Annotated in this window: 222 protein-coding genes, 1 tRNA gene, 3 pseudogenes and 1 riboswitch (1 of these 227 cut by a window edge); of the genes and pseudogenes, 75 read left to right on the top strand and 151 right to left on the bottom strand. The window is 54.9% G+C overall.

All coding sequences use genetic code 11. The annotated features are described in order from the left end of the window. Nucleotides 1-2: 2 nt before the first annotated feature. The gene (locus PD282_RS02790) at nucleotides 3-941 is read right to left on the bottom strand and encodes a carbohydrate ABC transporter permease (RefSeq protein WP_274648872.1); all 939 of its coding nucleotides are present in this window, start codon (nucleotides 939-941) and stop codon (nucleotides 3-5) included. 213 nt (nucleotides 942-1,154) lie between these two features. Then, on the bottom strand, nucleotides 1,155-2,426 hold the full coding sequence (locus PD282_RS02785; RefSeq protein WP_274648871.1) for an ABC transporter substrate-binding protein: 1,272 nt from the start codon (nucleotides 2,424-2,426) through the stop codon (nucleotides 1,155-1,157). A gap of 586 nt (nucleotides 2,427-3,012) precedes the next feature. Between PD282_RS02785 and PD282_RS02780 the strand changes: the two genes are divergently transcribed. The 4 genes from PD282_RS02780 to PD282_RS02765 all read left to right on the top strand — a co-directional run bounded on the left by PD282_RS02780 (nucleotide 3,013) and on the right by PD282_RS02765 (nucleotide 7,225). After that, nucleotides 3,013-4,164, top strand: a complete 1,152-nt coding sequence (locus tag PD282_RS02780; RefSeq protein ID WP_274648870.1) for a Gfo/Idh/MocA family protein — start codon at nucleotides 3,013-3,015, stop codon at nucleotides 4,162-4,164. A gap of 13 nt (nucleotides 4,165-4,177) precedes the next feature. Then, nucleotides 4,178-5,338, top strand: a complete 1,161-nt coding sequence (locus PD282_RS02775; RefSeq protein ID WP_274648869.1) for a dihydrodipicolinate synthase family protein — start codon at nucleotides 4,178-4,180, stop codon at nucleotides 5,336-5,338. 90 nt (nucleotides 5,339-5,428) lie between these two features. Continuing rightward, a complete protein-coding gene (locus tag PD282_RS02770; RefSeq protein WP_274648868.1) occupies nucleotides 5,429-6,250 on the top strand; it encodes a sugar phosphate isomerase/epimerase family protein in 822 nt (273 codons plus the stop codon). Between the two features lie 123 nt (nucleotides 6,251-6,373). Further along, complete coding sequence (locus PD282_RS02765; protein ID WP_274648867.1) at nucleotides 6,374-7,225, top strand: AraC family transcriptional regulator; 852 nt, start codon at nucleotides 6,374-6,376, stop codon at nucleotides 7,223-7,225. A 59-nt stretch (nucleotides 7,226-7,284) separates the two neighbouring features. Here PD282_RS02765 and PD282_RS02760 read toward each other — a convergent pair whose 3' ends face one another. The 10 genes from PD282_RS02760 to PD282_RS02715 form a co-directional block, all read right to left on the bottom strand. After that, nucleotides 7,285-8,151 carry a glycosyltransferase gene (locus PD282_RS02760; RefSeq protein ID WP_274648866.1) on the bottom strand — a complete coding sequence of 289 codons (867 nt, stop codon included), beginning with the start codon at nucleotides 8,149-8,151 and terminating at the stop codon, nucleotides 7,285-7,287. Next, nucleotides 8,151-8,441, bottom strand: a complete 291-nt coding sequence (locus PD282_RS02755; protein WP_274648865.1) for a glycosyltransferase — start codon at nucleotides 8,439-8,441, stop codon at nucleotides 8,151-8,153. Before PD282_RS02755 ends, PD282_RS02760 begins: the two co-directional genes overlap by 1 nt. Nucleotides 8,442-8,501: 60 nt before the next feature. Further along, nucleotides 8,502-9,017: an SDR family oxidoreductase gene (locus tag PD282_RS02750; protein WP_274648864.1), complete on the bottom strand. Its 516-nt coding sequence runs from the start codon at nucleotides 9,015-9,017 to the stop codon at nucleotides 8,502-8,504. 288 nt (nucleotides 9,018-9,305) lie between these two features. Then, nucleotides 9,306-9,896 (bottom strand): TetR/AcrR family transcriptional regulator, encoded by a 591-nt coding sequence (locus tag PD282_RS02745; protein ID WP_274648863.1) that lies wholly within the window; start codon nucleotides 9,894-9,896, stop codon nucleotides 9,306-9,308. A gap of 95 nt (nucleotides 9,897-9,991) precedes the next feature. Then, complete coding sequence (locus tag PD282_RS02740) at nucleotides 9,992-10,432, bottom strand: GyrI-like domain-containing protein (protein WP_274648862.1); 441 nt, start codon at nucleotides 10,430-10,432, stop codon at nucleotides 9,992-9,994. A 370-nt stretch (nucleotides 10,433-10,802) separates the two neighbouring features. After that, nucleotides 10,803-11,777 carry an aldo/keto reductase gene (locus tag PD282_RS02735; protein ID WP_274648861.1) on the bottom strand — a complete coding sequence of 325 codons (975 nt, stop codon included), beginning with the start codon at nucleotides 11,775-11,777 and terminating at the stop codon, nucleotides 10,803-10,805. A gap of 97 nt (nucleotides 11,778-11,874) precedes the next feature. Continuing rightward, nucleotides 11,875-13,023: a nucleotide disphospho-sugar-binding domain-containing protein gene (locus PD282_RS02730; RefSeq protein ID WP_274648860.1), complete on the bottom strand. Its 1,149-nt coding sequence runs from the start codon at nucleotides 13,021-13,023 to the stop codon at nucleotides 11,875-11,877. Between the two features lie 216 nt (nucleotides 13,024-13,239). Further along, nucleotides 13,240-13,644 carry a type II toxin-antitoxin system RelE family toxin gene (locus PD282_RS02725; RefSeq protein ID WP_274648859.1) on the bottom strand — a complete coding sequence of 135 codons (405 nt, stop codon included), beginning with the start codon at nucleotides 13,642-13,644 and terminating at the stop codon, nucleotides 13,240-13,242. Nucleotides 13,645-13,646: 2 nt separating this feature from the next. After that, nucleotides 13,647-13,937, bottom strand: a complete 291-nt coding sequence (locus PD282_RS02720; protein WP_274648858.1) for a type II toxin-antitoxin system Phd/YefM family antitoxin — start codon at nucleotides 13,935-13,937, stop codon at nucleotides 13,647-13,649. Between the two features lie 307 nt (nucleotides 13,938-14,244). After that, on the bottom strand, nucleotides 14,245-15,006 hold the full coding sequence (locus PD282_RS02715) for an SDR family oxidoreductase (RefSeq protein WP_274648857.1): 762 nt from the start codon (nucleotides 15,004-15,006) through the stop codon (nucleotides 14,245-14,247). 102 nt (nucleotides 15,007-15,108) lie between these two features. On the opposite strand from PD282_RS02715, the gene PD282_RS02710 reads away from it, so the two are divergent. Then, nucleotides 15,109-15,513 carry a hypothetical protein gene (locus PD282_RS02710; protein ID WP_274648856.1) on the top strand — a complete coding sequence of 135 codons (405 nt, stop codon included), beginning with the start codon at nucleotides 15,109-15,111 and terminating at the stop codon, nucleotides 15,511-15,513. Here PD282_RS02710 and PD282_RS02705 read toward each other — a convergent pair. The 3 genes from PD282_RS02705 to PD282_RS02695 are packed head-to-tail and all read right to left on the bottom strand — an operon-like array spanning nucleotide 15,506 to nucleotide 18,240. After that, nucleotides 15,506-15,973: a GNAT family N-acetyltransferase gene (locus PD282_RS02705; RefSeq protein WP_274648855.1), complete on the bottom strand. Its 468-nt coding sequence runs from the start codon at nucleotides 15,971-15,973 to the stop codon at nucleotides 15,506-15,508. The genes PD282_RS02710 and PD282_RS02705 overlap by 8 nt on opposite strands. Nucleotides 15,974-16,030: 57 nt before the next feature. Continuing rightward, nucleotides 16,031-17,644 carry an FAD-dependent monooxygenase gene (locus PD282_RS02700; protein ID WP_274648854.1) on the bottom strand — a complete coding sequence of 538 codons (1,614 nt, stop codon included), beginning with the start codon at nucleotides 17,642-17,644 and terminating at the stop codon, nucleotides 16,031-16,033. 41 nt (nucleotides 17,645-17,685) lie between these two features. Next, the gene (locus PD282_RS02695) at nucleotides 17,686-18,240 is read right to left on the bottom strand and encodes a YfiT family bacillithiol transferase (protein WP_420832341.1); all 555 of its coding nucleotides are present in this window, start codon (nucleotides 18,238-18,240) and stop codon (nucleotides 17,686-17,688) included. 407 nt (nucleotides 18,241-18,647) lie between these two features. Between PD282_RS02695 and PD282_RS02690 the strand changes: the two genes are divergently transcribed. The 5 genes from PD282_RS02690 to PD282_RS02670 all read left to right on the top strand — a co-directional run bounded on the left by PD282_RS02690 (nucleotide 18,648) and on the right by PD282_RS02670 (nucleotide 25,213). After that, the gene (locus tag PD282_RS02690; RefSeq protein WP_274648852.1) at nucleotides 18,648-20,240 is read left to right on the top strand and encodes an amidase; all 1,593 of its coding nucleotides are present in this window, start codon (nucleotides 18,648-18,650) and stop codon (nucleotides 20,238-20,240) included. A gap of 452 nt (nucleotides 20,241-20,692) precedes the next feature. Further along, nucleotides 20,693-21,955, top strand: a complete 1,263-nt coding sequence (gene ilvA / locus PD282_RS02685; RefSeq protein ID WP_274648851.1) for a threonine ammonia-lyase IlvA — start codon at nucleotides 20,693-20,695, stop codon at nucleotides 21,953-21,955. A 195-nt stretch (nucleotides 21,956-22,150) separates the two neighbouring features. Beyond that, nucleotides 22,151-23,326, top strand: coding sequence for an MGDG synthase family glycosyltransferase (locus tag PD282_RS02680; protein ID WP_274648850.1), 1,176 nt, complete (start codon nucleotides 22,151-22,153; stop codon nucleotides 23,324-23,326). Nucleotides 23,327-23,390: 64 nt separating this feature from the next. Further along, nucleotides 23,391-24,581: an MFS transporter gene (locus tag PD282_RS02675; RefSeq protein WP_274648849.1), complete on the top strand. Its 1,191-nt coding sequence runs from the start codon at nucleotides 23,391-23,393 to the stop codon at nucleotides 24,579-24,581. Between the two features lie 23 nt (nucleotides 24,582-24,604). Then, entirely contained in the window at nucleotides 24,605-25,213 is a 609-nt protein-coding gene (locus PD282_RS02670; protein WP_274648848.1) for a TVP38/TMEM64 family protein, read from the top strand. Here PD282_RS02670 and cdaS read toward each other — a convergent pair. Beyond that, nucleotides 25,201-25,866, bottom strand: coding sequence for a sporulation-specific diadenylate cyclase CdaS (cdaS, locus tag PD282_RS02665; RefSeq protein WP_274648847.1), 666 nt, complete (start codon nucleotides 25,864-25,866; stop codon nucleotides 25,201-25,203). The genes PD282_RS02670 and cdaS overlap by 13 nt on opposite strands. A 209-nt stretch (nucleotides 25,867-26,075) precedes the next feature. Here cdaS and PD282_RS02660 point away from each other — a divergent pair, with 209 nt between their 5' ends. The 4 genes from PD282_RS02660 (at nucleotide 26,076) to PD282_RS02645 (ending at nucleotide 28,281) form a co-directional block, all read left to right on the top strand. After that, a complete protein-coding gene (locus tag PD282_RS02660; RefSeq protein ID WP_274648846.1) occupies nucleotides 26,076-27,059 on the top strand; it encodes a 2-hydroxyacid dehydrogenase in 984 nt (327 codons plus the stop codon). Then, complete coding sequence (locus PD282_RS02655) at nucleotides 27,056-27,718, top strand: hypothetical protein (protein WP_274648845.1); 663 nt, start codon at nucleotides 27,056-27,058, stop codon at nucleotides 27,716-27,718. Before PD282_RS02660 ends, PD282_RS02655 begins: the two co-directional genes overlap by 4 nt. Before the next feature lie 62 nt (nucleotides 27,719-27,780). After that, entirely contained in the window at nucleotides 27,781-27,924 is a 144-nt protein-coding gene (locus PD282_RS02650; protein WP_274648844.1) for a hypothetical protein, read from the top strand. Nucleotides 27,925-27,993: 69 nt separating this feature from the next. Continuing rightward, entirely contained in the window at nucleotides 27,994-28,281 is a 288-nt protein-coding gene (locus PD282_RS02645; RefSeq protein WP_274648843.1) for a transposase, read from the top strand. Nucleotides 28,282-28,492: 211 nt separating this feature from the next. Here PD282_RS02645 and PD282_RS02640 read toward each other — a convergent pair whose 3' ends face one another. The 3 genes from PD282_RS02640 to PD282_RS02630 form a co-directional block, all read right to left on the bottom strand. Next, a complete protein-coding gene (locus tag PD282_RS02640; protein ID WP_274648842.1) occupies nucleotides 28,493-29,530 on the bottom strand; it encodes an aromatic acid exporter family protein in 1,038 nt (345 codons plus the stop codon). After that, a complete protein-coding gene (locus tag PD282_RS02635) occupies nucleotides 29,527-30,681 on the bottom strand; it encodes a DNA alkylation repair protein (protein WP_274648841.1) in 1,155 nt (384 codons plus the stop codon). Before PD282_RS02635 ends, PD282_RS02640 begins: the two co-directional genes overlap by 4 nt. Before the next feature lie 173 nt (nucleotides 30,682-30,854). Further along, nucleotides 30,855-32,672, bottom strand: coding sequence for an ATP-binding protein (locus PD282_RS02630; RefSeq protein WP_274648840.1), 1,818 nt, complete (start codon nucleotides 32,670-32,672; stop codon nucleotides 30,855-30,857). 165 nt (nucleotides 32,673-32,837) lie between these two features. Here PD282_RS02630 and mscL point away from each other — a divergent pair, with 165 nt between their 5' ends. After that, complete coding sequence (mscL, locus tag PD282_RS02625) at nucleotides 32,838-33,347, top strand: large conductance mechanosensitive channel protein MscL (RefSeq protein WP_274648839.1); 510 nt, start codon at nucleotides 32,838-32,840, stop codon at nucleotides 33,345-33,347. A gap of 3 nt (nucleotides 33,348-33,350) precedes the next feature. Beyond that, entirely contained in the window at nucleotides 33,351-34,010 is a 660-nt protein-coding gene (locus PD282_RS02620; RefSeq protein WP_274648838.1) for an NUDIX hydrolase, read from the top strand. A 196-nt stretch (nucleotides 34,011-34,206) separates the two neighbouring features. Here the strand turns inward: PD282_RS02620 and PD282_RS02615 are convergent, their stop codons facing one another. The 3 genes from PD282_RS02615 to PD282_RS02605 all read right to left on the bottom strand — a co-directional run bounded on the left by PD282_RS02615 (nucleotide 34,207) and on the right by PD282_RS02605 (nucleotide 36,912). Next, complete coding sequence (locus PD282_RS02615; RefSeq protein ID WP_274648837.1) at nucleotides 34,207-34,797, bottom strand: hypothetical protein; 591 nt, start codon at nucleotides 34,795-34,797, stop codon at nucleotides 34,207-34,209. A gap of 264 nt (nucleotides 34,798-35,061) precedes the next feature. Continuing rightward, entirely contained in the window at nucleotides 35,062-35,433 is a 372-nt protein-coding gene (locus tag PD282_RS02610; protein WP_274648836.1) for a hypothetical protein, read from the bottom strand. Nucleotides 35,434-35,568: 135 nt separating this feature from the next. Beyond that, nucleotides 35,569-36,912: an acyltransferase family protein gene (locus PD282_RS02605; RefSeq protein WP_274648835.1), complete on the bottom strand. Its 1,344-nt coding sequence runs from the start codon at nucleotides 36,910-36,912 to the stop codon at nucleotides 35,569-35,571. A gap of 618 nt (nucleotides 36,913-37,530) precedes the next feature. On the opposite strand from PD282_RS02605, the gene PD282_RS02600 reads away from it, so the two are divergent. Continuing rightward, nucleotides 37,531-38,007 (top strand): GNAT family N-acetyltransferase, encoded by a 477-nt coding sequence (locus PD282_RS02600; RefSeq protein ID WP_274648834.1) that lies wholly within the window; start codon nucleotides 37,531-37,533, stop codon nucleotides 38,005-38,007. A 157-nt stretch (nucleotides 38,008-38,164) separates the two neighbouring features. Here PD282_RS02600 and PD282_RS02595 read toward each other — a convergent pair whose 3' ends face one another. Continuing rightward, nucleotides 38,165-39,367: an IS110 family RNA-guided transposase gene (locus PD282_RS02595; RefSeq protein ID WP_274648831.1), complete on the bottom strand. Its 1,203-nt coding sequence runs from the start codon at nucleotides 39,365-39,367 to the stop codon at nucleotides 38,165-38,167. Between the two features lie 353 nt (nucleotides 39,368-39,720). Between PD282_RS02595 and PD282_RS02590 the strand changes: the two genes are divergently transcribed. Next, entirely contained in the window at nucleotides 39,721-40,326 is a 606-nt protein-coding gene (locus PD282_RS02590) for a DUF6199 family natural product biosynthesis protein (RefSeq protein WP_274648833.1), read from the top strand. Nucleotides 40,327-40,492: 166 nt separating this feature from the next. Beyond that, complete coding sequence (locus PD282_RS02585; RefSeq protein WP_274648832.1) at nucleotides 40,493-41,089, top strand: chloramphenicol phosphotransferase CPT family protein; 597 nt, start codon at nucleotides 40,493-40,495, stop codon at nucleotides 41,087-41,089. 218 nt (nucleotides 41,090-41,307) lie between these two features. On the opposite strand, the gene PD282_RS02580 is transcribed toward PD282_RS02585, so the two are convergent. Continuing rightward, nucleotides 41,308-42,510, bottom strand: coding sequence for an IS110 family RNA-guided transposase (locus tag PD282_RS02580; RefSeq protein WP_274648831.1), 1,203 nt, complete (start codon nucleotides 42,508-42,510; stop codon nucleotides 41,308-41,310). Between the two features lie 412 nt (nucleotides 42,511-42,922). Here PD282_RS02580 and PD282_RS02575 point away from each other — a divergent pair, with 412 nt between their 5' ends. Together PD282_RS02575 and PD282_RS02570 are read left to right on the top strand one after the other, a co-directional pair. Continuing rightward, a complete protein-coding gene (locus tag PD282_RS02575) occupies nucleotides 42,923-43,822 on the top strand; it encodes a hypothetical protein (RefSeq protein WP_274648830.1) in 900 nt (299 codons plus the stop codon). Between the two features lie 262 nt (nucleotides 43,823-44,084). Beyond that, nucleotides 44,085-44,609 carry a YfiT family bacillithiol transferase gene (locus tag PD282_RS02570; protein WP_274654981.1) on the top strand — a complete coding sequence of 175 codons (525 nt, stop codon included), beginning with the start codon at nucleotides 44,085-44,087 and terminating at the stop codon, nucleotides 44,607-44,609. Nucleotides 44,610-44,816: 207 nt separating this feature from the next. Here PD282_RS02570 and PD282_RS02565 read toward each other — a convergent pair. Beyond that, nucleotides 44,817-44,891 (bottom strand) — tRNA-Thr (locus PD282_RS02565). A gap of 88 nt (nucleotides 44,892-44,979) precedes the next feature. Continuing rightward, nucleotides 44,980-46,488: an ATP-binding protein gene (locus PD282_RS02560; RefSeq protein ID WP_274648829.1), complete on the bottom strand. Its 1,509-nt coding sequence runs from the start codon at nucleotides 46,486-46,488 to the stop codon at nucleotides 44,980-44,982. A gap of 275 nt (nucleotides 46,489-46,763) precedes the next feature. Between PD282_RS02560 and PD282_RS02555 the strand changes: the two genes are divergently transcribed. Beyond that, nucleotides 46,764-46,982: a hypothetical protein gene (locus PD282_RS02555; protein ID WP_274648828.1), complete on the top strand. Its 219-nt coding sequence runs from the start codon at nucleotides 46,764-46,766 to the stop codon at nucleotides 46,980-46,982. A gap of 126 nt (nucleotides 46,983-47,108) precedes the next feature. On the opposite strand, the gene PD282_RS02550 is transcribed toward PD282_RS02555, so the two are convergent. The 3 genes from PD282_RS02550 to PD282_RS02540 form a co-directional block, all read right to left on the bottom strand. Beyond that, nucleotides 47,109-47,816 (bottom strand): response regulator transcription factor, encoded by a 708-nt coding sequence (locus tag PD282_RS02550; RefSeq protein ID WP_274648827.1) that lies wholly within the window; start codon nucleotides 47,814-47,816, stop codon nucleotides 47,109-47,111. Between the two features lie 106 nt (nucleotides 47,817-47,922). Further along, nucleotides 47,923-51,780, bottom strand: a complete 3,858-nt coding sequence (locus PD282_RS02545; RefSeq protein ID WP_274648826.1) for a response regulator — start codon at nucleotides 51,778-51,780, stop codon at nucleotides 47,923-47,925. Nucleotides 51,781-52,205: 425 nt separating this feature from the next. Continuing rightward, nucleotides 52,206-52,382, bottom strand: coding sequence for a YjfB family protein (locus tag PD282_RS02540; RefSeq protein WP_274648825.1), 177 nt, complete (start codon nucleotides 52,380-52,382; stop codon nucleotides 52,206-52,208). Nucleotides 52,383-52,513: 131 nt separating this feature from the next. Between PD282_RS02540 and PD282_RS02535 the strand changes: the two genes are divergently transcribed. After that, complete coding sequence (locus PD282_RS02535) at nucleotides 52,514-53,389, top strand: aldose epimerase family protein (RefSeq protein WP_274648824.1); 876 nt, start codon at nucleotides 52,514-52,516, stop codon at nucleotides 53,387-53,389. Between the two features lie 206 nt (nucleotides 53,390-53,595). On the opposite strand, the gene PD282_RS02530 is transcribed toward PD282_RS02535, so the two are convergent. Then, on the bottom strand, nucleotides 53,596-54,519 hold the full coding sequence (locus PD282_RS02530; RefSeq protein WP_274648823.1) for a TRM11 family SAM-dependent methyltransferase: 924 nt from the start codon (nucleotides 54,517-54,519) through the stop codon (nucleotides 53,596-53,598). Next, a complete protein-coding gene (locus PD282_RS02525) occupies nucleotides 54,516-55,439 on the bottom strand; it encodes an ArsR/SmtB family transcription factor (protein WP_274648822.1) in 924 nt (307 codons plus the stop codon). Before PD282_RS02525 ends, PD282_RS02530 begins: the two co-directional genes overlap by 4 nt. 169 nt (nucleotides 55,440-55,608) lie before the next feature. Between PD282_RS02525 and arfA the strand changes: the two genes are divergently transcribed. After that, nucleotides 55,609-57,126, top strand: a complete 1,518-nt coding sequence (gene arfA / locus PD282_RS02520) for an arabinosylfuranosidase ArfA (protein ID WP_420832265.1) — start codon at nucleotides 55,609-55,611, stop codon at nucleotides 57,124-57,126. Between the two features lie 59 nt (nucleotides 57,127-57,185). Here arfA and PD282_RS02515 read toward each other — a convergent pair whose 3' ends face one another. Both PD282_RS02515 and PD282_RS02510 read right to left on the bottom strand, forming a co-directional pair. Then, on the bottom strand, nucleotides 57,186-57,749 hold the full coding sequence (locus PD282_RS02515) for a hypothetical protein (RefSeq protein WP_274648821.1): 564 nt from the start codon (nucleotides 57,747-57,749) through the stop codon (nucleotides 57,186-57,188). 196 nt (nucleotides 57,750-57,945) lie between these two features. Next, complete coding sequence (locus PD282_RS02510; RefSeq protein WP_274648820.1) at nucleotides 57,946-58,479, bottom strand: DUF417 family protein; 534 nt, start codon at nucleotides 58,477-58,479, stop codon at nucleotides 57,946-57,948. A 500-nt stretch (nucleotides 58,480-58,979) separates the two neighbouring features. Between PD282_RS02510 and PD282_RS02505 the strand changes: the two genes are divergently transcribed. Continuing rightward, nucleotides 58,980-59,876, top strand: a complete 897-nt coding sequence (locus PD282_RS02505) for an NAD-dependent epimerase/dehydratase family protein (RefSeq protein ID WP_274648819.1) — start codon at nucleotides 58,980-58,982, stop codon at nucleotides 59,874-59,876. A 262-nt stretch (nucleotides 59,877-60,138) separates the two neighbouring features. Here PD282_RS02505 and PD282_RS02500 read toward each other — a convergent pair whose 3' ends face one another. After that, the gene (locus tag PD282_RS02500) at nucleotides 60,139-61,053 is read right to left on the bottom strand and encodes an aminoglycoside phosphotransferase family protein (protein WP_274648818.1); all 915 of its coding nucleotides are present in this window, start codon (nucleotides 61,051-61,053) and stop codon (nucleotides 60,139-60,141) included. Nucleotides 61,054-61,098: 45 nt separating this feature from the next. Continuing rightward, nucleotides 61,099-61,881 carry an alpha/beta hydrolase gene (locus tag PD282_RS02495; RefSeq protein WP_274648817.1) on the bottom strand — a complete coding sequence of 261 codons (783 nt, stop codon included), beginning with the start codon at nucleotides 61,879-61,881 and terminating at the stop codon, nucleotides 61,099-61,101. Nucleotides 61,882-62,026: 145 nt separating this feature from the next. On the opposite strand from PD282_RS02495, the gene PD282_RS02490 reads away from it, so the two are divergent. Then, a complete protein-coding gene (locus PD282_RS02490; RefSeq protein WP_274648816.1) occupies nucleotides 62,027-62,980 on the top strand; it encodes a hypothetical protein in 954 nt (317 codons plus the stop codon). On the opposite strand, the gene PD282_RS02485 is transcribed toward PD282_RS02490, so the two are convergent. The 4 genes from PD282_RS02485 to PD282_RS02470 all read right to left on the bottom strand — a co-directional run bounded on the left by PD282_RS02485 (nucleotide 62,956) and on the right by PD282_RS02470 (nucleotide 66,929). Next, a complete protein-coding gene (locus tag PD282_RS02485) occupies nucleotides 62,956-63,444 on the bottom strand; it encodes a DinB family protein (protein WP_274648815.1) in 489 nt (162 codons plus the stop codon). The genes PD282_RS02490 and PD282_RS02485 overlap by 25 nt on opposite strands. Nucleotides 63,445-63,610: 166 nt before the next feature. Then, entirely contained in the window at nucleotides 63,611-65,482 is a 1,872-nt protein-coding gene (locus tag PD282_RS02480; protein WP_274648814.1) for an RCC1 domain-containing protein, read from the bottom strand. A gap of 276 nt (nucleotides 65,483-65,758) precedes the next feature. Further along, complete coding sequence (locus tag PD282_RS02475; RefSeq protein ID WP_274648813.1) at nucleotides 65,759-66,652, bottom strand: phosphotransferase family protein; 894 nt, start codon at nucleotides 66,650-66,652, stop codon at nucleotides 65,759-65,761. A 139-nt stretch (nucleotides 66,653-66,791) separates the two neighbouring features. Next, nucleotides 66,792-66,929, bottom strand: coding sequence for a hypothetical protein (locus tag PD282_RS02470; protein WP_274648812.1), 138 nt, complete (start codon nucleotides 66,927-66,929; stop codon nucleotides 66,792-66,794). A 216-nt stretch (nucleotides 66,930-67,145) separates the two neighbouring features. Between PD282_RS02470 and PD282_RS02465 the strand changes: the two genes are divergently transcribed. After that, nucleotides 67,146-68,114 carry a bile acid:sodium symporter family protein gene (locus tag PD282_RS02465; protein WP_274654977.1) on the top strand — a complete coding sequence of 323 codons (969 nt, stop codon included), beginning with the start codon at nucleotides 67,146-67,148 and terminating at the stop codon, nucleotides 68,112-68,114. Nucleotides 68,115-68,301: 187 nt separating this feature from the next. Here PD282_RS02465 and PD282_RS02460 read toward each other — a convergent pair whose 3' ends face one another. Together PD282_RS02460 and PD282_RS02455 are read right to left on the bottom strand one after the other, a co-directional pair. Then, on the bottom strand, nucleotides 68,302-68,610 hold the full coding sequence (locus tag PD282_RS02460) for a hypothetical protein (protein ID WP_274648811.1): 309 nt from the start codon (nucleotides 68,608-68,610) through the stop codon (nucleotides 68,302-68,304). Between the two features lie 87 nt (nucleotides 68,611-68,697). Further along, nucleotides 68,698-69,381 carry an adenosylcobinamide amidohydrolase gene (locus tag PD282_RS02455; protein ID WP_274648810.1) on the bottom strand — a complete coding sequence of 228 codons (684 nt, stop codon included), beginning with the start codon at nucleotides 69,379-69,381 and terminating at the stop codon, nucleotides 68,698-68,700. A gap of 387 nt (nucleotides 69,382-69,768) precedes the next feature. Between PD282_RS02455 and PD282_RS02450 the strand changes: the two genes are divergently transcribed. Continuing rightward, on the top strand, nucleotides 69,769-70,776 hold the full coding sequence (locus PD282_RS02450; RefSeq protein WP_274648809.1) for an SDR family oxidoreductase: 1,008 nt from the start codon (nucleotides 69,769-69,771) through the stop codon (nucleotides 70,774-70,776). Between the two features lie 572 nt (nucleotides 70,777-71,348). On the opposite strand, the gene PD282_RS02445 is transcribed toward PD282_RS02450, so the two are convergent. Both PD282_RS02445 and PD282_RS02440 read right to left on the bottom strand, forming a co-directional pair. Next, complete coding sequence (locus PD282_RS02445; protein WP_274648808.1) at nucleotides 71,349-71,603, bottom strand: cold-shock protein; 255 nt, start codon at nucleotides 71,601-71,603, stop codon at nucleotides 71,349-71,351. A 70-nt stretch (nucleotides 71,604-71,673) separates the two neighbouring features. Beyond that, nucleotides 71,674-71,877, bottom strand: a complete 204-nt coding sequence (locus tag PD282_RS02440) for a cold-shock protein (RefSeq protein ID WP_274648807.1) — start codon at nucleotides 71,875-71,877, stop codon at nucleotides 71,674-71,676. 520 nt (nucleotides 71,878-72,397) lie between these two features. On the opposite strand from PD282_RS02440, the gene PD282_RS02435 reads away from it, so the two are divergent. Further along, a complete protein-coding gene (locus PD282_RS02435) occupies nucleotides 72,398-72,802 on the top strand; it encodes a CBS domain-containing protein (protein WP_274648806.1) in 405 nt (134 codons plus the stop codon). A 133-nt stretch (nucleotides 72,803-72,935) separates the two neighbouring features. On the opposite strand, the gene PD282_RS02430 is transcribed toward PD282_RS02435, so the two are convergent. The 3 genes from PD282_RS02430 to PD282_RS02420 all read right to left on the bottom strand — a co-directional run bounded on the left by PD282_RS02430 (nucleotide 72,936) and on the right by PD282_RS02420 (nucleotide 75,716). Beyond that, complete coding sequence (locus PD282_RS02430) at nucleotides 72,936-73,151, bottom strand: hypothetical protein (protein ID WP_274648805.1); 216 nt, start codon at nucleotides 73,149-73,151, stop codon at nucleotides 72,936-72,938. Between the two features lie 370 nt (nucleotides 73,152-73,521). After that, complete coding sequence (locus PD282_RS02425; RefSeq protein ID WP_274648804.1) at nucleotides 73,522-74,712, bottom strand: polysaccharide deacetylase family protein; 1,191 nt, start codon at nucleotides 74,710-74,712, stop codon at nucleotides 73,522-73,524. A gap of 356 nt (nucleotides 74,713-75,068) precedes the next feature. Beyond that, the gene (locus PD282_RS02420; RefSeq protein ID WP_274648803.1) at nucleotides 75,069-75,716 is read right to left on the bottom strand and encodes a hypothetical protein; all 648 of its coding nucleotides are present in this window, start codon (nucleotides 75,714-75,716) and stop codon (nucleotides 75,069-75,071) included. Between the two features lie 499 nt (nucleotides 75,717-76,215). Between PD282_RS02420 and PD282_RS02415 the strand changes: the two genes are divergently transcribed. Next, nucleotides 76,216-77,181, top strand: a complete 966-nt coding sequence (locus PD282_RS02415) for an aldo/keto reductase (RefSeq protein WP_274648802.1) — start codon at nucleotides 76,216-76,218, stop codon at nucleotides 77,179-77,181. Between the two features lie 58 nt (nucleotides 77,182-77,239). On the opposite strand, the gene PD282_RS02410 is transcribed toward PD282_RS02415, so the two are convergent. The 5 genes from PD282_RS02410 to PD282_RS02390 form a co-directional block, all read right to left on the bottom strand. Next, nucleotides 77,240-78,229: a quinone oxidoreductase family protein gene (locus PD282_RS02410; protein ID WP_274648801.1), complete on the bottom strand. Its 990-nt coding sequence runs from the start codon at nucleotides 78,227-78,229 to the stop codon at nucleotides 77,240-77,242. A 103-nt stretch (nucleotides 78,230-78,332) separates the two neighbouring features. Beyond that, complete coding sequence (locus PD282_RS02405; RefSeq protein WP_274648800.1) at nucleotides 78,333-79,175, bottom strand: helix-turn-helix transcriptional regulator; 843 nt, start codon at nucleotides 79,173-79,175, stop codon at nucleotides 78,333-78,335. 49 nt (nucleotides 79,176-79,224) lie between these two features. Further along, complete coding sequence (locus PD282_RS02400) at nucleotides 79,225-80,238, bottom strand: hypothetical protein (RefSeq protein WP_274648799.1); 1,014 nt, start codon at nucleotides 80,236-80,238, stop codon at nucleotides 79,225-79,227. After that, nucleotides 80,228-81,028: a MerR family transcriptional regulator gene (locus PD282_RS02395; RefSeq protein WP_274648798.1), complete on the bottom strand. Its 801-nt coding sequence runs from the start codon at nucleotides 81,026-81,028 to the stop codon at nucleotides 80,228-80,230. Before PD282_RS02395 ends, PD282_RS02400 begins: the two co-directional genes overlap by 11 nt. 86 nt (nucleotides 81,029-81,114) lie before the next feature. Then, entirely contained in the window at nucleotides 81,115-82,128 is a 1,014-nt protein-coding gene (locus tag PD282_RS02390; RefSeq protein WP_274648797.1) for a phosphotransferase enzyme family protein, read from the bottom strand. 78 nt (nucleotides 82,129-82,206) lie between these two features. Between PD282_RS02390 and PD282_RS02385 the strand changes: the two genes are divergently transcribed. Then, nucleotides 82,207-82,683 (top strand): hypothetical protein, encoded by a 477-nt coding sequence (locus PD282_RS02385; RefSeq protein WP_274648796.1) that lies wholly within the window; start codon nucleotides 82,207-82,209, stop codon nucleotides 82,681-82,683. A gap of 71 nt (nucleotides 82,684-82,754) precedes the next feature. Here PD282_RS02385 and PD282_RS02380 read toward each other — a convergent pair whose 3' ends face one another. Continuing rightward, nucleotides 82,755-83,834 (bottom strand): CHAP domain-containing protein, encoded by a 1,080-nt coding sequence (locus tag PD282_RS02380; protein WP_274648795.1) that lies wholly within the window; start codon nucleotides 83,832-83,834, stop codon nucleotides 82,755-82,757. 377 nt (nucleotides 83,835-84,211) lie between these two features. Here PD282_RS02380 and PD282_RS02375 point away from each other — a divergent pair, with 377 nt between their 5' ends. Beyond that, the gene (locus tag PD282_RS02375; RefSeq protein ID WP_420832340.1) at nucleotides 84,212-84,841 is read left to right on the top strand and encodes a hypothetical protein; all 630 of its coding nucleotides are present in this window, start codon (nucleotides 84,212-84,214) and stop codon (nucleotides 84,839-84,841) included. Here the strand turns inward: PD282_RS02375 and PD282_RS02370 are convergent. Beyond that, complete coding sequence (locus PD282_RS02370) at nucleotides 84,834-86,465, bottom strand: helix-turn-helix domain-containing protein (RefSeq protein WP_274648793.1); 1,632 nt, start codon at nucleotides 86,463-86,465, stop codon at nucleotides 84,834-84,836. The two genes, PD282_RS02375 and PD282_RS02370, sit on opposite strands and share 8 nt — an antisense overlap. A gap of 2 nt (nucleotides 86,466-86,467) precedes the next feature. Next, complete coding sequence (locus tag PD282_RS02365; protein WP_274648792.1) at nucleotides 86,468-88,258, bottom strand: cache domain-containing sensor histidine kinase; 1,791 nt, start codon at nucleotides 88,256-88,258, stop codon at nucleotides 86,468-86,470. 268 nt (nucleotides 88,259-88,526) lie between these two features. Between PD282_RS02365 and PD282_RS02360 the strand changes: the two genes are divergently transcribed. Genes PD282_RS02360 through PD282_RS02345 form a run of 4 tightly spaced genes read left to right on the top strand, consistent with a single transcriptional unit; the run spans nucleotide 88,527 to nucleotide 93,390 of the window. Continuing rightward, a complete protein-coding gene (locus tag PD282_RS02360) occupies nucleotides 88,527-89,885 on the top strand; it encodes an ABC transporter substrate-binding protein (RefSeq protein ID WP_274648791.1) in 1,359 nt (452 codons plus the stop codon). Nucleotides 89,886-89,931: 46 nt separating this feature from the next. Then, nucleotides 89,932-90,855 carry an ABC transporter permease gene (locus PD282_RS02355; protein ID WP_274648790.1) on the top strand — a complete coding sequence of 308 codons (924 nt, stop codon included), beginning with the start codon at nucleotides 89,932-89,934 and terminating at the stop codon, nucleotides 90,853-90,855. A gap of 14 nt (nucleotides 90,856-90,869) precedes the next feature. Next, nucleotides 90,870-91,805, top strand: coding sequence for a carbohydrate ABC transporter permease (locus PD282_RS02350; RefSeq protein WP_274648789.1), 936 nt, complete (start codon nucleotides 90,870-90,872; stop codon nucleotides 91,803-91,805). A gap of 55 nt (nucleotides 91,806-91,860) precedes the next feature. After that, nucleotides 91,861-93,390 (top strand): ABC transporter substrate-binding protein, encoded by a 1,530-nt coding sequence (locus PD282_RS02345; protein WP_274648788.1) that lies wholly within the window; start codon nucleotides 91,861-91,863, stop codon nucleotides 93,388-93,390. A gap of 262 nt (nucleotides 93,391-93,652) precedes the next feature. Here PD282_RS02345 and PD282_RS02340 read toward each other — a convergent pair whose 3' ends face one another. The 8 genes from PD282_RS02340 to PD282_RS02305 form a co-directional block, all read right to left on the bottom strand. Further along, a complete protein-coding gene (locus PD282_RS02340) occupies nucleotides 93,653-94,552 on the bottom strand; it encodes a class I SAM-dependent methyltransferase (RefSeq protein ID WP_274648787.1) in 900 nt (299 codons plus the stop codon). Nucleotides 94,553-94,584: 32 nt separating this feature from the next. Further along, nucleotides 94,585-95,178, bottom strand: a complete 594-nt coding sequence (locus PD282_RS02335; protein WP_274648786.1) for a YdeI/OmpD-associated family protein — start codon at nucleotides 95,176-95,178, stop codon at nucleotides 94,585-94,587. A 245-nt stretch (nucleotides 95,179-95,423) separates the two neighbouring features. Then, nucleotides 95,424-95,846: a DoxX family protein gene (locus PD282_RS02330; protein WP_274648785.1), complete on the bottom strand. Its 423-nt coding sequence runs from the start codon at nucleotides 95,844-95,846 to the stop codon at nucleotides 95,424-95,426. Nucleotides 95,847-96,341: 495 nt separating this feature from the next. Further along, nucleotides 96,342-99,044: a UxaA family hydrolase gene (locus PD282_RS02325; protein WP_274648784.1), complete on the bottom strand. Its 2,703-nt coding sequence runs from the start codon at nucleotides 99,042-99,044 to the stop codon at nucleotides 96,342-96,344. 210 nt (nucleotides 99,045-99,254) lie between these two features. Next, nucleotides 99,255-99,614: a hypothetical protein gene (locus tag PD282_RS02320; protein ID WP_274648783.1), complete on the bottom strand. Its 360-nt coding sequence runs from the start codon at nucleotides 99,612-99,614 to the stop codon at nucleotides 99,255-99,257. Nucleotides 99,615-99,657: 43 nt separating this feature from the next. After that, nucleotides 99,658-99,888, bottom strand: coding sequence for a hypothetical protein (locus PD282_RS02315; RefSeq protein WP_274648782.1), 231 nt, complete (start codon nucleotides 99,886-99,888; stop codon nucleotides 99,658-99,660). A gap of 66 nt (nucleotides 99,889-99,954) precedes the next feature. Continuing rightward, nucleotides 99,955-100,527 (bottom strand): DJ-1/PfpI family protein, encoded by a 573-nt coding sequence (locus PD282_RS02310; protein WP_274648781.1) that lies wholly within the window; start codon nucleotides 100,525-100,527, stop codon nucleotides 99,955-99,957. Nucleotides 100,528-100,551: 24 nt separating this feature from the next. Then, nucleotides 100,552-100,977 (bottom strand): NUDIX hydrolase, encoded by a 426-nt coding sequence (locus PD282_RS02305; protein ID WP_274648780.1) that lies wholly within the window; start codon nucleotides 100,975-100,977, stop codon nucleotides 100,552-100,554. A gap of 180 nt (nucleotides 100,978-101,157) precedes the next feature. On the opposite strand from PD282_RS02305, the gene PD282_RS02300 reads away from it, so the two are divergent. Then, entirely contained in the window at nucleotides 101,158-102,528 is a 1,371-nt protein-coding gene (locus PD282_RS02300; RefSeq protein WP_274648779.1) for an outer membrane protein assembly factor BamB family protein, read from the top strand. A 393-nt stretch (nucleotides 102,529-102,921) separates the two neighbouring features. Next, nucleotides 102,922-103,509 carry a YjgB family protein gene (locus PD282_RS02295; RefSeq protein WP_274648778.1) on the top strand — a complete coding sequence of 196 codons (588 nt, stop codon included), beginning with the start codon at nucleotides 102,922-102,924 and terminating at the stop codon, nucleotides 103,507-103,509. Nucleotides 103,510-103,767: 258 nt separating this feature from the next. On the opposite strand, the gene PD282_RS02290 is transcribed toward PD282_RS02295, so the two are convergent. The 3 genes from PD282_RS02290 to PD282_RS02280 form a co-directional block, all read right to left on the bottom strand. Then, complete coding sequence (locus PD282_RS02290) at nucleotides 103,768-104,190, bottom strand: DUF6526 family protein (RefSeq protein ID WP_274648777.1); 423 nt, start codon at nucleotides 104,188-104,190, stop codon at nucleotides 103,768-103,770. A 43-nt stretch (nucleotides 104,191-104,233) separates the two neighbouring features. Next, nucleotides 104,234-104,806, bottom strand: coding sequence for a class I SAM-dependent methyltransferase (locus PD282_RS02285; protein ID WP_274648776.1), 573 nt, complete (start codon nucleotides 104,804-104,806; stop codon nucleotides 104,234-104,236). Between the two features lie 376 nt (nucleotides 104,807-105,182). After that, nucleotides 105,183-106,049: a C40 family peptidase gene (locus tag PD282_RS02280; protein ID WP_274648775.1), complete on the bottom strand. Its 867-nt coding sequence runs from the start codon at nucleotides 106,047-106,049 to the stop codon at nucleotides 105,183-105,185. Nucleotides 106,050-106,051: 2 nt separating this feature from the next. Further along, a riboswitch (cyclic di-AMP (ydaO/yuaA leader) is annotated at nucleotides 106,052-106,209 on the bottom strand. Between the two features lie 533 nt (nucleotides 106,210-106,742). On the opposite strand from PD282_RS02280, the gene PD282_RS02275 reads away from it, so the two are divergent. After that, nucleotides 106,743-107,414, top strand: a complete 672-nt coding sequence (locus PD282_RS02275; protein WP_274648774.1) for a hypothetical protein — start codon at nucleotides 106,743-106,745, stop codon at nucleotides 107,412-107,414. A gap of 1,301 nt (nucleotides 107,415-108,715) precedes the next feature. On the opposite strand, the gene PD282_RS02270 is transcribed toward PD282_RS02275, so the two are convergent. The 24 genes and pseudogenes from PD282_RS02270 to PD282_RS02165 form a co-directional block, all read right to left on the bottom strand. Further along, nucleotides 108,716-109,006 (bottom strand): GNAT family N-acetyltransferase, encoded by a 291-nt coding sequence (locus tag PD282_RS02270; RefSeq protein WP_274648773.1) that lies wholly within the window; start codon nucleotides 109,004-109,006, stop codon nucleotides 108,716-108,718. A 189-nt stretch (nucleotides 109,007-109,195) separates the two neighbouring features. Beyond that, nucleotides 109,196-109,768, bottom strand: coding sequence for a GNAT family N-acetyltransferase (locus tag PD282_RS02265; RefSeq protein WP_274648772.1), 573 nt, complete (start codon nucleotides 109,766-109,768; stop codon nucleotides 109,196-109,198). A gap of 453 nt (nucleotides 109,769-110,221) precedes the next feature. Then, nucleotides 110,222-112,810 (bottom strand): annotated as a pseudogene (locus tag PD282_RS02260) (DEAD/DEAH box helicase); the annotation flags it as partial. A gap of 88 nt (nucleotides 112,811-112,898) precedes the next feature. Then, entirely contained in the window at nucleotides 112,899-113,684 is a 786-nt protein-coding gene (istB, locus tag PD282_RS02255; RefSeq protein WP_274648771.1) for an IS21-like element helper ATPase IstB, read from the bottom strand. Then, on the bottom strand, nucleotides 113,681-114,883 hold the full coding sequence (istA, locus tag PD282_RS02250) for an IS21 family transposase (protein ID WP_274654975.1): 1,203 nt from the start codon (nucleotides 114,881-114,883) through the stop codon (nucleotides 113,681-113,683). Before istA ends, istB begins: the two co-directional genes overlap by 4 nt. Nucleotides 114,884-114,968: 85 nt before the next feature. Further along, complete coding sequence (locus tag PD282_RS02245; protein ID WP_274648770.1) at nucleotides 114,969-115,466, bottom strand: hypothetical protein; 498 nt, start codon at nucleotides 115,464-115,466, stop codon at nucleotides 114,969-114,971. Next, entirely contained in the window at nucleotides 115,463-117,169 is a 1,707-nt protein-coding gene (locus tag PD282_RS02240; protein ID WP_274648769.1) for a hypothetical protein, read from the bottom strand. The genes PD282_RS02245 and PD282_RS02240 overlap by 4 nt, the downstream gene beginning before the upstream one ends. A 135-nt stretch (nucleotides 117,170-117,304) precedes the next feature. Then, nucleotides 117,305-117,559, bottom strand: a complete 255-nt coding sequence (locus PD282_RS02235; protein WP_274648768.1) for a dihydrofolate reductase family protein — start codon at nucleotides 117,557-117,559, stop codon at nucleotides 117,305-117,307. Nucleotides 117,560-118,061: 502 nt separating this feature from the next. Beyond that, on the bottom strand, nucleotides 118,062-118,382 hold the full coding sequence (locus tag PD282_RS02230) for a hypothetical protein (protein WP_274648767.1): 321 nt from the start codon (nucleotides 118,380-118,382) through the stop codon (nucleotides 118,062-118,064). Between the two features lie 175 nt (nucleotides 118,383-118,557). After that, nucleotides 118,558-118,638 carry a histidine phosphatase family protein gene (locus tag PD282_RS27425; RefSeq protein ID WP_420832339.1) on the bottom strand — a complete coding sequence of 27 codons (81 nt, stop codon included), beginning with the start codon at nucleotides 118,636-118,638 and terminating at the stop codon, nucleotides 118,558-118,560. Between the two features lie 87 nt (nucleotides 118,639-118,725). Next, nucleotides 118,726-119,013, bottom strand: coding sequence for a GNAT family N-acetyltransferase (locus PD282_RS02225; RefSeq protein WP_274648766.1), 288 nt, complete (start codon nucleotides 119,011-119,013; stop codon nucleotides 118,726-118,728). A gap of 166 nt (nucleotides 119,014-119,179) precedes the next feature. Continuing rightward, nucleotides 119,180-120,049 carry a copper amine oxidase N-terminal domain-containing protein gene (locus tag PD282_RS02220; RefSeq protein ID WP_420832338.1) on the bottom strand — a complete coding sequence of 290 codons (870 nt, stop codon included), beginning with the start codon at nucleotides 120,047-120,049 and terminating at the stop codon, nucleotides 119,180-119,182. Nucleotides 120,050-120,122: 73 nt separating this feature from the next. Beyond that, complete coding sequence (locus tag PD282_RS02215; RefSeq protein ID WP_274648764.1) at nucleotides 120,123-120,815, bottom strand: copper amine oxidase N-terminal domain-containing protein; 693 nt, start codon at nucleotides 120,813-120,815, stop codon at nucleotides 120,123-120,125. A 229-nt stretch (nucleotides 120,816-121,044) separates the two neighbouring features. Then, a complete protein-coding gene (locus PD282_RS02210; RefSeq protein ID WP_274648763.1) occupies nucleotides 121,045-121,326 on the bottom strand; it encodes a GNAT family N-acetyltransferase in 282 nt (93 codons plus the stop codon). 286 nt (nucleotides 121,327-121,612) lie between these two features. Next, nucleotides 121,613-122,143 (bottom strand): dihydrofolate reductase family protein, encoded by a 531-nt coding sequence (locus PD282_RS02205; RefSeq protein ID WP_274648762.1) that lies wholly within the window; start codon nucleotides 122,141-122,143, stop codon nucleotides 121,613-121,615. A 228-nt stretch (nucleotides 122,144-122,371) separates the two neighbouring features. Continuing rightward, nucleotides 122,372-122,815, bottom strand: coding sequence for an NUDIX hydrolase (locus PD282_RS02200; RefSeq protein ID WP_274648761.1), 444 nt, complete (start codon nucleotides 122,813-122,815; stop codon nucleotides 122,372-122,374). A 179-nt stretch (nucleotides 122,816-122,994) separates the two neighbouring features. Further along, nucleotides 122,995-123,156 (bottom strand): annotated as a pseudogene (locus PD282_RS02195) (IS66 family transposase); the annotation flags it as partial. Nucleotides 123,157-123,237: 81 nt separating this feature from the next. Then, nucleotides 123,238-123,363: pseudogene (gene tnpA / locus PD282_RS27420) on the bottom strand (IS66 family insertion sequence element accessory protein TnpA); the annotation flags it as partial. A gap of 579 nt (nucleotides 123,364-123,942) precedes the next feature. Next, nucleotides 123,943-124,509 carry a histidine phosphatase family protein gene (locus tag PD282_RS02190; RefSeq protein ID WP_274648760.1) on the bottom strand — a complete coding sequence of 189 codons (567 nt, stop codon included), beginning with the start codon at nucleotides 124,507-124,509 and terminating at the stop codon, nucleotides 123,943-123,945. A gap of 22 nt (nucleotides 124,510-124,531) precedes the next feature. Further along, entirely contained in the window at nucleotides 124,532-125,197 is a 666-nt protein-coding gene (locus tag PD282_RS02185; protein ID WP_274648759.1) for an HAD family hydrolase, read from the bottom strand. Between the two features lie 61 nt (nucleotides 125,198-125,258). Then, a complete protein-coding gene (locus tag PD282_RS02180) occupies nucleotides 125,259-125,816 on the bottom strand; it encodes an ATP-binding protein (RefSeq protein ID WP_274648758.1) in 558 nt (185 codons plus the stop codon). A gap of 225 nt (nucleotides 125,817-126,041) precedes the next feature. After that, nucleotides 126,042-126,770 (bottom strand): class I SAM-dependent methyltransferase, encoded by a 729-nt coding sequence (locus PD282_RS02175; protein ID WP_274648757.1) that lies wholly within the window; start codon nucleotides 126,768-126,770, stop codon nucleotides 126,042-126,044. Nucleotides 126,771-127,190: 420 nt separating this feature from the next. After that, a complete protein-coding gene (locus PD282_RS02170; RefSeq protein ID WP_274648756.1) occupies nucleotides 127,191-128,114 on the bottom strand; it encodes a phosphotransferase enzyme family protein in 924 nt (307 codons plus the stop codon). A gap of 1,214 nt (nucleotides 128,115-129,328) precedes the next feature. Further along, entirely contained in the window at nucleotides 129,329-129,748 is a 420-nt protein-coding gene (locus tag PD282_RS02165; RefSeq protein ID WP_274648755.1) for an Lrp/AsnC family transcriptional regulator, read from the bottom strand. Nucleotides 129,749-129,925: 177 nt separating this feature from the next. Between PD282_RS02165 and PD282_RS02160 the strand changes: the two genes are divergently transcribed. Both PD282_RS02160 and PD282_RS02155 read left to right on the top strand, forming a co-directional pair. After that, nucleotides 129,926-130,258, top strand: a complete 333-nt coding sequence (locus tag PD282_RS02160) for a thioredoxin family protein (RefSeq protein ID WP_274648754.1) — start codon at nucleotides 129,926-129,928, stop codon at nucleotides 130,256-130,258. 145 nt (nucleotides 130,259-130,403) lie between these two features. Then, nucleotides 130,404-131,336: a hypothetical protein gene (locus PD282_RS02155; protein WP_274648753.1), complete on the top strand. Its 933-nt coding sequence runs from the start codon at nucleotides 130,404-130,406 to the stop codon at nucleotides 131,334-131,336. 207 nt (nucleotides 131,337-131,543) lie between these two features. Here the strand turns inward: PD282_RS02155 and PD282_RS02150 are convergent, their stop codons facing one another. The 4 genes from PD282_RS02150 to PD282_RS02140 all read right to left on the bottom strand — a co-directional run bounded on the left by PD282_RS02150 (nucleotide 131,544) and on the right by PD282_RS02140 (nucleotide 134,745). Further along, entirely contained in the window at nucleotides 131,544-132,047 is a 504-nt protein-coding gene (locus PD282_RS02150) for a tetratricopeptide repeat protein (RefSeq protein WP_274648752.1), read from the bottom strand. A 435-nt stretch (nucleotides 132,048-132,482) separates the two neighbouring features. Then, complete coding sequence (locus PD282_RS27415) at nucleotides 132,483-132,728, bottom strand: DUF2651 family protein (protein ID WP_420832337.1); 246 nt, start codon at nucleotides 132,726-132,728, stop codon at nucleotides 132,483-132,485. A 487-nt stretch (nucleotides 132,729-133,215) separates the two neighbouring features. After that, nucleotides 133,216-134,010 carry an RIO1 family regulatory kinase/ATPase domain-containing protein gene (locus tag PD282_RS02145; protein WP_274648751.1) on the bottom strand — a complete coding sequence of 265 codons (795 nt, stop codon included), beginning with the start codon at nucleotides 134,008-134,010 and terminating at the stop codon, nucleotides 133,216-133,218. Between the two features lie 27 nt (nucleotides 134,011-134,037). After that, nucleotides 134,038-134,745: a DNA alkylation repair protein gene (locus PD282_RS02140; RefSeq protein ID WP_274648750.1), complete on the bottom strand. Its 708-nt coding sequence runs from the start codon at nucleotides 134,743-134,745 to the stop codon at nucleotides 134,038-134,040. A 324-nt stretch (nucleotides 134,746-135,069) separates the two neighbouring features. Between PD282_RS02140 and PD282_RS02135 the strand changes: the two genes are divergently transcribed. The 3 genes from PD282_RS02135 to PD282_RS02125 are packed head-to-tail and all read left to right on the top strand — an operon-like array spanning nucleotide 135,070 to nucleotide 138,176. Next, a complete protein-coding gene (locus PD282_RS02135) occupies nucleotides 135,070-136,218 on the top strand; it encodes an enolase C-terminal domain-like protein (protein WP_274648749.1) in 1,149 nt (382 codons plus the stop codon). A 41-nt stretch (nucleotides 136,219-136,259) separates the two neighbouring features. Next, complete coding sequence (locus PD282_RS02130; RefSeq protein WP_274648748.1) at nucleotides 136,260-137,279, top strand: zinc-dependent alcohol dehydrogenase; 1,020 nt, start codon at nucleotides 136,260-136,262, stop codon at nucleotides 137,277-137,279. A 39-nt stretch (nucleotides 137,280-137,318) separates the two neighbouring features. Continuing rightward, nucleotides 137,319-138,176 carry an amidohydrolase family protein gene (locus PD282_RS02125; protein ID WP_274648747.1) on the top strand — a complete coding sequence of 286 codons (858 nt, stop codon included), beginning with the start codon at nucleotides 137,319-137,321 and terminating at the stop codon, nucleotides 138,174-138,176. A gap of 70 nt (nucleotides 138,177-138,246) precedes the next feature. Here PD282_RS02125 and PD282_RS02120 read toward each other — a convergent pair whose 3' ends face one another. Next, nucleotides 138,247-138,645 (bottom strand): YkvA family protein, encoded by a 399-nt coding sequence (locus PD282_RS02120; RefSeq protein ID WP_274648746.1) that lies wholly within the window; start codon nucleotides 138,643-138,645, stop codon nucleotides 138,247-138,249. A gap of 137 nt (nucleotides 138,646-138,782) precedes the next feature. On the opposite strand from PD282_RS02120, the gene PD282_RS02115 reads away from it, so the two are divergent. Beyond that, complete coding sequence (locus PD282_RS02115) at nucleotides 138,783-140,396, top strand: glycosyl hydrolase family 18 protein (protein WP_274648745.1); 1,614 nt, start codon at nucleotides 138,783-138,785, stop codon at nucleotides 140,394-140,396. An 87-nt stretch (nucleotides 140,397-140,483) separates the two neighbouring features. Here the strand turns inward: PD282_RS02115 and PD282_RS02110 are convergent, their stop codons facing one another. The 3 genes from PD282_RS02110 to PD282_RS02100 all read right to left on the bottom strand — a co-directional run bounded on the left by PD282_RS02110 (nucleotide 140,484) and on the right by PD282_RS02100 (nucleotide 143,782). After that, nucleotides 140,484-141,053: a GNAT family N-acetyltransferase gene (locus PD282_RS02110; RefSeq protein WP_274648744.1), complete on the bottom strand. Its 570-nt coding sequence runs from the start codon at nucleotides 141,051-141,053 to the stop codon at nucleotides 140,484-140,486. Between the two features lie 270 nt (nucleotides 141,054-141,323). After that, a complete protein-coding gene (locus PD282_RS02105; RefSeq protein ID WP_274648743.1) occupies nucleotides 141,324-142,664 on the bottom strand; it encodes a phospholipase D-like domain-containing protein in 1,341 nt (446 codons plus the stop codon). 257 nt (nucleotides 142,665-142,921) lie between these two features. Further along, on the bottom strand, nucleotides 142,922-143,782 hold the full coding sequence (locus PD282_RS02100) for an ATP-dependent DNA ligase (protein WP_274648742.1): 861 nt from the start codon (nucleotides 143,780-143,782) through the stop codon (nucleotides 142,922-142,924). A 135-nt stretch (nucleotides 143,783-143,917) separates the two neighbouring features. Here PD282_RS02100 and PD282_RS02095 point away from each other — a divergent pair, with 135 nt between their 5' ends. Further along, nucleotides 143,918-144,130, top strand: coding sequence for an alpha/beta-type small acid-soluble spore protein (locus PD282_RS02095; RefSeq protein ID WP_274648741.1), 213 nt, complete (start codon nucleotides 143,918-143,920; stop codon nucleotides 144,128-144,130). A 34-nt stretch (nucleotides 144,131-144,164) separates the two neighbouring features. Here the strand turns inward: PD282_RS02095 and PD282_RS02090 are convergent, their stop codons facing one another. The 3 genes from PD282_RS02090 to PD282_RS02080 all read right to left on the bottom strand — a co-directional run bounded on the left by PD282_RS02090 (nucleotide 144,165) and on the right by PD282_RS02080 (nucleotide 145,779). Then, the gene (locus PD282_RS02090; protein ID WP_274648740.1) at nucleotides 144,165-144,335 is read right to left on the bottom strand and encodes a hypothetical protein; all 171 of its coding nucleotides are present in this window, start codon (nucleotides 144,333-144,335) and stop codon (nucleotides 144,165-144,167) included. Nucleotides 144,336-144,422: 87 nt separating this feature from the next. Continuing rightward, nucleotides 144,423-145,229 carry an aminoglycoside phosphotransferase family protein gene (locus PD282_RS02085; protein ID WP_274648739.1) on the bottom strand — a complete coding sequence of 269 codons (807 nt, stop codon included), beginning with the start codon at nucleotides 145,227-145,229 and terminating at the stop codon, nucleotides 144,423-144,425. 124 nt (nucleotides 145,230-145,353) lie between these two features. Beyond that, nucleotides 145,354-145,779 carry an HIT family protein gene (locus PD282_RS02080; RefSeq protein ID WP_274648738.1) on the bottom strand — a complete coding sequence of 142 codons (426 nt, stop codon included), beginning with the start codon at nucleotides 145,777-145,779 and terminating at the stop codon, nucleotides 145,354-145,356. 840 nt (nucleotides 145,780-146,619) lie between these two features. Here PD282_RS02080 and PD282_RS02075 point away from each other — a divergent pair. Genes PD282_RS02075 through PD282_RS02065 form a run of 3 tightly spaced genes read left to right on the top strand, consistent with a single transcriptional unit; the run spans nucleotide 146,620 to nucleotide 149,173 of the window. Beyond that, complete coding sequence (locus PD282_RS02075; RefSeq protein WP_274654974.1) at nucleotides 146,620-147,585, top strand: ABC transporter ATP-binding protein; 966 nt, start codon at nucleotides 146,620-146,622, stop codon at nucleotides 147,583-147,585. Beyond that, nucleotides 147,582-148,385, top strand: coding sequence for an ABC transporter permease (locus tag PD282_RS02070; protein WP_274648737.1), 804 nt, complete (start codon nucleotides 147,582-147,584; stop codon nucleotides 148,383-148,385). Before PD282_RS02075 ends, PD282_RS02070 begins: the two co-directional genes overlap by 4 nt. Before the next feature lie 5 nt (nucleotides 148,386-148,390). Continuing rightward, a complete protein-coding gene (locus PD282_RS02065) occupies nucleotides 148,391-149,173 on the top strand; it encodes an ABC transporter permease (RefSeq protein WP_274648736.1) in 783 nt (260 codons plus the stop codon). 454 nt (nucleotides 149,174-149,627) lie between these two features. Here PD282_RS02065 and PD282_RS02060 read toward each other — a convergent pair whose 3' ends face one another. From PD282_RS02060 to corA, 6 genes are all read right to left on the bottom strand, one after another. Continuing rightward, entirely contained in the window at nucleotides 149,628-149,975 is a 348-nt protein-coding gene (locus PD282_RS02060; RefSeq protein ID WP_274648735.1) for a VOC family protein, read from the bottom strand. A 514-nt stretch (nucleotides 149,976-150,489) separates the two neighbouring features. Next, nucleotides 150,490-151,302 carry a hypothetical protein gene (locus tag PD282_RS02055; protein WP_274648734.1) on the bottom strand — a complete coding sequence of 271 codons (813 nt, stop codon included), beginning with the start codon at nucleotides 151,300-151,302 and terminating at the stop codon, nucleotides 150,490-150,492. Nucleotides 151,303-151,770: 468 nt separating this feature from the next. Next, nucleotides 151,771-153,507, bottom strand: a complete 1,737-nt coding sequence (locus tag PD282_RS02050) for a sensor histidine kinase (protein WP_274648733.1) — start codon at nucleotides 153,505-153,507, stop codon at nucleotides 151,771-151,773. Next, a complete protein-coding gene (locus tag PD282_RS02045; RefSeq protein ID WP_274648732.1) occupies nucleotides 153,504-154,190 on the bottom strand; it encodes a response regulator transcription factor in 687 nt (228 codons plus the stop codon). Before PD282_RS02045 ends, PD282_RS02050 begins: the two co-directional genes overlap by 4 nt. Nucleotides 154,191-154,355: 165 nt before the next feature. Next, on the bottom strand, nucleotides 154,356-154,649 hold the full coding sequence (locus PD282_RS02040; RefSeq protein WP_274648731.1) for an alpha/beta-type small acid-soluble spore protein: 294 nt from the start codon (nucleotides 154,647-154,649) through the stop codon (nucleotides 154,356-154,358). A gap of 98 nt (nucleotides 154,650-154,747) precedes the next feature. Further along, nucleotides 154,748-155,698: a magnesium/cobalt transporter CorA gene (corA, locus tag PD282_RS02035; RefSeq protein ID WP_274648730.1), complete on the bottom strand. Its 951-nt coding sequence runs from the start codon at nucleotides 155,696-155,698 to the stop codon at nucleotides 154,748-154,750. Nucleotides 155,699-155,968: 270 nt separating this feature from the next. On the opposite strand from corA, the gene PD282_RS02030 reads away from it, so the two are divergent. Further along, a complete protein-coding gene (locus tag PD282_RS02030) occupies nucleotides 155,969-156,097 on the top strand; it encodes a hypothetical protein (protein ID WP_274648729.1) in 129 nt (42 codons plus the stop codon). A gap of 3 nt (nucleotides 156,098-156,100) precedes the next feature. Further along, a complete protein-coding gene (locus PD282_RS02025) occupies nucleotides 156,101-156,448 on the top strand; it encodes a hypothetical protein (RefSeq protein ID WP_274648728.1) in 348 nt (115 codons plus the stop codon). A 44-nt stretch (nucleotides 156,449-156,492) separates the two neighbouring features. On the opposite strand, the gene PD282_RS27410 is transcribed toward PD282_RS02025, so the two are convergent. The 6 genes from PD282_RS27410 to PD282_RS01995 all read right to left on the bottom strand — a co-directional run bounded on the left by PD282_RS27410 (nucleotide 156,493) and on the right by PD282_RS01995 (nucleotide 158,760). Continuing rightward, nucleotides 156,493-156,651 carry a DUF1861 family protein gene (locus PD282_RS27410; RefSeq protein ID WP_420832264.1) on the bottom strand — a complete coding sequence of 53 codons (159 nt, stop codon included), beginning with the start codon at nucleotides 156,649-156,651 and terminating at the stop codon, nucleotides 156,493-156,495. An 86-nt stretch (nucleotides 156,652-156,737) separates the two neighbouring features. Next, complete coding sequence (locus PD282_RS02015) at nucleotides 156,738-156,863, bottom strand: DUF1861 family protein (RefSeq protein WP_274648726.1); 126 nt, start codon at nucleotides 156,861-156,863, stop codon at nucleotides 156,738-156,740. Nucleotides 156,864-156,906: 43 nt separating this feature from the next. Beyond that, nucleotides 156,907-157,431, bottom strand: a complete 525-nt coding sequence (gene def, locus PD282_RS02010; protein WP_274648725.1) for a peptide deformylase — start codon at nucleotides 157,429-157,431, stop codon at nucleotides 156,907-156,909. Next, complete coding sequence (locus PD282_RS02005) at nucleotides 157,428-157,679, bottom strand: helix-turn-helix domain-containing protein (protein ID WP_274648724.1); 252 nt, start codon at nucleotides 157,677-157,679, stop codon at nucleotides 157,428-157,430. The genes def and PD282_RS02005 overlap by 4 nt, the downstream gene beginning before the upstream one ends. A 94-nt stretch (nucleotides 157,680-157,773) precedes the next feature. Further along, nucleotides 157,774-158,340 carry a phosphotransferase gene (locus PD282_RS02000; protein WP_274648723.1) on the bottom strand — a complete coding sequence of 189 codons (567 nt, stop codon included), beginning with the start codon at nucleotides 158,338-158,340 and terminating at the stop codon, nucleotides 157,774-157,776. Between the two features lie 45 nt (nucleotides 158,341-158,385). Then, complete coding sequence (locus PD282_RS01995) at nucleotides 158,386-158,760, bottom strand: hypothetical protein (protein WP_274648722.1); 375 nt, start codon at nucleotides 158,758-158,760, stop codon at nucleotides 158,386-158,388. Between the two features lie 408 nt (nucleotides 158,761-159,168). Here PD282_RS01995 and PD282_RS01990 point away from each other — a divergent pair, with 408 nt between their 5' ends. Next, nucleotides 159,169-159,744 (top strand): isochorismatase family protein, encoded by a 576-nt coding sequence (locus tag PD282_RS01990; protein ID WP_274648721.1) that lies wholly within the window; start codon nucleotides 159,169-159,171, stop codon nucleotides 159,742-159,744. 69 nt (nucleotides 159,745-159,813) lie between these two features. Beyond that, nucleotides 159,814-161,262 carry an MFS transporter gene (locus PD282_RS01985; protein WP_274648720.1) on the top strand — a complete coding sequence of 483 codons (1,449 nt, stop codon included), beginning with the start codon at nucleotides 159,814-159,816 and terminating at the stop codon, nucleotides 161,260-161,262. Nucleotides 161,263-161,524: 262 nt separating this feature from the next. Here PD282_RS01985 and PD282_RS01980 read toward each other — a convergent pair whose 3' ends face one another. From PD282_RS01980 to PD282_RS01970, 3 genes are all read right to left on the bottom strand, one after another. Next, nucleotides 161,525-161,956, bottom strand: coding sequence for a VOC family protein (locus PD282_RS01980; protein ID WP_274648719.1), 432 nt, complete (start codon nucleotides 161,954-161,956; stop codon nucleotides 161,525-161,527). 241 nt (nucleotides 161,957-162,197) lie between these two features. Beyond that, nucleotides 162,198-163,604 carry an S-layer homology domain-containing protein gene (locus PD282_RS01975; RefSeq protein ID WP_274648718.1) on the bottom strand — a complete coding sequence of 469 codons (1,407 nt, stop codon included), beginning with the start codon at nucleotides 163,602-163,604 and terminating at the stop codon, nucleotides 162,198-162,200. A gap of 13 nt (nucleotides 163,605-163,617) precedes the next feature. Beyond that, on the bottom strand, nucleotides 163,618-163,941 hold the full coding sequence (locus PD282_RS01970) for a hypothetical protein (RefSeq protein ID WP_274648717.1): 324 nt from the start codon (nucleotides 163,939-163,941) through the stop codon (nucleotides 163,618-163,620). Nucleotides 163,942-164,378: 437 nt separating this feature from the next. On the opposite strand from PD282_RS01970, the gene PD282_RS01965 reads away from it, so the two are divergent. Genes PD282_RS01965 through PD282_RS01945 form a run of 5 tightly spaced genes read left to right on the top strand, consistent with a single transcriptional unit; the run spans nucleotide 164,379 to nucleotide 168,443 of the window. Beyond that, nucleotides 164,379-164,786, top strand: coding sequence for a GntR family transcriptional regulator (locus PD282_RS01965; RefSeq protein ID WP_274648716.1), 408 nt, complete (start codon nucleotides 164,379-164,381; stop codon nucleotides 164,784-164,786). Further along, complete coding sequence (locus PD282_RS01960; protein WP_274648715.1) at nucleotides 164,783-165,496, top strand: ATP-binding cassette domain-containing protein; 714 nt, start codon at nucleotides 164,783-164,785, stop codon at nucleotides 165,494-165,496. Before PD282_RS01965 ends, PD282_RS01960 begins: the two co-directional genes overlap by 4 nt. Next, nucleotides 165,493-166,275 (top strand): ABC transporter permease, encoded by a 783-nt coding sequence (locus PD282_RS01955; RefSeq protein ID WP_274648714.1) that lies wholly within the window; start codon nucleotides 165,493-165,495, stop codon nucleotides 166,273-166,275. Before PD282_RS01960 ends, PD282_RS01955 begins: the two co-directional genes overlap by 4 nt. 31 nt (nucleotides 166,276-166,306) lie before the next feature. After that, nucleotides 166,307-167,284 (top strand): ABC transporter ATP-binding protein, encoded by a 978-nt coding sequence (locus PD282_RS01950; protein ID WP_274648713.1) that lies wholly within the window; start codon nucleotides 166,307-166,309, stop codon nucleotides 167,282-167,284. Nucleotides 167,285-167,297: 13 nt separating this feature from the next. Next, nucleotides 167,298-168,443, top strand: a complete 1,146-nt coding sequence (locus PD282_RS01945; RefSeq protein WP_274648712.1) for an ABC transporter permease — start codon at nucleotides 167,298-167,300, stop codon at nucleotides 168,441-168,443. Nucleotides 168,444-168,542: 99 nt separating this feature from the next. Here PD282_RS01945 and PD282_RS01940 read toward each other — a convergent pair whose 3' ends face one another. The 4 genes from PD282_RS01940 to PD282_RS01925 form a co-directional block, all read right to left on the bottom strand. Continuing rightward, nucleotides 168,543-169,145 carry a response regulator transcription factor gene (locus PD282_RS01940; protein ID WP_274648711.1) on the bottom strand — a complete coding sequence of 201 codons (603 nt, stop codon included), beginning with the start codon at nucleotides 169,143-169,145 and terminating at the stop codon, nucleotides 168,543-168,545. Nucleotides 169,146-169,231: 86 nt separating this feature from the next. After that, nucleotides 169,232-170,362 carry a sensor histidine kinase gene (locus tag PD282_RS01935; RefSeq protein WP_274648710.1) on the bottom strand — a complete coding sequence of 377 codons (1,131 nt, stop codon included), beginning with the start codon at nucleotides 170,360-170,362 and terminating at the stop codon, nucleotides 169,232-169,234. Between the two features lie 3 nt (nucleotides 170,363-170,365). Next, nucleotides 170,366-171,121: an ABC transporter permease gene (locus PD282_RS01930; RefSeq protein ID WP_274648709.1), complete on the bottom strand. Its 756-nt coding sequence runs from the start codon at nucleotides 171,119-171,121 to the stop codon at nucleotides 170,366-170,368. A 26-nt stretch (nucleotides 171,122-171,147) separates the two neighbouring features. Next, the gene (locus PD282_RS01925) at nucleotides 171,148-172,041 is read right to left on the bottom strand and encodes an ABC transporter ATP-binding protein (RefSeq protein WP_274648708.1); all 894 of its coding nucleotides are present in this window, start codon (nucleotides 172,039-172,041) and stop codon (nucleotides 171,148-171,150) included. A gap of 657 nt (nucleotides 172,042-172,698) precedes the next feature. On the opposite strand from PD282_RS01925, the gene PD282_RS01920 reads away from it, so the two are divergent. After that, complete coding sequence (locus PD282_RS01920; RefSeq protein WP_274648707.1) at nucleotides 172,699-174,516, top strand: ATP-binding protein; 1,818 nt, start codon at nucleotides 172,699-172,701, stop codon at nucleotides 174,514-174,516. 160 nt (nucleotides 174,517-174,676) lie between these two features. Here PD282_RS01920 and PD282_RS01915 read toward each other — a convergent pair whose 3' ends face one another. Together PD282_RS01915 and PD282_RS01910 are read right to left on the bottom strand one after the other, a co-directional pair. Continuing rightward, complete coding sequence (locus tag PD282_RS01915; protein ID WP_274648706.1) at nucleotides 174,677-175,576, bottom strand: phytanoyl-CoA dioxygenase family protein; 900 nt, start codon at nucleotides 175,574-175,576, stop codon at nucleotides 174,677-174,679. A gap of 260 nt (nucleotides 175,577-175,836) precedes the next feature. Further along, nucleotides 175,837-177,030 carry a cytochrome P450 gene (locus tag PD282_RS01910; RefSeq protein WP_274648705.1) on the bottom strand — a complete coding sequence of 398 codons (1,194 nt, stop codon included), beginning with the start codon at nucleotides 177,028-177,030 and terminating at the stop codon, nucleotides 175,837-175,839. Between the two features lie 446 nt (nucleotides 177,031-177,476). Here PD282_RS01910 and PD282_RS01905 point away from each other — a divergent pair, with 446 nt between their 5' ends. Then, a complete protein-coding gene (locus tag PD282_RS01905) occupies nucleotides 177,477-177,974 on the top strand; it encodes a DUF4183 domain-containing protein (protein ID WP_274648704.1) in 498 nt (165 codons plus the stop codon). A gap of 71 nt (nucleotides 177,975-178,045) precedes the next feature. After that, nucleotides 178,046-178,330: a DUF4183 domain-containing protein gene (locus tag PD282_RS01900; protein WP_274648703.1), complete on the top strand. Its 285-nt coding sequence runs from the start codon at nucleotides 178,046-178,048 to the stop codon at nucleotides 178,328-178,330. Nucleotides 178,331-178,658: 328 nt separating this feature from the next. Here the strand turns inward: PD282_RS01900 and PD282_RS01895 are convergent, their stop codons facing one another. The 6 genes from PD282_RS01895 to PD282_RS01870 all read right to left on the bottom strand — a co-directional run bounded on the left by PD282_RS01895 (nucleotide 178,659) and on the right by PD282_RS01870 (nucleotide 188,832). After that, nucleotides 178,659-179,144 (bottom strand): glutathione peroxidase, encoded by a 486-nt coding sequence (locus PD282_RS01895; RefSeq protein WP_274648702.1) that lies wholly within the window; start codon nucleotides 179,142-179,144, stop codon nucleotides 178,659-178,661. Nucleotides 179,145-179,146: 2 nt separating this feature from the next. Further along, on the bottom strand, nucleotides 179,147-180,484 hold the full coding sequence (locus PD282_RS01890) for a PQQ-binding-like beta-propeller repeat protein (protein ID WP_274648701.1): 1,338 nt from the start codon (nucleotides 180,482-180,484) through the stop codon (nucleotides 179,147-179,149). 75 nt (nucleotides 180,485-180,559) lie between these two features. After that, nucleotides 180,560-182,698, bottom strand: coding sequence for an assimilatory nitrate reductase catalytic subunit NasC (nasC, locus tag PD282_RS01885; RefSeq protein ID WP_274648700.1), 2,139 nt, complete (start codon nucleotides 182,696-182,698; stop codon nucleotides 180,560-180,562). Then, entirely contained in the window at nucleotides 182,695-185,076 is a 2,382-nt protein-coding gene (nirB, locus tag PD282_RS01880; RefSeq protein WP_274648699.1) for a nitrite reductase large subunit NirB, read from the bottom strand. The genes nasC and nirB (PD282_RS01880) overlap by 4 nt, the downstream gene beginning before the upstream one ends. 60 nt (nucleotides 185,077-185,136) lie before the next feature. Continuing rightward, nucleotides 185,137-187,572: a nitrite reductase large subunit NirB gene (nirB, locus tag PD282_RS01875; protein WP_274648698.1), complete on the bottom strand. Its 2,436-nt coding sequence runs from the start codon at nucleotides 187,570-187,572 to the stop codon at nucleotides 185,137-185,139. Nucleotides 187,573-188,244: 672 nt separating this feature from the next. Continuing rightward, on the bottom strand, nucleotides 188,245-188,832 hold the full coding sequence (locus PD282_RS01870; protein ID WP_274648697.1) for a guanylate kinase: 588 nt from the start codon (nucleotides 188,830-188,832) through the stop codon (nucleotides 188,245-188,247). A 376-nt stretch (nucleotides 188,833-189,208) separates the two neighbouring features. Between PD282_RS01870 and PD282_RS01865 the strand changes: the two genes are divergently transcribed. The 3 genes from PD282_RS01865 to PD282_RS01855 all read left to right on the top strand — a co-directional run bounded on the left by PD282_RS01865 (nucleotide 189,209) and on the right by PD282_RS01855 (nucleotide 191,719). Further along, nucleotides 189,209-189,409 (top strand): PspC domain-containing protein, encoded by a 201-nt coding sequence (locus PD282_RS01865; protein ID WP_274648696.1) that lies wholly within the window; start codon nucleotides 189,209-189,211, stop codon nucleotides 189,407-189,409. Between the two features lie 54 nt (nucleotides 189,410-189,463). Further along, nucleotides 189,464-190,180, top strand: a complete 717-nt coding sequence (locus tag PD282_RS01860; protein WP_274648695.1) for a PspA/IM30 family protein — start codon at nucleotides 189,464-189,466, stop codon at nucleotides 190,178-190,180. A gap of 252 nt (nucleotides 190,181-190,432) precedes the next feature. Next, complete coding sequence (locus PD282_RS01855; protein ID WP_274648694.1) at nucleotides 190,433-191,719, top strand: glycoside hydrolase family 18 protein; 1,287 nt, start codon at nucleotides 190,433-190,435, stop codon at nucleotides 191,717-191,719. A 132-nt stretch (nucleotides 191,720-191,851) separates the two neighbouring features. Here PD282_RS01855 and PD282_RS01850 read toward each other — a convergent pair whose 3' ends face one another. After that, nucleotides 191,852-192,016 (bottom strand): hypothetical protein, encoded by a 165-nt coding sequence (locus tag PD282_RS01850; RefSeq protein ID WP_274655486.1) that lies wholly within the window; start codon nucleotides 192,014-192,016, stop codon nucleotides 191,852-191,854. A 229-nt stretch (nucleotides 192,017-192,245) separates the two neighbouring features. Here PD282_RS01850 and thpR point away from each other — a divergent pair, with 229 nt between their 5' ends. Further along, nucleotides 192,246-192,851: an RNA 2',3'-cyclic phosphodiesterase gene (gene thpR, locus PD282_RS01845; RefSeq protein WP_274648693.1), complete on the top strand. Its 606-nt coding sequence runs from the start codon at nucleotides 192,246-192,248 to the stop codon at nucleotides 192,849-192,851. 124 nt (nucleotides 192,852-192,975) lie between these two features. Here the strand turns inward: thpR and PD282_RS01840 are convergent, their stop codons facing one another. From PD282_RS01840 to PD282_RS01825, 4 genes are all read right to left on the bottom strand, one after another. After that, nucleotides 192,976-194,649, bottom strand: coding sequence for an FAD-dependent oxidoreductase (locus PD282_RS01840; RefSeq protein ID WP_274648692.1), 1,674 nt, complete (start codon nucleotides 194,647-194,649; stop codon nucleotides 192,976-192,978). A gap of 120 nt (nucleotides 194,650-194,769) precedes the next feature. Continuing rightward, a complete protein-coding gene (locus tag PD282_RS01835) occupies nucleotides 194,770-195,198 on the bottom strand; it encodes a hypothetical protein (protein WP_274648691.1) in 429 nt (142 codons plus the stop codon). A 149-nt stretch (nucleotides 195,199-195,347) separates the two neighbouring features. Further along, a complete protein-coding gene (locus PD282_RS01830; protein WP_274648690.1) occupies nucleotides 195,348-197,141 on the bottom strand; it encodes a glycoside hydrolase family 2 protein in 1,794 nt (597 codons plus the stop codon). 119 nt (nucleotides 197,142-197,260) lie between these two features. Next, nucleotides 197,261-198,157: an AraC family transcriptional regulator gene (locus tag PD282_RS01825; protein ID WP_274648689.1), complete on the bottom strand. Its 897-nt coding sequence runs from the start codon at nucleotides 198,155-198,157 to the stop codon at nucleotides 197,261-197,263. Between the two features lie 140 nt (nucleotides 198,158-198,297). Between PD282_RS01825 and PD282_RS01820 the strand changes: the two genes are divergently transcribed. The 4 genes from PD282_RS01820 (at nucleotide 198,298) to PD282_RS01805 (ending at nucleotide 200,825) form a co-directional block, all read left to right on the top strand. Beyond that, nucleotides 198,298-199,071 carry a phytanoyl-CoA dioxygenase family protein gene (locus tag PD282_RS01820; RefSeq protein WP_274648688.1) on the top strand — a complete coding sequence of 258 codons (774 nt, stop codon included), beginning with the start codon at nucleotides 198,298-198,300 and terminating at the stop codon, nucleotides 199,069-199,071. Between the two features lie 154 nt (nucleotides 199,072-199,225). Further along, the gene (locus tag PD282_RS01815; RefSeq protein WP_274648687.1) at nucleotides 199,226-199,774 is read left to right on the top strand and encodes a superoxide dismutase family protein; all 549 of its coding nucleotides are present in this window, start codon (nucleotides 199,226-199,228) and stop codon (nucleotides 199,772-199,774) included. Between the two features lie 389 nt (nucleotides 199,775-200,163). Then, nucleotides 200,164-200,427 (top strand): AbrB/MazE/SpoVT family DNA-binding domain-containing protein, encoded by a 264-nt coding sequence (locus tag PD282_RS01810; protein ID WP_274648686.1) that lies wholly within the window; start codon nucleotides 200,164-200,166, stop codon nucleotides 200,425-200,427. Continuing rightward, nucleotides 200,427-200,825 (top strand): type II toxin-antitoxin system death-on-curing family toxin, encoded by a 399-nt coding sequence (locus tag PD282_RS01805; RefSeq protein WP_274648685.1) that lies wholly within the window; start codon nucleotides 200,427-200,429, stop codon nucleotides 200,823-200,825. The genes PD282_RS01810 and PD282_RS01805 overlap by 1 nt, the downstream gene beginning before the upstream one ends. A 207-nt stretch (nucleotides 200,826-201,032) precedes the next feature. Here PD282_RS01805 and PD282_RS01800 read toward each other — a convergent pair whose 3' ends face one another. The 9 genes from PD282_RS01800 to PD282_RS01760 form a co-directional block, all read right to left on the bottom strand. After that, nucleotides 201,033-202,316 (bottom strand): ArsB/NhaD family transporter, encoded by a 1,284-nt coding sequence (locus PD282_RS01800; protein ID WP_274648684.1) that lies wholly within the window; start codon nucleotides 202,314-202,316, stop codon nucleotides 201,033-201,035. A gap of 33 nt (nucleotides 202,317-202,349) precedes the next feature. Then, on the bottom strand, nucleotides 202,350-203,012 hold the full coding sequence (locus tag PD282_RS01795) for a class II aldolase/adducin family protein (RefSeq protein WP_274648683.1): 663 nt from the start codon (nucleotides 203,010-203,012) through the stop codon (nucleotides 202,350-202,352). 34 nt (nucleotides 203,013-203,046) lie between these two features. Next, the gene (locus tag PD282_RS01790) at nucleotides 203,047-204,321 is read right to left on the bottom strand and encodes a TRAP transporter large permease (RefSeq protein ID WP_274648682.1); all 1,275 of its coding nucleotides are present in this window, start codon (nucleotides 204,319-204,321) and stop codon (nucleotides 203,047-203,049) included. Beyond that, the gene (locus tag PD282_RS01785) at nucleotides 204,321-204,845 is read right to left on the bottom strand and encodes a TRAP transporter small permease (protein WP_274648681.1); all 525 of its coding nucleotides are present in this window, start codon (nucleotides 204,843-204,845) and stop codon (nucleotides 204,321-204,323) included. The genes PD282_RS01790 and PD282_RS01785 overlap by 1 nt, the downstream gene beginning before the upstream one ends. Nucleotides 204,846-204,953: 108 nt before the next feature. Further along, a complete protein-coding gene (locus PD282_RS01780; protein WP_274648680.1) occupies nucleotides 204,954-205,982 on the bottom strand; it encodes a TRAP transporter substrate-binding protein in 1,029 nt (342 codons plus the stop codon). 97 nt (nucleotides 205,983-206,079) lie between these two features. After that, nucleotides 206,080-207,105, bottom strand: coding sequence for a zinc-dependent alcohol dehydrogenase (locus tag PD282_RS01775; RefSeq protein ID WP_274648679.1), 1,026 nt, complete (start codon nucleotides 207,103-207,105; stop codon nucleotides 206,080-206,082). 39 nt (nucleotides 207,106-207,144) lie between these two features. Further along, complete coding sequence (locus PD282_RS01770; RefSeq protein WP_274648678.1) at nucleotides 207,145-207,786, bottom strand: GntR family transcriptional regulator; 642 nt, start codon at nucleotides 207,784-207,786, stop codon at nucleotides 207,145-207,147. Between the two features lie 35 nt (nucleotides 207,787-207,821). Further along, on the bottom strand, nucleotides 207,822-209,189 hold the full coding sequence (locus PD282_RS01765) for a four-carbon acid sugar kinase family protein (RefSeq protein WP_274648677.1): 1,368 nt from the start codon (nucleotides 209,187-209,189) through the stop codon (nucleotides 207,822-207,824). A 34-nt stretch (nucleotides 209,190-209,223) separates the two neighbouring features. Continuing rightward, complete coding sequence (locus tag PD282_RS01760) at nucleotides 209,224-210,483, bottom strand: ribulose-bisphosphate carboxylase large subunit family protein (RefSeq protein ID WP_274648676.1); 1,260 nt, start codon at nucleotides 210,481-210,483, stop codon at nucleotides 209,224-209,226. Nucleotides 210,484-211,025: 542 nt separating this feature from the next. Between PD282_RS01760 and PD282_RS01755 the strand changes: the two genes are divergently transcribed. Both PD282_RS01755 and PD282_RS01750 read left to right on the top strand, forming a co-directional pair. After that, entirely contained in the window at nucleotides 211,026-211,661 is a 636-nt protein-coding gene (locus PD282_RS01755) for a DedA family protein (RefSeq protein ID WP_274648675.1), read from the top strand. 162 nt (nucleotides 211,662-211,823) lie between these two features. Further along, nucleotides 211,824-212,540, top strand: coding sequence for a phosphatase PAP2 family protein (locus tag PD282_RS01750; protein WP_274648674.1), 717 nt, complete (start codon nucleotides 211,824-211,826; stop codon nucleotides 212,538-212,540). Nucleotides 212,541-212,845: 305 nt separating this feature from the next. Here the strand turns inward: PD282_RS01750 and PD282_RS01745 are convergent, their stop codons facing one another. Both PD282_RS01745 and PD282_RS01740 read right to left on the bottom strand, forming a co-directional pair. Continuing rightward, entirely contained in the window at nucleotides 212,846-214,408 is a 1,563-nt protein-coding gene (locus tag PD282_RS01745) for an ABC transporter substrate-binding protein (RefSeq protein ID WP_274648673.1), read from the bottom strand. Between the two features lie 385 nt (nucleotides 214,409-214,793). Beyond that, a complete protein-coding gene (locus tag PD282_RS01740) occupies nucleotides 214,794-214,928 on the bottom strand; it encodes a paeninodin family lasso peptide (protein WP_274648672.1) in 135 nt (44 codons plus the stop codon). 355 nt (nucleotides 214,929-215,283) lie between these two features. Between PD282_RS01740 and PD282_RS01735 the strand changes: the two genes are divergently transcribed. Beyond that, nucleotides 215,284-216,198, top strand: a complete 915-nt coding sequence (locus PD282_RS01735) for an ornithine carbamoyltransferase (protein ID WP_274648671.1) — start codon at nucleotides 215,284-215,286, stop codon at nucleotides 216,196-216,198. A gap of 70 nt (nucleotides 216,199-216,268) precedes the next feature. Here PD282_RS01735 and PD282_RS01730 read toward each other — a convergent pair whose 3' ends face one another. Beyond that, on the bottom strand, nucleotides 216,269-217,276 hold the full coding sequence (locus PD282_RS01730; RefSeq protein ID WP_274648670.1) for a LacI family DNA-binding transcriptional regulator: 1,008 nt from the start codon (nucleotides 217,274-217,276) through the stop codon (nucleotides 216,269-216,271). Between the two features lie 197 nt (nucleotides 217,277-217,473). Here PD282_RS01730 and PD282_RS01725 point away from each other — a divergent pair, with 197 nt between their 5' ends. Together PD282_RS01725 and PD282_RS01720 are read left to right on the top strand one after the other, a co-directional pair. Then, nucleotides 217,474-218,424: a hypothetical protein gene (locus tag PD282_RS01725; protein ID WP_274648669.1), complete on the top strand. Its 951-nt coding sequence runs from the start codon at nucleotides 217,474-217,476 to the stop codon at nucleotides 218,422-218,424. A 70-nt stretch (nucleotides 218,425-218,494) separates the two neighbouring features. Beyond that, nucleotides 218,495-218,734, top strand: coding sequence for an NHLP leader peptide family RiPP precursor (locus PD282_RS01720; RefSeq protein ID WP_420832263.1), 240 nt, complete (start codon nucleotides 218,495-218,497; stop codon nucleotides 218,732-218,734). Here the strand turns inward: PD282_RS01720 and PD282_RS01715 are convergent. The 4 genes from PD282_RS01715 to PD282_RS01700 form a co-directional block, all read right to left on the bottom strand. Continuing rightward, entirely contained in the window at nucleotides 218,711-220,525 is a 1,815-nt protein-coding gene (locus PD282_RS01715; protein ID WP_274648668.1) for a sensor histidine kinase, read from the bottom strand. The two genes, PD282_RS01720 and PD282_RS01715, sit on opposite strands and share 24 nt — an antisense overlap. Nucleotides 220,526-220,822: 297 nt before the next feature. Next, a complete protein-coding gene (locus PD282_RS01710) occupies nucleotides 220,823-221,596 on the bottom strand; it encodes a DODA-type extradiol aromatic ring-opening family dioxygenase (protein WP_274648667.1) in 774 nt (257 codons plus the stop codon). Between the two features lie 105 nt (nucleotides 221,597-221,701). Continuing rightward, a complete protein-coding gene (locus PD282_RS01705; RefSeq protein ID WP_274648666.1) occupies nucleotides 221,702-222,946 on the bottom strand; it encodes a DUF445 domain-containing protein in 1,245 nt (414 codons plus the stop codon). A gap of 629 nt (nucleotides 222,947-223,575) precedes the next feature. Further along, nucleotides 223,576-223,887 (bottom strand): hypothetical protein, encoded by a 312-nt coding sequence (locus tag PD282_RS01700; RefSeq protein WP_274648665.1) that lies wholly within the window; start codon nucleotides 223,885-223,887, stop codon nucleotides 223,576-223,578. A 151-nt stretch (nucleotides 223,888-224,038) separates the two neighbouring features. On the opposite strand from PD282_RS01700, the gene PD282_RS01695 reads away from it, so the two are divergent. Continuing rightward, entirely contained in the window at nucleotides 224,039-224,572 is a 534-nt protein-coding gene (locus tag PD282_RS01695; RefSeq protein ID WP_274648664.1) for a DJ-1/PfpI family protein, read from the top strand. Nucleotides 224,573-224,807: 235 nt separating this feature from the next. Here the strand turns inward: PD282_RS01695 and PD282_RS01690 are convergent, their stop codons facing one another. The 3 genes from PD282_RS01690 to PD282_RS01680 all read right to left on the bottom strand — a co-directional run. Continuing rightward, nucleotides 224,808-226,199 (bottom strand): MATE family efflux transporter, encoded by a 1,392-nt coding sequence (locus PD282_RS01690; protein ID WP_274648663.1) that lies wholly within the window; start codon nucleotides 226,197-226,199, stop codon nucleotides 224,808-224,810. 193 nt (nucleotides 226,200-226,392) lie between these two features. Then, nucleotides 226,393-227,376 (bottom strand): aldo/keto reductase, encoded by a 984-nt coding sequence (locus tag PD282_RS01685; protein WP_274648662.1) that lies wholly within the window; start codon nucleotides 227,374-227,376, stop codon nucleotides 226,393-226,395. Nucleotides 227,377-227,420: 44 nt separating this feature from the next. Continuing rightward, nucleotides 227,421-230,686, bottom strand: partial view of an efflux RND transporter permease subunit gene (locus tag PD282_RS01680; RefSeq protein WP_274648661.1) — the 3' portion only. 76 nt of this gene lie beyond the right edge of the window; the window shows 3,266 of its 3,342 coding nt (coding positions 77-3,342); the start codon falls outside the window, past its right edge — the gene reads right to left on this strand; it ends in the stop codon at nucleotides 227,421-227,423.

Here is a 230,686-nt window from a genome sequence, read left to right as displayed (position 1 = left end):
AATCAGGCTCTTTCCTTCGTGATCGTCCAGTTTAGCGCCGAGAACAGGACGATGATGACGAACATGCCCCATCCGACGGCGGAAGCGTAACCGAAATAGTTGTTCACGAATGCTTCCCGGTACAGGTACAGTACGATCGTCATGCCGTTGTTGCCGACGCCGCCGTCGTTGCCGACGAGCACCTGCGGCTCCGTGAACAGCTGCATGCCCCCGATCGTGGACGTGATAACCGTAAACAGGATAACCGGCCGAAGGAGCGGGATCGTGATCCGGAAGAAAGACTGCGCCGTGCTGGCGCCGTCGATCTTCGCCGCTTCGTACAGCTGGCTCGGAATGCTCTGCAGCCCGGCCAAATAAATGATCGCGTTGTATCCCGTCCAGCGCCAGACGACCATCGACGCGATGGCGGTCTGGATGCCGAAGGGAAAGTTCAGCCACTGCACCGAATTGAGACCGACTGCGGTCAGCATGTAGTTCAGCAGCCCGTATTTGTTGGCGAATACCGTGCTGAAAATAATGGCGACCGCAACGATCGAAGTCACGTTCGGCAGAAAATAGGCAATGCGGTAGGCGCTCCTGAACCGGACAAAAGCCGAATTGAGCAGGAACGCGATTACCAGCGCAAGGAACAGCATCGGAATCGTGGAATAGATCCAGATGACGAACGTATTGCCGACCGACTGCCAGAACAGCGGGTCCGTCACCATATACTGAAAGTTGTTCAGGCCGTTATAGGACATCGTGCCGATGCCGTCCCACTTCTGCAGCGACAGATAGAGCGAGAACAGAATCGGGAACAGGCCGAAGACGGCGAATAAAATGTAGAACGGCGAAATGGCCGCATAAACCGCCCGGTTCTTCCAGGCTTCTCTCCACCGGCTGTGCTCCGGGCGCAGCGCGGCCCGGTTTGACGGATTCGAAACAATCGGCGTTTGCTGCATAGGCATATCGCTCCTTCTAAGCATTTTCGAAGAAAATGCAGCTTCGTTAGCATAAGCCAAGCGTTTTCGTAAGAAAACGCAGCTTCGTTAGCATCGGCTAAGCATTTTCGAAGAAAACGCAGCTTCGTTAGCATCGGCTAAGCGTTTTCGAAGAAAACGCAGCTTCGTTAGCATCGGCTAAGCGTTTTCGCAAGTAAAACGCAGCTTCGTCAGCTATCTTTTCAGCTCTCGCTGGATTTGGTTCATGGCGTCGCTCCAGGCCTTGTCCGGCGCCTTGTGCTGCTTGGCGACCTTGACCAGCTCCTGCTTGTAAATGCCGTCGATCAGCGTGAACTTCTCGCCGAAATAGGCGACCTGGACGTTTTTGGCCGATGCGGCGAAAATCCCCCCCGTACGCTGTCCGCCGAAGAACGGTTCCGCGGTGTTCATCTTCGGATCGCTGTAGACGCTCGGCGTCGAAGGGAACAGGTTCAGGTCCTGATAGCCCGTCAGCTGGTTCTGCGGATTCTGCAGCCATTTGATGACCTCGAACGCCTCCTTCGGATGCTTGCTCGTCTTCATGATGGCCAGGAACGAGCCGCCGTTGTTGCCGTCCCCTCCGGGAGCCCTGGCAACCTTCCACTTGCCGGCCGTATCGGGCGCGGCATCCATCAGCACCTGCTTCATCCAGACGGCGCCGACGAACGACGCAATATCCCCGTTATCCATCGCCGCGTTCCACTCCGGCGTAAAGCGGTCGATATTGGCGAGCATCCCTTGCTGATAAGCCTTGACGGCCGTCGCCCAGGCTTTGTTCACCTGCTCGGAGGAGCCGCCGATGAAGGTGCCGTCCGGTTTGAAATACAGGTCTTTCCCCTGGGCCAGCACCTGGCCGAACAGGTCGCTGATATTGTCGGTCAGGCTCACCTTGCCGCCGAACGCCTGCTTCACCTTCTGCCCGGCCGCAAAATATTGATCCCACGAGCTCATCATTTTGGTCACTTCGTCGGGATCGGTCGGGAGTCCGGCCTGCTTGAACAGATCCTCGCGGTAAAAGAGCGCCGTCGGTCCGGTATCCATCGGCAGCCCGATCATCGTGCCGTCGGGGGTTACGCCCTGCTGCCATTTCCAGTCAAGGTAATCCTTCTCGATATCCTTTGCGCCCAAATCGTAGAGGTTGTAGAACCGGCTCTTATCCGGGAACAGCGCCGATACCCAGTCGTTCAAGCCGATGATATCCGGCCCGCCCGACCGTGCGGCGAGCGTCGTCATCAGCTTCGCTTTAAAGTCGCCGCCGATTTTCTGCGCGTCCAAATGGATGCCGGGAAACTGCTTGTCGACCTGCTTCAGCAAGTTGTCGTCAATCGAGCGGTTCCAGTACCAAAGTGTAAGCGTTATCTTTTTACCGCCGTCTGAAGCAGGGGTGCTGCCGAGCCCGCAGCTGCTGAGCAGCACGAGCACCAGAGGCACGATGAGGAGCAGCGGGATGATCCGTCGAGGCTGCATAGGCTATCCCTCCTATTTTCATCGCTTTGCTGATTTGACTATTCGGAATACCGTCAAAAAAGTTGTTGCCGACTTCTGCAGACGAGTCATGAAACTGGCTTGCATGGGGAACCAAAATACGAGGCTGATACTGATTTAACGCAGCTATACGAGTTTTTAAACAACTGCTTGAGGCGGCTTATCCCGCCTGCCGATCCGCTTTAGGCCATACCCGGGTGCGATTTCCTCTTCTTTTCTGCCGGCATCCAGCGGAATTCTTGAATGTCTTCTACGTTCTCCCTCCTCGAGCATCCGCTTGAACGATTGCTATGGCATTTGGATAAATCATCCTCACTATTTATTATATTTGTTTTTGGAAGCGCTTAAATATCGATATTGTGTCATTTGGATGTAATAAAATGCGAAGCTTCGCAAGAAAGGATCATGCCCATGGAGCGACGATTTCGGCGTGGCTTTCATTAGCATGAAGACGATTCCAAAATTAAGAATGCAGTTCTGATATTCATAAGACGATGCCGCAGGAAGCGGCTAGAATGAGGTGTAAGCGTTTAACTCCACTTTCGCTCATCTTGAAAGGAGACCGGCAATGGCAACGGTTAATTTGGGTGTGATTATGAACGGCGTAACCGGCCGCATGGGAACGAACCAGCATTTAATCCGCTCCATTATGGCGATCCGCAGCCAGGGGGGCGTTGCGCTGCCTAACGGCGATGTGATTATGCCGGATCCGCTTTTAGTAGGACGGCAGGAAAGCAAGCTGAGGGCTTTGGCGGAATCGAACGGACTGGAGCGCTGGAGCACGGATCTGGATGCCTGCCTGGCCGATCCGTATTACCAGATCTATTTCGATTCGCAGACGACCGATCGCCGCGTGGAAGGCGTCCGTAAAGCAATCGCCGCAGGAAAACATATTTATTGCGAAAAGCCGACCGCCGGAAATTTGGCCGAATCGCTGGAGCTGGCCAGACTGGCCCGAGAACGGGGCGTCAAAAACGGCGTTGTGCAGGACAAATTGTTTTTGCCCGGCCTCATCAAGCTGATAAGACTGATCGATTCCGGTTATTTCGGCCGCATTTTATCCGTGCGCATGGAATTCGGCTACTGGGTGTTCGAAGGCGACATGATTCCCTGCCAGCGTCCTTCCTGGAACTATCGCAAGGAAGACGGCGGCGGGATTATCGTCGACATGTTCGCTCACTGGCGCTATGTGCTGGACAACCTGTTCGGCAAAGTGCGCTCCGTATCCTGTCTGGGAGCGACCCATATTCCCGAGCGGTACGACGAGCGGAACGAGAAGTACTCGTGTACGGCGGAGGATGCGGCATACGCGACCTTTGAAATCGAAGGCGGCATCGTCGCGCAGGCGAACTCCTCGTGGGCCGTACGCGTGAACCGCGACGAGCTGGTGAACATTCAGGTGGACGGGACGAACGGCAGTGCGGCAGCGGGGCTGCGAAACTGCAAAACCCAGCATAAAGTGAATACACCGAAGCCGGTCTGGAATCCCGATATTCCAAGTCCGTACAATTTCCTCGACCAGTGGGAGCCCGTTCCGGATAATCAGGTTTTCGACAACGGTTTTAAAATGCAGTGGGAATTGTTCCTGAAGCACGTGGCCTGCGGCACTCCGTTCCCCTGGGATTTGCTGGAGGGCGCAAAAGGGACGCAGCTGGCGGAGCTGGGTCTGCAGTCGTGGAAGGAACGCCGCTGGATTGATATCCCGGATTTGACCCTGTAAAGGAGGCGACGACTTGGCCCGAACGATCAAGCTGCCGCGTGCCGGAGGCTCGCTGTACGAGTACGAGCCCGGCCGCTCGTCTTCGTTTGATGTACCGAATGGCCCTTTGAAAAGCCGGATCGCTTTCTCGGCCGCGCATGTGGTGTGCGATCCTTTCGCGGATGCGGATCCGCTCGCGCAGTCGCAAATCGATTTTAACGCCACGATGGAATACCGCCGCTACCTGTGGTCGCTCGGACTTTCCGTAGCGGAAGCGATGGACACCGCCCAGCGCGGCATGGGCCTGGATTGGGAGCGGTCCAAGGAATTGATCAAGCATTCGATAGCGGAGGCGCGTTCGGCAGGCGGTCATTTGGCGTCCGGCGCGGGTACGGATCATTTGGCTCCCGGCGCCGGGGTGACGCCCGAAGCGGTGGAAGCCGCTTATGAAGAGCAGTGCGCCTTCATCGAAGGCGCGGGCGGACGCATCATTCTGATGGCAAGCCGGGCGCTGGCCGCCTGTGCCAAAAGCGCCGAGGATTACGAGCGCGTTTACGGCAGCATTTTGCGTCAGGTGTCGCAGCCGGTTATTTTGCACTGGCTTGGCGATATGTTCGACCCGCAGCTGGCCGGCTATTGGGGCCAGCAAAACCCCGATGCCGCGATGGAGGTGGCCTTGCGCATCATCCGCGCGAATGCGGATAAAGTGGACGGCATTAAAATTTCCCTGCTCGATGCGGACAAGGAGATCAAAATGCGCCGTCTGCTGCCTGAGGGCGTGAACATGTATACCGGGGACGACTTTAACTACCCGGAATTGATCCGCGGCGACGAACAAGGCTTCAGCCATGCGCTGCTCGGCATTTTCGACGCGATCGCGCCGGCGGCGGCCGCGGCGCTGCATGCCCTGGATGCGGGGGATATGGAGCGCTACCATGCCATTTTGGATCAAACGCTGCCATTGTCGCGCCATATTTTCCAAAAGCCGACGTTCGCTTACAAAACCGGCATCGTCTTTATGGCCTACCTGAACGGCCATCAGCCGCACTTCCGGATGATCGGCGGAGCCGAAGGCGCCCGGTCGGTTGTTCATCTCGCCGATCTGTTTGTTTTGGCGGATAAGGCCGGCCTGCTGATCAACCCGGACCTCGCCGTCGAGCGGATGCGCCGCGTTCTCGCTCTATCCGGGGTTTAAGGCATTGCCGTTTTCTGACCGCTTAATGCAGGCACCCGGCTACGGGAACGGCAACTCGTGAATGGATATATCCGAATTGGAGGAAGCGCCGTGGGAAGTCTTCAATCGATTGAACGGCTTAGCCTGAACCAGATTACGACGGAAAGTTGGAGCTTGCGCGAAGCCGCGGAAGGCTGTGCCCGCGCAGGTATTCCCTGGATCTCGCCCTGGCGCCATAAGGTAGCCGAGACGGGACTCGCCGAAAGCCGGCGGCTCATTCAAGGCGCAGGACTTCGCGTCTCCAGCCTCTGCCGGGGCGGCATGTTCCCGGCGCCGACGGCGGCGGAACGCGAAGCGCGGCTCGAGGACAACAAGCGGGCCGTCGAGGAAGCGGCCGAGCTGGGCGCGGAGGTTCTGGTGCTCGTATGCGGCCCTTCGCCCGACCGCGACATTGACCGCGCGCGCGGCTGGGTGACCGAGGGGATCGAGAAGCTCGTTCCGTTCGCGCGGGAGCACGGCATCAAGCTCGGGATCGAACCGCTGCATCCGATGCAGGCGGCCGAGCGTTCGGTTGTCGTCACGTTGGGACAAGCGAATACGATGGCGGAGCGGTTTGAAGCCGACGATGTCGGCGTGATCGTCGACGTGTTTCATGTCTGGTGGGACCCGGAGCTGTACGGTCAAATCGCGCGGGCCGGAAAACGGATCCTGGGCTTCCATGTATCCGACTGGATCGTCCCGACGCCGGACCTCGTGCTGGGCCGCGGCATGATGGGCGATGGAGTCATCGAGATTCGCCGCATTCGAGAGGCCGTCGAGGCCGCCGGCTATGAGGGGCCGATCGAGGTCGAAATTTTCAACCGCGCGGTCTGGGATTCGCCCGGCGGCGAGGTTTTGGCCCGGATGAAGGAACGGTATTTGGAACACGTGTAGGAAGTTTTTCCTCCGACGTCGCCGAAAGAGGCTCGATTCCCGACGGGAAAATCACTTGTGAGCATGCCCCCTAACCGGTAAGATGGGTGTATACGATGAAATCCGGGGTTTTGGGGGCTTCTTATGACCTTGAGAAGGATTGATTTGCTTACGCATGGCATTCATCTCTATGAAAGCAACCATCTGGACGGGGATGTCGTCGAAGAGCATCATCACGAGATTCATCAGATCTTATATGCGGTGAAAGGCGCAGGAACCATCACGCTGGACGGCAAGCGGCAAAAGTTTTTGCAGGACAGCGCCGCCTTTATTGCGCCCCGGTCGAATCATGCCGTCTTTTCCGAATCGGGGCTCACGCTGCTTGTTCTCGCGTTCAATGTTACGGCTTTCGATTCGTCCGCCGCGTCCGGCCTGCTTCAATCCTCCTTTCCGTCGTCCGCTTTTTTGCGGCTGAACCCATTTTCCGCCGCCGATTTAAGACAATTGCTGCGAAAAATGCTATTCGAGCAGTCCCATCGGGATGAATTCAGCGCATGGGCGCTGCATATTTATATGTTTGAATTTTTGCTGGCGCTGGCCCGTTCGAGCCAATCGGCGCTGGTGACGGATTCGAACGCGCTGCGGGCGGAGCGGATACGCAATTATATCGACCGGCATTATTTTGAACCGCTGACGGCGGGAGATATCGCGGCCCGGCTCGGGATCGGAACGAGGCATGTCAACAACATTTTCAAAGACCACTACCGGCTGACGCCGATCCAATATTTGACCGAGGTGCGGATTCGTCTGGCCAAAAAGCTGCTGATCGAGACGGAAAAGGACATCGCTTCCGTCTGCTTCGAGGTTGGCTATGAAACGCTGCCGACTTTTTACCGGGCTTTCAAAAACATCGTGAACATGTCACCCAATATGTTCAGACAGCAAAACAAGCATGAAAATGAACCTGATCCCGCAGGACAGGCGGACGGTCGATGACCGTCAGCCTGTCTTCTTTCGCTTTCCCATTATGCATCTGAAACATCCTTCCCGGCCGGTCAAGCCCTGCCCGCCAGCTCCGAGAGACGGGGAATCAGCCCGGACGGCGGCATCTGCGTTTCGTTCTCCTGCTTGAGCTCCTGCGCCGCCCGGGTAAAATCAGGATCTTCCAGCAGCCGCTTCAGGCTGTGCCGCACGTTCTGCGCATCGGCTTGCTCCGGCAAAAACGTAAGCCCGATCCCGCGTTGTTTAATGGCGGCCGCGTTCAAGTGCTGATCCGCCCCGAAGGGCAGCGCCAGCTGGGGAATGCCGGCCGCGACGGCACTCATCGTCGATCCCGACCCGCCGTGGTGCACGACGGCGGAACAAACCGGCAGCAGCGTGCTGAGCGGAGTCCAGCCGACCGTCCGGACGTTTGGCGGCAGCTGGCCGAGTACCGACGGGTCCGCCCCGCCGAGCGCCAAAATGACCTCCGCCTCCATATCCCGCACCGCCTCTATGACCCCGCGCAAGCCCCCGACGCCGCCGAAATGAGGCACTACCGTTCCGAGCGTGACGCAAATTCGCGGCTGAGGCGGCGGGACCATCATCCAATCGGGCAGCTCGCCGCCTCCATTGTACGGAACGTAGCGGACGAACCATGCGTCCGGGCGGTCCGGCTCCCTCAGGCTGGGCGGGCAGGGATCGATAAGCGCGGCCGGCCAGGCTAAATTGCCTTTAAACCCGTTTCGTTCGCAGGCCGGTCCCATCGCCTCGCCGATGAGCTCGAGAAGGCCGGTTTTGCCGATCGATGTGATGCCGAACCCATGCGTCACGATAGGAATGGACAGCAGTTCGGCGGCCAGCAGCCCGGCCGCTTCGAGCGGAGTGCGCACAATGACGTCCGGCTTCCATGCCCGGGCCGCCTGAATGGTACGATCCGCCATCAAGTCGCTGACCGCCGCCATAAATCGGGCGGTTTGGGCCAGGCCCTTTTCACTTGCATCGGATTTTGAAATTGTTCGAGCGAGTCTTCCTTGCTCCGCTCGGCGACAGCCCTCAACTGAATGCCGGGCGAAGCGTCCGCCCATGGCAGTCCGGCCCGTTCGCTTGCGCCGACCGCCTCGCCTGCCGTCACGACGAGCACTTCGTGCCCGGCTGCGCGTGCCGCCCAAGCCAGAGGCACGACCGGCAGAAAGTGGCCCAGAGCCGGAAAACTGGCAATCAAAATTTTCATTCGAACATCTCCTCCAAAACGATTCTCATTCTTCTTAGCCGGCCGAACTCCCGGCGGCGATCAAGACGGGCGGTTTGCTTTTCTAAAATCCGAAGCCAGCTTGACTAACGTTATTGCGATCCAGAACATAACCGCCGCAAAAACCGGATGAAGAGCGGACAAAAATCCGATGTCCGACGATAAATCCGCGGTGACGAACATGAGAATGACCAGAACGACCAGCTGAATGCTTTTTACGCGGAAGGCGCCCGGCAGTCGGGCGATCGCATTATCCATACCGAATTCGGCGGCAAGCGAGGAGAGCAGCACGATATGCCGGACGCCATGCTCCCGGGCGATACGGGGAAATTGGAAATCGTCGTTCATCGGCAGAACCCAGAATACTTTCTCAACGCCTTCCAGCGCGGCCCGGACCGTATCCGGCTTCGTTAAGTCGCCGGCCGCAGTCTCGACGCCGGACGGAAATTCCGCTTTGCCCGGATTGCGGCACAATGCCCTTACCTCGCAGCCAGCCTGATGCAGCTCCATGATGACATGTCGTCCAACCGTACCCGTAGCGCCAGTTACCAGGATCATACTTTTACACCTCTTCAGAATCAGATTGAGTGAGTGCTCACCCATACTGCGGCATGTTTTATCCAGCTTTCATCTGTCTATAAAGTTCGATTGTTTTTTAATCCGATTAATGTGAGTGTGTACTCACTTAGAACTATAAATGTCCCTCCGATTCGTGTCAAGGGGACTTCCTAAATAAATGGGTGTGTGCACACTTATTCACCAAGTTAAAAACACGCGGCATACCCTGTCAATAGGCTCCTGCATCCTATTTGCTGCTTGCTTCGCCGATATCGATCATCCAATCGCTCAAGCCGAAATTCCCTGCAAAAGCGTCTCCAGAATATCATGGACGAACTTCTCCCGCTCGTCTTGCGATTCCTCTTCGCCGGAAAACTGCATATGAAACGCGTGCTGAAAACACGCCCCGAGCAGGAGATCGGCGGCGCTGCGGGGCATGATGACGGCGTTCACCCTTCCGAGCTGCTGTTCGGCCCGGATATACGAAGCAACGACTTCATTGGCCCGGTGCGGGCCTTCGTTGCGCTCCTGAAATCCCTGTCGATGGCGGGCCAGGAACGTCGGCTCCGTAAACAGCGAGGCCGTCATCATGATCGATAAATGAAAATAATCGACCGCGGCCCGAGCCACTTCCTTCAAATTTTCCTGCACGGTCCGAAGCCCCTTGTACCCGGGAAGCTTCAGCAAAACGGCAATGAAGCCTTGCAGATGCCGCTTGAGGACTTGCAGGCAAAGGTCTTCCTTGCTTTGAAAATGGTTATATAACGATCCTTCCGAACAATTGGCAAGCCGGGCGATTTCCTTGGTTGTCGTCTTGGAAAGCCCGTTGATGCGCACGGCCTGCTCGGTTGCTTCGAGTATTCTGTCGCGGAGTTCCATCGCACTTGCTCCTCGGTCGTATGTTTTAATTTCGATTATTGAGGAATTCGCGATGAAAGTCAACCGCACCCCAGACCGCTTCCGGCCCGGCTTTCTCACATGAGATGATAGAGAATTTCCGTTTCGAGCCTGGATTCGTCTTCATGCCAATGTCCGTAGATTTCCATTACCGGCGCCCCATGGCGTTCGCCCGAAGCTTTAACGGCCGACCGAATGCTTTTATGCGTTCTGTCCAAATTGCGATAGGGCCCGATATGCTTGCAATAAGCAAATTTTTGAAAAACCACCTCTTTCTTTTCCAATCGTGACGCTTCTGCAGACGGAACGGTCAGCGCAATGCCGGCAAATATCACGCGGTTATCGTCATAAACGACATGATTGATGCCGGTATGAAGAAGCCCCTTGCTTCGAACCTCCAGCCAAACCTGATCGAGCAGCTCGAAAATCGTTTCCCGGTAAGGCTTTCTTTCATCGTGATGCTTCGAAAGCCCATACAATGTAAAAGTCGTTTCCCGGTTCCGGATCGTTGTTTCCATGAGTACCTCCTCGTTTTTCAATGATATTCGGACCTGCAGCCGTGTCTTCGGTTCAGCCTCCCTTTATTTTGCCGGTGAAATTAGATCAATTTTCTTTATGTATAAAATATCCGTTCCTTTTGGCGCGTACATGTAAATGTCATAACTTATGTCCTCTCATCACATCCCCGTTTTCCATTTATCCCTTAAGACGTTTGCCGCCTCTTCTTTGTTTCAATAATTGGGGTCAAATGTAAATATTAGGAGCATGTGTTCAGCCGGGCCTGCGGATTGTTTGCCTCGCAAGGCAAGACAGAGCGAGGCCGGCGGTCCGTGACCGTCAGCCTCGCTCTTCTTTTTCGTTCCGCTGTCGGCACCGGCCGGAGGCTTATTACGACATGACCTCTTCCGTACGGTCGGTTGCGGGCGGCGGCGTGATGGAGAGCGCCGATATTTCCTTGCGCCACTCCGGCGTCATGTTGAGGTCCAGCGCCGCCAGGGAGCATTCCAGCTGTTCCAGATTGCGTGCCCCGATAATCGGCGCGGTCACCGCCGGGTTGGACATGACCCATGCGACGGCGAGCGTCGCCGGATGGATTTCGCGCTCTTCGGCATAAGCGGTGAAGCGTTCCGCGACTTCAAAGTTCATCGGGTCCCCGTAGCGGGCGGTGTACATTTTATTTTCGACCAGCCGGCCCTGCTCCGGTTTGCGGCCGAGCCCGTATTTGCCGGACAGCAGTCCGCCGCCCAGCGGGCTGTACGGAATAACCCCGATTTGCTCGGACTCGGCGAGGGGCAGAATTTCCACTTCGGCCTGACGCTTCACCAAGTTGTACATCGGCTGAATCAGCTCGAAACGGGCCAGCTGCTCCTTTGCCGCGATACCGAGCGCCTTGGCAATTTGCCATGCGGCCCAGTTGCTGACGGCGGGATACAGGATTTTGCCCTGCTGCTGCAGGTCGTCCAGCGCGCGCAGCGTTTCTTCCATCGGCGTCGTGCGGTCGAATTGATGAACGAAATAAAAGTCGATGCGGTCCGTTTGTAAACGCCGTAAACTATTTTCGACCTCAAGCATAATATGGCGCCGGGAAAGACCTCTCGCATTGATATCCTGTCCCATCGGGTTGAACACTTTCGTCGTCAGCACGATTTCGTCGCGGCAATCGGCGATGCATGCACCCAAGATTTGTTCGGACACCCCCATGCTGTAGGCATTGGCCGTATCGAAGAAGTTAATGCCGGCCTCGCGGCAGCGCCTGAACATTTTCTTCGACGTTTCTTCGTCCGCGTTGCCGCCGAACGACATCGTTCCGAAACAAAGGCTCGATACTTGAATCCCGGTTTTGCCGACCGTGCGATATTCCATTCGGGTCATCTCCTGTTCGTTGTTGGTCAAATCTTACGTTGTTTCGAATGGCTTCCCGCTCCCTAATACGGACGGGCATGCCCGCCCCCGAGCCGGCTCAGGACCGGCCCGCCAGCGCAAGCAGACGGGGGACGATTTCGGACGGCGGGGTCTGGCTTTCGTTCTCCCGGCTCACTTCCTGCGAAGCCTGGGTAAAACCCGGTTCGTCAAGGAGCCGCTGCAGGCTGTGACGCACCGTCTCGGCGCTAGCTTCCTCGGGCAGCATCGAAAGCCCGGCGCCGCGCTGCCTGACGGCGGCGGCGTTAATATGCTGATCGGCCCCATGGGGCAGGATCAGCTGCGGAACGCCGGCCACGATGGCATTCATTGTCGTTCCCGCACCGCCGTGATGGACGACGGCCGAGCAGGTCGGCAGCAGGGTGCTGAGCGGCGTCCAGCCGACGGTCCGCACGTTCGGCGGCAGCGTGCCGAGCGCGGACGGGTCTGTCCCGCCGAGCGCCAGAATGACTTCCGCGTCCAAATCCCGTACCGCCTCGACAACTCCGCCAAGGCCGCCGACGCCCGACAAATACGGGATCACCGTACCAAGCGTAACACAGATTCGACGCTTTGAAGACGGTGCGAGGTACTCGTCCGGCAGCCGGCCGCCCCCATTGAAGGGAATGTAGCGAGTGTACCAGGCGTCCGGCCGGTCCGGCTCCCGCATGCTGGGCGGGCATGTATCGATATTGGCCGCCGAGCCGACCAGTTCGCCCTTCCATCCGTTGCGTTCGCACGCCGGACGAAAAGCCTCGTAGATCATCTCGATCATGCCGGTTTTGCCGATCGATGCAATGCCGAACCCGTGGGATACGGCAGGAACGGACAGCAGCGAAGCTGCCAGAACGCCGGCGCTTTCGGTCGGCGTATGCACAATGACGTCCGGCTTCCAGGCCCGGGCGATTTCAAGGGTGCGATCCGCCATCCGGCTGCTGATCGCGGACATAAACTCAGCCGCACCGGCCGGGTTCGACGAATCGCGGTACTTGTCCTCCGCGTCTTTCATACTTTCCACTACCGCCGTGATAATATCGCCGCCCGGCGCAGCATCCGCCCAGGACAAGCCCGCACGTTCGCTTGCTTCCAGCACTTGCCCGGTCGAGACGACAAGCACCTCGTGTCCGGCCGCTCTCGCCGCCCAGGCAAGAGGCACAACCGGCAGGAAGTGCCCGAAACCCGGGAAGCTGGTTACCAACATTTTCATCATCGAATCCTCCCAACTTCGCTTGCTTGTGAAATGGGACGTTAACGCGGAAAAGCCGCCCTTCACTCCCTCGGCAGCTTCGTGATGTCGGTATGGAGCTTGTCACCTCACCCATGAACAATTCGGCCTTTTCGATGAAATTTCCTGCCTGTTATCCGGCCAAAATGTGGCTTTACAGTGGCAATGGAGGCAGCGCCGATGCGGTGTCGCGATATTGTTCTAAGAATCCGGCTTATTTTTTATATCCCATTTCCCCTGCCGAACGTGTAGGGATTGGATTTGTTCCTTCGTCAGCTTCTTATATGCTTTCAACTTCTGATCTGCTATTTTAAACGCCATATCGCGTGTACGGCGCTCGATTGTCAGAACGCAAACAATCCGAAGCACATCAACAACATCGTTCGTGATCCGAAACACGATTCGAATCCCCGCATTACGAAGCTTTATTTCCTTGCAGCCGGCCAGCTTGGTATCCGAATAGTTGCTTAGGTTTTTCCCCACTTCATCCGCTCGATAAACAAGTTCGTCGATCGCGTCGTTAACCATCCCGAGAACAGAACCGTCCAGCCGGTTATATTCCTTTACAGCGTCGGCATCGAGGCGAACATCAAAACGCTCTTCCAACATCAAGCTTCAGGATTTCGGCGTACTGCTTTCCAAGACTTGGCGGATTCTGGACTCCGTTCAATCCGATCCATTCGCTCCAGGAGGATCCGACGCTCTTCTTCTTGCTCCAGCCTGGTCAAACGATCATACATCTGTTCAAATAGGTCATAGCCAATCAAAACGGAATCGACAGCTCCATTATCCGTAATATATTGCGGAAGATCTTTTGCCCTTTTACGTAGCTCCCCGAAACGTTTGGCCGCATCCGAAGAGGTGATCAATTGATCGACGTCAAAGGTTGGTTTTGCCATCGTCATTCTCAGCTCCATCTTCTCCATTTTCTCGTTCTGTCACGTTATATTATTCCAGATCCGGATTAAAGTATACCATACTTCACCCATAATATTGCGGGAAATATTACGTAATATAAAAAAGGGACCCACTCGGATCCTCATTATGCCGTCAATTATGTTCCCGGTATTTAAGTTCCTTTTGAGCCGCTTCCATTGCTCCCGGCAAGCAGCTTTCTTTCCAGACCTGATCTGGAGATGTTTGAATCCTACATTTCCGCATTGCGGGCAGCTTGCGTTCGTAACCCGGTACCAACTGAAGGTATTACTATTCGATCATGCTTTTGGTTGCCTGATACATCTTTTCCGTATAAACGTCCACATCGTCCCGGGACATGCGCAAGCGGGCCTCAGAAGTGCCGTACCCGATTTCCTGCTTGCCCTTCGCTAAATTGTTGAAAATTCCATCCGTGAACGCATCCAGCGGTTCTCCCTGCGTATGCAATCCCGCCCCTCCCAAATCCGTATTCACCGCCGGAGGAGCAATTTCAATAACTTCGACAGACGTACCGGACAGCTGGTGTCTCAGACTTACGGTAAAAGAATGAAGGGCCGCCTTGGTTGCCGAATAAACCGGGGCAATCACAAACGGGGTGAACGCCAGCCCGGATGTGACGTTCAGGATCGCCGCCGTTTCACGGGCCGCAAAATAAGGAGCGAACAGCATGGACAGATGGACAGGGGCTTCCAAATTCGTTGCGAGTTCTTTACGGAAATCGTGCCAATTGTCTCTCGCGTCCGCTTTTAACACATTAAAACGCCGTTGAATGCCGGCATTATTCACCAGCACGTTCACTTCCGGATATTCCGCTGTGACCCAGTCAAATAACGCGAGACGCTCGGCCTCCGCATTCAAGTCGGTTACACGGGTAATCAAGCCGGGCACCTGCTCCCTGGCTTGCTGAAGCACCTGCTCCCGCCGACCGCAAACAATGACTTTATTCCCGGCTTGAACAAATCGTTCCGCAAACGAGAGCCCGATTCCGGAGCCTCCGCCCGTAATGAGGATTGTATTTCCTGAGAGCTTCATGTCCGTTCCTCCATCCGTTTTTTTATAAAGGTCAATCAGCAAATTGCGCAAATAGATTTGATATGGTGTAATGTTAACTGGTTAAAAGAAAGGTGGTTCACCATGATTTCAAAATATTCGGCTGCCTTGCTGTCGGCGGTGTCCATTACGCTGTTTGCCGCCTACTTCCAGTTTGAGGCGAATGCGGCAGCTGCGGATCTTTATTTTTCATTTCCGCGTCAATTTTTTGGCGGTCTTTTTCTTATTTTGGCGATTCAACTCTTTGTATTCATTCCGATATCTCTATTCGTTGACGGGCTGATCGTCAAATTCTTCCCTGGCCAGCATGGAATGGAACGAAAGCTGGCCGCCGTAATCGGATATGCAGCCGCTCCCGCCGCCCTTGTTTTTCTGGCCTTCCTTCTCCTTACGACAATCCGGGCGGGAATTGCTTACGCGTTATTGGCGGGACTGGGCGGACTGGCATTCGGAATCGTTCAGGAGCTGCTTAGACGGTTCTTCAAATGATCGGCTTCGACCGGCCGCCGTCAAGCGGCGGGGTATTCGCCGAATACACATCGAAGCCGCTTCGCTTCTGCCATCCCGTTCGGCTCCAGAACTCCCCGCCGCCTTCATTGTCGGATATTACGAACAAATGGCACTTCGCAATGCCCGCTTCCCGCAGCCTGCTCAGGCTCCACCCGGCGAGCTCGCGGCCGATTCCTCTTCCCCGGTGCTCCCGCGAAACGGCGCAGTGATAAATGTACCCTCTTCTTCCGTCATGACCGGCCAGAATCGTGCCGGCCAGCCGCCCGCCGATTTCGCAGACGAAGCTGAACCCGGGATTGCGGGCGAGATAGAACGAAATGTTTTCTTCCGAATCGGCTTCGCTGAGCGCCATCCCTTCGGTTTCCTGCCATAACCGGATGGCCGCTGCATAGTCCCCGGCTGTCATTTCCCGGTAAATCGTCTCGTTTGCCGCATCCATATCTTTGATCATTCCTTCATAAACGAGGCACCCGGTCTGCCGGCCGCCTCCGATTTGTTACGGGATCAGGAAACTGTCCAAATAGGACTGCAGGCTGCCAAAGTCGAACGAATCGCCAAGATAGCCGATATATCCGTCCGGCCGGAGCAGGATCATCGTATTGTGGTTCAGCCCGTATCGCTGAGCGATGCGCTGCTCGGGGTCCTGAATAAGGGAATAGTGTTCGTTCGGCTGGACCGGGGTGTTCTCCGCGACAACGTAAACGTCGAGCAGACGGCTCCACCTGGACAAGCGGTCGAGCTCGCCGCCAACCGGCAGCCAGTCCTTGACGACAAGCAGCAGCGCATGGTTGGTTCCGCGCAAAATTTCGTACAGCCGCTTTGCTTCGCTGTCCGGGCCGATAACGTCCGGGACGTCCGGCGCGCGGTCTCCGGCGCGCACCTTGCTGTGGATCAGACGATGAAGAAGGGAAGCATGGTGCTCGCGAACGATCGGGCTGTGACGGTAATGAACGGCGATTTCGGAAAGCTGCTCCCGCATCCGGTGCTGGACGATTTCGCTGTTGACGATGAACGGCGCGATATGATTTCTCAGCTTTTGCACGACCGCATGGTGCTCGGTAACGATTTTCATCATCGTATCGGTCATTTTCAGGACGGACTCGGCTACCGGAATCCGCTCGACCGGATAGGTCTCCAAAAGCGAAGGCTCGGCATGACCCTTCACGACAAGCGCAAGCTTCCAGGCCAGGTTGAAGGCGTCCTGAATACCGGTATTCATGCCCTGGCCCCCCGCGGGGCTGTGAATATGGGAGGCGTCGCCGGCCAGAAATACCCGGCCGTGACGCGTCTGCTTCACGTGTCGGAGGTGCGTCCGGAAGCCGGCCAGCCAGACCGGCTCGCTCAGCTTCGCCGGCACCGGACAGCGCTCGTCAACGATCCGTTGAAACTGCTCGAGCGTCGGCTCCTGAACCTTGCCGTCCGGATCGGCCCCGCCTTCCGCATCCGCCATCAGCCGGTACCGCTGATTCCCGTACGAGAACGCGGCCAGAATGCCTTGATCGTGCGAAAAAAATTGGAAGAGGTCTTCTTCCAAATCCCACTCGATGCGCACATCGGCCAGGACAAACGATTCCGGGTAGGCGCTTCCTTCGAACGGAACGCCGAGCCGGTGGCGAACCGTGCTGTGCGCCCCGTCCATGCCAAGCAGCCAGGCCGTTTGCGCCGTTTCCTCCGTTCCGTCCGGATGAAGAAGCTTCACCTCTACGAAGCCGTCCCTCTGCTCCAGCTCGAGCAGCTCCACCCCGCGTTCGATCCGCACGCCGTACCGCTCCGTCAAACACTGGGATAAAATTCGTTCCGTCTGCGATTGGGGCAGATCCAGAATGAACGGATACGGCGAATCCAGCCCGTCAAAGCGAACCTTGATCGTGCGCTTGTCGCTGCCGAGCCAGATGTTGATGCCGTGCACCTTCATGCCCTGTTCGAGAAAAGCGCCGTCGACGCCCATCCGTTCGAAAACCTCCATCGTCCGGGCATGAATACCGAGCGCCTTGGAGAACGGCGAGGGCAGCGGCGCCTTGTCGATAATGCGGGGGCGGATGCCGTGGCGGGCGAGCTCGCAAGCCGCCGTAAGTCCGACCGGTCCTGCGCCGACAATCAGTACCTCCACGAAAAAACCAACCTCCTGGCTCCAAATTTGTTCAAACCGTATCAGTCGCCGATAATGCGCTCCGCGTTCCAGCCGTTCCGTTCGCGCAGCGACGTAATATGCGCGATATGGTGCAAATTGTGCCAAGCGAAGAACGACAGCGCGCTGTCCAGGGTCCACAGTCCGTTTGCCGGATGCCGGTAGGCCCGCGCGAAATCGGCGGCCGGCGTGGCGCGCAGCAGCATCGTCCAGCGCCGGTGAAGCTGATCGTGCAGAATCAGGGACAGCGCCACCGGCGCTGTTCTCGCATCCGTCAGCTCCGACCATGCTTCCTCGTCGAACGGCGCAATGACCGGCTCCTTCTCGGTCAGCGCCTGCTTCGTGCGAATATAGCCGTTCAAGTCGGCATCGGCCAGATGGTGAACGACCTGCCTGACGGTCCAGCCTTCAGGCCGGTAAGGCGTATCCAGCTCGCTGTCGGACAGACCGGCGACCGCCTCCCGCAGCCGGCCCGGCGCCTCTTCCAGCGACGCAATATAGCCGAATCGGGTCTGCTCGTCGAGCGAATCCTGCCGCTTGAACGGGCCAATCGGATAACGCAGCTGTTCCATGGGTATACCTCCTTGATTCGTCCATCTTTTCACCCATTATAATCCACCCGCTCTCCGAAAGTCACGAAATACAGCCCGCAGCCGATATCCGTCTTTCAGCGACGCGAAGCAGCCGCCGGCACAATCGGTGCATCGTTTGCGATCCGTTTTTTTCCAGGCCTTCGGCACTAATGTCAGTTATATGTAATATAAATGTGACAATATTCGCCATAAGTGACTTGGTACGTTAGATTTATTTACACAAATAGGAAGCGCCCATACAATAAAACCGACGGCATGTAGGATGAACGCATCCCTACAAATCGCACGCCCCTTGGAGGTGAGTCCCTTTACAGTCCGGTGACAAGGCTTGACAGGCACGATGATCGCCCGGCGATTGCCGGTCGAATTTTGGGAGAGGAGCTTGATCGTAAATGAATAACCGGCGTCACCCGTTATTATTGAATAAAGTCGCAGCGCTTGTATTGGCGTTTGTCCTGGCAGCGGCCCTTCTGCCGTTCGCGGCCTCCGCCGCCCCTCAGGATCCGTTTCCGTTCGAGGAAATCACGCTGCAGCAGCTCGAGGCCGGATTCGAGAGCGGCGAATATACGTCCGAGCAGGTCGTGAAGGCTTATCTGGACCGGATCGCGAAATACGAGCCGAACTACAACGCGTTTACCGTCATGAATCCGAAGGCGCTCGATCAGGCGCGGGAAATCGACCGCCGGCGCGCGGCGGGGGAAAAGCTCGGACCGCTTGCCGGCGTCCCGATCGTCATTAAGGAAGCGGTGGACATGGCCGGCTTCCCGTCGACGATGGGATGGGCCCCGCTCAGCAAACAAAAAGGCGGCATCGAATTGATTCCGGAGAAAGACGCTCCCGTCGTGGCGAGGCTGAAGGATGCGGATGCGATTATTCTCGGGAGAACGAACATCCCCGCCTTCAGCAGCTCCGGCACCCGGGCGACGACGAGCTGGGACGGAGACACGTACAACGCGGTTGACCGCAGGCTCGTTCCCGGCGGAAGCAGCAGCGGCACGGCGATGTCGGTATCGGGCAACTTCGCGGTGCTCGGCATTGCCGAAGAAACCGGCGGGTCCATTCAGAACCCGGCGGCGGCGCAGGCGCTGGTCGGCATCAAGCCGAGCTTCGGACTCGTGCCGAACGCCGGTGTCGTGCCCTTGGGCGGCAGCACGCGCGACGTCATCGGGACGCATGCGCGCACCGTCCATGACGCGGCCGCCATGCTGGATGTCATCGCCGGCTACAGCTACGAAGATCCGAAAACCGTCGCTTCCATCGGCAACATGCCGCGCGGGGGTTATACCTCGAAGCTTAACAAGCAGGCGCTGAGAGGCAAGCGGATCGGCTTGTACGGCAAGGGCTGGCGGGATCAGGAGCTGACCGAGGAAACGCAGGCGCTCTACGACCGAGCCGTGAACGAGCTGGAGAAGCAGGGCGCCGTCGTCATTCCCGATCCATTCGCAGGCACCGGCTTCGCCGAATACGTGAAGGAAGCCGGATCGGTCGGGATCGAGTCGGTCATTTACGACATGCAAAATTATTTACATCGGCTCGGTCCGAGCGCCGCCATCCATACGGTCCGGGAGCTGATCGATAAGACGGGCGAGACTCCGCCCGTATTCAGCCGCTACAACGGCAATCTGCCGGATCCGGACGGCGAGCCGGACTTGTCCAAATTTTTGGAGGCGCGGACCAAGCTGCTGCAAATCATCAACGACGTGATGAACCGATACGATTTGGACGCGCTCGCTTATCCGCAGATGTTCAAAGAAACGCCGCTGCTCGCAAGCGACGACGACATCGGCGCCACAACCGTATCGGAAATCAACATCGCCGGCGTTCCGCTCGTTACGGTACCGGCAGGCTATTATAAGAGCGGCTCTCCGTTCGCCATCGCGTTTACCGGAAAAATGTGGAGCGAAGCCGACCTGCTCGGCATGGCGTACGATTACGAGCAGGCTACCCGTTACCGGAAAGCGCCCGTTCTGACCGAGAAGCCGTAAGCGGCGGAAGCGCAGCTTCGATTTTGCGCAGAACGGCATTGACATTTGCTCCCGGGAAGGGTATAACAGAAACAAATCTAACACATTCGTTGATGGGAACGCATCCGCTTGAGTCCGGCATTCCCCAGAGAGTCGGCATCCGCTGAAAGCCGACGTTTGCCGCCAAACCGGGTATCCTCCCTGAGAATCGCCGCCGAAGGAACCTGCCGCGACCGCTCACCGTATTCGGCTTTACAGCAGCCGATGCGCCGGGGTCCGAGAGGTACGACGTAAGCGGCGACGGCATCCGCCGTTACACGGAGCGCGTATGATGGTACGCGGCAAAGAGCCGTTCTTCCCCGGTCTGCGGGCGAAGGCGGAATTAGGGTGGTAACGCGAGCACAAGCCTCGTCCCTTTCGGGGGACGGGGCTTTTTTATTTTGACCGCAAAGCATGTGAAGGAGACGATGACAATGGACCCCGAAACGAACAAAACGGTAAGCCTGGCCGAAATCGCCCAGGCGCAAATGCATATCAAGGACGTGGCCGCCCGCACCCCGCTGCTGCACAACCGGCCGCTGTCCGAGCGGTACGGCTGCAGCGTGCTGCTGAAGCGCGAGGACCTGCAGGCCGTCCGCTCCTTCAAGCTGCGCGGCGCTTACCACCTCATCAAATCGCTGCCGGCGGAGCGCGTCGCCCGCGGCGTCGTCTGCGCCAGCGCCGGCAATCATGCGCAGGGTGTCGCCTATTCGTGCCGGGCGCTCGGCATTCCCGGCAAAATTTTCATGCCGAGCACGACACCCCGCCAGAAGGTCAGCCAGGTTTCGTTTTTCGGCGGCCCGGACGTCGAAATCATCCTGACGGGGGACACGTTCGACGACGCGTTCGCCGAAGCGGTCGCCGCCTGCGAGCGCGCGGGCATGGCATTTGTCCATCCGTTCGACGATCCGAAGATCATCGCCGGCAACGGCACGATCGGCAAAGAAATTATGGAGGCGGCGGAAGCCGCGCCGGATTACGTCTTCGTGACTATCGGCGGAGGCGGGCTGGCCGCGGGCGTCGGCGCTTACGTGAAGGCCGTCTCGCCTTCGACGAAACTGATCGGCGTCGAGCCCGAAGGCGCGCCCTCGATGCAGGCGTCGCTGGCGGCCGGCGCCGTCAAGCCGCTGGAAACGATCGACAAGTTCGTCGACGGCGCGGCCGTCAAAAGGGTCGGCGACCTGACGTTTCGCATGTGCCGGGAGCTGCTCGACGACATCGTGCTCGTCCCCGAGGGCAAAGCCTGCACCGCCCTGCTCGACCTGTACAACGAGAGCGCGATCGTCGTCGAACCGGCCGGCGCGCTGCCCGTCGCCGCGCTCGACCTCTACCGCGAACAGATCGAAGGCAAGACGGTCGTCTGCGTCATCAGCGGCGGCAACAACGACATCGACCGGATGCAGGAAATCAAGGAGCGGTCGCTCATTTACGAAGGACTGAAGCATTATTTCATGGTCAGCTTTCCGCAGCGCGCCGGCGCCCTGCGGGAATTTCTCGACGAGGTGCTCGGCCCCGACGACGATATCACCCGCTTCGAATATACGAAGAAGCATAATAAAGACAACGGCCCGGCGCTCGTCGGCATCGAGCTGAAGCGCCGCGAGGATTACGGCCCGCTCGAGGAGCGGATGCGGCGTAAAGGGTTCCAGTTTCTGGAGCTGAACAAAGATCCGGTGCTGTTCAATTTGCTGATTTGAGGCCGCTCCGTCCGGGCATATGTGGAGTCCTCTCATAGGTATAAACGCCGCTGCATAGGTTAAACAGAAGATATGGCGGACCAGCCGTGAGCGAAGAGGATACGCGCCGAACGCTCCGGCGGTTACATCCGTTTGACGCCGCGTTCATTCGGGGGTAACAATCGGCCGCTATACTATCGGCAGGAGGTGTATGCCATGCTGACCAGTCTGACCGCTGCATGCCGGCCCAAGCTGATGATTTTGTATGCCTCATATGGAGAAGGACACCTGCAGGCCGCCTGCGCCTTACGCGACGCGCTCGAAAGCCTGGGCATCGGCCGGACCGTGCTTGTCGACCTGCTTGCGGAAGCTCATCCGTGGATAAACGGGATGACCCGCCGCTTCTATATGAAAAGCTTCACCCTCATGCCCGGCCTGTACGGCTGGCTCTACGACCGCACCCGCCCGATGAAGCACGATTCGCTATTTGCGGAATGGCTCCATTCGTTTGGCCGCGACCGGCTCCGCCGGCTGCTGAGCGAGGAGCGTCCCGATGCCGTCATTCATACCTTTCCCCTGCTGGCGATGCCCGCCTTAAAGCGGCGCACCGGCCTGCACATCCCGACCTGCACGGTCGTGACCGATTTTGACCTGCACCGCCGCTGGGTTCACCCCGATATCGACCGTTATTACGTCCCGACCGAGGATATGCGCCGCGAGCTGATTTCGCTCGGCATTCCGGACAGCCGCATCTGCGTCAGCGGCATCCCGCTTAAATCCGGCTTCCGCTCCGTCGCTCCAGCCCCCGGGCTCCGGAAGTTTTACGGCCTGCCGGAAAGCGGGCCGGTCGTGCTGCTGATGGCCGGCGCCCGCGGCGTCCTGCCCGGCCTGGCCGGCGTCATCGCCGCTCTGCTGAAGCAGCCGCAGCTTACCGTCGCGCTCGTGTGCGGCCGCAACGAAACGCTTGCCCGCCAAATTCGCTCGCTGTTCGCCGGGCGGCCGGAAGCGGATCGGCTGCGCGTGTTCGGCTTCGTCGAGCGGATGCACGAGCTGATGGCCGTTGCGAGCTGCATCGTAACGAAGCCGGGCGGCGTCACACTGGCTGAAGCGCTCGCCGCGGAGCTGCCGATCTTCGCTTATAAGCCGGTCCCCGGCCAGGAGCGCAACAACGCGCTGTATCTCGCCGGCCAGGGGGCCGCGACGATCGCCTGCACGCCGGATCAGCTTTGCGAAGAAATTTTGAAACTCCTCGGCGATCCCATTCGTTTAAAGACTAGCCGGCATGCCCTTCGGAAGCTGCAGCACGGAAGCGCCGCGGATACGGTTGCCTTGGACTTTTGCTCCAGCTTGCATATAATGGAAGGAGCTTTGGGCGAACTCGGGCGCCGGTGAACTTCCGCTCCTTCCTGCGCAAGCGGCAAGCCCGTTCAAATAGATTCAAAGGGGACCGTTTATCGTGAATCCTGTTCGCAGCCGCTGGCTCAGTCCGGAAATGATGCTGTTCATCCTGATCCTGTTTCTCGTCGAGCTCGTTCGCGGCGCGGTGCTCGGCAGCTTTCTGCCGATCTTCGGCGTCAAGTCGCTCGGCCTGACGCTGGACGTGATCGGCGTCGCCGTCACCGCCCACTATCTCACCGATACGCTGCTGAAAATGGCCATCGGCTATTTGCTCGACCGTTTCTCCGTCCGGTTCGTCGTGAACGGCGGGCTGCTCGCATCGCTCGCGGGCGTATTTTTGTTCCAGTTCGCCTTCCAGCCCTGGCTGTTCATCGTCGCCGCGGCGCTTTACGGCGTCGGCATCTCGCCGATCTGGATCGTCTGCCTGACCAAGGTGACGGAGGACCGCCGCGCGACGCAGATGGGCTTCCTGTATACAATCTGGCTCCTGGGGCTCGGAGCGGGTCCCGTCGCCAGCAATATTTTGCTTGACTACAGCACGCAGCTCACCTATTACCTGCTGCTCGCGCTGGCGATCGCAAGCTGGCTGCTGTCGCTGCTGATCGCGGGCGGCCAGTCCGCGTCGGTCGAGCGGCTGCCGCTGCGCGAGCAGCTCGCCGTGCTGAAGGAGCGGCTGCGCCATATGCGGCTGCTCCTTCCCGGAATGGTGCTGCAGACCGGCGGAGCCGGCATGCTCGTGCCGATTCTGCCCAGCTTTGCGGAAGGCCGGCTCGGCATGAACGGCACGCAGTATTCGATGCTGATGCTTGCGGGGGGCGGCTTGACGGCGCTCGGACTGATCCCGCTCGGCAGGCTCTCGGACAAGCTCGGCGGCAAGAAATGGTTTCTTGTACTCGGCTTCGGCCTGATCGGGGCGTCGCTGTACTGCCTTGCGCTGGAACCGCCCTTGTGGGAAAGCATCGCGCTGGCCGGCCTGCTCGGCCTCTCTTACGCCACGCTGCTCCCGGCCTGGAACGCGCTGCTCGCCAACTACGTGCCCAAGGGGCAGCAAGGGCTCGGCTGGGGCATTTTCTCCACGGTCGAAGGAATCGGGGGCATGATCGGGCCGGTCGCCGGCGGCACGCTCGCGTCGTGGCAGGGCGAATCGGCGGTCGTCTGGTATACCGCGGTGATGTATGCGGTGATCGCCTTTTTCTACATCTGGTTTCCGTTCCGCGCCTTTACGGACAATGCCGGCAGCATGAAATAACCAATGGGGGGAGTCCGCAATCGATGGCCGATTATATTCAGGAGTGGTTCCGGGAGCTGCGTCATCTCGATCTGGATCACCTGCAGCGAACGCTGCGGAGCTATTCCGCATACGGACCGCTGCCCGGCATCCTGTTTCCGTTCGCGGAAGCGTTCCTGTCGTTTCTGCCGCTGATCGTGTTCGTTGCGGCGAATGCGAACATTTACGGCTTCTGGCTCGGCTCGCTGTATTCGTGGATCGGCGTCTGCAGCGGCTCCATCGTCCTGTTCTGGATCGCGCGCAAGCTCGGCGGCCGGCTGGGCGGCTGGCTGCAGCGCCGTTTTCCGAAGACGGAGCGTTTCTTCAACTGGATCGGGCATAAAGGATTCACGCCGATATTCCTGTTCGCCTGCTTCCCGTTCTCGCCGTCCGTTCTCATGAATATCGTGTCGGGTCTCAGCCAAGTGCCGTTCCGCACGTTCGCGCTGGCCATCCTGCTCGGCAAAGCGGTCATGATTTCGAGCATTTCGCTCATCAGCTTCAACATCGGGGATATTGCGCAGCAGCCGTGGCGCATCGTCGTGATGATCGTCATGGTTGTAGGGATGTGGTTTGGCGGGCGCAAGCTGGAAGCCCGTTATCAGACCAAATGAAGACCGGGCGAGACCGGACCGCCGTCCGCAGGCACCGGCGCGTCGAAGGCGTTCACGGGATGCAGAAAGCCTCGAAAGGCAAACGAAGCCTGGCCGGTTTCCTCCGAAACGACCAGAACAAGCGCGTCCGTTCGTTCGCTCAGGCCGATCGCCGCCCGGTGGCGCGTCCCCAGCTTTTTGCCCGGCTTTGCGATATGCGAAACCGGCAGCACGTTGGCGGCCGAGACGATGCGGTCGCCCTTGATCAGCACGGCCCCGTCATGCAGCGGATTGCCGGGATAAAAGATCGCTTCCAGCAGTGAATACGTCAGCGTCGAGTCGATGGCAATGCCGGAATGAAGCATCGCTTCCAGCGGGTCGTTCCGCTCCACGACGATGAGCGCGCCGTGCCGCCGCTCCGAAAGATGCCGGATCGTGACGGAAAGGTCGACGTAATCGGTCGTGAACGACGACAGGTAGCACTGCAAATAGAACGAAGCCGCCATCGCTTCGATTTGCTTGAACGATTGGCGGATGCCCTCAAATTCGCGAAGCAGGCAATAATCTTCGTTGTCGATCGCCGCCAGGCTGCGCTGAATTTGGCCGGCTATCCCGCTTAACTGCTCTTTCATCCTTTCCTTCACCGGGGCGGCGTCGCAATTCGTATCCGTCATTCGGCGCACCTCGCTTGCTTGTCGATTTAAAATTCAATGGCTCCATCCTTCAAAGGATTCCTCCGTTTCCACCTGGCTATCCATCGCCCGCCGCCTGCGGTTCTATTGCCAATTCCAACGCATTCATCTAAATATGCAACAAGTGACGACCCGGATTCGTCTGTGATGGCATAGCATGAAACAAGCTCGGAAAGGAGAACTGCTGGAGAATGATCCGACAGGCTGTAGTCATTACCGCAAAAGGCAGAGAAAGCTTCACGCCGGCGCAAACCGCGCGACTTGAGAGGGCCGGCAGGGTGGAATACGTCCGGGCGCTGGACCCGATTCCGCCGGACAGGCTCGCCTCGCTGCTCGAAAACGCCGACGTGGCAGGCCTGACGCCGCGCTCCGTCCCTTCGATCGACGAAGGCTGGATCCGCCGGCTCCCCCGGCTCAAAGGCATCGCCGTCTTCGCCACGGGCGTCGATTATATCGACACGGAGCTGCTGCGCGAAAGAGGCATCGCCCTTCGCAACCTTCCCGACTATTCCACGGTGTCCGTGGCCGAGCATACGATCGGGCTACTGCTGACGCTGTCCCGCCGCATTCATCTCAGCCAGGACCGCGTTCGCGGGCGGGTTCCGGCCGGAACCTCGGTGCGCGGCTGGGAGCTGTGCGGCAAAACGATCGGGCTGGTCGGTCTCGGACGCATCGGCGGCACCGTCGCAAAGCTCGCATCGGCGTTCGGCATGCGGGTCATCGGCTTCGATCCCCGCCAGCGGAACGAGGAGGGCGTCGCTGCGGTTGATATGGAAGAGCTGCTGGCCTCGTCGGATATCGTCTCGCTGCATTACCCGTCGAGCTGGAGCGGCGCCCAGACATTCGGAGCGCCGCAGCTGGAGCGGATGAAGCGCGGCGCCTATCTCATCAACGTCTCGCGCGCGGCGCTTGTCGATGACCGGGCGATTATCGACGCGATCGATGCCGGCCGCTTGTACGGCTACGCGCTGGACGACCGTTTCTCGCTGGCGGACGACAGCCGCGCCCGGAAACAAATCGAGGAAGGGCGCATTTTGCAGACGGGTCATACCGCCTGGTATTCGAACGAGGTGATCGAACGCGGCCATGACGCCTGGGTGGACAACATCGCCGACCTTCTGCGCGGCCTGGTCCAAGCGGAGCCGGAAGCCGGAAAAGGAAGTGCGACGCGATGATTTCACCTGCGGGCGATAAACGGCTGCGGCGGATGGAGCGATGGGTGATCGCCGCAGGATTTGCTGCATGCGCCGCGTTTGCGGCGCTGCTGGCCGCGGTAAAATGGCCGGACTACTGGATCTATATCGCTTCGGAGCAGACCCCGATGACCTGGCTGCAGAGCGTCCTTTGGTTCGGCTGCGTGCTGCTTGCCCTGCTTTGCGCCATGCTGAATTACGCCCGCACCGGACTCGGGAGGGAGACGTTCCTGTGGCTGCTGCTCACCGCAGCGTTCGGGTTTTTGATGGCCGACGAACGATTCGCGTTTCACGAACGGGTGCGCGACCATGTGCTGAAGCCCGCCGGCATTAAAATATTGCCTTGGATGGAAGCCGGGGATTTTCTGCTGCTCGGGTACGCCGTCATAGCGCTTCTGCTGGCTTCTTCGATCGTCAGGCTGTTCCGGTCCCGCCGCTCGGCCCTATTCTGGCTGATTGCTGCCGCGCTGCTGTTCGCGGCGGCGGTCGGGATGGATACATTCGACGTCACGCGGATGACGAAGGCCGGAGAGCGGCTGGAGCAAAGTATCGAGGAAATCGTGGAGCTGTTCGCGGACCAGTCGCTGCTCTCCTCCGTCCTGCTCATGCTGACGCATTACATCCGGTCGCTGCGCTCATAACCGTCCTCCTTTTGAGGCAAACTGATACGGATCAGCGATTTTTTCGCAAGGAGGGAACGCAAGTGGCAGGCGAGCAGCCATCGAACGAGCAGCGCAAGGCCAGTCAGGCGCAATCGGAAGCCGACCGTACCGGCACGGGCAAAGCAAAAGCAAGCGAAATGCAGTCGGAGGCCGACCGCAGCGCGGTACCGAAGCACGGGCTATAGGTTTCCTCGAGCGGCATACGCGCCGGGCGCATGCGATTCGGCGTCAGACTTAAGGGAGGATAAAGCAGCATGAGCGAAGAGAAACGCCATTATGTAATGGAACCGATGTCCGGCGAGCGGGTCGAGGTCGAAGGTACGTATAAAAACGAGTGGGGCGGCGAGGAAAAGCTCCAGCGCGGGCAGACGTTCCCCGCCGATCCGATGCTCGGCACAACCGAATGGGAGCTGGTCGAGCTCGATTTCGACAACCACCACGAGGGACGGACCGACCCGCGGCTTGTGCCGAAAAAGGACGGCAGCTCCAAGGATGCGGAGCTGAAGCATCCGCGCGGCCATATCGACCGCGGCGACAAATAAAACCCGAAAGCCCCGCCGGGACGGAACTTCCAGTAAGTTCCGTCCCCGAACGGGGCTTTATTTTGTACATTGAGGATTGTCCGATGACGGCTCCCGATACGCTAAGGATTGTCACGCTGACGGCCCGCATCCGCCAATATTTCCCGTATCCGGCGGCGCAGTGAAGCAGACCGATCGGATCGGCGGCGAAGGGCTCGCCGCGACAGGCGTTTCACTCCGCATCGTCCGCATCCGCGCCTTTCTGCAGCACATGATCGGCCAGCCGGTCGAGCCGGCGCAGGTGATAGGCGTATTCCAGCATGCCCGACGCCACAAAAACAAGCCGATTGCGGCCGTCCGCATCGGACTGCAAATAATCCGTCAGCTGCCGGGTCAGTCTCGCTTCGCGCTCCTCTTCCGGCACGATTCCGGCATGCGGCTTCGTTTTCCCTTCGAGCTTGAGCAGAATCTGCTCGTGGTATTTCGTCAGCTCCTCGATTTGGGCATCGAGCTGCCGAGCCCATTCGCCCGCGCCGGGCGCGGCGAAATAATGCTCCTCCACCGCATCGAGCAGGTCGGCTCCCTTCTGCAGCGTCTTGATCATCTGCTTCGAGACGATCAGCTGCCGCGCCCTGGACTGCTTGCGCCGCGCCAGCAGCGGCCGCTCCTCCTCGAGCACGTCGTAGCGCTCCTCAAGCTTGCGGAGCGCGCCGTGCAGCTTTTCTTTTTCCTTCCGGTGGACGTCCTCTTTCAATTCGTTCGAAATGGCCATCCGGAGCAGCAGGGACAGCTGCGCGTATGCGCCGTGCACGTGCTCGAGAAACTGCTTGCGCGGCCGCGGCGGGAATACCGCCGCATTGACGGCGAACGCCGCCGCCATGCCGGTCAGCACCATCGAGTACCGCTCCAGCGCGTACAGCCAGCCTTCCCCGTTCGCCTCCATCACCGCCACGACCGTAACGAGCGTGAGTCCGATCGTATTTTCCATTTTGAGCCGGATGCAGATCACGATGACGATAATACAGACCAGTCCGAGCGTAAACGCGGTGTTGCCGAGCAGCTTCACCGCAATGATGGCGACGATCGCGCCGAGCACGTTCGTCTGAAATTGGTCGAGCACCTGCCGCCACGACCGAGAAATCGACGGCTGGATGGTAAAAATCGACGATACCGCAGCCAGAATCGGCGACGAAAAGCCGAGCAGCCCGCTGATATAGACGGCCAGCGCAACGGCAAGGCCCGTCTTCAGGACGCGCGCGCCGATCGTCATGCGCCGCCGCCCTTCTCCGCCCGCGATCGCCCGGCGGCGTCCGCGCCGGCGGCTGTCTGAAGCTCGATCTGCGTTTCGGCGACTGCGGTGCCGTTGACGAGCAGGTGCAGCCGGTGCAGGCCGGGATAATGCTTGCGCGTCGACAGGTCCTTCCAATCAAGCCGTTTCGTTCCGGCGATTTCCGAACCCGGCGCAGCGGTTTTGTCGGTCAGCAGAAATCGTTTCTGCGAAACGGCATCCCTCGCCTTGACATAATCGACGCCGAGCTCGAGGCGCAGTCGGACAGGCTCCTCGTCCCGGCCGTCCAGCTTCAGGCGGTAAGCGAGCTCGCTCGCGCCACCGATGACGGCTTCGCCGCTGCGGGCTTCCAGAGCCGCCTGCTTCACAACCCCGCTTGCGGCCTGTCCGTCGTATCCGAACAGCGCCAGAACGGCCGGATCGGCGGCTTTGACCAGGGAGCGGCAGCCGCGCCGGACGATCCAGTCCGTCCACGGATGTTCGCCGCTCCAGCGGGCCGCGATGTCCCGCACGATTTCCGGATGATCTTTGGCGATATCGTTCAAATTGTTGGCGACGCTTTTGCGCACATAGAGCGAAGGATCGCGCTTCAGCGTCTCCAGAACCGGCAGAATCGGCGACGGATCGCGCTTGAACATCGGCAGTGCGGGCGCCCACGGCAGCCGCGGCCTGCAGCCTTCGCTTGCAAGCCTGCGCACGTGCTCGTTCGAATGCCCGGCCCACTCCCGCATCCGGCCCATCGTCCGGTCCGTCTCCCGCAGCAGAAACGGCCGGATCGCAAATTCCGCCGTCGAGCGGACGGTGAAACGTTCCATCGCTGCCATCGACCGCTCCCAATCCCCGGCCCCGTACACCTCCACGAAATCCGGAAAAAACAAATACGGAAACCCCGTGCACCGCTCGTCAATCGCATACAGCACCTCAAGGGCTTCCGCATACGACGGCGGCAGCAGACGTCCGAGCGATTCGGTAATCCGGCGGATGCGTCCCTTCAGCTCGAGGCCGTCCCACCCCTCGCCGGTAACGAGCAGCGGGAACCGCTCTTCGTCGAACGAGGGCCATTCCGAACGGACGAGCGCCGCAAAGCGCTGCAAAAAAGGCAGGTCATACATTGCTTTGAGCGGTTCAGCCATAACGTTGTCATCGCCTCCTGCCGTTTATTATAGCGCAACCGCGCGGACGGATTAAAGCGGAAGAGCCGGCCAGGAAAGGCGAGTACGGTCGTTGCTCCCGAATCATAAAAAAGCCCGGAGCTGCGTGCGTACCGCGCGCAGCTCCGGGCTATTTTGTCCCGTTCACTCCTCATTCAGTCCTTCGCTTCCAGCTCTCGCATTCTGCCCCAGCGGATCGACGAAGCCTTGGCCGCCGCGCTCCACTCGAGCGTCGGTTCGGCCGGCGGCTCTTCATACGGCAGCGAAATTTCGAAGGTCGTTCCGACGCCCAGCGAGCTGAAAGCCCGGATCCGGCCTTTGTGGTTGTCCACGATTTTGTAGGAAACCATCAGACCGAGTCCCGTTCCTTTCTCCTTCGTCGTGTAGAACGGCTGGCCGATTTTTGCAAGCTGATCCTCCGGAATGCCGGGTCCGGAATCCTGAATGCAGACGACGACCGACGGTCCTTCCCGCCTGCAGGCGATGACGATTTTGCCCCCGTCCGCCATGGCTTCGATCGCGTTTTTAAGCACATTAATAAATACCTGCTTCAGCTGGTTTTCGACGCCCTTCACCCACAGCGGCGCGCCGCCGGGCAGCGGTTCCAGCTCAATATTGTGCAGGATCGCCTGCGCCTCAAGCAGCGTGACGGTATCGCCGAGCACCGCCCGGATGTCCTTGTAGCTCAGCTCGTAAATTTGCGGCTTCGAAAGCATAAGCAGCTCGCTGACGATCGATTCGATGCGGGTCAGCTCCGACTTCATGATATCGAAATAATTTTTGCCTCCGAGCCGCCCCGATGCCATCAGCTGCAGGAACCCTTTCAGCGACGTGAGCGGGTTGCGTATTTCGTGCGCGATTCCGGCAGCCAGCTGGCCGGCTACATACAGCTTCTCGGAGTTGATGAGCAGCTCCTCGTTTTTCTTTCGCTCCGATATATCCCGCACGATGACCTGGAAGCCCGGTTTTCCCGACATTCTCGTAAACGTCTTGACCATTTCGGTATGCAGCGTTTTGCCCTTGACCGTATACCAGTCCATCTCCAGCGGTCCCAGCTGGCTGTCCTCGCCATTGCTCAAAATTTCCTGCATGAGCGAATGAAATTTCGGCTGCAAATATAAAAATACCGTCCGCCCGACCAGATCCTCCGCGCTGTCCGCTTCGAACATCGCAAGCCCCGAGCGGTTGACGTAGGTCCATCTGCCGTCCTGGACGATGGCGATCATGTCGATCGAATTTTCGACCAGCAGTTTATATCGCTCGCCCACGGCGCTGTATCTGCGGTCGACGCTGCGGGCCAGCAGGCTGAACGCAAAGATGGCCAGCGTCGCCAAGCCGAGCACGACGGAAAGCATTCGCATATAATCGTCGAGCCGGTCCGACGTGAGCACGGTATTGTAGACGATCGCGGCCGAGCTCAGGCCGAAGAGCTGCATGCCGATGCCGGATAGCCCAAGCAGAGCCGCGGCGAGCAGCGTCAGCGGGCCTCCCTTTCGCGTCACGAAATAGAAGGAGCAGGCCGTTCCGGCGAGCCCGACAATAAACGCGGCGCACGCAAGCACCGGATCGATGGCGTACCGCTGCGTTTCCCCGCTAAGCAAGGTGCAATAAATCATCACGCCGCAGCCGGCTGTTATCAAAAGCGATGCGCCCATCACGCGAAGCGGCTGCGAAGCCCGGCTCCCGAGCAGCTTAAACGACGCAAAAGAGCAGCCGGCGGCGCCCGCCAGCTTCACGATGGACGTCCAGTCGATAATGACCATATCGTCCGAGGCAAGCAGCAGGATGAAATTGCTCACCCACAGCCCGACGCCGTAAACCGCCGCTCCGCTGAGCAGCCAGTATCTTTTTCTCGACGCCCCCGCCTGCTCCAAATAGCCGATCAAGTGATACATCGTAAAAGAGGCAAACAAAAAAATTGCCGCCGCGAGCAGCAAAAACGTCCATTTCTCCGAAGCGATCCATAAGTCCATAACGATCCCCAATTGACTATAAATTCTATTCTTTTTTGAATTTCGACATTTTTCCAATAAATCCTTTTTTCTACGACAAAAAAGTGACAAATTGTCGCAAAACGTTGGTCTGTTCACAGTACCCGGCGCACGATATAATTATGGTTTGAGAAGGAGTGGACTATCATGTTCAAAGTGCTGAAGGAGTTCAAAGAATTCGCCGTCAAAGGCAACGTGCTCGATCTCGCGGTCGGCGTTATTATCGGCGGCGCTTTCGGCAAAATCGTCACGTCGCTCGTCAACGACATCATCATGCCTCCGATCGGATGGCTGCTCGGCAACATGAATTTTGCGGACTTATTTATACAGTTGGACAATAAAACGCTTAAAGACGGCCAGCCTATCAAATCGCTTAACGATGCAAAAGCGGCCGGATCCGCCGTTATCGCATACGGGAACTTCATCAACGTCATCATCGATTTCACAATCGTGTCGTTCTGCGTCTTTTTGATCGTCAAGGGGGCGAACACGCTGCGCCGTTTGCACCTTCGCGAAGAGGAGGCGGCGCCCGTCGAGCCGACCGAGAAGGAATGCCCGTACTGCCTGTCCAAAATTCCGGTACTCGCCACCCGCTGCAGCCACTGCACGTCGCATCTGGACGAAACCCCGGACGGGCTGCAGACGGGGCACTCGTAGGCCATGAGCGCCGCACCCGGTAACGGAGCCGGCCGAGAAGAGCATTTCGATATTTACGACGAAGCGGGCAGGCGGATCGGCGACGCCCCGCGAAGCGAGGTACATGCCCGCGGGTACTGGCACCGGTCGTTTCACTGCTGGCTGATCCGCCGGGACGGCGACCGCAGGCTTGTCCTGTTTCAGCTGAGGCACAAGGACAAGGATACGTTTCCGGACCATTTCGATATTACCGCCGCCGGGCATCTTGCGGCCGGCGAGACGGTACGGGACGCGTCCCGGGAACTCGAAGAAGAGCTCGGAATCGCGGCCGATTTCGATTTGCTTATTCCGCTCGGGGAAACGCGGATGGTGAAGTCCGGCGAAGCCCGGGGCGTGCCGTTCGTCGACAGCGAAATCAGCGACGTATTCGGGCTTATCTATAACGGTCCGCTGCGCGGGCTGAACCTGCAAGCGGACGAGGTTGCCGGCGTCTACGAGGCGGAGCTGGAAGCCATGATCGGCCTGTTCGAGCGAACCGTGGACGCGATCGATGCAGCCGGTGTCGAGCCGGCCCCGGACGGTACACTGCGCGAAACCGTTCGCGAAGTCCGTGCGGACCGGTTCGTACCGCGTGACGCCGGTTATTACGCGAAGCTGTTCCGCACTCTTCTGACCCACCTGTGAGCGTGCGGCTGCGGCGCCCGGCCGGCGCGGACTGTCAGCGCTGCGCATGCGGTGCGAAAGCGGCGCGGACTGCCAGCGCTGCGCTGCCGTGTGACGCTTCACGGGGAGCATGTCCCCGAATGCGGACTATACGATACATCCCAAAAACCTGTTTGCTGCAGTTCATCAGCTGCGGCTTCTCCGGCGGAACGGCCGTTTACTTCCGCCTCCCCCTCTTCGCGCTCGCTCCCCGTAAGCCCCCCGCGCCCGCCGATCCCGGCCGCCGTTTCATTCGCGCCGCGCCGCCGCGCATTTGGCTTCGTCCGGAAACGTGCACCCCGCTGACGGATTCCCAGTTTTTATACCAATTGTCAATCATGCCGTGAATGTTATAAAAAATCGTGCTTTCCGGCGCCGTATCGAAATCGTTCATCATTTCTTCGCCGAACACACGAGCCGATTCCTGGTGCATGCAGCCGTGGAGGTTCGACCCTTCAATGAACAGACCGAGCTCGTCTGCCGTGGCAAACGACTGCAGGTTATTCAAAATGCGGGCTTCGGCCTGCCGGTTGTAGCAGGGCGCGCTGCGTATCCCTTCCGGTACCGACGTCCAAGGTGCCACCAGCCGCTGGTCATAACCCTGCTGTCTGTACCATTGCAGCGCCTTGGCGATAAATTGGCGGTGAAAGTTCAGAAATTCGCGGCCGTAACCCGGCGGCAGCTGCGACGGGTCGGTATGGTGATTCGCGTGATGCCAGCGCCGATGCTCTTCAAGAAGCGCCGGCGGAAAATTCGGGATAAATGGCATATGGACCCTCCTCAAAGTTTTACGGAGTAAAACTAGCTTCGTAAGCATAGGCTCCGTTTTGCGGAGCAAAACTTACTTCGTAAGCATAGGCTTCGTTTTGCGGAGTAAAACTTGCTTCGTAAGCATCGATCGATGTTTTTTCCATATAACGCATGCTGTACAACAGTCTATGCCGCAGCCTGCCAAGCGGTTCGAAAACGCGAAAAATCCGCCTGCCGCGCGAGGCGGGGCGGATTTTTCGCTCGAACCGAGCAGGCTGTGATCTTAGAAAATGTTGTCGCAGCCGCGGTTGGAGACGCAAATGTCGAACGTAATGCGAACGTCGCAGCATTCGCCGAATACGCAGCTGATGCGCACGCAGGACATACGGCCCTGATTGAAGAAGGCGACGACCTGGCAGTTGATGCCGATCAGCTTCTCGATCAGCTTCTTGTTTCTGCAGCGGATGGCGCGGACAAGCGCTGCGGCGACTTCACGGTTTTTCAGGGAACAAAACAGGTCGCAAAGGTCTTTGCCGGCTTCCTGAATGCCTTCTACGGCATTGTCGGATCTGTTCGTGCAGCATGACGAAGTGCGGACTCGTTTTTTGCCGCGGCGAACCACCTTGACATTTTTGAACTTCAGTTTGGCAGACATGGAGTTCCTCCTTTTCGGTGTCTTGATACAACCTATGAGGAGGAAATTCAATCGGTATGGACAAGTACGCCCTGCCAATCGTACAACCTGTAGGCCGGAAAATCCGGAACGGCGCACGCCTTCCCGAACGCCAGGCTATAGGGTACGGCCGGCCCGGCCGGTCCATTTATCCCCGCCGGGGTCTGACACCCCGTGACTATCATCACTTGGGGACAGCCGCCCACCGGCCAGCCGCCCAGCGTTACCGTCCGCCGAAAGCCGCGTACGTCCCCGGTACGCGTGCCGGTCCGGCTCTCTCGCGCCGGCGATGCCCGGAATTGCAACGGTGCGGGCGGGAACCCGGAGCAGCTTCCGGTACAGGTACGACGACAGCTTTACGGCGTTCCTGTCGATCAAGCGGAACATGCCGTACGAAAGGAACAGGAGCGGCGCAATCGATAAGCCGAACGTCAGCAGAAAACTGACCCCGTACGGCAGGATGGCGTGCAGCCGGGTGAAGATCCAGCAGGATACCGTTCCGAGGAACAGCATATGAAGGAGATAGAGCGAGAACGAAACGTCTCCCAGGAAGCCGAACATTTTCGCGGACAACGATCTTTTCAGCGCGGGACTTACAAGAATGGCGGCAAGCACGCAAAAAGCGCCGATAATATTGTAAAGCTGCCTTTCGGACTCAAGTCCATCCGGGACCCCGAGGTGAAGCAGAAGCCAGAATGCGCGATTGTCAAAGGAATAGTAGGAAAACGAGCCCAAATACAGCCCGCAGAGGAGTATCGGCAGAAAAGCCCATTTCGGCACGCCAAAGCCGGCTCGCTTCAGCGAAATATGAAGATCGCACAGGATCAGCCCTGACAGGAAGGCCAAATAATACGTATCCCGCAGCAGGATCAGCAGAACCGCATACCAAATCCACCGGCGTTTTGAGCCGGCCAGCAAAGCCAATACGGCGTAGACCAAAAACGAACCGTACAATTCGAAATGCATCGTCCACAGCACAACGTTATACGAAGCGTCCGCTTGAAAAAACACGCCGTAAAGCGCCGTGAATACCGCCTGGGCCGCATTCGCGTCGAACCGCCAAAATCCCGCGAACCATTCGGATCCGGTCGATTGCCCGACCTTCGCATTGGCGAACAGATGAAAATGCAGCAGAACCCACGAAACAAGAACGGAGAACGCCATCGGAACGGCAAGCCGCACGTATCGACGGGCTGCGCCGGACTTGAGCCATTCCGGATTCCCCGACGAAAGATACTTGAAGCTCAAGACGTACCCGCTCAGCACAAAAAACAGGCACACGGCAAAATGGCCCTGAAACAGCAGCCCAAGCGGCGATTCCGCCATGGCATGAACCACCGGATTTCCCGCTGCTTGTCCATAGGAAACATTATCGGGATAAAAAACATATAAAAAATGAAATGCGACGACCGCTAAGGCCGCCAATCCCCGCAAACCGTCCAAATATTTAAGTTTTTCCATTTCTCCTCCCTCGAATGACGTCCGCGCGTCGAAATCACGGTCTCGGCACCCTTTGGGCTTGCGTTCGTTTCACCTCCTTGACGACCGCCTTATGTTATATAACACCAAGGCGGTTGTTTTGAACCCCGCGGCGAACAACCATGAAGAACCGGCTGACACCGTTCTATTGCGGCGGAACAAGTTTCTTCCCTTCGATCGATCGAGAAAATAAGTCGACCAGATCCCTTAGATGAACAAAAAGACACGGGACCGAAAATCTCGGAACCCACGCCTTGATTGGCGTTGTATGGTGCTGGCGAAGGGAATTGAACCCCCCAGCCTACACATTACGAGTGCGTTGAAGTACAGATCTGTCAGGTTCCAATCAGTATCTCCTGTCTATTTTGTAGACTGAAACCTTAAATTAATTCCCTATAAGTTCCAAATGAGACCGTACGCGGTTAGAAGAAATGTTAGAATAATAGAAGATTTATTAGATTTCCAAAGCGGTTTAGGACAGGTGCTGCAGATCGTTCCACTTAGACAAATGTGAAACGAAGGATTGAGCTAACGGGCAGGATATTGGAGCAAATGGATAGAATTTGTTTATATTAGCAAGCAGGATTGAGGAGCGATTTTTTGAATATAAGACATATTGAACCAGAGGACTGTAGAGCAATTTTAGAGGTAGCCTCAGATTGGTGGGGCAGCAGTTATTCAAGTGATATGTTCTCAAAGTGGTATATTCATCACTTTCGGGATACTTGCCTTTTAGCAGAAGAAAACGGGAAGATGATAGGATTTGTGATGGGATTCTTATCGCAATCTGAACCAGATGCATCCTATATTCGAATCGTAATGGTTGACCCAGCATCACGTGGGAAAGGTGTTGGACGAGCACTTTATGAGGAATTTTCCAAATGTGTCGGAATGCTAGGAAGAAGTGTAATTCGATGTGTAACATCTCCAAAAAAGAAGGATTCTATAGCATTTCATACGCATATGGGATTTATCATCGAACCTCAGGAACAAGAGTTTGAAGGTGTTCCTGTATGTTTAAATTATGATGGTCGTGGTGGAAACAGGGTTGTTTTGAAGAAGGTGCTAAAAAGATAGACAATCGTTAACGGATTCAGCTAAAACCAGCTAATAGCTTGTCAAGATTTTTCTCTTAAGTTTTAGAAGAGAAAGCACTATACTGAAAAATGGGCATGGTTAAGAACCCTCCTAAGGAGCGTTGGAAGGTTTTTCGTCTGTATGAGAAGTGTGGTTCTTAAGCTAAATCAAGGAAGAGCTCTTTCTTGGTTAAAATGGCGTAGATCCAGTGAAGGAGCTTGTTTATACAGGCAACAACGGCGACTCGGTATGGTTTTCCTTCTTCACGCTTCTTATCGTAGTATTCACGAAGCTTTTTATTCCGGGAATTCTTTAACCCACATATGACCGCAAGATACAGGCTATGCCTCAGCTGCTTGGAGCCACGTTTCGTGATTCGATTGGTGGTCGCGGTAAACTTCCCTGACGCAAAGACACTAGGGTCTACACCTGCGAAGGCAACTACTTTCTTGGCGTGATTAAACCGGTTGATCTCTCCGATTTCGGACAAAACCGTTGCAGCGATTTTGCCGCCGATCCCGGGAATGGACTGGATAATCCTGAATTCCTCAACTTCTTTAGCAAGAGCATCGATCTTATCTTCCAGGTGGGATAGGTGCTCTTGGTATTGGAGGAGGAGGTTGATGTATAGCCCCATGCTAACGAGATGGCTGCTGTAGGCTGTTTCCTGGAAAGGGTTATTCACCGCAGCACTTAGAATGGTCTTGGCCTTTTCGCTAGCCCAGTTCTCGGAGCGTCTAGGACAGAGGTACGCAATTTTGTCCGTAAGTTTCGTCAATCCGGCTTGAAGAATCGTTTTGGACGTTGGAAACTCCCTTAGGATAGATAAGGAAACCGTAGAGTACAAGTCCCCAAAAATCCCTCTATAATCGGGGAAGACTTGGTCTAATACAGCTTGGAAATGAAGCTTGGCCTGAACATACATATGAGTAATAGAATTGTGCTGTCGTGTCAAGTGACGAAGGTTGAGCAGCCCAATACCTCTTTTTTTATGGGTTTCAAACTCCTCTTTGTAATAAAGCTCGCACAGCTGGTAGGCATCCACAGCATCTGTTTTCACCTTGCGAAGACTGGATTTCTTCGCTTGATGAGAAATAAGCGGATTGATTACAAGGTACAAGAACTCGTGCGACTCGAGAAACTGTACGACAGCTTGATGATAATGCCCCGTTGATTCCAAAATGATAACAGGGGAAGAGCCAGTCTTATTACGGACATCTTGGATAGCGCTGAGCAAATCCTTAAACCCTTCAAGCGTATGGAGAAAACGAAAGCTTCTGCCATAGGGTTGTCCTTTCCTTAAAAATGCTTGTCCTTCACTTTGCCCCTTTGAAATATCCAGGCCGATTACAGGATCCATGATATTCTCCTTTTGGAAGTTAAAGATTGCCGGTATCCCTACGCTGCTTGCAGTTCCACAGCATCGCTTGTAATGCGGGATCTTTCGTCCCAACCAGCTTAAACATGGTTTCCACAAGTAGGGGGCGAACAGTTTTAGCGACGGGATCAATGCCTCCCACGGATACGATCGTTCTGCCCCGGCTACCGGTTAATACACCACTTAAAAAGAAAAGAGGTCAACCAGCAAATACTGGCTGACCTCATAATACGACGGAGACGATAGTGAAATTGGAGCAGGCGCCGTGGCGACCTGCTCCTGGTCATTGAAGTAACGGGGCAGAATACATGGTAACGTCTTCGGTGGATACCCGTATGTATATAGTGAAGGCCTCTCTTCGACCGATTTTAATGATGTTAGGGCGTGTTTTTTTGACAGGATTTTTCGGGTTCTTGTTTTTTATACTAGGACTGATTGCGGCAATAGGGCCATACGCGGCATGGTATGTACAACTTGGATGGCAATTCAAAGATGCTCAACCGAGTGATTTAGCGTTAAGTATGCAACGTGTAATGGGCGTAATCTTTGCTATCATCGGTTTAATTTTGATGATTTCGAGCTGTTCTATTGGGGGAAGCGCGGATAGCAAGTGGCCAGAGCAGTTTAAAGAAAAACTTGCCGCCGGGGAGGTGCAAGAAATCACCATCGGCATGATTACCCCCGTAACCTTGACCCTTGAAGAAACAACTGCCGTGATTAAGATGATCCAAGAGGCGGAACTTAGACCATTCGATCCAGGCGATTCTTATGGCGCGAACGACACAGGTAGCATTGTATTTAAGGATAAGACTAGCGTAGAATTGGTCATTTTCGGACCAACTGGCGGTATCGAATTGCATCCAGATACCACACAGGAAAAATATATGATCATGAGCGAAGATTTGAAAAATTGGTTTTTACATAACCACCGTAACCTATAGGCCGAAAAGGCTGCCGACAAAACAATGAATCGGCGGCCTTTGTTGTGCTATTGGGCAGGATAGTTTAATCGTTTCTCGAATATTTCTGAGTTGGATAATTTTATAAACTTTGTGAATATAACGTTATCTGATGGATACGAAAATTTTATATGTGAGGGGGATTCGTTTGAAGCAAGGAATTATTGTGTTGTTGAACGGAACTTCAAGTTCAGGAAAGACCAGTATTTCTATTGAACTAGTAAATCAGAAAGAGATTCTTTTTCATCATTTATCAATAGATGATTTTTTTAAAAATTTCAATGAATTTATTGATAAAAAATTTCCGGATTTTAAACCTAAAAGAGAAGTAGATGATCAAGTTATTGCACAAATCATTTTTGATCCCATAATGTCATATTACTATTCGACAATTAAATTGTTTTCAGAAATGGGTTTGAATGTAATCGCAGATACGGTAATCGACAATGACAAGAGGTTTAATGAGTGTCTTGATGTATTTTTTGATCAGCCTACATTGTTTATAGGTGTAATATGCTCAAAAGAAGAACTCATAAGAAGAGAGAAAATCAGAGGTGATCGACAGATTGGACTTGCAAGTTCCCAGTTCGACAAAGTATATTGCTTTAATGAATATGACCTTGAAGTAGATACTGAAGAGTTGAATCCAATAGAATGTGCCGAAAAGATATTAAGTTTTATTAAGTCCAATGAGGATTACTCGGTATTTAAGAAATTAAGTAAAAGAAATGTTAGTGTTTCATAGAAGGCGTATCCACCAGATAACACCATAGTCACGCATCGGGGCTATCGCCCCTCGGTCTGCCCGAGGGATTTCGGAATTAAGCTAAAACCAGCTAATAGCTTGTCAAGATTTTTCTCTTAAGTTTTAGAAGAGAAAGCACTATACTGAAAAATGGGCATGGTTAAGAACCCTCCTAAGGAGCGTTGGAAGGTTTTTCGTCTGTATGAGAAGTGTGGTTCTTAAGCTAAATCAAGGAAGAGCTCTTTCTTGGTTAAAATGGCGTAGATCCAGTGAAGGAGCTTGTTTATACAGGCAACAACGGCGACTCGGTATGGTTTTCCTTCTTCACGCTTCTTATCGTAGTATTCACGAAGCTTTTTATTCCGGGAATTCTTTAACCCACATATGACCGCAAGATACAGGCTATGCCTCAGCTGCTTGGAGCCACGTTTCGTGATTCGATTGGTGGTCGCGGTAAACTTCCCTGACGCAAAGACACTAGGGTCTACACCTGCGAAGGCAACTACTTTCTTGGCGTGATTAAACCGGTTGATCTCTCCGATTTCGGACAAAACCGTTGCAGCGATTTTGCCGCCGATCCCGGGAATGGACTGGATAATCCTGAATTCCTCAACTTCTTTAGCAAGAGCATCGATCTTATCTTCCAGGTGGGATAGGTGCTCTTGGTATTGGAGGAGGAGGTTGATGTATAGCCCCATGCTAACGAGATGGCTGCTGTAGGCTGTTTCCTGGAAAGGGTTATTCACCGCAGCACTTAGAATGGTCTTGGCCTTTTCGCTAGCCCAGTTCTCGGAGCGTCTAGGACAGAGGTACGCAATTTTGTCCGTAAGTTTCGTCAATCCGGCTTGAAGAATCGTTTTGGACGTTGGAAACTCCCTTAGGATAGATAAGGAAACCGTAGAGTACAAGTCCCCAAAAATCCCTCTATAATCGGGGAAGACTTGGTCTAATACAGCTTGGAAATGAAGCTTGGCCTGAACATACATATGAGTAATAGAATTGTGCTGTCGTGTCAAGTGACGAAGGTTGAGCAGCCCAATACCTCTTTTTTTATGGGTTTCAAACTCCTCTTTGTAATAAAGCTCGCACAGCTGGTAGGCATCCACAGCATCTGTTTTCACCTTGCGAAGACTGGATTTCTTCGCTTGATGAGAAATAAGCGGATTGATTACAAGGTACAAGAACTCGTGCGACTCGAGAAACTGTACGACAGCTTGATGATAATGCCCCGTTGATTCCAAAATGATAACAGGGGAAGAGCCAGTCTTATTACGGACATCTTGGATAGCGCTGAGCAAATCCTTAAACCCTTCAAGCGTATGGAGAAAACGAAAGCTTCTGCCATAGGGTTGTCCTTTCCTTAAAAATGCTTGTCCTTCACTTTGCCCCTTTGAAATATCCAGGCCGATTACAGGATCCATGATATTCTCCTTTTGGAAGTTAAAGATTGCCGGTATCCCTACGCTGCTTGCAGTTCCACAGCATCGCTTGTAATGCGGGATCTTTCGTCCCAACCAGCTTAAACATGGTTTCCACAAGTAGGGGGCGAACAGTTTTAGCGACGGGATCAATGCCTCCCACGGATACGATCGTTCTGCCCCGGCTACCGGTTAATACACCACTTAAAAAGAAAAGAGGTCAACCAGCAAATACTGGCTGACCTCATAATACGACGGAGACGATAGCGCGGCGATGGAACCGATCCATCGCTTGTTTTAGTTTATTTGCACTTCGCTCAACAAACGGGCAGTAAAGTTCAATATAAAACCATCGTGCAACATTTAAAAAATCATAGCGTCTATTTGGTTATAATCTAAACGGGGAGAGTCCCAAATGAGAAATGCTTTAGTAGTAGTGGCGTTGATGTTTCTGGTTTTCCTCATACTCATTGGGTGTGGTCAAAAGTTGGCAAATAGCCCGTCGAAGCTGAATAGCGGTGAAGGTTTGCAATCAGAAAAACAGACATCAATTCGTGAGGGTCGTGGACCAGCACCTGTATATTTAGAGTTTTCCGTTGTTCCGGAACATCAGGATTACGATCAGGGGGATTCGGTGCATTTTTCGATTTCAATCAAAAATGTATGGGACGATTCACTTGATATTGCTAATATTCCAAGTATCTTGATTGGTCCCTTCGCGATTCCTACTGATAAATATGAACGTGTTTCCATCACCTCAATAGGAAAGAAAACATTAAAACCTCAGGAATCAATTACTGCATCAGCAGTTTGGCATCAAAATGGGGAACCTGGTTTGTATCAAGTAGAGTTCGGTGATATTGATCTGGGTCACACAAGACTGAGCGGCGGCGGTAGCCGGTTCTTTGTTAAATATTCTTCTGAAAAAATTCTAACTAAAACAATTGAGCCCGGAGCCATAATCAAACTACCTGAAGAAGATGGCGATCTATCGTTTGTTGTTAAACGAATTGAAATGAATGAACATGAAACAGTAGTTTTTTTTGACTTCAATACCGAACAAGAAGCGCCTATGGGGTTTCAGATGGCTTTAGTCAGATCAAATGGGGAAGCTCATCTGAAGCCGGAGCCTGATCACGGCGGTGAACAAAGCGAGCAAAAAAACGGCGTTATTCATGGTTTAGCAAAATTCAACCCGACAACTACCGACATAACGCAGCTTCAAATTGTGATTACTGACTGGTCTGTAATTCATAAGGGAGTAAGTACAGAAATCATTAAGGGTCCTTGGACAGTGGATATCCCTCTAAAATGAATTGAATCCTACTAAAATACGGCCTGTCCCTTTTTTGTTCTAAAGAAATCAATGCAGAAAGTTGTTGCGCTAACGAAGACGATAGCATAATAAAAAACCAATACTCAGTTTCCAGCAGCCGCGCATTCTAACAAATCGTACAGATGTAGCGTGATTGGCGTAGGCATGCCTTTTTTGTCTACATCTAAATGAACCGTAGAGTGGTTTGTAAATTAATACTCGTATTCATAATAAGGGGAGATTAGAATTGACAAAACTGAAAATGGAAGCCTTAAAATTTCCGATTGGCAAATTTGAATGGAGCGGTGCGGTTTCCAATGAGCAGCGTCTTCGCTGGATCGAAGAAATCAAAGCGCTGCCCTTACAGATCCGAAAAGCCATCGAGGGGCTGGATGAGAAGCAATTGGATACACCCTATCGGCCGCAGGGCTGGACCGTTCGGCAGGTCGTGCATCATTTGGCTGACAGCCATTTGAATAGTCTGATTCGTTTCAAGCTTGCGTTGACCGAGGTTGAGCCAACGATTAAGCCTTATGATGAAGCGCGTTGGGCAGAGCTTGACGATAGCCGCCTAGCGGATATTTCTTTATCTTTAGGGCTGCTGGATCAGCTCCATGCGCGCTGGGGATTATTACTGTTGTCATTGCAGGACACACAGTGGGGGCTTACCTTTACCCATCCTGACTCTGGCGTCGTCCGATTAGATGTAAACCTTGGGTTCTATGCCTGGCACGGGCGTCATCATACAGCCCACATCTCGAATCTGAGAACAAGAATGGGCTGGTAAGCTGGGTCTGATGGGCGGACGTACCTATTCACATGTCCTTCCGAACCTGCAGGAAGCGGTTCTACGCGGTCTAGGCGACTCAATCGTCGGTTCCCCTAATAAGCACGAAAATTCGCTTCATCACACTAAAGGTTAGAAAATCGTTAGAAGAAATCAAAATGACGCGGGGCCGAAAACTCGGCAACCCGCGCCCTGATTGGATAAGTATGGTGCTGGTGAAGGGAATTGAACCCCCGGCCTACGCATTACGAGTGCGTTGCTCTACCCCTGAGCTACACCAGCGAAGAAGGCGTCTTTGTACGCGACTTTTATAATATATCTTATACCCTCCCTGTTAGTCAAGCCTTTTGGACAACTTTTTTGGTAAACATCAGTCGTTTGTTTTGCTGACGAGCGAGAGCGGCCGGGTCGGCATGCTGAGCGTGAAGGAGCTGCCTGTTCCTTTCTCGCTCTGGAGCGTAAGGCCGCCGCCCAGCAGGCGCGCAAGCTGCAGGCTGATAGAAAGGCCGAGCCCGGTGCCGCCGTATTTGCGGTTGATCGCCCCGTCCCCCTGCTGGAACGCTTCGAAGATCAGCTTCTGTTTCTCCGGATCGATGCCGATGCCCGTATCGGAGACGGTGAACGATATGCGCTGCACGCCGACCGGCCGTTTGACCGGCCGTCCCCAGGAGGCGAAATTCCAGTTGCGCCTGCGGCCGGTGCCCCGCAGCTCTGTTAAGCCCGGTGAGGTCTCGAGGCGAATCGTCAGCTTGACGGATCCCTGCTCGGTAAATTTAATGGCATTGACGAGCAAATTGCGCAAAATCTGATTGAGGCGCAGCTCATCGGTCACGAGCGAATCCGGCGCTTCAAGCTCTGTTTCGATTTCGAACTGAAGCCCCTTCTGGTCGGCCAACGGCTGGAACTGCTGCTGCAGCGCCTGCACGAAATCGCGCAGCAGCACGGGCTCGAAAACGACGTCGATTTTGCCCGCTTCCACCTTGGACAAGTCCAAAATGTCGTTGATCAGCTGCAGCAGCTCGTTGCCCGCCGTCTGAATCAGTCCGGCATAGCTGACTTCGTCATGCTCGTAGCGCCCTTCGTCGTTGTCGCGGATGAGCTGGGACAGCAAAATAATGCTGTTCAGCGGCGTCTTCAGCTCATGCGACATATTGGCCAGAAATTCCGACTTATACCTGGAGGCGAGCAGCAGCTCGCCCGCCTTCTCCTCCACTTCCCGTTTCGCCTCTCGCAGCTCCCGCGTCTGGCGCCGCAGCAGCATGTTCATCGCCCGCAGCTCTTCTACGCGCATCTGCTCCTTCTGAAAATCGCGAACCATCGCGATAAACACCGCGCTCAGCAGCACGCGCAGCGGAAACGCGACGTAGCCGATGGACACCCAATATTCATAAGGGGAAGGCGGAACGAGCAGATGGGCCAGCATGGCGTTCAAGGTGTAGACGAGATTCAAAACGAGCACTGCCGCGGTGCATTTCCACACAAACCGCCAATTCAGCTTGCGCAGCCATATGCTGAGGCCCATGCCGGCCAGTCCCAGCACAATCATGCTAGCGAACGCCAGCCATCCGTTTATATCGTAGTTGAAAAATAGCCGGCCAATCCCGATGCCGGCGCCGATCAACAGCACCGTCCGGGGATTCGGGAACACGAGCGCGGCCACGATGACGGGCACCATGCGCATGTCGACGAGCGTATCAGCCTGCACGCGCAGGCCGAACAGCATCGACAGCCACCCGCCGATGATGAAAATCGCGACGGCAATCCGATTTTTGAACTGCACGGACGCATGCTGAAAAATATATTTATACCCGACATTGAACAAGTAAGCTAGCGCGATCAACACGCTGATATTGGCAAAAAAACCTTTTGTAAACGACAATTCGCGCTGCCTCCCCCCCGAAAAAAGCAACCTTCGCGCTCGCTTCTTGCGGCGGCTGTCCGCATTTTTTTTCTTGTCAGGTTGTGTGTTGTTAAAAGTGTCCGGACGGCCATAGGGTTATTACCCGCTTGTTCGAGTATTGACACAGCTTTCCGGAAGGATTCATTTGTTAGCGAAACGTTAGCAAAACAAATATGGGGCTTACGGCACTTTTATAAGGGACTAAAGGGTTCGCGTTACAATAAGTAACAGTTAGATTCGGAGGTGTAAATGCGATGATCAAAGCCATTACGTTCAAGGACCGGACCGTTCCCGTGCACTATCCCGCCGGACATGCTTCCTGCCTGGATCTGCTGCAAGACAAGCTGTTGGAGATGGAGCTCAACTTTGATTTCCGCAAAAAATGGAAACGAATATCGTCCGTCGAGCTCATGCGCGACGTGGCTATATTGCAATATAACGACGGCTCGAAGCTGTATATGGAAGTATCCTGAAGAGACGCGCGGCCTGCTTCGCTCCCTTCCGCATAAACGGAAGCCGGGCGATGCGGGCCGCCTTTTTTTTTGGGGGAAACCGCCGCTCCCGCCGGTGAGTCGCACGCTGCAGATTGCGGGCAGCCGTCAGGATACGTTCACATATTTATAGCCGACACCCCATACGGTTCGTATGTATTTAGGTTCCTTCGGGTTGACCTCGACCTTGCGCCGGAGATTGACGATATGCACGTCGATGGCGCGGTCCGTCACGAACGAGTCGTAGCCGCGGATGGCATTGATGAGATCCTCGCGGCTGAACACTTTGCCCGGATTCGATAAAAAAAGCTTCATCAGCTCAAATTCGGAAAAGGTCGTTTCCACCAGCGTCCCCCGTACCAGCAGCAGCCTCCGCTCCGTATCGAGACGGATCGGCTCCTCCGAACCGTGCTCGCTCGCCGGCGCGGCCGCTTCCCAAGCCTTTCGCTGCATCTGCTTCGAACGGCGGATCAGCGCTTCCACGCGCGCGCTCAATTCATGCATGCTGAACGGCTTGCACAAATAATCGTCCGCTCCGGCCCGCAGTGCGCCGACGCGTTCGGATACCTCGGATTTCATCGAAACGATCATGATCGGCACCGAAGAGTGCCGGCGAATCGTCTGGCACAGCTCCGTGCCGTCGCAATCCGGCAGCATCAGGTCGAGAAGCACCACATCGGGATCGAACGTATCCACCAGCATCAGTCCGCTCGCCCCGTCAACCGCCTGCCTGATGCCATAGCCTTCCCCCGTCAAATACATGGACAGCATGTCGCTCATCATGACATCATCTTCAATGACAAGTACCTTGTACACGGTAATTCACCTCAAATTGAAAGGGATTGAAGATTTGTCTCGAAATAGCGTCTACTTCCAATATACAACAGGCAGAAGAAGGCAACAATAGATTGTTAGAAAAATGTTAGGGGATGCTGTCGAAATTTCCCTCCATTTGTTCCGTTAACGCGGCGAGCATCGGGTCCATGACAATGCGGACACAGGCCGCCGCCGTTTGCACGGCAGCCAGCTGAAATCCGGAGTCCTGAGCCTTCAGCAGCGATTCGAGCTGATCGGCCATAGCCGCCAGCTCCCCGGCCGACAAGTTGCCCGCCGCGCCCTTCAGCGTATGCGCCATGCGGCGCGCCAGGGCAAAATCGCCGTCCTCCAGCGCCTCCTGCAGCCGATCGCTGAAATCGGCGTAATCGCGGACGAACAGCTTTAGCATGTGATTCAAAATGTCCCGCTTCCCGTTCACCCTCTCCAGCGCCGCCGATTCGTTGATTCCCGGCACCGTGAGCGCATACCGTTCCTCGTGCGCCATAATCGGGTCGTAAGCGGCCCGGGCGGCGGCCTCCATCTCCGTCACCGCGCGGCGGTCCGCCCCGGAATGAATCCATTTGGCGATCATGCCGCGCAGCTGCTCGGGCTGGATCGGTTTGGTCAGCACGTCGTTCATTCCGAGCAGTCTGTAACGGTCGTGGTCCGTGCGGATCACATTAGCCGTCAGCGCAATAATCGGCAGCTTGTCGAATTCCGCCTCCTGCCGGATCACTCGGACCGCCTCGTCCCCGTCCATTTCCGGCATATGAATGTCCATCAAAACGAGATCCCACGCCTGCTCCCGCAGCTTCTCCAGCACCTGGGTTCCCGTCTCGGCCACCTCGACGGAATACCCCCATTCACGCAGCAGCTCGACCGCCACCAGCTGGTTGATTTTGTTGTCCTCCGCCAATAAGACGGCGCCTTTGACCGCGGCCGGCTCCTCCGCCGTGGCCGATACCTCCGTCGCGGCCCCGAAAACTTCGGCGGGAGCCCCAAGCACGGCTTCCATCGCCTGATAAAGCGACATGCGGTCGGCAGGCTTGACGACGATCGCATCCGGCCGGTCCGCCTCGGGCAGCTTCAGCAGCTCCTCCCGGCCGTAAGCCGTCGTCAGCGCGATCGTGTGGACGCCTGCGCGAAGCGCTGTCTCATGCATCTCGCGCCACGTTTCCTCGCCGTACATGTCCGGCATTTCGAAATCAAGCAGCACCGCATCGGGCCGCGCGCCGACGCCGACCCGGCCAAGCCGCTCGAGCGCCATCTTCCAAGACGGCAGCGGAATCGGCGAGAAGCCCATTCGCTCCAGCTCGGCGCACAGCAGGGAGCTCATAAGCGGGTAATCCTCGACAATCCATACCGTCCCCTCGGCGCCGATTCGCCGGCGTCCCTCAGGCGCAGGCGCTGCGATCGCGAACGGGATCGTAAAGCGGAAGACGCTGCCTTCCTTCGGCCGGCTCTCCACCACGACGGTACCGCCCATCATTTCAACGAGGCTCTTCACGATGACAAGACCGAGTCCGGTTCCCCCGTATTTGCGGCTCGTTTCGCCGTCCGCCTGCACGAACGGCTTGAACAGCCTGCCGAGCTGCTCCGCGGTCATGCCGATTCCCGTATCCTCCACGATAAACGATACCTCACAGCCGTCCTGCCCGGCTTCGCCGCCGAGCTCCACCTTCAGCCTGACGTGGCCGTGCTCGGTAAATTTAACGGCGTTAATGCACAAATTAAGCAGCACCTGCTCGAGCCGCAGCGGATCGCCGACAAGCAGCGCAGGCAGGGACGGGGGCGTCTCGATCATAAATTCGAACCGCTCCTTGCCGCCGACGAACACGCCGAGCAGGTCGGCGATTTTATGAAGCAGCAGCTCGAGGTCGAACGGCGCCTCGCTCAGCTCGATTTTGCCGGCTTCGACCTTGGCGAAATCGAGAATGTCGTTAATGATGCCGAGCAGCGCTTCGGAGGATGCCCGGGCTTTATTCAAATAGTCCTGCTGGAGGACGTTCAGCTCCGTCTTCTGCAGAAGACCCGTCAAACCGATGATGCCGGCGAGCGGCGTGCGGATTTCGTGGCTCATCCTCGCCAGAAAGTGGCTCTTCGCCGTGTTCGCGTCCTCGGCTTCCCGCTTCGCCTGCTCGAGCTCCGCCAGCACCCTTTTCTGCTCCGTAATGTCGCGGGCGATGCAGGAATAGAACGTTTCGCCGGAATGGCCGTGGCGATGCACGACGACGATTTTGGACACATGGATGACATCTCCGTCCATGGTCGTCAGCCGCTCCTCACGTTCCCAGTAGCCGCGTTCGCTGTCGTCCGCGACACCCCGCAGCAGCTGCGCGGATAGCCCTCCCGGAACCAGCTCCGGCAGCGGCCCTCCGGAGCCCTCTGCGATGCCGAGCATCGCCCGCCCCGCGGGATTCAAATAAAGCAGCCGCCCCTGCTCGTCGAACGAAGCGATCAAATCCTTGGCCGCTTCCATTACCTCAAGCTGCTGGTTGCGCAGCTTCTCGACCTGCTTCTGCTTTGTAATGTCCCGAACGATCGCCGTCGCTCCGGAAAATTTGCCGCCGGCATCGCGAATGCCGTTGGAGCTGTGCGATACCTGCACCCGGCTCCCATCCTTGCGCACGTACGTCCATTCCCGCTCGTAGGAGAACTGCTCCCGGCGCAGCTCGCGAAACACCGACAGATCGGGTTTTATTTGACGCCGCGCCCGTATGCTCTGACGCCTGGCCTCCGCCTCCAGCTCCTCGGGGGCGATGAAGAGGAGCGCGTCGGCCTTGCCGACCACTTCCTCCTGCGAATAGCCGAGCAGCTTCTCGGCCGTCCGGCTGAAGTAGACGACCCGGTAATTCTCGTCATATACGATGAACGAAAACATATTTTGATTGATAATCGCTTCCATTCGGCCGAACATGGCCTTCAGCTGCTGGCGCATGACGTTGACCGAATGCGACAGCTGGGCAAGCTCGTCCCCGCCTTCCTCGGGCAGTACGCCGTTGTCGAAACGGCCGGCGGCCGCTTCCTCCGTCGCACTCAGCACCCGCTTGATTCTGGCGGTCGCCCGCCCCGTCAGCACGTAGAACAGCGCGAACATCAGCACCTCGGCCAGCGCGATCGTCGCGACGGTCCTCCACTTGAGGGCGACAAGCGGCTCTTCGATCGACCGGAGCGGAATATGCAGCGCAATATGCCAGGGCGTGCCCCGGACCGCGTCGTAATAGACGACGGAGCCGCCGTCGCCGGTCAACTCGCTGTAGCCCTCTTCCTCGGCCGTCATGCGAGCGGCTACACCGCGCAGCGGCGATCCGGCGTCCGCAAGCGTCTTTCCGATCGCCGGATTGCCGCTCGAACCTCCGATGATGCGGCCTTCCTGCGCATATAAATAGACCGTATCGTCGCCGCTGACATGGAAATTCAAATAGCCGCGGCTCAGCCTCTCCGTCGGCACGGCCGCATCGACCAAGCCGATCACATCGTCGTCCGAGCCGTAAACCGGCACCCGTATCGCAATGACGCTTTCGTTCGTCTCCGGATTCACGATCGGGTCGGTGACGATCGTATGGCCTTCGAGCGCCTCGCGGAAGGTCGGATCGCCTGCAAGATTGACCACGCTGCCGTTGCTCAGCTTGACCTCGCCGTCCGGATCCGCGAACCCGATCGTTTTGAAGGGCGAGTCCGGCGAAAAGGTTTCCATTTTGAAATAATCCAGCCGCTCCCGCTCCGTGCCTTTCCGCACGACGTCGGTCCGGCTCATGACCTCGATTTCGGCGCGGATCGTGCCGATCCACGACGACAAGCTGGCGGCGCTGTTCTGAACCTTCGTATACGCCTTGTCCTTCAACGCGTCCATGATGGTCCGCTTGGCCGCGTCGTAATTGCCGTAGCCGACCAGCGACAGCGCGGCAACCGTAATCAAGGCGACGAGTGCAAGCGCCTTCGTACGAAGCGATAGGGTGCTCATCCGATTCCTCCAAAACCGCTTATGGTAAATCTATTATACCTTTCCGGGAAAACGCTTCATAGATGACCGGCGGCGCATTCCGTTTATCATGAAAATGGTTGACGACATAAAAAACACGCAAAAAAGCCGTTCCCGCAAGCCGTCGCGATGACTTGGGAACAGCTTTTCTGCTGCCGGGGGCGGAACCGGCGGCCGGACGTCCGGCATGCCAGTTGTCATATGGCCGTTCGCCTTCGATTCGCGTTTTTGGCCGGCCTCAGCGTCTGCCCGCTCTCCGCGAACTCGCGAAAAATCGCCGGATCCCGCAGGGCGATCCGCTCCCGGGCGTCGACGCATGCCGAATCGAAATTTGCATAACTTTCCCGGGGACGAGTTTAAACCTTGCAGCCCCAACAAAAATCGCTCGCTTAACGCGGTACCCGGCCTTATACGCGAATGTCGATACGACCGCCCAGATGCGGCTGCGCGCTGCGCTCCAGCATCTGAACCATCGCCGCGCCCTGCTGCTTCATGCCGCCCAGCCCCTTCGCCAGCAGGGCGATGCCGGCCTGCTGCTGTACACCGGCCATCGCCATTCCGGTCGACACTGCGCTCAAGCTCATGACGTCCACATTTCCACCTCCCCGCTTTCTTTTACGCTATCGGCAGTTTTCCGTCAGCGCTTTAGCGCCGGGGCCGCATGTGATATGCTTGTCCTAAAACGTTCCGTTACCGGCCTAAGGAGGACAATGGCATGAGCCGCTATGAAGTACTGAAACACGAAGATACATATACGCTGTACACGCTGACCGACGCCGAAACCGATTCGTCCGTTACGGTTTGCCCGGAGCGGGGAGCGATAGCGACCGGCTGCCGCCTGTTTGGCACAGAGCTTTTTTATCTCGACCGCGAAACCTTTCTGGATCCCGAGGCCAACGTCCGCGGAGGCAACCCGGTGCTGTTCCCGATTTGCGGGCAGCTGGAGGACGGGCGGTATGAGTGGGAAGGCGCGGCCTATTCGATGCGCAACCACGGGGTGGCGCGCAACCGCCCTTGGGAAACCGTCTCGACGTCGGCCGACGGAGAAGCTTCCGTCACGGTCAGACTGCGGAGCGACGAAGGGACACGGGCGGAGTACCCGTTCGATTTCGAGCTGCTGTTCACGTTCGCGCTGAAGGACGGCAGGCTGCATATCCGCCAAACCTACAAAAATCTGTCGGAGCGCCCCATGCCTTATTACGCCGGTTTCCACCCCTACTTCAAATCCGACTCGAAGCGAATCCCGTTTCGTACTGACGCAACACGGTATCTGGACTATAACGACCACGTCGTCAAGCCCGTCCCGGCGGACGGCTCCATTGATTTGAACGGCCTGAAGGAATCGGTCGCGCTGCTGGACGCCCGTGAACGCCGGATCGCTTTTCCCGGACCGGACGGAATCACCATTGAGATGAGCTACAGCGACGCCTTCAAATACGTCGTGCTGTGGCAGGTGAACGGCAAGCCGTTCGTCTGCGTCGAGCCGTGGATGGCGCTGACCGGCGAGCTGAACCGCAACGACGAGCTGCCGATGCTGGAAGCGGGGCCATCCGCCGAGCTGGAGCTGACCATCGGCTGCCGGCGGGACTGACATGGAATCACGCGGAGGGCGGGATTGCCACGGCATCGCTGCCGGCGGGACTCAACACGGCATCGCTGCGGGAGGAATTGACGCGGCAGCCCGCTGGGGACGAAACTAAACGCGCCGCCCGCTGCGGGCGGCATGAAGAAGGGACCGGGAATACGACGCCTGCGGCAGGCGTTTCCCGGTCCCTTGCTTTGTCCTGTTCGGCTTGCCTAGCGGCAAACGATCACGTGCCGCTCAAACCGGCCCTTGCGCGCGACGGCGCGGTCGATAACCGTGAAGCCCGCCTGCTCCAGCTCGCTCAGGCTTGGCTCTGCCGCCACGATTACGGCGCGCCGCCTCGCCAGCCGGCGGGCGCTTCGCAGCATCGCAAGGCGCTCGCCGGCGGGCAGCACCGAGCACAAATTATAGGGCAAATCGACGACCGCCGCGTCGTATTCACCTTCAAGCTCGCGCATATCGGCCAGCCGCACGACGTCCGGCATGCCGAAATGCGCCAAATTGGCCCGCGCGCCCCTGACCGCGAGCGGGTTGATGTCGAAGCCCGCGCAATCGATGCCCATCGACAGCGCTTCGATGACGACCGTGCCGATGCCGCAGCACGGGTCGACGAGGCGGACGCCCCCGATATGCGGCGCCGCAATGTTGACGAGCGCGCGGGCCGTTCGCGTGCCGAGCGCGGTCGAATACGGCTGCGGCTTGGCGTTGTGCTTCAGCCACTCCGCTTCGCCGCGCGCGTAAGCGCCGAGCATCCACCGGCCTCCCGCGCAGACGCCGCCGTACTGCCGCTCCGGACGGCGCATCTCCGCTTTACCGTGCACGCGCCAGCCGACGAGCCGCTCGATTTCACGCCGCCGCTCATACGGGAAACGGTCGTCCGTTTCCATAAAGACGACCTTGAACGTACGCCCTCCGGTATCGATCGCCGCCGCCCGCTCCGTCAGACGTTCCAGGTCGGCCGCTTCCGCGAACACGGTCAGCTTTCCGCGAATGAACGGACTGCGGCCCGGGTCGATGTCCCGGGCGCCCTCCACATATCCGCCGCGCGGTTCGCTGCCGAACAGCGCCCGCATTTCCAGACGGCAAAGCTCCGCCTCGTCCTCATGGCAGGCGACCGCATAGACGCATTCCGTCATTCGCCGGCCGTCCCCGGGCTTACGTACGTGCGGAATACGATATCCTGATTGTAATTCCCGAAGTCTTCGCCATAAAGGGTCACGCCGCCGACATGCGCCGCATCCTCCGGAACGGCAAAGCGCAGCAGCCAATCGTTGCGCATCATGACGATGTCCCCGAGCTTCACGTCCGACAGCCGCTGGCCGTCGATGAACGTTCCCTGGGGCGTGACGCGGATCATTTTCAGCCAGCCGTATTGGTTCGTGCCCTCGTTCCACCAGGAAGGCGTAAGCGCCCCCTGCCCTTCGCCCGAATCGCCGGGGCTTGTCCAGACGCCGAGCAGCGTGTCGTTCAAATAGAAATGGATATCCGACGGCCAGTCGGCCCGGATGCCGGGCGCCTCGGAGCCGATCTCGCATGTGATCTCGATTTCCGCTAGCTTCTCGCCCTGCAGCACATAATTCGGGATCCGGTACTCCACGAAACCGTGCCCGAACCATAAAATTTTCGCATGCATCCGTTCGGGCTCCAGAAAATAACGGGGATCGTCGAATTGCCCGATAATTTTCTCCGCCGTCGCCAGTCCGCAGGTCGGGTGCACCTCGAAACGGGTGTAATGTCCGACGGGGATCGAGACTTCCCGAAAAGCGCGCTGCGCCGCCGTTTCCTGGGGAATGGACAGCTCGACCTTCGCGACGGCGACCCGGCACATCTTGTGCGTGCCGCCGCCCTTGCGGACCAGTTCGGTGCGAATCAGCCCGCCCCGCTCCAGCTTCTTCGTATGCATCGTCACGATGGCGCTGCTGAGGCCGGTTGCCGCTGCCAGCTCCTTCACGTTCATGGCGCGCTCCGCGAGCAGCTCCAGCATCCGCAGCCGGACCTCGCTCGCGAGCGCCTCATAAAGCGGGAGCCATTTTCGATCCGTTGTCGCTCGTATCATCTGATTTGCAGTACCTCCGTTTTACTTGCTTCACGATTAATCATCATATTAATTGTTTGAATGCCGAAATAAAAGCTTGAATTTCCGAAAGCGCTGTTGTTTAATTATTTCTGTAAAGAGTATTTTTATTATTAACCGGTTAATATATTTATTATTCTATCATGAGGTGATGAAAGTGTCTAACAAGGCAAGCATGATCGTTGACAAGGATTTTACGGTGGGTAAGGTGGACAAGCGTCTCTACGGCTCGTTTATCGAGCATCTCGGCCGCGCCGTTTACGGCGGCATATACGAACCGGGCCATGAGCAGGCCGACGAGCAGGGCTTCCGCACGGATGTGCTGGAACTGGTCAAGGGGATCGACGTGCCGATCGTTCGCTATCCCGGGGGCAATTTCGTCTCGGGCTATAACTGGGAGGACGGCGTCGGGCCGGCGGAAGAGCGCCCGGCCAGACTCGAGCTGGCGTGGCGGACGACCGAGCCGAACCTGTTCGGCACTAACGAGTTTATGGATTGGTGCCGCAAGGCGGGGACCGAACCGATGATGGCGGTCAATCTGGGCACCCGCGGCCCGGACGAAGCGCGCGAGCTGATCGAGTATACGAACCACGCTTCCGGCTCCTATTACAGCGACCTGCGCATCAAGCACGGCTACCGCGAACCGCATCGTATCAAAACGTGGTGCCTCGGCAACGAAATGGACGGCCCGTGGCAGATCGGCGCCAAAACCGCGCACGAATACGGCCGTGTCGCCGCGGAGACGGCCAAGGTCATGCGGTGGGTCGATCCGTCGATCGAGCTGGTGGCCTGCGGCAGCTCCAGTCTGAACATGGCGACGTTCCCCGAGTGGGAGTCGACCGTGCTCGATCTCACCTACAACCATGTCGATTTTATTTCGCTGCACCAATATTACGGCAACCGCGACAACGATTCGGCGAATTTCCTCGCCCAGTCCGTCGGGATGGACAAATTCATCCACACCGTCATTTCGACGGCCGACTACGTCCAGGCGAAGAAGCGCGGCAAGAAGAAAATCAACCTGAGCTTCGATGAATGGAACGTCTGGTATCACTCCAACGATCAGGACCGGAAGCTCGATCCGTGGACCGTCGCGCCGCCGCAGCTCGAGGACATTTACAACCACGAGGACGCGCTGCTGGTCGGCTGCATGCTCATCAGCATGCTGAAACGGGCCGATCGCGTGAAAATGGCGTGCATGGCCCAGCTCGTCAACGTCATCGCGCCGATCATGACCGCAAACGGAGGCCCGGCCTGGAAGCAGACGATTTATTATCCGTATATGCATGCCAGCCGGTTCGGCCGCGGCACCGTCCTTGTGCCGCTCGTCAAATCGCCGAAATACGACGCCAAGGATTACACCGACGTGCCGTATCTCGAATCGGTCGCCGTTCATAACGAAGAGGCGGGCGAGGTCACGATTTTCGCGGTCAACCGTCATCTGTCCGAGCCGCTGCCGTTCGAGATCGATCTCCGCAGCTTCGGCGGCTTCCGCCTGGTGGAGCACATCGTGCTCGAGCACGAAGATCTGAAGGCGGCGAATACGATCGACGCGCCGGACCGCGTCAAGCCGCACGGAGGCGGCAGCGCGGCGGTGGCGGACGACGGACGGATTGAAGCGCAGCTCGGCAAAGCGTCGTGGAACGTCATCCGTTTGAAGCTGGCTTAACGAAACACGCGGAAACCCGAAGAAACGCCCGAAATCGTCATGATTTCGGGCGTTTAATTTTAATATGAAGGAATATTAAAATCCTTTTTCCATCCATTATATTCCAGCCAGTCATACAAGCTCTTCGACTTGAAAAAGTAAGAACGATCATGAACGGTCACTTCGATAACATTTTCAATATAACGCGTTTCAAATTTTGGAGACCCGAATAAAGACCCTTTTTCCCAGATGTAATTGGCGGGGGACAGATCGTACCGATCGCCGTTCTTCGTTTGAAGCTCCAGTGAGGAATACAGAAGTCCGCAGCCGGAGGAAAAGGTATCATGCGGTTTCGAAATCTTCACGGACAAAGGCTGTGCGTCCTTTAACCATGCCCATGTTTGTTCGGCTATTTTCGGAGGATTCTTCGGGCTATAAACACCGGTGGCACAACCGCCGCTAAGCAGCGATTCGGATTGAATGCCTTGAACAGCCGGAAACTCAAGCAGCGGCTGATGTAAGAGCGATATTCTCGGTGAAGGGGTCGGGACCAGTACCCGAATGACATACACAGCTGCTCCAATCAGCAGTATCGCGCCGATTACGGAGAAAATTTTCAGCTCTCGATGTAAATTTTCATACATAATCATCGCCTCCGACAATCTCGTGATCCCCTGCATAACGAGAACCAGAAAGCCGCTCTTTTAAAAAGAGACCTAAACAGGCCCATTCACATCCATAATATAATCTTCTAGCTGAACTAAATATACCATCCCAACGGGCAAAAGATTACGCCAAATTTGAAAAAGCTGCCTGCCCGGCAGCTTTTTTCGTTTGGCGCTACTGCGTAATTCCTGAGCGCCGGCTTCGAATATCATCCGTTCCCTGCACCCTCTGAAGATTGGCCAGATAGGAAATCCTCAGCGACTCGCCCAAGGCAAATAAGGAAGCGCTGAACAGCACGGAATCTTTGAGCAGGAACTGCCCCGGTTTGCCCGAGAGCGCCGGAAAGCCAAGACCTGACTGGAATACCCCCGGCGTAGAGAAAAGGAAGCTCATCGTCACAATAAATAAAATGCAAGAGAGGCACGCTCCGACAACCGACAGCTTGACGGAAACAAAGCGGCCGAGCAGAAGCAGACCAATCAGAATTTCCAGGACACCGAGTAAATCGGCGAACGTTCGAATCGAAAAAATGCTGTAGGTCCAGCTTAGCAGCGGACTGTTGCTGACCAGCAGCGAAACGTTGTTCGCTTCATAGAAATAAAATTTACAGCCGCCAATCCAGAGGTAGACAAGTGCCAGCGTAATATATAAAAGCTTCGCTCCGACAGACTCCAATACGGATTTGTGACCTTCTACCGCCTTAATCATGAATGATTCCTCCTTTAAATCGCCTGTCTCATCTTCAGGTTGATCCCCCCGATAATAGAAGCTTATCTATTTTTGTTTAGAAACGGCCTCGCCGTCCCCCTCCTTCTCGCGTTCCGCCTTTTGCCTGGATTGCCGCGCTGGCGTGCCGCAGTGTCCAACGTCCTCTTCTCCTTTCCTTTCGTTAAGCTGTACCTGGCTGGTGCCAAACACACCGCCGTTCCGTTTGAGCTCATTCTCCTGCTTGTGCATCGGCGGCTTCCAATTATACGAATGAACGGCGTAACTTCACGCTGACACCTCCTCGCAGAAACAGATATAACCAGCGTATCCTAAATTCTTACAATGTTCTGTAAAATACATTACAGACGCAGACCGGGCGGCATGTTACAGTAAAAAAAGCTTTCAGGGGAAGGGGAACCGAATTCCCTGTTCTCGGCAAGAGATCGTTTGGATCCGCCATGATGAACATTCAATTCTATTAAAAAGGAGCTCATGAAACGATGAAGATACTCGTCCTGGGAGGAACCGCATTTTTCGGACGCCGTTTGGTTCGTTTATTGCTTGAGGAAGGTCACGATGTGACCGTTGCGACAAGGGGGCAGACACCGGACGACTTTGGGGATGCCGTGACCCGAATTCGGGTGGACCGGGCGGACCGGGATGCGATGATCGAAGCGTTTGACGGCCAAGTTTATGACGTGGTCTACGATCAAATTTGCTTCAACCCCGTTGAAGCGAAAATCGCTTGCGACGCTTTTGGCAATCGCGTTCAACGATATATTTTCACGTCCAGTATGGCGGTTTATCCGGATCAAGAGACCGAAATTACCGAAAAAGATTTCTTGCCGGAAGCGTATCGCTACGATTTGGAAGCCGGGCAATATTCCTATGTGGAGGGTAAGCGCCAAGCCGAGGCTTACTTTTTCCAGAACGCGGTCTTTCCTGTTGCTGCGGTTCGTGTCGCCATGGTCGTTTCGGGAACCGACGATTATACCGGCCGTTTCGATTTTTACGTGAAGCATGTCGCCGAACAGCAGTCGATTGGCGTGTTTGACGCCGAACACCCGATTTCGTATGTGACGTCATGGGACGCGGCCGAATTCCTTCGCTTCATCGGAACGAAATCCGATTTTGCCGGGCCTGTCAATGCCGCCAACAGCGGCCACTTAAGCATTCGCGAGCTCTGCCGCCATATAGGCGGCGTCTTGAATAAAGAGCCCAAGTTTCATATTGGACGGCAGGAAGACGGGAACTTGTCTCCTTATGCGCTGTTCGCCTGCACCTGGAAGCTGTCGAATGCCAAGGCGGCCTCCTTGGGATACGATTTCCAGCCCATTACGCAGGTGATTCCGTCGATGGTCAATGAAAGCTTAGCCCGGTTAAAGTTAAACGGGTGAAAACATATACACGGCCTTTAATTAAAGAGGGGCGGCCGCGCGGCTGCCCTTCCTCAGTTGAAGAACATAACCGATTCACCGGCATTGCGAATGGGAACGGCCGCTAGGCCGTGCGTTCTTTTCGGCGATAGGCGTAGTAGTCCAACAGATGATAGACAACGAAAAGCAAAAGCGTGAAGGAAAGCTACCTTTCAAATAACAAAAAAACAGCCCTTCAAGGACTGATTTTTCTTCGACATACGTATTTGCGGAGCAACTTATCTTAATCGGCCAGAGCGCGGTTGATGTTCGCTTTTGCTTCAATAATTAACCTTTCATCTTTATCGTCAACGGCCTGCAGCAAAATCAAAACGGGAATAAAAATGGCGATCAGTCGAGCCAATAGCTTCGTTTCTTCATCGACATCTCCATACTCCCGGAAAAAATCAGAACGAGCATCCGGAGGTAAAAAGCTGTATGCAACACTTAAATCACAGGCAGGATGCCCGATATTGATATCTCCCCAGTCGATGATTCCTGAAACTCGTCCTTTCTCGTCTACCAGCATATTTTTAAAATGAAGGTCTCCATGAAGAAACACAAACTTTTGTTTCACGGTTTCAGTTTGGAGCTGTTTCAAATAATTCGAGATGGCACGATATTCTTCATCACGAAAGTGATTCGCCAGGCGGAAAATAAAAACTTTCATTTTTTCCTTCCGCGCCGCAATATCAGTCAGATTCCGATGGTCATATCGAACGCCTTTTTCCTTGGCAACCGACACCGGGTATGAATGTAAGCTTTTCAAAAATTGTGCCAGCGCTTTTGCGGATAAGGAACGCTCCCTGTCAGTCAATCCAATCGGAGACTCTCCGGATAAATAGCGATAGCCCAGGAAAGGTGCAGGATAATCATCGTTCTTTTCACCAAAAAAGACCGGTATCGGGTAAGCGATGGAAAGGACATTTCGAAGCTCGGGCAGTATCCTTCCTTCTATTCTTAAAGAATGGACTGCAGCTTCCCTCCTTGGAAAACGAAAGACATATTCGTCCCCGACAAGAAAAACCGTGTTATCCCAGCCATGTCCTAATTTTTGTATGCGTTTCGAAGCCAGCTGCGGAAACTGGCCGCGGATTAATTGACGAGCCAAATGTTCGGATACTTCCCATTCTGCATCCCATTGATTCGAGCTCCCCATCGCCCTTTGTCGCCTCCTGCAAAAATGCTAACCACGCCAATCCGTTCAAAAACCCCGCTTCTTCAGCCACGCCTCGCAAAGCTCGGTCCAAGGCTTGATGCTTGGGTGCTCTTTCGCGAGCCCCAATCCATGCTTACCGCTTTCAAAAAGGTGCATTTCGAACGGCACTTTTTGTTCGTCTAAAGCGGCGGCAAACAGCAGATTGTGCTTGACGGGCACTTTCTCATCGTTGGCCGTCATCCACAGAAATGCGGGCGGCGTTTCCGGCGTAACGTGCTTCTCGTTCGACAGCTCGAGCCGCAAACCTTCAGCTGCGTCCTCGCCCAGCAGGTGTTTATTGTGGGGAAACTCGATCATCGAAATACCCGCGTAGCAGAGCACCATGAGATCCGGCCTGGAGCTTTCCCGCTCGATAGGATCCTCGGCTTGCGGATCTCCAAAATCGTAACGGGTTCCGGCGGTAGCCGCCAGATGCCCTCCCGCGGAAAAACCGAGGATACCGATCCGGTTCGGATCGAGATTCCATTCTTCTGCCCGGGCACGAAGCAAGCGGATGGTCCGCTGCGCATCCATGAACGGACACGGATGCCGATAGGGCGCCACCCGGTAGTGCAAAACGACGGCCGACAGGCCAATTTCGTTCAGCCAGTTTGCAATGGTTTCTCCTTCCTTCGGTTCCGCCAAATGATTATAGCCTCCGCCGGGACATACAATGATGCATGAATTCGGCTGCCCCCGGTCCACCAGATAGGGAGTGATGGACGGCCCCTCTGCAGGATTGCTTCCTTCCGCAAGCGGCGCACCCTTTTCCCAAAGCAAAATAGACATCAAATCACGCTCCGTTCCCCTTCGAATCGCTTCCATCAGTAAACCTTTCTCCAATAGTATAAATCATTTCCAACAAATGAACAGAAGTGTTTGAATCTGCCAAATGCCGGTTAAATACCGTTTATGGGAGGTGGAATACATACATATGTCACTAAGAAGAATGGGTACGGGAAGACGATTTATTTTATTGGCCGCCATTCTCCTCTGCTCGGCGTTGATGGTCCCGCTCACGGCCAGCGCGGCCTATTACAACACCTACACCACCGTCGCGAAGCTCAACAATGCAAACGGCTGTTACGCCGCAGAGGGTTTTGCCGTAGGATCGACCTATGTCTATTCCGTAAAAATCAACAGCGATAATACGAAAGCCGTCATTTACCGCACCAAGATGAGCGACGGAACCACGACGCTGATGAAAAACGGCGATAATGGGAAAACCTACGCTACTTACCTCGGTCATGCGAATGATGTGGTGCTCAGCAAAATCGGCGGAAAATATTATATGTTCGTCGTCACCCTGAACTCCGGCAGCATGAGTCTCGTGAAGCTGAAATATACAGGAACGACCTACTATAAAGTCAGTCATTACACCATTAAATATACGGGTGCGGACAAAGCCATGTCGGGCGTCAAAATCACCGGCAAAGACGGGAGCAAAATCGATTTTCTCTTTAAATCGGGACGAACGTTATACAGAGGAACGCTCCCTCTGACCGCAAACAGCGGCACGATTACTGTAACCAAGGCATTTTCCCTCAACATCGCAGATGCGCGGGTTAACGGCAAAACCGTACCTGACATCAGCTCGTATGCCTTCCAGGGTTTCGGCTATCATAACAACACCATCTATGTTCCGCTGACCTACAAAAACATCAGCCTTATTCTTGTTTATCGCCATATCTCTACGGCCTCGGGCACCGTCGATGCAGACGATAATCTGTCCTTCCGCATTACATCGTCGGCATACCCGAATCTTTTTGAAGTTGAGAGCGTCGGTATCGGCAATGAGGGCCGGCTCTGGTTCAACACCAATCGAAGGACAAAGCCGGGCGATACCGCTCATGACGGCGTGCATTATTTCAACGGGTACAGCGTGTAGATCAAATCCGTCATGGGAGGTACATGCCCGAGCTGTCTGCCTATCGATACAATCTGTCCTTTATGGTGGAATTCATGGGTGATGGTATGGGTAAACATATATAACGGCGTTCTTGGTTCAGGCTCATCCTGCCACGGAATTTCCACAATGACCGGGACATCCCATTTTCCTTCATAGGTGTGAATGAACCGGTCGACCAGCGTATCAATTTCTCTGAAAATGGTACGAACGGCACCGACTTCAGGCTGAGGGGGAATTTCATTCCATTCGGTGAGCTGCAATCCTTGTCTGCCGATCCAATTCAGGTAGCAATAGGAAACATGAACTAATAAATCACACATGGAGGTTCCGCCGAACGAGTCGAGCCGACGGACATAATCTGCGTAGGGGATCGACTCGCAATAAGAAAATAAAGCTTCTCTCGTACGCTTAATGCAGCTGTACTGTTCCATTAACACGTTCACTCGCAGCACCCTTCCGTTATGTCGGTTTCGGTCATTCTACAACCTAATTTATCATAAAGCGGCCTGCTGCGTTTCTTTTCATTTGCGAATGTTGCGAATTCCACAGTCCTATTCCAAAAGCAAAAAAGGCCGCGGCAATTCCGCGGCCAATCTTTACATATAGAAATCAGATCGGATGATTGTCATACTCAATGCGCACATAGACGATAACCTTCTTGTCCGGACTATAATCTTGGAGGGTATGTCCCTTAACCTTCCATACTGCAGTGCTGCCGGCGGGAACCCATGCACTGCCGGACTCGGTACCATCCGGTTTTACATTCGTTGGAAGCGAGGAGTAGGAGCCATTATCCACCGTCTCCACACGAAGGTCATAATTCTCTCCGTCAGGAGAAATCATGGAGACATTAACGTTCGCATGGTACCCTTCAGGGGGAGTCCACGATCCGATCAACTCTTGACCAGGAGTCGAAATGGTCCCGTTATACAACGAATATTCGTAATGATGCCAGCCGTCTGTATCCGTTTTGGTATCGGTAAGCTGGAAAGAGCCGGTAGCCGTATAGGGTGCAGTAGTGAACTCGATTGTTTTTCTCTCGCTTTGGTTGCCGTCGGTATCGACGGCGATGAGTGAATAAGAATAGTGCGAATCCGGAGACAGCCCCGTCACTTCATAGCTGTTCGCGTCCCCGTTCAAGGTAGCCAGCAGCTCGTAGTATACGTTGTATACCAAATACTTTTCTACACTTGTTTGATGATCCTCAGCCGGCTGCCAGTTCAGTTGAACGCTGTTATAGGTCACATTGGTAACCGTCAGCACGTCGCCCTTAGGCCATTGCGGCGCATCAGGAAGGGCTTTCCAGGGCCCTTGAACTTGTACGGGAGTATCACGGTCTATCATGGTTCCATCGCCAAGAACGCCGCTTCCGTTATATCCCCATCCCCAAAGGGTACCATCGCTTTTCACTGCCATACAGTTGCTATAAAACGAATCGATGGCGGACACCGAATCGAGATTGCTTACTTGAACGGGCGACGAACTGTCCGTCGTAGATCCATTTCCAAGCTGGCCGAAATTATTTACTCCCCACGCCCAAACGGTTCCATCACTTTTAAGTGCAAAGCCAGTAGTGTAGCCCGCGGCTATGGCAGTCACCGAACCGAGATTGGTTACCTGCACGGGCGAATAACTGCTGGTCTTCGTTCCGTTGCCGAGTTCGCCGGAGTAATTTCTTCCCCACGCCCAAACGGTTCCGTCGCTTTTGAGCGCCAAGCTATGCGAACTGCCTGAAGCAATGGCAGTCACCGAGTCGAGATGGGGTACCTGCACAGGGGAAGAATGGTTGGTCTTAGTTCCATCGCCAAGCTCGCCGTCCCCATTTATTCCCCACGCCCAGACGGTTCCGTCGTTTTTAAGCGCCAAGACATGCGAATCGCCCGCAGCAACGTCAATCACTGAACCGAGACCCTGTATCTGAACAGGAACGTTACGATCTGTTGTGCTTCCATCGCCTAGCTGACCCCATGTATTCAGTCCCCACGACCATACGGTTCCATCGCTCTTAACCGCCAAACTATATTCATTCCCTGCTGCTATGGCGACCACGGAGCTCAGATTGTGGACTTGAACGGGGGAAGAGCTTCTACTACTCCCCTCCGGAGTTCCATCGCCCAGTTCACCGTAAAAATTTTCTCCCCACGCCCAGACGGTTCCGTCGCTTTTGAGTGCCAAGCTATGCGATCCGCCCGCAGCTATGGCCGTCACCGAGTCGAGACCTTGCACTTGAACCGGTGTCGTACCTCCTTCAGTTGCACTTCCATAACCCAATTGGCCATATGCATTGTTCCCCCATGCCCAAACCGTTCCGTCCCGTTTTAAAGCGAGCGTGTGACCACCTCCTGCTGAAACCATCGTTATCCCCGGACTTGGACTATCCGGTGCCTCCGCGGAACCGGAGCCGGCGGCGGCGGCCTGAACAGGCACAAGCAGCGTCAGCAGCAGAATTCCGCAAACCCAGAGCGTAAACCGTTGTTTCATCAATCTTCCTCCCATTGTTTAAAAGATATTTTTTGTTCCGGAAAGAGACGATCGACTTGGTTTCGTATTATGTATCGATTTGATTTGCACCTCCTTTGAACATGCGGAGAAATAATCGTGCTGCCTGCCGGGCTTTGTGGTCAGCCCGCTTTTTTTGAAATCTCCCAGTTCAGATAAAATCTTACATTTATAACATTCGCATTGGAATACCCTTTTTGTGGGGTATAAGGAAGAATGTTCTTCTAAATGGAGGGACCTGCACTAAATGGCTGACCGTCAGAACAATGCCCGCTGCGCGAGCCATGGATCCAAATCGACGGACCCTTGTACGCCTAACAAGCGGTAGAAATAGCGGTAAACTTTGCGATAGTTCGAAAGATCCGGGGGAGGCAGTATCGTTGAATAGCCATTCAGGAAAGGGACAGCCGACTTCTCATCCAACACATATTCCAGTCCGACAAAATCGAATTCGCGGGGCGCTATCGCATAAGCTTCAACATCGACGACCGCAGACAGCCTGCCGTCTTGAATGAGAAACTGTGACGGGCCCAGATCAATCAGCACGGGACAGAAGTGATCCGGCACCGGCAGATCAACAAGCCTGCTAACCATGGCCTCGGCCACCAGCCGGATCTTGCTGTCATGCTTATAATCGCGTTCGACAAGCAGCCGCATGGTTTGGGACATACGGGCGTGGAAGGACGCTTTGCGTTCTATTGGACCGGTGGCCGGGTTTCCGAAGTAATCGTAACGATGCTCGTGCACGCGGGCCAGCCAGGCGCCTAACTGATGAAGAAGCGCATCGGATTGCCCGATAAACGAACGAAGCGCCTGGCCATTCATTTTCTCGACGACGAGATATTCCTTGCTCTCGATAACCGTGCGCGCATACACCCGCGGTGCCGGAATACCCGGAATTGCACCGAGCATGGCGGCGTTTGCTTCGAAATGCCGCATGAATCTCGGATCGATGCCGAAAAGATCGCAGCACCCCCACCAAAACTCCCGGGCCGGCGCCTCGGCCAACCGGGATGTGCGCACGATGCGCTCCTCCCGGGCCGTTTTGACCAGCCATACGTCGCTGGCATGCCCGGAATAACCGGGATCAAGATACGCGATGCGTTCGATCGGGTCGCGAAAAAGCTGCTGAAGCTTAGAATCGACAGCCATGTTTGGAACACCTCCATTCGCTTTCAATGAAAAGTGAGGAGCGCCGCGCACTCCTCCCCCCTAAGCCCATATTCGCCGGACTAATCTTCCATCTTCAGCACTTCCGCCTCGAACAACCGGTACGCATTTTCGATCCCCATCACGACACCGCGCGAATGATGCAGGTTCCTTTGGAGATCCGTTTGATTCGGGTCCGTTCGAGCAGCAGGCTCCAGTCTTCGTCGGATAGCGGCGCCGCCTGGACAAGCGATTCTAATGCCCGGTAATAAGTATCCATAGGTCCTCTCTTGTTTGAAAAAATGGAACGATACCACTGTCCACCACACTAGATTCCAACCATTTTCACACTGCTCATCAAATTCCTGCTGCCCCGATTGGAAGCAAATCTGTCCGTTCGCGCCTTTTTCTAATGATAATTGGATTTCCTTTATGTTATAGTTTACCGGGATGGACTATATTTTCACCAAAAGGAATGGTCGACGAAATGAATGCCATCATGGACCCTTTGAACAAACGGCTGGAAAAATTTATGCCTTTAATTACCCCGGCGGGAGTATGTATTGGCGTGCTGGGAGCTTTTTGGCTGAAACAGTATTCCTTTATCGTGCCGTGGATTTTTGCCGCGATGACGTTTTCCGGGAGCCTCGGTTCCAATTTCAAGGATTTGTTCAAAGTGATGACCCATCCGAAGCCGATCATCTGCCTGCTGCTGGTTCTGCATGTCGTCATGCCTTTCGTAGGCTGGATCGCGGGACATGTCTGGTTCTCGAACGATATTTATACGGAGACCGGATATATTCTGCTCTTCGTCATTCCGACCGGAGTCGTGAGCGTCGTCTGGGTTTCCATCTATAAAGGCAATATCCCGCTTACGCTGTCATTGATTTTGATCGATACGCTGCTGTCGCCGCTTCTCGTGCCCGCCAGTCTTTATGTATGGGTTGGGACGAAGGTTCAAATGGACGCGTGGGCGATTATGAAAGGGCTTTTATGGATGGTGGTTATCCCTTCGCTGATCGGAATGGCTCTGAACCAGTGGACGAAGGGCAGGATCAAGCAGGCGTGGGGACCGACGCTGAGTCCCTTTTCCAAAATCGGGCTGTTCGTCGTGGTCGCGATCAACAGCTCGGTGGTGGCGCCGTATTTGAAGCAGATGAACGGGAAGCTGGTCCTGATCATCGTCGTGACGCTGGTGACGGCTGCAATCGGTTATGTCATCGGCTGGGCTGTTTCCGTATGGCTGCGATGGGACCGGGAGACCGGGGTCGCCGCTCTTTTTAATTCGGGCATGCGGAATTTAAGTGCCGGAGCCGTGCTCGCTATTCAATATTTTCCGGCCCCTGTGGCGCTCCCCGTCATTTCGGGCATGCTGTTTCAGCAAATTTTGGCCTCCCTGTTCGGATACTTGCTGACCAAAAAACGGAAAGCGGGCCATCGTTCCGGCCAAGACGCAGCCTTATAGCCATTCATAGGCAAAAGGGATAGCGCGCGGACTCGTGAGCTTTATGTCTTCACGGGTTTAAGTTCAATTTGTTCGGAATGATTTTGCCACTTAACCAGCAGCTTCACGTCCGGATCTTGGGCCAAGGCCTGAATTCCTGACGAAGGAAGAATTGCATAAATCCTTGTTTCGGGCGCTTCCGCAACCGTTATACTGCCGCTTCCAACTGCGCCGCCTGCAGCGTATTCATAAGCAATTTCGCCGGTCGTTTTCGGATCCTTCCCGTTACAAGAAAACCTTTCATCGTTAGCTTCTCCGAGTTCTTCACTTTGTAAATGAACAAAGTAGATCCCCAGTTATCGCCATGACCCTTGAATTCTTGGACCAACTCGATATTTGAAGCCGTCAGTTCAGGAATATCTTCCTTTTCGATTCCTCCATAATAATTAGCTTCTCCCGCACAGCCGCTAAGAGCAATCGCACACCATGCGAGCATGAATGATATTGATATATCCATTTCATTTTTTCCTCCTCCCTTCCTATATATCGTGCGTTCATTCCCTACCCCGTTATATGCCGGAAAGCCGCGGGGGATTCAACACACTTAAAACTGCCGAACCGGGCTGCGGCGCCGGTACAATTGGAGGCCGTAACGAATCGCTTCGTACACCGCTTGTCCGAGCGCGTTTCCGATTTCGGTACTCACGCCCATGTAGCGGTGAGTAACGCCGTATTCGGCATCCTGGATGGACGCGGTCACGATGGCATCGGTCGTCGTGCCGGTAGCGCGCCTGCCGGCTGCGTCTTCAACCCCTTCATCCTGCAGGGCGGCCGCCTTCGCTTCCGTAGACGTAATAAAAGCATTCAGCATCGCACCTTCCGTAACGGAGGCGTCAAAAAGAACGACCGTGTTGATCGTGCCGGGATGATAGGCCGGAAACAGCGGTGTGCAGCGTATTCCGCTGCGAGCCGCGTTGCTCACCCCGACCGTAGCCAGAACGAGCATCCGAAAATCCCGGTGCTCTGCGCGGATCGCTACGGCATCCCTAAGGTCGACAGCCGTCATCATGCCTGCCGTGGCGTCAACCGGCAATAAGAGAGATCGAATGTAGCTCCGCATTTCCAGATCGGGATCATCCGGGTTATAAGTGGAATCGACATGACGATTGACGATATGCCGGCAGCGATGAAAGCCCCCGGCCAGCAGCGACGAATTGGCCGTCAGCATCGGAGCGGCGGAAGACAGCACGATATGGCGCTCGTCCCAAATCAGTGTCGTCCCGGGCAAAGCTTCCGGCCTCTCCCGTATGATCCAAGGTTCGGAAACAACCGGCATCGTATGTATTCATTCCTTTTCTTATTTAAGTTTCCAGAGGATAACGTAAGTATATCAAAGGCCGACAGGCATATATACATTCCCTTCAACCAGGTGGTATAATGGCGTCATCATTTATATCGATGTTCAGCAGGAAATTAAAATATGAATCGATGAAGACACCTCGACGCGGGGGTCTTGGTATTACCCGATTGGACAAGCTGTGCGATCCGCAGCGGCGGAGAGCCGGCCCGAATGTTTTGCGGAATTGTATGCGCTCTCAGCGGTATTAAGCCTACGTGGAGCACCGGAAACGGAATATGAAATGGAATCCAAAACATACGACGGAGCGTGATCAGGATGAAAGTCTTATTTATCGGCGGAACCGGTCTCATCAGCACGGCGGCTTCCAAGCTGGCGGTTCAGCAGGGATTTGATCTGTATCTTTTAAACCGGGGCAATCGGGACACGTTTATACCGGAAGGCGCCACGGTGCTTCGCGGCGACATCCATAATCGCGACGAAATGGAGTCGCTTTTGAGCAACAGCCATTTTGATATCGTGGTCAACTGGATTGTTTTTCATAAGGAAGATATCGAGCGGGACATCAACTATTTTACGGGTAAAACCAACCAGTATATCTTCATTAGTACGGCGGCTACTTATCAGCGGCCTCCGGCTTATTACATTTTGGACGAGTCCACCCCGCAGCACAATCCCGGATGGGACTATGCCGTGAATAAAATCGCCTGCGAGGAACGGCTTATCCGGGAATACCGCGAAAAGGGCTTTCCGATGACGATCGTGAGACCGTCCCATACCTACGGCGATACCAGCATACCTTTCGCCATCACAAGCTGGGCCCACCCGTGGACGATTATCGATCGGATCCTGAAGGGCAAAAAAATCATTGTCCCCGGCGACGGCACGTCTTTGTGGACCATTACCCACAATACCGATTTTGCAAAAGGGCTGGTAGGTTTATTAGGAAATACGCAGACGCTCGGCCATGCCTTCCATATTACCTCCGACGAGGTCAAAACGTGGGACCAGTACCTTGCCGCCATCGGACAAGCGATCGGTGTGGAGCCTCAGCCGATTCACATTACCTCCGAATGCATCTCGCGGGCTATGCCGGAATTCAAGGCTCCGCTGTTCGGCGATACGTGCAACAGCTATGTACTGGACAACAGCAAAATTAAACGGTTTGTCCCCGGATATACGGCAACCACCAGCTTCGAGCACGGGATTCGGCAATCCATCGCCTATTTCAGGCAGCACCCCGAGCTGCAAACGGTAGATGAAGCACTCAATGCCAAAATGGATCAATTAATTGCCGCTTACGAGGCGTTTTTGACGAGTGTTTGAGGCTTTCGGCAGGAGGGATTTCTTGCACGATTGGAATCTATTAATCGACAACGGGATCGTAAGGCAATTAAAACCCGGTTTCCGGGCATGGGTAAAAAAGTTGACCAATGGTTCTCAACCCCTTACTCGGACACTGTTTGCCTGATTACGATCCTTGTAGATCTATTAGCCTTCACAATTTAATCCATGCCAGGCACGACGAGCGACGTAAAATCATGGCTCGATTCCGACAAAAACCCTATAGGCTTCAATCCACGCCCGCATCGGCACTGGATAGGGGTAAAAAAAGACCTCAAGGATTGCCCACCAGCTGTAGTTTTAGAATCAACGGGACACTGCCACTTGTGACTGGTAGCTCAATTACGAGTACGTCAAAGAAAAAAACTCCCAACCTGGGAGCTCAGATTATAAAATCAATAAATTCTAGCGATCGCAGCATACAAGCTTTGGTCCAGTTACGAAACCTGACTCGTGCCTCAAGCCGAGGATCCACATAAACATAATTTCAGTTCTCCCCGGTGACGATCATTTCGGCGATACCATAGAACGCCTTCCTGTGCGCCCAGCGTTCATCATGCATCATGCGATGAAATCGCGGCTGCTCGTTGTTTCTTCCTGTAATGTTTGATTTCTTGATCCGAGGAGACGAGGATCGGTAGAATTTTTTCGCTGCTGATCATGAATGTCTTACATAACGGGCAAACGGGTTGCTCTTTGAACGAGAAGCTGTCCCTCATCCAGACCTTGCATTCTTCTCTCATACAAGACCAGATGGTGGTTATTTCTTCGGGTAAATTCTCCAGCGGTTTATTCCATGAATAAGACATCGGACTTTCCCCCTTAGAAATGGCAGTAAAAAAGAAAATCCCCAAACGTTAGGCTTGGGGATGGTCTTACTTAGTAAATTTTTACGACGTTTTCAGCTTGCTGTCCGCGGTTCCCTTGAACCACGTTAAATTCTACTCTCTGCCCTTCATCAAGGGACTTGAACCCGTCTCCTGCGATCGCGCTAAAATGTACGAATACGTCTTCGCCGCCTTCGACCTGAATAAAACCAAATCCCTTTTCTGCGTTAAACCATTTAACTGTTCCTGTTTGCATAGAAACACCTCCTAATTTTACATGAGCTTCTTATTCGGTTAAAAATAAAAAATTCACATATTGCACAAGGTTAGTAATTAAAATATTAACCCTCTGCGATATGTGAATTCAGGTCAAAATTCCAATAAATCGATTTTACCACACTTTTAAAATAATAACAACCCCATTTCAATAACATGACAGACAAAACACTAAGACGACAAAGCCTTCAAATTCTACAATATGCAGTGACTGCAGCATGCCGTTTCGTCCAGAATCGGAAGTGGACTTTCACACAAAGCGCTCGATGTAAACGTTCCGATCCTGCCGGCTGTCTTCGCTATAAACTCATCGACAACAACAGTACTCGAATTCCTTATCTTTTAATTAAATTTTTAATGGAAAATGACTTCGGTGACAATCTCCCCCTCTGTTAAATGCCGTTGCAGTAGCAATCTGCATCCTTACTGGTTATGACCAGTCACTTCCACATGCATCACGCAGCGAAATATGTTTTAATATACCAAAGGAGCGTGATTCAGTGGACATCAAGTCGTTTCTGTATCCGAAGAACGAGGTCTCTTACCTCATGACCTCATCCAATATGAAAGAAGCGTTGGATAAATTGGAGGCGAGCCAGTATACGGCAATTCCGATTTTGGATGAAGACGGCAAATATTTCGGGACGTTATCCGAAGGAGATTTGTTATGGAAGCTGAAGGCTACGCCCGGCCTCGGCTTCGATACGATGCACGAAATTCCTGTCATCTCCATCAAAAAACGATTGAAAATCGAATGCGTCGAGATCGGCGCCGATTTGGACGATATGCTGGCTCTGGCGGCCGATCAGAATTTTGTTCCGGTCGTCAACGCCGATCGTGTCTTCCTCGGAATTATACGCCGCAAAGATATCATTGAATACTATACCCGGAATATTGCGGATTAGGTTGAAATAACCGACGTTTGAGGAACAGGCTGCCGATTTAGTTTCGGCGGCCTGTTTCTTTTAATCCTCCGTTTTGACAGACTTCCAACGTTTAGAGAGTATTGTTCCATGTACCTCATTGTACAAGTTTTACTTATTTAAGACTTATTTCAACAGCTTCGACAAGATGTTCTTTTGCTGCAAAGCGCCAGATAATCTCTGCATAGTGTCCTTTTTTGAGGGCTGAAATGTCGGTTCTCACCTTTTGATGATTTGTATTACGGTAAATCTTCGAATTTTTTGTAATGGTGAACGGAGGAATGGGTTCATCATTTTCATCCGGTTGAGATCCGGGGCGAAGATTGACCAAAATGATTGTATCCCTTTCACTGTTCCGCTTACCTTTTCTACATAACCAATATCTCCGGCCGCCTTATATGTGGTTTGACCTTCTTTACTGCAACCGGCCAAAATAAAGATAACGACTACAGCAAGGAGGCTGAATACTAAAGGTTTTCTCAATGTAAAACCACTCCTTGGATAAGAAAAGCTTGAAGCTCACGTATAGACTTTTGAATGCTTCACGAAAGGAGCTCCCATTTCACCGAATACAAAATCAAGCAGGCAAAGCCCGCATGATTGGACTCCGCCTGCTCGCCTATATCTAATTTTGCCCGAATCGCGGCACTCCCTGCATAAAGGCGCTGCCCGGGAGGCGCTCGGAGTTCCTCGACTCCGCGTCAGGGAATTGCCGGCGTACCGGTCCCGGGCGCAGGAGGGAAGGATGCCCCCGGTCCCTGCGAAGGCGGACCCGGAGAACGCTTCTCCCGCAGCAGTCTGCGCGCCGCCTCGGCCAACAGAGCGGCGACGACCGCCATAGCCGCGAGCGTCCACAGCGCCTCGCGCTTCTGTTCGGGCGAGCGGTCGAAGTGGGCGTGCCCGAGCCTTTTCGATGCCTGCTTCATCAGCGCCAGCTGCAGCTCGGGGTTGTTCTGTGTGCCGCCGGCGTTGAGACGGAATCCGTTCCGTTGGCCCGGTTTGTCAAGACCTTCCTTGACCGTCAGCGTTACATCAATACCGAGCTTCGCGCAGATGTCGAGCAGCGGCTTCGAAAAAGCGCCGTAGGGAAAGGCCAGTACATGGTTTTGAGCGCCGAGCTCCCGCTCCAGGACGGCGTTTGCCTTTTCCAGATCGGCAGTCACCCGCTGTTCATATTCTTTCTCCGTCTCCCGCCTGCCTTTGTCTTTCAAATAAATACGACCGGTCAACGCCGGAATCAGATGCCGGCCCTTCGCGTCCGTCGGCTCATACAGATGCGAGTCGTACGAATGGTTGTAGAACGAAATCCCGTGCTTGCTCATTTCTTTCACCTGGTCCCAATTTAGCTTGGGAACCCCTGGGTGCCGGGGGTTGCCCACCGTGCCGACAATCAGGAAGCTGGTTGCCGGTACCCCGTACTTGCGCAAAATCGGGTAGGCGTACTGGTAGAACGATTCGTAACCGTCATCAAAGGTCATTAGCACCGCGTTATTGGGAACCGGATCCCCGTGCAGGACGAAGTTTCGGTATTGATCCATCGTAATCCAGTGAAAATTGTTAGCCTTCATCAGTTCGAGCTGGCGCTCTAGCTTCTCGGCGGGCAGCGCGCTGGGATCGCTCGGCTTGGGCTCGACTTCGTGATACATCAGCACAAGCACGCGCTTCTTGTAGTATACGCCTTGCGGCTGGTCGATACCGGGCTTCAGTCCGGTGTACATCGGCGTCGTTCCCTCCGATTCGCCGGCGCTTGCCGCGCTGCCGACGCCGTAGAATAACCGTCCGACAAGCGGCAGCCGCGAATGATAGGCCTGGATCGTCAGGATGCAGCAAAACGCGGTCAGCCCAAGCAACAACAAGGATAGAATGAGGATTCTCGTTTTTAAGTTCATCATAGGGCCACTCCCGCCGTGAAGTACAAATCAATTGCGTTTCCAATCGCAATCGTCACTTTATGGACGCGGGTAAATCACCAAAAGTTTCCGTCTCCAACATTTTATTTTTCGACAAAAAACATTGAAAAGATGAGGCGAATATCGTCGACCGGTCTGCCTTTTTGTCCGACGTATGGACAGGCCCTTTCCGGCGGTGCGCAGCCGTTCGTTTTCCGCATGATTTGGGCTCAAATCCGCATTTGCCCGTTAAAAGGCAGGGCCGCCGCCGCGCCTGCTCCATTTTTCACGATCGTATTCGCTGAAGAGGAATGCGGCGGGAACGCCCGGATAGTAGACGTGGTATATTTTATGCTCCGTTAAAAAAAAACATCGGTCCCCATTCCCGATTCATTTGCGTATGCAGAATAATCCTTTACTAACTGAACCCACACGTTATCGTTAACAACGAGGTTCCAATCGACATCTCCGGCACCGTTTGGCGCAGCTTCGGGAATCCGTTTCTTTGCCATTGAGGACCATTGTTTGCTGATCTCATAAATGCCCTTCATTTTCTTGACTTGTTCCTCGTTAAGCGTGAGAGTGGACTTCGCCGGCGTGCAATCCCCGAGGACTCCGTTTCCGATCAGCTGCCTGGCCAGGAAAAAATGAATGTCCTGCGCTGCGTTTGCGGTAATGGGGTTCGTTTGTACGCCGTTTGCCTTCTTCAATAAATTTGAGGCTTGAAGCATTTCTTCAAATTCCCTGCCGATCGATTGAAAGTTGGAACAAAGCGCTCCCGCCTGATCGGGCGGCATTTCTTTCTTGCCGCTGTTCATGTATTGATGAAGGATCTCTTCGTTAGCGAGTACGGCTGTCACAAAATTTGATAAAGATGGACTTAGTTTAGCGGAAACATAACTTTTATAGTTCTGCTTGTCCTTAAACTGCACAAATATAATCATGATTGAGATCATGAACAAAACGGTGCTTATGGACACTGCAACAAGAAGTCGTTTGATTGTCATTTAGCTCAATTCTCCTGTACCGAATCTTATTGCTTAATCTTAATATTTCAGATGCTCCATCACAATCTTTATTTTGTATCATACATCCCGGGCGCTAGGCGCCATGCAAGATGCGACAATAACGTTTCCGAAAAATTGCCCCGTACAGTCGAAAAAAGTTTACCGGGTTAAGCATTGCAGCAACAAACGATTAAATGCCGCTTGATCGTCAACGTAATCGGCCGTATATTTGTTCAACATTCGAATACCCACCGCATGATGCTGAGGAAGGATGACGCAGTGACACCCTGCGAACAGGCTGCTCTCCCCAAAAAATAAAACAATACCTGCGGAGATCGCTCCGATCCGCGAACGTAACGAGCCCGCAGCAGGACAGCTTGTCAGTATCAATGGCCGACTCGGAATTTAACCGCAGGGACAATTTAAGGTATAATGTCTGAGGGCCTCGTTCCGACCGCAACTCGACTGTCTTTAATTTGAAGAAGGAGCAGTGAACGAAATGAAGTACACATCATTGGGAAAATCGGGCCTGAAGGTCAGCCGGCTGTGCCTCGGCACGATGAACTTCGGCTGGACTACGGAAGAGAAGGATGCGTTTCGCATCATGGATGCGGCGCTCGATGCGGGCATCAACTTTTTCGATACGGCTAATCAATACGCCTTGGGCCGCACGGAGGAAATCATCGGCAACTGGTTCAGCCAAGGCGGCGGGCGCCGCGAGCGCACCGTACTCGCGACGAAGGTGTACAACGACATGCATGACGACAACGACGGACCGAACCGCGAAGCCGGCTTGTCCGCCTATAAAATCCGCCGCCACCTGGAAGGCTCGCTGCGCCGCCTGCAAACGGACCATATCGAGCTGTACCAGATGCACCATATTGACCGGAACGCGAGCTGGGCCGAGCTGTGGAACGCGTTTGAAACGGCCGTTCATCAAGGCAAAATCGGCTACGTCGGCTCAAGCAATTTCGCCGGCTGGGATATCGCGGTCGCGCAGGGCGAAGCGAAAGCGCGCGGCATTCTCGGCCTCGTCTCCGAGCAGCATAAGTATAATCTGCTCTGCCGCCTGCCGGAGCTGGAAGTGCTGCCGGCGTCGCAAAGCCTCGGCCTCGGTGTCATTCCGTGGAGTCCGCTCGACGGCGGCCTGCTTGCGGGCAATGCGCTGCGGGGCAGCGCGGGCGGACGCAGCGGCGACACCAAGCGGCTCGAGCAGCACCGTCCGCAGCTCGAAGCGTTCGCCAAGCTGTGCGGCGAGCTCGGGGAGCGCGAGGACGTCGTGGCGCTGGCCTGGCTGCTCGCCAACCCGGCGGTGACCGCGCCGATTACCGGCGTCCGCACGATGGAGCAGTTCGAGCGCACACTGCGCGCCGTCGAGCTGGAGCTGGACGAGGCGACGCTGAAGCGGCTCGACGAAATTTTCCCCGGTCCGGGCGGAGATGCGCCGCGCGCTTACGCGTGGTAACGCATGCCTGCCGCGAATCGAGAACGGCCCGCAGGTTGATCCTGCAGGCCGTTTTTTCTCATACTTTCAGCAAAAGTTTGCCCACGGTGTTTTTCTCCTCCAGCAGCTCATGGGCATCGGAAGCCTTCTCCAAAGGAAACACGCCGAACAATTCCGCCCTGATCTCCCCGTTCGCCAGCAGGCGAAGCGCCTCTTCTGCCGCTTGACCGACTTCGGCAGGATTGTGCTGGCTGTATCCTCCAATATTGAAACCTTTCAGGGACTTGTTGGATAACCAGATCTCGTTGGAGGATTGATGAACATCTGCTTCACCGCTGGCGTTCCCTAACATGACCATTTCCCCCATAGGACGAAGCAGCTGCTGGCTGAGCGTACGGGTGCTGCCTCCAACCGGATCAAGTACGGCATCGAGTCCGCGTGTCCCGACCAGCTGCTTGATCGGCGCGATAAAATCGGATCGGAGAAACATTTCGTCGTAACCGAGAGAAGAGGCGAGCTTTGTTTTCTCGATACTGCCAACGGTGCCCAGCACCTTGCCTGCTCCGAAATGCCTTGCGATTTGGCCCAAAAAGCTGCCGAGCCCGCCTGCCGCCGCGTGAACGAGAATGTTGTCGCCTTCCTGCATGCGGATGACGTTTCGGATCGTCATATATGCCGTTGTCAGATTGACGATCGCTGCCGCGGCGGAAGCCATGTCAAGCTCCCCTCCGAGCCGATCCAGAGGGACCGTCAGCTCCGGCCTCACCTGGGCCACGGATGCATATCCGCCCAAATCCAGCAGCGTCATGGATACCACAGGCTGTCCGACATAGAAGCCTTCCGTTCCTTCCCCGATGGCCCTTACGTATCCCGATACCTCGAGCCCCGGCACAACCGGCATCGGCACAAGAGATCCGAGCTCCCCACGCCGCAGCAGCACATCCACATACCCGACTCCAATGTAAGCCACATCAATGGTAAGCATGCCCGGTGCCGGCTGGGGATCCGGAAGCTCCCTCGCTTCCAGGTCTACAGCCTCGCAAGGCCGATCGATCACAATCGCTTTCATGTAAAACAACCTCCTTCAGCTTCGTTTGCACTCAGTTTAATCAACCTTGAAGGAGGCAGCCACAGTATGTTTATACGGGTAACCGGATTACCAGGCTGCGGCGCTATCGTCCGGTCGCCTCAAGAAATTCCTTTAATCTCTGCTCTGTAGGTGTACCCGCGATAGGCGTATAGATACAGCAATGAGGATCCGTGCTGCCGTTCAGGCTGACGAAGGAGTTGATTTCAAACGACAGCAACCCCGCCCGGGGGTGGTTCAGGATGAATGGGCTCGCTTTTTTCAGCTGAATATCGTGCAGCAGCCACAGGGAGCCGAATTCCGCGCTTTCTTCCGCCAGACGTTCGGCCGTTTCCCCGAACCAGGAGTCACCCGAATGACGATCGTAATTCGAGCGGAATACCGCCACGGAGTATCGAGCAAAATCATCCCAGTTCGAAATATGATTGCGGTAATACGGGTCCGTAAAAAAGATATTCATCAGGACGCGATCCCGATCGGACATCGGCTGAAAGTCGGCGATGATCGCGCTGGCCGCCCGGTTCCACGCGAGCACTTCCGTTCGATCATTGGCGATAAAAGCCGGATAAGCCAATTGGTCGATAATCTTTTGCCACTCGGGCTTTACGCTGCCCGGACCGTGTGGCGCGAAGGACTTCTCGGGACTCCACAAGCGGAGCAAATGCAGTCGTTCGTCCGGAGACAGTTGAAGCGCCCGACCGATGCTTTCCATAACCTCCCTGGAAGCCGTCACCTCCCGTCCCTGCTCCAGCCATGTATAATAGGTGACGCTCACGCCGGCCAGTACAGCGACCTCCTCCCTGCGAAGCCCGGGAGTTCTCCTCCGGCCGTAGGAACCCGAAATCCCGGCCTGTTCGGGCTGAAGGCGTTCCCTGCGGGACTTTAGAAAATCTCCCAAGACCTTCAATCTGCCGCTTTCCGTGGACATGGCAATCCTCCTTGAAGCTTAATGGCTTTAACGTCTGCTGATCGGGATGCTATCGCTGTTCATAGTACCGGGCTACCTGATCGAAGGATAGCTTGGGCTCCCACGTCATGTCGGGGTAGCGTATCCCACGCCCGTCCGCATAAGTTTTAACCAAGCCATAGCTGGCCATATCAAGATCGTACAGCGGATCCTGATCATGAACCCATACCGGAGCGACAAACGTGAATACGAATGCGCCCTCCACATCCGCGTCATCGAAAATGGCCAGCTGCTCGGCGAGTTCTTTCGCTTGCAGGGCCTCGTCCCTCACATATATGCCGTTGAGGCGCTTCGGCGGCTGAGTTGCACGATCCACAATCATCCATCCTCTTCCGCCCGCCTGGTCGGCCCCCTGATACGCACAACATCCGAATTCGGTGATGATGACCGGCTTGCCCCATTCGGAAAAGGACTTGAGCTTGCCGGCATAGGAAGCTTTATTGTGGGAAGAGCGGTAATAATCAAGACCGACGTAATCGAACAAACCCCAGTCCACGGCCTCGAGCGGCGCCGAAGCATACGTCACTTCGCCTCGAAAAACGCTGCGGACATTCCGGATGGCTTTTGACAGAAAAGCCTGCAGCAGTTTGTTGTGCGCGCCTGTCTTGACGATTTCGATAAAATCCGGACGATCGACTCGTTCGTAGATCGTGTTTCCAGGCAGTAAGCCTTGCATAAACAGCGTTAACTCGCAGCCCAATATAAACACCAGCTTCGAATAGCGCCTACGCAGCAGCTCGCTTTTCTCGGCGCAGGCTATCGTGTACGACAGCGTTTCTTCTTCATCCATGTCATGAATCTGCGGCGACAGCCATACTTCAAGGCCTTGTTTCAGCGCGATCTCCGCTGCCGTCATCAGGCGGTCGGGATCGGTACCCGATATCCTGATGGCATTGCAGTTCAGGACATGTTTGATAATCGCGATTTCGCGGCGGACGACTTCGGTATCGAACGATGGCCGTGTCCGTATCATCGAGCCCTTCGTTTCAACGCCCACATCATAATGGACTCCTTTACGATTCACGAGCTTCCTCCTTGGGCAGTGTGATCTTGTTATGCCGCAAATAAGTCAGAACCGCTTCTCTCAAAAAAGAGAGCGTCGCTTCTTTCAAATCGGAGGCTTCCGGCGGCCAACTGCTCTCGTTCATGATGACAGCCCCCATATCGCGAATGAAGATCAGATCCTTACCGGTCATCCGCGTGACAACGCTCCACCACATCTCCGCCAATTGCTGGCCTTCCATGCCGTCAGGCTTCTCGTTCCTTTGGTACAGCTCCATGAGCTTCGCCGTTAATGCCTGCAGTTTTGGATAGAAATCCGCCGCGCCATCTTCGTCAAACCGCTCCATGAAATAGGCGATCTGTTCCTTGGAAATATGGCGGGTTAAAAAAGAGTAAGGATTGTCCGCTCTGGATGCCCTCGTGATCATCAGAAGTCTTTCGATTCCAATTTCGTTGTCCGATTCGAGCTCCTCCATGCTCTTATCCAGCTGGGTAATCGTCTGTTGAAGCTGCGCCATTTGCTGAGCCAATAACATTCTTTGATGCTTGAAGACCTGAGACAGTTCGGCAGTCGAATCCGCCGGCAGCACTTTCCGCTTGATCTCCCTTAAAGAAAAGCCCATCGATTTTAGAAAAAGAATCTGCTGCAGCCGAATGATATCTCTCCTGCTGTACATGCGTCGTCCGCCCTCGCTGTACCCGCTCGGGATCAAGAGCCCGCTTTTGTCGTAATACTGCAAGGTGCGTACCGTCACGCCGCATTTTCGTGCAAGTTCACCCACCGTGAGAGATTGCTCCTGCTCGCTGCGCATTGTCCCACCTCTTGTTATTAATGGTAATACGTGACGTAACGTCATGAGCAAATCCTTTTTTACGCGCCCGCCTTAGGATGATAAGATCACTTTTCGATGCGGAACATGAGGTCGGATGGGAGATGCTTCCCCGCCGTCACGGCTGTATCGATGAAGCCCCCATCCACTTCCAGGATCGCTTGAAATAGCCGCAAGGCGTCCTCCTTGCTGTCTTCCCCCAGATCATCCCTGAAGCAGACGTCTTGCGCGCACTCGATCAAATCCTGAATTACCCGTTCCAAAAGGTAATAAGTGAGCGCCGGCCAGTCCATTTCCGCGTCTCCATATCCGGCAAAAAACGGATGGGCCTCGGGCTGCGCAACGAAAATGAAATCGCGCTCTTTCGGAGCCAGCATGATCTCATCCCAATCGATGACAAACACCTCGTTATCTCTACGAATCAGGTTGGCCGGATGCAGGTCCGCGTGACAAATGACGTACGTTAATTTCTGTTTTTGGAGTGCATTCCCCAGCTTCTCCATTCCGGTTACCACCGTGTGAATCGTGGTCCGATGGGCCATCCACACGGCCCGAAGCTTGCGTTCTACCGCGCTTTTGCCTATTGAGTGCGCGTGTACATCCTCGAAGTCACGAACCCGCCGGGCATATTCCTTCGGATTAAAGGTCTCTTTTCGTATGGACTCGAAGCCGGCAGCCGGCAGCGCGATCCGGTGTATTCGTTTAAAGACGGCACCTGTCTTCTCCCACTGCCCGTCCGACAGCTCGGTAAAGCTTGACTCGCCGCAGATAAACGGGTAGACCATGACCGTCCAGCCCTCCACCTGAATCCACAATGAACCAGACGCGGTAGGGACAGGAGCTACGACGCAATCAATGCCTTGATCGTTGAGGTAGCGAGGAACCAGACAACCGGGTTCATACAAGGGCCTGGACGTGACTTTGATTAAGTAGGCCGCATCTTGATCGCTCACCGCACGGAATACGCCGGCTTGAAAATCAAATCCTAGCGGAAGAAACTCAAGCTGGATCAGCCTCAAAAGATACTGCTCCTGAATACGGGAACGAAGGTGTTCCGTTGATATCTTTGGTTGTTCTCTCATTGTTTCGTAGATCCTTCCTTTTGTAATGTTTCAATAGACCAAAAATGAACGATCCCCTTTCCAATCCGAATCTTATTTGTGATAAAATGGATGGTATCTCGATACGAAGCCGTTTATCTGAGTTCAATAAAATCGGAGGTGGCACCCGTTAAAGGTTTAATAATTTGTGTTTTATGTCTTTTGCTGGCCTCATTAGAAGGCTGTTCGAACCTCATTTACGATTATCGGGATACCACAAATGAAATTATTGTTTTACCAAATAATTACCGCATATTTAAAGGTAATTCAGATTTGCATTTTATTGCAAAAAAACAAGATTATTCACCTATTGCTGTCGATTCTGACGTTTATCGGATTGGATGGGATGAGCAGTATGTCTTGTACAAAAGAAAATTCGCAGCCAATTCATTAGAACTAGGATTACTTGATACAAAAACCGGAACGGCAACAAAGCTATCCCTTGAACAAAATGTTTCCGATCAACTGGCGTATCTTAAAATAAAAAACATCCCTCTAAAAGATGTAAATTCTCTTTTTGATAAGAAAACCGCCTGATGGCGATCTTAAGTTAGTACAGCAGAGTTCATCCATTCTAAATTGCTTGATGAGGTACCATCAAACTATGATTAACTTGTTGTTTTTGGATTATAACAGCCATCAAATTCATAGTGGTAATCGTTGTCGATCCGGATATAACCGAGAATGCAATGCCGCCTGTTCCTGCGAAAAACACAAGAATAATTTTGATTATCCCTATTCCCCTCGGCAACCAGAATTTCTTTGTCATCGCATCCGAGAACAATCCCGATGTGGTCATGAGATTCATCGGATAAAAGCTTCTCATAGATAACGATGTCGCCGCGTTCCGGTGTATAATCTTCCTGCCCATCATAAAAGAAGAATCCGGTTCGTTTCGCCCATTCCAACCAGGCGGCTACGCCGGCAAATCTGCAGCAGCCGTTCGGGTAACGAATCGGCAGCAGGATGCCCGCTTCCCTACAGCAGTGGTACACGAATGCCGCGCACCAGCTCCCTCTTAAGACCTCATAAATATCGGATTCCGGCCAATACTTGCAGATTTCCCGATATCGTTCATCATCTGGTATGCCGATAATGTTTTGGCTCGCGAGCTCTTCAGAAATGTCGGCTAACAAGCGGCGCTTGTCTTTCGTGTTCCCGCTCGTTTGTGTATCATGGATCATTGGCTCTTCTTCCCATTGTGCCGAGATTGTTAAATCGTTCAATATACGGCGAAGCCTTTTAACGTCTGACGGCGGTAATGGCTGGCGGCCCGATTTTCGAAAAAAATGATGAAGCACTATAGCGTCCTTGATGATCTCCTCAAATGGGCCATGGACACGATCTCGGATATCCTGGTAGAATATTGCCCGAAAGATGGCGGTTTGTTCCTCCGGCGTAAAAATACCGGTATCTCTTATCAGGGGTCTCGCGGCTTCGGCGCTATTCGGCCCGGGAAAATCGTTGATTCCGGTTTTATAGAAGTAATAGTGGCAAAGCAACCCCGCGATAGATGCAAGTTCCGAATTTTGTCCTCTCATCATCGCAAGCATTGATGCCAACGTCGATACTCCGTAAAGATGTACAGCTGCTTCCTGTTTTTTAAGTAAATGATCCAAAGCCATTCCCATTTCACTGATGAGCAGCCGAACGTTTTCAACCCGCGTATGCGTACCTTGACAGGCCATCACTTCATCCTCCCCGTGCGAACGGTGCCATTAAAGCCGGATCTCGCCTCAGTCTCATAAGTAACATACAATTCATACAAGAAAAGGAATAGACTTATGCTGAAATTTTTTATAGAATATGATGCATTTATGGCTTTTTAAATATCCGTTTTGGTCGTTTTCCCAGCCGGCACATCATCGTGCCGGCTTTATTGTTTTCGTTAACGTAAGCTGCCCAATATGGCATACTTCGTATAAACATGGATTGCTTCGGATGGGCGAACAGCCACTTGCTTGCTGTAGACGTCCCGCCCTTCTGGGACGATGTCCATTGCCCCGGAACAAATCGTGCATACCTTGAAAGAAGGCGGGGAAATCCAGGAGAAAGCGGGTTGGACGTGCGAACGATACGGAAGGTATGGAAAAAATTCGCCGTTGGCGGCCATGTGACGGTTACGGTGAGAGCCAAAGGAATCCGGACCCGAATCCGGCGTCCGCTTCGCAAAGGGCTGAAAATCATCCTGATCGTCAACAATCAGTTCACGGATGCAGCGAATTCCACGCAGATTGCCAGCGGCGCAGGTAAAAGCAGCGCTTCCGGCAGCAACGCCGCCATCGCCTCCTCCAATACCGGGCAGCAGCACAGCGTCGGAGCCGGAGGTACGGCCTCGAATACAGGCATGGAAGGCACGCAGTCCAAGCATAAGGGACGCGGCAAGCGCCGCCGCCGCAAGCACAGGTCCCGGCTTAGACACAGCTCCCGTCATAAGCACAGCGGCCGCTCTAAGCGCGGAGGACGCCGGTCTCGAAAAAAAGAAGACCTCGTCATCGTCCTGAACAATAAAGTGCATGAAGCGAACGGCGATACCACGGCGGCGACACAGCTCGCCAGCGGGGGAAAAGACTACAGCGCCGGCGGCACGAACGCGGCGATCGAAAGCTCCAACACGAAGCAACAGCAAGGAGTGGGCGGAGGTCCGGGCGCTCAAGCGACCAATTCCGGCCTAAACAGCGATCAGATCAACTGAAACGATCTGGCAGCCGGGTTGTCTTCCGGTATTGCGATGGCGACATGCCCGCCCATTTCTTGAAGGTTCGCGTGAAATGGGCTTCGTCAAAATAACCCAATTCCTTCGCGACGGCGTGAATCTTGGCATTCCCGGCTTGAAGAAGGCCTTTGGCCTTCTCGATCCGGTACTGATGCGCGTAGTCCAAAAAATTGATGCCAAGCTCCTGCTTGAACAACGTGGACAGATAGGTATTGGACACGAACAATTCGTTCGCGGCGCCGGATAAAGACAACTCCGAAGAGTTGTAATTCGCTTCGATGTACCGGACAGCCTGCTGAACGATTCGCCGCAGCGTCTTATTGGGATTCAGCAGCTCGATGAATTCACGCATTGCTCCATAGATTAAGCCGGACAGCTCGTCGATGGTTTCGATTTGTTCCATTTGCTCGACTCGCGGCAGGTAGCTGGCGGCCCAATCCCGATAATGCAAGTCCCGTTCTTCTGCGAGCTGAATCAGACGGGTAAGCAGGGACATCGTTTGAATATGAATTTTTCGGATCGAGCCGGTATTCACTTGCTGAAACCGGCCCAGCCACGTTTCCGTCACGTTCAGAGCCTCGGCGAATAAACCGGAGCGAAGGTGCTCCACAATGGACTGTTCCATGTTTAACTGTTCCCAGTCAACAACCGTCTTGTGGTCCGGGTCGCGCGAGCCGCATAATTCGCGATAATAATATTCTTTTCCGGTACCTTGGTAAAATCTGAATTGCAGAGCCTCTCGCGCCTCCCGGTAAGCCATGTTCAGCTGATCGATAGAAGCGTGCGTGCCACTGATACCGATGCTGGAGGTCAGCTTCAAATAGGCGTTCAGATTGGCTTGAACGGCTCGAAGCCCGTCTCTCAGTCTCAACGTCATCGATTCGGAGGCGCCGTTTATAACGACGGCAATATCCAAATCGTCATGAACCACCTCCACCGGCTGAAGCAGCACGCGTTCCAGCGTTTCTTGCACGATATTGGCGGCCGCATACGTTAAGATTTCCAGATCCTGCTGGCTGTAATGCAGTTGATTATACGTTTTACGATCCAATGTGACGGCCATCGCCACGATTTGTTCCGGATGAATCCGCATATTCAGCTCGGCCATTCGTTCGATTCGATGCTCGAAGGATTGCAAGGGATGATGCAGCCATTGCAGCAGCACGTGGGATTTGGCGATGGGGATATGCTTCAGCAGCTGATTCACGTTATCCTGCTCGGAATGCCGCTCGTAAATCCGTTGTACGACTTTGCGGAACGTCGCTTCCACCTGCTTCGGAGAACAAGGCTTGGTCAAGAAATCCCAGGCCCCGAGGCGAATCGCTTTTTGCGCGTTGTCAAAATCGTTGTAGCCGGAAATGAGAACACAGGCGGTATCCAGTTTCCGGTGATTTACTTGAGCGATGAGCTGCAATCCGTCCAGGATGGGCATCCGAATATCCGTGAGCAAAATGTCAATCGTCCCCGACTCCAGGTAGGACAGCGCTTTGAAACCGTTTTCAACAATGCCGTCGATCCGGATATCCAGCTTGGCCCAATCGACCATCGTGAGCAGCCCTTCGCGAAAAGGAGCCTCGTCCTCTACGATCAATAAATTCAGCATGCTTATCGCCTCCCGTTATCTAGCGGAATGGACAGGGTGATACGCGTTCCCGAGCCGAGTCTGCTTTGAATGTCCATGCGGGTATCCCGGCCGAATGTAAGCTGCAGCCGGCTGAGGATGTTGACGAGCGCAAAGCCCCTTTCCGGGCTTGAGCTTGCTTGCCGCCCCGTTTGCAGCAGGAGGATCAGTTCCTGCAGCGTATCCTCGGCTATTCCTGCGCCGTTATCCGTAACCTCGACGACCATGAAGGATTCCCTCGACATCCCCCGGACTTGAATGAATCCGGAATCGTCCGGCAGCGGTTCGATGCCATGTACGACCGCATTTTCAACCAAGGGCTGAAGGATGAGCCTCGGCACGATGACCGGCCGGATATCCTCATCGACGGACGTTTCGTACTGGAGCTTCGCCGGATTCCTCATTTTTTGCAAATACAGATAATTTTCGACAATATCGAACTCCTGCTGAAGGGTGTAGCTCACCTTATCCGCGCTTAGGCTGATCTTAAACATATTGGACAAAGAGAGGATCATTTCGGCGATTTGTTCTTCTTTCCGGGCTTGTGCCGACCAGGCGATCGTATTTAACGTATTGTATAAAAAATGCGGATTGATCTGGGATTGGAGAAGCTTGAATTCCGCCTGCTTCTGCTTCAGTTCGGAGGCGTATACGTCATCGATCAGCTCTTTGATGCGCCGGACCATGACGTTGTACCCCATCGCGAGGTTTCCGATTTCATCCTTGCCCTTGACCGTGACCTGCTGGCTGAAGTCGCCCATTTGGAATTTTCGCATCGATTGCAGCATGATTTTCAGCGGATTGGTAATGACGTCGGACACGGCCCAAGAGAAAAATATGCTGACGATCAGCGTCGCCAGAACGATGAGCATCGTAATCCACTTGATGCGGTTCAGCTGCTGCAGCAGGGTCGTCCGAGGCTGGTAGACCAGCACATGCCAGCCGGTAAGCTCGGACTTAAGATCGGCGAAGACCCAGTCCCGGCCGCTGATCGCGCGGTCGATTTCAGAGGTGTCGTGAACGGGAAGGGTATAGAAAGGTAAAGCGAATACCGATTGCCCGATCCATCTGCCGTCGCTGTCCGAGAGAACGGTGCCCTGACTGTTGAAGACGACCAGCTTGGTTTGCGCAAGCGCCGACAGGTAGGTATTGCGTATATCCTGTTCGTCAATCCCCAGAATCAATACGCCATCCGGCTTCAACGTAACCTCGTCCTTCATCACCCACGTCAGCAGCAGTTTATTTTTGCTGTCTCCATGGAAGATCGTTTGGCCCCGGCCGGGAACCTCCACGCTCCAGCTCGCGATGCTCGGATTTTTCAGAATCCGGTCATAGTGAAATTCCTTTTGGAACTCCTGAAAGGATATGGCGGTTGACAGTCCCTTATTATTAAATTGAATCGCAGGGAAATTGGGTGAATAGATCGTCAGATATTGAAAAAAGGGCCGCGTGACCATCAAACGGTTGATGGAATCGATTACATTATAACTCACCAGATACGGCCGGTCAGCCGAATGCGCGGACAGCAGCTGCTGAATTTCCGGGATTAGATATAAATATTCCGCAAAGTTGAGCGCGTCTTGAGCGACATAATCCAGATGATCGATTGCTTGTTTGGCCGTCCCTGTCTGCTGGACCGATATTTTCTCCACAATTTCATTGGCAGCGGATACATAAGAGTAGACACCGGTCGATGTAATCGTTAAAACCAGCAGCGGAATAAACCAGAGCAGGATTTTAACGCGTATCGGAAGATTATAATACCTTCTCAGCAAGGCGGGCACTCTCTCATGGGGTATCTCCTTCTTACAAGTTAAAATCCGTTTGTCTAATGATAATAAAGAAAGCCCTTTCAAACAACCTGAGATTTGTACATATGTTCCGAAAATTCATACAAGTCGAGGCCGACGATGCGGCGTATGCTGCCCGAATCGCTTCCGGATAACCGAATTTCAGCGCAAATCTATACAAGAAATTCAAAAAAACGAAGGATTACGCATGCTCTTCCGGCCCTCTATAATGAAGTCCAAAAGGTGGTTGGCCATGAACAGAACGAAGCCGGCGGCATTCCTGTCCAGCCTGGCGGCCTGCTCCATGCTGCTTCTCATCCTGTCATGCTGCAAGTCTAATTCTTCCGGATTAAAGACCGGCGCCGAAGCGAAGTCCGCCCGGCCTCCCGTCGTACTGACCTTCTTCTCCAACAACCCGGACCGGACGGCAGGCCAAGGGTTAGTCGAGCAGCGTTTGATCGACACGTATTTGAAGCTGCATCCCTCCATCCGAATCCTTGTCGATACCTTGTCTCCGGACCCGCAGTATCAGGATAAGATTAAAATCGAGAACGCCTCCAATCAGCTGCCCGATATTTTCGCTTATTGGCCCGGCGTAACGTTCTTGGCGCCGCTCGTCAACAATCATGCTTTGGCAGAATGGCAGGACACCGATGTGCAGGACATGGGATTCGTTCCGGAAGCGCTGGATTCGTTCCGACTGGACGGCAAGCTTTATGGGCTTCCTAAAAATCAGGATTTCTGGGTGCTCTATTACAACAAGAAGATTTTCGCCGACAACGGGCTGAAAATACCGGCGACGCAAGCCGAGCTGCTCCACGTGTTCAAGGTGTTGAAAGCCCGCCATATCATCCCGATCGCGATGGACGGTCAGGACCCATGGACTTCCATGCTGTGGCTGAGAACCATGCTGGAACGAGCTTCCGGTTCATGGGACTATAGCCGGAAGGCTATGGATCGAACGGATTCGTTCCTTCATCCGCCGACGGTATTGGCCGCATCGGCCATGCAGGAATGGATTCGAGCCGGTGCATTCGGAAGCAAATTTCTGAACGACGATTATGCCACCGCGCGCTCGCTGTTCGGTCAAGGCAAGGCCGCCATGTATATGATGGGGGAATGGGAAATGGGCATCGCGTTCGACCGGAATTTTCCGGAAGAAGTGCGCTCTTCGATCGGCGCTTTTCCGATCCCCTCCATCGATGGAGGCAAAGGCCACGCGGGAGATCTCGACGCCTGGTACGGAGCCGGTTTTCTCGTATCGGACCGTTCCGTGCATAAAAAAGAAGCGATGCAGTTCGTGAAATGGATGTTTCGGCCGGAAGGCTGGACGAAGACCGTATGGCAGAGCGGCATCGCTTTTCCCGCTCAGGATTATCGCGGCTTCATTACGGGCCGGGAAGCTCCCGTTCAGCAGGACCTGCTCGGCATCTACAGCAAAGCCGCCTCATACAGCGGCGATACCGGAGGACTGGCCTTCGTGCCCCAGGCGGAGAAAATGTTCAATGACGGGATTCTGAGACTGGAGGGCTTGCAGCAGACTCCCCGGCAATTCGAGCAGCTGTTGGACAATGCGGCTGTCCTAACCCATGATCAATTCGCAAAATATTAAAAGCGCTTTCGTGAACAGCCGTCATTTATTTGAAGGAGGGAAGACATTGAGGCGGAAGAACGGGATTGTGTTGGAGCTGAACAAGAACAGAACGTTATTCATGATGGTACTTCCCGCCATCCTGTATTTTATTATGTTCGCGTATTTGCCGATGGCCGGTATTCTGCTCGCTTTCAAAAACTATCAGTACAACCTCGGGATTTTCGGGAGCCCTTGGGCGGGACTGGATAACTTCAAGTTTTTTTTCACCTCCGGCACCGGGTTTATCGTCACAAGAAATACGATTCTCTACAACTTCTTCATGCTCATTACGTCGCACGGATTGGCGATTCTGATCGCGGTCGTCCTTACGGAGCTGCACGGCAAATGGTTTAAGCGAGTATCACAGTCTATCATTTTTCTCCCGTATTTCATGTCGTGGATTATCGTCGGGGTGTTCGTCTACAACCTCTTCAACGATGAGACGGGCGTGCTCCAAACTGTCATGAAAGCGCTGCACATGAAGCCTGTCTCACTCTACAGCCTGCCTTCGATATGGAAATATATCATCCTGTTCTTCAACTCCTGGAAGTGGCTGGGCTACAATTCCGTCGTCTATATCGCCGCCATTGCCGGGCTGGACGAGGAATGCTACGAGGCTGCGGACATCGATGGCGCGAACGTTTTCCAGAAAATTAGAAATATTACCATTCCCGGCATTATGCCGACCATTATCATTCTTATGCTGCTTAATATCGGCCGCATCATGCGCGGCGATTTCCAAATGTTCTATCAGATTGTCGGCAATAACGGGCAGCTGTTCAATGCGACGGACGTGATCGACACTTACGTGTTCCGGTCGCTGATTAACAGCGGCGATATCGGGATGTCGGCCGCTGCGGCCTTCTACCAATCGTTCCTGGGCTTCTTCATCATCATCTTTGTGAATTTTCTCGTGAAGAAATACAACAAAGACTACGCGTTGTTCTAAGGAGGCCGGCCATTATGTCCGCAAGTTTCGAATCCGCGCGCATGCTGCGCGACCGCGCTCAAATCGGGGCCCGGAGAAGCGGAGCCATCGTTGTTTTTAACATCCTGGGTTACTCTCTGGTCTCCGTTGCCGCTTTATTATGCCTGATTCCTTTCCTGATGGTGATCTCGGGATCCTTCACTTCGGATCATGCCATTTCCAATTACGGCTATTCGCTCATTCCGAAGGAATTTTCGGTGAAAGCCTACTCGATTCTGTTTCGTTATCCGGAGGACATCCTGCGGGCGTACGGCGTATCGATTTTCGTCACGGTATGCGGCACCTTCCTTGGATTATTCCTGGTCTCGATGACCGGATACGTACTCAATCGCAAGGACTTCAGGTACCGCAATGTCATTGCGTTTTTCTTCTACTTCACGACGCTGTTCAACGGGGGTCTGGTCTCCTACTACATCATGATGATCCGCTACTATCACCTCAAGGATAATCTGCTCTCGCTGATTATTCCCGGCATTCTCAACGTGTTCTATCTGATCATCATGCGAAGCTTCATGAGCAGCATCCCGGAGGCGATCAGCGAATCGGCCAAGATTGACGGCGCCGGCGACTTTACGATTTTCTACAAGCTGATCCTGCCGCTCTCCAAGCCTGCTCTGGCCACCATCGGGCTGTTCATTGCCTTGGAATATTGGAACGACTGGTACAACGCCATGCTGTTCATTACGAGCAACGAGAAATTCCCACTGCAATACATGCTGTACAACATGCTGTCCGAGTCCGAATCGATCAGCCGGATTTCGGCTACGGCGAACGTCAACGTACAGGATATGCCGACGCAATCGTTGAAGCTGGCTATGGCGGTCATCGCCACCGGACCCATCATTTTCGCTTACCCCTTCGTGCAAAAATATTTCATCCGGGGGATCACGGTAGGCGCCGTGAAAGGATAATGCCGAGCAATCGGTTTATCGGGAATACATACTAAAATTTTAGGAGGGTTAAACATTGAAGAAATTCAGCCTTGTCACGATGGCGGTTTTCACGTCGGCGGCTCTGGCTTTGGCCGGATGCAGCAGCTCAAGCTCTACAGCCCCTTCCGGCTCAGACGCGGCTTCCTCCGGCTCTTCATCCGGCAGCAGCTCATCCAGTACGGCTCCGGACACGTCCAAAGCGGTCGTGTTGAACATGTATTTGCTGGGGGCGCCGGGCAAGGGCTACGACGCCATGCTGCAGAAGTTCAACGAGGAATTGAAGAAAAGAATCAATGCCACGGTCAAAGTGACTTGGATCGGCTGGGCCGACTACAAACAAAAATATCCGCTCGTATTGTCTTCCGGCGAGCCGATTGATCTCATCTATACGGCCAATTGGCTGAACTACTCGACCGAAGCGCAGAAAGGCGCGTTCATGCCGTTGACCGACCTGCTCAAGAAATACGCGCCGAAGAGCTATGCCGAGGAGCCGAAAAAGGCTTTGGATGAAGCCTCGATCAACGGCAAATTGTACGCCCTGCCCTCCAACTATACGTACTACGACAATGAAGGCTATATCATGCGCGGCGACCTCATGCAGAAGTACAATATTGGACCCATTACCTCTATCGACGATTATGGAAAATATTTGGATACGATCAAGCAGCATGAACCGAGCTTCGATCCGACCGGATATTACAACACCGCCAACGTGGGGCTGGACGGTCAATTTCTGACGCAAAACAATGAGAAAGGCATAGACAGCAATCTTCCGCTGGCCTACACGGTCAATGATCCCCATCCCAAGTTGGTCAATTATTTGGACGAACCGCGCTGGGCGGATTATTTCAAACAAATGAAAGACTGGGCCGACAAAGGCTACTGGTCGAAGTCCGTCCTGTCCAACAAGGACGATTCCATGTTCGACAACGGCAAGGCGGCCTCGAAAATTTGGAACGTCGACCATTTCAATTCGGACTATATCAACCATCCGGAATGGAAGGTACAGTTCTATCCCGGCGAGAAATATTCGCGTCTGACCTCCTATACCCAGGATGCCATGGCGATCCCGGCCTCCGCCAAAAATCCGGAGCGCGCCGCGATGATGATCGAGCTGGTTCGCCAGAATGAGGATTTGTACGATTTATTGACGTACGGCATTAAAGGCACGGACTTCGAGATCGAATCCGACGGAACCTTGAAGGCGCTCAATCCGGAAAATTTCGAGCCGGACGGCTACGGCGCGTGGGGCTTCAGGGAGGACCGGTTCCGCAAAGACCTGGCCGGCTCCTCGCCCGACCTGCAGAAAGTCCGGGATAACTTGAAATCGCTCTACATCCCGGATACTTTGCACGATTTCACGCTGAACCTGGACCCGATCAAAAACCAGTATGCCGCCGTATCGAACGTCATGCAGCAGTATGAAATCCCGCTGCGCCTGGGACTGGTGGATCCGGTCAGCGGTCTGAAGACCCTCCAGGATAAGCTTAAAGCGGCCGGTATTGATCAAATTCAGACTGAAGTGCAGAAGCAAATCGACGCTTTCTTAAGCAGCCCGCATTAAGTGCGATTGTTAAGCCGCGGTAAGACGGTTACGGAAATCGGCTCCTTGGGCGGGGCCGATTTCTTTTCCTTCACCGGAGAGCGCGGCGTTTTTCAATCGCGCTTCTCCCTTTGCGCTCGGACAATATGCTTTATTTGCGATTCCGTGAAGCAGGGCAAATAATTTGACAAGATCGGATAGCTCAACCGGCTTCTCCCTCATCGACGAGCCAGCAGCGCCTCTGCAATGATACAGATGACGCGGCCCCTGCGCCTCCCTCTGGTCAATCCTTTCGGCGTGCGATATGAAGAACTGCTCCCCAATGGCGGCGAACCGACTTGTCCGGACGGCTGCTCAGGCGGGCCCGGATTTCGCCAAAAAGCTTGGCGCGCTTCCATTCCTCCATCAGAATGTGCCCGGAGAAGGTTTCAAGAAGCTGAATGTACTCGTCTACATGATAAATACGTTCCCAATCGAAATGACGGATGTGAACAACCTCAAACAGGCCGCTTTCCTCGATCTCATCTCTTTGCTCGCGAAGCTCTCCCGGCCGCGGCCAGTCGTTGTTTTCTACCGGTTTCCCTTCGCCAATGTCCGCGTAAACAGATTGAATTTCACGAAAGAAAGGGTCCCCGCCGTCTGCAAAAACGTGAGTCGCGTTCCAAAATGCCAGGTGTCCGCCGGGCCGAAGAACCTGCCACGCCTTTTTGTACCGGACTTCGGGATCCACCCAATTCCAGGCGGTTGCGGCGAATACCAGATCAAACCCGTTCTCCGCCTCCGGCTGCCAATCCTCGAAGCTCCCGTTTACGATGTCGACGTCCATCCCCGCAAGGTTTTGCCGGGCAGCCGCAGCGAGCTCCGCGCCAAGCTCTACGCATGTGATCTTAAAGCCCCGCCTGGCTAACGGGAGCGTAGCCTTTCCGGTCGCACAGCCCACTTCCAGCAAACGGTCACCGGGCTTCAAACGGGTCACCTGAATAATATCATCGAACAATTCTTCCGGGTATTCCGGACGCGCCTGCTGATAAATCGCCGCGGCTTGATTAAAGGACTCGCGCAGCTTGTGTTGTTCATTCTTCGGGTTCATAATACCTCCACTTTGAGTATTCCGACACCATATATTCTTTAACTCAGGATCCGCCCGTTTGTTCCGCGGAAAACAGAATAAGCGATGAATCAAAATCCATCGCCGTGCGCTTATGCTTGCTTTTTCTAATCATTGATTCCCTTTCCGTTCAGAATATGCGGCAAGTATTTTTCAATCCTCGACTCCCGGGTTTTGGACTGTTTGGGCGCGGAAAAATGAAGAATATACGCTCTTTGCCGGCCCGGCGTCAACGCTTCGAAAGCCGTTTTCAAGTCCGGGATTTCAACGAATTTATTTTGCAGCTCTTCGGGAATGACGAATTCCGTGTTCTTCTTAAAGTCGACTTGTAAGCCGGCCTTTTCAACTTCAATGGCTTCATAAATATAACTTTTCAAGATCAGCTGCATCTCATCGATTTGTTCAACGTTAGTGAACCGAATTTGGCGCGCCGCCTGTACATTTTCCGTTTGCTGGATTAGAATGCCGTGGGGATCTTTTAACAAAGCGCCTTTGTGAAACAGAAGCGCACAGTATTCCTTAAATCCGTGGATCAAAACAATGTTTTTGCCCTGAAACGTGTAACAGGGATGCATCCACTTAAAATCCTCGGTCAGGTCGCAGTCCAGAACGATATCTCTCAGCATCTCAAATTCTGCCTTCCACTGTTTAGCCTTTCTGAAAAAGGGGTCAATCTTCGAATTCCTTTCGCCTTGTGTCATCAAGGAACACCTCTATTCATTATTTACGGATTTTGCGGCCAAGTACCAGTATTGCCGCTTCGCGGATGGTCAAATACTCGAATACCGCTTAACCGCCCCATGTAAGCCGAACCGCTCGAATCGAACGAGCCCGGCAAGCTGGAGAGCGAGCACGATTTCGACCTGCTGCGCAAAAGCGGCAACGCCCGCTCCCAGATGTATCGCTAATGTCGAACAGAATGGACAGCCGTTCGTTTTACCGCTCTTTAAAGTTTGCGGCTCTTCGGACGCAGCGTCCACGAGGCGATATTGAGTGCAGCATAGAAAAGCGGAAGGATAAAATTAAAACCGTAATCGCCATAATCGTTTGCAAACGCATGGGATAAGGCCGCACCGGTCATTAAAAAGAAGATACCCGCATACGCCCATTCCTTAAGCCGGGGAAAACCGGGCACGACGATCGCCAGGACTCCAAGCAATATCCAGCTACCGAGGATGTTCATGATATATAACGGGAAACCAATATGGGTGACTAACTCGACATTCCCCCCCAATCGCATCAGCTGCCCGATACCGCTTAATGTGATAGACACGGCCAGTAAGATGGTGACCGTCCAGTAAGCAATTCGTTTTCCTCGAGGATGGATAGTTACTGCCGCGGTTCTTTCCGTACCCGTGATCGCACTCATCAATATTCCCTCCTAATGACCTATTTTCCTGCTCCAAACTTTCCGATCAATCCGTTCTAATTGGACACCATATGGTGACAGTTTAATTATAGGACACCATTAGGTGTCATGTCAATCCTGATTTTGATCTCGCAGAATAAGACTGCAAGCCATTTTGAGTGTTAAAAAAGCCCCGGCTAATGCCGAAGCTTTTAGATCAACGAAGTATTTTGGATTACCTGTTTGTGTCTATCCATGCATCATCGCCCCCGCAAACCACTCCACACGATCGTAGTCGTCAAACCGCACAGGTTTCTGGATTTACGGATATAGCGGAGAAGGGACCCCCTCGATTTTTTCGGAAATTAACGTGTAGAATTCAGGTACCTGCGGGTTTGCGGAGCTTGGGATTTCTTCACCAGCTGCAATTCCAATGTCAATATTTTTGAGCAATTCAAAAAGGAATGAACAGGATCCCTGCCCACTCCTTTTTCATTTCCCAAAAGTTCATGCAGATTACAACGAAACGCCCAGCAGACCGCGTGTTAATTGGAAATCAACGTTCCCCTGCCGGAAAAGGCGCGGTGTATACGTATGCTCAATGATTTCCTTACTGCGCTCGAGGATTTGCTTCGTCCAGGCGTTCGGATCTCCGGAGAGCGGCAAATCCAAGTCGTTGTGATAGCTTTGCAGCATAGCCGGCTTCGATGTCATTTGCAGCATAGGAACGAACGGATGCGTCTGCATCGGATGATTCCCCGCCAAGGCGATCATGAGCTCTACCCCCGTGGCTGCCAGACCCGTAACCGTCTCCACCCAATGTTCGGTCGGGTTCTCCATGATGTGGAAGCCGTTCTTGCGGGCATGCTCGCCATAAGCAATAGACGGCCGGATATTGGATGTGGTGAACATATTTTTGTCGTAAGCCGCCGCGGAAAACAGACCGCTGTTCTCGGGAACAACCACCAGGCCGCCTGCGCCGACAATCATTTTGGTCAGCTTCGCCAGCTGTTCCGCTTCATTGTCGGAGACGAGACCGTCGGTTACGATGCCGATGCGCAGTCCCTCCAAACCGGCCGTCGCCTTCTCCGATTCTCCGGCTGCCGCCAATTGACCGGCAAACCATGCTTCTACCTTCTGCGTCACCTTCGTGATTCCGCCGTCAAGCTGAATGCTGGCAAAACCGAGACGGCTGGCGTCGACCCCCATCTCTTCCATCTGATGGCGCATGTAGTCGTTGTGCGTTTTCTCGCAGCCATGCTCCAGCAGCAGACAATGCTTCACCATCGGATGGGTGATATAGCCGATCATCGTTCGGGCATACAGCTGCTCGGATTGCCCCGCCGAATTCCCGCAGCCTTCCGTATGAGCCAAAGCCACAAAGCGCGAGAGCTCGGGCTGCCCGGTACCTTGTTTGTTCAGTCGCTGCGCAATCATATTGGCTACCTGTCCGGCGCAGAGACTGGTCGGCAGGATCAAGCCGATGTTGTCGCTGGACAAGCGGTCTTGATGACGGTTAAAAAGGAACCGGATCGGGCTGCCCGCCGCTTCGGCATCCTCCCGAATTTCGATCGGCTCTCCCGTCGGCACCGGGGTATGGAGCAATGTCTCCAGCTGGCTCGCATCGTTTTGCCGCCAGTTCCGCCAGATTTGCACCTGCGCATGGCCCGCCTTCTCGCCGACACTGCGCTGACCGGATGCAATGCGAATGGTCAAGTCGAAAACTTCTTTGCCGAGCTCGTCCATAGAAGTGCCTTCCAAATACTGACCCGCATTGACATCCATATCATTGGACAGCAATTGGAAGCGGCGCGTCGTCGTGACCACCTTGACCGTCGGCACATAAGGGAAATTGGTGATCGAGCCGTTGCCCGTTGTAAAGAAAATCAGGTTGCAGCCCGCGGCGATCTGTCCGGCGATGCTCTCGAGGTCATTACCGGGGCTATCCATGAAATAGAATCCGCTCTCCTTCATGAGCTCCCCGTACTCGGTGGCATAATCGAGCCGAGTGCCCGGATCCTTCTTGCGGGCGGCACCGATCGATTTGAGATAAATGTTATACAGGCCGCGATATTTGTTGCCGCCGGAAGGATTTCCTTCCGCGCTGGAACCGTGCCAAGACGCCCGTTCCTTGAAGCGCTGCACAAGCTCCAGAAATTTGCGGGCGGTTTCCACGTTACGAACCTTCGACAGGACATAAGGCTCCGCGCCGATTAATTCATCGGTTTCAGCCAGGCTGGCGGAGCCGCCGTAGCGCACCAATTCTTCGGAAATCCAGCCCAGCAGCGGGTTCGCGGAAATACCGGAAAAAGCGTCCGAGCCGCCGCACTGCAGTCCGATCTTCAGGTGGCTGATCGATTCGGGTGTCCGCTGCATCGCATTTACCGCAGGCAGCCACTCTCGCACAATCGCTTCGCCTTTGGCCAGATTATCTTCAAAGCCGCCTTGGAGCGACATAAACTTGTGCAGAACCTCGTCGATCGGGTAGTTATGTTCGCGCAAATACGCTTCCACCATCGCATTGGTTACCGGTTCAATGCCGTAATCGACAACGAGAACCGCACCCACGTTGGGATTCACGATAAATCCGGCGAGCGTCCGCAGCAGCAGCTCCAGGTTATTCGGTTTTTCCGTCCCGCCCTCCGTATGCGCCACAGGCTGAATTCCATCGATGTTAGGGTAGTTACCCAGTTCACCTTGCATACGGGCGGCAAGCTGCTTCACATAGCTGCCCGTGCGGGAGGTGGTGCCGAGCAGAACCACGTGGTTACGGGTTCCGACACCTCGCGCTTCACTGCGGCGATACCCCATGAAAGTGCGGGTTTCCGCGTAAGCGGGCGATGCAGTGGCGGGCTGAAAGCCGGCCTCGTCCAGAACATACGGATACAGCTGATCCGCAAAATTGGGCTCCGCCGGCAGCGCAAATTTCAGTTTGCGCACACTCAGCGCATCCCGTACAGCATCGTTAATGACATAGTGGCCCGGCTGAATCGATTGCAGAGCCACACCGAAGGGCAATCCCCAGGACAGCAGCTCTTCGCCGGGAGCGATCGGCTTCACCGCAAAACGATGGCCTTCCATCACCGTATAATCCAAGGTCAAGGCTTGGCCTTCATAATGAATGACGGTGCCGGCGTCCAGCTGGCGAGTCGCGACGGCGCAGTTATCCCCGGTTAAAGGAAGTCTGGCCGCTTCGTCAAATTGGTAAACTGCGTTCATCGATTTCTGGCTCCTTTGTACAAATTCGCATGGTTAAAAATAAGCGCTCTAAAGCGCTTACAACCGCTTGATGATATCGGTTTAATTGATCCTTGCTAGTTCAGATTATATACCAACTGCACGCAACTAGGATACGGGTAACTGAAATAATGGTGCGTTTAACCTATTGTAAAAGCAAGCCCGGATCCACTCTCTGGACTTCGCTCCAAATTAGCCTTTTCTTTGCAGCACTTCATAGTCTTCATCGTTTATTTGAGCGGCGATAAACTCGTTTTCGGATTTTCCTGGCAGTGAATAAATCTTTGTACCAGCAGGCAAAAAGTTCGTAAATGTCTGGTTCAGGTTAAACGAAGCTGTCTCTTCATCACTTGATTGATCTATGGAGCCCAACCGTCGCGCCGCTTTTTTGACCCGCTCGTTCGTATCGACATACTCGGTTCCTTTCCATACTACAAAACCGTAAGCCCAGCTAGCCGAGCCGGTTACCGGCTGCTTGGGATGATGTTCTTTATTCGAGCACCCCGAACTAAAAATGAGCACGAAGCACACCATAGCCGTCCATTTCCTCATCCATCCACCTCCATTGCCCTGCATTGTTTGCCGGATCGATATTTTAACGTAAGAAACTGATTACAATCGCAGCAATACCCATAAGGATTATTATTGCAAAGAAAAAGTAACCGAACACTTTTAATGGACGTGGCATTGTATTGAAATCGATTTTTTTCATTGGGCCTCCGCCCTCGATGTTTTGAATAGGGCGAAAATTTTCATCGACATAAGGTTCGTTATGGTATAAATTGTCCTGATCAGGTTGTGTTTCATGAAGATTGTTCTTACTCAATCCAAGAACCTCCTTCAATTGAATACTCTGGAACTATGTCCGCCCGATCGCCAACCAAGCGCTTGCTTACCGGTCCATAATATCCTTCCACAATTGATCCCTTTCCGCCCGGTTTCCCTGGTAAATATCCAAATAATCAAAGACGGCAAAAGAAAAGTCAACAAAGGCGCGGCCTTTCGCCGTCATAACATGTCCGTCCCGAACCGTGCGCCGGTCCACATAATTGTCGCGCGGAAACGGGTCCGGCACGCCTAATTTGCCGACGCTTTCAACGGAGCACGAGGTCGTGAATTTCCGCCGGTCCAGAATGCCCGCTCTCCCCAAATATTGCGGACCGTTGCAAACGGCGGCAAGCATTTTTTCTTCCCGGTCCAGCTTTAAGATCAGCTCCGTCAGCTCCTGTTTCTGATCCCGGATCGGACCGCCGGGAATGATCAGGCCTTCGACCCCGTTCAACGCCAGCGCTTCCTTTACGGTCAGATGCGGCTTGTAGCACAGGCCGGACTCACTGACTACAGCTTCATGACCGTATCCTGCGGTCAATACGTCTTTTTGGGCGACATTCCTGATTTTATGAAACGCCAGCGTGATCTCGAAATCGGCAAACTCATCCGATATAAAACAAAGAATGCTCCCCATGTTCTCACCTCTTGATCGATTTATCTAGCAATCCTTAAGCGGTATGGTAAATTCTACATAAAAAGGATGGCTTTTTTCATTCAAGCAGAGCTCGATTCTTTGCTTGAGATTCCCCCAATTGACCATCTCCAGTGCGGTTTCGATTGGAAAAAAGCCTACTGCCAACGACTCCGGGGATGTCGTTAATTCACCTCCGACCGGTCTGCCCAAAAATAAAGTGTTGCAAATACTGCTGCCGACATTTTGAAAAATACCGCAAAACTTGGTCACTTCGATATCGATCCCGCTCTCTTCCTTCGTTTCCCTTATCGCCGCCGCTTTCGGTGATTCCCCTTCTTCAACCTGCCCTCCCGGCATTTCCCACCCACGTTTCGGTCCTTTGATCAATAATATTTCGTTCCGCTCATTCACGACAACTGCCGCCGCAGATACGATATGTTTCGGAGCCACTTCATCGTCCTCCCTTTTAGAAATGAACAAGTCAGATTCAGATTATCATTCGTTTCCTATTATTGTAAACCACTCGAAGATTGTGCGCAGCCTCAATCCATGTCTCATTTATAATCCACGTGCAACTATTTTTGGAAACAAACGTCTGATTTGGTGGAAAACAATAGGAGTGAATGCGAATTGGAACCAAAGGAAAAACCTATTACTTTACTGCGAAAAAAAGGAATACATTTATTTGTGGCCGGTTCCTTGCTAGGCGGACTAATGATGGCTTCCGTAAGTCCCGTGACCGCCTTTGCCGCTGAGCCACCTTCAGCGAATGCCGCAGTTTCCGGAGGAACCGCGGTAAATCCAGGGCTAGTGGAGACGATGAAGCCCCTCTGGTCCGTTATTACGGACGACGATCGGGAGCAGGGGACAGCATGGCAGCACAGGACCGCTTTGTATATGGATAAAGGTATCGTGGCTACGATTACAAGCGGTCAGCTGGTCGCTTTACAGGTCCGTTCGGGGAAACGGCTTTGGAAGTTCGGCGGCAATTTGGTTTCCTATGTGTACAGCGATTCGTACGGCTTCTATGTCATTACCAAAGGCGGTCTGCTGACAGCCGTTTCGCCAACGGGAAAAAAGCGGTGGTCCGCAGCGATCGGAACGTTCAACTCCGGAGATAAAATCATCTATCTCGGTAATTTCATCGGGGTTGTGCAAGGCTCGACCATTCGTGCCTTCCGGATATCGAACGGCGAACTGAAATGGACGATGAAAGACGCCGGATCGCCACTGCTCGATTATCAAATGATTAACGGCGAATTAGTAGGCGATCAGAACGGAGACGGTGCATTTGCCACGACCGATGTGGTTGCTTTCGACTGGGTGACCGGAAAATTCTTATGGAAGACGCCGGGCCATGAACTGCCGGAGTTTATCGGTAATCAGCCCTACTTGTATAGCCGTAAGATTGACATCCCGTTCAACCTGGATGCGGAGGAACGCACCGTTACCCTAGACGGAATTGGCTCGACCGGGAAAATTGAAGATACTCGTATCTTTAAGCATCAAGTGGCCGAACCGGGCACACAAGCCGGAAATTTTTATCCTCGAGTGGTATGGCACGATAATTGGCTTTATATTTTTTGGGGTGACGTGATCGAAGGATACGATCTCCTCTCTGGCGGATGGGATTCACCGGTCAAGCGTTTTCCGCAGCCGGCGGACACCGAACCGACCGGAATCGTCGCATATGACGGTTTTCAAATGAGGAATATCGAAAACGGCGAGCTCTCCATCGTTCGCATGAACAGCGGGCAGCATGTGACCTGGCCTTCGTCCGGAAAAACCTTCCTAGAAGCTGAATCCCTGGGGCGCGGTTTGTACGAACGGTATGTTGGCGGCCTTCTGCGAGCCGTAGACCAGCGCAACGGGAAGGTGATTTTCCAAGCGAATACAGGCACGCAGCCTTTTGCAGGACCGGTTCTGCGTGTTGGCTCCTATATTGTTGTTCAAAAGGAAGGCACGCTTCAAAGCTATTTGCTGCCCGAGCAGCTGCAATGAACAGTCAAACATAGAAAGCCCTTAAGATATCAACTGCGGAGCCATGGACTTCAGCCGTTACGATTTCCCGTACCGTCGTTACTTTGTTGTTACTCTTCTGTTACTCATTTGTAACGAATTCCGCCCGCTTCCCGGGTAAGATGAGCAAGTAAGTCACAACGTCTCTTCTCCCAATTACAACGAAGAAGAGGATATAGCACGTATGGTAAACGATCAAATCGGCTTGGAAAACGTAAGAAGCTCGCCCTGTTTGCCGGCCGTAATCCAATCAAAATGCCGTACGCACGCACAAACACACGATTACCGCAGCCTATTTGCGCCGCCTTCGTCAATAAAGGTGAATCGCAATAGAATGGGCGGGAACGATTCCGACACTATAGGGAGGAAGATAAAATGAACTATTTTACTGCTGTGAAAAAAACGGCGATTGCCGCGGTGACCGCGGGAACGATCGCTCTGTCCGCTGCCGGAGCCGTCCCATCTTACGCGGCAGCCGGTACCGCTGCTCCAGTTGACGCGCATATGATGGCGTTCCAAACGCTGATGAGCTTCTACAAACCGGCTCTCCAGGGTCAGTTCCCGAATTTCTACGGCTTTACAGTCGGCTCGACCTCGCATGAGACGGTCATCAAGACAATTGGCGAGGCGGAGTCCCCGGCCAAGGATGCCGACGACTTTGACGTTTATCATGCAGAGATGGGCCATCCTGGCTACGCTATAAACTACAAATTGGATAAAATAAGGGAAATGCGCTACTTCGGCACCAACGTCGAGCGCCAGACTAACATTGGCGGCATATCCCTCCGCATGCTGATCCAGCATTGGGGCGCTCCGAACCAGTCGGTCTTAATAAAGTCGGGCAAAACCATACAAAAGAAAATCACCTACGTCCGCGGCAAGTTCCAGCTGGAATTCATCTTCAACGGCACGAACGGAACGGGGCTGGACCATATCAACCTTACGAAAAAAACGATCAAGTAATTCCACCGCCGCCGCTTTCAGCCTTTTTTCAAGCTGCCAAAGTATCTTCAAGCCGCCTGGGGTGTTAAACAGCGATACGGCAAGTGAGTTACCTTGAAATAAGGTAGTTAAATAAACGTGTCAATGCGGCGAGTGCTTTCCCAATATAACGGGAGAAGGCTCGCCTGATTGCCGTTTACTGCCGTAAAATTGCAGTACCGCTTCACTAAAAAAATGAGAGCCCCCTAAACATCAAAGTGGGGACTCACAGCAAGTGCTTTACACTCTATAGTAATCGCCTTTCCAATCTTTAATCGCTTTTTTAATATCATTTGGGCTTAAATTTTCCGAGACGGCTTTTTTGCAAAGCTCAGCGAATTCGGCATCGCTCGCAAAACGCAGGGCAAGAATTTGATGAAGTGTAAGCCTGGAGTCCAACGTTTGTCCCGTTAACACATAATGGCGAAAATTTTCCTCCGCTCTTATTGCTCTGTCCTGGGCCTTCAATGGATAGCTTCTAATCACAAAGCTAAGCGTAATGAGATACACAAAAGTAAGCAGCATAATAACAACGGGAAGACTAAATCCCTCCTTGACTGCATAAACGATGTTGGTTACGAACAGAGCCAGCGATACGACAGGTAAAACGTAATGAAACGGCGGGTGAAGTCTGCGATGATTAGCGTAATTTTGTTTAGTCATCATAATCCCCCTTATATTTTGGTGTTCCAATTTGATTTTTCATTCATTTAATTGAGGCGATAAAAATATATAAAAAATCAGTTGGGGAAACATGCTTCTTTATTGAGAATCCTGACTCATGGAGTGCTTGTTCCATATCTTTTGAAGATATACGAATTTTCATAGGCGGACCCATCGGGCTTTCTTTGGGCTCCCATTCACAGATAACTAAATGTGCATTTGGTTTCATTACACGTTTTATTTCATTTAAACTCATGGATATAGGTTTAACTGCATGCAGCACCAATGAAGCAATGACAATATCTATTGAATGATCTTTAAACGGCATGTCGGTCATCGAGGCTTCAACTAACTCAATATTAGGTATGCTTTGCTCCTCTATTTTAGACTTTAGAGCAGCTAACATTTCAGGTTCTAAATCCAAAGCATAAACAGTGCCTTCCGTCATTTGCGCAGCCGGGATCGAAAAATAACCGGTTCCAGCTCCAATATCCAGAATACGGTCGCCTTTTTGAATGGGGAGCATTTCTAACAATTGTTCAGGGGAAAGGAGTTTCTTTCTTTCAGGACTTTCCAGAACCTCTTTATTTTTCGGGTCAAAACGATGTTGTTGCATTCCACACCTCCAAGGTTTTCATTAACCAATTAAACCCAAGACGATCTTACCATAATCTTTGTATTGCCGCACGGAAGCCCGTTCGAAGTCGAACTCGTATCCGTAATGAACATGTCCAATTAAATTTTGTTATCCTCTCTCACCGCATGAGACCTATAAAATCCGCCTGCACTTTCACCGCCACGAAAAAAAGCCGCTAATCGCTTGGCGGCTTCGTTTCTGCAGCGCTCTGTCGTTCCTATCGAATCCACATATTTGCCGATCTGCGTCAGATCCAGTCCGATGAATTCGGCTTCCGACCAGCACGTATTGCAGGCGCAAAAGTCAAGATTAAAATTATACGGTCCACCCAAGGAAGGGCGGACCGTATGAACGTTTATATAATACGTTTGGTGCCGATGTACTTCGATCCCCAATAACTGTTGGTCAGCGAATCGATATGTATACCGCGTGACGAAGTAGCAGAAATGAATAAGTTGTCGCCGATATAGATGCCTACATGCATAATCGAACCAATCGAGAAGAACACGAGATCCCCGGGCTTTTTCGCATCGGTAACCCGGTTCCCCGAGGAATTAAACATTTGGTGGGAGGTACGGGGTAAATCCACGCCCTGCTGCCGGAACAGGTAATTCACGAATCCGGAGCAGTCGAAACCGGAAGGCGACATGCCGCCCCACACATAAGGAACGCCGAGCAGCGATTTTGCTTTCTCAATCACGATCGACGACAAAAGGGGAGTTTGCGCCTTCGCCACCGAAGCTTTTAAAGCCGGTACATGATCTTTGCCATCCTCACTGATGATCGCGATATTGGAATTGTTGTCCCACTGCATCTTGTACCCAAAGCTTTCCGAAATGAATCGAACCGGTATGAACATACGGCTATCCTTCAATTGTGCCGGCGAGTCCATCGAAACGTGCTTGCCATTCACCGTGGCTTGTTTTGAGCCCGTTTTCATCTTAATGGTACGGTCGTTGCTTTGAAGCGTTATCTGTACCTCCGAACCGTCTTTGGTCCAGTCCACTTTATACTCCATTCGCTCGGCTATGGGCCGAATGGGCACCTGCACGTACCCGTTTCCGTCAACGAACGGCGCAGATTCCGAGAACGCTACAACCGAATCGTTAATTTGAACCTTTACTTCGTTTGCGGAATTGGCATGAGCGGTCGTTGCATGCATTACAGCCCCGGCAGCCCAAACCGCGCAAGATAAAACAGCGGTCTTGAACAATCGATTCAACAGGATTCGCCTCCATTGGCCTCCGAGGTTAGTTGACGGGTTCGGGAAGAGGAATTCCCTAGCCTGTCCGGCTAAAAAGCACCCGGATAAGCATTCACCCCAAAAAATAAGTTCCCCCGTACCGGTCACTCTGTATGACCGGATTCGGCACGTTCATTTACCACGTTAAATCTAGCACGGAATTGCAGCCGGATACAATCCACAAAGAATGTTCAAAATGTCTCTGAAAGGTATTTTTCTAGATTTTATCCAGTAAATGCCGGGGGCGTGAGAATTATCCGTTACCCCTTAAATATACAGAAATACGCTCAACTTCAAGGCAAATGGCGCAATAAGGCTGTATGGCACGTTACTTTTTGATGTCTCGATTGGACGAGACTGAATCCGGATTAATTTTTTTTAAGAATTGCCAATGGCGCTTTTAGCCGTTCGTTGAGGGGTAAAAATGCTGGCGATACCGGCCCCGCTTTGGAAACCAAATGCTTGAGGCTTCGGCATGCGGACCGTATCGGAGTAATAGATTTCCAGAAGGTTTTTGTAAAACTGCGTGAAAATCGGAGGTGTTATGACAACTCGGGTATATTAGGAAATTTGACATCCCCCTTTAATCGCCTCCCTCAACGAATGTTCTATTAGAGTGAGAGCTATTCGTCTGTCACCTAAGATTCAACAAAAAAAGAGGGGTGCAAAAGGATGGCACATACAATTTCACTCCTGGGTTTTTTCGGGGCAACTCTTTTCTTACTCTGGGGGATCGTGAACTTATTTAGAATCAACGGAAAAGCTAAATGGAGTTTTATCCTTTCAGGGGGCTGCATTATTCTCCATCTTATTGGCTTGAATGCCGATCAAGAGGCTTTACAGGATACATTCTCTGCAAAAAAAGAATTGGCGCCTGGTTCAAATCCAACTGCTCTATCAAACACAGCCGCCACGAATATAAAGGCATCAGAAGAAACGGTTTTGAACATAAAGTCCCCGCCGGCAGTACAACCATCCATCGTAAAGAATACAGAAACCACTCTCCCGTTCGATAAATTTGTTTTAAAACCAAAATATGGATATGCTCGGGACAAGTCGTATGTGGAAAAGGGCACCGATGCTGATACCGCCTATTTGGAGTCTTTTGATCATCACGAAACCGGTTCTCCGAATGTCGGAACAATCGATGGAAAAACTCCAACTGGTAATCGTAAACCCGTCACTGTTTCAAAACCATCTTCCTTGTCCAAGATACGGACTCATAAACCTATATCAAAGCAAAAATCGATCTACAAACCTGCACCGAAGAAGCCGAGAACGATTCACAAAGCGGCATCGAAGTCTAGAATTCCAGTGAAATCTTCAAAACCAGGGAAGTTCTAAAGTCGTTGATTATGAAAATTGCGGTCTATACGGCGCTGCTGGATCGGTATAAAGCCCACTTTGTTCTGGACGATATACCTTGATCAACCGTCCCTCCGGCTATTCTGAATTGCCCTGATCAGCAACATCGGTCGCTGCCGTTGCACTTTCCATCATGACACCGCAATTCCATTTCACATCTGGCTTATGATTTCCTGGAAAAAAGCAAAAAGAACGCTGCCCATTGATTCAGCATTGGACAAGTGGTAGTATTGGAGTATAGAAAAGGAAATTTTGGCATACACTAAAAAGAGCCTTCGCCGAGTGCAACGGCAAAGACTCTAAGGACGAAAAGGCTGTGGACACCCACGGCGCGCAAAGTATGAACTAAGCGAGACCCACCGTTAGGGAGTCAACCTAATTACGCGGTGGGTTTTCGCTTGTTTAGCTTCCGTTTTATCCATCGATAGAGCTTCCGAGCACTTAACACAATGCTAAGTACAGTAGCAATCCATTTCAGGATATCAAGTAGCGCCACAAGTGCGACCATGGCGTCACCCCCTTTCGGAAGTGAGCTACGCCGTGGCCGCCCCACCGCATTTAAGTCCTTTATAAGATTATATCATGGAAAGTCTGTCCAAAATCACACTTTTTAGTGACTATTTTTCCGATAATTTGTCCAAGCTAGAGACTGAGGTGATCAGTCATGTTTGGACTAGGGAAACCACGTACTCCCTTTGGAAAGTGGCTAGATAAAAACGGCATCCCCCAAGAATGGATCGCAAAAGAAACGAAGCTGAACCGATTTACAATATACAAATTGGCAAACAAAATCGATCATATGCCCAGCGGACGCACAATGAAGAAAGTCTTAGATGCCCTTCGAAAAATCGACCCGAATATAAAGCAAGACGACTTTTGGAGCATGTAAAGGAACAGTTGGCCAACGAGTTCCTAATTTGATCGAATCTTTGGTGTAATTGCACCCCCAAATCTCTCGTGCTATGCTTTGACTATATTTAAAGAAGGGACATAGATGCGCGAACATCTACGTCCCGGGTACTCAGCTGGCTAAGGGCTGTCAGCTTCGGAACCAGATCATGAAATGACCGTTTATCCTGGCAGGGGCAGTTTATTCAGCTCTTTGTAATAACTGCCGGCAGCTTTTTTGTTAAGGCAGTTGAAGTAAACGTATGATTTCGCCATCTACTACTTCTTCATTTACCCTTTTAAATCCCAAGGATTCATACAACTCTCCAGCAATTAGATTATCGGGTCTATGTCCGATCATCATTCTTTTGCAATTCATTAAGCCCATATGCTCATTTTTTCATGGCTGCCTTTCCGTAGCCTTTACTCTGGTGCTTTTCATCAATCATTAATGCAGGTATCCAGTAGTTCCCGTTCTCGTCGGGTATTTTACAGTAAGCTATAAATCCGACTAAATCAGAATCCCAATATACTGCACGTAGTTCAAAATCATCAACGAATTTAGACTCCGCAATCCAATAAACAACAGGTGCTGGAAAAACATTTAGTTGTTCTGGCTTTACTTTTAGCTTGCTGCACTCATACCGGTTCTGATTAGACACTGGCATTAAATTAATTCCCATACCCATTTCCTCCTTGACTTCACAGAGGAATCAGTACCTCTGTGATTATTGCTGAAATTCCTTCATTACAACCGCCAAAGTTTTCATTTCATAACTGTATTACACAATGTCAGCAGCACTAAGATGCCTGCCAGTTACTTCAATGAATCAGGGAGTATCACGTGGCGCCTGCTCCAGACTTACTATCGTTCAGTTGAGCTTCGAAAGGTGCTCAACATATTCATCCTTGGTAAGTCCAAATAAAATGGAATCATAGTACTTCCCATCGGTGTAAAAGACTTTTCGGCGAACCCCTTCTTGAAAGCAGCCAACTTTTCTAAGTATAGCTATAGAGGCTTCGTTTCCTTCCAGTACGGAATTATTAAACTTATTTAATCTACGTTCAAAAAAAGCATATTTTAAAAGTATATTTACCGACCTCGTGCCATAACCTTTACCTCGTTGGTCTCTGTCGATTTGGATACCAATACTAAACGTACCGTTTCGCTCGTCTATACTGTTTAAATTGATTCCACCGACATTTTCATTTTTTAAATTCTCTATGGTGAACATAATTCGATTCGTTGAGAAATCAGCATATGTTTCTGCAAAAGACCTTGCTTCTGTGATTGTAGGCGGTAATTCTACTGCACACTCCAAGAAACGACGCGCAGGTGTATCAAAACGATTTAAATAGCGACTTTCCCAATCTTCTGGTTGTATTGCACGTAACCTTATTGTATTATCTTGCCAAAAGTAATTGTCGTAATTTATCTCTCGCATAAATGCACCTCCCTGGAATATCCATCCCTTTCTACTGTACCAAATTATCACTCAGATATTGGGTAAAAAACAATTGAAATTAAAGAGTCCTGCAATTTCATTAATCTTCCGGTTCTAGCGGGGCAGACCGCCACACGATCCCGCGGCAGCCTCATCGAGCTCTTATATCCGTTAGGCTAATCGTCAATCCCATAAATGATGTGCAGACTTAAGAAGGAACCGCCGCGGCGATTCCTTCTGCTGTTTTATTCAATTATCGTCTTCGTTCAATCAGAAAGAATCTGTGTATGTAAAAGCTCCAAGTAATTACCGATGCTCGATGTACCCAAGAAGCTCTAGCGCTTTCTCAAGCGCAACGTCCCTTTGTTGGTAGAGATCTTCTCGCTGCATTGACACCTCGAAATGCGGCACTATTCCGATCCCTTCGAATGGGTCACCTTCCCGCGCCAGCCGCTATTCCGACCAGTCGCGCCGCAGCGTGAACAAGTCGCGCAGCGCGTCCGTCGACAGCTCCGTAATCCAGCTTTCCGAGCTCGTGATGACGTCGTCGCTCAGCTGCTGTTTGCTCTCGAGCATCTCATCGATCCGTTCTTCCAACGTGCCGAGCGAGATGAACTTGTGCACCTGCACATCGCGCGTCTGGCCCATCCGGTAGGCGCGATCCGTCGCCTGGTTCTCCACGGCGGGGTTCCACCAGCGGTCGAAATGGAAAACGTGGTTCGCCGCGGTCAGGTTGAGCCCGACGCCGCCGGCCTTGATCGACAGGATAAACACGTTCGGCTGCTCCGCGGCTGGATGCTCCCGGGACTGGAACTGCTCGATCATCCGATCGCGCGCCCTCTTAGACGAGCCGCCGTGCAGGTACAGGACTGGCTCGCCAAGCTCCCGGCCGAGCACCCGCTGCAGCATTTCGCCCATACCGATGTACTGCGTAAAAATCAGACACCGCTCCCCCTCATCGCGCAGCTCCTTCACGAGGTCGAGCAACCGTTCGAGCTTGGCGGAGCGGCCGATGAGCATCGCCGATTCAGCGGCTTCCTCGTGTTCATTCTCTGGTACCGGAACGGCCTCCTTCGTCAGCAGCACGGGATGGTCGCACAGCTGCTTCAGCCGCGTCAGCGCGGAGAGTATCGCGCCTTTTCGCTGAATGCCTTCCAGCTTCTTGACCTCGTCCATCAGTTCCTTCACGGTCTGCTCGTAGAGCGCGCTCTGCTCGCCGGTGAGATGGATGTACGTCTTCATCTCGTTCTTCTCCGGCAGGTCCAGCATAATGTTCGGGTCCTTCTTCTTGCGCCGGAGCATGAACGGCTTCACGAACCGCTGCAGCTCCTGCGTCCGCTTCTCGTCGCGTTCGCGCTCGATCGCTTGGCCGAACCGCTCGGCGAAGGCGCGGGCGGTGCCGAGATAGCCCGGATTGGTAAAATCGTAGATTGACCACAGCTCCGCGAGCCGGTTCTCGATCGGCGTGCCCGTCAGCGCAATGCGGTGCCGAGCGGGAAAGCTCTTGACCGCCATGGCCTGCTTCGTGCCGGCGTTCTTGATGTTCTGCGCCTCGTCGAGGCAGATTGCCGACCACGTATAGCCGACGAGCAGCTCCTGGTCCAGCGTTGACGTCGCGTACGAGGTCAGCACGAGGTCGACCTCCGCCGTTTCCGAGTAGAACTCGTCGCCGCCCAGCCGCTTGCTGCCGTAATGGAGCAGGATGCGTAGCGAAGGCGCGAAGCGGCGCAACTCCTTCTGCCAGTTGCCGAGCACCGAGGTCGGGCAGATCAGCAGGGCGGCACGGCGTCCTCCGTTCGCGGACGCTTCCTCGGCGACGTGCAGCAGGTACGTGATGAACTGAATCGTCTTGCCGAGGCCCATGTCGTCGGCCAGGACGGCGCCGAGCCCGAACCTTCGCAGAAACACGAGCCAGGAGAAGCCGCCCTGCTGGTAACTGCGCAGCTCCGCGTGCAGCGTCGGCGGCACGGGGACCAACGGCCAGTCCGTCTGCTGAGTCAGCTGCGACATGACGGTCGTCAGGTGGGCGTTTAGCTCGACGTCCATCTCCAGTTCGCCTTTGTTCTCGACGTCCTCCTCGCCACCGCTTTCGCCATCCTTTACTGTGGCCGCCGGCATGAAGAAGCCGCGGTTGCGGCGCAGATGCAACTGCAGCACGTCTTTGAAGGACAAGCCTCGCCGCGGATCGACGCCCGCCATCGCCTTGCGGATCTGCGCGAGCAGGGCTGGATCAAGCGGCACCCATTGGCCGCGAAACTGCACGAGCCGCTCACCGCGGGCGACCAGCTCCCGGAACTCCGCCTCGCTGAGGTCGGCGTCGCCGATGGACACGCGCCAGTCGAATTCGATCAGCGCGTCGAGGCCGAAGAAGGACCGGCTGCCGCCCGCGCGCTCCCCTTCGCCTTCGCCGGGGCGCACCTTCGCGCGCAGGCGCGGTTTCTTGCGGCTCGCCTCCTCCCACCAGGCGGGCAACAGCACCTGCCAGCCTGCGGCCAGGAGGCACTGGCTGTCCGCGGTCAGGAACCGCCAAGCTTCGTCGTCCGACAGCGGGGCGTTGAGCACGTCCGCGGGGCTGCCGGCCAACCGGTCCGCCGGCAGGCTCGCGCGCAGATGAGCGAGCCAGGCCGCGGAGCGCTCATACACGTGCGGCGTCCACCCGGAGGGCCACGTTCCGGAGGCTTCGCCGTCCGCGGCCATCCGAACCGGCGCGAGCTTCGCCGGTTCGAGCTTGTCCTGCAGCAGGAGCACGAGGCGCCAGCCGCCGGCTTCGGCGTCCTCCGGCTCCAGCAGCTGCAGGAGCGGCCGGAACGGCAACGTGTCGGCCTTCCAGCCGGTGGCGACGAGCCAGCCGCGCTCGTCGAGGCCCGCGGCCGCAGCGGCGCGATCGCGCGCGAACAGCAGCGGGAAGTCGCGGCGAAGGTCGCCGGCGGCTTCCTCCGTGCTGTAATGGCGCTGAAACACCGCCGCGGAGAAGGCGGCGCCGAGGCCGGCTAGGAAGGCGGCGTCCGCCGCTTCCGCGTCCTGGGTTTCTTCGTCCCAATCGCCGTCCTCGTCCTCCGGCGTGCCGTCGGCCGGTCTGTCAACATCAGTTGAAAATTCCCCAAAACAATCACTCGAAAATTCCCCAAATTCATCGGTCGGCTTCTGCGTCTCCTGACGGTTCAGGACGGAAGAAGCCGGCCTTTTTCTTCTCCCTGATGCGGTAGCTTTCGCCCTTAATGTTGACGGTACTGGAGTGGTGGAGGAGGCGATCGAGGATCGCCGTAGCCAGCACGGAATCACCGAAGATGTCGCCCCAGGCACCGAATGTTTTGTTAGATGTAAGCAGGATCGAGCCGCGCTCATATCGCTCCGAGACAATCTGGAAGAAGAAGTGAGCTGCTGTTTCGTCCATCTTGCGGTACCCAATCTCATCGACGATGAGCAGGTCGGGCTTGATGAACATCTTGATCTTCTGCTTAATCGTGTTCGTCAAATGAGCAGATTGCAGCGTCTGTACCAGGTCATGCGCCGTAATGAAATAGACGGTGTACCGCCGCTTGATCGCCTCGAGCCCAAGTGCCACAGCCAAGTGTGTCTTTCCCACACCCGGGGGACCAAGGAAGATGAGATTCTCCTGGTGCTCCACAAAGCGGAGTGTAGACAGATCCCGGATTCGGCGCTCGTCAACAGACGGCTGGAAGGCAAAGTCGAACTGGTCCAGCGTCTTACGAAACGGCAGGTGGGCAAGGCGCGTTCGCGTTTGAATGAACCGGTCATGCTTGAATAGTAATTCTTCGGCCAGAAGCTTGTCCAAAAACTCCAGATACGGTATATTCGCTTTAGACGCTTCTTCGGCGTGCTGATGGATGATTTCCGGTATGCGGACCCACCCAAAGTGGCGGATCGCCGCCTCCAATCTCTCTTGCAGAATCATTGGAACACCGCCTCTTCCATGAGCGATTCGTAGACCGAAAGCGAGCGTTCCAACACTTCTGGTGCTGCTTGTGGGACATAACGAGGCGTGGGCTCTCCAACCGGACGACTCGATGTACTGCGAATGCCCTCGAAGTGTTTTTTATTGCTGACGATTTGATGCCGCCCCATGGATTTCGGATGCTCGGCGACGAGTTCTCCGCCGCAGTAGAAACGAAGCGTGCCGTTTTTCTCATCCTCGATTTCCACCACAGAGCCGACGTACTGAAACGGTACGGTATACCGATTCGCTTCGAATGAGACGTAGCAGTCGCTCGAAACCTTGCGCTGATGCCGCTCGGCGTAGGCGAAGCGGACCTCGGTGACCGGGCTGAGCGTCTCTTCTTTCCACATCTCCCAAGGCACTCGGAAGGTTGTACCGTGCAGCCGCCGGTTGGCGATGGCATCCATCCAGTGACGCGCCTGTGTATTGAGATCCTGCAGTCCGGTGAAGGTGCTTATGCGCGGCCAGAAGTTCTTGCGTACATAGCCGACGCCGTTTTCCACTTTCCCTTTGGTGCGTGCCCGGTACGGTTTGCAACGGCGCAGCGTGAAGCCGTAATGCCCGGCAAACCGGGCGAACTGCTCATTCCAGATGGTTTCGCCGCTTTCGTCCTGCCCGGTGACGACGGTCTTCATATTGTCGTACAGACAGGTTCGGGTCACGCCGCCGAAGAACTCGAACGCTCTCGAATGACAACCCATGAGCGTGTCCAGCCGACTGTCCTCCGTAAACTCCACATACAACGCCCGCGAGTAGCCCAGCACCATGATGAAGGCATACAGCCTTTTCAGCCGGCCGTCTTGCTCAATTTTGAATTCGCCCCAGTCCACCTGCGCCTGCTCACCGGGCTGCGTTTCGAACCGCTCGGTCGCTTTCGACAGGACGGCCGGCCTCAGGGGCTGCATGAAGAGACGAAGCATGGTACTGCCGCCGGTATAGCCTTTCGCCCGAATTTCGTCCAGGATGACCATGGCATTCAGGCAGCCTTCCGCCATACGGCGCTTTATGTAATCTTTGTAGGGGTCCAATTTCCCCGCTGTCGGCTTACGTTTTGGGTAGCCCCCCGGCTCGCCTGCCTGCAGCCACTTCCGAATCGTCTTGCGATCCTTCCCCAGTTCATCTGCGATTTGTGTGATGCTCATGCCTCTTTCCCTCATATCCTTCATCTTGTAAAACTCCCCGTTCTTGACCAATCTCGACTCTCTCCCTCCGGAGAGTATGTCGGCGGTGGGTGGGGAATTTTCAAGCGATGATATTGGGGATTTTACTACCGATTCTCACAGGTCCGCCGTACAGGCCGCCCGCGAGCGCGCGCAGCGCCCGGCGCGACTTCGAGTCGAGCGCAACCGCGTCCCATGTCCACCGCAGCTTGCCGGCCTTGTAAGCCTCGAAGCTCGGGACGAATTTCCGCTCCGCTATGCCGCGCTCCAGAGTCGGCGCGAGCGAGGCGATCCGCGCGGCGTCGCCTTCGAGCCGCCAGGACATGTGCATCGGCAGCAACTCGGGGTTGGCGAAGAACGGCAGGACCATCTCCGCCGGCAGCACGACGAGTTCCAGCTCGTCCCGTAGCTTCTCGATCTCGAGCTCCGTGCCATAGAAAGACGGCTCGTGCCGCGCGAACAGCCGCTGCTTGACGAGCAGCCCCGGCGCGTAGCCGGACGCGCTCGCGCCGAAGATCAGCGCGTCGCCCTGTTCGGTCAGGCTCGCTTGAATCGTAAGCGTATCGGCGTATGCGTTCATGACAGCAGTCCTCCTTTGCGCAGTTCTTCCTGCAGCGCCCGCAGCCGGTTGTTCCGGCTCGCGAACGCGGCGATGAACTGCTCCCATCGCTCGCCCTTCTTCAGCCGCGCGTACAGCTTAGCGAGCCGCTTCAGCAGCTTCGCCGCCGCCTTGTAGCCGTCGCGGTTCTTCTGCAGCACGTACCGTTCCACCGCCTGATGGTAGAATGGCAGCAGCAGCTCCGGCGCCTCCTTCTCGACCGGCTTCAGCGCGGTCACACGGAACGACAGCGGGTCCTGGCCCATGCACATCTGCAGGTCGATCCACCGGTCCCACCGGCCATGCGCCGCCAGCGCGTCCTCGTAGACGGCTCGCGAGAACGGCAGCATCTCCTGGAGCGTGCGCCACATCGCCGGCTCCGCCTCCGGCATCTGCGCTACGACCACGGCCCAATAGTCGCCATAGGGCGCCAGGTCCTCGACGCGGAAGCCGACGAGAAGCGGTCCGGTCTCCGTGAGCCAGTCGCGCAGCCGTGCCCATTGCTCCGCGCGCTCGAGGACGCCGAGCAGCGACCCGAGATGCTCCGGCTTCAGCATCAGTTTGCTTCCGTCCCGGGTGAGCAGCACCCGCGCTTCCGCGTCGCGCGCCAGGTAGAGCAGAAGCAGACACTGCGCGAGCGTCCACGGCAGACGCGACAAGGACGGGCCAAGCTCCGCTTCCGCCGCCTGCAGCCGGCGCTGCTCCTTCTCGTAGAGCGCGGCGCTTCCAGCCGATCCTGGGCCGAGCCAGTGCAGCCACAGCGAAGAATAGAGCGTCGCGAAGCAGCCGAGCGTCTTATCCTCGGTCAGCATGCGCTCCCGGAGAAAATCCGCCGTCTCCATCAGCCGGTCCCAGTACGCGGAGCTGTCGTCCGTCAGCGCGAGCTTGTCCTCGAGCAGGCTCCGCGCCTGGCCGCGCAGCCCGTCCAGCGCGAGCCTCGTATGGTAGCCCATGAACAGGCCCGATTTACGCCAGTCCGCCTGAGCCGGCTTGACCATCTGTTCCAGCACGAACAGCAGAGTATGGAGCGTAAACAACTGCTCCAGAGCCCAGGGAAGCACGGACCGCATTGCCTGCAGGTCGGCGAGCAGCTCGACGGCCTCCTGCGCTGTGCGGATGTGCAGGTGCACCGGTCCGCGGCGCTCCTGGAACCGCTCGTGCCACTTTGCCACGGGGAGCTCGGTCAGCTCCGCCTCCGTCAAGGTCGGCCAGACGCGCCGGGGGGACGCCGGCATGGCGCCGTTGCCAAACCGGGACGGCACTTTCGCGGCTGCTCCTTCTGTGCCCGCGCGGGCACCACCGCGGCCGCCTTCCGGTGCCTCGTCCGGCTTGCCGCCGGCGGCGCTCTTCAATGTGCTGCGCGCGTTGGCGAGCGCATGGATCGGCCGGCCGCACAGCTCCGCGTAGAGCATCAGCGTTGCGGCCATGTGCGTACAGGCGCGGTTCGCGGAGCAGGCGCATTCGCTCGCCGCGAGGTCGTCCAAATCGACGGCGAGGTCGTACATCCGGTTATCCTTGACGCGCGCGTCCACATGCACGCCGTCGTCGCGGAGCGCCAGTTCCTCGACCCGTCCCTGTTTATAATATTGAAACCCTCGTATAATCGTCAGTTCGTCGAAGCGCGCGGCGACGCCCTCCAGTAGCCGCCGCCACGCGCCGTCATCCAGCATGTAGTCCATACCCATAATCCGTTGACTCCCTGTTACGTCGTCATGTATCTTAAAACCTCGCTCTCTATTATACCAGCTATTCCGCACGCGGGACCCGAACATCCCTGCGCGCTATTAGCTGTTTTTAGTGGAACGCCTTGCACGGCTCGGCTATTTCTCCACCCCATAGCGGGCCGCGATAATGCCCGACTTGAGCGTTCGGCAGGATAGCAGCTTAAGCCTGATTTTCCCACTGTTGCCGCGGAATGCCGATTTTCCGCTGCCCACAATGACCGGAAAAATCGTCAGCAGGAATTCGTCGATCAGGCCGAGCTCAAGCTGCGTCTTCGCCGCCCCCGGACTGCCGAAGATAACAAGGTTTTTGCCAAGCAAGCTCGCCGCCCAATACGAGCATACGATTGCCATCACGGCTGAAGGTCCACAAATCCTGACCGCGCAATAATATAATTAGAGGTCGACCACGAGACGGTCGGCTTCATTTTTACGTATTCGGCATAGCATCTTCTTCATCCGACACATGCGATCATACGCTCTCTTACAGAGCTCAAAGGCATTTTCAGGATTACGGGAAACGATAGCTCGTTCTCGTCTTCAAGCAAAAGCAGGTTTGCGGACAGCGTATCCTCAAGGATCATGATGAGGCAGCTCGCCACCTGGGCGCGATCTTGCTCACCCGTTATAATAACTCGTTTGTTTAATCCCACCGGCCTTGTATAGATGTTCTTGTCCCAATACGGCTCTGTATATATGTTCTTGTCGTCCGACATGTAGAAATAAAAACGAGAAAGCCCGAGGGCTTTCTCTGGCACTTGCGCGCACGTCTTAATTCGTATTATTCTGGAACCCGACGTTCCCTTTCAATATCGGCACGATAATCGGGCTCGTATCCTGGTAACTTGCCAGCGCATTACTCTGCACGGTATTGTAATTGAACTGTGTTGTCGATGTGAATGACCTGCGTTTCACCGTTCTCGATCGTGTTCAGTTCGATGCGGACGTCCTTCATGGGCGATACGTCCAGCCAGAAATGCAGCCCGGCATGGTTGTGCCCTGTATAGCCGGCTTTATTGATCGTATTGCGCTGGAATTTCAACCCCTCGATCGGGTAAGAAATTTGTTTTTGGGCCGGATCGGCAACGGGTTCGGTCGTAACGATCATACCAGCGTTGAAGGAACTGTCGATGATATTGTCGCAGTAGATCAGGCTGTTGCCGCCGACGCAGGACATCCCCCGGCCTAATAGCTGGCGGTCGCTTTTCTTTTCGCCCCTCTTACCTCTGTTCCTGCTTTCCAGTAGGTTCTTGGACTAGGGCTGGAATAGATAGCATCGAATTCGATTTCTTTGAGAAATGCCCCTAACCATTTGGATTTGACGTTTACCCAAGTGGGTTAACGGGGAATCTTTATGGATGGCCCTGCAGTTTTCCTTCAACATTCCATTCCGTTTCACCATGACGGGTTAAATATAAAGCCGTTCTCGTCAAAAGGGTATCTCCTTATAAGAATATTCCATTAGTATGAGGTTATCTTTGAGGTCTTTTAATTTCTTAAACCCACATTTCTCATAACATCTAATAGCGCTTACATTTTCCTTTGATAATTTTTTGTTTTTCTGTTAAATCCAGTTCATAATACTGTATATATCCAACGGGATTTCCATAATACTCGATGATACAAGGGATTTTCTTATCCTTCCCCTCAATTCTAAACTTATATTTCTTCATTACTTTTTCCATTGTGTAAGTATCATGCGGATTGCTGTAGTATTTCTTAACTTCCTCATCATGTCGCCATTCCAACATATTTTCATAATCGATTTCATTCATTCTTCTTAGACTAATTTCAATATTTTGTATCATCCTTTTCCTCCCTTTAATTTTTTCATTAATAATTCATTGGTTCTCTCTTCTTCCGGCATCACCCAAATAATCCAAACTGACCCGTTTAGTAGAGTGAGGCCGCCACTACAGATCCGCGGCAGCCACATTAGCTCTTGTGAAACGTTAGCTTGACAATTGGCCGCGCTCATCCGTTACTCGCCTCAGCCCTTATCTCGTTAGGCAGTTTTAAAGCCAAGGATCCTGACGCTTCTTTGACTTCATTACCCACAATTCGTTTAACTCCAGTTTCAGTGATTGTACCATCAAGACCGATTTTCCCTGCCGTAATATTTGTACTCGTCACCAGGCCGCTTGTTCGGTAAAAGAGAAATCCCTTTTTGATGTCAGGTTTAGTCCCCGTGGCATCCGTCACTTTGTTTTCCAGGAAAAGCTGGTCCGTGTCTTTTTGCCCAACAGGAATATGTGCCTGCCATGTGATAACGAAAAAGTCATCCTTTAATTCATAGAACGACACGGTGTCGTCCGATATCAAGAAAAAACGATTAGCTTCACCGATTGGAAAGAGAAAAGTTGATTCAAAGCCTTCTCGTTCATGCGTGAAAGGCAGGGGTTTATTTGCAAAATGAGCACTTTGGGGCCCCTTGTCCATCACAAATTTCCGCGCCTTCGCTAGGTCTCCCTTGTAAAGGATATCTTGCTCGGTTGCAGTCAGCGGCGAGTTGACGAGTACACGATCCCCACTTACTGCTATTTGATAACCATAAAATTGTGAAAGGAAACGAAGCGGAACGTACAATCGATTGTGAACGAGTTTTACCGGCACATCGAGAGTCATTTTATTTGACTGATTAGCCTTTACATAATACGCGGTGTTTTTACCCTCGGTTAACTTAACCGTTTCCGACCATTTGTGGAGGGCTGCCGTTTTGGATGTTTGGTTCCATGTAATCGAAGCGCCGAGCGAATCGGTCAACGCACGAATCGGAACCAATGTACGGTCCTTTTCGACAATGGGCGGAACATTAAATTGAATTTCCTTATCTTTAACAACGATTTTGGAGGGTGTAGCTGCATAGGACGTGGTGATCTACCTATGATAGACGAATTTGGAGAAGATTTGTTGCGCTTCATCGGGTTAAGGTTAATCCCGGAAATACAGTATATTTATCAAGTGTTTTCGACTGACCCACGAGCCAAGCGCCTTTTATTTTAAATCTGTTTTCATCAAGATGAAAATCTACAGTCGTCTCGGTTGTTCCCAGGCTCGAAGCACCCGTTACCCACTCATCTAAAACTACTCTTATAACCCACTCACCATTCTCATGTTTGGCATCTATTACCTTTAAATCAATTGTTGTTGCGCCTCCACTAGCCGGAATAATGACATCCGGCGTGTAACCTGGGACATTGCTGTCGTAATCATCTGAAACCAACTCTCTTCCTGATTGGTCCCTTGCATCGTGTTTCATAATCAAGGTGAAAACAACATTTCTAGCCCTTATATAAGAACGTGGGTCTTCTTTAGACAAGTCTTGATTCCAAACATCAGTTTGAGTGACATTTTGTGATTGAATGGAAGCTGTCTTGGTGTTATTGTCCCAGTTCACTTTCGCTCCCAATGCCGTCGAGATAAAGCTGAGCGGCACCATAACCCGATCGTTTATGATTTGTGGTTCCACATCTGTTATGATTTTCGCACCATTAACAACAATTTTGGCCGTTTGTTTTGCGAAGACTGTGGTCCCCAAGATAGCCGTGGTAAGCGCTGTAAGCAATAAGAACAATCCGGTTTTCTTAATCATACTTTTACTTCGTTTCATTAAATCTTCTCCTCCTTCGATAATCATTTCATTTTTAGACAGACGGAGGTCTCAAATTTGTATCCGTTCAACATATTAATTTTATTAAAAAGCATTTCGAGCCTGAGGCAGCTTTCTCATAAATCGTTCAGAATCCCTTACAAACCCAAATTGTTCATACAAACCATGAGCATCTTTGGTCCCCAAAATTACAGTCATCCACTCAAACTCTGGAGCATTGGTTATCACATCAATTAATTTTTTCGAAAATTCCTTGCCTTCGATAGGCCTCCAAAACAAAAACATCACATAAATAATAAGCTGTTGCTCCGTCCGTAATGATCCGTGCAAAGCCAATCATTTTATCCTGATCGTATACACCATAGCAAAGAGAGTTTTGAATCGATTTTTTAATCTGCTCTGGTGGTCTTCGATTAGCCCAGTAACTTTCTGCCAAAAAATCTATGACCGTTTGGACATTTATTTTTGTTTTATCATCACTGATTACATATTGTTTATATGAGACCTCCATGAAAGCACCTCCCGGTTTTACCGATATTCTACCATATATTTTAATAAAGTCTCTTTTGTGGTTAATGCAAGCCAGCAGCGGACAAATTGGACCAACAGTTTCATTTGCGCCATTCGTGTTGAGCTATGCTGCCTGTTAGCGGGAGTGAGGCCGGCGCTCGATCCGCGGCACGTCAATTGGCATAACGGAACAAATTCAAAAGAATAAGGGATCCTCTGACTGCCGCTGCAGCCGGAGAATCCCTATTAAAGTAACGTGCCTTTCAGGCCGCGGGTCAACCGCACAACTAAGCTGGAACGTAAGCCAGCCTGATCACCTGCTCGCCAATTCGATCGCTTGCCACGAGGCGCAGCGGCGGCCGCGAACCGGCAAAGAACGGCCTGCCATGACCCAGCACGACTGGATGGAGGTAGAGTCGATACTCATCAACGAGACCGAGCTCCGTCAGACTGTGCGCCAACTCCGGCCCGGCAACTTCAATCTCTCCTTCATACTGATCCTTCAGCCAGCGTATGGCCGCTGCAAGGTCGCCCTCGATCAGAGAAGCATTCGGGCCGACGGACTTTAACGTCTTCGACACCACCCACTTCGGTTGGCTTTGCCACGCCGCTGCGTATTCCCGTGCCGACGCATCCCATTCAACATGGTTTTCGTCCCAATACCGCATGATCTCGTACATGCGGCGCCCATACAGGCTGCCCGCCAGGCCGCGCACGCCGTCGATGAAATGACGGAATAGCACGGGGTCGGGGTGAAATGCCGTATGGTCGACGAACCCGTCCAAAGACTGGTTTGCTGCAAAAACGATCTTTGCCATGCGATTGGTTCTCCTCCTTGGTTTACACGTTCCGTATGCAGCCTCTTGTCTACATTTTATCATCTAGCAGCAGGTTTGGTTTCTCATGGATTGCTAATATGCACAGTCCTGGCCTGACCGAATGCAACTTTCACTTAACGAAGCATGATAGATAAATTAATTCTGCCCGTCAATGGTCATCAAAAGGACGAGCAGTCCTCACGGCAGTTCCACATTATCGTTCATCCGTTAGTTTCTCGTGCCATCCCAAAATGCTTTAGCCTTATCAAACACCCAATTTAAGTTCGCATAGCCCCGTTCCGCGTGAAGTCTAAGTGCATCTTCCCATGCAAAATATTGAGCGCTTTCAACTTCGTCAGACTGGTGGACAGGCTCTGCTTGTTCATCCATGGCTTCAAGAACGAATAAGCGGACCTGCTTTCGAATGGTTAACCCTTTTCGTTCGATTGGATATTCAACGTCTCCAAGCGGTGAAAGGATTCTTGACTTAATTCCGGTCTCCTCCAAAATTTCTCGGACCGCAGCCTCCTCCCATGTCTCTCCGGATTCCAGATGACCCTTTGGGAAACTCACATGTCCATACCTGTCGTCGATGAGCAGGACTTGGAATCCTGCCTGTGTCTTACGAAAAACTAATCCTCCCGCAGCACGTTCAATGAGATTGTCTGTCATCGTAACCCTCCTCTCCCCTCCAGATTTACCCACTGGTCCTCAAATTTAAAAGTTCGGGGGTACAGCTCCGTTGATATTGTAAGATACGTTTACCTTATCCTCGTTTAAAGCAATTCCTGATCTTCTAAGTTCAAATGCATTCCTCCGCTCATTCGAGTGATATTCGCATCTACATTTCTGTAAGCAATCGCTTTTCCAACCAGACTCTTCGGCAGAGTTTGAGAGCGCTGTTGCTTGAGCCATACCGAATAAGCCTCCAGGATCGGAAGGCTTCGCTTCTTTAGCTCGGCATATCGTTCTTCTGGCGAAGCATCCTTCAGCCCGCGCTCAATAGCGAAGAGAGCATGCATAACCATCGACATGCAGGTAACCTTTGAACCCGGATAAGAAAATTTGTGATGATACACGCTTTTTTTGTACAGCCAATATTTCAATTGTTCGACAGAACAATGATTTGCGGTGCACCAAGCTTTCATCGTGAGGCCACTTGCCCGATTGGCTGCGATACGTGTGTGCCAATCTTGTCTGCGTTGTTCTTTGGCATTCATGAGTTACCCTCCGTATTCAGGTTAATCTCATGATCTCATAGCTAGGTTAGTAGTTGAAGGTGTGGAGAGTTTGACGCTAATATCCTCCTAATGAATGCTCAGTCTGTCCAATTCACCAATAGCAAGGTAATATTCAATTTCTAAATATCTTCCCTCGATAAGCCTGCAATTTTGCAAATGTTCGATGTACCCGTTTATATTTCCCTTTTGAAGACACTAGTCCCCAAATAGAACTCAATTCCGCATCTTTCTCTAGTACTCATAATTGGATGGGTTGTTATCGACTCTTTCAATTCTTCTTCCGTTATCTCGTCTAATAAATTTTATGTGTGCTCTTCTAACTTTTAAACTGGTGTTACCTAGACCACCGAAGTCAAGATGCCTATGCCAAAAATCGTACCAGGAATCATCGTCTATATATAACTGATAATTTTCGACCAATGACCATAGTTTTTTGAAATATCTTTTTTTGCCGCGTAACTTCCTCAAGTTGCCCCTCCCAAAAATTAAGTATTCAATAACCCAATACATACGTATATATTGTGATCTCACAATCCCCTTCGATAAACCTTATAAAATCTAAGCATTCCACATTCTTGTTACTTCTTCTAATTCTAAGTCCTCAAATTGCATTTTATAAATATCCGGTTTCTTTAATTGATTCAAAAATTCCAAGCCGAAAGCCGGATCAAAATAATTCATCATCAAAGTCATGACAAGACCATGAGTTCCGACTACTATTTTCTTCCCTCTGTGCTCTTTTAATAGGGGTTTTAGAACGGAGATTGCCCTTTTCTGACAAGCCGCATTAGACTCTCCATCCGGCAAGGTATAATTAGGGTCATTAAAACTCTCCCTGATACTAGACATTAACTCTGCATTTCCAATAATATTAGATGAAAAATGACGTTCTCTAAGATCTTCAAATACTTTAATATCTAACTTTAAATGCTCGGCCAATCCTTCAACACTAAGAATTGCTCGAGTATAAGGACTCGATATGATCAGGTCTATGCCTTCACCTATAAGTAACTTCGTTACGTTTTCAATATCGGTCTTTCCTTTTGGGGTAAGCCCTCTTGTTCTTTCATTTCCTTCATTGTATGGTGATTCCCCATGCCTAACCATATAGATAATGGTCTTCATACAGGCCTCCTTTAGTATTAAATTAAGCTCTCGTCTTCGTCCCTTTAACAATGCTTTTTAGTTCGATTAAGTCATCTATAATTATATCCGCCTGAGAAAGTTCGTTCTCTTGTGCAAAATCAAACTTACATCCTATTGCAATTAAACCATTATCTTTTGCCGCATTTATATCCGAAAGACGATCTCCCACAACTGCGCCATAGGTAATTCCATATTTTTCCAAAATTTTCTTAACTAAATCCGATTTATTGAACGATTCAATCTGTTGGATGCTGAATGTTTCAGTAACCCAATGATCCAAATGATAATAATTCACAATCGCTCTTAAATACTCCGTCAAGCCATTACTTGCTATATAAATCGAACAATTATTCTCAGTTAGATATCTGAAAATTTCCTTTACATTAGGATATAAAGCTCCATTCCCGCTTTTTATATGTTCAACTAGTCTTTTCAAAAAATAAGCATCCGTTCGTTCTCTTACTTCAAGAGAATGGTCGGGTAACAATGCTTCCCATACTTTTGGCAAAGGTACGCCCATTATTTCACGATATTTATCAATTGGGGTTTCCTTATCCCATTCATTACGTGACCTTAACTGATTAAAAGCATCTTCGAGAGATATTTCTAAAATCTTATTTGTTTGAAAAAGCGTCCCATCCATATCAAAGATGAATGACTGAACCATTGACTTTCCTCCATTTTGTTCTCCGTTAATGGATTCGTCACTCCCGAACCATTCCGCTCCATTAACGTTCTGCGATGCCGATAATCATTCCAATAACGGCCGGAACATCTTCGCTTCGGCTGATCACGAAGAAATGGTCTGCTTCGTTGGCCTTCGGTGCCGCCATTTCGCTATTATTCGCCGACAACTGTTGACGGGCAAGCACTTCCGCGAATGTCGAAGCGTTCCGGAAAATCTCCTTGCTTCGTTGACTCGCTGCTACGCGGGCTTGGAGCACGTCATCCGGAATATCGAAATAAACGAGGATGCTTATAAATCCTTTTCCTCGAAAGTAATCCAGCAAATCCGTACGGCTTTTCCGAGCGAGATTGGAATTACAAAGAATCAGATTACATTCAGCCTGATTCACTGCATAATCGACAATCGTTTGAGTGACGGCATATTTGAGAGTATTTGGACCTTCTTTCGGACGCAGCGATTTGTAGTGAGCGTTAATGAACGCAGCGTGATTGTCTTGATCGAAGACAACCGAGTGATGCAGTTGCGCCTCCAATGATCTGGCGAATGTGGTTTTACCGCTATGCGTTTTACCGACCGTTATAACCACGAGTCTGTTCATAAGCGCCTCCGTTTCTTGTCCGTCTCCTAACTGGACCTGCCGTGTTAAATGGTAATAAAGCTCATTTCTATACCAAAAAAATCTTACTCCACTTCGCCCCAGCCGACTAGTGAATTCTGCTCGATCGTAAAGAAGAGCCTTATGGATAAAAATAACACCTATGCAATTCCCTTCATCTTACTCCGCGCGAAGTCTAATTCAGTCTTAATGATGTTTACAGATTGATCATGATTTGCAAGCTTTCACAATAAGAAAATGAGGATGAGTTGTAAGATAATCAAACCATCTTGTATACCAGTTACTCGCCTCAGGTAAGTCCTTAAAGTCCAAACTTGGTTTTGGTTCGATGATTTGGTTAATTATAAACTGTGCTGATGTTACGTTAAGAATCTCTTGAAGCGGCCTCCTGTAGAAAGTGGCCTCCACAGGGCCGGATTCTTTTTTGTTCCAGATCTCCATCAGCAACTCGTGAGCGAAATAGTCGGGTCGATCAAAATGTGTAAAGTCCATGAAAGGATGATGAACGGAGAAAATCAAGCTTCCCCCTGGCTTCAGCACGCGATGGAATTCACGAAAGGTAGGAACCCAATTGTCAATGTAGTGAAGGGTTAAAGAACTTACGATAAGGTCGAACGCCTCGTCGTTAAACGGTAGAGGATCAGATAGATCGCATGTGAGTACTGTTGCCTTATCGCCGATTCGCCTTTTACAGGCTTCAACCATTTTGGGACTAATATCAATCGCTGTAACAAGTGCCCCTTGTTTAATAAATTGCTCCGTATACCATCCCGCGGCGCAGCCGGCATCAAGAACTGAAAGCTGCTTCATTTCCGTTGGCAAAAGTTTCATCACTGCCGGTCGTTCGTAATATGCGTTATGTCCGCTCTGGGTATCAACATGCTTTTCGTAGTCCTTTGCCAGTCTATCGTAAGCCTCAATAACTTTCCCCTTCATTGGATCACACTCCTTACTTCAAGTGAATTACATTATTATTCTCTTTAGATCCCCTAACCCCTTTCGATTATCTTGTCATACAAATCTGCTAGTTCCTTCAGTCAAAAAAAGGGGCAGCTGCCGCGTCCCTTGATTTAAAATAAATTCTATAAGCCTATTCATCAACCAGTACATCAAAACGACTTAAACAACCATCTGAGCGATAAACACATGCGGGCTAGTTTCGTTCAAAAAAATAACTCGATCCCGGCGACGCTCCATTTGTTTAGTTGTCCAACGCCATGAGTAAAGGACAGCCGCGCGGCTGCCCCTTCAAAGTTGAACTTTCGTCATCCATTCGTTCAAAGTGCTAAATACGTTGAGACAAGAACGTAATAAGTCCTTAACGATCTGACCCCGTCAATTACCGATACAAAACATCTACCTGATGTTCTCCATCCATTTCTCAAGCACCGCGAGTGAAGAAGGATCCGTAATATAACAAGCGCGTGATGCAAGACGAAGCTGTTGGAATAACGGGATGGCTTGTTCTTCATCAAGAGTTAAAACGCTTCTTGATTCATAACCGAGTACAAACTCTGCAGTGTACTCTCGGATGTTCTGTGTCGCGCCATGCAGCGTCCAGCACCCGATATCGTCTGCAGCACTACCGAAGCGAACACCGCCCCAATCGGTCATCCCAGTAATCACCCCGTCTCGCACAAAAAGCTCTGGGCCATCACCACGGATGAGTTGGCGGCGTGGCTGTGCTTGGTGATACCAACCCCGAACCGCATGAATCGCCGAGGATATCATTTGTCTTATTGACTCGGGTTGTTCGCCCTTTATACCATGTCGCATATGTCCCAAAACATCTTTAACTGTCCATGCTCCCGTTGCATCGACATCCCGCATACTCAAATGAATCCTCGCCAGCAACTCTCCTAGTACCCTAGGAGGAATATCATGCAGTGATGTTGGAATTCCTTCGACAGGATGAAGAACAGCAAGCATCCAGTGTTGATCCTTGATGGTTGTGATGGTACTCAGAGAACCTGACAAAGTAAGTACAGGAGCACCCGCTTCCATACCTGACGTCTCTACAGCTTGACTCGCTCGTAGTCCAGCGCGGAAATGCTCGTCGTGATCACGTGCCAATTTAACAATGCCGTTACTGATCCTCCAAACTCGAGATGTCGACCCGGTGGAAAGTGGCTGAAGCTCCTCGTCAATTCCCCACGTACGCTTTAATTCTGAACGAACCGCATTAATTGTGGTTTCGTCACCCGGCGGAATATTACTTCCGGCAGTAGGGTGTCCAGCTGCTATATGGGGTGTAATCCCAGGTTCAGATGAACCGTTCAACTCAATCCCCCTCTTGATTTCGCAATTACCTTTTTAACAGAGATCCCTATTCAAATCCATTTAATTACAAACAGTATAACAGCTTCTTCGGATAAACCGGATAGCAAAAACAGTTATTAATAAACTTTGCTGACCGTTCGCGGAGTGAGGACGCCTCTCCATCCGGCGGCAGCCTCACTGAGCTCTTGTCTTCGCGTTAGTCCACTCGCTTAAGCACCCGAATTCTTGAGTAGTCAATTGATAAGTATATTATGGACTTGGCTTATCCCTAATCTCTTTGATTCATGCTATGAATAAACCCTTTCTACTCTAGTAAATGACAGAGGGGGAAGAGAATGAACCTTATTAGAAAGTTTTCATTTTAGTTTACTCTGTTTTTGCTGTGGGCCTTTGAACATCCCGAAGGAATTGAAAGAAAGTGCTGAAATTGATGGCTGTCCCGAATTCGAAACGTAGCGCATTGAATGCCGGCCATCGGTTACGAAAAAATTGGCGGAGGTTTGCGAGGTCGATTACGGTAATTGTTAGAGCCTGTTTTACATACACGATAAGAAATCCGATCGGCTTCATAACCGGACTTTCTATATACGGAATGATGGGCTTACACGTTGAGCTCGGCGGGTATCGAAATGACCAGTTCAGGTGGGCTCGCCCAGGTAAATGGCCGACCAGGCGGGGCTATAGAGCTGGCAGTTCCGTCGGTGCATCGTAAGATTCTTACGACGAACGCCGTCATCGGCCGGAAGCCGTCCGTCAGCCGCATGTTATTGTATTCCCGCGCGGCAGCGGTTGCCAATACCGGCGGTTCGTCTGCTTAATCGCTTGGGTCACCCTTAGGAGCTTGTGGAGCTTCATGGCATTCCCTTCGGATCGGCCACTTACATCACGGGAGCCAGCAACGCTGTCGATGGCAGAGGACCGCATTTAAAGCCCGTTGCGATCACGGGATAGCGCAAACACCTTTAAGCTTCTGAACTTCAACGTGCGGAGTTACCTCAATTTCCGGGACTACGATTAAATCCTGGCACATTTTTTTCTAGCGGTATTCCTTCGTAAGGTGGCTCACTTTGGATCGTTCTGTGTTTGTTATTCCCCGAAACAAGGTATACCATTCCATTTTGTTTTACTTTTTTATGTTCTGTGACAGTTCGCTTTCTTGCAATGATTGTTTTTCGGTTACTTTTGTAAACGGTCTCTTTTCTCACTTTCTCACTTTAGGACTTTAACTTTACAATTGAAAGGTTAACACGATAGTGGCCATACTTTAAGATGCGGTCAAGAAGTAATTGCATTTCTTCATTTGAGGCAAAGTGTGCAGTCAACAAAAAGGAACATCCATCCCCACTGATCCGGTGTACCTCGGAAATCGCCTCTTCCGCATTGAAAAACTTATGAAATGCCGGATGATTAACGGAATCAACAAAAATATTAATAAATGCAGTCACAGGCTGCCCAAGCTTGGCCTTATTTATCGCAATCGTATATTGTTCAATGATGCCCAATTCCTCTAACCTTCGAATGCGATTTCCCACAGCCTGCCCAGTCATGTGTATTTCTTTACCAATATCCTTCCATTGTATTCTTGAGTTTTCCCTTAATAAAGCCAGTATTTTGAGATCCACATGATCAATCATAATAATGATTTAGTCCTTTCATCATGAAACTTGGAAGCAGAGAACCGTTTCATCAACTTATTCTGTTCATTAGAAATCGTCGCTATACTTAGTTATATCACCTTACACCTAATTGTCTAGCAGCTATTTTTTTTATAGCGCAGATGAGCAAGAAAACATTAAAAGGAGGTTTGTTACATGGAAGCTACCACTTTAATAAAAAGCAATTTTCAAGAGTATATTAATCAGGGAGTGACATTGGTCGAGTTTTGGGCACCTTCTTGTGCACATTGTAAGCTGCAACTGCCGGTCATTGAAGAATTGGCGGAAAAATTTAAGCATCAAGCTGTAATCGCAAGAGTGAATGTCCAAATTGAAAAGGAGTTGGAAGAGGAGTACGGTGTAACGAGTCTCCCAACTTTGATTCTATTCAAAGACGGGTATCGGGTCGAGAAATTAGAAGGATTTCAAAGTCAGGACTCATTGATTCAAAAAGTACAATTTTACACCTCTATAGGGGATACTTGTTGAAGATCAGCAAAGACATTCTAAAGTATTAATTGCATTTCTTCATTTGAGGCGATGTGGGGGCAACGAATCCGGAGTTCCGGAAATCGCCTCTTCCGTACTAAAAACGTATGAAATGCTGGCCAGGTGAAACAAAGGAGTGTAGGATATGGATTCAGTCATTTCAAAGAAAGTAACGTTTATTTCATATAGTATGGCTTTTATATTTATTATCTCGATGATTACGGCTGCAGTGATGTTGAAAGATCACCAGCTTATTCTGCCGGAAGCTGCTGCAATGGCGGTTGCTATGTGGGTGTACCGAGAAGAAGGATGGATCAGGCAACCCTCAAAGATTTTTCTTGCACCTTCTTTCACTGCCGCCATCGGTTTCGTGGTGAATCATTTAAATATTCCTTATCTGGGAAAAGTCAGCCTGACCATCGTACTCTTGATGCTCTTTATGCGCATCATTCAGTCGAACTTAGCACCGTCCATTGCAACGGGTTTACTACCGTTAGTTGTGAATGCAAACGAATGGTCATTTATTATTTCGGTTTTCATTGAAACCTTCATATTAATGCTCGGGGTTCTCGTATTTGGTTTAAATAAAGGACTTGAGAAGAAAGTTAAAATAAATTACAGGTATATGCTCGTTTTCTTAGTGCTGACTTTCGTGTGGATGGGTTTATGCTGGCTTGTTGGATACGAACAACTCGCAGTTATACCGCCTATTCTCGTTGTTGTGTATGAGTCTCTTCAGAAGCCGATGTATATCGGCAAGATGGCTTTTAAGCAAGGGCTTGTGTTGACAATATCTGCGACTGTCGGAACGCTAGTGTACTTGTCTATTGATTTGTGGATAGTGGCAACGATATTAGATATGCTTTTGATGCTTATTCTGTTGCGTATTGTCGGCATGCGCATGCCAGCAGCTTACGGCTTCACACTGCTGCCGTTTGTTTTCCCAAAAGATAATGTTACGATGTTACCGTTAGTTTCATTGGTTGCATCTGTATTCCTGTTATCTTCAGTATTGGTGTATAAAAAAATTGAAATGAAGCGAAGGACGAAGGCAATTCAAATGCTTAATAACTTATAGTCTTTCCACTTTATCCTAAATTGAATTGGGTCAAGAAAAACGGGACGCTTCCTTGTGGAAACCCCGTTTTTTCCTCTACCGGCCGATAACTTCAACCTCAAAAGGAGCTGCCGCGCAATCATAAGGCCGGCAGTTTCATTGGCAGCGAACCACATTAAGCTCGAAGCTGCAAATGTTTATCTTGAACTAAAGCTCCCTAAGAGCCCATTACCATGTCTCATCAAGATGTTCCGCATAGTAAGAAATTCCCCGTTTGAAAAATTGAAGTTTTTCGTCTGAGGTTGTCTCCATCAAGTTAATCAAAACCAGTTCCATTGCTTCTTTGTAGTTCTGCGTATTGTAAAGGGCTATCGCAAGAAAAACTTGGATAGCTCTGTTGTTTGGAAATTTCCTCACACCTCGACGTAATGTTTCCACTGCTTCCTGATAGTTACCCAGTGCACGGTACGTGCTTCCCAGCCCAAGTAAGCACCTTTCAAGATCCGGTCCAGAAAGACCCAAATCGATAGCACTCAGATAATACGAAATGGCTTCTTTGCCCATTCCCGTATTGTCGTGTGCGACTCCTGTCTGAAAGTTTATTTGCGCATCATTTGGGTAGAGAGCAGCCAAATCTAAAAGAAGCGCACGGGCTTGCGCCAGAATAGATTCATCTTGTTTAGCTCGCCCCTCCTCACGCAACTGAATTGCCTTAGCTAAACGATCTCGCATCTTTGGTACATCCTCCCCAAGGTTTTTACGCTCTTCTGCCCGTTCGTGGAGTAGCCGCCGCTCGCAGATTGATCATAATTTGCAAGCTTTCACAATAAAAAAATGTGGATTTGTTGTAAGATGATCAAACCATTTTGTGTAAGTTACTCGCCTCGGGTAAATCCTTAAAGTCCAAACTTGGCTTTGGTTCGATAATTTGGTTAATTGCAAAATGTGCTGATGTTACGTTAAGAATCTCTTGAAGGGGCCTCCTGTAGAAAGTGACCTCCACAGGGCCGGATTCTTTTTTGTTCCAGATCTCCATCAGTAACTCGTGAGCAAAGTAGTCGGGTCGGTCAAAATGTGTAAAGTCCATGAAAGATGATGAACGGAGAAAATCAAGCTTCCCCCTGGTTTCAGCTCACGATGGAATTCACGAAAGGTGGGAACCCCGTTTTACGATTCGCCTTTTACAGGCTTCAACCATTTTGGGACTAATATCAATAGGTGTAACAAGTAAAATGAACGAACAAACTTGCTCGTATAACTAGCAAGAATGGCAAGAGCAGTGTAAATAATCCACCAAAAGATGATCGAATTATTTTTCGCGATCCACACCCAAACGCCAGCCGCAATAAAGGTCGTTAACGGAAACAAAAATGCTCTTTTTGTTAGAAAGTAACCAAGGATATTCAATAGCACGACGAATAGGGGGAGAACAATTGTTAACCAGAGGACGATATGAATAGAAATACCCTCCTTCAAGCTTCAAAGAACGGTCAGCGTAATGTATTGGCATTCTTTGACTTGTATCGTAGTCTGAAAAACGAAAACGCAAAGAAGAAAATCCCGATAATTAGAAACCATACCCTTCCTTCATAAGAAATCATTAAAAAAAGCTCTCGTGTGTTTGATGGTCCTGATTCGGGGCCAACGCTATAAGGATAACTGTAAACAAATGGTGCTGTTCCTAAAATGAGCAAAGCCGTTCCAATTATTAAAGAGAAATAAAAGGAAAAACCCTTCATAATATCCCCCTTTATCCTACGATTCACGATGAGGTTAAAGAATCATCCTCCATTGCATTAACATCCTTTTGGGAATCAAACTATAGCGAAGTGAGACCGCCAGACCGGAGCGTCGGGAGCCCTATCGTCGGTTGGAACCTTTTTTATCCAGCATGCAAGTCTTACTCGATATACTCCATAATAGGTTTGAATGCCTGATACTCGCAAAAAAATTGATGACGATCCCCTCTTGAAAAAATAGCGGAAACCGCTAAGCGGAAAATGATTGCCCGGGTGATCATTTCTTTATACAGCTCATTGCTTGGAAGCAGATCGATCTCCGAAACCTCGCTTCCCTGCCAGGCTATACAATCGCAAACTAGAATGGCCTCCGCATATTCTACCGGGGCAATCGTTGGAGAAAAATCAATGACCAATGGCTCTAAATCCTGGTCAAAAAGAATATTCCCCGACAAGTCGCTATGAACAAGCTGCACCTGATCGTGCTCTTTCTTACGAACCCTGCTAAGCAAGTCGTGCAGACACTCTTGAATCTCTTGAGGCAGCTCGCTTGGCAAACCATCTACTTGCCATGCAATCCGATGACCCTTGGACCAAGGGTTGTCGATCGGAGGGATGTCCCCGAAACCAATCGAAGACAGGTCGCGGTGAAATAATCTCGATACGAGAAGCTTATCTTCTATCCGCCCTTTGACATCCTGTCCCGTTTCAAAATGAGTACAAATCCACCCATGACTGACAAAAGTGCCGGATTTACTTCTTATCGGCTTTGATAGCCGATACCCTTGCGGGTCGAGATGGTAAATAATATTCAGCAGCCATTCATAATGCTGACGATCATCCACAGGCTTTAAGACCGCGCGCCCCACTCTTACCGATGTATTCTGTCCGCCGCTTAAGGCCACGATATCCCCGCTCAGATGAAAGGAATGCAACACTTCTTCGGATAGCCCCATTTTTTCACCCCGACATACCGATAATATTTAACACCTTACATATCTGCGTTTGAACCCAAGCCTTCCTCGCTCCATTTCTTTTCGAATACTTTCGGAAGCGTTTAGGAGGCTGCTTTTTTTTCCTTCCCGTTTGAGTTCTACCGTACCGACTTCTTTTGCAGTCTGGACGGCCTTCTCATGCTGCGGCAAATAGGAAATCGCCACGGTGTATAAAAAATTATTCATCGCGGATTTCGTTCGTTCCGGTGAATCGTGAATCGAGTTTTTCACAAGATCTAGCATATGGGAAATTTTGATTTCGGAAAATTCATGGTCTTTGCGGTTCCCTAAAAGCCAGCAATAGCAGCTCCAGCCCCCCGACATTCTCAGCTCGTCACCGCTGGCAATCCATTTATCGGCTACGTCTTGTGCAAGATCCGACTCGGATAACGTGACGGCCACCACATAATCGGACAGCATATAAAAATACGCCGCATCCATCCAGCGGTCATAATCCGACTCGGTCATGGCTTTCGGGTCCGCGATGACGCCCGCAAAGTACATCGCATCGTAGTTACCTGTGGCATACAGCTGTTCAGCTAAAGAGAGGTTCATTTTGATTTTCTTTGCCATCGGTTTCATAGCGCCTGTCGCCACGCCAAAAAGCGGCTCGTGCGCGCCATTGGAGATGTACATTTTTTTCAGACGTTCTTTCCCCAATGCTTCAAGCTCCTGCATAACGGTTTCGAAATTCATTTTCTGCACTTCCTTTCTTAGGATGAATGCAAGTACTATTCGCAAAGCGAGACAGCCGCGCAGCCATGCTGCAGCTTATCGAACGTTTGTCTCCTTTTATGGGTCATTTTATCATAGGAACGGTACTCATAAGAATCCCCTTATTTATGCTCTTCTTCCAGTTTAGCCGGGCGGTTCCGCCGCGTTCTTCCCGGATTTTCGTTTTCGTCATCTATGATTTGTTAATACTTTTCTAAGTTTTCTTCATTCCTTTTGCGTGCGTTCGTGCTATTTTTAATATAACCGTCCCGGGACTATACGAACGTACAAAGGAGTGATTCGAGCATGAAAGTAACGAAGGTGAACGTTTATGTACAAAACGAGTCCAAAAACATACAGACCGGAAGGTCCTGGCTTTCGGAAACCGTGATTGCCAACCCGTTGTCGATCTATCCCGAGTACGGCGCCCGCCGCTCATCCTGGAGGGGGATGGATCAACGGGTATTGGTGCGAATCGAGACGGATGAAGGTGTGGACGGATTGGGGTTCAGCACCGGAGGGATGGCTGCGGCTTCAATCATCAAGCATCATTTTGAACAGCTGCTCATGGGCCAAAATCCCTTTCAGGTCGAAAAGCTTTGGGATATTTTGTTTAAGTCCTCCTTGCCGTACGGAAGGAAGGGCCTCCCGATCATGGCGATCTCCGCCGTCGATCTCGCCTTATGGGATTTAATCGCCAAAGCGCGCAGCGAACCGCTGTACCAAACGCTAGGAGGACCCGTTAAAGACAAGGTGCAGGCATATGTGACCGGAAACGAGTACGACAAGGTTAAGGGCAGCGGCTATTGGGGCCAGAAGCTGGCCATGCCGTACGGCCCGCATTCCGGACAGGAAGGCATCCGGAAAAATGTGGAGCTGGTTCGCAAGGCAAGGGAGACGCTCGGCCCGGATATGGAGCTGATGCTGGACTGCTACATGGGATGGAATGTGGACTATACGATTCGCATGGCAAAAGAGCTGGAGCCTTACCGGATCCGATGGATCGAGGAATCGCTGCCCCCGGACGATTATAAAGGATACGGAATGATCAATCGGAAAATATCGTCCACGGCTATTGCTACGGGCGAGCATGAGTATACCAGATGGGGTTTCGCCGAGCTGCTGGAGGTAAGAGCCGCGGAAATTTTGCAGCCCGATATTTGCTGGTGCGGCGGACTCTCGGAGGCGAGGAAAATTTCCGCGATGGCTTCCGCCCATCATATTCAGGTGATCCCGCATGCGGGCGGGCTTCAGCCATGGGCGCTGCATCTCATTTTTGCCGATGCCAATATCCCGCTGGCGGAATATATTTACCGGGCCGACGAGCGAAACGACGATCCGGTCATCGACGGCCTGCCCGCTCCGAAGAACGGATGGTTCGAGCTCCCGGAAGGGCCGGGAGCGGGCATTCGTTTAAGCGACCGGGCGCAAGAGCTGATTACGGAAATCCATTAACGCTGCACGAAATATCCGAACGAAGGAGGACAAATCTGATCATGAAAGCATTGATGTGGACCAATCCGCGGCAGATGGGCATGACCGAGCTGGAGACCCCGCTCCCCCGGGAAGGCGAAGTACGGATTCGGGTGCGCAGCGTAGGTATATGCGGTTCCGATTTGGAGGGATATCTGGGGCATAACAGCTTACGAACGCCCCCGCTTTTGATGGGACATGAGATTTCGGGCGTTGTGGAAGCGCTTGGCGATTCATGCAAGCGCCTACACGAAGGGGACCGCGTCGTGGTAAATCCGCTAATCTCGTGCGGCACGTGTCTGTCCTGCATCAGGGGACGCAGTAACCTGTGCGTGAACAGGCAGATCGTCGGCATTCACCGCCCGGGCGGCTATGCGGAATATGTGACGGTTCCGGAAAGCTGCGTCTATCCGATTCCCGATCGCTTAAGTTTTCGAAGCGCTTCCTTGACCGAGCCTCTTGCTTGCGCGCTTCGCGCCGCCCGGCGTGCTTTCGACTCCCATTCGGTTCCCGGCGTAGTCGTCATTGGAACAGGTGCGTTAGGCGTCCTTGCCGCGTATGTGTCGCGTATTCTGGGAGCATCGAAGGTTATCCTGCTGGACCGAAACGAAAAGCGGATCGACAATATGAAGAAACTAGGCTTCGATCATGTCATTCAGGCAGGCAGCGGCGACGCCGTTGCGCAAATTCGCGATGCCGCAGGACCCCGGGGAGTGGATATCGTGATCGATGCCGCAGGCTTTCAACCTACCCGGGAATTGGCGGTCGGCATTTTGAATGCAGGCGGCACGGTCATGAATATCGGCCTTGGCATAGACGGAACGGAACTGCCCGTCAATCATCTCATTCGCCAAGAAATTGAAGTGAAAGGGTCGTTTTGTTATACCGTTCAGGATTTTACCGACGCGCTTGAACTGCTTTCACTCGAAAAAATTCATGAACGGGGCTGGAGCCGGACGGAAGCGCTGGAGCAAGGCGGGGAATGCTTCGCTTCCTTGACCGATGGCCTGGTGGGCGAATCGAAAATTTTTCTGGAGCCGTAAGACAACCGGATCGAAGCCGGCAAAAATGAAACGGAGATGGTGACCATAATCAGAATTGATTCCCATCAGCACTATTGGCTGACGTCGCGAAACGATTACGGGTGGCTTCAGCCTTCTCTGGGCAGCATGTATGCCGATTATATGCCCGAGCATTTAAAACCGCACTTAATCCGGTTTCGGATCGACAAAACCATTATCGTTCAAGCCGCTCCTACTGCAGAGGAAACCGATTTCTTGTTGGAGCTTGCGGAACGGGAGGAGACGGTGGCGGGGGTTGTCGGCTGGCTGGACCTGGAATCCGCAGATTTCGAGGAGAAACTGAGCCATTATCGAAGGAATCCCAAATTCGTAAGCTTCCGTCCGATGATTCAAGATTTGCCTTCCGACTGGATCATCCGGGAGGACGTGATCGGGCGGATCAAGCACTTGACCGAGGCGGGCTTTCGGATGGATTTGCAGGCGAACCCCAGACATCTTTCCTATATCCTTCAAGTATTGGAGCAGGTTCCCGAATGGCATGCGGTGATTGACCATATCGCGAAGCCCGCAATCGGGCAGAAAGAATGGGAGCCCTGGGCAAGCCAAATGGAGCGGATCGCCGCCTATCCTCATATCATGTGCAAGCTGTCCGGCATGGTCTCCGGGCGAACGGGTGCGCCATGGTCAAAGGAAGACATCGCGCCGTATGCCAAACATGTGATCGACGTATTTGGCAAGAAAAGGGTCATGTTCGGCAGCGATTGGCCGATCTGCTTATATTCGGCCACCTACGGCAGTGTCGTCGATTTGTTCGAGTACTGTCTGGACGATAGCTGGACCGAGGAGGAGCTGGCCGGCGTTTACGGCGGCAATGCAGCCCGGTTTTATGGCTTGAATATACAGGGATCCAATACCTAATTTGTGTGAGAAGCCGGGGGGCCAGGCGCCCCCTCTTTCAATTCAGGAATTTTACGTTAAAGCTGAGACTCTAAGCAAAAAACTTATAAATAATAGAACCGACCCAAAATGCAAGCCCTATCCAAATCATGATGAACAAGGCTCCGGTTACCCAATTCCTGGGTTTACCGTTGTTCCGGATCTCCTCCGCTTTATCCCTGCAATCCTGAATTACGTCTTGCGGAATCAGCTTCAGAGCAAGTGTAATGCCTAACGGGACGATGATCAGGTCATCGAGGTAGCCAAGGACCGGTATAAAATCAGGGATGAGGTCTATCGGGCTGAAGGCGTAAGCTGCCACGCAGACTGCTACTAGCTTCGCATACCAAGGTACCCGAGGGTCCTTATACGCAAGATACAGAACGAATAGATTCCGCTTGATCTCTCTCGCCTTCGCTTTTACTCTATCGATCGCTTTTACCTGGCGCATAATCGATCCCCACCGTACGTGAATGTCATGACTCCATCATAAACGATAGAACGCTCAGGAAATAGATACCTGAGTCATAGACGCCCGGCTGCTGGTATAATGAGAAAATGTGATAGAGGCGCTTCACGATACGCAGCATGATCCTACATCACGGAGGTATTGGGGTGCAGTCCAAAAATGGTTCTCGGCAAAAATGGCTTCTTCGAATATATCTCCTCATTGGTTCGATCATCCTTTCTTTCCTATCGATTTTGGCCGCGATCTATCTTTCATCCCTTGTACATCATGATCAGGCTCCGGCTGCTTCTAATGCTCCAAGCGCTCCGGACGCTCTGACCGGACTTCGAGCCGTCGGCCGTACGGATACAACGGTCACGTTGTCCTGGAACCCGCCGAATGCCAACCATCCCGAATTTTATACGGTTTACAAAGATTCGGCAGCTGTGGGCACAACAACGACATCTCACTATACGTTTACCGGGCTCTCTCCATCCCGTACATACCTCTTTTATGTCAAATCGGGCCTGGGGGCCGGTTATACGCCTGTCTCCAGCCAAACCGTCGTCGTTACGACAAGGGCCGCGCAAGCCGCATCCTCCGCGAGCCGAAAAGACAACGGCATCAAATCCGCTAACGGCAAAAAAGTGATCGGCTATTATGCAGGCTGGACGGCATACAGCGGCAATCGAGTGACCCAATTGGATGGAAGCAAGCTGACGCATATCAACTACGCTTTCGCAACGATCGGTCCCGATCTTAAAATCGCCCTGGGCGACCCTTATGCCGATATCGAACACCTTTATCCGAACGATTCGCCCCGAGATCCGTTCCATGGCAATTTCAATCAGCTGTTGAAGGTTAAGAAGCTTTACCCCCATTTGAAAACGTTAATTTCAGTCGGAGGCTGGTCGTGGTCCGGCCGGTTTTCCGATGCCGCGCGAACGAAAGCATCCCGAACGGCTTTCGCGGACAGCTGCGTGAAGTTTATCGTCAAATACGGTTTTGACGGCGTTGACATCGATTGGGAATATCCAGTGGACGGCGGCGAGCCGGATAACGTGCGCAGACCGGCGGATAAGCGGAATTTTACCTATCTGATGCAGGAGCTGCGTAGGAAGCTGAATGCACAAGGAGCGAAGGACGGGAAAAGCTATCTGCTCAGCTTTGCGGGCGCAGCGGGTCCGGGCTATGCGAATAATGTAGAACTGAACAAACTGCAGAAAATCGTGGACTACATCAACGTCATGACGTACGATTTTCAGGGAACGTGGGATTCGACGACCGGCTTGAACGCGCCTTTGTACAAGGATCCCGGCGGCGGCCCGGCAGCCGGCAATGTCCATGATGCGGTGCAAATGTATCTCAACCGGGGAGTGCCCGCAGGCAAGCTGATGATGGGCGTTCCTTTCTATGGCTACCGCTACGACAACGTTCGAGAGGCGAACAACGGGCTGTATCAGACGTTCAGCGGCGGGAAGGTTCTTCCCTATTCCCAAATTGCTTCTCTTTTCTCGGGAAAAGGGTATACCCGGTATGTCCGGGAAAGCTCCCGGGTTCCCTACCTGTATAACGGATCCAGCTTCATCAGCTACGAGGACCCGGAATCCATCGGCAGCAAAGCGGCTTTTATTAAAAAACAAGGCCTGGCGGGAGCTATGGTATGGGAATTAAGTCAGGATACAGCGGACCACGATCTGCTGAATGCGCTGTATCAAGGGCTGAAATCGCCCGATTCGGTTAAGGACGATTAATCCCTATATATCAAATAGCCGCCGCGTGCCTCAATGATCTAAGGTTTAAGCTTCTCATCCGGCAGATGACCGGGCTCTCAAGTATGCTTACATGCGGTCTTTAATCAGATTAATCGCTTGTTTAGTCTGATTCTCAAATCCTCCGGGAGCCGGTTCATGAAGCTCGAATTCAAATCCAGCCCACCGATACAGCCTAATCGCTTTGTGAGACCAGGTTGATGTGGGTATATACATCACGCTGTCGCCTTCGATTTCAATCATGTGTCTTACCCCTGCCGCAATGATAGCCTTGCCTAACCCTCTTCCTTGATATTGCGGTTTTACCGCAACCCAGTGGACAAACGGATGCCGACGAATACCCGTATAATTCCACCAAGCCGTAAAGGTGGCTATTTTCTCGCCAGAATCCGCTTGAATGAACAAGGTTCTTCGTTTCACCTCATTCTCATATGGGATATAGTTTTTCGTAAAATAGTCCGCCGCCGCATCCTTTTCATCAAATTCCAGGACGGATGTTTCAATCTCCCCCCACGCTTCTTCATCACCCGTCTGGAACGTTACGATCGAATATCCTTTTGGCAAAGCCGCTTGCGGAATTGGAGCTCCTGTTTCTCGCTTAAGAATAATCCTATACCACTCCAGGCTTTTATCTAACATGTTGGCCCTCCCTTGTCAGGAATTCGTGTCTGGTAACCAATAATGCTTCAATTTCGAACCATGCTGCTGATCAATGCAATGGCAATCAAAATAAGCGGTCTATAACGGTAAACCCAATGATGACGGCAATAAGCTTGGTAGAAGCCGATAACCCTTTCGGTTTGCTTAACGTATCCAGTTTCCGATTTATATTCTTCAGCTCATCGAGTATTTCCCGGTTCAATTGTTCGGACATTTTTTTGATGTCCCCCCTTTTCAAAGCCCTGAGCTTCAGGACAGCGGCGGAAGACTGAAGGCGAGGCCCTGCCACTTGCTCTCCCCCCGTTCAAACAGCCGGCGATTGTGTCTGGCAATCTCACCGAAAAGCTGCAGCGCAGCACGATCATTAAGCCCGGAAATATCCCGGTCCAGATGCTCATGAAGCAATTCGGCCAGCAGCGCGCGCGCCGTCTCCCGGTCCCAAAAAGCCGCGTTCAATTCGCTGTTGCCGAAAAGCGAATAGCGATGCAGGTTGCACGAGCCGACGGTGCCCCATTCTCCATCGATAAGCATGAGCTTGGCGTGAATCCAGACCGGATTCCGCTTGCCATCGTCGCCTAATCCGGCAATTCCCGCCAAGGTGAAATTATCGAAAGCCGCAAGGTCGGCAAATAGTTCATGGAGTTTCCCCTCTGCCGGCATCAAGACTGCAATTTCCACCCCACGCTGCAATGCATGGCGCAAACACCGGATGATCTCCGGAACGTCGATCGCCTGGTTCTCGATATAAATGGAACGCCGGGCAGCACCGATCGCCGCGCAGTACTGCTCCAAATTCGACCGTTCCCCGTCTTCAATTGAATATGCGGCATCTTGAGGCGCGGCATGCCCGTTCGAATACCGGCCGCGATGAATCGTCCGTTGAATTTGAACGATGGCGTTTCCCTTTCGCTCGGGCACTTTTGCCGGAAAAGGAAGGTCGGACTCGCTGCCTGCCCCCCACCGGCCGTCGGCCAAATGCCGCTCGCTTGCTTCATTCCAGCGTTGGACAAAGTTATGATGGACGTCGACCGCGGAAGGACCCGCGAGCTCTATGTATACATCATGGTTTTGGTTTTTGCCGCCGCGATGGCCGGGTGCGACTACGGAGTGGGGGTTGAGATTGATCCCGCCAAGAAACGTCGTCTCCGTTTCCGTACCGGCATCGATAAGCCAGCACTTCTGGTGCTGACAGTATCCGGGCTGAGCCCGATCCCATCGGATACGAAGGGACGAAGAACATTCTTTCAACCGTTCAACGTGTTCGGGCGCTCCCCAAAAAGCGTTTGTTTCCAAATATTCCGTTTCGGGATCGGGGCGCCAAAAAATGATGCGAACGTCCAGCCCTCTCTCGGCAGCCCGACTCAGGACGTCGAGCGGCGAGCCTCTTCCGTCCGGCATTTGACATGCCGCCCACATAAACGTGACCGTCGCCCAGACGCTGATCTTCGCCTGTTCAATCGCCTCGCACACCCGGCGGAATGCAGGCTCCCCGTCGATGAGCGGCCGCAAAACATTGCCGGAGCGGACGGGGTATGATGCGCCGCGAGCGTAAGGGATGGCAAAATCGCTAAAGCCCAACTCATCCGTCATGAAAAACGCCTCCTCGATATCGGGCGGACGCGTACCGCTAAGTACTTGTTCTTTTATCGGGCTGGAAAATCCTTTAACTTTCAGGAAGGTTTTTAAAATATGGACGGACTGGAGGGAAATATACGCGGCGCCAAGCCTGCCCCTATGCCGTCCCGATTATCTATCCGCGCGGGGGATCACAATGAAGGGGGTTAATGATTAAGGGTATGTAGGATACGAAAGCCGCCTGCCTCACATATCCGGTAGGCGGTAATCCGTCATTCCACAAATTCCACGAATTCCACAAATTCAGGGGACCGCAGCATGCCGGCTTTCGTCCAATTCCGGAATCGGACCTTTGCGCGCAGCCGCGGCTCGATATAGACATAATTCCGATCCTCGCCGGTCGCGAGCTTTTTTGCAGCTTCGTGAAAAGCCTTGCGCTGTCCCGCGGGAACGGCGAGCTCGATCATCCCTGCCGGCCGTCCATCAACCTGGGCCAGCCAGCCGAATTGATGCTTGCGGTAGCCGCCGAGCTCGACAATCGCCGTTTGATAGTTGATCACCTTCTGCCACCGGTCGGAACGCCGGCTGACATAGCGGCTGTACTTTTCTTTGGCAACGATTCCTTCAAGGCCGCGTTGACGGATAAGATCAAACAATTCGTTTCCTCGGCCGTCGACCTGCAGCACGCGGCTGTAATATGCGTTTTCCGTCAGAATTTCGTCGAGAATTTTTCGACGTTCGGTCAGAGGGCGGCTTCGAAGATCGCGGCCGTTATACTGCAGCACATCGAACACAAAATAGCGCACGGGTATCCGCTGCCTGGCTTCCCGGATTTTAGGAATTTTCGTCATCCGGAACCGCTCCATCAGCGTTTCAAATTCGACCTGGCCGGTATCCGGATTCACGTAAGCTGCTTCACCATCCAGAATCACGCCGCCGCCGTCGACCGGCACATTTTGCAGCTCCGGATACTGGCGGGTGACCTCGTTCCCGTGCCGGGTAAACAGCTGAACGCGGCGCCCGGGCTCGAGGCTCAGCAGCAATCGGTGGCCGTCGATTTTGGGTTCAAAAACAAACCGTTCGTCGTCGAACGGTTCCTCCCGTGTGCCAGTCAGCATCGGCGAAATAAACATCAAGCCTTCCTCCGTCCTGCAATCCCCATTTCAAAAGATTGTATCACTTCGGAAAGCCGCTGAAATCAGGTAAATGATGTATAACGTTCATGAATGTTCCGCATAATATCTTTACATTCAGGAGGTGCATAATCGATGGCCAGAAACCGAAACAATCAGCTTGTTGTCCCGCAAGCGCGTCATGCGCTCGATCAACTGAAATTCGAGGCTGCGCAGGAGCTTGGTATTCAAATTCCGGCAGACGGCTACTACGGCAACATCGCAACCCGCGATGCCGGCGCCCTTGGCGGATACATCACCCGCAAATTGATCCAAATTGCCGAACAGCAGCTTGGCGGCAGATTCTAGAGACACACGGCCCGTCGACCCTGGCGGGCCTTTATTATGACGAAAAAGATGCTGAGATTAATGTTTCAGCTTCGGTAACAGCCTTTTCAAATAATTCGTCAGCCCAAGCCATACGTTCTGCGATCTCCTCCACCGTTTTCACGCCATAAAGGGTTTCAAGAACCGACACCGCTTCAGCAGGTAAATCCCTTGTCGCATGGAACAAAAAACAATACTATATCCCGTTAAGCGAACAAAAGGCTGCCAAATCGGCAGCCTTCGTCGTGACACGATCGCAAACGGATGATGGACCTTATTGCTCAAGCGCATTTTGCAAAACGGTCCGGTTACGCAAAATCCATGCCGCCGCACGCGCTCTCCAGGCGATCCCCCAAAGCGGCCCATGGCGATCCGGAGTGATTTGCATCTCGATCGCTTCTTCGGCGGTTTCGCGTACAACAACCTCCAGGATGAGGTGGAATAATGAGTGCCGCTGGGCGGGACTAGCGCCGTAAGCATCGGCGAGCAGGCGAAGCTGCCGCGCTCGTGCCTGAAGAGAAGGCAAGCCTACCCTTTCGGCAACATCGTCGTCATGAAGCTGAGGAAACAGCCAGCATACTCTGGCAAGCTCGACCATGGGATCGACAGGTCCGGCGAATTCCCAATCGATTAACGCAACGGGCATGCCATCACGGGTGACCATATTCCAAGGCGCAACATCACCGTGACTGTAAACCCGATTGGATCCGCCCAGATCCCGCAAAAACCAAGGCTTCCACACCGCATCGGCGGCAGGCTTGAACTGTGCTGACGCATCATGAAGCCTTCGCAGCATCCGGCCGACTTCCACGATCGCCTCGTCCCTCCAAGGGCCGGGGTGCACGAATTCGCCTTCGATATAGCTCAACATTTCGCGGCCTTCTTGATCCAATCCGGAACCGATAATGGACGGTACGGACGTGAAGCCACGTTTTCTTAAATCACGCAATAAAGCGTGCACATGAGGTGTCCAGGGACCGGAAGGCCGAAGCACAACGTCCCCCTGCCGAGCCACCGATTTTTCCGCGGACAGTACGACTTCTTCGTTCTTACGCGGATCTTCATGTTCATTGTTATTCAAAAATGCTGCCCCTTTCAAGGGGATTCCCGCAGTTTACCGGGCCATTATGCGATCTCCCCTCGTTTTGTTACCCGCTCCAGACGTGACTTTGCTAACCATAAAACCGCCTCCTTTGATAAATTCCTTAACAATGTTGACTTATCAATTTTACCAACTTTTCTTTGGTTTCGTTTAATCGTCCTTTAGCATTAGTCGTATCCTTCGGTTCAACCCAGGCAAATCCATCCGATCTGTAGCGTGGGAAGACATGCATATGATAGTGTGTTAAGTCATTAAATAAACCGCCGTTTTGAATGATCGTTATTCCATCCGGACGAAATTGTTCCTTGAGTAACCTTGCGAACATTAAGGATACCTTCATAATTTCATTGGCAGTATTTTCGTCCAAGTCATCGACATCATGGTAATGCTGTTTAGGAAGTATGAGTATATGGCCTTCGTTTAATGGCGCGATATCGAGAATACAAGCAACCAAATCGGTCTCATAAACAGTGTTTGTTTCTATTCTTTTATTTGCAAGCTTACATCCTAAACACTGGCTTTTCGGCATTTTTATCCCCCTACTTTAAACATAAGCAGGCTGCACAGTCCATTGTCATATTTAACGGCTGAATAAAATGTCCATGATCGTCCCGATACTCCCCGCCTTACGCCCATATAGAACATCCGGGTCATAGACCTCGACGAATCCGCAGGATAAGCAGGCACGAACAAATAATGGTTGTACTCAATGTCGAGGATCTTGCTCAAGCCCGCCCCGTCATCGAAACTTCTTTTATTCCGCATTCGTTTGATTTGCATTTGGCGCATTTAAAGTTATGTTCGATCAATTCCATGACGCTCATATCGGAGCTGCTCTCCGTATAGTCCTCATCCGATCTCGTGCAGGTTGTTTTCGCACACCGGGCATTTGCCGTTTTGGATCTCGACTTTTTTGTCACAGTAAGGGCATACGATCATGAATGTCGCTTCTTTCTAACTTCGTCTTCGTCTTAGCATTGAAAAATAGAAAAGGACCGCCGCTCCCCGCGCCCAGCATGAAAAGGACGTCCCTGAAGAGCGCCGGCCTTATGGATACCTGATCCCCCGCAAAAAACCGCCGGAAGTTCTTGCCGGCTGGTCACGGCCAACGGCCGCACCGCCAAAAAGTTCCATAAAAAGTAAAAAACGACTCGAGAACCTCTCACGGCTCTAGTCGTATTGTCATTTTTGATGGATTTTAACAGAATCAGGCTGTATTCGCCTTCTATAATAGTATTATAACTCCGCGATTTTTATAAGTCTATACTTTTTTTCGGATTTTGGCTATATTTTTTAATCTAAAGGAAAGGCCGGTTTATCCGGCTGTTCGGCCATTCGAAAAAAAGGAGGGCGAATAAACTTGATCCGCATGGAAGGCATCGGCAAATCCTTTAAAATCGCGCAGCGGTCGGCCGGGGTGCGTCAGGCGCTGAAGGCGCTTTTTGTCCGCGAATACCGAATCGTCGAGGCGCTCCGGGAAATTTCCTTCACGATCGGGGAAGGCGAGATCGTCGGGTATATCGGCCCGAACGGGGCGGGTAAATCAACCAGCATCAAGGTGATGAGCGGCATTCTTGTGCCGGACTGCGGGGCGTGCTCGATTATGGGCTACACCCCGTGGAAGGAGCGCGCCGCTTACGTGCAGCACATCGGGGTCGTATTCGGCCAGCGGAGCCAGCTGTGGTGGGATGTGCCGGTGATCGATTCGTTCGAGCTGCTGCGGGACATCTATCGCATCCCCGCCGCCGTGTACAAAAGCAACCTCGCGATGCTCGCGGATACGCTGGACCTGCACAGCTTGCTGCACACGCCGGTCCGCCAGCTGAGCCTCGGCCAGCGAATGCGCTGTGAAATCGCCGCCTCTCTGCTGCACGGGCCGCGGATTCTGTTTCTTGACGAGCCGACGATCGGACTCGACGCCGTGAGCAAAATCGCCGTCCGAAAGTTCATCCGCAAAATCAACGAGGAAAAGGGCGTCACCGTCATTCTCACGACGCACGACATGAGCGATATCGAAGCGGTGGCCAGCCGCATCCTCATGATCGGCAAAGGAAAGCTGCTCTATGACGGAAGCCTGAACGCGCTGCGGGGACAGTACGGAAACCGCCGCACGATTACCGTCGAGCACGAGCCGAGCCGGCAGCCGCTGAGCGTACCCGGCACGGAGCTGTTATCGTGGTCTCCTGAACGGACGGTGCTGGCTGTGAACGGACGCGACCGCATCTCGGAGGTGATCGCCCGGCTGTCGGGGCAGGTCGAGCTGATCGATATCGCAATCGACAAAGCGCCGGTCGACGATCTGATCGTGCAGCTGTACAAGGAGCACGAGCTATGAGAACGTACTATTCGGTATGGCGGCTGCGCATGGCGACGGGACTGCAGTACCGCGCGGCGGCGCTGGCCGGCGTGAGCACGCAGATGTTTTTCGGCTTCCTGTTTATCATGATTATGGCGGCGTTCTACAGCCATGCGTCGACGCCCGCGCCGATGTCCCTGAGCGAGGTCACGGCCTACATCTGGCTGCAGCAGGCGTTTCTGGTATTCATCATGCTGTGGTACCGCGACAGCGACATTTTCCAGCTGATTACGAAAGGAAACATCGCTTACGAGCTGTGCCGGCCCTGCGGCATCTACGAATTCTGGTATGCCAAGCTGCTGGCGATGAGACTCTCAAGCGCGCTGCTGCGGTGTCTGCCGATTCTGGTCATCGCGGCCGTGCTTCCGCGCCCGTTCCGGCTTATTCCTCCTCCGGACGCCGCGGCGCTCCTGCTGTTTGTCGGTGCGCTGGTGCTCGGCCTGCTGGTTCTGGTCGCCATCTCGATGCTGATCTACATTTCGGTCTTCTGGACAATGTCCCCGACCGGCTCCACGCTGCTGTTCGCGGTAGCCGGGGAATTTCTCGCCGGGATGGTCATCCCCGTGCCGCTCATGCCGCAATGGCTGCAGCAGGTCACCTATGCGCTGCCATTCCGCTGGACGGCGGATTTTCCTTTTCGCGTCTATTCGGGGCAGATTGGTTCGGCCGAAGCGCTGTGGGGAATGGCGGCGCAGCTCGGCTGGCTGTTCGCGCTCGTCACAATCGGCAAATGGCTGCTCCGCAAGGCGCTTCGCCAGGTTGTCGTTCAGGGAGGTTAACGCGCATGCGTCTGTATTTCCGCTATGTCACGATTTTGTTCCGGTCACAGATGCAGTATCGGGCTTCGTTCTGGCTGATGACGACGGGGCAGTTTCTCGTGCCATTCACCCTGTTCGCCGGAATGTACCTGTTGTTCGCCCGGTTCGGGCAAATCCGCGGCTGGACGTTTTATGAGGCGGCACTGGTCTTTGCCGTCATCGGTTTGGCCAGCGCGATCAGCGAATGCTTCGCACGAGGCTTTGACTCGTTCTCGGTCCTGGTCGCCGGGGGCGACTTCGACCGGCTGCTGGTGCGCCCGCGCGCGACCGTCCTTCAGGTGCTCGGGTCGAACTTTGAGTTTACCCGCTTCGGCCGGCTGGCGCAGAACCTGACGGTGCTCGTCTGGACGCTGTCGCGGCTGCCGATCGATTGGAACGCCGGGCGCATCGTCACGCTCGCGTTCATGATTGGCGGCGGCACGTTTATTTTCACGGGCATCTATATGCTGGCCGCCACCCTGTCGTTCTGGACGATTCAGGGCTTGGAGGTGGCCAATATTTTCACCGACGGCGGCCGCGAGATGGCGCAGTACCCGCTGAACATTTACCAGAGATGGGTGACCATCTTCTTCACGTTCGTCATTCCGTTCGGCTGCGTCAACTACCTGCCGCTGCTCTACCTGCTCGGCCGCGTGCACGATCACCCGCTCCTTTACATGCTGCTGCCGCTGGCAGGGGCGCTGTTTCTGCTGCCGTGTCTTCTGGTCTGGCGGTTTGGCGTGCGCCATTACTGCTCCACGGGATCGTGAAGAGGCCGGCGGCATGCCGGCCTGCAGCGGCCGGATCCCGGCCGGCGGGTACCCGCGTTTGAGGCCGGCTTTGAGGCCGGCCTTATCGATCAACGTGTTTTCCGCATATATTGCATCACATATTTTTCTTTAAAGCCAAGGCTGTCATACAGATTTCGGGTGTAATCCCGACACCACACCAAAGATCGACTGAACTGATGCGCCGCCGCGCCGATAAATCTCGTTGCACAAATACATAACGAACTTTCTTCCAATCCCCCGCCCCTGATAGTCTGTGCGGACGGGTATACTGCTCAGTTCATTACCGGAAAGGCGGCTGTAAGCGACGATTCCCCCATTTAATCGCAGTCCGGATTCAGAGCGACGACGCGAGTGTCAAATGTTCATTAACCCGTGGCCAGCGGCAGCCTTGATGTCATGGGATCTTGTCCTCGCAGCACATGACCAAAACTCGTTATTTCTCCCAAAGCTCGACAAGCCGGCCGTCAGGATCTTCAATCCAAACGAACTTTCCAAATTCACTGCTTTCTTTTTCCTTTGCAAGAGGTACGCCAATCTGTTCAAGATGCTTAATCATCTCGTCCAGATCATGGACTTGAAAATTTAACATCACTTGTTGTTCGGTTGGAAAATAACTGTCATTCTCGGTAAAGAAAGAAAAGACCGTCTCATTTCCTAATTCGGGTTTGACTACAGTCCCATTCCAGCCTTCCATTTCAATCTTCAACACTTCACTGTACCATTTTGTTGTAACTTCCAGATTCTTGGTTCTCCAAAATACACCGCCGAAACCTTTGATCATCGGATCTAACTCCTTATCGTCGGAAATGTTAGCTGGTCGATTCACCCCAAGAAAGGAAGGAGCAGCAATATAATGGCACCCGAAACCATCACAAGGGTGAAGGATTTCGGAAGCTTTTTAAGCTTTTTCCCTTTATACCAGCCCGAGAATTGTAATTTGTTTCGATATAATATAAAAATGAACACATATATTGCAATCCATTGCAGCCCATCGTACGCATTATCGTTTAAGTCTATCCCCAAGGCGGAATAAACCCTGTTTAGCAGGAAGCCCATTAAAGCACCTAAGATCAAAAAAATACAAAGGGCACGCAGTATCTCCAAACCAATTCTCATTTTGTAAAACCATCACCTCACGATTGGTCCCCATTCGATACCTCTATTTTACGTTACCTTCGCCAGGAAAAGGAATCCTTTTTATCGCCAGGAACTTTCGTTCATTATACGGCTTCGCAGCCGCTTTTTGTCCACCTTGTCAACGGCCGTTCGAGGCAAAATATCCAGGATGAACAAACCTATTTACCAATATAATGCGGTCCGAAGTCCTTCAAGCTGGCAAGCTTTTCGCGCGTAAGGTCTCCGAGCTCTTGAATCGTTTGCTTTTGAAAATCGAATCGGTAAAGTTTATACCTGTCGGCTGGTCGTTCACTTACGATATCAATAGCGTCCCCTTTCATATTCCACAGCAAATAAGCAGTTGAAATATAGGCTGCGTCCGCAGGTGCGAAAGTAAAGCTTTTATTTTTTAGGCTGTATAAACCAATGCTGCTTGTGCTTGGATCGCCGTATGCAAAAGCAAGCGTTTCACTATCGGGCGACCAATTATAGGTTTGAACCGACTCTACCCCCTGTTTTCCCGATGATTCAAGCTGGTCATTCAAGTCGACACTCTCTCCGTTATTTAAGCTGATTAATAGTAACGTTGACCCCCCGCCGCTGGATAAACTGATCGCAACAACATTCCTATTCGGAGATAGCGATATCGAGTCGATAGCCGAAAACTTCTGATCAAGCTGCACGCTGAAGGATTTATCCGCTTTTTGGATTTTAAGGGAACTCAGAATTTGAGATTCGGGTCCTTTTTGTTTCATCTTGACCCCTGTTATGCGAATATCTCCATTTTTCCATACCAGCTGATCCGGATTATGTTCAATTGTCTCGGAAGATTGATTTTTGAAGTATCGGGACAAGGAAAGAGGGCTCGTTTTACTACCGTTGGACGGATCGTTAAAAGGTTGTTGATTTTGATCCGCAAGACTTCCATTCTCTTGGGAGGTATTACCCGGCCCAGCAGTATTCGTTGAACATCCGGCGATTACGACAATCATGATCAATAAAATGAATCCGGACCAAAATCGCCTCAATGCAAGTTCTCCCCTTTGCTATACAAGTCAGGTCTTATCACTACTCCAGTACGCGATACCAAAATTTTATTCCCAATTTGGAGGCATATCCTTTAATTTTCCATAAATTTACTAGCTTGTCAATTGATTTGGAATTCGCGCGAAAGGGTGAATGTCTATTTGCGGGTTGGGACCCCTCCTGACCAAAATAAACGATCCTTGGCTGTTCAGGTTAAGCGGATCACGGGCGTTCTTTGGGTTGGCGTTTGAAGTGAATATTCAGGAGTGCGTGCTTGCATGGGGGATTGCATAGAGGACGGAGATTGTACTGGAGTGAAGGGCTAGTCTTTGGTTGGGCTTGCACCGTTGGAGGATGCGTGCTCTGACTGGGCATAAAATTATAAAAACAGGGAAGGCAGCGTGGCCTCCCCTGTTTAATGGAATGCAAAATCGTCAAGCCGCCGCCAGGACGACGCTGAACTTGACGCCGTCCGGCGTGTTTTCGATGCCGTATTCGGCGCAGTGGGCGTCCAGCACTTTGCTGACGATATAGAGGCCGAGCCCGCTGCCGCCCGTTGCCCGGCTTCGGGACTGCTCGAGCCGGAAGAACGGCTCGAACAGGCGCGGGAGCTTCGCCTCGTCGAGGTGAGCGCCCGTGTTCAGTACTTCGAGCCGGAATCTGCCCCCTTGCCCCGATGATTGCAGGGCCGGTACCGGACCGGCGGAGCCGGGCGGGAATATCGCGTTTTCGGCGAGGTCCGCCTTCTCGTCCGTCCGCGGAGACGCCGCTTCCGCGCCGCCGGAACCGAAGCCGGTCCGCGCCTCCGGCCGGGGTTGGTTGCCCGTCTCCCCGCCAGCGGCCCGGCGGCTTTCCGGCGGTCCGTCCGGGGCGGCGGCGCCGGCGTTTCCGCCTTCCGCCGCATTCCCGGCTTCGGCCCCGGTTAACTGCGAAGCTGCCGCGTCGGATTCGCCAACCAGACGAATGATCACGCGGTCGCCTTCGCCAGAATATTGCACGGCGTTGCCAACGATATTGGCAATCGCCTTCGCCATCAGCCGCTCGTCGGCAATCGTCAGCGCTTCGCCAGGCAGGTCGCATTCGATCTGGATGCCCTTCGTCTCGGCGAGAAAGCTGACGTTGTCGATCGATTCGCGCACCAGCTCCGCCAAATCGACCTCCCGCATCAGCGGATGGAAATCGCGGCTTTCCAGCTTCGACAGGTCCAGTATTTCATGGACCAGCTTCTCCATGTCCTTCATGATTTTATAGGATTTCCGCAAATAGGTGTCGCGGTCGCGGAACGCCCCGATATTGCCGATCATCGCCTCCAGCTGGCCGCTGACCGCCGTGATCGGCGTCTTCAGCTCATGCGAAATGGTCGCCACGAATTCGCGGCGCTTCGCTTCCTGCTCGCGCTCCCGCTCGATATCGTCCTTCAGCTGGGCGTTGGCATCCTGCAGCTCCGCCATCGTCGAGCGCAGGTTGGCGGCCAGCTTGCTTAAGCTTTGCGAGAGCTCGCCGATTTCATCGTTCGAACGGAGCGGCTTCACTGCGTCCGTGAAATCGAGCTTGGCCAGCCTTCGGGCGACGACGTTCAAACCGAGCAGCGGGCGGGCGATGAGCCGCGAATAAATCGCGGCGCCGGCGGTTGCGATCAGCAAAATCGCGATCAGCATGTACGGCAGGAAGCGCAGGATCACTTCCCTCGCCTCGTCGATCGGCTGCAGCGGCGCATCGACGTAAAGCGTAAACGGCTCGGTGCTCTCGTTGAAATGAATCGTCCGGCTGACCGTATAGATCCGCCGGCCCAGCCCGTCGCGGTCGACGGGAATCTGTCCGGGCTGCTTCAGAAATTTTCGGAAGCCGGGATAGCCGCCGTCGCCGACGATCCGTCCCGCATACCGGGCGAAGTTGACCGGGAACACGCCGCCGTCCGCATCCCTTAAGAACAGAACGGCGTTGTTCGCCTGGCCGAACTCCAGCATTTTAGCAACCGCATCGGAGAACGGTTTGTCTTCGATGCTGCTTACAAGCCGGCTGACGCCGCTGTCCAGCCGGGACTGCTTGATCGATTTATAATAGCCGGGCAGGACGAAATAAAGCGTCAAATAAATGAGCAGCGCGGAAACGACGAGCAGCAGCGTCGTCACCATAAAGATTTTGTACGTAACGCCGCGGCGCCTGATCATCCTTCTCCACCTGCCAGCGGATCGGTCTCCAGCGCGTAGCCTACCCCTTTCACCGTCCGGATAACGGAAATACCGAGCTTCTTGCGAATGTTTTTGATATGGGCGTCGACAATTCGCGAATCGCCGTAATAATCGTAGCCCCATACCTTGTCGAGCAGCATGTCGCGCGTCATGATGCGGCCGGCGCTCCGGATCAGCGTCTGCAAAATTTCGAATTCCTTCGTTGTCGTCTCGACCAGCCGGCCGTCGACGTACACCTTGTACGCCTCGGCGTCGAGCCGCAGCCGGCCGTCGAACAGCACTTCGCCCGAACGGCCGCCTTTCGTGCGCCGCAGCACAGCCTCCACGCGCTTCATCAGCACCTGGAACGAGAACGGCTTCGTCACATAATCGTCCGCCTGCTCCTCAAACGCCCGCAGCTGGTCTTTCTCCTCTCCAAGCGCGGTCAGCACGATGACCGGCGTGTCGGACTTCTCGCGGATGGTCCGGCACACCGCGTAGCCGTCGATTCCCGGCAGCATCAGGTCGAGGATGACCAAATCGTACGTTTTGTGCCGGAACGTCTCCAGCGCCTCGGCCCCGTCCCCCGCCACCTCGACCTCGTACTGCTGCGAGCGCAAAAACTCGGCGATCAGCTCCTGAATATATTGGTCGTCCTCCACGACGAGAATATTAGCCGGCATAACCAGGCATCCTTCCGTAAGTGATGCTTTCATTATACCGCTTCTATATGAAAATAGGATGAATGGCTGCTTAGCACCGTGCGAAAAAGAAAAAGCGTTTCTTCGTTGAGAAACGCGCCTCACATTTATGCCATTAACAGTTAACGCAGTTGGTGGGATGCCAAGCTATGGCCGTTTGCGTTCATCCGCAAGCTTCTGCTGCGCCATACGCACCAGCTCGCGCACCATCGAGCCGCCGATTTTGCCGCCGACATGGCCGACCGATTCGGTCGTCAGCTGCCCGTTGCCGCCGCCCGGCTGCAAAGGAACCCCAAGCGACCGCGCCACCTCGTATTTGACTTCGTCCGGCCGGTTCGGATCGGCCGAATACCCTTCCCGCCGCATCACGTCGGCCTTAAACGCGTCCATCCGCGCCTGCGCCTCCGGCACGAGCAAACGCCTTCTGCCTCTTCTTGCCACTCGCAAACCCTCCTTTTTCTCCAGACCGATTAAGCTTAACCTGTCCAGTCAAAAGAAGAGCTATTCGGCCGCCGGCGCCTAGCCCTACTGCGACATAATCAATCGAACCAGCCCTTTGTCTTGAACCACAGGTACATGCCGATGCCGAGCGCGCACATGAACACAAGCACGAGATAGTAGCCGTCGTGCCACCGCAGCTCGGGCATATTGGCGAAATTCATGCCATACACGCCGACGATAAAGGTAAGCGGCATGAAAATGGTCGTAATGACCGTCAGCTGCTTCATGATGGCATTCATCCGGTTCGAGCTGAGCGACATATAGTGATCGCGCATATCGGTCGTCATTTCGCGATTCCCCTCGATCATTTCGGACAGCTTCAGCAGATGGTCGTAAATATCGGTGAAAAACGCGTTGTAATGGCCAAGTCCCTCGATCCGCTGCGTATTGGTGACCCGGTACAGCAGCTCGCGCATCGGGACGATCGTGCGGCGCTGTTTCAGCAGCCTGTTGCGGATGTCGAACATCCGGTTCAGCTTCTTCTGCACCGGCGCATCCCCGTTGTCCGTTTCGAGCTCGAGAAGCTCGTCCTCGATCGCTTCGACGGCTGGGAAATAATTGTCGACCAGCTTGTCCATCACCTGATAAGCGGCGTGCAAATAACCGTGCGGTTCGAACCGGGGGCGCGCCAATATCCGCTCCCACGCCTCCTCGATCTCCGGACGCGGTTTCCAGTGGAAGGTGACAAGGAAGCCCGGGGCGATAAACATGTCGACCTCCTCGGACTCGTCGATTTGCTCACCCATTGCATGCAGCACGAAAAAATGAACGTCGTCGTAATGATCCATTTTCGGCCGCTGCTCGTACGCCATGCAGTCCTCCACCGCCAAAGGGTGAAAATGAAAATGCTCTTCCAGGAGCCGGGCTTCCTCGTCCGTCGGCTCGCTCAGGTCGACCCAATACCAGCTGGCCGCGGACCGGTCGATCCGCTCGGGCGGCGTATGCTCGATCACTTGATGATGCTTGGTCACAACCATCGTCCGAATCACGTCGTCGCGCTCCAATCGTGTTTAGGCTTATGCCCCATTGTAGCACTTATACGAAAAGCAATTCACCTATAAACGTTGGACGGTTCATGGGAATCGGGTACGAATAAATTTGCATGCGGAATCGAAACCTAACATCGAAAGCGACCACCATCGAACAAGGGAGATCGGAAAAAGATGATGATTAATATCTTAATTGTTCTCGGTTGTATCGTATCTGTTTTTGCGCTCGTGTATTCCATTTCCATCATGCGCAGGCAGGAGAACAAAGAAATGAATCGACAATCGAACGCCACGGTCCGGCACCCGTACCTGGCGAACCCGATAGTAATTGCTTACGTTCTGTTTCCGATTATCATCATTGTCGGCGCAATGATATGGCTGCTGTTCAGGGAGGGCTGAGGAATGGACAAGCGGAAGTATTATGTCTCGGTGCAGGCGCGGACGGTGTTGATGAATCAGGGCGACGCCGCCTACGAGCTGGAAATCGAAGCGACGCCGGAGGACATCCGGCGGCTGAACGATTTGTTCGAATCGGTGGAAACGTTTGAAACCCAGACGTACTTCAGGGCGCAGGTTCCCGGGCTCGCTTATCATCACGATTCGGAAAACGACGCTTACGACGAACATCTGAAGCTGACGTACGAACTGCTGTATGAACTGGGTACGGAGGAGACGAAGGCGCATATCCGGTCCATGAACATTTTGGGTACTACCGGCGCCGCGGCGGAAGAGCACCCGGAAGGTTCTTGAAGCGGGGCGCTCTTTTTCCGCTTGACGGCTCGGAAGCCGGTTTTTTACGATACAAAAGGATCGGGAATGATCATCCGGTGCGCTTCGGTATCGCTGATGCCGCAGTACAGCACCGCCTGCCCGTCCGGAAGCCGGATCAGTCCGCCGCTGAAAATAACATCGGTCAAATCGGGCCTTTTCGCCGGCCCGCTCGGAAACTGCATGCGCTCGGCGATGATTTTATCTCCGACCGTTCCCCGGTTTCCGGGTCGTAGGTGAAAGCCGCGGCGTAATAATGGCGGATTTCCCCTTATTCCATGCAAGCGAGATGGGCGAGCAGTCCGATTCTCCCTCCGCTCAGCCTGTGGGCCTCGTTCACTCCGCCCCATTCGTCCTTGCGGAACTGGTTCTTAAACAGCAGCACGGACTCAGCCATTAGACAGCTTCCCCTCAGCGTCCGCCCCCGGCGTCCCTCGCGTTCAACCGGACGGCGGCTGGCCCGCGAGCCGCTTCACCTCCAGCAGCGGGATTCGCCGCTTCGTCTCCTCATGGTACAGGCTGTCGCCCTGAACGCGGTCAATAAACAGCACGCCGTTCAGATGATCGGTCTCGTGCTGGATGCAGCGGGCGAGGAAGCCATCGCCCGTCAACTCGAACGTCTCGCCGCGCCGGTTCAAGCTGCGGACGGTCACCCGCTGGGCACGCTTTACGATGCCGGCAAAGCCGGGATACGACAGGCACGCTTCAGCGCCTTCCTGCTCGCCGTCGGCGGCGATAATCTCCGGGTTGATCAGCTCGATCAGCCCGTCGCCGCAGTCCATGACGACGATCCGCCGGAGGAAGCCGACCTGCGGCGCGGCGAGGCCGGCCCGGCCTTCCGCGGCATGCAGCGTCTCGGCCATGTCGTCCAGCAGCTTGATCATTCTCGGCGTAATGTCTTCAACCGGCTTCGCTTTCTTGCGCAGGATCGGATCGCCGAACGGCAAAATCGTTTTGACCGTCATGCTTGTTTCAGCCCCCTTCTGCCGGCCGGCGGCGTATACGCCCACAAATCACCGGGCGTGCAATCCAGCGCCGTGCAGAGCGCATCCATCGTCTCGGCCTTCATCTGCTTCGGGCTGCCCGTCAGCAGCGCGCTGATCGACGGCGCGGACAGGCGGTAGTCCGATTTCTCCTGCAGCAGCCGCGCCAGCGCGGCCCCGGACCATACGCCCCGCTGGGCCATCACTTGTCTCAGCATCCATTCGAGCATGAGCTTCACTCCACAGTTTATTATGTAACACCTAAAAATATTAGGTATTAGCTAAACCATTGTACCAGCCGGGCCGGACCGGCGGCAAGCGCTTTTATTTCTCCAGAAAACGTAATGCGCTTCTGGCGTTATGATGCGCGATGTGCGAGGCCAGTTTCCGGTTCGGGAAGCCTCTTTGGAGCAGCTTGATGCCGCCTGAAGCGCAGGACAAATGATGGGCCAGCTTGTAGAAGCGCATCCTTTCCGGGTCCAGTCCCGGCCGCTCCAAGTAACGGTAAAATTCGCCGAAACGGAACTGGAGAAAGCTGTGCTCGTGTTCGATGTCGCAAAACTCCGCGCCTTCGATATCAATCATCATCGGCTCCAGACGCCCGTTGACCAGTACGTGATCCGGCCCAAGCTCGCCGTGGATGAACCCGAACCGGTCACGCGGGCCGATCGCCGCGTATGTTTCTTCGAGTGCCGCCGCAAGACGTTCTTCCCGGCGGGCCAAGGGAGCCAAATGCCGGGCGGCATATTCCAGCTGTTTCCTGGCGTTCTCCAAGACGAGGCTGTGACAGGAAGACGACGGCGGCTGCAGCGATTCTTCGCCCAATTTGCCGAACGTCTCCCGTGTGATGCGGTGCATTCGTTCAAGCATGTCGCCGAGTCTTCCAAGCACGATGCTCCGGGTATGCGGATCGCGTTCAAAGTACGCGGCGATATCCTATTCACCCGCATATTCCGCCAACGCAAAATCGAAGGGGTAACGCTCTCCTGCATACTCGACATGAAACACGGCGGGCGTTCCAATCCCGTGACGCTGCAGAAACTCGGCATTCGCCTTAAAGCGTCCGCTGGCATACGACCGGGTAAGAGGATCCGCTTCCAGCGTCTCCTCGCGGAAGTAATTCACCGCAAGATCCCATACGTACAGAATGAAGGCCGCGCCGCCGAAACACTCGATTTTGTAAACCGCCTTCTGGGCGCCTCCCCGGAGCCGGTTCACCCGCTCCACTTTGTACCCTCGCCCCGCATGTCTGCTTATGAATTCGTTCAGCTCCGCCGCAGCCAGATGGCACTCATTTTCATTTCGGTTCATAAAATCCTCCTCCCTTCGTATCCAAATCGTAGCAAAAATCGAGGAAAAATATAGACTGTTTGTTTCCGCTCTGCTATGATGTTGAATGAGTTCTTTTTATTTTTGGTCATACGTTTTAAGAAGCCTTGGAGCGGAGCTCCAAGGCTTTGTTGTTTGCTTCGCTCCGCTGCACGGCGGCGGTTTAGTGCGAATCTGCAAGCATGATATTTTGCGGCTTTTTATCGCATGCTCTATAATAACGAGAGAACGAAACGCCTGCCGGATGCTTTCGATGCTGCGTTTTACTCCGTAAAACGCTTAGCTTATGCTTTCGATGCTGCGTTTTACTCCGTAAAACGCTTAACTTATGCTTTCGATGCTGCGTTTTACTCCGTAAAACGCTTAACCATTAAACACTCTGGAGGTCCTATGATGCCGTTAATTATTAATCCTGCCGCTACCGCTCTTATCATCATCGATCTGCAAAAAGGTATCGTCGATCATTACCCGACCGTGCCTTACCCGGCGGCGGATATTGTCCGCCGCTCCGTGCAGCTTGCCGAAGCGCTGCGCGCCAGAGGCGGCTTCGTCGCCGCGGTCAACGTCGATTTCGTCGACGGCCGCGACGTCCTGCAGCCGCTGACGGACAACCCGCCGCAAACGGGGGCCCGACCCGCCGACTGGGCGCGGCTCGTGCCGGAAATCGACGCCGTGAAAAGCGTCGGGATCACCAAGCGCCAATGGGGCGCTTTCCACGGCACCGAGCTGGATCTCCAGCTGCGCCGGCGCGACATTGACACGATCGTGATGTGCGGCATTTCGACCAGCATCGGCGTCGATACGACGGCCCGCGAAGCGTTCCAGCACGGGTACCGGCAGATTTTCGCCGAAGACGCCATGGGCGCGCAAACCGAGGACGAACACCGCTATACGGTGTCGACGATTTTCCCGAGAATCGGCCGGGTGCGCAGCACGGAAGACCTTTTACACGCATTGCAAAGCTAGTTTTAGCGGGGCGCCTTCGCTGAAGAGCGCCTCCTTTATTTTGCCTTATCCCGGAGATGAACGACTGACATGAAAAAAGATCGATACCCGTGGCTGCTCCTTTCGGTGACGAGCCTCGGCGTGCTGCTGACGACGCTCAACCTGAGCACGCTGAACGTCGCGCTGCCCGAGGTTGCCGCTTATTTTCACGCGGGAGCGGTGGCAACCAGCTGGATTCTGCTCTCGTATATGCTGTTCAATACGATTCTCATTCTGGTGTTCGGCAAGCTGGCCGACATCTACGGCAGGCGTACGCTTTATTTGATCGGCCTGACTGAATTTACGGTCGTCAGCCTGCTGTGCGGGTTTTCGGAGAACGTCTGGGTGCTGATCGGGCTGCGGATTTTGCAGGCGGCCGGCGGGGCGCTCGTCATCACGAACACGACGCCGCTCATCACCGACGCATTCCCCCAGCGCGATCTGGGGACGGCGCTCGGCATTAACGTGCTGAACGCCTCGGTCGCGCAGCTCGCCGGCCCCGTCGTCGGCGGGTACCTCGTCTACGCGTTCGGCTGGCGCTGGGTGTTCTGGTTCAACGTGCCGATCGGCATCATCGGTATCCTGTGGGCGATCTACACGCTTCGTCCGGTGCCCGGCCAGGCGAAGGGCGAAAAGATCGATTTTCCCGGCAACGCCTTTATTTTGCTCGGTCTCGGCGGGCTGATCTTCGCCTTCTCGGAAGGCGGCGTCATCGGCTGGAGCAGCGGGCTCGTGCTGGGCGGCATGGCCTTGTTCGTCCTCTTCGCCGCCTGCTTCGTCTGGTGGGAACGGCATGCGCCTTATCCGACCGTCGATCTGACCCTGTTCCGCGACCGGTCTTATGCGATGGCCAATCTGGCCACGTTCCTCAATTCGCTTGCCCGTTCGTCCGTTGTACTGCTGGTGGCGCTGTTTTTTCAGGTGGTGAGTCGCGAAAACACCTTCGACGCCGGCTTGAAAGTGCTGCCCGTCACCGTCGGCATGATTATCGCATCCCCGGTCGCCGGAGCGCTAAGCGCCCGGTTCAGTGCGCGCCTGCTGTCGACGGGCGGGCTCGGCGTAACGTGCGTCGGCATGCTGCTGCTGATGGAAAATCTCGGGCTGAACGCCTCGGTGCTCCGCATCGAGCTCGGTCAGCTGCTCGTCGGGATTGGCACGGGCTTGTTCATGACGCCGAACACGAAATCGATCATGCTCACCGTTCCGCTTGAAAAGCGCGGCATGGCCAACGGGCTGCGCTCCATGCTGCAAAACATGGGCGCCGTAATCAGCGCGGCGCTTTCGCTGATGATCGTCACAAGCGCGCTGCCCGCCCGGCTGAAGGATGCGATTTACGAGGGCGCCGGCGCCGCCGTCTCGACGGCCGATATTCCGCTCATCGCGGGCGGCTACCGGCTCGCCTTCCTCGTGCTGCTGCTGCTCACCGTGCTCGCAATCGCCGCTTCCTTTCTTCGCCCCTCGGCCGCAAAAACGGCAGCAAAAACAGGCAGCAAGGCGTAAATTAACGCCTGCTGCCTGCCAGCTGCCATTATGCGTGATCCGTATCGCCCCTCGGGCGGCGAAAAAGACAAGCCGTACGAATTTCGCCTTATGCCGCGGACAATTATGGAGGCGGGCGGACCCACGCCGCAGCCCGGAATTCCGGTTCATCCGGCACGGCTGGACATGGTGATTTTCCGGCGACTCACTGCAGACGGGCACGGTATGCCCGTCCGCAAGCAAGGCGCCAGGGACGCCGTCCTGCTTTTTCTGCGTCCCCGTTTCAAGCTCCGGCCGTCAAGCCTCGAAATGCCCGGTCCTGCAGCGATCCGGGGAGAATCTGCACGAATTCGATGCTGTTGCCGTCCAAATCGCGGGTGAAGAAAAACCGGCTGCCCGATTTCCCGAGCCTCGGCTCTCCGTCCGTGAACGTTTCCTTCTCCTGCAAGCTGCGGTACATTGCATCCACGTCGCCGGTTTCAAAACAGATGTGCAGAAAGCCGGCCGCCGGTCCGCCTGCCGAAGACGGTTCATCCCCGCCCTCGACCAGCTCGAGAAACTGCCGATTCGCGATCTGCACGGCGATGAGGCTCGCCTTTCCGTTATCGTCGGACATCCGAAACAGCTCCTTGAAGCCGAACATATCCGCATAAAACGCTGCCGCCGCTTCGACATCCCGTACGCGGATGGCCATATGGCCGAATGTGTGCTGCATATCCATTTCCTCCAGTACAATTCCTATTTCGGCCTATTCATGACGCCAGGCCATGCAGACCGCACGCGTCCCATGGAAAGACGCCGCAAGACGCAGCCGGGCTTGCAGTGCCTATTCTTTTTGCCGATATATCGTATGACTAGTATACAACCAGCGACCGGCCGAGCGATACAACGAATTTTCATGCCAAAAAAGGCCGCCTTGCGGCGGCCCTTGCCCGGATCTGGCAGCCATTTTCCGGTTACCGGTATGTGAAGGTGTATGTAATGACATTGCTGCTGTCGGTCGTATACGTATAGCCGCTCACGTCGGGGTAGCGGGCTACAATTTTCCCGATGCCGCCGTCGATTTGCGGATCCGCGTACAGGCGCTTGAGCGTAATCGCATTCTCGCCCGCGTCGATCGCGGCGCCGACCCGCACATCGAAATCGCTCGGGCTGGAAGCAATCAGGTTGTTGATGGCATAGTAGTTATATTTCGTCGCGGCTGCCGCCGGAAGCTGGTCGTGCCAGCTGTGATCGCGCCGCAGCTCCTCGTCCGTCACGTTGAAATAGCCGTACGCCACGCGCCCCGCCACGTCCGGTACGGGATCGTCCCAGGTTACGTCGAGATTGTAGTAATCGCCATCGATCTTCACCTTGTTCCAGGCGTGGGCGACGCCGCCCGCCGTTCCGGTTACGAGGTGCGTTTCGATGCCCGCCATCTCCAGCAGCAGCTGGGCCGCATAAGCATAGCCCTGGCATACGGCGATTCCCTTGATCATCGCTCCATAAATCGTATATGAATCTTCGGGGACGGTATTCCGGACGTAATTGTCATAATCGTAAGCGACATGCAGCAGCAGGTAATCGTGAATCGCGAGTTCTTTCTCATAGTCCGACATGCCTGGCCGGATGATCTCCGCCAGTACCGCTTTCGCCTTCTCGTAGACGGCCGCCGTCCGGCTGTCCTTCACGACGACCGGCTGCGGCTGCAGCGGAGCGTCCATCAGCTCGTATTCGTTATGGACGAAAAACGTGCCGAACCGGCGAAAAATCCGGTTGACCAGGACGATTGCCTGTTCGCCCGTCGCCGGGCGATCCGGTTCGAAGCGCGCTCCGCCTTCCGGTGCCGGGCTTCCCTGCATAAATCCGGCAGCCGTCAGCGCGTTTACGGCATCCCGGCTCCAGGCGGCGATATGCGGCGCATCGGCAAACGCAAACGCCGCTCCCCCAGCCTGCAGCTCGCCCGCCAAGCCGGCGCGGACCAGCGTGTTGTACAGCATCTGCGCGAGCTGTTCCCGCGTCATGACGGCGTTCGGCGAAAACGACGACGGCCCCGTTCCTTTCACGATCCCGAGCTTGTACGCCTGCCGCACGAACGAATCGGCGGTATCCCGGAACGGACTGGGCCCGGCAACCGAAGGCGGCTCCACCCCCGTCAACGCCATATAAAGCTTCACGGCCGCCCCGGCAAAACGCTCCCGCGTCAGCCTGCCGCCGAGCCGCCCGCTGAGACCGGGCGGAATAAGTCCGCTGCTCTGCGCCTCCAGCACGTCCTGCTGCGCCCAGCCGCTGACCTTCTCCGCCGCGGCGGACGCGGAGGCGCAGAGCAGATTGCCAAGCAGCACGGCCGCGGCGGCGAGTGCGCTTATCTTTTTGGTTTTCAATTGCGGCATCCCCCTAGAAAATAACCGTTAGTACAGCGAATCCGATCAATACGAGCATAAAGAGGACGGCAAACGATTTCAAGAATCCGAGCAAATATTCGTACGAATCAACCGCGGTAATGCGTGCCGCTTCCATTATCCATACCGACGCTACCGTCGCGAACGTCATTTTGACGGCAAAGCGCAGCACCTGGAGGATATACTGCTGCAGGGGCGCATCCTGTGAAACCGTATCCAGCCCGGCTGAAAAGCTATTGATATTTTTGTAGTAAAGCAGCCCCAGCATAAGTCCGAAAATAAAGCTGTACACCGCCGTTTTAACCAGCTTCTTCTCCATACGAACACTCCCGGTACAGCAGCTCTGTCAAGCTAGCGATTTTGGCCAATATCATCATAGCATCCGGTTTACATATTTTTCAATCGTAATTGAAATCGGGCTTGCAATACGTGTATTAAGTGATATAATACACTTAAGTCAACAACAGCAGGCTGCATTATCTCAGCGAAAATGCTTAGCTTATGCTTTCGATGCTGCATTTTCCTATAGAAATGCCGATGCTGCATTTCCTCAGGGAAAATGCTTAGCTTATGCTTTCGATGCTGCATTTCCTCAGGGAAAATGCTTAGCTTATGCTTTCGATGCTGCATTTTCCTATAGAAATGCCGATGCTGCATTTCTACGGGAAAATGCTTAGCTTATGCTTTCGATGCTGCATTTTCCTATAGAAATGCCGATGCTGCATTTCTAAGGGAAAATGCTTAGGAGGAACGCCTATGGATGAGCAGCGGGTCAGCGGCCTGCGCTTCCGGATCGATTTCAGTCAGCCGCTGTATGAGCAAATTCTCGATCAAGTGCGAAGTTCCATCGCGAAAGGAGAGATCGCATTGGGAGACAAAATGCCTTCGGTGCGCGAGCTTGCGCAAGAGCTGCGGATGAACCCGAATACGGTCATGCGCGCTTATCAAGAGCTCGAACGGGACGGACTGACGGAGAAACGCCGGGGACAGGGCACGTACGTGACTTCCTCTCCGGAGCGCGTGCACACGTTTCGGACGGAGCTCGCCGCCAAATATATCGATGCCTTTGAATCGCAAATGGCCGGTCTCGGCCTGAACTGGGACGACGTGGAAAGCTATGTTCGCCGCAAGCGCGAAGGACGGAAAGGAGGCGAGCCGAAATGACCGAACCGATCATCGTGTGCGACCGGGTGACGAAACGCTACGGGCGAAAAACCGCGCTCGATTCGCTCACGGTCGCGATTCCCGCCGGACGGATCGTCGGAGTGCTCGGTCCGAACGGCTGCGGCAAATCGAGCCTGTTCCGCACCGTTGCGGGGCTGACGAAACCGGACTCCGGCCGGGTCGAGGTTTTGGGACGCTCTCCCGGCTGGCAGGCAAACGGCGGTATCGCCTACCTGCCCGACCGCGCGCGCTGGTATCCGAACCAGACGGCGATGAAGGCGTTCGAATGGGGGCAGGCGTTCCTGCCCGGCTTCGACCTCAAGACGGCGCTGCGGTTCGCCGAATTGATGGAAGTCGAGCCGGACATGAAATTCGGCGGCATGAGCCGCGGCGAGGAAGCGCGGGTGCTGCTTATTCTGTGCATGGCGCGCGAGGTGCCGCTCATCCTGCTGGATGAGCCGTTTGCCGGCATCGACATCATGTCCCGGGAATCGATCGTCGCCGGGATGATCGACCTGATCGAAGCGCGGAACCAATCGATGCTGATCAGCACACACGATATTCACGAGGTCGAGGGCATGTTCGACTACACCGTCATGCTTGACAAGGGCCGAGCCGCCTGGGCGGGCGATACCGAAGAGCTGCGGGCCGAGTACGGCTCCCTGCATAACGTGTTCCGGACGATGTACAAAAAGGAGTGGGCGCCATGAACGGGCAACCGGCTGGGTTCAAATCGCTGGTCAGGCACGAGGCGGCATGGAAAAGCACCTGGAGGAAGCGGGAGAACGTCGTGGTCACGGAAAAGTGGCGCTTCATCTACGCCGCGCTCCTCCTCCTTGCGGGCCTCTGCGCCGCGACCTATTTCGCCTTCCGTTCCCAGCTCAACATGAACGTAATCTGGTTCGCGACGATGGGCATTCCGTATGTAACCGCCTTTTTCGGAGTCGGTATCGTCCGTCGGGAGATCGAGAATAACACGCACGGCTGGTGGCTTACGCTGCCGTACCCGCGGCTGACGCTGATCGGCGCCAAATGGGCGGCGGCCATCCTGCAGGCGCTTGCCGTTTTCGCCGCCCTGTTTGCCGCGGGGTTTCTGTATACGAGCGCGATTGCGATCGCCCTGCCGTCCTATACCTTTGCGGATGTGGCGAATTTCATGACCGTAGGCTTCAACTGGCTCGGTCTGATCGCCGGCTTCAGTCCGTTCGCCATTGCGCTCGGCCTGCTTTCCTCCAGCCTGCAAATCACCATGTGGCGGCCGCTGGCGCCGATCGTCTGGACCGTATTATTCCTGGCATGCAGCACCTATTATTGGGGGTTCAACGCCTTTTTTCCGGCCCAAAATATTTTCACGCAGTTTACGGCGGAACGGGTCGTCTTCTTCCCGTTTCCCTGGACGGTGCCCGTCTGTATGGCGGCCAGCTGGGTCGCGGGCTATCTGATCGTTCGTTTAACCGCTCTGCTGCTGGATACGAAACTGGATCTTTAATGGGATCAACCCTTAAGGAGGTAAACGTGTTATGGCAACCATAATGCCAAAATTGCCGGTCTCCGGACGCTCTGCCGCATCCGCTTCCGGCGAAATGCTGCTCGAAGTGTCGCGGCTGCGCAAAACGTACGGAAAGAAGCAGGCGCTGCATGACGTCACCTTTTCGCTGAAGGCCGGAACATCGCTCGGTTTTCTCGGCCCGAACGGGGCCGGCAAATCGACAACGATGAAAATTTTGACCGGCATCGTAAATGCGGACAGCGGCAGCGTGCGGCTGATGGGCAAGGACGTAACGGGCGATATGGACACCGTCGCCAAATATATCGGCTATGTGCCGCAGGAAATTACGCTGTACGAGAAGCTGAGCGCCTACGACAATCTGCTGTTTTTCGGGGAATCGTACGGTGTCCGCGGCACCGAGCTGCGGCTGCGGATCGACGAGGTGCTGGAGAAAACAGGCCTGAAGGACCGCGCGCGGGACGAGGTGCAGACGTTCTCCGGCGGCATGAAGCGGCGCATTAACATCGCGGCGGCGCTGCTGCACCGGCCGAAGCTGCTTATTCTCGACGAGCCGACGGTCGGTATCGATCCGCAGTCAAGGAACCATATTTTCGAGCTGATTCGCGAGCTGAACCGGAGCGGTGTCACGATTATTTATTCGACGCACTATATGGAAGAGGTCGAGACGCTCTGCGACGAGGTCGCGATTATGGACGGCGGCACGGTGAAAGCCAGGGGACCGCTCGGCGAACTGCTGGAGACCTACGGCCGCAAGGCGATTTACATGGAAGCGGCGGGCATGACGGAGGCTCCCCGGGACCCGGACGTAAGCAAAGCGGTGAAGGAAGGAGCCGGCTGGCTGCTCGAAACGGAGCACGTCGGCGACGTCATGCAGCGCTTGCTGCAGTTGGCCGTCAACCGGCGGTGGGAAGTCAAGCAGCTCGAGATCGTACGGCCGTCGCTGGAGAGCGTTTTCCTCACCGTGACCGGAACCGCGCTGAGAGATTAAGGAGGCGAATAACTTGCGAGCAATCATTATGAAAGAACTGAAGCTGATCCGCAAGGATAAACGAAGCTTCATCTTCCTGCTGCTGATGCCGGCGATCTTTATCGTCATGTTCGGCACGATCGCAAACAGCGGCTCGGGCGATTCCTCTTCGATCTCGCTTCACGTCATCGACCAGGAGCAGTCCGCGGCTTCGAAGGCGTTCGTGAAGCAGATGGGCGGGATTATGGACGTCAAGGCCGATGCGCCGGATAGTTTGAACGACCAAATCGGCAAAATCAAAAAAGGCCAGCTTTCCGCCGTGCTCGTCATTCCGCAAGGCTTCGAGGCCGGAATGAAGCAGGGCAAGCAGACTGAAATCCAGCTTTATCAGGATCCTTCGGCGCAGATGCAGCTCGCTCCGATCAACGCGATATTGAACGCTATTTCGGGGCAGTACCGGGACCAGAAGCTGCAGAGCACGCTCATGGCGATGGGCCAGACGAAGGAGCAAGCCGCCGCGGCGCTCGCTTCGCCGATCGCCGTCAAGCCGGTGGCGACCACGTCGGACCATTTTAACTACCTGGACCTGGTCGTGCCCGGGATGACGGTCATGTTCGTCTTCTTCATTATGATCACGATGACCCGCCGCTTCTTCGACGAGAAGAAGACCGGCCTGCTGTCGAGAATCCGCAGTACGAATATTAAGCCCATGGACTATTTGATCGGCATGTGGATTCCCTTCCTGCTGACGATCATCGCGCAGTGCGCCGTATTGTTCGCCTTCGGCCATTTCCTGTACCACCTGAAGCTGGGCGATCTGTCTGCGCTCGCCTTTATCGTGCTCGGCCTCGCCATTGCCGGATCGGGCATGGGACTCGGCCTGTCGTTTATCGTACCGGGCGAGAGCGCGGCCATGGTCATTACACAGATCATCTCGACGGGCGGCGCTTTCGTCGGCGGGCTGTGGACGCCTTCTTATATGATGCCGCAGATCGTCCAAAATATCGGCCACTTTACGCCGCAGTTCTGGGCGCAGCGCTCGCTCACCGACATCATCTCGCACGGCGCCCATATCGGAGACGTGCTCCTTCCATTCGCCGTACTGGTTCTGTTCGGCCTGGCAGGCATCACGGTCGCCTTCTTCCGGCTGCCGGGCTTCCTGCGCTCGGCCGCAAACTGAATTAAACCGCCGGCGCCCTTCACTCTGCCGACAGGCAAAACGAAGGGCGCCGTTTAGGTTTATCGGTACGGAAATCCGTGGCAATGATGAAGGCGGCCCTCAGTCCAGCCAGCCGTTCTTTTCCGCGATGACGATCGCGTCGATGCGGTTTTTCGCTTCCAGCTTCTGAATCGCTTCGGACAAATAATTGCGCACCGTCCCGGCGGACAAATACAGCTTCTTCGCGATATCGCCGGCGGACAGCCCTTCCCGCGCCAGCTTCAGCACCTCGCGCTCCCGCTCGCTGAGCGGATTCTCCGCTTCCCAGAACGTCATCGCCAGCTCGGGGCTGACCGCCCGGCCGCCGCGGGCGACGCTGCGCAGCGCTTCGCCGAGCTCGTCGATCGGCGAATCCTTGAGCAGAAAGCCTTTCACCCCCGCGCGAATCGCCCGCTGAAAATAACCGGCCCGCGAGAACGTCGTCAGAATGACGACCTTGCACGGATGCCCCAGCTCCTTCAGCTTCTCGGCTACGTCCAGACCGGACATGAGCGGCATTTCGATGTCCATTACGCAAATGTCCGGCCCGTTCGTGCAAATCATCTGCAGCGCCTGCTCGCCGTTCTCGGCCTGACCGATCACTTCAATATCGTCTTCGAGATCGAGCAGCGCGCTGAGCGCGCCGCGCAGCATCCCCTGATCCTCCGCTACAATGACCTTCACGCCGACCCTCCTTCGTATTGACCCGCATCAATCGGGAACACCCGCTTTCGACAGATGCTCGAATGGCGGCAGATTTCAAAATCGGTTCATGACGAAGCCGATCTCGACACCCGCGGCACCGCAAATACGACGCGCGTTCCTTCGTCTGCTCCGGATTCGAACCTCACCTCGCCTTCCACCAGCTTCAACCGCTCGCGCATGCCCTTCAGCCCGCTGCCTCCCGTGAGGGCTTCGATCTGCTTTGCGTTCATCCCGCGCCCGTTGTCGGAGACGGCGAGCATCAGTGTCGAGCCCTCCTCGCCGCGCTCCACGACGCAGGCGCTCGCCCTGCTGTGCTTGACCACGTTGGTGACCGACTCACGCAGGCACATGCCGAGGATGTTATCGACAATCGGCTGGACGGCCGGCTCGCCGAAGCGGCCCCGCACCTCCAGCTTGATGTTCGCAGCGGCAAGAATTTGCTTCGCATGCGTTATTTCGTCTTCGACCGTCGCCGTGTTCATGCCGGACACGAGCTCGCGCACCTGCCGCAGCGCGGCGCGCGAAGTCGCCTGAATGTCCCGCACCTCCTGCGCGGCGCGCTCCGGGTTTTTCGCAATCAGCTTCTCGGCCAGCTCGCTCTTCAGCGTTATGAGCGACAGCGTATGGCCGAGGGTATCGTGCAGGTCCCGCGAGATGCGCTGCCGTTCCTCGTTCTTCGACAGCCGCGCGATTTCCTCGTTGGCCAGATCGAGCTTCTCCCGCAGCTCCACCGCCCGCCTTCCCAGCCGGAACGCGACCGGCATCACGAGAACGAGGAAGACGGCGACCAGCACCTGGATCACATCGCTTTCCTGGAGGCCGCTCCAATAATACGTAAGCGTGAACACCAGCAGCGCGGCCAAAAACGCATAGGAGACAGCCGTTTTTCGTATGGACGGCATCATGCCGATAATGGGCGCGGGGTAAAAACACATATAGAAGAAATTGATGTCGTACCTGAAGACGAAATACGTAATAATGGCCATCTGAGCCAATGTGAGCTCAAACCGCCCGCGGATGTTTCGAAAGCTGTACACATACATGAAGATAAAGACGGCCGACAGGGCCAGACCGGCGATCATTTCGCCTGTCGGCCGCTGAAGCAGCGTCTGGACCGGATAGGCCATATAAATCAGCCATACGATCGAAAAAACCATAGGCGGCCGGCGAGCCGGCCGCGCAACCGATGTGCTCATGAATCAAACCGCTTCCTGTTTTCGAATAATATAGGAAGATAATATCATACAAACGGCCACATACGCACATAGAATCAGAATACCCTGCCACGGAATCGAACCGCCGGCTATGAGGCTCCAGGCGCCTTGGCCCAGCCGGTAGGTCGGCAGCGCTTTGGCGATATCCTGCAGCGTATGGGACATCGTCGTAGTCGGCATCCACAGCCCGCCGAGCAGGGAGAGCCCGATATACACGATCGTCGAAACAACCTGCACCACGTCGGTGTTGCGGATCGTGCCGATCAACGAGCCGAGTGCCATAAATGCGAAGCCTCCGATCCAGATCCAAAGGCCGCATTCGATCCAAACGCCGGCCGGCAGGCTGATGCCCTTGGCGGCCGCCCCCATGATAAACATCAGCGTAATGGAGCAGAAGTTCAGGATGCCCTGCGCGACCAGCTTGGAGACGACGAATGCCCAGGACGGCAGCGGCGTAATCCGCAGCAGACGCGTCCAGCCCTGCGAGCGTTCCCTGGAAAGCTTCATGGAAAGCGACGTAATGCCGGAGCCGATCACGCCGTACGCGGTCATCGACATCAGATAATACGCGCTCCAGTCGACTCCGCCGATTTTGGTACTGGCCGGAACCGTGCTGGTGAAAATAAAGTAGAAGATGATCGGCATCAGCACCGAGAAAAGGACGAACCGCCTGTTGCGTATCGTGCGGAGCAGCTCCGCTTTGCATTGACCGACAACCGATTTCCAAATCGAACCGTTCATTTGAATTCCATCTCCTTATCGAATGTTTATTCTTTCGCGCTGCCGACGAGCGACTGAAACGCTTCTTCCAGTCCGCCGCTCTGGATTTCGATGTCCTTCATCTCGACCCGCCGCCCGATCAGCTCCGCGATCAGACGGTCCGTATCACCGCTGTACAGCTTCACCCGCCGCCCGTTCCATTCGACGTCCCGAACGCCCGGTACGGAGTGAAGCTTCTCCGTCGTCAACGTGGCTCCGGCCGTGAACGAGATGATCCGGCCCGTCGTTTCCGCCTTGATCTGGCTCGGCGTGCCGTCGGCCACCAGCCGGCCGTTGTTGATGACGACGACCCGATCCGCGATGCTGTCCGCTTCCTCCAAATAATGCGTCGTCAAAATAATCGTCCGGCCCCGCGTCGCCATTGCCCGCACCGTGTCCCAGAACAGCTGGCGGCTCGTCACGTCCATGCCGACCGTCGGCTCGTCGAGGAACAGCACCTCCGGATCGCCGGCCGCCGCCAGCGCAAAGCCGAGCCGGCGCTGCTGGCCTCCGGACAGAGACGAAGCGATTTTATCCTTCTCGTCCTCGAGTCCCGAGATGCGCAGCAGCTGTTCGAGCGGCATCGGGTTGTCGTAGAAGCTGCGAAACAACCGGATCGTCTCCGACACCTTCAGATTGTCGATGACGCTTACCTCCTGCAGCATAGCCCCGATCCGGCTCCGGATACCGCGGTCGCCCGGGGCTCCTCCAAGCAGCTTCACCTCGCCGGATGTCGGCTGCTGCAGGCCGAGAATCATCGAGACCGTCGTCGTTTTGCCTGCTCCGTTCGGCCCGAGCAGCGCGACGACGGAGCCTTCCTCCACCGTCAGCGACAAATCGTCCACGGCCTTCTTGCCTTTGTACACCTTCGTGACATGCCTCAGTTCAATTGCGGCTTTCATTTGCATGCAGCTCCTTTTCGATTCGTTCATCGTGTATTCGCGGCGCCGTCGCCGGTTGTGTTCGATGAATCCATCGTACCGGATTTCAAAAGCCCCTTGTATTCACGATTAACATCTCTTTCGCATGACAAATAAAAGGCCGCGGGGTGACAAATGTCATACGGCTTGCTTTCTGTCGGACAAACGTGTATAATAATGCTTTATATGTAGTGTAACCCCTGGTTTTTCCGCGATGTACCTATGGATTTGCTCCGTCCGTTAACCACATTCCTTTTGAACGACGACCCGAATGGAAGGAACACGGATTCACACTGGCGCGGTCGAGGAACCGCAAGGACGATTGAGAGGTTAGGGCTTTCGTTGTTTTCGTGCATGTGAGAATCGCACTGAAACCGTGCGTTACGCTTCTATACGGCAGGCCGCATCCGTGCGGCCGCCGATACAAAATGGGGCCGATCCGGCGCAGAATGACTCTGCGGCGGGCCGGCCCCGATCCAATTTCGGCGGCTTGCATCTTTAGTCCGTCCCTGTTTTTTAGACCCCTTTCGACAAAATGAAATTTTTTTCGGCAACCGGGCTCAGTTGGAAATGGCTGTCACTGTTTTCTCCATTTCTTGTGCTATAATCCACCTAAAGACGAACAAACGGGTGAGAGATATGATCCTAAAGGATGGACGCGATATAGGCCGCCTCGAATCATTTTTCGAGCTTTCCTCGGAGCTGATGGCCATTGCGGACTGGAACGGCCTCGTGCTGCAGGCAAACGGCGCCTTCTCCCGGACGCTGGGAACGGACGGACCTGCCCGCGGAGGCCGGCTGGCCGATTATATCCGGCAGGAAGAGCAGCAAGCTTTCCGCCTCGCCTGGGACCGGGCCCTCGCCGGCGGAGCTCCGGCGGCCGTGACGGCCGGCTGTGCCGCGGCCTCCGGGGCCTTCGTCCCGGTCGAGTGGCGTTTTGCCCCGGATCCCGGCAAGCGGATCGTTTACGCCATCGGCAAAGCCGTCCACGGTCTGCCGGCTCCGCCGGTTCATACCGCCGATCCCGGTAATAATGCGCCATTCAGTCTCAGCTGGATTCCCGATTGCTTCGGGATATTTGCGCCGATTCCCGGAGAGGACGGCGTCCCTTCCGATTTTCGCGTCGAATTTCTGAACGAAGCCGCCTGCGCCGACCTCGGCATCGGCAGGGACGCCTTTGCCGCAAGCAGCTTCCTGACCCTTTTCCCGGGCGTCACGAGCGAAATGTGGGACACCCTTCTGCAGGCGGCCGCCGAAGGGCGAACGCTGAAGATCGACAAGCTCAATTATACGGACCGGCGTCACAATGGCTTTTTCGAGGTGGTCCTGCACGGCTTTGGCGGCGGCTTTGCCGTCTCTTGGCGCAATACGACCCATGAGAAAGAAACCGAAGAGCGCCTCGCCGCTTCCAACCGCAAATTTTCGATCGCCTTCCATAATGCGCCGACGATCAATTTTATCGCGGCGGCCCGCGACGGGCGCATTATCGAGGCGAACCGCCATTTTCTGAATCTCGCCATGGACGGCAGCTCCTTCTCGGTCGCGGGCCCTGTCCATCATTTCGGCATGTGGCTGACACCGGACAGGATGAAAACGCTTTTTGAGGAGATCGCCCGGCACGGCGCGGTTCATAACCGGGAGATGCCGTACCGCAAAAAAACCGGCGGGCTTTGCTACGGGCTGCTGTCGGGCGAGAAGGTCACCATCGACGACGAGGACTGCATTTTGTTCATCATGAAGGACATTACGGAGATGAAGGAGAACGAGAAGCGGCTCCTGCTGATGGATAAATATCATATGCTCGGCTCCATGGCCGCCAGTATCGCCCACGAGGTCCGCAACCCGATGACGACGGTGAAGGGCTTCCTGCAGCTGTTCATGAAGGGCAGCGAGATGAACAAGCACCGCAGCCGGTTCGAACTGATGCTGAACGAGCTGGAGCGTGCGAATTCGATTATCACGGAATATTTGGCGATCGCGGGCAGCAAAATGGAAAGCAAAGAGCTGCATGACCTGAACGACATCATCTCCTATATGCGTCCGCTGCTTGAAGCGGATACGCTGAAGCACAGGACAGAGCTCGCGATCGAATACGGAAAAATCCGGCCGCTGCTGCTGAACGAGAAGGAGATCCGTCAGCTGCTGCTCAACTTGTGCCGCAACGCCATTGAAGCGATGACAAGCGGCGGCATGCTGACGATCCGTACTTATATGGAGGACGCGGAGGTCGTACTGGAGGTTTCCGATCAGGGCAGCGGCATCGACAGCGCGCTGCTGGACGATATTTTCACCCCGTTCTTCACGACGAAGGAAACGGGCACCGGTCTCGGCCTCCCTGTATGCCGCAGCATCGCGGAGAGCCACGGGGGCTCCATCCGCGTCAAGACGGGGCCGGACGGCACCACGTTCACCATCGCCTTTCACCCGCAGCCGGACGGGGTTATTTCGGCCGAATGAGGCCATGACGGCGGCCATCCTGTCCGGCGTTTTGCAGCGGAACGCTCCGGCGCGGGAGGACGGCTAGAAAAAAATCGCCCTCCGCCCCGCTCCGTTCAGAGCAGGGGCAAAGGGCGATTTTGCATTTCGGCGCCGCCGGGCGACGCCCGCGGTTTTCACATCACACGCCTGCTTTGCTGTAATGATCGATGCTGTACCGAATGCTGCGCTCAAGCGGCGAATAGTCCGCCGGATTGGCCCGGTTCAGATTCATCGGCTCCTTCAGCGGCGTCGTCCGGTTGCACATAAAACGGGGAATGCGCAGATGGTTCTGCGAACGCGCATGGAACAGGAACGGGTGGCACAGCATCACATCGCCCGGCCTGCCCATCGTTTCGACGACGCGCAGCTCGAAGCCGGCCGGATCGCGGTACGCGTTATTCATGAACTTCTCGACGCGGTTCTCGCCCGATGCGGGAGCGGCGCCGGTCAATTCGGCCAGCCACGGATGCGCTTCCACCGATTTGCGGATCGCATCCTTATGCGGCAGCCCGTCCGGATATTCATTCAGAACATTGGCGACTATATGGTGCGTCCCTTCCGCAACCAGGGTACCGCCGCCCTGCGGCTTGATGTTGGAGAAGAGCGGGATGCACAGGAGCCCCTGCTCCCGGCTGTTGACGCGGTGATGGAAATGAGAGCCGTCATAGTGCCAGCCCGTCGTCGGCACGTCCCACGGGATATCCGAGCCTTCGGCAAAGTTGACCGGCCACCAGCCCCACATGACCATAAACCCTTTCAGTGCCCAGCGGTCAAGGCCGATCAAATCTTCGATCGCATCCTGAAAGCGCTGCGTATTGCACCGGTTGAATTCCTCCGAAGCATAGTTTTCCTTAATATGAACAAGCGGCTGCGTCCAGGTCGACGGGTCGTCTTTCCGGATATTCCGCAAACTCAGCTGTCTCCAAACGAAATCCTGCGCCGCCAGGGCGTCTTCCTCGGCAAAAGCCTGCTCGAGCTTCACCCACCCGCGTTCGATGAAATGCTCCACCTGCGCATCCGTCAATACCTTGTATGCCATTTCAATCCCTCCTGAAAAATGATCGATATCACCCCGAGTGCGATGCGTCGCACTCCATATAATGCGCTTACATGATTGCTGCTGCGGGAACGAGCTGGTCATTCTAGTTATACAATACCAGCATTTCCGGGGAATGCCTATATCATTTTTTTGATGCGGGCCGACCGGCCGCCGGTCTCCCCGTCTTCCCGGAAGACGAGGAAAATCCCCGTAAAGCGGCGGGACGCGCTTTCTTTACGGGGAAATGAATCATGCGACGATTACTGGTGCACTTTTACAGGCTCGAATGCGATGGGCAGGCTTCTCACCCCGTGAAGGATGAAGCCGCCGCTGGGCTCCAGTGTGCCGGGAATCCGCGTGAAACTGCCGATACGGGACAGCAGCGTCTCCCAGGCCGCTTTCCCTTCCAACCGGGCCAGCGGCGCCCCTAAGCAAAAATGAATGCCGTACCCGAATGCGATATGCGGGTTCGGGCTGCGAGTGACATCGAACCGGTCGGGCGCTTCGAATTTGGTTTCATCCCGGTTCGCTGAGCCGATCCAGGCGATAATCCGCTGCCCCTTCTCGATCCGGCGCCCATCCATGTCAATATCCCGGTTCGCGATCCGGAAGAAGAGCTGAACCGGAGACGAGTAACGCAGAACCTCCTCGATTGCCGATGGAATCAAATCCGGCTTCGCATAGAGCTTATTCAGCTCATCCGGAAAATCGGTCAGGCAGAGCATCGAATTGCCGAGGAGATTGATCGTGGTGACGTGCCCGGCCAGCAGCAGCAGCGTGCAGAACGACAGAATTTGCTCCTCCGTCAGCTTCTCGCCGCCGATTTCCGCCTGAATCAGGCTGGAAATCAGATCGTCCTTCGGATCCCGTTTTCGCTGCGCGATGATGCCCCGGAAATAATCGTCCATTTCCGCCTGTACCCGCTCGCGCCGCTCTTTGTTCGCCTCGGCGTCGACGAACGGATTGTCCGTGAACCGGAGCAATTCATCCGCCCAGCTTCTGAATTGATCGCGGTCCTGCGTCGGCACGCCCAGCATTTCGGCAATGACGATGATCGGAAGCGGCGATGCAAAGTCGCGGATAAAATCCATCTCGCCCTTGTCGATCACCTGATCCAACAAATCGTTCGCAATTTGGGCGATTCTTGGTTCCATATTGGCGACGGCGCGGGGCGTAAAGGCCTTCGTCAGCAAATCCCGCGAGTGCTTGTGCTCCGGCGGATCCATGCTGATTAACGATTTGCGCCGTCCGACGGTTTCCGAAGAATCGAATTTGGTGAAATCCGACGAGAAACGGTCGTGATCGCTCAATACGGTGCGGACATCGTCATAACGGAATACTGCCCAAAGCTTCGCTTTCGGATCGTAAGCAATCGGGTTTTCATCCCTCATTCGACGGTAAAAGGAATAGGGGGTCAAATACTCCTTCTCATCCGGAAATATTGTCGCTTCCATGCGCCTCACTCCTTACTAAGGGTTTAATCCAATCCCATTATGCACCATCTCTTGATGTTCCTGGTTCCAGTGTACCACTGCCCGCCGACCGTGTCATGCGTTTTATCCGCGATTGCTCACCAGTCCTCGGTGCGAGAGAATGAGACGCTCCGGTTCGCTCCGCCGGTCATGCGTCCACTCTCCGCGTATGCATTTGGCATATGTATAGCTAATGGAGAATTCATCCCAAGGAGTGTCCGATCATGAGGTGTTCCGTCAGGAAGCACGCCGCGCGCCGCAATCGAAGCCGTAAACGTCCGGAGCGCGAACCCGGAAGCAAATGCCGGGCGAAACGGAAAAAATCAAGCCGTATCCGCAAAAAGAGGCGCATACCCGCTTGTACGAGGCTCCGGGTTGTATGCCGGCGCGTTCGCGTCTTTCCGGCATCGGTTACGAGGGCGAAAAGGGTGAAGAAACGGGGGCCGGCCGTAACGCGGGGCTTTGCAGGCTCGCAGGGTGAGCCTGGACGGCCGGGCGCTCAGGGACCTCAAGCCGTTCCGGGCCTTCAGGGGCCGCAGGGCGTACCCGGCGAACGCGGCCCGCAAGGGGCGCAGGGCGAGCAGGGGCCTCAAGGCACGCCGGGGAGCGTCGTAATCCCGGACGTTACCGTCATTCCGACCGTGAACCGCTACTTCAACACCCCGGAAACCGACCTTGATCTGACGGTGCCGGTTACGATTCCCGCCAACCAGTTTACCGGCGATGAAGGCCAGCCGATTACCGAATTTGCCGGCACGGGTCCGGGCAGCTTCGGCACGCTCTATATTAACGGCATCGTGCAGCCGGGCGGCTCGTACGATATTTTTCCGGCAGGCCTTTCCTTTCCGCAGCAAAGCGGAGTTATTTATGCCGGGACGCCGCTGATCGTCGAAACGGTGCAGCTGACCGCCGTATTATCTTCCTGACCATTTGGCGGAACAGCCCTCACCTCCATTCTTTCAGCAGCATGTAATAGAATAGAAGGAGGTGAGAGATTATGCCGATCGTAACGCCATATCAAAACAGCAGGAGATTTACTTCCACATTCGGGGCAGGTACGGGGACAGGCGCGACCTTTGCGATTGCCGCGACAGCGTTTACGGATGACACCGGCGCGGCTGCAACGGCATTTCCGGCTGTATTCAATTATTATAATCTGTATATTAACGGACTGATGCAGACGGCCGATACCTCCTCCGTTACGACCACAGCCGTCACGATCCCAGGCGGCGACGCCCTGGATGGCGGAACTCCGATTGTCGTCCAGTTTGTCGTCTCGTAAAGCTTCCCGGCCGGATTTGTCCGCGAGGTGCCTTGGCGGTCAGGAGTAAGCAGGACAGGCCTTTAAAACGGCCGAAGACGGCTTTTGTCGGCGGACCGTCTTGAAACCGGTGTCTGAACGTCCATCCCGAGACTCGAATCGTAGAGAGCTGTCGGGCTGTCCCAAAAGGGAATAAGGCAGGCCGAAGAACAACACAAAAAGACGCTTCCTGCACCGCCCTGCAAGCGGAGCCGGAAGTGTCTTTTTGCATGCAAATATCTTCATGATGCCCGGGATCGAAGCCTGAAAAACCAGCTTTTGGACAGCCCCTTCGATCATCGATTCGAATTCAGGCTTTCGGCTCCAGCAAGGCGGCGATCCGGCGTTCGAATTTCAGCGGCGCGGTCGCGGGCGAGAACCGTTTAACGGCCTCGCCGTCCCGGCTGACGAGAAACTTTGTAAAATTCCATTTAATCGACGAGCCGAGGAAACCCGACGTCCGTTTCCTCAAATAAGCGAACAGCGGGTCCGTATTCGGGCCGTTGACGTCGATTTTCGCGAACAGCGGGAATGTCACGCCGAAATCGAGCCGGCATGCCTGTTCCACCTGCTCACTGCCGCCCGGCTCCTGATTTGCAAATTGATTGCACGGAAAGCCGAGCACCGCAAAGCCCTGCTCCCGGTAGCGCTCGTACAGCTCCTGCAGCTGATGGAATTGCGGCGCAAAGCCGCATTTCGTTGCCGTGTTGACAATAAGCAGCACCTGTCCGCGATAGTCGGCAAGCGGCTGCTCTCCGCCGCGGACCGTCCGCGCGCTGAAATCGTATACGTTCATCGTTATTCCTCCTCGTCATGCTTCAGGCTTGCCGGCTCCGGGAATACAACCAGCTTGCCCTTCGTCTGGACGGCGACCATCCCGTCCGCCGAAAGGGTCGGGCCGAAAACGCGGCCATACGTCTGGATTTGCGCGACGGCTTTGCCTGCGATCAGATCGACGGCGATCAGCCTGCCGTCCGTCTGCGCGACGTACATGCCGCGGCCGATCAGATCGAAGCGGGCGATCGGGTTCGAGATGCCATCCGTATACCAGACCGGCCCTTTATTGATCAGCTTGACGCCGTAGATGCCCTGAACGCTTGCGAAGAGGAGCCGACCCTCCTGCGGGCCGGCCGCGTAGACCGCATCGGGCGCCGGCGACAGGTAGGCGTCGCGCGCCTCGTCGTCCGGCTTGCCGTCGGCCGGATAGCCGTAAACCTTTGAACCGGCTGCGATATAGACCCGGCCGCCGCTGATCCACGCTTTGCCCGGCGAATAATATTCCACCTGGCTCAAATCGACATGCTCCGGATTATATACCGTCGTCTTGATCGTCTTGCCCGTTGCGATCTCGATCGTGTCGAGCGTCGTCAGCATCCCTTTATCGAGTATATCCTGCTGCCGCTGCACGATAACGGTGTCATCCGACGCCGCGATCGGGAAGCCTTCGTCCGCCGCCTCCCATATTTCCTTGCCGGTAACCGCATCGAACGCATGCAGCACCTCGTACGTATACGCGCCCGATTCCTCGCTCGACGCAAATACCCTTCCGCCCGCGGTCAGCAGAGGTCCCGGCAGCTGGCCGTCGTAGCCGTCCCGCCAAAGAAGACCGCCGTCCGACAGCCGGTACGCCTGGATGTCGCCGTTTAACGCCAGCAGCCGGCCGTCCTCGACATAGAGCCGGGTCGCCCCCTTGCTCGGCGTGCCGGTCGCCCACAGCTTTTTGCCGCTGTCCGCATCCGCAGCGAACAGCACGCCGGATTCCGAGCTTGTATAAACGACGCCGTCCTCGTACAGGATCGGAGCCTTCAGCTTCGCGCCGAAGGTCCACAGCCTCTGTCCGGTCTGCGGCTCCAGCGCGAGCAGCCTGCCGCCCCGAATGACGAACAGCTTGCCGGACCCGGCGGCGGCGACGCCCTGCTCCATCAGCTCGTCATGCTTGTCCATCGCCGCCGACCAGTGCGTCTTTACCGGCGGCACGATGACAGAGGGCTCCCGGTTCATTCCGATGTACGAGGTATGCAGGTCGATGTCGGCGAAAGCCGTCGTCCCTTCCCCGCCGGGCGGCAGAGCCGCGAAAGCCGCGACAGCCAAGGCCGCCGCGGCGATTTTGTTCTTCAACCGTTTGAAATCCGCCATCTCCCGAGCACCCGCCTTTACAGGTTCTATATCCTATTAAGACGCAGCAGGTTCGACTTTGTTCCGTTTTTTTGTTCAAGAGTTTGCATAAAGCGGGGCGATTCGCACGGCGCACACCTTGAAGCCGGGCATGCGGCAGGTCGGATCGAGCGCCGGGTTCGTCAGCGCGTTGACGTTTTGGATGCCGCCCCAGTGCATCGGCACGAATACCGTATCCTCGCGGATGTCGTCCCGGACGCGGGCGCGGACGACGATTTCGCCCCGGCGGGACGTTACCCGCGCAAGCGCGCCGTCCTCGATGCCGAAGCTGCGCGCCGCCCGCGGATGAATTTCGACGAAGGATTCGATGTCGCGCGCCGCGAGCGACGGGCTCCGCCTCGTCTGAACGCCCGTCAAATAATGATTCAGCACGCGCCCGGTCGTCAAATACAGCGGGAACCGCCCGTCCGTCCGCTCATCGGGAAAATGGTTCTCCACCGGGACGAACTCTGCTCTGCCGTCCGGATGAGCGAACGACGTTTCGAACAAACGTCCGGTTCCGGCGCCGCGCTCATCCGGGCACGGCCAGTAGACGCCTTCCTCCCGGCGCAGGCGATCGTAGGTGATGCCGTAATAATCGGCGATTCCCCCGCGGCTGGCGAGTCGGAGCTCTTCGAAGACGTCCTCCGCCGACGTATAGGCAAAATACCGCCCGCGCCCGAGCCGCTCCGCGATCCCGGCCAGGATGCGCCAATCGTCGAGCGCTACGCCCGGCGCCGGCCGACTTGCCTCGCGCAGCAGCACGCGCCCTTCCAGGTTGGTCATTGTCCCGGTATTTTCCAAATAGGCCGAGGCGGGGAGCACAAGATCGGCCATCTGCGCCGTCTCCGACATCAGCATGTCGGCGACGACGAGAAAGTCGAGCTTCTCCAGCCCGTCGCGCACGAAGTTCGCGTTCGGATTCGAGACGATCGGGTTCGAGCTCATGACCAGCATGCCGCGAATCTCGCCCGCATGCACCTTCTGCATCATCTCGTACGCCGATACGCCCTTGCCCGGAAGCTCGTCCGGGTCGACGCCCCAGACGCCCGCCACGAAGGCCCGGTCAGCCGGGTTCTCGATCAGCCGGTAGCCCGGGAGCTGATCGGCCTTCTGCCCGTGCTCGCGGCCGCCCTGGCCGTTGCCCTGGCCGGTTATCGCACCGTAGCCGGAGCCCGGCTTGCCGATTTTGCCCGTCATGAGCGCAAGGTTGATCATGCTGCGGACCGCCATGTAGCCGTCCGTCTGCTGCTCGACGCCGCGCGCCGTGAACACCATGCCCGTCGGCGCTTTGCCGAAGGCGATTGCCGCCTTGCGGATTTGCTCCGCCGGGACGCCCGCCATCGCGGCGATTTCGTCCAGATCGAGCCGGTGCAGGTGGGCCTTCAGCCCGTCGAAGCCCTTCGTTCGCGCGGCGATAAACGCCTCGTCGGTCAGGCCCTCCTCGAGAATAACCTTCTGCAGCCCGTTTGCCAGCGCCGCATCCATGCCCGGCCGGACCTGCAGGTGCAGATCGGCCATCGCCGTCGTGCCGGTCGACCTCGGGTCGATCGCGATGATAAACGCGCCGTTTTCCTTCGCGCGCGTAAAATACGGCATCAGCGTCGGCTGGCACTCGGCAATATTCGTCCCGGCCAAGATGATGCATTTGGCCAGCGGGATGTCGGACAGCGGGTTCGTCAGCCCCCTGTCGATGCCAAACGCCTTGCTGCCGCCAGAAGCGGCGGCCGACATGCAGAAACGGCCGTTATAGTCGATATATTTGGTCTGCAGGGCGACGCGGGCGAATTTGCCGAGCAAATACGCCGATTCGTTCGTCAGCGAACCGCCGCCGTAGACGCCGATACTGTCGCTGCCGTGCGCGCTGCGCAGCGCTCCGAACCGGTCCGCGATCAACGCGAACGCTTCGTCCCACGATATCGGCACAAAATCGCCGCCGCGACGCGCCAGCGGCCGCACGAGCCGTTCCGCGTTCAGCGCATGCTGGTAGGCGTTCATGCCCTTTACGCACAGCCGGCCTTCGGACGCCGCATTCGGCTTCGGTTCGACCGTGTACGTATGGCGTCCCGCCCGCTCGTCCCACTGCTCCGTAATCCGCGCTTTGCACTGCACGCTGCAGAACGGGCACTGCGTATCCATCACGACCGGCAGCGCCGAATTTCCCGATGCTTCCATATGCGTATTCATTCCTCTCATCCGGCCGGCGCCGCCGCGAGCGGTTTCGCAGCCGTTCGGCCGGCTTCGCCGCGGGCCTCCGGCGCCGGGCGGCGTTCTTCCAAGCGCCGCAGCAGCGCGGACCGGACATGCCGGTCGAACAGCATCTCGCGCAGCTGCATGAGCCCGGTCCGTTCCACCCAATGTGCCGTCGTTTCGCCGTAATCCGCCTCGTTCGCGTACAGCTGGAGAAACGCGGCCGCCAGCTCCAGCGCAGCCTCGTCGTCCGGCTCCGTGCCGAGCAGCACGCCCGGCTTCAGCCGGCTTCCGCCGCTGCCGCCGACATAAATCTCCCAGCCGGCCGGCGAACCGGCCAGGCCGAGGTCCATCGCCAGCGTGCCGGCGCGGTGGAGCGGGCTGCCCGAGACGCCGGCGCTGACGGCTGCCGGCAGCCGCAGCCCGGCTAGGCGGCGCTCCAACAGCCCGCCGAGCCGAACCGAATCGCGCAGGGCGCTCCGCTCGTACCCCGCCCCGGCGCAAGTGGCGACGGCCGGCGCGGGATACCCCCAGGACGCTCCGGCGATCTCATCCGCCGGAAGCCCGAACGCGGCGCATACCGCCGCCGCAGCGGCCGCATCGAGGCCGGACAGCTCCAGCCGGCCGCCGGGGCTCAGCTTGACGCGCGGAATGCCGTGCGTGTCGATGGCATCGGCGATGCGGCGCAGCTGCTCCGCGTTCGTGAGCCCGCCGTACATGCGCGGCGTAAGCGTAACTGCTGCGCCGCTGTAGGCAGACGGCGATGCGCCTGCGCCGCTCCCGGCGGCATGCCCGGCCGCGCCGATATAATAGCTCAGCGCAGGCCGGCACACGGCGCAGCCCTCTGGCCGCTCCCAGCCAAGCGCGGCCATCGCTTCGCCGGGGGACGCGAAGCCGCCGAGGCGGATGTCCCGCTTCAGCTCGGCATGGCTGAGCCCGGTGCAGCCGCAAACCGTTTCCTTGGGCGCAGCGCCCGCGTCCGCATGAGACAGCGTGTAGTTCAAAATCGCCGTCACAAGCGGCTTGCAGCCCCCGCAGGAGCTGGACGCCTTCGTGCAGGCGCGCACCTCCTCGGCGGTTTTCAGGCCGCGCTCGCGGATCGCCGCCGCGATGACGCCCTTGCTCACGCCGTTGCATGCGCAGACCGTCTCCGCGTCCGGCATGGCGGCGGCTACGTCCGTGCCGCCCGCTTTTGCCGCCGCGCCGGACTCCTCGAGCACGGACACGTCGGCCTGCCGCTTGATATAGCCGAGCAGCCGCCCGCTGTCCGAGGTGTCGCCGTAGAGCACGGCGCCGACGATTCGGTCGTCCCGGACCGTAATTTTCTTGTACACGCCCTTCACGCCGTCGAACGTCTGGATCGAAGTCGTCACTTCCGCGTCGCGGATTTCGCCCGCCGAGAACAGATCGACGCCGGACACCTTCAGCTGCGAGGCCAAAATCGAGCCTTCGTACGGCTTCGTCGCCGTCCCGCAAAGGCGCGCCGCCAGCACCTTGCCCTGCTCGTACAGCGGCGCCACCATGCCGTACACCATGCCGCGGTGCTCCGCGCATTCGCCGACCGCGTACACGTCCGGCACGCTCGTCTCCATATAATCGTTCACGACGATCGCACGGTGAACGTCCATTCCGCTTTCGGCGGCCAGCCTCACGTTCGGCCGGATGCCGACGGCGACGACGACCAGATCGGCTTCGATGCTCGAGCCGTCCGTGAACAGCAGCCCTTCGGCCCGCTTCCGGCCGAGAATGCGCTCGGTCTGCTTCGCCAGCAGAAACTTCATGCCCTGCCGCTCCAGCTCCCGCTTCAGAAGACCCGCCGCCGTTTCGTCCAGCTGCCGGTTCATCAGGTAGCGGACATTATGCACGACATGCACGTCCATGCCGAGATTGAGCAGGCCGCGCGCCGCCTCCAATCCGAGCAGGCCGCCGCCGATGACGGCCGCTTTCCGGTACGTTTTGGACGCTTCCATCATCGCGGTGCAGTCCGCAATGTCGCGGAAAGCTCTCACGCCGGGCTTGTCGGCCCCGGGCAGCGGCAGCATGAAGGGAAGCGATCCGGTTGCGACGATCAGCTTGTCGTAATTCACGATACGGCCGCTTTCGCCGATGACGCGGCGGCGGTTCGTATCGATCCGGACGACGGGATCGCCCGCATACAGCTCGATTCCGTTCGTTTTATACCAGTCCCAGTCGTTGATCGTAATCTCGCGCACGTCCGTATCGCCCTGCAGCACCTTGGACAGCAGGATCCGGTTGTAATTGGGATGCGGTTCGCCGCCGAAAATCGTCGTCTCGAACCGGTCCGGAGCAAGCTTCATAATTTCTTCCACACATCTGACGCCCGCCATTCCGTTCCCGACGACAACCAGCTTCTGTTTCGTCATAGGCTTCGATTCCTCCGTCTCCCCGGCCGGATGCCCGGCCGCCGCCGATCCGCCTTCGCCTTAAATCAGCTTCGCTTCCTCCGTCTGGGGCGCCAGCGGCATGAACGTGCCGCTTAATTCCTTCTGGTCGATAATTTCTTTCCAAGGGTCTTTCATGAGCCCGAGCGTCTTGTTGATCCGTTCGTTCAGCGCCGCGCGGTCTTCCGCTTTCGCGAGCGCCGTCTTGACGGCGTCCAGGCCGACCCGCTCAACCCATTCGGACGTCCGCTCGCCGTATTTTCCCGTTTCACGGTAATGCTGCAGATAAGCGCCCGCCCATGCCAGCACTTCCTCTTCCGTCTTTACCCGGCACAGCACATCGGTGGCGCGCAGCTTCGTGCCGCCGTTGCCTCCGACGTGCAGCTCCCAGCCGCCGTCGATCGCGACGACGCCGAAATCCTTGATCGTCGATTCGGCGCAGTTGCGCGGGCAGCCGGATACGGCCATTTTCACCTTCGCCGGCGTATTCAGCCGCTCGAAGCGCTTTTCCAGCTGGATGCCCATGCCGATCGAGTCCTGCGTGCCGAAGCGGCAGAACGTGGAGCCCACGCACGTCTTCACTGTGCGGAGCGCCTTGCCGTAGGCGTAGCCCGAAGGCATATCGAGGTCGGCCCACATACCCGGCAGGTCCTCCTTCTTCACGCCGAGCAGGTCAATCCGCTGACCGCCCGTCAGCTTGACGAGCGGCACGTCGTATTTGACCGCCACTTCGGCGATGCGCTGCAGGTCCTTCGGCGTCGTCACGCCGCCGTACATCCGGGGAACGACGGAGTAGGTGCCGTCCTTCTGGATATTGGCGTGGTTGCGCTCGTTGACAAAGCGCGACTCCCGCTCCTCCCCGTGCTCCTCCGGCCATACCATGCCGAGGTAATAGTTGAGCGCCGGGCGGCATTTCGAGCAGCCCTCGGGGTTCGACCAGCCGAGCACGTGCATGACTTCCCTCGACGAGGTGAGGCGCATCGAGCGAATCGCTTCGACCACTTCGTCGCGCCCGAGCTCGGTGCAGCCGCAGATGCCTTCCTTCACCGACTTCACGGCGTCCTCGCCGAGCACGTACGCAAGCACGTCGGCCACGAGCGGCTTGCAGCCGCCGCAGGAGCCGGACGCCTTCGTACATGCTTTAATGTCGTTCACGCTTGTGCAGCCCTTTTCCTTGATCGCGCCGACGATCGCCGCTTTGGAGACGCCGTTGCAGCCGCAGACGATTTCGTCGTCCGGCATCGAGGCGACCAAATCGGCCGCCGCGGCCGCCGCGCCGCCGATCGAGCCGCCGAGCAGAGTCTCCTGCTCCTTGCCCGTTAAGTCCTCGCCGGTGCGGATCATTTTGAACAGCCTTGCGCCGTCCGCGATATCGCCGAACAGAACGGCGCCGGCGATTTTGCCGTCCTTGATCACGATTTTTTTGTAAATGCCCTTAAATTCGTCCTGCAGCCGCACCGAACGGGTATCGACGCTGTCCTTATACGTGCCGGCGGAGAACACGTCGACGCCGGACACCTTCAGCTTCGTGGACACGATCGAGCCGTGGTAGCCGTCCGATTCGAGGCCGGCAAGCCGCTTGGCGATCACCGCCCCCTGCTCGTAAAGCGGGGCGACGAGTCCATATGCAATGCCGCGATGCTCCGCGCATTCGCCGACGGCGTACACGTTCGGCAGATTCGTCTCCATATAATCGTTCACGACGATGCCGCGGTTGATTTCAATGCCGCTGTTTTTGGCGAGCGCGATATTCGGGCGGATGCCGACCGCCATGACGACCAGATCGGCCTCAACGGCCGAGCCGTCATCAAACCTGACACCGGCAACCCGTTTCTTCCCGAGAATTTGCTCGGTGTTCTTCGAAAGCAGAAACTTCATGCCCTGGCTCTGCAGCTCGCGCTGCAGCATGATCGACGCCGTCGGATCGAGCTGGCGCTCCATCAAATATTCGTGCTTGTGCACCACCGTGACGTCCATGCTCAAATTGAGCAGACCGCGGGCCGCTTCGAGACCGAGCAGGCCGCCGCCGATGACGACTGCCTTGCGGTACGTTTTGGACGTCTCGATCATCGCCTCGCAGTCCTTGATATCGCGGAACGCGATGACGCCTTCCTTGTTCGCGCCCGGCAGCGGCAGCATGAATGGCAGCGAGCCCGTCGCCACGATCAGCTCGTCGTAAGGCACCACGATGCCGCCGTCCGTATGAACCAGCCTGCGCTGGGAATCGACCAACGTGACCGTCTGCGAAGTATGCAGCGTAATGTGATTGTCCTCGTACCAGGACCAGTCGTTAATGACGATATCGTTCATGTCCGCGTCGCCCGCGAGGACCGAGGACAGCATAATCCGGTTATAGTTAGGGTGCGGCTCGCTTCCGAAAATCGTGATCTCGTAGCGGTCCGGAGCCAGTTTGAGCAGCTGTTCGATGCAGTTGACGCCCGCCATCCCGTTGCCGACCAATACCAGTTTTTTCTTCATTGCTTTCACGCCCCTGAACTCGAGTTTTGTGCGGCATGTTACCTCACACATTTCAAGGCAGATCCGCTATTAAATTAACCGATGTGATGTTATCTGACATTGTATATCCAACTTTACCGCAATCGTTCGCATATTTCAATGGTTTTTACAATTAAAGTTTATTTATAGGCCACAAAAATTTCGCTTATTCGAACAATCGAACAATCTGCACATCTTAATGTTCGTCTAAATTGTGATGAAGCGCTTCCATTTAAGCTCCATTTCCCAACAAATTGGATTTTTTTCGCCTCTTCCCTGCCGATAAACACCGTACTTCTGACGTTCAAATGACTTCCAACAACAAAACGCCTGCAGAGATGATCCGCTTCAGCTTGCCTCCTTACCGGCACGGCGTCGCCCGAAGGAGCTTTGCTTGAGGCCGGCCGGGCATGCTGATCATCCCGCCGGAACCCGAACGGACTCGCAAAAAGAAGAAGCCGCCTCGCAGGCAGCTTCTGGAAAGTCCATGGTCCTATGCTTTTTTTTTCGATTCGTCCGCGGCGAAACATCCGGTATTTTAACGGAACAGCCCCTGCAGCAAGTCGAGCTTTTTACGCAGTGCCGGACCGTCACTTAAAAATCGTTCAGCCCCGCCGCAGAAGCGGCGGGGCTGAATATGGATTGCGGCCCGGGTCAGTCTCTTTCCTCCAGGTTGCGCTGCAGGTAGTTTTCCAGCGTATTCGTAATGTCGAATACCGTATGGGCCAGATCGTAATTTTCAAAGGCGTGCTCGCATGCGGACTGATACGCCATGTCCGCTTCGTACCGGCTGAGACGGTCGGCAATGACGTCTTCGGCAAGACCCGCCTTCCGCTGCCGCTCTTCCACCGTCGGGCGGTCGGCGTAAATAAACAGCCGAATGACGCGGTCGCCGTAATATTGCTTCAGTTTTTCCGCTCCCTCGGGGTTTAAGATCAAATAGATGCAGCCGTTCTTCTCGAAGCTCAGCTTGATGTCTTTTCCCCTCAGTCCGTACCGGTTGCTGCCCAGCATCACGCTTTCGATCAGCTCGCCGCCGGCTTCCAGCTGGTCGTACAGCTCCGGCGTAATAAAATGATAATCCTGCCCGTTTACTTCCCCCGGTCTCGGCTTGCGCGTCGCATACGACAATACCTTGGCCATGCCGAACGTCTGGCCGACGCTGTCCGCAACCGTTTTGCGCCCGGAGCCGTCCGGCCCCGTAAAAACGAAAATAAGTTCCCGATCCTTCAGTTCTTCCATCGGCGAAAACCTCCCTGATCGTTCAACTTTGGGTACGCTGTCTGCGGCATTCATCCTTCCTGTATGGATTAGTATACCAAGACCATTCAAATTCATCAATTTCTTGTCAAATTTGCGAGATTTAGCGGTAAATATCGGCCTATTCGCGGATTTCCGCACCGTTTTGCGGCGGCATGACGAGTTTGCTTGGCGGTAAGCAATCCCGCGCCGATGCGCCCGCCCCGCGACGGTCCTGAGGTCGGATGCCTTCCCCGCCTTAAGGCCGGCTTCAAAAACCGGCGCGGGTCGGTTTTGCCGGCTTCCCGGACGTCCTACAATAAAGCTATCAGCCGAAAGCGGCTCAACACTCCGCTCGTGCGAAAGGAGATTGCATGCGATGCATAAAAAATTGTACTTGTCCCGGTCGGACCGAATGATTACGGGACTGTGCGGCGGCGTCGCCGAATGGCTTGGCACCGGCGCCGGACTTGTCCGGGTGCTGACGGCTGCCGCCGCCCTGTTCAGCTGCGGAACCGTGCTGGTCATCTACCTGCTCGCCAGCCTGGTCGTGCCGAAATCGCCTTACGGACTGCAATAAACGGGCTTTGCGGCTCCGGCCGCCTATTCATTCAATTAAAGGAGTGCATGAACAATGGGAGTATTGAACCGATTGATCGATATGACGAAAGCGGCCGCTCACGAGATGCTCGATAAAATGGAGGATCCGGCGCTGATGCTGAACCATTACGTCCGGAAGGCGCAGAGCGAAATCGAGAGCGCCGAGGTTGAGCTCGCCCGTCAGGAAGCGCAGGCTAAAAGCTCCCGCCAGCAGGCGGCCGAGTTTGCAAAGCTCGCGGAGCTGTGCGAGACCAAGGCGATGGACGCCATGTCAGGCGGCAGCGAAGCCGGCGCCCGCGAAGCGCTGTCGCTGAAGCTGGGCTATGCGGAGAAAGCCCGCGAGCTCGAGCAGCTCAGCGCGGCGGCAGCGGCTCGCGCCGAGGAGCTGAAGCAGCGGCTGGAGACGGCGAAAGCCGAGCTCGCGGCCATGCAGAAGAAACGCGACGAGCTGATTACGCGCGTACGGCAGACGCAGGCGAAAGCGCAAACGTCGATGCCGAGCTTCAGCGGCGGCACGGGAGCAGCCGATTACGGCTCCGCGGCGCGCGGATTTCAACGGATGGAAGAGAAAATCGTGCATTGGGAAACGCAGGCCGAGCTTAGCGGGAACCGTTACGGTTATACCGTTCCCGTATCGGTCGGCGGCGCCGTTTACGGAGGCCCGGCGGCGCCGGCCGAGCATCCGGCGCGCGAAGCCCAAATTAACGAACAGCTCGAGCGGCTGCGCAAGCGGCTGTCGGCATCGGAATAACCTTCATCGGCCTTCCGGCGGCCGGACGCGATTTAACGATCGCGTTTGGCGGCCGGAAGGCTTTTTTCATCGGTAACTTTCTTCGCTCTCGAACCGATGGTAGTTACTTGCTTCGCCGCCAATAAACAGCGTCAGCCAGGAGCCAGCGGTTTGTCGGCTGTCGGTCTGATCGCCTTCCGGCATGGACCGGGCGTTCTTCGAATATATATGAACGATGAGCAATCGGAAGGTTCACGTTCAAGGAGGAGAACGATGCAAATTCACGTAGTTCGTTCCGGGCAATCGCTGTACGGGATTGCGGGCGCTTACGGGACCACGGTCGCCGAGCTTGCCGAAGCCAACGAAATCGATCCCGCGCAGACGCTGGTCGTCGGACAGGCACTCGTCATTCCGATCGCCGGCCGGTATTACTGGGTACAGCCGGGCGATACGCTGGCTTCCATCGCCGGCCGGTTCGGGACGACCCCGGCAAGGCTCGCCGAGGTGAATGCGCTGGACGTAAACGCCCCGCTGCCCGTCGGCCTGCGGCTGTACATTCCCCCGGCGCCGAAGCGGGATGCGGAAATCAACGCCTACGTCGAACCGCGCGGCCAGCAGGTGGCGCCGAATTTGACGCGGTCGGCTCGCGAGGCCGCGCCCCATTTGACCTATTTGGCGCCCTTCAGCTTCCGGATCAACCGGGACGGCACGCTGCAGCGGCCGCCGCTGGACGATTTTCCGGACATCGCCCGCAATCACGGCGTGACGCTGATGATGGTCGTCACGAATTTGGAGGGCGACCAGTTCAGCGCGGAGCTCGGGCGGATCGTGCTGAACGACGAGGCCGTGCAAACCCGCCTGCTCGATACGATTATCGCAACGGCGCGGGAACTCGGCTTTCGCGACATTCATTTCGATATGGAGCATTTGCGGCCGGAGGACAAGGACGCCTACAACCGTTTTCTGCGCAGGGCGGCGGAACGGATTCACGCGCAGGGCTACCTGATGTCGGTCGCGCTGGCGCCGAAAACGAGCGCGGCCCAGGCGGGGGAATGGTACAGCGCGCACGATTACGCGTCAGTCGGGGAAATCGCCGATTTCGTCGTCATTATGACGTACGAATGGGGCTACAGCGGCGGCCCGGCGCAGCCGGTGTCTCCGATCGGCCCGGTGCGGCGCGTGCTCGAATACGCCATCACCGAGATGCCCGCCTCGAAAATCATGATGGGGCAAAATCTGTACGGCTACGACTGGACGCTCCCCTTCGTGCCCGGCGGTCAATACGCCAGGGCGATCAGCCCGCAGGAGGCGATCCGTCTGGCGCGGCGCGAGCAGGCGGAAATTTTGTACGACACGGAAGCGCAGGCGCCGCATTTTAACTACTGGGACCGCGAGGGCAGGCAGCATGAGGTCTGGTTCGAGGACGCCCGGTCCATTCAGGCGAAATTCGACCTGTTGAAGGAGCTCGGCATCAGGGGCATCAGCTATTGGAAGCTCGGGCTCAGTTTCCCGCAGAACTGGCTGCTGATCGACGATAATTTTAACGTGGTCAAACGTTAACCCCCTGAATTCCCTTTTGATAATCACATACCCCTGTGAACTCCGCGACAGCCGGAACAGGTTTATCCCTGCTGCAGCCGCGCAAAAGGCCCCCATCCTGGATAAGGACGGGGGCCTGCTTATTCAAGCCGATTATTCCTGCGTTTGCTGGCGGTTCGCCTGATTGGCGTTTGCCTCATTCTCGTTAGCCTCTTCGGCGGCGAATTCCGCATCGTTGTCGCCTGCGACCGGCATTTTGTTCAGCTCTGTCGATTGCACTTCCGCTTTCGTCGCATGCTCGTTTTGCTCGTGTGCCAAAATGTCACCTCCTTTGCGCTGTGCAGTCTGCGCTTGAGGCGCAGCCCGCCGGGCTTCTTGTGCCACTTTAGGTAGGATGTCCCGAACGGAGAGGATTTATTCACATTTTTGGCGAATAATGGCGGGTGGTGGACTGACGCCGTGTGCATGCCCTTATTAAATGGCGGAGAAAAGCTCGGGTTATACTAGCTGAAGCCGTAAAACGATCCCATGCAAAGGAGTTCACTTCATGTCCGATTCTGATGACCTGCGTCTCTTTGCCGCCGTCCCGCTGCCGGACGAGCTGAAGCGTGCCGTCGCCGACTGGTGCGGCCCGATCGCCAAGGAACTGCCGTTCCGCAAGTGGACGGTTCCCGCCGACCTCCATATTACGCTGCAGTTTCTCGGCAGCACGCCGCCCGGCCGGATTCCGGGCATCCGCCGAGCGCTGCAGTCGGCGGCAGATCGGGTCCCGCTCTTCGAGCTGACCGTCGGACCGCCTGGCCTGTTCGGCCGCCCGGGAAATCCGTCCGTGCTGTGGGCCGGCGTCGGCGGAGCCGCCGACGCGCTCGGCCGCCTGCAGGAGCTGGTGTCTGAAGCCTTGGCTCCTCTCGGCTATCAGCCCGACGAGCGCGCATACCGGCCGCATCTGACGCTGGCCCGAACCTATTCCGGGAAAGAGCCGCTGGAGAAGACGAAGCTTGCCGGCTTCGGCATCCCCGGCGGGGGCGGCCTGCGCTGGACCGTGTCCGAAATCGCGCTGTATATTAGCCGCCTCGGGCGCAGACCGCCGCAGCCGATGTACGAAGCGGACGCTTTTTTCCCGCTCGCGGGCGGCAGAGGCGAAACGCCTTGACCGATTGTCATCAGCGGGCATGGCCGGGCCGGTAGGCGCCGAACGCCGCGGATGAAGCTCGGCGGCCCTACGCGCTGGATCGGCCCCGTACGATCCGTTTCCGGGCGTCGCGGCATCCGCCCGGTTAGGCCCGGCAGAGAAGCCGAGCCAGCGCGTCCGCAAGGCCGCGCGCCGTCCCGTCGGCCGCTGCGCCTCGCCAGCCGATAAACCCGTCCGGCCGGATCAGCGCCGCTTCTCCCGCCCCTAGGCGATAGCTCCGGGCGAAGTCCCCGTCCGTCTCCTCGGCCAGTTCGCCGCCGTCCCCGATCAGGAAGGCGGCGACATCAACGCCAAGCAGGCGGCCCGCTTCCCGCGCTGCCTCGCGCCAGGCGGTCCCGTCCGGCCCGGCCAGCAGCACGAAGCGGCCGCCGAACAGGTCCAGCGTGGAAAGCCGGCTCTCGTCCTGCAGGAGCCATACATGAGGGGCGCGCGTACCCGGCTCCGCCTTCGGCTCGAGCTCGGCCGGAATCGTCGGTTCGCCGGCGCTGCCGCCGATCACGGCGGCCGACGTGTAGCGGTAGCCCAGCATGACGGCAAGCATATCGGCCGGAGCCGGCGCGCTTTTATCGGGAATGACGTTCATGATTCGGAGCATCCCCGAATCGGCCATCCGCCCGGCCTGCAGCACCGTCGCTGCGGCTACCCGATGCCGCTCCTCGTGATACGTCGCAAGCAGCGCGGGACCGGCCGTACCGTTAAGGACGGTCGCCAGCTTCCACGTCAAATTGTGCGCGTCCTGCACGCCGGTATTGGCGCCGTATCCGCCCGACGGCGGCATCACGTGCGCGGCGTCGCCGGCGAGAAAGATCCGCCCGGCCTGCAGCGACTTCGCCGTGCGCTCCGCCGATTCCCACGGCAGTGCGCTCAGCACGACGACGTCCAGCCCCGGAATGCCAAGCGCCGTCTCCACGATCCTTCGGCACCGTTCCGGCGTATACTCCCCGGGTATCTGGCCGGCCTCCGGAAAGTACGAAACGTGGTAGCACCAGCGGTCCGCGTTGTTGATCGAAACCAGCATGCCCGGCGCATCGGGATGCGTAATATTCATGATGCTGAATTCGCGTCCCTCCACCCATTGGCGCAGGTCGGCCTGAAAATAAATATTGATGTGATTGCCGTGAGCGCCTCTTCCTTCCATTGAAATGCCGAGCGACTCCCGGATTCCGCTCTTCGCCCCGTCGGCAGCGATCATATACCGGCTGCGAACGGTCGAACGCTCGCCGGACGCCCGGTCCAGAATGACGGCTGTCACGCCCGCTTCATCCTGCTCGAACGACTCGAGCTCGGTGTTGAAGCGCAAATCTCCGCCCTGCCGCCGCGCTTCGCCCAGCAGCACGGGCTCCACGACGTCCTGCGTACACCGGTTCCCGGCCACGGGGCTGAGCGCTCCCGCCTGCTTAAACATGCCGGCGGCCGCCTGCTTCAGCTGTTCGGGAAGCCCGTTCTTCAGCAAATCGAGTTCGGCGGATGCGAACGTCTCCGCCGTATAAATTCCCATGCTTTTGTTTAAGTCCCGGCCTGCCTCGCGGATCGCCTCCTCCAGCCCCAGCCAGCGGTACAGCTCCATCGTTCGGATATTGAAGCCGCGTGCGCGGGGATGAATCGATGTTCCGGGATGCCGTTCCACAAGCAGATACGGAACCCGGTAACGGCTTAGAAAAAGCGCGGCCGACAGGCCGACAAGCCCCCCTCCCGCAATGAGCACCGGTACTTGCTCTTGATTCGCCTTCTGATCCATCTCATCCAACTCCTCTTTCATGCGAATGCATTTCCTAAGAAAAGGATACGGGACAATTTTGAACTCATCATGAACGGATTTCTGTTTTCGCGACCGGGATCTGTGCTTTGATGGGGAATCTTCGGCATACAGCCCTGTTCCCTATTCTTTTGTGGTAATATAAAACGGTAATTTAAGGGAGCGATGGAACATCCTTAGTTTGCTGAGAAAAATAAATCTGTGGGCGTTTTGGTGTTCACTGTCAGGCTGGGGAGCGTTTATGCTGTTCGCTTGGGGCGGAAATGCCCGGTTCATCGAAAGCGTAACGGGCGTTCCTTCATTTGATCTTCTGTTCGTATTCTCAATCGCAAGCTTCCTCCTCGCGGCATTTGGTTTATCAAGTATGAGAGGGTGGCTGTCTGCTGTAAGAGGGATCGCCGCGCTCGTTTTATCTGCTGCATTGCTTCTCGCATCCGCATTTACCGCAGCGGCCGGAAAGCTGTTCGGATGAATACGAAGAGCCGGAGACGTTGTCTCCGGCTTGATGCCCTGACCTTCGGCAAATCCTATTGAGCCCGCATGCTGTTCCATCCGCTGTCAGCGGTGCACAACCCACCTGCTTCTCGACGACTTTCCGCGTCACCGCTGAGGCGGCTTGATGCATTATCCTGTCTCGTACGCTTCGTCTGCTCCGCACGCTGCCCTGCCGCGCACGCTTCTTCTCGCACGCCGCCCTGCCGTCACACGCCGGCGGCTTCAGTCGCTTCGTCCTTTGCTTCGATTGCCGCCCGCTTCGCATTGACCGCCCGGATGATGGCCGGGTCGAACTTCGGCTTGCGGTCGTACGTGTACAAGCCATTAACCTCCTGCTCGATATCGTACAGCTGCGTATAGCAGAAGCCGAACATGTTCGGGTTGTCCAGCAGCGCGGTTGTCAAACCCTCGTAGCGGGCGAGGAACTCCTCTTCGCTTGTAGGGCGGTTGCCGTAGCCCCACGCTTTGTCGTCCTTTTGCCCCGGATTCCACCAAATACCGCCGTATTCGCTGACAAAATAGGGCTGCCCGCCGTATTGCTGGCGTTTCTCGAATGTCACGAACACGTCCCCCTCCCCGGAGGCGAGCGATTCGTAGCGGGCTTTGAACGTTTGCGGATCCTGGTCGTAGTCGTGCACGTCAAAAATATCCGTCACGACGTGGTAATTCCCGCTCGTATCGATAACCGGGCGAGTCGGATCGAGCGCTTTGGTCGTCTCATAGACGATGCGCAGCACGTCGTTATCCTGCCGCGCTCCGTTCGCGGCATCCCATGTCTCGTTGAACGGGCACCAGCCGATAATGCTCGGGTGGTTGAAATCTCGCTCGACCCCTTCGGTCCACTCCGGCAAAAACCGTTCCAGCCCCTTGGCCGTCGTAATGTCGAGGCCCCAGTTCGCGTGCTCGCCCCAGACGAGGTAACCGAGCTTGTCGGCCCAGTAAAGAAAGCGCGGCTCGAACATTTTCTGGTGCAGGCGCGCGCCGTTAAAGCCGAGGCCCATCGAAATTTCGATGTCCGCCTTCAGCGCTTCGTCGGAGGGCGCGGTATAGATCCCGTCCGGGTAAAAGCCCTGATCGAGCACAAGGCGCTGAAATACCGCTCTGCCGTTGATGCGGAACGCCATGCCGTCCAGACCGACCGAGCGCAGGCCGAAATACGCTTCCGCCGTATCGATCGTTTTCCCGCTGCCGTCTTCGAGGGTCAGCGTCAGATCGTACAGCTCCGGCGCGCCCGGCTGCCACAGATGGATTTCGCTGAGCGCGAGCGACAGCCGCGCCGACATCGCACCGAGCTTAACCGAAGCGGCGCCCGTTGTCCGGCCGCCGAAGCGCGCTTCCGCGCCGAGCCGGAGGCCGGCGGTCCGCCCCTTGACCGACGCTTCGAGATGCACGCAGCCGTTCTCGGGGTCCGGCACAATGCGGACGGAAGAAAGATACGTCTGCGGCACGGCCTCCAGCCAGACGGTCTGCCAAATGCCGGTCGTCCGCGTGTAGTCGCAGCCCTGCGAGTGATACGCGCCGCACTGCTTGCCGCGCGGCTGCAGGCCGGAGCGCACGTCGTCCTCGGCATACACAACGACCGTGTTTGAGCCGCCGAATTGAAGCGCTTCCGTAATGTCGAAGGAAAATGCGGTATACCCGCCCCGGTGCCCGCCGACCCGTCGGCCGTTCACCCACACCTCGGCTTCATAATCGACCGCGCCGAAATGAAGCAGCACCCGGCCGTCCGACCAGGCGGCCGGCGCGTCGAACTCGCGTTTGTACCAGACCGCGTTCATAAAATCGGCATTCCCGATGCCCGACAGCCTGCTCTCCGGGCAAAACGGCACGAGAATCGACTGTGCCAGCGGCGCCCCGCTCTCCGGCAGGCCGCGTTCCTTCCCGCTGCGCCCGGGATCGGTCTCGAACTGCCACGTTCCATTCAAGTTCAGCCATTTCTCGCGGACCAGCTGCGGTCTCGGATGCTCCGGACGCGGAATTTCCGTTAGGTTTTCGCTCACGTTTCATTCCTCCATTAGTTAATTATAAGATTAATTATTAAGCTTGAATTGCCCATTATTATCGTATATCGGACCGTAAACCGTGTCAATGCAAGCTAATAAATTAACTTAACAATTAACTAATCGAAAATGCGGAACGATTCCGCGGTGCCTTCCCGCCTGAAACGGGCCGGCGTCGTCTTCATGACCGCACCGAACGTTCTCGTAAAATAATGCACCGACCCGAAGCCCGTCCGGTCCGCGACCGCTTGGATCGACAGCTCCGTGCCGAGCAGCAGCTCCGCCGCTTTGCGCACGCGCCGGCTGCGGACGAAGTCCGTAAACGATTCGCGGATGCCGTCCGAGAACAGCCGGGACAAGTGGCGCTCGGACATATTGATATACGCCGCCACCTTGCCGAGCGACATATCGCGGTCCCCCAGATTGTCCTCGATATACAGCTTCGCCTGCCGAAGCACCGGCGAGACGGCCGGCCGGTACCGCTGCCCCGCCGCCGGTTCGCTGCCGCCGCCGAACAGCTCCGCGAAGGAAAGCAGCAGCGAAGCGGTCAGCTCCGGCAGCAGCTTTTCAGGCAGCGCGCCCGGCCGGCCGGCCTGCACCAGCAGCGATTTCCACAGCATCGCCGCCGGCAGCTCGTCCCCGCCGGGGATGCATACCGTCTCCGTTTCCGCAAGCGCCGCCATCGACTCGCGGGCATGCTCGCCGCACGCCTGCTCCTCCATCTCGAAAGCGACGAAGATGAGCAGCAGCCCGGTCGCGGAACGAATCTGGTGGACGATGCCCGGCCGCGAGCAGAACAGCGTTCCTTTACCGAGCCGGTATTCGCTGCCGTCATCGGTGTATTCGCCCTCGCCGTCCAGCACGTAGCAGACCTCGAAGAAGGAATGCTTATGCACCGGATTGGAATAATGATTCGGATCGATTCCCCAATAATGCACGTTAAACGCCGCCTGTCCCGACCGCGGCCGAAAAGCGAAGCGGTTCAGCCTGGCTTCGCTTTCTTTCCAAAGATACATGTGCGACCGTTCCCCCTTCATCATGGCGTCAAAAGACAAAACGTTGTCCTGCGGCGCTAAAGACCCGCAGCCTCCGCAGGCATTACAATAAAGGCAATGAAGCGCATGCAAGCGCGGCAAACAATAGGGAGGCTTCTACGGTGATTAAAGCACAGGATGCGGAATTTTACAATGAACAGGGCTACCTGCTCGTCAAAGGTGTTTTCAACAGGCAGGAGGTCGAAGCGATGCGCTCCGGCGTGGAGGGCATACTGAAGCGGGCGATCGAGCAGAAGCGCGACGGCAACCATGCCTGGCAGGGCGATTTCGTCCCGCCCGAAGAGATGAAGAAGCTGGTGTTGAAAGGCTTTCACGACGTGCATTACCATGACGCGGCGTTTACGCAGGCTGTTGTACATCCGAATATGACGGCGATTTTGTCCCGGCTGATCGGCCCGAACGTGCAGCTGCACCATTCCAAAATGCTTGTCAAGCCGCCGGAGAACGGCGCCGTTTTCCCGATGCACCAGGACTATCCTTATTTTCCTCATGAGAAGCATACGATGCTGGCGGCAAGCGTTCACCTGGACGACGCCGACGTGGAGAACGGCTGCCTGCATGTCATTCCCGGCTCGCATAAAAGCGGCCCGCTGCCGCATGTCGGGCGCCATTACCTCGATGCGAAGCAGTATCCGGTATCAAGCGGTATCGCTTGTCCGGCGGAAGCCGGGGATGTGCTGTTCTTCAATTATTTGACGATTCACGGCTCCCCGGCGAACCGCAGCGAGCGGACCCGTCGCAATGTACTGTTCCAGTACCGGAGCGCGACCGATTTTCCGACTGTGAACACGCATTTCGATTGGGGCATGGGCCTTATGGTATGCGGGGAAAATCCGAACCTCGACAAGGTAAGGCCCGATTTTGAAATCAAATAACGGGAGGCTCGCCGGATATTCCGTTCGCGAAGGCTCGCAGGCCAATAAGCCTGCGGGCCTTTTCCCGCTGCGGGATATGCTTCGCCGCATTGTTTTCCAGAAAAAGGGGAATGCTAAGTAGGCAGTTCAAAACCGCATCAGGAGGAACATGGACATGAGAACGTTCGCCGCAATTACCTGCGCAGGCGCACTCAGCCTGCTGCTGGCCGGATCCGCGCTCGCGGCGCCGCAGGCTGCCGCATCCGAGCCCGGAGCGGCACCGGTTTCGGCCAGCTTGATCGATACGAAAGGGGCATCGGTCGGAACCGCCGTCATCACCCAGCTGGGCGATACGGTCCGGCTGCATGTCGAAGCGAAAAATCTCCCTCCGGGCGTACACGGGATTCATTTTCACGAAACGGGCGTCTGCACCGCACCCAGCTTCGAATCCGCCGGCGCGCACCTGAATCCGCAGATGAAGCAGCACGGCTTCAACAATCCGAAGGGCTTCCATGCCGGAGATTTGCCGAATATTACGGTTAAGCCGGACGGAACGGTAACTGCGGACATCGAAACCCGGGTCGTCACGCTCGAGAAGGGCTTGCCGAATTCTTTGCTGAAGCCGGGCGGAACGGCGCTTGTCATTCACGAGAAGGCGGATGACTACGTCACGGACCCTTCCGGCAACTCCGGTAGCCGGATCGCCTGCGGGGCAATTCGGTAACGAATTTCGAGGCATGCGGACGGGCGCCTGATGGAAGGACATGCCGGCGGACAGCCGGCTTTCCTGTCCGTCCCGACCCCTCACTTCCGAAAGCGCTGGAAAGTAAGTCTGATTTCCGGCACCGTGGACGATGATTTTCATATTCGAAAAACGGCCTCCGTTCGCATCGATTGATCACGAAGAGGCCGTTTTTTCGTGTTCGCCTAATTGCGAGATTCGTGTTCTAGGGAGGCCGGACGAATGCACGAAATATCGTGTTAGATGCAGATGTCTTGTTCGACCCTAAGCGGCTTTTTGCACTGAAGTGCGCTGTAAAAAACATTTATTTTTTTCTGTATTTATGTATAATTGTTATAACAGTTCAACATTATTACTAAGGAGAGAATATAATGAACAAGGTGATAACGATGGAACGTAAAGTATCAAAATTCGGAAATAGCCTCGGTATTACGATGACTGAGGCATTAAAACAAGTAGGCCTAGACTTAGGTGATACCGTTCGTGTTGATGTGCGTGAAAGTGAAGGTGAAATTGTCATTAAGAAAATTCAAAAAGTATCTTTGCCTACTGGAATCAGTTCTGACTTTTTGGATACACTTGCAGAAGTTATGGGTGAGTACGATGAAACGTTGAAGGGGTTAAAGGATAGATAATGAATTCGATCCGTTTTCTCTCTGTACCAGAGGTTATAGCAATTAATGTAGCTGTAATTCAAAAATACAGCCCTGGAGAGCAAATTGGGGTTAAGAGCCAAAGCCTGTTAGAATCAGCAGTATTTCGTCCACAAACATCTGTTCTTGGTGAAGACGCTTATCCAACAGTATTCAAAAAAGCCGCAGCTCTGTTTGAATCCTTAGGGCAAAATCAAGCTTTTTATAATGCTAATAAACGAACAGCCTTTACTTCATTTGTAATTTTTCTAAATTATAATGGCTTTCGTTTTAAAATGGATAACAAAGGAGCCGAGGATCTCACCGTTGATATGGTCGAGCATAGGTTCGGGCTAGAACAAATAGCAGAAATAATAAAATTACATTCCCATCAGAAGTAAAAGGGGCCGTCTCAGATTAGGGGCTATTTCGACCCCCGTTTCCGGCCCTCGCCTTGTTCGACGCTGTGCCGGAGAAGCCGGTTCCAGCCGTCCGTGATATTTTTGTCAAATCATCGGCGGCCAACCGCTGCATCGGCTCGATCACGGCGTTTCCTATCGTTCAAGAAAAGCGGCGGAGCAAGATTAGCTCCTGCACCGCCGATCCTATTAAAGCAAATATCTCAAATAAATATAAAGGCTGGAGATTGCAATCGATAATAGCATAAGCGGAAACGCATATTTCAAAAATTTCAGAAACGTTATCGGGTATCCCTCTTTGGCTGCCAGGCCCGCCGTAATCAGATTGGCGCTGGCCCCGATCAGCGTCCCGTTTCCGCCAAGGCAGGCTCCCAGCGCCAAACTCCACCAAAGCGGCTCGAGATTCTCGATCCCCATGTTTCCCATTTCCTGAATCAAGGGGATCATCGTAGCCACAAAAGGAATATTGTCCATAAAAGCGGAGGCGATGGCGCTCATCCAAAGAATAAGCATGGCCGTTGCCGTTAAATTGCCCCCCGTGAGCTCAATCGCCTTTACAGCCAGATCGCTGATTACCCCTGTATCTACAAGTGCTCCAACCAGTATGAACAAACCGACAAAGAAGAAAATCGTCGTCCATTCCACCCGGGAAAGTGCTTTCTCCATCGCATGCTCGCCGGCGAGCAGCAGCAGCAGGAAAGCCCCGGACAGAGCCACCACCGAGGATTCCACATGCAGGACCTGGTGAAGGGAAAATCCGCATATGGTGATGCCCAAGATGACCAAACAGCGAATGAGCAGCGGTTTATCGGTAATGAGTCCGCTCTCGTCCATCTCCATAATCCCGCGCTTGTGCGACTCGTCCGTCTCGAGTTTCTTGCGAAACAAGAGAACAAACAGCGGGAGATGAACGGCCATAATCAGCATTACGATCGGGGACAGGTTATGGATGAAGGCCATAAAAGTAAGCTCTTTCACCGCGCTGCCGATCATAATGTTGGGAGGGTCGCCGATCAAGGTTGCCGTGCCGCCGATATTCGACGCCAGGATTTGCGTGAATAGGAAAGGGAACGGATGCAGCCGAAGCTGCCTGGCTACGCTGAATGTAACGGGCACCATAAGGAGCACGGTCGTGACATTGTCCAGAAATGCGGATGCCAACGCCGTGATCACGGCCAGCGCCAGCATAATACGAACCGGCTCTCCCTTTGCTTTCTTGGCTGCGGCAACCGCGATGTAAGTGAACAAACCCGTCTTGGCGGTGATACTGACGATGATCATCATCCCGACCAGCAATCCCAGCGTATTGAAATCGATATGATGGACGACTGCCGACTCTACGTTTACAATACCGAGAATAACGACGAGCAGTCCGCCGAGCATTGAGACGATCGTGCGATGAATTTTTTCGGCGATGATCATTCCATAGGTGACCAAAAAAACGGAAAGTGCTAGAATTGCCTGTTGTTCCATGAATCCCCCTTGCCTGCTGCCCGAAAAGCCGTTTCAGAAATTCCAGTTTCTTCTCGGCTTATACGCGGCATTCTCGATAAAAGCCCGCTCCGTTTCGGGAGGCAGTCCAGACATCGGTATGTCTGCCGATTGCGAAACGATCAGCATGCGGCATGCCATTTCGAGCGTTTGCAAGGCCATGCGGGCTTCTTGTACAGAAGTGTCGTAAACGAGGACGCCATGATTTTCAAGCAATAAAATATTCGCCAATTTTGCCTTCTCGCGCACACCTTCGCCGAGCGCCTCGCTGCCCGGATGATAATAAGGCACGCGTTCCACCTTCTCCAAGTAATACATGGATTCGATGAACCAGTTCGTCGGGATTGCGAGCTTGGAAGCCGCGACCAGCGTGCTGTAAAACGGCGATGCGTGGAGCACGGCATTGATTTCCGGACGGCTTTCGTAGACAGCCCGGTGCATCGGAGTTTCTTTGGAAGCTCTCCGTCCTGAGGCGGCATACGTATTGCCGGCAAGATCGCATTCAATCAGATCCGCGTCATCCAGCTCGCCGAGAAATGTTCCGCTGGCGGTAATGAGGTAGCGGTCTACTTCGGTTCTTGCACTGATGTTTCCGGAGTTCCCCCAGGCCAGCTCATATTCCATCATATACTTGCCTGTATGCTGCAGCTGTTTCCTTACCGTTTCTACATTTGGCATGCGATCTTGTCCTCCAATGTTAAGCGACAGACACTTAGTTTAATAAATTCGGAACGAACATCGAAATTTGCGGGAAATACGTAATTAAAAGCAGCATCAGTAAGAGCGCGACATAGAAAGGCGCCATCCCTCTGGTTAACTGCAGCAAATTAATTTTCGCAAGCGAGGCTGAGATGAACAGATTGATGCCCAGCGGCGGCGTGCACATGCCAAGCGCCAGGTTGACGATCATAATAATGCCGAAATGAACCGGATCGATGCCAAGCGTGACCGCAACAGGCACAAGCAGCGGCGCCAGGATGATAATGGAGGCGTTCGTTTCCATGAACATGCCGACTACGAGCAGGAAAATGTTGACCAGCAGCAAGAAAACGAGCGGATTGTCGGAAATGCCGATGAAGAACTGAGCGACATCCTGAGGAATTCCTTCCCTCGTCAGTATCCATCCGAATAAGCCTGCGCTCGCCAAAATGAACATAATGGCCGACGTCGTGACGACGGATGTAGTCAGGATATTCATGATTTTGCCGATTTTGATTTCACGATAGACAAGCGTGCCGACGATAAAAGCATAAGCTACGGCAATACCCGCGGCTTCGGTAGGCGTGAAGAAACCGCCGTAAATGCCGCCAAGGATGATGACGGGCATAAGCAAAGCGAGGAATGACTCCTTGAACGCAATCCACAGCTCTTTCCCCGATTTTCTTTTCTCTTTCGCATAGCGGCGTTTCTTCGCAATAATAAAAACGGTGATGATCAAAGACAACCCGATCATGATTCCCGGCAGGAAGCCGGCCATGAATAAATCTCCGATCGACGTTTCCGTCGAAATCCCGTACAGGATCAAAGGAATGCTAGGAGGAATGATAACTCCGAGTTCGCCGGAGGCGGATTGAACGGCACCCGTGAAATTCCGATGGTACCCCCGGGAGATCATGGCCGGGATCAGAATGCTGCCAAGTGCGGCCGTCGTCGCCGCGCTTGATCCCGAGATGGCCGCGAAGAACATCGAAGTCACGACGGTGACAATGGCCAAGCCTCCGGAAAAATGACCCGTCAACGCGTTCGCGAAGGCAACGAGCCTTCTGGATATCCCGCCATGCTCCATTAATACCCCTGCCAGAACAAAGAAGGGGATCGACATGATGGGAAACGAATCGATCGATGTGAAAGAGCGTTGAACCAAGACGACTAACGGCGTTCCACCGTTCCATAAAATCGCCGTTGCCGCCGCAAGACCCATGGAGATTGCGATCGGAACGCCAAGCGCAAAGAAGATGATAAGGCAGACGAATAGAATGATTCCCATTACAGCTGCTCACCTGCCTTAAGGGCTTCCGAAACTTCCGACGTATCAAGGTCGTCCGTCGTCAGGAATTCGATAATAACGGCAATCGCGTTGATGATCATTAGTGCGGCTCCGATCGGAATGGCCATATAAGGGATGTCCATAGAAACGCCGATCCCCGCCGAAGATTGTTTGCCTACAATACCGACCATATCCATCCCTTTGAACAACAGCATGAATAAAAACACGAGGGAGACGAGCATCACGACAATGCGAAGAACCTTTCTTACTTTCGGCTTCACGCTTTCAATCACAATCTCAATCGCAATCATTTTATGGTTGCGCAGCGCCAGAGAAGCGCCCAGAAAAACCGTATAAACCATCAAATACCGGGCGGCCTCCTCGGACCATGTGAGCGGATAGTCGATGACAAACCGGCAAAAAACTTGAACGACAATGATGACGGACATCACGGCGAGCATCGAACCGACCACGATGCCCACGACTTTGTTCATGATGTCGACGCCCTTCATAAATGCTTTCATTGAGGTAATCCTCCTGATGAAGAAATGGCCCGTTTCCTTCGGAGGAAACGGAAACCGGCAGCCATACGAACGGTTATCGCATGGATGCCCGCATTACTCCGGATTTGCTTATTTCACGTTCATGATGCTGTCATATAATTCCTGACCGTACTTTTGGGCAAATTCGCCGTGAACGGTTTTTGCTTTCTCCATGAAAGGAGCCGTATCGAGCTCTACGACTTCCATGCCGTCTTTCTTGAGGGAATCCAGCAATTCAACCTCTTGTTTGGCAACCAGATCGTTCTCAAAGGTCGTCGCTTCTTTCGCCGCTTCTTCGACCGCTTTTTGCTGATCCGGACTCAGCTTCTGGTAGGTGATATCGCTCATCGTCAGCAAGACGTAACCGTATACATGGTTGGTCAGCATGAGGTGGGATTGAACCTCCTGAATCTTGTTGCTGGCTATCAAAGCGAACGGATTTTCCTGAGCGTCGATGACACCCGTCTGCAAGGAAGAATACACTTCTCCGAAAGCCATCGGGGTCGGCGATGCGCCCATCGCTTTCCAGGCTGCAATCGAAGCGGGAATTTCAGGAACGCGGATTTTAAGGCCTTTCAAGTCTTCCACTTTCTCAATTTTCTTATTCGCAGTCAATTCGCGGGGACCCCTTACCCAGAAATCAAGGCCGCGAACCTGCGCATTCGTAAGCAGGTCGGCTTTCAGCTTCGTACCGATATCGCCATACAGCACTTTTTCCATATGATCTTGATCGCGGAACAGGTACGGAAGCTCCAAAATGGAGAACGGCTCATAGAAGTTCGATAATACGCCCGCTACAAGCGCGAAATCGACGGAGCCCAGCTGCATGCCTTCAATCAGGTCACGGTCGTTGCCGAGCGTTGAGCTCGGGTATACTTCCACTTCAACCGTGCCGTTCGATTTTTCCTTTACCAGTTCGGCAAACTTAAGCGCGCCTTTATGCCATGCATCCGATTCGCCCGTGATATGTCCAAGTCTCAGCTTGACGGCTTTGCCCGAACCTTGATTTCCCGAAGCATCCGGCGCTGCCGCTTTGTTTCCGTCACTTTTCCCGCATGCTACAGCGCTTACAAAGAGCAGCACGATCATGACCGAGATTGCAATCGTTTTCTTTAACACGGATTGTTGCCCCCCATATGAAGTGTGATGAAAAATCTTGGTGTAACAGCCGGCCCCCGCCTCACAGGCTGAAGCCAGCCTCATTCCAATACGCGGACTAATCGAAGGTGACCAGCACTTTAAGCGAGGATTCTTCCTTTTTGTCGACGATCCGGAAGCCGTCCGCCGCCTGCTCCGGAGACAAACGGTGCGTAATAATAACGCTCTTGTCGACGACGCCCGAAGCAATCATATCGATCGCAGTTATTGTATCCTCGCGGGTATACGTCATGCAGCCGACAATTTCTTTTTCTTGATTTTGCAGGTTATGGATGTTAAACGTTTGGTCGCCGTGGAACATGGCGATCGTGACGACGCGTCCGCCTTTACGCAGAAGCGCGAGCGATTGATCGATAATTCCGGGAACGCCTGCTGCAACCAATACCTTGTCGAAGCTGCCGCCGACAAGCCGCTTTGCTTCTTCCGTCCATTCCTTTTTGTTCCTGATGTTCAGGGTGTGCGTGGCGCCCATCTTCAGCGCGCCTTCCAGCGCATAATCCACAATATCGGTCACGAGAAGCGCTGTTGCTCCCGCAGCCTTCGCCGCCGCCATGGCCAGAAGTCCGATCGGGCCCGCGCCCAGAACGGCGACCTTATCTCCTACTCCGATCCCCGCTTTGCGCACGGCATGAACACCGACGGCAAATGGCTCGACAAGCACCCCTTGCTCAAAATCCATCGTGTCCGGAAGCTTGAACACCGTTTGCTCCGGCGCAACAAAATATTCCGCCATCGCTCCGTACCAGTTCCCGATCCCCGGCGCTCCGCGATTTTCGCAGAAATTGATTTTGCCGGTCAGACAGTATTCGCAGGCGCCGCAGCCGGTTTGCGGTTCGACCGTCACGCGGTCGCCCGCCCGGAAACGGGTGACCGCTTCGCCGACCTTCACCACCTCGCCGGAAAGCTCGTGTCCGATAATAACCGGCGGCTTGCGAAAAGGGTGAAGCCCTTTGTACGTATGAAGATCCGAGCCGCAAATTCCGGCCGCCTTCACCTTGATCAGCACATCGCCCGCGGCAACCGGCGGTATATCCACTTCTTTGACGATCACGCTGTAAGCGTCCTGCACATAAACCGCTTTCATGGTTGTCCTCCATTTCATCTTCGCCAGCTGCTTCTTGATTTACAAAAACATTTTCTTCTTGGAGCTCTGGAGATGCTCTTGCATCCTCCCGATGCTCTCGGGCTTGCCTTGCTTCAGAAGCTCGTAAATTTCGACATGGTCCTGCCAAAACCCCACCATTCGGTGCGGATCCTTCCGAAGATGGCGGAGCGTGATCCGGATCAGATGATCCTGATAATTCATCAGAACGCGGTAAACCTCTCCATTGCCGGCGAACCGGCACAATAATAAGTGAAATTCGTGATCGGCTTTGCAAAAGGCTTTAATGTCCAGCGTTTTGACGATGGCTTCGGTTTCCCGAAGGTTCTTCAGCAGCAGATCGCTTTGTTCTTCATTGAGCCGGCCCAAAACCGTTTGGACGTTGTAGGTTTCCAGGACCGTCCTGAGATCGTAGATATCGATGATCCGATTAATTGCCAGGTCGTTGATAATAATCCCCTGCTTGGACGATACCGTCACGAATCCTTCCGATTCCAGACGGGTAAGCGCATTTTTGATCGGGGTTTTGCTCATCTGAAGAATTTCAATTAACTCCCGCTCCGATAAAAAGCGGCCGGGCTCGAACCGTTCGTCAAGGATGCGCTCCTTGATCTGATCGTAAGCAATATCTTTCAGCAGAATGCCTGTACCTTTCCCTTCCATTGCCTGCTTTCCCCTCTCTCCTTTTCTTGTCCTTATTATAGACCGGCATCCCGTACACGGGCGAAATAATCCGGGCCGCCGAATTGTCCGCCTTTCAAAGCGAGCTCGATTCCATCCATGCCGGCATCCTCCGAATAGACCCTGCATAAGGGGGCGCCTGGCGAAATCGGGGCCAGCATCTCCATCCCATAGATCCCCATTTCGCCGGTGACGAATCCGGAGGTATCGCCGCCTGCGATAACGACCCTTCTTAATCCCGCTTCCTGAATGATCCGTTTCGTCCATCTCCCGAGCTGCCGGCCGATGTGTTCGCCTGTCAGCGAGCCTGCAATTCCTTGCGCCGACAACCGGTCTCGAGTCTCGGCAATGGAAGCGTCCTCGGGACCCAGCGCCGTATAAAGAACCACGCTCTTCCCGCCGCTCAGCATGCGGACCGCTTCTTCCAGCATCGCTCGAGGAATGCTCTCCGAATCGGCGAGCGCCGCGGCAGGAATGCGAATCCCGTGAAACCCCTGATCGATGGCCGTTTCAATCTGCTTCCGGCTGACCGGCGAGGCGCTTCCGGAAACCGCCAGAATATGGTTCGCCGGCTTCAAACCGGCGGAATCGGCTGTCCGCCCGGTTTTGGCAATCCCCGCTTTCTCCCAGACGGCCGTCATCGCATATTCGACGCCGGACGAGCCTACAACGAACCGCTGGCCACCCTGAGCCGCATCCCAGATCAGCTGACCGCTTGTCAGAAGCGTGTCTTCGCCCAGAACATCAAACAGCAGGACGGATGGCTCTGTACTCAGCTTCCGCCGGTATCGTTCGCTCACGAGGGACGGATCGCCTTCAAGCTCCAAAATATTCATGAGGCCGATCTCCTCGTCCAGCTGCTCCTTCAGATGAAGCCGCAAATCCGCTTCGTGCATCGGCGTGACGGGATGGCGGGACATGACCGGATGGCGGTCCAAACGGTATACTTCTCCTTCCATTCGGGCAAAGTGCTGGCCAAACAGCGTATACCTTCCCAGTGCAGGCGCTCCGACCAGCAGCGGGACCGTCCGTTGACCCGGAAAGAAGCCGCGCGATACCCGGATCGCTTCGCCGATGCTGCCAATGTCAGGGGACGAGTCGAAGGTGGAGCAGGTTTTATAATGAACGACCGGCGCATCCAGAAGCGATAATCGCTCCATCGCCGATTCTACTTCCTTCTTCAGCTCAGGCCGACTTTTCGCTCTGCTTGTTCCGGCGACGCCAACGCAGCGGATGCCCTCAAAACGGCTTAGCATGTCCGGCGACGGGGCTGCGAGAAACAAAACCGTCCTGTGACCGCTTAGGGCCAGAGCTTCCATGGCATCCGTAGATCCTGTAAAGTCATCCCCGTAGAAAGCGAGCAGAAGCTGTCTGTTTTTACTCATCGTTTTACTCCTCCAGGCTGTTTGCCCTAAACGGTTACTTCCTGCCGAACACCCGCATGGCTTCCCGCAGTTCCGGGCGTGACTCGGCATAAACGGACAATTCGATTTCCTTGACGGCAGCTTCCCAGCCCTGCTGCATGCTGCGCACGCCTTCGGCAGCTCCGCCCGGGTGAGCGAGAATTCCGCCGCCGGCCAAATGAATGACGTCCACCGTTCGAGCGGCGCGGTAAGTCGTGACGGCGCTGCCCGCCCATTGTGCCGAGGAGAGCACCGGCATAACCGTATATCCGCCCAGCATAGGCTGCAAACAGTCCTTAATGGACCGGACTACGGATGAATTGGATTCCGAGAACTTGCTGTCCAATCCGTTCGTATGCAGATGGTCAACCCCAGCCAAGCGGCACAGCTTCTGGTAAGCGGTGAAACTCATGCCCAGCAGCGGGCTTCGCGTCATGGCCCCCCATTGATTCCGGTGACCGTGAATGGGCAGTTCGGCATACCGGCGAAGATGGGCCACACCTGCCAGACCGACGCTGTTGATGCTAACCATCACGCAAGAGCCGCCTTCCTGCAGAACGAGGTCATGGTTCCTTTTCATTTCATCCAAGTCGTCCGTGATGTTAAAAGCGTACATGACCATTTTGCCATTGCGGTCAGCCGCTCTCTTCAATTCATCCATCACGGCCCGAACCCTTTCTTCGAAAGGGGCGTAAGGCGGATTCGCGCACAGCTCATCATCCTTGATGAAATCAAGCCCGGCATCGGCAAGCTCTCGAACGAGCGGCCCGTAAGCCTCCGCCGGTAGGCCGACGCTCGGTTTGACAATCGTACCGATCAGCGGACGTCCGTGCACGCCGGCTATTTTACGCGTTCCTTCAATACCAAACTGCGGTCCCGGGTATCTGGCTGCAAAAGCGGGCGGCAATTCCAAATCGATCAGACGCAATCCCGAGAATTCCCGCAGCTCGTATAAATTGCCTGCAACCGTAGAGAGCAGATTCGGCAGCGAGGGCCCGAAGTTGTGGAGAGGAAAAGATAGTCGTACTATAGCTCTTCGATAGACCGGATTCTCCATATCCGGCGCAAGATAAGCCCCCGGCAGCGCCGGCGAGCCATGCTCCTCCAACGCTTCTATACTTAGGATCCTCGCTTGGTGAAGCGCTTTCAGTTCGGCCGTCTCTCCCGGCACGGATACGAACGTCCCCGTGGATTGTTCGCCGGCCATCACTTCAGCGGCCCTTTGCAGCGAATGCGGAGTTTCGATGAGATACGTTGCAATAACCTCTTGATCCATCTTGTCAACTCATCTCATGAGGGTAGTAGAATTTAAATTAGATCTAACATAGATCTATGTTGTATCTTGACGATTTTTATCATATATTTAGCGCTTTCACTTGTCAACAGGAATAATATTACACCACGTAGGTAAATCCTTATCGATGAAATAATCATGGTCATTCTAACGCTTCTTGGCGACAGTCGAACGCGCAAAAACGGACGCGCAACGAGCCGGTCTTAGCCGCTTGCTGGTGAAGGACTTGCGCCCATTCCGGCGATAAAAGAACGCGAGCCGCTCGGCCGGGAGAACATGCATCAGCGGCGACGGTGCCTATTTGGACAAAAAAAAGTGGCCCGCAAAATTCGCGGGCCCAAGTCGTTCTATATTAAAGGGGGGTCGTTGATTAGAAGTATACCGGCCGAACCTTAAATGAAGCTGAATGCCAAATGATAATTCCATTAAATTTTGATTTCATCCTGATTTTCCGCGTCAGAGCATGCCGTATGCTGGCTAAATTCCCCTTCTGACGCTTACAATACTTAGAGGAGGGATTCCTTTTGCTGCATACCTTAAACGCATGGCTTGTTCATTACGGGTACGGGGTCCTGTTTGCCGCCCTGCTGCTGGAGATGCTCGCGCTCCCGCTTCCCGGCGAAGTGCTGATGAGTTATGCCGGTCTGCTCGTGTTCGAAGGCAAAATGAACCTGCCGCTGTCGATTCTGTCGGCAGGAGGCGGCGTTACGGCCGGCATTACGCTGTCGTATTGGATCGGCTTCCGGCTCGGCAGGCCGTTCTTCGAGCGGCACGGGCGGCGTTTTCATCTCGGACCGGACAAGCTTGACCGCACGTCGCGCTGGTTCGAACGGTACGGCAACCTGCTGCTGCTCATCGCCTTCTATATCCCCGGGATCCGCCATTTTACGGGATATTTCTCCGGCGTCACACGCATGGCCTATGCCAGATATGCCGCGTTTTCCTATACCGGCGCTTTCGTGTGGACCGGCGTCTTCATTACGCTCGGCTCGCTGCTCGGCCCTAAGTGGGAGCATTACCATCACATCGTAAACCGCGTACTGGCGGCTGCTTTTATCGCCGCAGCCATCGCCGCGCTTCTCGTTTACGGAATTCGCCGCAGCGGCAGACGCCGGAACGCAGGCGTGCCGGAACCGGCCGAACGCGTTCGGCCCAAATGAGTCCTCCTCGACGCCGGCATCATGGTACGTCAGCCGGAGTCTTCCGCGATGCCGGCATTATGCATGGCTGCCGGAGTCTTCCGCGATTCCAGCATCATGCACAGCGGCCGGAGTCTTCCGATTGACGAGCTCGTACAGCATCTGTAAGCGGGAGGGGAAAACGTGAGTATACGGTCCAAGGCATCGCCAAAGCATGGCAGAAGGCTGTTCATCGCCTGCCTGACGCTCGCGGCGTTCGGCGCCGGATTTCTGATTACGGCCGCTTCCGTGCGAACGTACGGATTCAACCGGTTTGACGCCGCCGTCATTGCGCGGGTCGCCATCCTGGAGTCGCCGGGGGAAACGCTCGCGATGAAAGCTTTCAGCTGGATCGGTTCCGGCATCGGGATCTGCACGCTGGCGCTTGCCGTTACAGCGCTTCTATGTAAGCTGCGGCGCCGCCTGCGCGGACCGGTCTTTTTTCTGGCCGTTTTCGCCGGAGCCGAGCTGCTGGATCCCCTGCTGAAAGCCTTCTATCACCGGACCCGGCCGGATATGCACCGGCTCATTCCCATTACGGGCTACAGCTTCCCGAGCGGTCACGCGATGGACGCTGCCGCATGCTGCGGCGCGCTTGCGTTTCTGCTGTGGCGAGCCGCCCGCGGCAGGGCCGGCAGAGCCGTACTTGTAACGCTCTGCCTGCTTATGACCGCTGCGATCGGCATCAGCCGGATTTATCTCGGCGTCCATTACCCGAGCGATGTTCTTGGCGGCTATTTGGCCGGGGGCGCATGGCTCTCGCTGGCCATCTTGATTGATGCGGCCGTTCTCGCGGGCAAGAAGCGCCGGCATCCGGTACGAATCGCCAGGTTTCCCCGGGACGGTACCTCTTCGAATTGAAATTGCATATATTCACACAATCCACATTTAAGCCTGTTAACGATTAATGCCGCGAATTTCAGGCATTAAATCAGATTCGTAATGACTTTTATTTGCATCGAATAAACCTTTTCATCCACAAGTCTTCACGGCACCGCTTTCACCTCACCGCCCTCTACCCGGCACCATAAAAGAAACATGCCGTCTATTGGCGGCGGTTCAAACGAAAAGGGAACCTTTCCTATAGCGGAACGAAAAGAAGGCTGCAGGCCCGTTTCCGCGCTGCAGCCTTCCTATTCGGCGTTACGTCCCGCTCGCCGCGGCGGTCAAGAGCTTTTTTTGCTCGCCAGGAACGCGTCGAACTGCTTCTGCTTCTCGGCGATGACCTTGTCGACGCCGGCCGCTTTCATCGCGGCGATATATTCGGGCATCACCTTGTCCGGGTCAACCGAGCCCGTTTCGACCGCTTTCTGGTACTGCTTGATGACGTTCGCCAGCGCGCCGACCTCCGCTTTGACTGGGTCGTTGTCAAAGACGAAACCGAGACCGGGCGACGGTTTGGCTCCCTCGTTAAATTTTGTGAACTGCTCCCATTTGTCCGGCGCTTCCGTGTTCCACACATGATTGAGGAACTGGTTGCCGAGCTCCCAGGCGACGCCGGGGGAATAACCGCTCGTCTTGGCGGTCGGCGTCATGATGTCGCCGTTCAGCGTATAATGAACGCCTTCGATGCCGAAGTCGAGCAGGTTGACGAGATCCTTGTCCGTATGCAGCAGATTGATCAGCATCATCGCACGCTCGGGATCTTTGGACGTCGACGAGATGGCCAGCATCGCACCGGCCGTTTCGGAGGTGGACACCGTTTTGCCGGTTAAATAAATCTGTTCCAGCTTGCCGCCAAGGCCGGCCGCATTGGCAATCTCCGCCGCTTTGCCCGGCTTCAGCGGTTCGATCGTCGAGAAGACGTTGCCGCCTTTGTATGCATCGCCGCTCGAAAGCTGCGTCGTCGCGGCATCCTTGTTAATGTACCCCTTCAGAAAAAAGTCGCGGGCGAGCTTCAGGTAGCGCTTATAAATGTCCGTTTCCTCCGCCAGCTTGACCGTCGTATCGCTGCTTTCCTTCGAGATAACGCCGGGAATCGTTCCGTCGCCGAGCGAATCGAATTCCGTCAGTTGCCCGAACGACCCGCCCTGCATATAGAGCGGGATCATATCCGGCTTTTTCTCCTTCACAACCTTGTAGATCGCGTCCAGGTCTTCCGCGGTCTTCACTTTGCTCATGTCCAGCCCGAGCTCGTCGGCAATATCTTTGCGATAGACGACCCCGCCCGCAAAGGCGAGCTCCTTGTTTGTCGGCACCGCATAGTTTTTGCCGTTAATTTTCGAGCCTTCCAGAAAAATCGGATTGAGCGAGCTTGTAATGCCTTGCCCATACTTTTTCAGCAGATCCCCGAGGTCCAGAAAAGCGCCCTTCGCGACATTTTTCGAATATCCGTTCCACTGCGCCGTGAAAAAAACATCGACCGGCTCGCGGGAGGCGATCATGAGGTTGACCTTATCGTCCCATGCGCCCCAGTCGATCGGCTCGAGATCGAGCGTAGCATTGATCTTTTTCACCAAAATTTTGTTGATGGCGTCTTCGACCATCGCTTCGTCGGCCTGCGGGGGACCTTCATAGACCAGCTTCAGCTTGTACGGTTTAAGCTGGGATGCGGCGCCCGCCGCTCCGTCGCCTCCGGCCGCCGGTTCGCCGGAGCTGCCGCCGGCAGCGGCGCTTCCGCCGCCCGCCGAGGGTGTATTGCCTTCGCCCCCTCCGCAAGCGGAAACAATGAGGGCGGTGCCGAGCAGAAGCGCGGTCACCGATGAAGCTTTGCTTTTCCATTTCATCATCGAATACTGGACCTCCCTTAAAAAAGGATGGGATTATGCCAAACCGGTTCATGCCGGCTTAAGCCAGGTCTTGGAGTTGCCTCGGGGACTCCCCTCTTGCAGCGCCGCCGATTCGTGATGCCGATTGTCACAGTCATGTCAGCTGTACATCCATGGTATATAAAAAAGACGCCCTTCTCTATCGGCGTCGTGACCCGTTTAATGTTCTGGTGACCCGTTGCGCGTCTGACCCGGTCTCATCCCTTGCAATTGACGGCATGAGTGCCGGGTAAAAAACAAAAAATCGCCTTTCGAGAGGCGATCCAAGCTTCAAATCTAAAATCTGCAGGTTGTCTCTATGTACATGAAGCTGTTCCAGCTGCGTTCAAAGGCGTCATGAAAGCGATCAGCTCGGATTGTAAATGTCGAGGTCGTCCGTCGTTACGAAGTCGATGTTCGTGGTACCTTTGCCATACTTCGTTTCGCTCACGTCAAGAACGCCGAGCATAGGAGCTTCCCAAACCTTTTTCTCGTTCTCCATTGTTTTTCACCTCCTTTCATGAAAACTACAGCCCGTCCTCATTAAAACGGTACTAAAAAATTCGCAGATCCCGACGGGTTTAGGTCCGTGGACATTATCACTTTAGATAAACTTTAAGATTAGATGCCCAATTTCAACCAGAAAACTTGTTTCTACCTATATCAAAATCGAATCGGCGGTCATAGATGAATAGCGGACATCAATTCCCGCTCCTGTACAAGACCCCGGCTGACCGGGTCTTGTTTTTTTGGGGGAGCCGCCCTCGAAATATTTTCTCGTTGACTTTCCGGTTCCGGCTGCATAAAATCAATTACTATACATAATAGTGTATATTTATTCATATTGAGGTGATCGTTTGAACAACCTGTTGTCTTTAAAAGAGCTGAGGGAAGACGACCTGTACACCCTGATCCATAATGGACTTGCCGTCAAGCAGCAGCCCAAGAAATACGAGGAGGCCTGCAGGAACATCGGAATCCTTATGCTGTTTCAGAAAACGTCGACACGGACGCATCTGTCGTTTCATGCAGGCATCCATCAGATGGGCGGGTACGCGACGGTCATGGATTGGGATTCCAGTAATTTCAGCATTTCGCCGATCTCGCACGAGGCCAGGTATGCATCCCGAAACTGCAGCCTGATCATGGCTCGGCTGAAAAAGCACGAGGACCTGCTTCAGCTCGCGGAATATTCCTCCGTTCCCGTCATTAACGGCTGCTGCGACAAGTATCATCCCTGTCAGGCATTGGCCGACCTGATGACCATTTATGAAACAGCCGGCACATTCGAAGGCATTACGCTGACTTATGTCGGCATCCACAACAATGTCGCCAACTCGCTCATCGCCGGATGTTTGACACTCGGCATGCAGTTACAGCTGGTAACCCCCATCGTCCATGAAGCGGCCCGGGATGAGGAGCTCATGCGGGCGGCTGCAGCAAGCGGACATATTCGGCGGGTGGACAACCTGGACGAGGCGCTGTCCCGGACCGATTTTGTTTACACCGATACATGGGTCGATATGGAGTTTGTGAACAGTCCGGAATACGAGGAAGAGAAAAGGCGCCGCATCCGGACGATGCTCCCTTACCAGTTGAAGGCGGAGCTTTTTTCGAACAGGAAGCCGTATGTGATGCACGATATGCCAATTCATCCGGGTTACGAAATCGAGGAGCAATTGATCGAATCGGAGCAGTCGATCATCTTCCGGCAGGCGGATAACCGGCTGCACGTGCAGAAAGCTCTGATGCTGAGCCTTCTTCAAAAGTAACAAGCTCTGCGAAAACTCAAAAACCCGTCCGTTTCCGGGCGGGTTTCGGCTGCAGCGACGTTCATTCGGCTCATAGGATCAGCGGCGGTGCCGTCGATTTGCGGACGACGAGCTCAACCGGCTCGATATGCACGGGCGGGGAGTAATCCGGGTTGTCGATCATTTCCAGCAAATGGCCGACCGCTTTCTCGCCGATCGCGAAAATGTTCTGGTTTACCGTTGTCAGCGCCGGCTTCACTACGGATGCGAACGCGGTATTGTCGAACCCGACGACGGATACGTCGCCGGGCACCTTCATCCCCGCGTCATGGGCCGCCTCCATCGCTCCGATCGCCATCAGATCGGACGTGCAGACGACGGCCGTCGGCCGTTCCGGCAGCAAAAGCAGCCTTTGCATGGCCGTATAAGCGCATTCCATCGTAAAATCGCACACTTCCACGTAATGGGTATAGTAAGGAAGTCCGAAATGCGCCAGCCCCTGCCTGTAGCCTTCAAACCGGTTGTGCCCCGCCACGTAGCCGAGATTCCCGGATATGAAAGCGATCCGCCGGTGGCCAAGCCCCGCCAGATGCTCCATCACCTTGAAGATGCCGTCCCGGTTATCCGCCGTGATGTAGCCGGCCCGCCGGCCGATCAGATCGGTATCGACGAACATCGCCGGAATTTCCGCCTGCAGCAGGTCCAGCAGCATCCGGTGCTCGCGGCCGATGCCGAAGACGACGATGCCGTCCACGTTGCGGCTTGCGCAGTGCCGGACGATGGAATAATGCGGGTCGTCGAAATCCGCAGACAGATGAAGCAGATCGTAGCCGCTCGTTTCCAGCGCCTTCTTCATGCCGGCCGTCAGCTCGGCCACGAACGGATTGGTCATCATATTGTACAGCAGGATGCCGACCGTCCAGGATCGTTTTTTCACAAGCCCGCGCGCCACCACATTGGGCTCGAAACGGAGGAGGGTGATCGCTTCGTTTACTTTTTTGCGGGTTTTCTCGCTGACGTCCGGGTAATTGTTGATCACCTTGGAAACCGTCGTTACCGATACCCCCGCATGCCGGGCCACATCCGAAATCGAAGCCAACCGCCATCACCTCTGCCAATTTTGAATTATTATACTACATCGGCGGCCCCATTGCCTCGAAGCCGCGCTGCCGGGGCCGCTCCACGGCCTTCACCGGAGCAGGGGGGAAACGGGATTGTAACCGGACGCCGCACGCGGTAATGTTAAAGGAAAAGGCCGGTATCGGCCGATTGCCGGGGGAAGGAGACGCGGCCAAAATGAACTGGATGGAACCGTTCCGTGCGGAGATCGAAAGCCTTTTCGCGGAAGCGGCGGCCGAAATCGCGCGGTTTCCCGCTCCGCTGAATGCGGACGGGCTGGCGCTGCTGGACGGCTTCAACCCGCTGAAGCAAAGCGGCGGCACGAACTATATCGGCTGCCTGCTTCCCTTCTGGCTGAACGAGCAGCTCGCCTGCGACCCGGCGCTTTGCCGCGACCTCGCAGCGGGAAACCTGTATGCGATGCTGCATTTCTGCCTGCTGGACGACGCGATGGATCAGGCGCCGAATATGACAGGGCCGGCGGTCCGCCGCGCCCTCGCCCTCGGCCAGCTGTCCCAGCGGCTGTTCGAGCAGCGGTATGACGCTCATTTTCCCTCTTCGTCGCCGTTTTGGGCCCGCTGCCGCGTCTATCTCGAGGACTGGGCCTCCGCCGTATCGGACGAGGGACGGATTCCTGCGGATCCGCGCGACCCGCGCCGGATCGCGCGCAAATCGGGGCCGGTCAAGCTGTGCGCCGCCGGGCTGCTGATCCGGGCCGGCAAGGAAGCGCGCATCGGCGCTCTGGAGGAGGCCGTCGATCTCGCGCTTGCGACGCTGCAGCTTGCCGACGATTGGGCCGATTGGCGGGAAGACCTGGGCAATCCCGGCTGCAGCGCTTTTCTGACGCTGGTGCGGGAAACGCTTGCGGCGGAAGAGCGGGACGCCGTGCTGGACGAACGCGAGGTGAAGAAAGCGGTCTACCGCCGCGGCTGCCTGGACCGATTGGCGGACATCGCCGACGACTACGGCCGGCGGCTCAGGGCGATTCCGGACGTGCCGCCGATGCTGGCCGCCTTCCAGGCCGGGGTCGCGGGCGGCATCCGGAACGATGCCCGCAGGGCGGAAGAAGAAACGAAACGTGCGGTATCGGGCGGGCTCATTTCATTCCTGTCGAAAAATAAAAAATAGAGGGACTTTTGACGAATGGAAGTGGTACAATGGAAACGAAATCCAGCCTGCAGGAAAGGGATGAGCAAACATGATGTCACTCGACTCGCTAAAGCTTCAAATTTTACAGAAAGCCTGGGATGACCCGGCATTCAAGCAGGAACTGCTTACAAACCCGAAGAAGGCCATCCGGGATGCGGTTGGAGTGGACATCCCGGCACACATCGAAGTGAAGGCGCTGGAGGAAAAGCCCGGCCTCTTCTATCTGGTCGTCCCTCAGCCGCCGGAAGAAACGGCCGACGGCCGGTCAGATGTCGGTGCCGCCTGGTAGTTCAGCCTGTTTATGCACGATGGGGAACTGAATGATCGCTTCGGTTCCTTTCCCTTTTCGGCTGCGGAATTCGATTGTGCCGCTCATCACCTCGATAATGCGGAAGGTCACCATCAGGCCGAGTCCGGTTCCTTTTTTCTTCGTCGAGAAGTAAGGGTCGCCCAGCTTGGCCAGCTCCTCCTCCTCCATGCCTTCGCCGTTGTCTTTAATGCAAATGACCGCTTTCTCCTGTTCCGGCCGGGCGCTAATTTCCACTCTGCCTCCCCCGTCAATCGCTTCAATGCTGTTCTTGATCATATTCATCAGCGCTTGCTTGAATTTCGAAGGATTGCCGTTGATATGGAGCCCTTGCGGAACTTCGACCAGGAGCTTGCCGCCCTTCATCGTGGCCAGCGGAGACATCATCGCCTCGATTTGCCGGATTTCCTCCGAAACGTTCATCGCCTTCATTTCTTCCAGCTCCGGCTTGGCAAACGTCAGGAAATCGGTAATGATGCCCGATGCCCGGTCCAGCTCGTCGATGGCCATTGCGAAATGCGGCTTGTTCCGCTCGTCGATCCGCTCGCTCAGCAGCTGCAGGAAGCCCCTTGTCACCTGAAGCGGATTGCGTACCTCGTGCGCGACGGAAGCGGCCAGATCGCTGATGATTTTCATTTTTTCCGTCCGCTGCAGCTTATGGTTGAACAGCTCCAGCTCCTTCGAGTAGACGACCAGCTTCGCATGATCGGCCGAAATTTGCCTGGCGAGCACGACGATGAGCGATGCGATGACGCCCAATACGCCGAATTTCCACAGAAACAGCTCGTATTCCGTCTTATGCACGTAGAAGAGCGTCAAGTCGGCCACGCCGGTAAGCGCCTGAAAGCCGATGCCCGCGGACAGGATGATGGCGTCCTTATTGCCCTTGACGGCATGGATGACCGCGAGCGCGACGATTTGCACCAGCTGGGCCATGATCAACAGCCCGAGAATAATGACGGTAAACCAGTAATAAATCCGGAAGAAGCGGTCGTGCGTGGCCAAATTGGCCGCCAGCAGCAGGAAGCAGAAGGCCGAATACCCGATCTGGATGCGCCTGAAGCGGTTGAAGAAAACGAATTTCTGCTCAAACACCCGGTCGATATAATAGCTGAGCGCCGGAAAGAGGGTGAACAGCGAAATATCGAGCAGCACCAGGAAGAGCGGTCCGTACGCTTTGAAATAAATATAAGGAAGCGGAGAATTGACGATGATGAGGATACCGGTCGTCATCGCGATCAGACATAAGGAAATCCAAGTGCCCCGCTGTCCGCGCTTCAAAAATCCGGAGCAGATCAGCATGATGACGCCCAGGAAGAACACGGACGATCCGAGCATCATATCGGGCAGATCCTTCCGGACAAATCGTTCCGACAGGTCCTCGTATTCCCCAACCCGAATTCCGCTGATAAGGCCTGCCCGTTCGCTCAGCGTGCCGATGCGGATGTAAAATTCCGTCCGGCCGGTAAACGGCTTGACCGGCGTCACCAATTTATTCAGATCGAAGACGAAATCGCGGTCGGATTCAAACAGCTGCTCCTTTCCCTGGTAGACCGACAGCTTGTGCCCGTACAGCCGTTCGGCAAGAATGCCGGGATGGCGCCAGTTGTCGCCGGCCGGAACGGTAAAACGCACCCACATCCCGGTTTTCCCCTTGGGAACGCTCGTGAGCGGTTTGTCCGATCCGGTATCGATCCAGGCTCCTTCCGCGGGAGGCGCCCCGTCCGTCCGGCTGTCCGGCCCGAACCACTGCACCTGCCACTTACGGATCACGACGGAGTCATCCGCCGCTCCCGCACGGCCGGGGATGATTGCAAGCGAACTCAAAACGATCAAGAGCAAAAAAGCGGTCCACCCGCGCGCTTCCTTCATTTTACACCTCGAAGATCTTAAAAAATCAACCCTTTCTCCCTAAATTCGACAAAATCTCCGTCTTCTCCTTTTTGCCAAAAAAAGTTCTTCAACTCATTGCGGATCCCGGCGGTCAAAAAGTAAAGAGCCGCGCCATCCCGGCCGGCTCCCATTCCATCCCAATTGCGGTCGCTGCATCAATACGCGTGACGGCCGGTATTAATCAAACCGCACGCACAAATAACTCAGCGAGCCCATTTCATAGCTCCGGTGAAGAACATGCCCCTTCGCTTCCGGACCGGCGCTGCCCATGGCAATGAACAGCGGCACCAAATGCTCCGCCCTCGGCACCGCGGTCTTGGCGTGCGGCGCGAGCTCCTCGTAGCGGCAGAGCGCTTCGCCGTCCCTTTCCTGCATGCGCCCGATCAGCCAATCGTCGAACGCGACGGCCCACGGCTCCGGCGCGGGAGCGCCCGGACGCAGCATGCGGAGATTGTGCACGGTCGAGCCGCTGCCGATAACCAGCACGTCATCGCCGCCCAGCCCGCGCAGCGCCTCCCCGATCGCAAACTGCTCCCGAACCGGGCGGAACGGATTGACGGATACCTGCACGACGGGAATGTCCGCGCTTGGGAACATGCGCCGCAGCGGGACCCATGAACCGTGATCCAGCCCTCTCGACTCGTCCTTCCGGGCAGCGATTCCTTTTCGTTCCAGGCGGGAGACCGTCTCTTCCGCAAGCTCCGAAGAGCCCCGCGCCGGATACCGGATCTCATACAGTTCTCCCGGAAATCCGCCGAAATCGTGAATCGTGCCGTACGGTTCATCCGAAGAAGATACGGCAACCGGATCGCTCTCCCAGTGAGCGGTAAACAGCACGACCGCCTTCGGCCGCTTCATCGTCCGCCCGAGCTCCTCAAGAAACGAGGCATACGTATTCGTCTCAACCGCCAGCATGGGCGAACCGTGGGCGATAAACATCGAAGCCGTCATCGTCTCAACCCCTTGTCCGAATAAATGCGAATGCGTCCCCGATCGAAACGCTTTTACTTTATAAAAGTAAGTATAAGGAGGTCAAGCCGACAATACAAGTCCGGACTATACCGCCATCAAGGCGAGCGTAAGCCCAATGCCGACAATGAATCCGCAGACGGCGCCGTTAACGCGGATCCACTGCAAATCGTTGCCGACCTTGTCCTCAAACATGCTGACAAGCATACGGTCGTCCAGCTGGTCGAGATTGTCGCGCACGAGCAGGCCGATCCGGTAATGATTCGCCTCGACCGCGTTCACGATCAGCGCGAGCAGCCCCCGCTCCCACTGCGCGGTGAGCTCGCTCCGCTCGCGCAGCTTGTCCGTGACGAACCGGTACAGCTTCAGGATCGAGCGGCCGCCGGTCCGACGTTCTTCCTCCAGCCTGCGCAGCAGCGCTTCCCGCAGCTCCTCGAGCCTGGCAGCGAGGAAGCGGCCGAGCTCATCTCCGTCCGCCTTCTCGTCCATCCAGCGTTTCACCCGGGCCATCAGCGCCTCTTCCTCCGGAAGCCGCTCGATCCGGGAGCGGATTTCGGCGAGCAGCCGTTCCCGGTAGACGCTTTCCGGACGGCTGAGCTCGCCGATGCCGGACAAAATGAGATTTTGCAGCATCGAGCCGAGCTTCTCTTCATTCATAAATCCGGCGAACGCCTGCACCGCGAACCCCATAAACCCGCCCAGCTGCAGCTCGCTCAGCTTGCCGAGGGCGAGCCTGCCAAGCATCTGCTCCGTTTCCCGTTTGCCGGCCCATTCCGCGCCGTACAGCAGCGCGTAATCGAGCGCCCGCTCGTCCCAACCGCCGCGGACCGCCGCCCCGGCCAGCTTCTCCGCAAGCAGCTTCGGGTCGATCGCCCGGATGCGCTCGCTCAGCAGCGACTGCGCGCCTGCCGCGATCCGGTCCGCCGGCAGCTCGCGGATGACGGCTTCCAGCACCGTCAGCAGCTTCGCCCGCATGCTTCGCTTCAGCACAAAACCGGTCACGGCCGCGGTCATTTTGTCCCACAGGCGGAACTCCTGCAGCTTCCGCGTGATGCTTTCCTTGCGCAGCAGCTCGTTCTCGAGGGCGGAAATGAGCGCGTTGACGATTTTCTGCCGGTTGCGCAGCAAGAGCGACGTATGCGGAATCGGAACGCCCAGCGGATGGCGAAACAGCGCCGTGACGGCAAACCAGTCCGCGATGCCGCCCACCAGCCCGGCCTCGAATCCTCCCTGCAGCAGTCTGATGTACCAGACGTCCGGCAGCAGCGCCGTAGCGATAAAACCGATTCCCATCACGGCCAGTGACAGGGCGGCGATTCTTTTCGTTTTCATGGCTAATCCTCCACCCCTGCCTGCGTGCCGCCTGTCTGCAGACGGCCTCTATTTCTAAGTTTTACCCGATTTCAAGGCGATTTACAACCTGCCGGGAACGGATCCTCCGCCGGCTGAAGCCGCACGCCTGCAGGAGGAGCCATGAATCCGGTCCGGATATCCGCTATTTAAACGAAAAAAAGGCCCGCCTTCAACCGGCGGGCGACCCGAAAAGCGGATCCGGATCCTTTTTCGATTTGGGATGAAGCCGCTTAAAAACAAGTAAAGGACTCGATGGATTGTAAGCTGAGACCCGTAAAGGCCCAAAATCTCCCTGTCCACCGGAATCCCGAAACCGATGTGCGGCCTACAAAGGTAGGGAAAAACCAGAAGCTGTTCCCGTTCCGGAGCCAGATATAGGTGTTTCGAAACAAACAGCCCGAAATAGCGCCGGGGTCGACGGCAAACGCTGTTGCAGCCGGTTTTTGAGGGGTGAATTGCGGAGGCGGCGTTGACGGCGCCTGCTGCGGTCCTTGCGGTCCTTGCGGTGGCATAAATGCCATCATAATCACTCCTTATCATGCAAGTTCGAACGAAATTCTAACAGCGGACATGACCAGTGCTGCGTATCAGCCATCCGGGCACTTTCTTCAGGTATACAGCAAGGTGATTACGAGCAGTTCGTACAGGACAAGCGGCAAAATGACGTCGTTGTAATACATCGGGGCAAAACCGCGCGGGCTCCCGGGACCCGGCTGCCGTAAATATAAAATTCCTTTGTCGCAATGCACAATGATTCCTTCGAAAACATCGCCGTCCATCGTCTCCACGCGTACGAGGCGGCCGGTGTACTGTCTGCAAATCTGGTGCATGCGATCGCGGGCGGATTTCAGGTTATGCGCCAGATTCGAATCGGCTCGATATAACGTTTGTTCATGAATGCCGGGGTTTTGGATACTCATCGTTAGACTCCACCTTAGGCAATTTTATATGGCATCGTATGCGGATGCCTAATGAAAGGTACCTAAAAAAGAGCATCTCTTCTACTCCTTCAGCCCCTGCTTTGCTTCACGGATCCGGTTTGCATGCTTTTGCTTCAGGTACGGTGTTCTTTTGGGGCAGCCGGCAATCCTGAAGGCGAAAAAGGATGTATCGTGGACATTTTGCTCGGACAAGGCCGAGGTAACGGATGACCGGGGACTGACCATAAAGGTGCACGAGGTGCGCCCGAACCTGAATCAATTCGATCTCGTTTTTATTCCGGGCGGCATGCCGACCAGACAGCTTCGTTTCGACGAGGCTTTTATAGGGTGGATTCGGACCGCGGAGACGGCTCCATATAAGGTTTCTGTCTGTACAGGCGCCTTGCTTTTGGGAGCGGCGGGATTTTTGCATGGAAAAAGAGCAACGACGAATTCATCGGCTTACGATTTGCTGGCCCCTTACTGCGCGGAAGTCGTTAAAGCCCGCGTCGTGCGGGATGGCCATGTCCTAACCGGAGGCGGCGTGACGGCATCCCTTGATTTGGGTCTGTATATGGTGGAATGGTTGAACAATACCGAAACAGCCCTCCAGGTACAGCGGAGGTTGGAATATCCTTACTATCGGGCCGGCGAGTTGAGCGACGTCTATATGCGGACTCAATAATATGTTCACTTGCGCAGAAAAAAAGCGGCTGCCGAGTAAAATCGGTGCGCCGCCGCTGGGCCGCTGTGCTCCACTGCCGCCTGCCAAAAGGATTCGTGCCGGTAAGGCTGTGGAATACACTCAGGAAGCGGCATGAGAAAAGGAGCCGGACCGCACGAGGTTCCGCTCCTTTCGTCATCCGCCGTGAAGGTTTAGCTCGCCGGTTCGAGCCCAAACGCCTTCGGCCGGATGGCGTTCAGCCGGAGGAGGCGGGAGCGCCTGCCGCCGTTCCGGACGGCCCGACGAGCGAATGCCGCTCCCACGCCCGGCTCCGCCACCTGAACCACATGATAATGCCGCGCGTCCATTCGTCGGCCGCGATGGCGAGCCAGATCCCGGGCAGCCCGAGATGCAGCCGGAAGACAAGCAGGTAACCGAGCGGCAGACTCATGCACACCATCGATATAAAGCCCATATAGACGGTGAATTTGGCATCCGCCGCCGCCCGCAGCGAATTGACGAGCACGAGGTTGAACGCCCGTCCCGTCTCGAGCAGCAGGCTGAACAGGATGATCTGCGACGTCATTCGGATAATGTCCGGATTCGCCGTGAACAGGCCTGCGATCGGCTTGCGCAGCAAAATCGCGACCGCATCGATGACCACGGTCAGTCCCACGCTCCATTTTACGCTCGCCAGCACCCTCCGGTATGCATCGTCAGGCCGTCCGGCTCCAATCAGCCGGCCGGCAATGATCGCCGTTCCCATGCCGATCGCGGTACTGAATAAATAGACATATTGCGAGATCGACATCGCATACTGGCGCGAAGCCAGCGCCTCCGAGCCGAGGAAGGTGACGTAGAAGACGAATACCGTCTGGCAGCTCTGATACGTCATCTGCTCCAGCGCCGAAGGAATGCCGACCTTGAAAATGCTGCGGACGTATTCCCGGGCGAACGTCACATAATAACGGAATGCCATCCGCACCTCCATGACGCGGTACAGCATCCAGACGAAAACGACCAGCGCGGCGGCCCGGCTGACCGCCGTCGACACGGCCGCCCCCGCCACTCCCATCTGCGGCAGGCCGAAATGGCCGAAAATCAGCGCGTAATTGCAGCCGATATGCAGCACGTTCATGCCCAGCGAAACGAGCATCGACTCCTTCGTGAAGCCGCAGGTCCGGATCAAAGCCGCAAAGACGTTGATCAGCGCCTGGACGAACAAAAAGCCGCCGACGATGTGCATATACGTTTTGGCATAATCCAGCACCTCGCCGTGCAGGTTCATCTGGTTCAAAATCGTGCCGCCGAGCAGCAGCAGCGCGCCGCTGACGGCAAGTCCGAGCAGCAAATTGAGCGTGATGGACAACGCCGCGATTTTGGACGCCTCGAGCATCCGGCGCGCGCCCAAATACTGCGCCACGACGATCGATGCGCCGTTGCCGATCACTTCCATGACAAGAATGCAAATAAACAAATATTGATTGACTACGCCCACAGCCGACACCGCGTCGTCGGACACCCCGCTGATCATGAGCGTATCCGCCGTGCCCATCAGCATAAACAGAAAAAATTCCAGAAACATCGGCCAGGTCAGCCGAAACAACCCGAGCTTCGGCTCATCATGCTGCGCCGCTGCGTTGTCCATTAGTGTCTTCACTGCTCCTTATGCGTGTCTCCTGCAGCAAGCGCTTGCGTCCCGTTTCAGCCTGGCCGGCTCCGGGCAGAAACGCGTTAAAAAAGACGGCCGCCCGCCCCTGGCGCCGGCCGTCTGTTCCCTATGCGCACATGTTGAAGGCATGCAGAGGCTCGTACTCAATAACGGCGTGGTTAACCCGCCTTTAATACGGTCCGCGGATATGGTCGCGCACTTCGCGCTCATAGAACGAACGAAGCTTCTCCAGCTCGGCGGCCGTGAAGGACGGCTCGGCGGCGGCGCGAAGATTGTCTTCCACCTGCGCCGTATTCCGGAAGCCCGGGATGATGCATGAAATTTGCGGATTGTCCAAAATCCACCGCAGCGCAGCGCCGGCCATGTTCGTGCGGCCTTCCGCGATCCAGCGCAGCTCGTCCGCCAGCTCCACGCCCTTCTGGAACACGAGGCCCGCGAACGTCTCGCCGACGTTGAAGCTGTCGCCGTTGCGGTTGAAATTGCGGTGGTCGTCCGCCTCGAACGACGTGGAAGCGGTGAACTTTCCGGCCAGCAGGCCGCTTGCCAGCGGCAGCCGCACGAGAATGCCGACGCCTTGGGCGTGCGCCTTCGGGAACAGCTCTTCGGCCGGCTTTTGACGGAACAGGTTGAAAATGACCTGCAGCGCGCGAACGCCGGGGTACTGCAGGCAGATGAGCCCTTCTTCCACCGACTCGACGCTGACGCCGTATTCGCGGATTTTACCTTCCCGCTTCAGCCGGTCAAGTACCCCAAATACCTCGCCGCTGCGCATAATGTCGGTCGGCGGGCAGTGCACCTGGTACAGGTCGATCCGCTCCCGCCCGAGCCGCTTCAGGCTCGCTTCGCAGAACCCGGCGACCGAATCGTACGAATAATTGGCCGGATCCTGAAGATTTCCCGCCCGGCAGAACTTCGTGGCGATATAAATCTCGTCCTCGCGGCCTTTGGTCGCTTTCGCGAGCAGCTCCTCGCTGTGGCCGCTTCCGTAAACATCCGCCGTATCGAAGAAATTGACGCCCGCATCCATTGCATGCGCGAGCGCCTCCAGCGACGTTTTGTCGTCGGTTTTACCCCATGAGCCTCCGATCGCCCAGGTGCCGAAGCTGATTTCGCTAATGTTCATTCCGCTGCTGCCGAGTTGACGATATTGCATTCGTTTCCCCATCCCTTCCCGTTGTCTTACGGTTCCACTGTCCATTATGCCCTTGCGGGCAGCAGCTTCGCAAGCCTCCGTTCGCGGGGGAGGTACATCCATTCGTATACGACCGGAATGACGATCAGGCTGATCGCCGTGGAGCTGACCATGCCGAACACGACGACGATGCCGAGCGTCTGCGAGACGACGGCGTCCGAGCCGCCCGCAATACAAAGCGGAAGCAGCGTCAGGACGGTCGCCGCGGCTGTCAGCAGCACCGGCCGAGCACGGGTTGCCGTCCCGTGCGCGATCGCCTCCCTGGCCTCCATACCCGCGGCCAGATTGCGCTCGATTTTATCGACCAGCACAATGCCGTTGGAGGCGACGATACCCGTAAGCATCAGCAGCCCCACAAGCGAAGCGAGGTCCCACTCGCCGCCGAACAGCAGCAGGCCGAGCACGGAGCCGATGTATGCGAGCGGAATGCACAGCAGCACGACGAGCGGCGCCCGCCAGCTCCGGAAGGCTGCGCTCAGGATGAGCAGCACGAGCAGGATGGAGCACGCGATCGCCATGCCCATACCGAGGATCATTTGGTCCACCTGCGCGGAAATGCCGTTGATCGAGTAGTGCACGCCCGCGGGCAGCTTGACGGCGGCGACCGCATTCGCCGCTTTCCGGGCGACCTTCTCGATATCGCGCGTCGTGATGTTGGCGGTGACGGAGGCGAACGGGCTGCCGTCCCGCTCCTGGATTTCGGACTGGCCGGCAAGCGGCATCAGCGTCGCGAGCTGATCCAGCCGGACGGCGCTGCCGTCCTTCGCCTTGAACGTTTCGGCCCCGAGCAGCGACAGCGTATCGGTCGCCGGATCGGCATTTGCGGATGAGCTCCCGACCTTCGAGAGCGTGTCCAAGCGGATCTCCATCGGGATCGACATGGACGATCCCGGGGCAGGCTGCTGCGCAGCGCCGCCTGCAGCTCCCTGCACGGCGCTCGTTGCTGCGGCTCCCGGCGCACCCGCACCGCCTCCCGGAATGCCGGAGCCTGCGGCACCGGCGCCCGCTCCTGCGGAAGGTGCGCCGGACGTCCCGGCCGCGGTCCCGGCCGCTCCTTGCGCCGCGGCAGCGTTCGGGCCGGCCGCAGCCGAACCGGCGGCCGCGGCCAGCGGAACGTAAACCGTCCGGCCTTCAGCCAAATAGAGTCGGATACGCTTATACACGTCGGCTGCCGAAATGCCGTAACGGCTGAGCGCCTGCTGGTCGAGCGTCAGCCGGTGCTTCGGAATCCCTTCCTGGTCGTCGGCTGCGCCCTCGACGCTGAGCTCCGGTACCTTCTGCAGCTCCGCGCGGACCATGCCCGCGGACAGGTCGAGCGTTGCGGCATCGGCGCCGGTCAAGTCGATCTTCAGCTGCGAATCGTCGCCGGCGATATTTTGGTTCGTCACGGTGCAGATCGCGCCGCCCGCCAGTGCCGTCAGCCGCTGCTGCAGCCTGGACGTCACCGCGTCGACGTTCGCGCCCTTGCGGACGGATACGGCGATATTGGCGATGTTACCGCCCTGAATCCACCCGCCGCCGGCATCGAACACGTCGTCGAACTGCGGCGTGAAGGTCGAGCCGAGCACGGAGGAGAACGTAGCGACGTCGGGGTCCGCTTTGAGCGCCTGCTCCATCCGCGAAGCGGACGCATCGATCTGCGTCAGCGGCGTCTCTTCCGGAAACTCCAGCTGTACGCTGATCTGCCCGGATTTAGCCGCAGGCAGGAAATTGACCGGGAGCAGGAACGCCCCGCCCGCCGCTCCAAGCAGCAAAATGCCGGATACGGCCAGCAGCATGCCCCGGCGCGGGAACGCCCAGTTCAGCACGCGGTGCGAGACCGGCTCCAGCGACACGGCCGCGCGTCCGGACCGCCCTCCCCGCCATACATGATACAGCGCGGGCACGATAAACATCGCCACAAGCAGCGAGGTCACAAGCGCAATGACGACCGACCAGGCGAAGCCGGAGAACGCGGCGCTGATCATGCCGCCGACAAGCGCGATCGGAATGTAGACCGCCGCCGTGGTCGCCGTCGAGGATACGATCGCGGGGAGCATCTCCCGGACGGCTTCGGCCAGCAGGCCCGCGCTCGCCCTTCCGCCGGATTCGTGCACTTTGCGATACATATTATCCAGTACGACGATCGAATCGTCGATAACCCTGCCCATAGCGACGATCAGCCCCGATACGGTAAGCAGGTTCAGGCTGAAACCCATCGTCTTCAAAAGGCCTGCCGTCGCCAGGAAACAGACGGGCAGCGACAGGGCAATCAGCGCGGATCTGCGCGCGTCGCGGAAAAACAGCAGCACGCTGACGATCGACAGCGCGCAGCCGAGCAGCCCCTCGCGAAGAAGGCCGAGCAGAGACGCCTTCACCTGAGAGCCCTCGTCGAGCAGGACGGACAGCTTGACATCGCCGGTCTGTACCCCCGGAATGCTCCGGATCCGCTCGCGGACGAGGTCCGACACGGCGGTAATGTTGGCCGACGGCGTCTTGAGCACGTCGAGCACGACGCTTGGCTGTCCGTCGGTCCGGGAAATGGTCTGCAGGCCGACGATCGTCCGGTTCAGATCGGCGACGGCGGCGAGCGGAACCGTGCGGCCGTTCGCGCCGCGGATCTGCAGCCGGTCGAGATCCCGCTCCTGCTGCGGGCCGTCCGTGCCGATGCCCGTGGCTTCCAGCGGAATCACCGCCTGATCGCCGGAAATCCGGCCCGCCGCGCCGGTCAGGTCTGAATCGCCGAGCGATGAGGTCACATCGTCGATCGTCAGGCCGTACCGCCGCAAGTCCGCCGTCCGCACCGTAAGAACGTAGCCGTCGGACCCCGCTCCCGTTACGTAGACGTCGCTGACGCCGGGCAGGCTTTTCAGCTGCTCCGCGGCCGCGCCGGCGATCGCCGTGCGCAGCGTCCGCTCGTCCGTCTTCCCGGCCGCCGCGGTGAGGCTCAGCCGGAACACCGGAAACGAGCTCGTGCTGACCCGCGTAACCTGCGGGCGCTCGGCCCCGGCCGGCAGCGCGATATGATTAAGAGCGAGCGCCGCGTCGTCCTCGGCACGCCGCATATTGTAGTCCATCGGAAAATACAGGCTGACGAGCAGCCCGTCCGCAAAGCTGCTGGTCTCGATGTCGTCCAGGCCGTTAATGCCGCGCACCGCCTGGGTGACCGGCACCGCGATTTCCGCCTTGACCCGGTCCGCGTCGTAGCCCGGCGCATGCACCGTAATCATCAGCGTCGGATTGCTGATCGCCGGCAAATAATCCCGCTGCATCCGGTAAGCCGACAGGCCTC

This window comes from Paenibacillus humicola, from assembly GCF_028826105.1.
GTDB lineage: Bacteria > Bacillota > Bacilli > Paenibacillales > Paenibacillaceae > Paenibacillus_Z > Paenibacillus_Z humicola.
Note: the sequence above shows the minus strand (reverse complement) of the source record. Positions and strands in the feature narration are given on the sequence as shown.

Coding starts and splice junctions, on each gene's coding strand:
- PD282_RS02790 (WP_274648872.1), bottom strand. CDS start 941: ATGCAGCAAACGCCGATTGTTTCGAATCCGTCAAACCGGGCCGCGCTG.
- PD282_RS02785 (WP_274648871.1), bottom strand. CDS start 2,426: ATGCAGCCTCGACGGATCATCCCGCTGCTCCTCATCGTGCCTCTGGTG.
- PD282_RS02780 (WP_274648870.1), top strand. CDS start 3,013: ATGGCAACGGTTAATTTGGGTGTGATTATGAACGGCGTAACCGGCCGC.
- PD282_RS02765 (WP_274648867.1), top strand. CDS start 6,374: ATGACCTTGAGAAGGATTGATTTGCTTACGCATGGCATTCATCTCTAT.
- PD282_RS02760 (WP_274648866.1), bottom strand. CDS start 8,151: ATGGCGGATCGTACCATTCAGGCGGCCCGGGCATGGAAGCCGGACGTC.
- PD282_RS02755 (WP_274648865.1), bottom strand. CDS start 8,441: ATGAAAATTTTGATTGCCAGTTTTCCGGCTCTGGGCCACTTTCTGCCG.
- PD282_RS02750 (WP_274648864.1), bottom strand. CDS start 9,017: ATGATCCTGGTAACTGGCGCTACGGGTACGGTTGGACGACATGTCATC.
- PD282_RS02745 (WP_274648863.1), bottom strand. CDS start 9,896: ATGGAACTCCGCGACAGAATACTCGAAGCAACCGAGCAGGCCGTGCGC.
- PD282_RS02740 (WP_274648862.1), bottom strand. CDS start 10,432: ATGGAAACAACGATCCGGAACCGGGAAACGACTTTTACATTGTATGGG.
- PD282_RS02735 (WP_274648861.1), bottom strand. CDS start 11,777: ATGGAATATCGCACGGTCGGCAAAACCGGGATTCAAGTATCGAGCCTT.
- PD282_RS02730 (WP_274648860.1), bottom strand. CDS start 13,023: ATGATGAAAATGTTGGTAACCAGCTTCCCGGGTTTCGGGCACTTCCTG.
- PD282_RS02720 (WP_274648858.1), bottom strand. CDS start 13,937: ATGGCAAAACCAACCTTTGACGTCGATCAATTGATCACCTCTTCGGAT.
- PD282_RS02715 (WP_274648857.1), bottom strand. CDS start 15,006: ATGAAGCTCTCAGGAAATACAATCCTCATTACGGGCGGAGGCTCCGGA.
- PD282_RS02710 (WP_274648856.1), top strand. CDS start 15,109: ATGATTTCAAAATATTCGGCTGCCTTGCTGTCGGCGGTGTCCATTACG.
- PD282_RS02705 (WP_274648855.1), bottom strand. CDS start 15,973: ATGGATGCGGCAAACGAGACGATTTACCGGGAAATGACAGCCGGGGAC.
- PD282_RS02690 (WP_274648852.1), top strand. CDS start 18,648: ATGAATAACCGGCGTCACCCGTTATTATTGAATAAAGTCGCAGCGCTT.
- ilvA (WP_274648851.1), top strand. CDS start 20,693: ATGGACCCCGAAACGAACAAAACGGTAAGCCTGGCCGAAATCGCCCAG.
- PD282_RS02680 (WP_274648850.1), top strand. CDS start 22,151: ATGCTGACCAGTCTGACCGCTGCATGCCGGCCCAAGCTGATGATTTTG.
- PD282_RS02670 (WP_274648848.1), top strand. CDS start 24,605: ATGGCCGATTATATTCAGGAGTGGTTCCGGGAGCTGCGTCATCTCGAT.
- cdaS (WP_274648847.1), bottom strand. CDS start 25,866: ATGACGGATACGAATTGCGACGCCGCCCCGGTGAAGGAAAGGATGAAA.
- PD282_RS02660 (WP_274648846.1), top strand. CDS start 26,076: ATGATCCGACAGGCTGTAGTCATTACCGCAAAAGGCAGAGAAAGCTTC.
- PD282_RS02655 (WP_274648845.1), top strand. CDS start 27,056: ATGATTTCACCTGCGGGCGATAAACGGCTGCGGCGGATGGAGCGATGG.
- PD282_RS02645 (WP_274648843.1), top strand. CDS start 27,994: ATGAGCGAAGAGAAACGCCATTATGTAATGGAACCGATGTCCGGCGAG.
- PD282_RS02640 (WP_274648842.1), bottom strand. CDS start 29,530: ATGACGATCGGCGCGCGCGTCCTGAAGACGGGCCTTGCCGTTGCGCTG.
- PD282_RS02635 (WP_274648841.1), bottom strand. CDS start 30,681: ATGGCTGAACCGCTCAAAGCAATGTATGACCTGCCTTTTTTGCAGCGC.
- PD282_RS02630 (WP_274648840.1), bottom strand. CDS start 32,672: ATGGACTTATGGATCGCTTCGGAGAAATGGACGTTTTTGCTGCTCGCG.
- mscL (WP_274648839.1), top strand. CDS start 32,838: ATGTTCAAAGTGCTGAAGGAGTTCAAAGAATTCGCCGTCAAAGGCAAC.
- PD282_RS02620 (WP_274648838.1), top strand. CDS start 33,351: ATGAGCGCCGCACCCGGTAACGGAGCCGGCCGAGAAGAGCATTTCGAT.
- PD282_RS02615 (WP_274648837.1), bottom strand. CDS start 34,797: ATGCCATTTATCCCGAATTTTCCGCCGGCGCTTCTTGAAGAGCATCGG.
- PD282_RS02610 (WP_274648836.1), bottom strand. CDS start 35,433: ATGTCTGCCAAACTGAAGTTCAAAAATGTCAAGGTGGTTCGCCGCGGC.
- PD282_RS02605 (WP_274648835.1), bottom strand. CDS start 36,912: ATGGAAAAACTTAAATATTTGGACGGTTTGCGGGGATTGGCGGCCTTA.
- PD282_RS02595 (WP_274648831.1), bottom strand. CDS start 39,367: ATGGATCCTGTAATCGGCCTGGATATTTCAAAGGGGCAAAGTGAAGGA.
- PD282_RS02590 (WP_274648833.1), top strand. CDS start 39,721: ATGTATATAGTGAAGGCCTCTCTTCGACCGATTTTAATGATGTTAGGG.
- PD282_RS02580 (WP_274648831.1), bottom strand. CDS start 42,510: ATGGATCCTGTAATCGGCCTGGATATTTCAAAGGGGCAAAGTGAAGGA.
- PD282_RS02575 (WP_274648830.1), top strand. CDS start 42,923: ATGAGAAATGCTTTAGTAGTAGTGGCGTTGATGTTTCTGGTTTTCCTC.
- PD282_RS02570 (WP_274654981.1), top strand. CDS start 44,085: ATGGAAGCCTTAAAATTTCCGATTGGCAAATTTGAATGGAGCGGTGCG.
- PD282_RS02555 (WP_274648828.1), top strand. CDS start 46,764: ATGATCAAAGCCATTACGTTCAAGGACCGGACCGTTCCCGTGCACTAT.
- PD282_RS02545 (WP_274648826.1), bottom strand. CDS start 51,780: ATGAGCACCCTATCGCTTCGTACGAAGGCGCTTGCACTCGTCGCCTTG.
- PD282_RS02540 (WP_274648825.1), bottom strand. CDS start 52,382: ATGAGCTTGAGCGCAGTGTCGACCGGAATGGCGATGGCCGGTGTACAG.
- PD282_RS02535 (WP_274648824.1), top strand. CDS start 52,514: ATGAGCCGCTATGAAGTACTGAAACACGAAGATACATATACGCTGTAC.
- PD282_RS02530 (WP_274648823.1), bottom strand. CDS start 54,519: ATGACGGAATGCGTCTATGCGGTCGCCTGCCATGAGGACGAGGCGGAG.
- PD282_RS02525 (WP_274648822.1), bottom strand. CDS start 55,439: ATGATACGAGCGACAACGGATCGAAAATGGCTCCCGCTTTATGAGGCG.
- arfA (WP_420832265.1), top strand. CDS start 55,609: ATGAAAGTGTCTAACAAGGCAAGCATGATCGTTGACAAGGATTTTACG.
- PD282_RS02515 (WP_274648821.1), bottom strand. CDS start 57,749: ATGTATGAAAATTTACATCGAGAGCTGAAAATTTTCTCCGTAATCGGC.
- PD282_RS02510 (WP_274648820.1), bottom strand. CDS start 58,479: ATGATTAAGGCGGTAGAAGGTCACAAATCCGTATTGGAGTCTGTCGGA.
- PD282_RS02505 (WP_274648819.1), top strand. CDS start 58,980: ATGAAGATACTCGTCCTGGGAGGAACCGCATTTTTCGGACGCCGTTTG.
- PD282_RS02500 (WP_274648818.1), bottom strand. CDS start 61,053: ATGGGGAGCTCGAATCAATGGGATGCAGAATGGGAAGTATCCGAACAT.
- PD282_RS02495 (WP_274648817.1), bottom strand. CDS start 61,881: ATGTCTATTTTGCTTTGGGAAAAGGGTGCGCCGCTTGCGGAAGGAAGC.
- PD282_RS02490 (WP_274648816.1), top strand. CDS start 62,027: ATGTCACTAAGAAGAATGGGTACGGGAAGACGATTTATTTTATTGGCC.
- PD282_RS02480 (WP_274648814.1), bottom strand. CDS start 65,482: ATGAAACAACGGTTTACGCTCTGGGTTTGCGGAATTCTGCTGCTGACG.
- PD282_RS02475 (WP_274648813.1), bottom strand. CDS start 66,652: ATGGCTGTCGATTCTAAGCTTCAGCAGCTTTTTCGCGACCCGATCGAA.
- PD282_RS02470 (WP_274648812.1), bottom strand. CDS start 66,929: ATGGATACTTATTACCGGGCATTAGAATCGCTTGTCCAGGCGGCGCCG.
- PD282_RS02460 (WP_274648811.1), bottom strand. CDS start 68,610: ATGGATATATCAATATCATTCATGCTCGCATGGTGTGCGATTGCTCTT.
- PD282_RS02450 (WP_274648809.1), top strand. CDS start 69,769: ATGAAAGTCTTATTTATCGGCGGAACCGGTCTCATCAGCACGGCGGCT.
- PD282_RS02445 (WP_274648808.1), bottom strand. CDS start 71,603: ATGTCTTATTCATGGAATAAACCGCTGGAGAATTTACCCGAAGAAATA.
- PD282_RS02440 (WP_274648807.1), bottom strand. CDS start 71,877: ATGCAAACAGGAACAGTTAAATGGTTTAACGCAGAAAAGGGATTTGGT.
- PD282_RS02425 (WP_274648804.1), bottom strand. CDS start 74,712: ATGATGAACTTAAAAACGAGAATCCTCATTCTATCCTTGTTGTTGCTT.
- PD282_RS02420 (WP_274648803.1), bottom strand. CDS start 75,716: ATGACAATCAAACGACTTCTTGTTGCAGTGTCCATAAGCACCGTTTTG.
- PD282_RS02415 (WP_274648802.1), top strand. CDS start 76,216: ATGAAGTACACATCATTGGGAAAATCGGGCCTGAAGGTCAGCCGGCTG.
- PD282_RS02410 (WP_274648801.1), bottom strand. CDS start 78,229: ATGAAAGCGATTGTGATCGATCGGCCTTGCGAGGCTGTAGACCTGGAA.
- PD282_RS02405 (WP_274648800.1), bottom strand. CDS start 79,175: ATGTCCACGGAAAGCGGCAGATTGAAGGTCTTGGGAGATTTTCTAAAG.
- PD282_RS02395 (WP_274648798.1), bottom strand. CDS start 81,028: ATGCGCAGCGAGCAGGAGCAATCTCTCACGGTGGGTGAACTTGCACGA.
- PD282_RS02390 (WP_274648797.1), bottom strand. CDS start 82,128: ATGAGAGAACAACCAAAGATATCAACGGAACACCTTCGTTCCCGTATT.
- PD282_RS02380 (WP_274648795.1), bottom strand. CDS start 83,834: ATGGCCTGTCAAGGTACGCATACGCGGGTTGAAAACGTTCGGCTGCTC.
- PD282_RS02370 (WP_274648793.1), bottom strand. CDS start 86,465: ATGCTGAATTTATTGATCGTAGAGGACGAGGCTCCTTTTCGCGAAGGG.
- PD282_RS02360 (WP_274648791.1), top strand. CDS start 88,527: ATGAACAGAACGAAGCCGGCGGCATTCCTGTCCAGCCTGGCGGCCTGC.
- PD282_RS02350 (WP_274648789.1), top strand. CDS start 90,870: ATGTCCGCAAGTTTCGAATCCGCGCGCATGCTGCGCGACCGCGCTCAA.
- PD282_RS02335 (WP_274648786.1), bottom strand. CDS start 95,178: ATGACACAAGGCGAAAGGAATTCGAAGATTGACCCCTTTTTCAGAAAG.
- PD282_RS02330 (WP_274648785.1), bottom strand. CDS start 95,846: ATGAGTGCGATCACGGGTACGGAAAGAACCGCGGCAGTAACTATCCAT.
- PD282_RS02325 (WP_274648784.1), bottom strand. CDS start 99,044: ATGAACGCAGTTTACCAATTTGACGAAGCGGCCAGACTTCCTTTAACC.
- PD282_RS02320 (WP_274648783.1), bottom strand. CDS start 99,614: ATGAGGAAATGGACGGCTATGGTGTGCTTCGTGCTCATTTTTAGTTCG.
- PD282_RS02310 (WP_274648781.1), bottom strand. CDS start 100,527: ATGGGGAGCATTCTTTGTTTTATATCGGATGAGTTTGCCGATTTCGAG.
- PD282_RS02295 (WP_274648778.1), top strand. CDS start 102,922: ATGAACTATTTTACTGCTGTGAAAAAAACGGCGATTGCCGCGGTGACC.
- PD282_RS02290 (WP_274648777.1), bottom strand. CDS start 104,190: ATGACTAAACAAAATTACGCTAATCATCGCAGACTTCACCCGCCGTTT.
- PD282_RS02285 (WP_274648776.1), bottom strand. CDS start 104,806: ATGCAACAACATCGTTTTGACCCGAAAAATAAAGAGGTTCTGGAAAGT.
- PD282_RS02275 (WP_274648774.1), top strand. CDS start 106,743: ATGGCACATACAATTTCACTCCTGGGTTTTTTCGGGGCAACTCTTTTC.
- PD282_RS02270 (WP_274648773.1), bottom strand. CDS start 109,006: ATGGGAATTAATTTAATGCCAGTGTCTAATCAGAACCGGTATGAGTGC.
- PD282_RS02265 (WP_274648772.1), bottom strand. CDS start 109,768: ATGCGAGAGATAAATTACGACAATTACTTTTGGCAAGATAATACAATA.
- istB (WP_274648771.1), bottom strand. CDS start 113,684: ATGATTCTGCAAGAGAGATTGGAGGCGGCGATCCGCCACTTTGGGTGG.
- istA (WP_274654975.1), bottom strand. CDS start 114,883: ATGAGGGAAAGAGGCATGAGCATCACACAAATCGCAGATGAACTGGGG.
- PD282_RS02245 (WP_274648770.1), bottom strand. CDS start 115,466: ATGAACGCATACGCCGATACGCTTACGATTCAAGCGAGCCTGACCGAA.
- PD282_RS02240 (WP_274648769.1), bottom strand. CDS start 117,169: ATGGGTATGGACTACATGCTGGATGACGGCGCGTGGCGGCGGCTACTG.
- PD282_RS02235 (WP_274648768.1), bottom strand. CDS start 117,559: ATGGCAATCGTATGCTCGTATTGGGCGGCGAGCTTGCTTGGCAAAAAC.
- PD282_RS02230 (WP_274648767.1), bottom strand. CDS start 118,382: ATGTCCTGCGTCGGCGGCAACAGCCTGATCTACTGCGACAATATCATC.
- PD282_RS02225 (WP_274648766.1), bottom strand. CDS start 119,013: ATGATACAAAATATTGAAATTAGTCTAAGAAGAATGAATGAAATCGAT.
- PD282_RS02215 (WP_274648764.1), bottom strand. CDS start 120,815: ATGAAACGAAGTAAAAGTATGATTAAGAAAACCGGATTGTTCTTATTG.
- PD282_RS02210 (WP_274648763.1), bottom strand. CDS start 121,326: ATGGAGGTCTCATATAAACAATATGTAATCAGTGATGATAAAACAAAA.
- PD282_RS02205 (WP_274648762.1), bottom strand. CDS start 122,143: ATGGCAAAGATCGTTTTTGCAGCAAACCAGTCTTTGGACGGGTTCGTC.
- PD282_RS02200 (WP_274648761.1), bottom strand. CDS start 122,815: ATGACAGACAATCTCATTGAACGTGCTGCGGGAGGATTAGTTTTTCGT.
- PD282_RS02190 (WP_274648760.1), bottom strand. CDS start 124,509: ATGAAGACCATTATCTATATGGTTAGGCATGGGGAATCACCATACAAT.
- PD282_RS02185 (WP_274648759.1), bottom strand. CDS start 125,197: ATGGTTCAGTCATTCATCTTTGATATGGATGGGACGCTTTTTCAAACA.
- PD282_RS02180 (WP_274648758.1), bottom strand. CDS start 125,816: ATGAACAGACTCGTGGTTATAACGGTCGGTAAAACGCATAGCGGTAAA.
- PD282_RS02175 (WP_274648757.1), bottom strand. CDS start 126,770: ATGAAGGGGAAAGTTATTGAGGCTTACGATAGACTGGCAAAGGACTAC.
- PD282_RS02165 (WP_274648755.1), bottom strand. CDS start 129,748: ATGATTGATCATGTGGATCTCAAAATACTGGCTTTATTAAGGGAAAAC.
- PD282_RS02160 (WP_274648754.1), top strand. CDS start 129,926: ATGGAAGCTACCACTTTAATAAAAAGCAATTTTCAAGAGTATATTAAT.
- PD282_RS02155 (WP_274648753.1), top strand. CDS start 130,404: ATGGATTCAGTCATTTCAAAGAAAGTAACGTTTATTTCATATAGTATG.
- PD282_RS02150 (WP_274648752.1), bottom strand. CDS start 132,047: ATGCGAGATCGTTTAGCTAAGGCAATTCAGTTGCGTGAGGAGGGGCGA.
- PD282_RS02145 (WP_274648751.1), bottom strand. CDS start 134,010: ATGGGGCTATCCGAAGAAGTGTTGCATTCCTTTCATCTGAGCGGGGAT.
- PD282_RS02140 (WP_274648750.1), bottom strand. CDS start 134,745: ATGAATTTCGAAACCGTTATGCAGGAGCTTGAAGCATTGGGGAAAGAA.
- PD282_RS02135 (WP_274648749.1), top strand. CDS start 135,070: ATGAAAGTAACGAAGGTGAACGTTTATGTACAAAACGAGTCCAAAAAC.
- PD282_RS02130 (WP_274648748.1), top strand. CDS start 136,260: ATGAAAGCATTGATGTGGACCAATCCGCGGCAGATGGGCATGACCGAG.
- PD282_RS02120 (WP_274648746.1), bottom strand. CDS start 138,645: ATGCGCCAGGTAAAAGCGATCGATAGAGTAAAAGCGAAGGCGAGAGAG.
- PD282_RS02115 (WP_274648745.1), top strand. CDS start 138,783: ATGATCCTACATCACGGAGGTATTGGGGTGCAGTCCAAAAATGGTTCT.
- PD282_RS02110 (WP_274648744.1), bottom strand. CDS start 141,053: ATGTTAGATAAAAGCCTGGAGTGGTATAGGATTATTCTTAAGCGAGAA.
- PD282_RS02105 (WP_274648743.1), bottom strand. CDS start 142,664: ATGACGGATGAGTTGGGCTTTAGCGATTTTGCCATCCCTTACGCTCGC.
- PD282_RS02100 (WP_274648742.1), bottom strand. CDS start 143,782: ATGTTTATTTCGCCGATGCTGACTGGCACACGGGAGGAACCGTTCGAC.
- PD282_RS02095 (WP_274648741.1), top strand. CDS start 143,918: ATGGCCAGAAACCGAAACAATCAGCTTGTTGTCCCGCAAGCGCGTCAT.
- PD282_RS02080 (WP_274648738.1), bottom strand. CDS start 145,779: ATGCCGAAAAGCCAGTGTTTAGGATGTAAGCTTGCAAATAAAAGAATA.
- PD282_RS02075 (WP_274654974.1), top strand. CDS start 146,620: ATGGAAGGCATCGGCAAATCCTTTAAAATCGCGCAGCGGTCGGCCGGG.
- PD282_RS02070 (WP_274648737.1), top strand. CDS start 147,582: ATGAGAACGTACTATTCGGTATGGCGGCTGCGCATGGCGACGGGACTG.
- PD282_RS02065 (WP_274648736.1), top strand. CDS start 148,391: ATGCGTCTGTATTTCCGCTATGTCACGATTTTGTTCCGGTCACAGATG.
- PD282_RS02060 (WP_274648735.1), bottom strand. CDS start 149,975: ATGATCAAAGGTTTCGGCGGTGTATTTTGGAGAACCAAGAATCTGGAA.
- PD282_RS02055 (WP_274648734.1), bottom strand. CDS start 151,302: ATGATTGTCGTAATCGCCGGATGTTCAACGAATACTGCTGGGCCGGGT.
- PD282_RS02050 (WP_274648733.1), bottom strand. CDS start 153,507: ATGATCAGGCGCCGCGGCGTTACGTACAAAATCTTTATGGTGACGACG.
- PD282_RS02045 (WP_274648732.1), bottom strand. CDS start 154,190: ATGCCGGCTAATATTCTCGTCGTGGAGGACGACCAATATATTCAGGAG.
- PD282_RS02030 (WP_274648729.1), top strand. CDS start 155,969: ATGAATCGACAATCGAACGCCACGGTCCGGCACCCGTACCTGGCGAAC.
- PD282_RS02025 (WP_274648728.1), top strand. CDS start 156,101: ATGGACAAGCGGAAGTATTATGTCTCGGTGCAGGCGCGGACGGTGTTG.
- PD282_RS27410 (WP_420832264.1), bottom strand. CDS start 156,651: ATGCAGTTTCCGAGCGGGCCGGCGAAAAGGCCCGATTTGACCGATGTT.
- PD282_RS02015 (WP_274648726.1), bottom strand. CDS start 156,863: ATGGCTGAGTCCGTGCTGCTGTTTAAGAACCAGTTCCGCAAGGACGAA.
- def (WP_274648725.1), bottom strand. CDS start 157,431: ATGACGGTCAAAACGATTTTGCCGTTCGGCGATCCGATCCTGCGCAAG.
- PD282_RS02005 (WP_274648724.1), bottom strand. CDS start 157,679: ATGCTCGAATGGATGCTGAGACAAGTGATGGCCCAGCGGGGCGTATGG.
- PD282_RS01995 (WP_274648722.1), bottom strand. CDS start 158,760: ATGAACCGAAATGAAAATGAGTGCCATCTGGCTGCGGCGGAGCTGAAC.
- PD282_RS01990 (WP_274648721.1), top strand. CDS start 159,169: ATGATGCCGTTAATTATTAATCCTGCCGCTACCGCTCTTATCATCATC.
- PD282_RS01985 (WP_274648720.1), top strand. CDS start 159,814: ATGAAAAAAGATCGATACCCGTGGCTGCTCCTTTCGGTGACGAGCCTC.
- PD282_RS01980 (WP_274648719.1), bottom strand. CDS start 161,956: ATGCAGCACACATTCGGCCATATGGCCATCCGCGTACGGGATGTCGAA.
- PD282_RS01970 (WP_274648717.1), bottom strand. CDS start 163,941: ATGGAGAAGAAGCTGGTTAAAACGGCGGTGTACAGCTTTATTTTCGGA.
- PD282_RS01965 (WP_274648716.1), top strand. CDS start 164,379: ATGGATGAGCAGCGGGTCAGCGGCCTGCGCTTCCGGATCGATTTCAGT.
- PD282_RS01960 (WP_274648715.1), top strand. CDS start 164,783: ATGACCGAACCGATCATCGTGTGCGACCGGGTGACGAAACGCTACGGG.
- PD282_RS01955 (WP_274648714.1), top strand. CDS start 165,493: ATGAACGGGCAACCGGCTGGGTTCAAATCGCTGGTCAGGCACGAGGCG.
- PD282_RS01950 (WP_274648713.1), top strand. CDS start 166,307: ATGGCAACCATAATGCCAAAATTGCCGGTCTCCGGACGCTCTGCCGCA.
- PD282_RS01935 (WP_274648710.1), bottom strand. CDS start 170,362: ATGAGCACATCGGTTGCGCGGCCGGCTCGCCGGCCGCCTATGGTTTTT.
- PD282_RS01930 (WP_274648709.1), bottom strand. CDS start 171,121: ATGAACGGTTCGATTTGGAAATCGGTTGTCGGTCAATGCAAAGCGGAG.
- PD282_RS01925 (WP_274648708.1), bottom strand. CDS start 172,041: ATGAAAGCCGCAATTGAACTGAGGCATGTCACGAAGGTGTACAAAGGC.
- PD282_RS01920 (WP_274648707.1), top strand. CDS start 172,699: ATGATCCTAAAGGATGGACGCGATATAGGCCGCCTCGAATCATTTTTC.
- PD282_RS01915 (WP_274648706.1), bottom strand. CDS start 175,576: ATGGCATACAAGGTATTGACGGATGCGCAGGTGGAGCATTTCATCGAA.
- PD282_RS01910 (WP_274648705.1), bottom strand. CDS start 177,030: ATGGAAGCGACAATATTTCCGGATGAGAAGGAGTATTTGACCCCCTAT.
- PD282_RS01900 (WP_274648703.1), top strand. CDS start 178,046: ATGCCGATCGTAACGCCATATCAAAACAGCAGGAGATTTACTTCCACA.
- PD282_RS01895 (WP_274648702.1), bottom strand. CDS start 179,144: ATGAACGTATACGATTTCAGCGCGCGGACGGTCCGCGGCGGAGAGCAG.
- PD282_RS01890 (WP_274648701.1), bottom strand. CDS start 180,484: ATGGCGGATTTCAAACGGTTGAAGAACAAAATCGCCGCGGCGGCCTTG.
- nasC (WP_274648700.1), bottom strand. CDS start 182,698: ATGAGAGGAATGAATACGCATATGGAAGCATCGGGAAATTCGGCGCTG.
- nirB (WP_274648699.1), bottom strand. CDS start 185,076: ATGACGAAACAGAAGCTGGTTGTCGTCGGGAACGGAATGGCGGGCGTC.
- nirB (WP_274648698.1), bottom strand. CDS start 187,572: ATGAAGAAAAAACTGGTATTGGTCGGCAACGGGATGGCGGGCGTCAAC.
- PD282_RS01870 (WP_274648697.1), bottom strand. CDS start 188,832: ATGGAAGAACTGAAGGATCGGGAACTTATTTTCGTTTTTACGGGGCCG.
- PD282_RS01865 (WP_274648696.1), top strand. CDS start 189,209: ATGCATAAAAAATTGTACTTGTCCCGGTCGGACCGAATGATTACGGGA.
- PD282_RS01860 (WP_274648695.1), top strand. CDS start 189,464: ATGGGAGTATTGAACCGATTGATCGATATGACGAAAGCGGCCGCTCAC.
- PD282_RS01855 (WP_274648694.1), top strand. CDS start 190,433: ATGCAAATTCACGTAGTTCGTTCCGGGCAATCGCTGTACGGGATTGCG.
- thpR (WP_274648693.1), top strand. CDS start 192,246: ATGTCCGATTCTGATGACCTGCGTCTCTTTGCCGCCGTCCCGCTGCCG.
- PD282_RS01840 (WP_274648692.1), bottom strand. CDS start 194,649: ATGAAAGAGGAGTTGGATGAGATGGATCAGAAGGCGAATCAAGAGCAA.
- PD282_RS01835 (WP_274648691.1), bottom strand. CDS start 195,198: ATGGAACAGCATGCGGGCTCAATAGGATTTGCCGAAGGTCAGGGCATC.
- PD282_RS01825 (WP_274648689.1), bottom strand. CDS start 198,157: ATGTATCTTTGGAAAGAAAGCGAAGCCAGGCTGAACCGCTTCGCTTTT.
- PD282_RS01815 (WP_274648687.1), top strand. CDS start 199,226: ATGAGAACGTTCGCCGCAATTACCTGCGCAGGCGCACTCAGCCTGCTG.
- PD282_RS01810 (WP_274648686.1), top strand. CDS start 200,164: ATGAACAAGGTGATAACGATGGAACGTAAAGTATCAAAATTCGGAAAT.
- PD282_RS01805 (WP_274648685.1), top strand. CDS start 200,427: ATGAATTCGATCCGTTTTCTCTCTGTACCAGAGGTTATAGCAATTAAT.
- PD282_RS01800 (WP_274648684.1), bottom strand. CDS start 202,316: ATGGAACAACAGGCAATTCTAGCACTTTCCGTTTTTTTGGTCACCTAT.
- PD282_RS01795 (WP_274648683.1), bottom strand. CDS start 203,012: ATGCCAAATGTAGAAACGGTAAGGAAACAGCTGCAGCATACAGGCAAG.
- PD282_RS01790 (WP_274648682.1), bottom strand. CDS start 204,321: ATGGGAATCATTCTATTCGTCTGCCTTATCATCTTCTTTGCGCTTGGC.
- PD282_RS01785 (WP_274648681.1), bottom strand. CDS start 204,845: ATGAAAGCATTTATGAAGGGCGTCGACATCATGAACAAAGTCGTGGGC.
- PD282_RS01775 (WP_274648679.1), bottom strand. CDS start 207,105: ATGAAAGCGGTTTATGTGCAGGACGCTTACAGCGTGATCGTCAAAGAA.
- PD282_RS01770 (WP_274648678.1), bottom strand. CDS start 207,786: ATGGAAGGGAAAGGTACAGGCATTCTGCTGAAAGATATTGCTTACGAT.
- PD282_RS01765 (WP_274648677.1), bottom strand. CDS start 209,189: ATGAGTAAAAACAGACAGCTTCTGCTCGCTTTCTACGGGGATGACTTT.
- PD282_RS01760 (WP_274648676.1), bottom strand. CDS start 210,483: ATGGATCAAGAGGTTATTGCAACGTATCTCATCGAAACTCCGCATTCG.
- PD282_RS01745 (WP_274648673.1), bottom strand. CDS start 214,408: ATGATGAAATGGAAAAGCAAAGCTTCATCGGTGACCGCGCTTCTGCTC.
- PD282_RS01740 (WP_274648672.1), bottom strand. CDS start 214,928: ATGGAGAACGAGAAAAAGGTTTGGGAAGCTCCTATGCTCGGCGTTCTT.
- PD282_RS01725 (WP_274648669.1), top strand. CDS start 217,474: ATGAACTGGATGGAACCGTTCCGTGCGGAGATCGAAAGCCTTTTCGCG.
- PD282_RS01720 (WP_420832263.1), top strand. CDS start 218,495: ATGATGTCACTCGACTCGCTAAAGCTTCAAATTTTACAGAAAGCCTGG.
- PD282_RS01710 (WP_274648667.1), bottom strand. CDS start 221,596: ATGACGGCTTCGATGTTTATCGCCCACGGTTCGCCCATGCTGGCGGTT.
- PD282_RS01705 (WP_274648666.1), bottom strand. CDS start 222,946: ATGAAAACGAAAAGAATCGCCGCCCTGTCACTGGCCGTGATGGGAATC.
- PD282_RS01700 (WP_274648665.1), bottom strand. CDS start 223,887: ATGAGTATCCAAAACCCCGGCATTCATGAACAAACGTTATATCGAGCC.
- PD282_RS01690 (WP_274648663.1), bottom strand. CDS start 226,199: ATGGACAACGCAGCGGCGCAGCATGATGAGCCGAAGCTCGGGTTGTTT.
- PD282_RS01685 (WP_274648662.1), bottom strand. CDS start 227,376: ATGCAATATCGTCAACTCGGCAGCAGCGGAATGAACATTAGCGAAATC.